At 43.5% G+C, this 230,686-nt stretch carries 214 protein-coding genes, 1 tRNA gene and 1 pseudogene (2 of these 216 cut by a window edge); 118 read left to right on the top strand and 98 right to left on the bottom strand.

Annotated features, from left to right (window positions below):
• Positions 1-837 carry the 5' portion of an FdhF/YdeP family oxidoreductase gene (locus tag AACU28_RS18300; protein WP_121603405.1) on the bottom strand. 1,488 nt of this gene lie to the left of the window's left edge, so only the first 837 of its 2,325 coding nucleotides appear in the window; the start codon lies at positions 835-837; its stop codon lies off the left edge, out of view.
• 600 nt (positions 838-1,437) lie between these two features.
• On the opposite strand from AACU28_RS18300, the gene AACU28_RS18295 reads away from it, so the two are divergent.
• The 4 genes from AACU28_RS18295 to AACU28_RS18280 all read left to right on the top strand — a co-directional run bounded on the left by AACU28_RS18295 (position 1,438) and on the right by AACU28_RS18280 (position 4,930).
• Positions 1,438-2,322 carry a LysR family transcriptional regulator gene (locus AACU28_RS18295; RefSeq protein WP_004734714.1) on the top strand — a complete coding sequence of 295 codons (885 nt, stop codon included), beginning with the start codon at positions 1,438-1,440 and terminating at the stop codon, positions 2,320-2,322.
• Between the two features lie 89 nt (positions 2,323-2,411).
• Positions 2,412-3,242: a formate dehydrogenase accessory sulfurtransferase FdhD gene (fdhD, locus tag AACU28_RS18290; RefSeq protein ID WP_017108204.1), complete on the top strand. Its 831-nt coding sequence runs from the start codon at positions 2,412-2,414 to the stop codon at positions 3,240-3,242.
• Between the two features lie 266 nt (positions 3,243-3,508).
• A complete protein-coding gene (locus AACU28_RS18285) occupies positions 3,509-3,706 on the top strand; it encodes a hypothetical protein (protein WP_125458453.1) in 198 nt (65 codons plus the stop codon).
• Positions 3,707-3,787: 81 nt separating this feature from the next.
• Complete coding sequence (locus AACU28_RS18280; protein ID WP_029224515.1) at positions 3,788-4,930, top strand: amino acid permease; 1,143 nt, start codon at positions 3,788-3,790, stop codon at positions 4,928-4,930.
• 100 nt (positions 4,931-5,030) lie between these two features.
• Here the strand turns inward: AACU28_RS18280 and AACU28_RS18275 are convergent, their stop codons facing one another.
• Positions 5,031-5,750: an EAL domain-containing protein gene (locus AACU28_RS18275; RefSeq protein WP_121603404.1), complete on the bottom strand. Its 720-nt coding sequence runs from the start codon at positions 5,748-5,750 to the stop codon at positions 5,031-5,033.
• A 271-nt stretch (positions 5,751-6,021) separates the two neighbouring features.
• Between AACU28_RS18275 and AACU28_RS18270 the strand changes: the two genes are divergently transcribed.
• The 7 genes from AACU28_RS18270 (at position 6,022) to AACU28_RS18240 (ending at position 14,785) form a co-directional block, all read left to right on the top strand.
• On the top strand, positions 6,022-6,942 hold the full coding sequence (locus tag AACU28_RS18270) for a helix-turn-helix transcriptional regulator (RefSeq protein ID WP_121603403.1): 921 nt from the start codon (positions 6,022-6,024) through the stop codon (positions 6,940-6,942).
• A 422-nt stretch (positions 6,943-7,364) separates the two neighbouring features.
• Positions 7,365-7,922 carry a fimbrial protein gene (locus tag AACU28_RS18265; protein ID WP_121603402.1) on the top strand — a complete coding sequence of 186 codons (558 nt, stop codon included), beginning with the start codon at positions 7,365-7,367 and terminating at the stop codon, positions 7,920-7,922.
• Between the two features lie 89 nt (positions 7,923-8,011).
• Positions 8,012-8,731: a fimbrial biogenesis chaperone gene (locus AACU28_RS18260; RefSeq protein ID WP_259462833.1), complete on the top strand. Its 720-nt coding sequence runs from the start codon at positions 8,012-8,014 to the stop codon at positions 8,729-8,731.
• Positions 8,732-8,766: 35 nt separating this feature from the next.
• Positions 8,767-11,298: a fimbria/pilus outer membrane usher protein gene (locus tag AACU28_RS18255; protein WP_121603400.1), complete on the top strand. Its 2,532-nt coding sequence runs from the start codon at positions 8,767-8,769 to the stop codon at positions 11,296-11,298.
• Positions 11,295-12,359, top strand: a complete 1,065-nt coding sequence (locus AACU28_RS18250) for an OmpA family protein (protein WP_183091201.1) — start codon at positions 11,295-11,297, stop codon at positions 12,357-12,359. The genes AACU28_RS18255 and AACU28_RS18250 overlap by 4 nt, the downstream gene beginning before the upstream one ends.
• 39 nt (positions 12,360-12,398) lie before the next feature.
• Positions 12,399-13,397 (top strand): fimbrial protein, encoded by a 999-nt coding sequence (locus AACU28_RS18245; protein WP_121603398.1) that lies wholly within the window; start codon positions 12,399-12,401, stop codon positions 13,395-13,397.
• Positions 13,398-13,720: 323 nt separating this feature from the next.
• Entirely contained in the window at positions 13,721-14,785 is a 1,065-nt protein-coding gene (locus tag AACU28_RS18240; protein ID WP_121603397.1) for a fimbrial protein, read from the top strand.
• A 68-nt stretch (positions 14,786-14,853) separates the two neighbouring features.
• Here AACU28_RS18240 and AACU28_RS18235 read toward each other — a convergent pair whose 3' ends face one another.
• From AACU28_RS18235 to AACU28_RS18220, 4 genes are all read right to left on the bottom strand, one after another.
• Complete coding sequence (locus AACU28_RS18235; RefSeq protein WP_121603396.1) at positions 14,854-15,897, bottom strand: helix-turn-helix domain-containing protein; 1,044 nt, start codon at positions 15,895-15,897, stop codon at positions 14,854-14,856.
• Between the two features lie 276 nt (positions 15,898-16,173).
• The gene (locus AACU28_RS18230) at positions 16,174-17,535 is read right to left on the bottom strand and encodes an L-serine ammonia-lyase (protein ID WP_004734717.1); all 1,362 of its coding nucleotides are present in this window, start codon (positions 17,533-17,535) and stop codon (positions 16,174-16,176) included.
• Positions 17,536-17,655: 120 nt separating this feature from the next.
• Complete coding sequence (locus AACU28_RS18225; RefSeq protein WP_004734718.1) at positions 17,656-18,909, bottom strand: aromatic amino acid transport family protein; 1,254 nt, start codon at positions 18,907-18,909, stop codon at positions 17,656-17,658.
• 309 nt (positions 18,910-19,218) lie between these two features.
• The gene (locus AACU28_RS18220; protein ID WP_017080578.1) at positions 19,219-19,818 is read right to left on the bottom strand and encodes a CoA pyrophosphatase; all 600 of its coding nucleotides are present in this window, start codon (positions 19,816-19,818) and stop codon (positions 19,219-19,221) included.
• 305 nt (positions 19,819-20,123) lie between these two features.
• On the opposite strand from AACU28_RS18220, the gene AACU28_RS18215 reads away from it, so the two are divergent.
• Both AACU28_RS18215 and AACU28_RS18210 read left to right on the top strand, forming a co-directional pair.
• Positions 20,124-20,666, top strand: a complete 543-nt coding sequence (locus AACU28_RS18215) for a heme NO-binding domain-containing protein (protein WP_017080579.1) — start codon at positions 20,124-20,126, stop codon at positions 20,664-20,666.
• 1 nt (position 20,667) lies between these two features.
• The gene (locus tag AACU28_RS18210; protein WP_121603395.1) at positions 20,668-22,386 is read left to right on the top strand and encodes an ATP-binding protein; all 1,719 of its coding nucleotides are present in this window, start codon (positions 20,668-20,670) and stop codon (positions 22,384-22,386) included.
• Between the two features lie 198 nt (positions 22,387-22,584).
• Here AACU28_RS18210 and pabB read toward each other — a convergent pair whose 3' ends face one another.
• A complete protein-coding gene (gene pabB, locus AACU28_RS18205) occupies positions 22,585-23,964 on the bottom strand; it encodes an aminodeoxychorismate synthase component I (protein ID WP_121603394.1) in 1,380 nt (459 codons plus the stop codon).
• Positions 23,965-24,218: 254 nt separating this feature from the next.
• Here pabB and AACU28_RS18200 point away from each other — a divergent pair, with 254 nt between their 5' ends.
• The 8 genes from AACU28_RS18200 to AACU28_RS18165 all read left to right on the top strand — a co-directional run bounded on the left by AACU28_RS18200 (position 24,219) and on the right by AACU28_RS18165 (position 32,220).
• Entirely contained in the window at positions 24,219-25,736 is a 1,518-nt protein-coding gene (locus AACU28_RS18200; RefSeq protein WP_004734730.1) for a fumarate hydratase, read from the top strand.
• Between the two features lie 163 nt (positions 25,737-25,899).
• Positions 25,900-26,085 (top strand): hypothetical protein, encoded by a 186-nt coding sequence (locus AACU28_RS18195; protein ID WP_004734731.1) that lies wholly within the window; start codon positions 25,900-25,902, stop codon positions 26,083-26,085.
• A 221-nt stretch (positions 26,086-26,306) separates the two neighbouring features.
• Positions 26,307-27,680 carry a YcjX family GTP-binding protein gene (locus AACU28_RS18190; RefSeq protein ID WP_121603393.1) on the top strand — a complete coding sequence of 458 codons (1,374 nt, stop codon included), beginning with the start codon at positions 26,307-26,309 and terminating at the stop codon, positions 27,678-27,680.
• 14 nt (positions 27,681-27,694) lie between these two features.
• Entirely contained in the window at positions 27,695-28,747 is a 1,053-nt protein-coding gene (locus AACU28_RS18185; RefSeq protein WP_121603392.1) for a YcjF family protein, read from the top strand.
• A gap of 224 nt (positions 28,748-28,971) precedes the next feature.
• Positions 28,972-30,516, top strand: a complete 1,545-nt coding sequence (tyrR, locus tag AACU28_RS18180) for a transcriptional regulator TyrR (protein ID WP_121603391.1) — start codon at positions 28,972-28,974, stop codon at positions 30,514-30,516.
• An 18-nt stretch (positions 30,517-30,534) separates the two neighbouring features.
• A complete protein-coding gene (rimJ, locus tag AACU28_RS18175) occupies positions 30,535-31,122 on the top strand; it encodes a ribosomal protein S5-alanine N-acetyltransferase (RefSeq protein ID WP_121603390.1) in 588 nt (195 codons plus the stop codon).
• Positions 31,123-31,262: 140 nt separating this feature from the next.
• Positions 31,263-31,736: a DUF2947 domain-containing protein gene (locus AACU28_RS18170; RefSeq protein ID WP_029222481.1), complete on the top strand. Its 474-nt coding sequence runs from the start codon at positions 31,263-31,265 to the stop codon at positions 31,734-31,736.
• Between the two features lie 268 nt (positions 31,737-32,004).
• Positions 32,005-32,220 (top strand): hypothetical protein, encoded by a 216-nt coding sequence (locus AACU28_RS18165; protein WP_012604204.1) that lies wholly within the window; start codon positions 32,005-32,007, stop codon positions 32,218-32,220.
• A 156-nt stretch (positions 32,221-32,376) separates the two neighbouring features.
• Here the strand turns inward: AACU28_RS18165 and AACU28_RS18160 are convergent, their stop codons facing one another.
• From AACU28_RS18160 to AACU28_RS18150, 3 genes are all read right to left on the bottom strand, one after another.
• Positions 32,377-35,217, bottom strand: coding sequence for an Hsp70 family protein (locus AACU28_RS18160; RefSeq protein ID WP_029224517.1), 2,841 nt, complete (start codon positions 35,215-35,217; stop codon positions 32,377-32,379).
• A gap of 138 nt (positions 35,218-35,355) precedes the next feature.
• Entirely contained in the window at positions 35,356-37,350 is a 1,995-nt protein-coding gene (locus AACU28_RS18155; RefSeq protein WP_121603389.1) for an Hsp70 family protein, read from the bottom strand.
• Complete coding sequence (locus AACU28_RS18150) at positions 37,350-37,982, bottom strand: DUF2760 domain-containing protein (protein ID WP_121603388.1); 633 nt, start codon at positions 37,980-37,982, stop codon at positions 37,350-37,352. Before AACU28_RS18150 ends, AACU28_RS18155 begins: the two co-directional genes overlap by 1 nt.
• Positions 37,983-38,332: 350 nt before the next feature.
• Between AACU28_RS18150 and AACU28_RS18145 the strand changes: the two genes are divergently transcribed.
• Both AACU28_RS18145 and AACU28_RS18140 read left to right on the top strand, forming a co-directional pair.
• Entirely contained in the window at positions 38,333-39,871 is a 1,539-nt protein-coding gene (locus AACU28_RS18145; RefSeq protein WP_102448066.1) for a sensor domain-containing diguanylate cyclase, read from the top strand.
• An 87-nt stretch (positions 39,872-39,958) separates the two neighbouring features.
• Positions 39,959-40,489: a 3'-5' exonuclease gene (locus AACU28_RS18140; protein WP_017083367.1), complete on the top strand. Its 531-nt coding sequence runs from the start codon at positions 39,959-39,961 to the stop codon at positions 40,487-40,489.
• 130 nt (positions 40,490-40,619) lie between these two features.
• Here AACU28_RS18140 and AACU28_RS18135 read toward each other — a convergent pair whose 3' ends face one another.
• Together AACU28_RS18135 and AACU28_RS18130 are read right to left on the bottom strand one after the other, a co-directional pair.
• On the bottom strand, positions 40,620-42,314 hold the full coding sequence (locus AACU28_RS18135; RefSeq protein ID WP_121603387.1) for an LruC domain-containing protein: 1,695 nt from the start codon (positions 42,312-42,314) through the stop codon (positions 40,620-40,622).
• A gap of 10 nt (positions 42,315-42,324) precedes the next feature.
• On the bottom strand, positions 42,325-42,846 hold the full coding sequence (locus AACU28_RS18130; protein ID WP_017083369.1) for a hypothetical protein: 522 nt from the start codon (positions 42,844-42,846) through the stop codon (positions 42,325-42,327).
• Between the two features lie 473 nt (positions 42,847-43,319).
• Between AACU28_RS18130 and AACU28_RS18125 the strand changes: the two genes are divergently transcribed.
• The 4 genes from AACU28_RS18125 (at position 43,320) to AACU28_RS18110 (ending at position 46,017) form a co-directional block, all read left to right on the top strand.
• Positions 43,320-43,676 (top strand): antibiotic biosynthesis monooxygenase family protein, encoded by a 357-nt coding sequence (locus AACU28_RS18125; protein ID WP_004734744.1) that lies wholly within the window; start codon positions 43,320-43,322, stop codon positions 43,674-43,676.
• A 16-nt stretch (positions 43,677-43,692) separates the two neighbouring features.
• Positions 43,693-44,388, top strand: a complete 696-nt coding sequence (locus tag AACU28_RS18120) for a hypothetical protein (RefSeq protein ID WP_017091261.1) — start codon at positions 43,693-43,695, stop codon at positions 44,386-44,388.
• Between the two features lie 307 nt (positions 44,389-44,695).
• Positions 44,696-45,577 carry a winged helix-turn-helix domain-containing protein gene (locus AACU28_RS18115; RefSeq protein ID WP_121603386.1) on the top strand — a complete coding sequence of 294 codons (882 nt, stop codon included), beginning with the start codon at positions 44,696-44,698 and terminating at the stop codon, positions 45,575-45,577.
• Positions 45,578-45,579: 2 nt separating this feature from the next.
• Positions 45,580-46,017, top strand: a complete 438-nt coding sequence (locus AACU28_RS18110) for a hypothetical protein (RefSeq protein ID WP_102498025.1) — start codon at positions 45,580-45,582, stop codon at positions 46,015-46,017.
• 87 nt (positions 46,018-46,104) lie between these two features.
• Here AACU28_RS18110 and AACU28_RS18105 read toward each other — a convergent pair whose 3' ends face one another.
• From AACU28_RS18105 to AACU28_RS18095, 4 genes are all read right to left on the bottom strand, one after another.
• The gene (locus tag AACU28_RS18105; protein WP_004734748.1) at positions 46,105-46,554 is read right to left on the bottom strand and encodes a tellurite resistance TerB family protein; all 450 of its coding nucleotides are present in this window, start codon (positions 46,552-46,554) and stop codon (positions 46,105-46,107) included.
• 141 nt (positions 46,555-46,695) lie between these two features.
• Complete coding sequence (locus AACU28_RS18100) at positions 46,696-48,795, bottom strand: alkaline phosphatase family protein (protein WP_121603385.1); 2,100 nt, start codon at positions 48,793-48,795, stop codon at positions 46,696-46,698.
• 6 nt (positions 48,796-48,801) lie between these two features.
• Complete coding sequence (locus AACU28_RS24580) at positions 48,802-48,945, bottom strand: hypothetical protein (protein ID WP_157936474.1); 144 nt, start codon at positions 48,943-48,945, stop codon at positions 48,802-48,804.
• 15 nt (positions 48,946-48,960) lie between these two features.
• Positions 48,961-49,407, bottom strand: coding sequence for a hypothetical protein (locus AACU28_RS18095; protein ID WP_102444541.1), 447 nt, complete (start codon positions 49,405-49,407; stop codon positions 48,961-48,963).
• Positions 49,408-49,488: 81 nt separating this feature from the next.
• On the opposite strand from AACU28_RS18095, the gene AACU28_RS18090 reads away from it, so the two are divergent.
• The 3 genes from AACU28_RS18090 (at position 49,489) to AACU28_RS18080 (ending at position 55,741) form a co-directional block, all read left to right on the top strand.
• Positions 49,489-50,802 (top strand): MipA/OmpV family protein, encoded by a 1,314-nt coding sequence (locus tag AACU28_RS18090; protein WP_108092902.1) that lies wholly within the window; start codon positions 49,489-49,491, stop codon positions 50,800-50,802.
• Between the two features lie 201 nt (positions 50,803-51,003).
• Entirely contained in the window at positions 51,004-55,104 is a 4,101-nt protein-coding gene (hrpA, locus tag AACU28_RS18085; protein ID WP_121603384.1) for an ATP-dependent RNA helicase HrpA, read from the top strand.
• A gap of 142 nt (positions 55,105-55,246) precedes the next feature.
• Positions 55,247-55,741, top strand: coding sequence for an outer membrane beta-barrel protein (locus AACU28_RS18080; protein ID WP_017077897.1), 495 nt, complete (start codon positions 55,247-55,249; stop codon positions 55,739-55,741).
• Positions 55,742-55,896: 155 nt separating this feature from the next.
• Here the strand turns inward: AACU28_RS18080 and AACU28_RS18075 are convergent, their stop codons facing one another.
• Complete coding sequence (locus AACU28_RS18075; protein ID WP_102481870.1) at positions 55,897-56,682, bottom strand: hypothetical protein; 786 nt, start codon at positions 56,680-56,682, stop codon at positions 55,897-55,899.
• Positions 56,603-57,382, bottom strand: a complete 780-nt coding sequence (locus tag AACU28_RS18070) for a hypothetical protein (protein ID WP_017083377.1) — start codon at positions 57,380-57,382, stop codon at positions 56,603-56,605. Before AACU28_RS18070 ends, AACU28_RS18075 begins: the two co-directional genes overlap by 80 nt.
• Before the next feature lie 554 nt (positions 57,383-57,936).
• Here AACU28_RS18070 and AACU28_RS18065 point away from each other — a divergent pair.
• From AACU28_RS18065 to pheT, 7 genes are all read left to right on the top strand, one after another.
• A complete protein-coding gene (locus AACU28_RS18065; RefSeq protein WP_017083379.1) occupies positions 57,937-58,722 on the top strand; it encodes a TetR/AcrR family transcriptional regulator in 786 nt (261 codons plus the stop codon).
• Between the two features lie 120 nt (positions 58,723-58,842).
• A complete protein-coding gene (locus AACU28_RS18060) occupies positions 58,843-61,374 on the top strand; it encodes an efflux RND transporter permease subunit (RefSeq protein WP_121603383.1) in 2,532 nt (843 codons plus the stop codon).
• Positions 61,375-61,418: 44 nt separating this feature from the next.
• On the top strand, positions 61,419-62,240 hold the full coding sequence (locus tag AACU28_RS18055; protein ID WP_121603382.1) for an outer membrane lipoprotein-sorting protein: 822 nt from the start codon (positions 61,419-61,421) through the stop codon (positions 62,238-62,240).
• 9 nt (positions 62,241-62,249) lie between these two features.
• A complete protein-coding gene (locus tag AACU28_RS18050; RefSeq protein ID WP_121603381.1) occupies positions 62,250-63,482 on the top strand; it encodes a hypothetical protein in 1,233 nt (410 codons plus the stop codon).
• 204 nt (positions 63,483-63,686) lie between these two features.
• Positions 63,687-64,796, top strand: a complete 1,110-nt coding sequence (locus AACU28_RS18045; protein WP_102491550.1) for a GGDEF domain-containing protein — start codon at positions 63,687-63,689, stop codon at positions 64,794-64,796.
• Positions 64,797-65,151: 355 nt separating this feature from the next.
• Positions 65,152-66,135 (top strand): phenylalanine--tRNA ligase subunit alpha, encoded by a 984-nt coding sequence (gene pheS / locus AACU28_RS18040; RefSeq protein WP_004734764.1) that lies wholly within the window; start codon positions 65,152-65,154, stop codon positions 66,133-66,135.
• 18 nt (positions 66,136-66,153) lie between these two features.
• Positions 66,154-68,541 (top strand): phenylalanine--tRNA ligase subunit beta, encoded by a 2,388-nt coding sequence (pheT, locus tag AACU28_RS18035; RefSeq protein WP_121603380.1) that lies wholly within the window; start codon positions 66,154-66,156, stop codon positions 68,539-68,541.
• Between the two features lie 221 nt (positions 68,542-68,762).
• On the opposite strand, the gene AACU28_RS18030 is transcribed toward pheT, so the two are convergent.
• A complete protein-coding gene (locus AACU28_RS18030) occupies positions 68,763-70,028 on the bottom strand; it encodes a glycosyltransferase (protein ID WP_121603379.1) in 1,266 nt (421 codons plus the stop codon).
• Between the two features lie 164 nt (positions 70,029-70,192).
• Between AACU28_RS18030 and AACU28_RS24575 the strand changes: the two genes are divergently transcribed.
• Entirely contained in the window at positions 70,193-70,780 is a 588-nt protein-coding gene (locus tag AACU28_RS24575) for a TetR/AcrR family transcriptional regulator (RefSeq protein WP_081228680.1), read from the top strand.
• A gap of 244 nt (positions 70,781-71,024) precedes the next feature.
• Here the strand turns inward: AACU28_RS24575 and AACU28_RS18020 are convergent, their stop codons facing one another.
• Positions 71,025-72,863, bottom strand: a complete 1,839-nt coding sequence (locus AACU28_RS18020; RefSeq protein WP_121603378.1) for a hypothetical protein — start codon at positions 72,861-72,863, stop codon at positions 71,025-71,027.
• The gene (locus AACU28_RS18015; RefSeq protein WP_121603377.1) at positions 72,860-75,400 is read right to left on the bottom strand and encodes an AAA family ATPase; all 2,541 of its coding nucleotides are present in this window, start codon (positions 75,398-75,400) and stop codon (positions 72,860-72,862) included. Before AACU28_RS18015 ends, AACU28_RS18020 begins: the two co-directional genes overlap by 4 nt.
• A 324-nt stretch (positions 75,401-75,724) precedes the next feature.
• On the opposite strand from AACU28_RS18015, the gene AACU28_RS18010 reads away from it, so the two are divergent.
• Positions 75,725-76,597: an alpha/beta fold hydrolase gene (locus AACU28_RS18010; protein WP_121603376.1), complete on the top strand. Its 873-nt coding sequence runs from the start codon at positions 75,725-75,727 to the stop codon at positions 76,595-76,597.
• A gap of 534 nt (positions 76,598-77,131) precedes the next feature.
• On the opposite strand, the gene AACU28_RS18005 is transcribed toward AACU28_RS18010, so the two are convergent.
• Together AACU28_RS18005 and AACU28_RS18000 are read right to left on the bottom strand one after the other, a co-directional pair.
• Positions 77,132-77,449, bottom strand: coding sequence for a hypothetical protein (locus AACU28_RS18005; protein WP_017077910.1), 318 nt, complete (start codon positions 77,447-77,449; stop codon positions 77,132-77,134).
• A complete protein-coding gene (locus AACU28_RS18000) occupies positions 77,439-77,837 on the bottom strand; it encodes a hypothetical protein (RefSeq protein WP_017077911.1) in 399 nt (132 codons plus the stop codon). Before AACU28_RS18000 ends, AACU28_RS18005 begins: the two co-directional genes overlap by 11 nt.
• A gap of 685 nt (positions 77,838-78,522) precedes the next feature.
• Here AACU28_RS18000 and AACU28_RS17995 point away from each other — a divergent pair.
• Positions 78,523-79,449, top strand: coding sequence for a hypothetical protein (locus AACU28_RS17995; protein ID WP_029222488.1), 927 nt, complete (start codon positions 78,523-78,525; stop codon positions 79,447-79,449).
• A gap of 116 nt (positions 79,450-79,565) precedes the next feature.
• Here the strand turns inward: AACU28_RS17995 and AACU28_RS17990 are convergent, their stop codons facing one another.
• A complete protein-coding gene (locus AACU28_RS17990) occupies positions 79,566-81,074 on the bottom strand; it encodes a DUF3360 domain-containing protein (RefSeq protein WP_004734780.1) in 1,509 nt (502 codons plus the stop codon).
• Positions 81,075-81,582: 508 nt separating this feature from the next.
• Here AACU28_RS17990 and AACU28_RS17985 point away from each other — a divergent pair.
• The 3 genes from AACU28_RS17985 to AACU28_RS17975 all read left to right on the top strand — a co-directional run bounded on the left by AACU28_RS17985 (position 81,583) and on the right by AACU28_RS17975 (position 83,260).
• Complete coding sequence (locus AACU28_RS17985) at positions 81,583-81,921, top strand: hypothetical protein (RefSeq protein WP_004734781.1); 339 nt, start codon at positions 81,583-81,585, stop codon at positions 81,919-81,921.
• An 82-nt stretch (positions 81,922-82,003) separates the two neighbouring features.
• Positions 82,004-82,876, top strand: a complete 873-nt coding sequence (locus AACU28_RS17980) for a patatin-like phospholipase family protein (RefSeq protein ID WP_121603375.1) — start codon at positions 82,004-82,006, stop codon at positions 82,874-82,876.
• Positions 82,877-82,891: 15 nt separating this feature from the next.
• Positions 82,892-83,260 (top strand): hypothetical protein, encoded by a 369-nt coding sequence (locus AACU28_RS17975; RefSeq protein WP_102494816.1) that lies wholly within the window; start codon positions 82,892-82,894, stop codon positions 83,258-83,260.
• 102 nt (positions 83,261-83,362) lie between these two features.
• On the opposite strand, the gene folM is transcribed toward AACU28_RS17975, so the two are convergent.
• From folM to AACU28_RS17930, 9 genes and pseudogenes are all read right to left on the bottom strand, one after another.
• Positions 83,363-84,079 (bottom strand): dihydromonapterin reductase, encoded by a 717-nt coding sequence (gene folM / locus AACU28_RS17970; protein WP_121603374.1) that lies wholly within the window; start codon positions 84,077-84,079, stop codon positions 83,363-83,365.
• The gene (gene folE / locus AACU28_RS17965) at positions 84,076-84,714 is read right to left on the bottom strand and encodes a GTP cyclohydrolase I FolE (protein WP_004734785.1); all 639 of its coding nucleotides are present in this window, start codon (positions 84,712-84,714) and stop codon (positions 84,076-84,078) included. Before folE ends, folM begins: the two co-directional genes overlap by 4 nt.
• 17 nt (positions 84,715-84,731) lie before the next feature.
• On the bottom strand, positions 84,732-85,103 hold the full coding sequence (gene folX, locus AACU28_RS17960; RefSeq protein WP_004734786.1) for a dihydroneopterin triphosphate 2'-epimerase: 372 nt from the start codon (positions 85,101-85,103) through the stop codon (positions 84,732-84,734).
• 172 nt (positions 85,104-85,275) lie between these two features.
• Positions 85,276-85,773, bottom strand: a complete 498-nt coding sequence (folK, locus tag AACU28_RS17955; RefSeq protein WP_121603373.1) for a 2-amino-4-hydroxy-6-hydroxymethyldihydropteridine diphosphokinase — start codon at positions 85,771-85,773, stop codon at positions 85,276-85,278.
• Positions 85,774-86,226: 453 nt separating this feature from the next.
• Positions 86,227-87,867, bottom strand: coding sequence for an endonuclease (locus AACU28_RS17950; RefSeq protein ID WP_121603372.1), 1,641 nt, complete (start codon positions 87,865-87,867; stop codon positions 86,227-86,229).
• Positions 87,868-88,298: 431 nt separating this feature from the next.
• Positions 88,299-88,391 (bottom strand): annotated as a pseudogene (locus AACU28_RS17945) (Lrp/AsnC family transcriptional regulator); the annotation flags it as partial.
• A gap of 79 nt (positions 88,392-88,470) precedes the next feature.
• Positions 88,471-89,151 (bottom strand): haloacid dehalogenase type II, encoded by a 681-nt coding sequence (locus AACU28_RS17940; RefSeq protein WP_017095181.1) that lies wholly within the window; start codon positions 89,149-89,151, stop codon positions 88,471-88,473.
• Positions 89,152-89,362: 211 nt separating this feature from the next.
• Positions 89,363-90,166 carry a MetQ/NlpA family ABC transporter substrate-binding protein gene (locus AACU28_RS17935; protein ID WP_017088530.1) on the bottom strand — a complete coding sequence of 268 codons (804 nt, stop codon included), beginning with the start codon at positions 90,164-90,166 and terminating at the stop codon, positions 89,363-89,365.
• A gap of 307 nt (positions 90,167-90,473) precedes the next feature.
• Complete coding sequence (locus AACU28_RS17930) at positions 90,474-91,382, bottom strand: dienelactone hydrolase family protein (RefSeq protein ID WP_121603371.1); 909 nt, start codon at positions 91,380-91,382, stop codon at positions 90,474-90,476.
• A gap of 428 nt (positions 91,383-91,810) precedes the next feature.
• Here AACU28_RS17930 and AACU28_RS17925 point away from each other — a divergent pair, with 428 nt between their 5' ends.
• Positions 91,811-92,437, top strand: coding sequence for a type II secretion system protein (locus AACU28_RS17925; protein WP_121603370.1), 627 nt, complete (start codon positions 91,811-91,813; stop codon positions 92,435-92,437).
• A gap of 11 nt (positions 92,438-92,448) precedes the next feature.
• Here the strand turns inward: AACU28_RS17925 and AACU28_RS17920 are convergent, their stop codons facing one another.
• Complete coding sequence (locus AACU28_RS17920) at positions 92,449-92,904, bottom strand: Lrp/AsnC family transcriptional regulator (protein WP_012604166.1); 456 nt, start codon at positions 92,902-92,904, stop codon at positions 92,449-92,451.
• 142 nt (positions 92,905-93,046) lie between these two features.
• Here AACU28_RS17920 and AACU28_RS17915 point away from each other — a divergent pair, with 142 nt between their 5' ends.
• The gene (locus AACU28_RS17915; RefSeq protein WP_121603369.1) at positions 93,047-94,858 is read left to right on the top strand and encodes a PLP-dependent transferase; all 1,812 of its coding nucleotides are present in this window, start codon (positions 93,047-93,049) and stop codon (positions 94,856-94,858) included.
• 209 nt (positions 94,859-95,067) lie between these two features.
• Here the strand turns inward: AACU28_RS17915 and AACU28_RS17910 are convergent, their stop codons facing one another.
• From AACU28_RS17910 to AACU28_RS17895, 4 genes are all read right to left on the bottom strand, one after another.
• Complete coding sequence (locus AACU28_RS17910; RefSeq protein WP_054543117.1) at positions 95,068-95,592, bottom strand: MerR family transcriptional regulator; 525 nt, start codon at positions 95,590-95,592, stop codon at positions 95,068-95,070.
• The gene (locus tag AACU28_RS17905) at positions 95,586-96,452 is read right to left on the bottom strand and encodes a DMT family transporter (RefSeq protein ID WP_121603691.1); all 867 of its coding nucleotides are present in this window, start codon (positions 96,450-96,452) and stop codon (positions 95,586-95,588) included. The genes AACU28_RS17910 and AACU28_RS17905 overlap by 7 nt, the downstream gene beginning before the upstream one ends.
• 303 nt (positions 96,453-96,755) lie before the next feature.
• On the bottom strand, positions 96,756-97,649 hold the full coding sequence (locus AACU28_RS17900; protein ID WP_121603368.1) for a nuclear transport factor 2 family protein: 894 nt from the start codon (positions 97,647-97,649) through the stop codon (positions 96,756-96,758).
• Between the two features lie 440 nt (positions 97,650-98,089).
• A complete protein-coding gene (locus AACU28_RS17895) occupies positions 98,090-98,932 on the bottom strand; it encodes a LysR family transcriptional regulator (RefSeq protein ID WP_017083403.1) in 843 nt (280 codons plus the stop codon).
• 193 nt (positions 98,933-99,125) lie between these two features.
• On the opposite strand from AACU28_RS17895, the gene AACU28_RS17890 reads away from it, so the two are divergent.
• Positions 99,126-99,515: a DOPA 4,5-dioxygenase family protein gene (locus tag AACU28_RS17890; RefSeq protein ID WP_017085525.1), complete on the top strand. Its 390-nt coding sequence runs from the start codon at positions 99,126-99,128 to the stop codon at positions 99,513-99,515.
• Between the two features lie 264 nt (positions 99,516-99,779).
• Here AACU28_RS17890 and AACU28_RS17885 read toward each other — a convergent pair whose 3' ends face one another.
• Together AACU28_RS17885 and accD are read right to left on the bottom strand one after the other, a co-directional pair.
• The gene (locus tag AACU28_RS17885) at positions 99,780-100,022 is read right to left on the bottom strand and encodes a hypothetical protein (RefSeq protein WP_017094321.1); all 243 of its coding nucleotides are present in this window, start codon (positions 100,020-100,022) and stop codon (positions 99,780-99,782) included.
• Between the two features lie 309 nt (positions 100,023-100,331).
• The gene (gene accD / locus AACU28_RS17880) at positions 100,332-101,198 is read right to left on the bottom strand and encodes an acetyl-CoA carboxylase, carboxyltransferase subunit beta (RefSeq protein ID WP_121603367.1); all 867 of its coding nucleotides are present in this window, start codon (positions 101,196-101,198) and stop codon (positions 100,332-100,334) included.
• Positions 101,199-101,319: 121 nt separating this feature from the next.
• Between accD and AACU28_RS17875 the strand changes: the two genes are divergently transcribed.
• Positions 101,320-102,231, top strand: coding sequence for a LysR family transcriptional regulator (locus tag AACU28_RS17875; RefSeq protein WP_183091200.1), 912 nt, complete (start codon positions 101,320-101,322; stop codon positions 102,229-102,231).
• Between the two features lie 272 nt (positions 102,232-102,503).
• Here the strand turns inward: AACU28_RS17875 and AACU28_RS17870 are convergent, their stop codons facing one another.
• From AACU28_RS17870 to AACU28_RS17835, 8 genes are all read right to left on the bottom strand, one after another.
• Positions 102,504-103,475, bottom strand: coding sequence for a Solitary outer membrane autotransporter beta-barrel domain (locus AACU28_RS17870; protein WP_259462831.1), 972 nt, complete (start codon positions 103,473-103,475; stop codon positions 102,504-102,506).
• Positions 103,476-104,068: 593 nt separating this feature from the next.
• Positions 104,069-105,037, bottom strand: a complete 969-nt coding sequence (locus tag AACU28_RS17865; RefSeq protein ID WP_017085347.1) for a nucleoside hydrolase — start codon at positions 105,035-105,037, stop codon at positions 104,069-104,071.
• A 669-nt stretch (positions 105,038-105,706) separates the two neighbouring features.
• Positions 105,707-107,749, bottom strand: coding sequence for an FUSC family protein (locus tag AACU28_RS17860; protein ID WP_121603365.1), 2,043 nt, complete (start codon positions 107,747-107,749; stop codon positions 105,707-105,709).
• Positions 107,750-107,934: 185 nt separating this feature from the next.
• Positions 107,935-108,660, bottom strand: a complete 726-nt coding sequence (locus AACU28_RS17855; protein WP_102562081.1) for a metallophosphoesterase family protein — start codon at positions 108,658-108,660, stop codon at positions 107,935-107,937.
• Positions 108,661-108,739: 79 nt separating this feature from the next.
• Positions 108,740-109,234: a YcxB family protein gene (locus AACU28_RS17850; RefSeq protein ID WP_108193958.1), complete on the bottom strand. Its 495-nt coding sequence runs from the start codon at positions 109,232-109,234 to the stop codon at positions 108,740-108,742.
• 285 nt (positions 109,235-109,519) lie between these two features.
• Positions 109,520-110,617, bottom strand: a complete 1,098-nt coding sequence (locus tag AACU28_RS17845) for a nickel/cobalt transporter (RefSeq protein ID WP_121603364.1) — start codon at positions 110,615-110,617, stop codon at positions 109,520-109,522.
• Positions 110,618-110,694: 77 nt separating this feature from the next.
• Positions 110,695-111,417 carry a DUF1007 family protein gene (locus AACU28_RS17840; protein ID WP_121603363.1) on the bottom strand — a complete coding sequence of 241 codons (723 nt, stop codon included), beginning with the start codon at positions 111,415-111,417 and terminating at the stop codon, positions 110,695-110,697.
• Between the two features lie 258 nt (positions 111,418-111,675).
• Positions 111,676-112,173, bottom strand: a complete 498-nt coding sequence (locus tag AACU28_RS17835) for a GlcG/HbpS family heme-binding protein (RefSeq protein WP_121603362.1) — start codon at positions 112,171-112,173, stop codon at positions 111,676-111,678.
• 243 nt (positions 112,174-112,416) lie between these two features.
• On the opposite strand from AACU28_RS17835, the gene AACU28_RS17830 reads away from it, so the two are divergent.
• The 4 genes from AACU28_RS17830 (at position 112,417) to nqrM (ending at position 115,400) form a co-directional block, all read left to right on the top strand.
• On the top strand, positions 112,417-113,091 hold the full coding sequence (locus tag AACU28_RS17830) for a response regulator transcription factor (protein ID WP_061025322.1): 675 nt from the start codon (positions 112,417-112,419) through the stop codon (positions 113,089-113,091).
• Positions 113,075-114,478, top strand: coding sequence for a sensor histidine kinase (locus AACU28_RS17825; RefSeq protein ID WP_121603361.1), 1,404 nt, complete (start codon positions 113,075-113,077; stop codon positions 114,476-114,478). The genes AACU28_RS17830 and AACU28_RS17825 overlap by 17 nt, the downstream gene beginning before the upstream one ends.
• A 281-nt stretch (positions 114,479-114,759) precedes the next feature.
• On the top strand, positions 114,760-115,206 hold the full coding sequence (locus AACU28_RS17820; protein ID WP_121603360.1) for a NifB/NifX family molybdenum-iron cluster-binding protein: 447 nt from the start codon (positions 114,760-114,762) through the stop codon (positions 115,204-115,206).
• Entirely contained in the window at positions 115,203-115,400 is a 198-nt protein-coding gene (nqrM, locus tag AACU28_RS17815; protein ID WP_121603359.1) for a (Na+)-NQR maturation NqrM, read from the top strand. The genes AACU28_RS17820 and nqrM overlap by 4 nt, the downstream gene beginning before the upstream one ends.
• 67 nt (positions 115,401-115,467) lie before the next feature.
• Here the strand turns inward: nqrM and AACU28_RS17810 are convergent, their stop codons facing one another.
• Positions 115,468-115,746: a DUF134 domain-containing protein gene (locus tag AACU28_RS17810; RefSeq protein WP_017091866.1), complete on the bottom strand. Its 279-nt coding sequence runs from the start codon at positions 115,744-115,746 to the stop codon at positions 115,468-115,470.
• A gap of 35 nt (positions 115,747-115,781) precedes the next feature.
• Between AACU28_RS17810 and AACU28_RS17805 the strand changes: the two genes are divergently transcribed.
• Together AACU28_RS17805 and AACU28_RS17800 are read left to right on the top strand one after the other, a co-directional pair.
• Positions 115,782-116,237, top strand: a complete 456-nt coding sequence (locus AACU28_RS17805) for a PaaI family thioesterase (protein ID WP_102441732.1) — start codon at positions 115,782-115,784, stop codon at positions 116,235-116,237.
• A 217-nt stretch (positions 116,238-116,454) separates the two neighbouring features.
• Entirely contained in the window at positions 116,455-117,546 is a 1,092-nt protein-coding gene (locus tag AACU28_RS17800; RefSeq protein WP_121603358.1) for a transporter substrate-binding domain-containing protein, read from the top strand.
• Positions 117,547-117,589: 43 nt separating this feature from the next.
• Here AACU28_RS17800 and AACU28_RS17795 read toward each other — a convergent pair whose 3' ends face one another.
• On the bottom strand, positions 117,590-117,793 hold the full coding sequence (locus AACU28_RS17795; protein ID WP_004734817.1) for a hypothetical protein: 204 nt from the start codon (positions 117,791-117,793) through the stop codon (positions 117,590-117,592).
• A gap of 356 nt (positions 117,794-118,149) precedes the next feature.
• Between AACU28_RS17795 and pnuC the strand changes: the two genes are divergently transcribed.
• The 3 genes from pnuC (at position 118,150) to AACU28_RS17780 (ending at position 120,427) form a co-directional block, all read left to right on the top strand.
• Complete coding sequence (gene pnuC, locus AACU28_RS17790; protein ID WP_004734818.1) at positions 118,150-118,884, top strand: nicotinamide riboside transporter PnuC; 735 nt, start codon at positions 118,150-118,152, stop codon at positions 118,882-118,884.
• An 8-nt stretch (positions 118,885-118,892) separates the two neighbouring features.
• Positions 118,893-119,621: a nucleoside phosphorylase gene (locus AACU28_RS17785; protein WP_102498059.1), complete on the top strand. Its 729-nt coding sequence runs from the start codon at positions 118,893-118,895 to the stop codon at positions 119,619-119,621.
• Between the two features lie 125 nt (positions 119,622-119,746).
• Positions 119,747-120,427, top strand: a complete 681-nt coding sequence (locus tag AACU28_RS17780; RefSeq protein ID WP_004734820.1) for a Crp/Fnr family transcriptional regulator — start codon at positions 119,747-119,749, stop codon at positions 120,425-120,427.
• Positions 120,428-120,596: 169 nt separating this feature from the next.
• Here AACU28_RS17780 and AACU28_RS17775 read toward each other — a convergent pair whose 3' ends face one another.
• Positions 120,597-121,484, bottom strand: coding sequence for a VirK/YbjX family protein (locus tag AACU28_RS17775; protein WP_081090020.1), 888 nt, complete (start codon positions 121,482-121,484; stop codon positions 120,597-120,599).
• A gap of 435 nt (positions 121,485-121,919) precedes the next feature.
• Between AACU28_RS17775 and AACU28_RS17770 the strand changes: the two genes are divergently transcribed.
• A complete protein-coding gene (locus AACU28_RS17770; RefSeq protein ID WP_121603357.1) occupies positions 121,920-123,068 on the top strand; it encodes an MFS transporter in 1,149 nt (382 codons plus the stop codon).
• Between the two features lie 97 nt (positions 123,069-123,165).
• Here the strand turns inward: AACU28_RS17770 and AACU28_RS17765 are convergent, their stop codons facing one another.
• From AACU28_RS17765 to AACU28_RS17740, 6 genes are all read right to left on the bottom strand, one after another.
• Positions 123,166-123,312 carry a hypothetical protein gene (locus tag AACU28_RS17765; protein WP_004734823.1) on the bottom strand — a complete coding sequence of 49 codons (147 nt, stop codon included), beginning with the start codon at positions 123,310-123,312 and terminating at the stop codon, positions 123,166-123,168.
• Between the two features lie 40 nt (positions 123,313-123,352).
• On the bottom strand, positions 123,353-123,628 hold the full coding sequence (locus AACU28_RS17760) for an HU family DNA-binding protein (protein ID WP_004734824.1): 276 nt from the start codon (positions 123,626-123,628) through the stop codon (positions 123,353-123,355).
• A 372-nt stretch (positions 123,629-124,000) separates the two neighbouring features.
• Positions 124,001-124,696, bottom strand: a complete 696-nt coding sequence (locus tag AACU28_RS17755) for a VC0807 family protein (protein ID WP_004734825.1) — start codon at positions 124,694-124,696, stop codon at positions 124,001-124,003.
• A gap of 171 nt (positions 124,697-124,867) precedes the next feature.
• Positions 124,868-125,524 (bottom strand): glutathione S-transferase family protein, encoded by a 657-nt coding sequence (locus AACU28_RS17750; protein WP_121603356.1) that lies wholly within the window; start codon positions 125,522-125,524, stop codon positions 124,868-124,870.
• A gap of 50 nt (positions 125,525-125,574) precedes the next feature.
• Positions 125,575-126,765: a YbfB/YjiJ family MFS transporter gene (locus AACU28_RS17745; RefSeq protein WP_121603355.1), complete on the bottom strand. Its 1,191-nt coding sequence runs from the start codon at positions 126,763-126,765 to the stop codon at positions 125,575-125,577.
• A 405-nt stretch (positions 126,766-127,170) separates the two neighbouring features.
• On the bottom strand, positions 127,171-127,743 hold the full coding sequence (locus tag AACU28_RS17740) for a YceI family protein (RefSeq protein WP_102566476.1): 573 nt from the start codon (positions 127,741-127,743) through the stop codon (positions 127,171-127,173).
• 291 nt (positions 127,744-128,034) lie between these two features.
• Here AACU28_RS17740 and AACU28_RS17735 point away from each other — a divergent pair, with 291 nt between their 5' ends.
• Entirely contained in the window at positions 128,035-128,751 is a 717-nt protein-coding gene (locus tag AACU28_RS17735) for a DUF1826 domain-containing protein (RefSeq protein WP_121603354.1), read from the top strand.
• A gap of 51 nt (positions 128,752-128,802) precedes the next feature.
• On the opposite strand, the gene AACU28_RS17730 is transcribed toward AACU28_RS17735, so the two are convergent.
• Both AACU28_RS17730 and AACU28_RS17725 read right to left on the bottom strand, forming a co-directional pair.
• Positions 128,803-129,162, bottom strand: a complete 360-nt coding sequence (locus tag AACU28_RS17730; RefSeq protein ID WP_121603353.1) for a VOC family protein — start codon at positions 129,160-129,162, stop codon at positions 128,803-128,805.
• 115 nt (positions 129,163-129,277) lie between these two features.
• Positions 129,278-129,979: a helix-turn-helix transcriptional regulator gene (locus AACU28_RS17725; RefSeq protein ID WP_121603352.1), complete on the bottom strand. Its 702-nt coding sequence runs from the start codon at positions 129,977-129,979 to the stop codon at positions 129,278-129,280.
• Positions 129,980-130,314: 335 nt separating this feature from the next.
• On the opposite strand from AACU28_RS17725, the gene AACU28_RS17720 reads away from it, so the two are divergent.
• On the top strand, positions 130,315-132,201 hold the full coding sequence (locus AACU28_RS17720) for a methyl-accepting chemotaxis protein (protein ID WP_121603351.1): 1,887 nt from the start codon (positions 130,315-130,317) through the stop codon (positions 132,199-132,201).
• 103 nt (positions 132,202-132,304) lie between these two features.
• Here AACU28_RS17720 and AACU28_RS17715 read toward each other — a convergent pair whose 3' ends face one another.
• The 3 genes from AACU28_RS17715 to AACU28_RS17705 all read right to left on the bottom strand — a co-directional run bounded on the left by AACU28_RS17715 (position 132,305) and on the right by AACU28_RS17705 (position 134,243).
• On the bottom strand, positions 132,305-132,709 hold the full coding sequence (locus AACU28_RS17715) for an ACT domain-containing protein (protein WP_121603350.1): 405 nt from the start codon (positions 132,707-132,709) through the stop codon (positions 132,305-132,307).
• Positions 132,710-133,266: 557 nt separating this feature from the next.
• Positions 133,267-133,623, bottom strand: a complete 357-nt coding sequence (locus tag AACU28_RS17710; protein ID WP_017092525.1) for a DUF5329 family protein — start codon at positions 133,621-133,623, stop codon at positions 133,267-133,269.
• A 44-nt stretch (positions 133,624-133,667) separates the two neighbouring features.
• Entirely contained in the window at positions 133,668-134,243 is a 576-nt protein-coding gene (locus tag AACU28_RS17705) for a TetR family transcriptional regulator (RefSeq protein WP_017095235.1), read from the bottom strand.
• 278 nt (positions 134,244-134,521) lie between these two features.
• Here AACU28_RS17705 and AACU28_RS17700 point away from each other — a divergent pair, with 278 nt between their 5' ends.
• The 5 genes from AACU28_RS17700 to AACU28_RS17680 all read left to right on the top strand — a co-directional run bounded on the left by AACU28_RS17700 (position 134,522) and on the right by AACU28_RS17680 (position 140,661).
• Complete coding sequence (locus AACU28_RS17700) at positions 134,522-135,448, top strand: SDR family NAD(P)-dependent oxidoreductase (RefSeq protein ID WP_121603349.1); 927 nt, start codon at positions 134,522-134,524, stop codon at positions 135,446-135,448.
• Between the two features lie 37 nt (positions 135,449-135,485).
• Complete coding sequence (locus AACU28_RS17695) at positions 135,486-136,673, top strand: alpha/beta hydrolase (protein ID WP_121603348.1); 1,188 nt, start codon at positions 135,486-135,488, stop codon at positions 136,671-136,673.
• A gap of 24 nt (positions 136,674-136,697) precedes the next feature.
• Complete coding sequence (locus AACU28_RS17690) at positions 136,698-137,273, top strand: hypothetical protein (RefSeq protein ID WP_017095232.1); 576 nt, start codon at positions 136,698-136,700, stop codon at positions 137,271-137,273.
• 269 nt (positions 137,274-137,542) lie between these two features.
• The gene (locus AACU28_RS17685; protein ID WP_121603347.1) at positions 137,543-138,358 is read left to right on the top strand and encodes a TauD/TfdA dioxygenase family protein; all 816 of its coding nucleotides are present in this window, start codon (positions 137,543-137,545) and stop codon (positions 138,356-138,358) included.
• A 254-nt stretch (positions 138,359-138,612) separates the two neighbouring features.
• Entirely contained in the window at positions 138,613-140,661 is a 2,049-nt protein-coding gene (locus tag AACU28_RS17680) for an ATP-binding response regulator (RefSeq protein WP_121603346.1), read from the top strand.
• 203 nt (positions 140,662-140,864) lie between these two features.
• Here AACU28_RS17680 and cqsA read toward each other — a convergent pair whose 3' ends face one another.
• Both cqsA and AACU28_RS17670 read right to left on the bottom strand, forming a co-directional pair.
• Positions 140,865-142,046 (bottom strand): alpha-hydroxyketone-type quorum-sensing autoinducer synthase, encoded by a 1,182-nt coding sequence (cqsA, locus tag AACU28_RS17675; RefSeq protein WP_121603345.1) that lies wholly within the window; start codon positions 142,044-142,046, stop codon positions 140,865-140,867.
• A gap of 327 nt (positions 142,047-142,373) precedes the next feature.
• Complete coding sequence (locus AACU28_RS17670; RefSeq protein WP_121603344.1) at positions 142,374-143,756, bottom strand: aminotransferase-like domain-containing protein; 1,383 nt, start codon at positions 143,754-143,756, stop codon at positions 142,374-142,376.
• 103 nt (positions 143,757-143,859) lie between these two features.
• On the opposite strand from AACU28_RS17670, the gene AACU28_RS17665 reads away from it, so the two are divergent.
• Positions 143,860-144,756: an EamA family transporter gene (locus tag AACU28_RS17665; protein WP_029224532.1), complete on the top strand. Its 897-nt coding sequence runs from the start codon at positions 143,860-143,862 to the stop codon at positions 144,754-144,756.
• Positions 144,757-144,961: 205 nt separating this feature from the next.
• On the opposite strand, the gene AACU28_RS17660 is transcribed toward AACU28_RS17665, so the two are convergent.
• From AACU28_RS17660 to AACU28_RS17645, 4 genes are all read right to left on the bottom strand, one after another.
• The gene (locus AACU28_RS17660) at positions 144,962-145,966 is read right to left on the bottom strand and encodes a CobW family GTP-binding protein (RefSeq protein WP_121603343.1); all 1,005 of its coding nucleotides are present in this window, start codon (positions 145,964-145,966) and stop codon (positions 144,962-144,964) included.
• Positions 145,956-146,516: a carbonate dehydratase gene (locus AACU28_RS17655; protein ID WP_121603342.1), complete on the bottom strand. Its 561-nt coding sequence runs from the start codon at positions 146,514-146,516 to the stop codon at positions 145,956-145,958. Before AACU28_RS17655 ends, AACU28_RS17660 begins: the two co-directional genes overlap by 11 nt.
• A gap of 62 nt (positions 146,517-146,578) precedes the next feature.
• Complete coding sequence (locus tag AACU28_RS17650; RefSeq protein ID WP_121603341.1) at positions 146,579-147,034, bottom strand: Fur family transcriptional regulator; 456 nt, start codon at positions 147,032-147,034, stop codon at positions 146,579-146,581.
• A gap of 218 nt (positions 147,035-147,252) precedes the next feature.
• Entirely contained in the window at positions 147,253-148,011 is a 759-nt protein-coding gene (locus AACU28_RS17645) for a helix-turn-helix domain-containing protein (RefSeq protein WP_102449845.1), read from the bottom strand.
• A 128-nt stretch (positions 148,012-148,139) separates the two neighbouring features.
• Here AACU28_RS17645 and AACU28_RS17640 point away from each other — a divergent pair, with 128 nt between their 5' ends.
• From AACU28_RS17640 to AACU28_RS17600, 9 genes are all read left to right on the top strand, one after another.
• Complete coding sequence (locus tag AACU28_RS17640; protein ID WP_102511333.1) at positions 148,140-148,871, top strand: SDR family NAD(P)-dependent oxidoreductase; 732 nt, start codon at positions 148,140-148,142, stop codon at positions 148,869-148,871.
• 523 nt (positions 148,872-149,394) lie between these two features.
• Positions 149,395-149,691 (top strand): integration host factor subunit alpha, encoded by a 297-nt coding sequence (gene ihfA, locus AACU28_RS17635; RefSeq protein WP_004734853.1) that lies wholly within the window; start codon positions 149,395-149,397, stop codon positions 149,689-149,691.
• Between the two features lie 425 nt (positions 149,692-150,116).
• Positions 150,117-150,608, top strand: coding sequence for a hypothetical protein (locus tag AACU28_RS17630; RefSeq protein WP_017086326.1), 492 nt, complete (start codon positions 150,117-150,119; stop codon positions 150,606-150,608).
• Between the two features lie 39 nt (positions 150,609-150,647).
• Positions 150,648-151,313 (top strand): NAD(P)H-binding protein, encoded by a 666-nt coding sequence (locus tag AACU28_RS17625; RefSeq protein WP_017080636.1) that lies wholly within the window; start codon positions 150,648-150,650, stop codon positions 151,311-151,313.
• Between the two features lie 169 nt (positions 151,314-151,482).
• Positions 151,483-152,349, top strand: coding sequence for a DUF302 domain-containing protein (locus AACU28_RS17620; protein WP_121603340.1), 867 nt, complete (start codon positions 151,483-151,485; stop codon positions 152,347-152,349).
• Between the two features lie 458 nt (positions 152,350-152,807).
• The gene (locus AACU28_RS17615) at positions 152,808-153,113 is read left to right on the top strand and encodes a c-type cytochrome (protein ID WP_004734857.1); all 306 of its coding nucleotides are present in this window, start codon (positions 152,808-152,810) and stop codon (positions 153,111-153,113) included.
• Entirely contained in the window at positions 153,110-154,336 is a 1,227-nt protein-coding gene (locus tag AACU28_RS17610) for a molybdopterin-dependent oxidoreductase (protein WP_017080638.1), read from the top strand. The genes AACU28_RS17615 and AACU28_RS17610 overlap by 4 nt, the downstream gene beginning before the upstream one ends.
• Positions 154,336-154,839 (top strand): cytochrome C, encoded by a 504-nt coding sequence (locus AACU28_RS17605; RefSeq protein WP_108100053.1) that lies wholly within the window; start codon positions 154,336-154,338, stop codon positions 154,837-154,839. Before AACU28_RS17610 ends, AACU28_RS17605 begins: the two co-directional genes overlap by 1 nt.
• On the top strand, positions 154,836-155,450 hold the full coding sequence (locus tag AACU28_RS17600) for a c-type cytochrome (protein WP_121603339.1): 615 nt from the start codon (positions 154,836-154,838) through the stop codon (positions 155,448-155,450). The genes AACU28_RS17605 and AACU28_RS17600 overlap by 4 nt, the downstream gene beginning before the upstream one ends.
• A gap of 153 nt (positions 155,451-155,603) precedes the next feature.
• On the opposite strand, the gene AACU28_RS17595 is transcribed toward AACU28_RS17600, so the two are convergent.
• Entirely contained in the window at positions 155,604-156,380 is a 777-nt protein-coding gene (locus tag AACU28_RS17595) for a RelA/SpoT domain-containing protein (protein ID WP_017077978.1), read from the bottom strand.
• A 323-nt stretch (positions 156,381-156,703) separates the two neighbouring features.
• On the opposite strand from AACU28_RS17595, the gene AACU28_RS17590 reads away from it, so the two are divergent.
• A complete protein-coding gene (locus AACU28_RS17590) occupies positions 156,704-157,357 on the top strand; it encodes a thiopurine S-methyltransferase (protein ID WP_121603338.1) in 654 nt (217 codons plus the stop codon).
• 201 nt (positions 157,358-157,558) lie between these two features.
• Here AACU28_RS17590 and purT read toward each other — a convergent pair whose 3' ends face one another.
• The 5 genes from purT to sbcB form a co-directional block, all read right to left on the bottom strand.
• A complete protein-coding gene (gene purT / locus AACU28_RS17585) occupies positions 157,559-158,734 on the bottom strand; it encodes a formate-dependent phosphoribosylglycinamide formyltransferase (protein ID WP_102497781.1) in 1,176 nt (391 codons plus the stop codon).
• 167 nt (positions 158,735-158,901) lie between these two features.
• Positions 158,902-159,789, bottom strand: coding sequence for a cytidine deaminase (cdd, locus tag AACU28_RS17580; RefSeq protein WP_004734864.1), 888 nt, complete (start codon positions 159,787-159,789; stop codon positions 158,902-158,904).
• A gap of 357 nt (positions 159,790-160,146) precedes the next feature.
• Complete coding sequence (locus tag AACU28_RS17575; protein ID WP_017090893.1) at positions 160,147-160,824, bottom strand: LrgB family protein; 678 nt, start codon at positions 160,822-160,824, stop codon at positions 160,147-160,149.
• A gap of 2 nt (positions 160,825-160,826) precedes the next feature.
• Positions 160,827-161,198, bottom strand: a complete 372-nt coding sequence (locus tag AACU28_RS17570; protein ID WP_004734867.1) for a CidA/LrgA family protein — start codon at positions 161,196-161,198, stop codon at positions 160,827-160,829.
• 25 nt (positions 161,199-161,223) lie between these two features.
• Positions 161,224-162,648 (bottom strand): exodeoxyribonuclease I, encoded by a 1,425-nt coding sequence (gene sbcB, locus AACU28_RS17565; RefSeq protein WP_017091224.1) that lies wholly within the window; start codon positions 162,646-162,648, stop codon positions 161,224-161,226.
• Positions 162,649-163,633: 985 nt separating this feature from the next.
• Between sbcB and AACU28_RS17560 the strand changes: the two genes are divergently transcribed.
• From AACU28_RS17560 to AACU28_RS17545, 4 genes are read left to right on the top strand one after another with little or no spacing between them, the layout of a single operon-like run.
• Positions 163,634-164,068, top strand: a complete 435-nt coding sequence (locus AACU28_RS17560; protein ID WP_004734871.1) for a DUF4402 domain-containing protein — start codon at positions 163,634-163,636, stop codon at positions 164,066-164,068.
• A gap of 52 nt (positions 164,069-164,120) precedes the next feature.
• On the top strand, positions 164,121-164,558 hold the full coding sequence (locus AACU28_RS17555) for a DUF4402 domain-containing protein (protein WP_004734872.1): 438 nt from the start codon (positions 164,121-164,123) through the stop codon (positions 164,556-164,558).
• Complete coding sequence (locus AACU28_RS17550; RefSeq protein ID WP_121603337.1) at positions 164,555-165,265, top strand: fimbrial biogenesis chaperone; 711 nt, start codon at positions 164,555-164,557, stop codon at positions 165,263-165,265. Before AACU28_RS17555 ends, AACU28_RS17550 begins: the two co-directional genes overlap by 4 nt.
• A 47-nt stretch (positions 165,266-165,312) precedes the next feature.
• Entirely contained in the window at positions 165,313-167,751 is a 2,439-nt protein-coding gene (locus tag AACU28_RS17545; protein ID WP_121603336.1) for a carboxypeptidase-like regulatory domain-containing protein, read from the top strand.
• A gap of 15 nt (positions 167,752-167,766) precedes the next feature.
• On the opposite strand, the gene AACU28_RS17540 is transcribed toward AACU28_RS17545, so the two are convergent.
• Together AACU28_RS17540 and AACU28_RS17535 are read right to left on the bottom strand one after the other, a co-directional pair.
• Positions 167,767-168,615 carry a sterol desaturase family protein gene (locus AACU28_RS17540; RefSeq protein WP_121603335.1) on the bottom strand — a complete coding sequence of 283 codons (849 nt, stop codon included), beginning with the start codon at positions 168,613-168,615 and terminating at the stop codon, positions 167,767-167,769.
• Positions 168,616-168,702: 87 nt separating this feature from the next.
• Positions 168,703-169,716, bottom strand: coding sequence for a DUF2804 domain-containing protein (locus AACU28_RS17535; protein WP_102534797.1), 1,014 nt, complete (start codon positions 169,714-169,716; stop codon positions 168,703-168,705).
• A 169-nt stretch (positions 169,717-169,885) separates the two neighbouring features.
• Between AACU28_RS17535 and AACU28_RS17530 the strand changes: the two genes are divergently transcribed.
• Positions 169,886-170,920 (top strand): AraC family transcriptional regulator, encoded by a 1,035-nt coding sequence (locus tag AACU28_RS17530; protein ID WP_121603334.1) that lies wholly within the window; start codon positions 169,886-169,888, stop codon positions 170,918-170,920.
• A gap of 4 nt (positions 170,921-170,924) precedes the next feature.
• Here AACU28_RS17530 and AACU28_RS17525 read toward each other — a convergent pair whose 3' ends face one another.
• Together AACU28_RS17525 and AACU28_RS17520 are read right to left on the bottom strand one after the other, a co-directional pair.
• Complete coding sequence (locus AACU28_RS17525; protein ID WP_121603333.1) at positions 170,925-171,875, bottom strand: chromosome partitioning protein ParA; 951 nt, start codon at positions 171,873-171,875, stop codon at positions 170,925-170,927.
• Positions 171,876-171,914: 39 nt separating this feature from the next.
• The gene (locus tag AACU28_RS17520) at positions 171,915-173,249 is read right to left on the bottom strand and encodes a sphingomyelin phosphodiesterase (protein WP_108085586.1); all 1,335 of its coding nucleotides are present in this window, start codon (positions 173,247-173,249) and stop codon (positions 171,915-171,917) included.
• 401 nt (positions 173,250-173,650) lie between these two features.
• Between AACU28_RS17520 and AACU28_RS17515 the strand changes: the two genes are divergently transcribed.
• Entirely contained in the window at positions 173,651-174,172 is a 522-nt protein-coding gene (locus tag AACU28_RS17515; protein WP_004734880.1) for a DUF2058 domain-containing protein, read from the top strand.
• A 128-nt stretch (positions 174,173-174,300) separates the two neighbouring features.
• Here the strand turns inward: AACU28_RS17515 and AACU28_RS17510 are convergent, their stop codons facing one another.
• From AACU28_RS17510 to AACU28_RS17495, 4 genes are all read right to left on the bottom strand, one after another.
• Positions 174,301-174,522 carry a hypothetical protein gene (locus AACU28_RS17510; RefSeq protein ID WP_121603332.1) on the bottom strand — a complete coding sequence of 74 codons (222 nt, stop codon included), beginning with the start codon at positions 174,520-174,522 and terminating at the stop codon, positions 174,301-174,303.
• A 220-nt stretch (positions 174,523-174,742) separates the two neighbouring features.
• Positions 174,743-176,212, bottom strand: coding sequence for an aerolysin family beta-barrel pore-forming toxin (locus tag AACU28_RS17505; RefSeq protein WP_121603331.1), 1,470 nt, complete (start codon positions 176,210-176,212; stop codon positions 174,743-174,745).
• Between the two features lie 465 nt (positions 176,213-176,677).
• Complete coding sequence (locus AACU28_RS17500) at positions 176,678-177,439, bottom strand: YdcF family protein (protein WP_102462506.1); 762 nt, start codon at positions 177,437-177,439, stop codon at positions 176,678-176,680.
• A 367-nt stretch (positions 177,440-177,806) separates the two neighbouring features.
• Positions 177,807-178,691: a LysR family transcriptional regulator gene (locus tag AACU28_RS17495; RefSeq protein ID WP_121603330.1), complete on the bottom strand. Its 885-nt coding sequence runs from the start codon at positions 178,689-178,691 to the stop codon at positions 177,807-177,809.
• 132 nt (positions 178,692-178,823) lie between these two features.
• Here AACU28_RS17495 and AACU28_RS17490 point away from each other — a divergent pair, with 132 nt between their 5' ends.
• Positions 178,824-179,834 (top strand): aldo/keto reductase, encoded by a 1,011-nt coding sequence (locus AACU28_RS17490; protein WP_121603329.1) that lies wholly within the window; start codon positions 178,824-178,826, stop codon positions 179,832-179,834.
• A 9-nt stretch (positions 179,835-179,843) separates the two neighbouring features.
• On the top strand, positions 179,844-180,236 hold the full coding sequence (locus AACU28_RS17485) for a GlcG/HbpS family heme-binding protein (RefSeq protein ID WP_121603328.1): 393 nt from the start codon (positions 179,844-179,846) through the stop codon (positions 180,234-180,236).
• A gap of 113 nt (positions 180,237-180,349) precedes the next feature.
• Here the strand turns inward: AACU28_RS17485 and AACU28_RS17480 are convergent, their stop codons facing one another.
• Together AACU28_RS17480 and AACU28_RS17475 are read right to left on the bottom strand one after the other, a co-directional pair.
• A complete protein-coding gene (locus AACU28_RS17480) occupies positions 180,350-181,723 on the bottom strand; it encodes an L-cystine transporter (RefSeq protein ID WP_017077997.1) in 1,374 nt (457 codons plus the stop codon).
• A gap of 184 nt (positions 181,724-181,907) precedes the next feature.
• Entirely contained in the window at positions 181,908-182,603 is a 696-nt protein-coding gene (locus tag AACU28_RS17475) for an NAD-dependent epimerase/dehydratase family protein (RefSeq protein WP_102456446.1), read from the bottom strand.
• 736 nt (positions 182,604-183,339) lie between these two features.
• Between AACU28_RS17475 and AACU28_RS17470 the strand changes: the two genes are divergently transcribed.
• The 9 genes from AACU28_RS17470 (at position 183,340) to btuD (ending at position 192,289) form a co-directional block, all read left to right on the top strand.
• Complete coding sequence (locus AACU28_RS17470) at positions 183,340-183,951, top strand: flavin reductase family protein (RefSeq protein WP_102444627.1); 612 nt, start codon at positions 183,340-183,342, stop codon at positions 183,949-183,951.
• A 44-nt stretch (positions 183,952-183,995) separates the two neighbouring features.
• Complete coding sequence (gene cobT / locus AACU28_RS17465) at positions 183,996-185,069, top strand: nicotinate-nucleotide--dimethylbenzimidazole phosphoribosyltransferase (protein ID WP_121603326.1); 1,074 nt, start codon at positions 183,996-183,998, stop codon at positions 185,067-185,069.
• Positions 185,069-185,875 (top strand): adenosylcobinamide-GDP ribazoletransferase, encoded by an 807-nt coding sequence (locus tag AACU28_RS17460; RefSeq protein WP_121603325.1) that lies wholly within the window; start codon positions 185,069-185,071, stop codon positions 185,873-185,875. Before cobT ends, AACU28_RS17460 begins: the two co-directional genes overlap by 1 nt.
• A 9-nt stretch (positions 185,876-185,884) precedes the next feature.
• The gene (cobU, locus tag AACU28_RS17455) at positions 185,885-186,496 is read left to right on the top strand and encodes a bifunctional adenosylcobinamide kinase/adenosylcobinamide-phosphate guanylyltransferase (RefSeq protein WP_102444630.1); all 612 of its coding nucleotides are present in this window, start codon (positions 185,885-185,887) and stop codon (positions 186,494-186,496) included.
• Positions 186,497-186,505: 9 nt separating this feature from the next.
• Positions 186,506-187,123 (top strand): alpha-ribazole phosphatase family protein, encoded by a 618-nt coding sequence (gene cobC / locus AACU28_RS17450; protein WP_121603324.1) that lies wholly within the window; start codon positions 186,506-186,508, stop codon positions 187,121-187,123.
• Positions 187,124-187,311: 188 nt separating this feature from the next.
• A complete protein-coding gene (locus tag AACU28_RS17445; protein WP_104214488.1) occupies positions 187,312-189,108 on the top strand; it encodes a M3 family oligoendopeptidase in 1,797 nt (598 codons plus the stop codon).
• A 278-nt stretch (positions 189,109-189,386) separates the two neighbouring features.
• On the top strand, positions 189,387-190,415 hold the full coding sequence (locus tag AACU28_RS17440) for a succinylglutamate desuccinylase (protein WP_121603323.1): 1,029 nt from the start codon (positions 189,387-189,389) through the stop codon (positions 190,413-190,415).
• Positions 190,416-190,548: 133 nt separating this feature from the next.
• Positions 190,549-191,544 (top strand): vitamin B12 ABC transporter permease BtuC, encoded by a 996-nt coding sequence (gene btuC / locus AACU28_RS17435; RefSeq protein WP_061024896.1) that lies wholly within the window; start codon positions 190,549-190,551, stop codon positions 191,542-191,544.
• Positions 191,531-192,289, top strand: a complete 759-nt coding sequence (gene btuD / locus AACU28_RS17430) for a vitamin B12 ABC transporter ATP-binding protein BtuD (protein ID WP_017085099.1) — start codon at positions 191,531-191,533, stop codon at positions 192,287-192,289. Before btuC ends, btuD begins: the two co-directional genes overlap by 14 nt.
• Positions 192,290-192,342: 53 nt before the next feature.
• Here btuD and AACU28_RS17425 read toward each other — a convergent pair whose 3' ends face one another.
• Both AACU28_RS17425 and AACU28_RS17420 read right to left on the bottom strand, forming a co-directional pair.
• Positions 192,343-192,756 carry a RidA family protein gene (locus AACU28_RS17425; RefSeq protein WP_108085596.1) on the bottom strand — a complete coding sequence of 138 codons (414 nt, stop codon included), beginning with the start codon at positions 192,754-192,756 and terminating at the stop codon, positions 192,343-192,345.
• A gap of 26 nt (positions 192,757-192,782) precedes the next feature.
• A complete protein-coding gene (locus tag AACU28_RS17420; protein WP_121603322.1) occupies positions 192,783-193,718 on the bottom strand; it encodes an NADP-dependent oxidoreductase in 936 nt (311 codons plus the stop codon).
• Positions 193,719-193,902: 184 nt separating this feature from the next.
• On the opposite strand from AACU28_RS17420, the gene AACU28_RS17415 reads away from it, so the two are divergent.
• The 8 genes from AACU28_RS17415 to cydX all read left to right on the top strand — a co-directional run bounded on the left by AACU28_RS17415 (position 193,903) and on the right by cydX (position 203,781).
• Positions 193,903-194,829 carry a LysR family transcriptional regulator gene (locus tag AACU28_RS17415; RefSeq protein WP_121603321.1) on the top strand — a complete coding sequence of 309 codons (927 nt, stop codon included), beginning with the start codon at positions 193,903-193,905 and terminating at the stop codon, positions 194,827-194,829.
• A gap of 165 nt (positions 194,830-194,994) precedes the next feature.
• Positions 194,995-195,354, top strand: a complete 360-nt coding sequence (locus AACU28_RS17410; protein ID WP_017083478.1) for a DUF6559 family protein — start codon at positions 194,995-194,997, stop codon at positions 195,352-195,354.
• Between the two features lie 491 nt (positions 195,355-195,845).
• Positions 195,846-197,291: an N-acetylglucosamine-binding protein GbpA gene (gene gbpA / locus AACU28_RS17405; protein WP_102573200.1), complete on the top strand. Its 1,446-nt coding sequence runs from the start codon at positions 195,846-195,848 to the stop codon at positions 197,289-197,291.
• Between the two features lie 390 nt (positions 197,292-197,681).
• Positions 197,682-199,136, top strand: coding sequence for a lytic polysaccharide monooxygenase (locus AACU28_RS17400; protein WP_102497967.1), 1,455 nt, complete (start codon positions 197,682-197,684; stop codon positions 199,134-199,136).
• Between the two features lie 224 nt (positions 199,137-199,360).
• A complete protein-coding gene (locus tag AACU28_RS17395) occupies positions 199,361-200,791 on the top strand; it encodes an aminotransferase-like domain-containing protein (RefSeq protein ID WP_183091199.1) in 1,431 nt (476 codons plus the stop codon).
• A 142-nt stretch (positions 200,792-200,933) separates the two neighbouring features.
• Complete coding sequence (locus AACU28_RS17390) at positions 200,934-202,520, top strand: cytochrome ubiquinol oxidase subunit I (RefSeq protein ID WP_121603319.1); 1,587 nt, start codon at positions 200,934-200,936, stop codon at positions 202,518-202,520.
• Between the two features lie 12 nt (positions 202,521-202,532).
• Positions 202,533-203,669, top strand: a complete 1,137-nt coding sequence (gene cydB / locus AACU28_RS17385; RefSeq protein WP_121603318.1) for a cytochrome d ubiquinol oxidase subunit II — start codon at positions 202,533-202,535, stop codon at positions 203,667-203,669.
• Between the two features lie 10 nt (positions 203,670-203,679).
• The gene (gene cydX / locus AACU28_RS17380; protein ID WP_017083482.1) at positions 203,680-203,781 is read left to right on the top strand and encodes a cytochrome bd-I oxidase subunit CydX; all 102 of its coding nucleotides are present in this window, start codon (positions 203,680-203,682) and stop codon (positions 203,779-203,781) included.
• A 149-nt stretch (positions 203,782-203,930) separates the two neighbouring features.
• Here cydX and AACU28_RS17375 read toward each other — a convergent pair whose 3' ends face one another.
• The 3 genes from AACU28_RS17375 to AACU28_RS17365 form a co-directional block, all read right to left on the bottom strand.
• Positions 203,931-204,149 (bottom strand): hypothetical protein, encoded by a 219-nt coding sequence (locus tag AACU28_RS17375; protein WP_102497808.1) that lies wholly within the window; start codon positions 204,147-204,149, stop codon positions 203,931-203,933.
• Positions 204,150-204,208: 59 nt separating this feature from the next.
• Positions 204,209-204,910, bottom strand: coding sequence for a hypothetical protein (locus tag AACU28_RS17370; RefSeq protein ID WP_061024879.1), 702 nt, complete (start codon positions 204,908-204,910; stop codon positions 204,209-204,211).
• A 98-nt stretch (positions 204,911-205,008) separates the two neighbouring features.
• Positions 205,009-205,848, bottom strand: a complete 840-nt coding sequence (locus tag AACU28_RS17365) for a LysR family transcriptional regulator (RefSeq protein ID WP_017078016.1) — start codon at positions 205,846-205,848, stop codon at positions 205,009-205,011.
• Positions 205,849-206,040: 192 nt separating this feature from the next.
• Between AACU28_RS17365 and gntH the strand changes: the two genes are divergently transcribed.
• The 5 genes from gntH to AACU28_RS17340 all read left to right on the top strand — a co-directional run bounded on the left by gntH (position 206,041) and on the right by AACU28_RS17340 (position 210,152).
• Positions 206,041-207,666 carry a guanitoxin biosynthesis MBL fold metallo-hydrolase GntH gene (gene gntH / locus AACU28_RS17360; RefSeq protein ID WP_017068281.1) on the top strand — a complete coding sequence of 542 codons (1,626 nt, stop codon included), beginning with the start codon at positions 206,041-206,043 and terminating at the stop codon, positions 207,664-207,666.
• Between the two features lie 124 nt (positions 207,667-207,790).
• Positions 207,791-208,306: a hypothetical protein gene (locus AACU28_RS17355; protein WP_017083485.1), complete on the top strand. Its 516-nt coding sequence runs from the start codon at positions 207,791-207,793 to the stop codon at positions 208,304-208,306.
• A 180-nt stretch (positions 208,307-208,486) separates the two neighbouring features.
• A complete protein-coding gene (locus tag AACU28_RS17350; RefSeq protein WP_121603317.1) occupies positions 208,487-209,002 on the top strand; it encodes a hypothetical protein in 516 nt (171 codons plus the stop codon).
• Positions 209,003-209,172: 170 nt separating this feature from the next.
• Positions 209,173-209,352 carry a hypothetical protein gene (locus AACU28_RS17345; protein WP_017085092.1) on the top strand — a complete coding sequence of 60 codons (180 nt, stop codon included), beginning with the start codon at positions 209,173-209,175 and terminating at the stop codon, positions 209,350-209,352.
• Positions 209,353-209,663: 311 nt separating this feature from the next.
• Positions 209,664-210,152 carry a GNAT family N-acetyltransferase gene (locus tag AACU28_RS17340; RefSeq protein WP_017068284.1) on the top strand — a complete coding sequence of 163 codons (489 nt, stop codon included), beginning with the start codon at positions 209,664-209,666 and terminating at the stop codon, positions 210,150-210,152.
• A 115-nt stretch (positions 210,153-210,267) separates the two neighbouring features.
• On the opposite strand, the gene AACU28_RS17335 is transcribed toward AACU28_RS17340, so the two are convergent.
• Positions 210,268-210,843 (bottom strand): nucleoside triphosphate pyrophosphohydrolase family protein, encoded by a 576-nt coding sequence (locus AACU28_RS17335; protein WP_121603316.1) that lies wholly within the window; start codon positions 210,841-210,843, stop codon positions 210,268-210,270.
• A gap of 213 nt (positions 210,844-211,056) precedes the next feature.
• Between AACU28_RS17335 and AACU28_RS17330 the strand changes: the two genes are divergently transcribed.
• Positions 211,057-212,127 (top strand): sensor domain-containing diguanylate cyclase, encoded by a 1,071-nt coding sequence (locus AACU28_RS17330; protein WP_004734930.1) that lies wholly within the window; start codon positions 211,057-211,059, stop codon positions 212,125-212,127.
• Between the two features lie 16 nt (positions 212,128-212,143).
• On the opposite strand, the gene AACU28_RS17325 is transcribed toward AACU28_RS17330, so the two are convergent.
• Together AACU28_RS17325 and AACU28_RS17320 are read right to left on the bottom strand one after the other, a co-directional pair.
• The gene (locus AACU28_RS17325) at positions 212,144-212,710 is read right to left on the bottom strand and encodes a DUF1415 domain-containing protein (protein ID WP_108093528.1); all 567 of its coding nucleotides are present in this window, start codon (positions 212,708-212,710) and stop codon (positions 212,144-212,146) included.
• Between the two features lie 85 nt (positions 212,711-212,795).
• On the bottom strand, positions 212,796-213,995 hold the full coding sequence (locus tag AACU28_RS17320) for an MFS transporter (RefSeq protein WP_121603315.1): 1,200 nt from the start codon (positions 213,993-213,995) through the stop codon (positions 212,796-212,798).
• A 110-nt stretch (positions 213,996-214,105) separates the two neighbouring features.
• On the opposite strand from AACU28_RS17320, the gene AACU28_RS17315 reads away from it, so the two are divergent.
• Positions 214,106-214,978, top strand: coding sequence for a LysR family transcriptional regulator (locus AACU28_RS17315; protein ID WP_017066171.1), 873 nt, complete (start codon positions 214,106-214,108; stop codon positions 214,976-214,978).
• Between the two features lie 89 nt (positions 214,979-215,067).
• Here AACU28_RS17315 and AACU28_RS17310 read toward each other — a convergent pair whose 3' ends face one another.
• Positions 215,068-215,304, bottom strand: a complete 237-nt coding sequence (locus AACU28_RS17310) for a glutaredoxin family protein (RefSeq protein WP_004734934.1) — start codon at positions 215,302-215,304, stop codon at positions 215,068-215,070.
• 153 nt (positions 215,305-215,457) lie between these two features.
• Here AACU28_RS17310 and AACU28_RS17305 point away from each other — a divergent pair, with 153 nt between their 5' ends.
• Together AACU28_RS17305 and rlmF are read left to right on the top strand one after the other, a co-directional pair.
• Positions 215,458-215,955, top strand: coding sequence for a YgjP-like metallopeptidase domain-containing protein (locus AACU28_RS17305; RefSeq protein ID WP_004734935.1), 498 nt, complete (start codon positions 215,458-215,460; stop codon positions 215,953-215,955).
• Positions 215,956-215,959: 4 nt separating this feature from the next.
• Entirely contained in the window at positions 215,960-217,318 is a 1,359-nt protein-coding gene (rlmF, locus tag AACU28_RS17300) for a 23S rRNA (adenine(1618)-N(6))-methyltransferase RlmF (RefSeq protein ID WP_121603314.1), read from the top strand.
• A 108-nt stretch (positions 217,319-217,426) separates the two neighbouring features.
• Here the strand turns inward: rlmF and pilW are convergent, their stop codons facing one another.
• Together pilW and metA are read right to left on the bottom strand one after the other, a co-directional pair.
• Positions 217,427-218,194 (bottom strand): type IV pilus biogenesis/stability protein PilW, encoded by a 768-nt coding sequence (gene pilW, locus AACU28_RS17295; RefSeq protein ID WP_017080657.1) that lies wholly within the window; start codon positions 218,192-218,194, stop codon positions 217,427-217,429.
• Positions 218,195-218,363: 169 nt separating this feature from the next.
• The gene (gene metA, locus AACU28_RS17290) at positions 218,364-219,305 is read right to left on the bottom strand and encodes a homoserine O-acetyltransferase MetA (RefSeq protein WP_004734938.1); all 942 of its coding nucleotides are present in this window, start codon (positions 219,303-219,305) and stop codon (positions 218,364-218,366) included.
• 273 nt (positions 219,306-219,578) lie between these two features.
• Here metA and AACU28_RS17285 point away from each other — a divergent pair, with 273 nt between their 5' ends.
• Both AACU28_RS17285 and AACU28_RS17280 read left to right on the top strand, forming a co-directional pair.
• The gene (locus AACU28_RS17285; protein WP_102444650.1) at positions 219,579-219,947 is read left to right on the top strand and encodes an ATP-binding protein; all 369 of its coding nucleotides are present in this window, start codon (positions 219,579-219,581) and stop codon (positions 219,945-219,947) included.
• Between the two features lie 74 nt (positions 219,948-220,021).
• On the top strand, positions 220,022-220,444 hold the full coding sequence (locus AACU28_RS17280; protein WP_102444651.1) for a DUF3859 domain-containing protein: 423 nt from the start codon (positions 220,022-220,024) through the stop codon (positions 220,442-220,444).
• 155 nt (positions 220,445-220,599) lie between these two features.
• Here AACU28_RS17280 and AACU28_RS17275 read toward each other — a convergent pair whose 3' ends face one another.
• The gene (locus tag AACU28_RS17275; RefSeq protein ID WP_004734941.1) at positions 220,600-221,706 is read right to left on the bottom strand and encodes a M20/M25/M40 family metallo-hydrolase; all 1,107 of its coding nucleotides are present in this window, start codon (positions 221,704-221,706) and stop codon (positions 220,600-220,602) included.
• A 259-nt stretch (positions 221,707-221,965) separates the two neighbouring features.
• Here AACU28_RS17275 and AACU28_RS17270 point away from each other — a divergent pair, with 259 nt between their 5' ends.
• Entirely contained in the window at positions 221,966-223,930 is a 1,965-nt protein-coding gene (locus AACU28_RS17270; protein ID WP_102453541.1) for a tetratricopeptide repeat-containing diguanylate cyclase, read from the top strand.
• A gap of 160 nt (positions 223,931-224,090) precedes the next feature.
• Here AACU28_RS17270 and AACU28_RS17265 read toward each other — a convergent pair whose 3' ends face one another.
• Positions 224,091-224,276, bottom strand: a complete 186-nt coding sequence (locus AACU28_RS17265; protein WP_004734943.1) for a hypothetical protein — start codon at positions 224,274-224,276, stop codon at positions 224,091-224,093.
• A 272-nt stretch (positions 224,277-224,548) separates the two neighbouring features.
• Between AACU28_RS17265 and AACU28_RS17260 the strand changes: the two genes are divergently transcribed.
• Positions 224,549-225,217: a DUF2726 domain-containing protein gene (locus tag AACU28_RS17260; protein ID WP_004734944.1), complete on the top strand. Its 669-nt coding sequence runs from the start codon at positions 224,549-224,551 to the stop codon at positions 225,215-225,217.
• 264 nt (positions 225,218-225,481) lie between these two features.
• Positions 225,482-225,558, top strand: a tRNA-Val gene (locus tag AACU28_RS17255).
• A gap of 170 nt (positions 225,559-225,728) precedes the next feature.
• On the opposite strand, the gene AACU28_RS17250 is transcribed toward AACU28_RS17255, so the two are convergent.
• Complete coding sequence (locus AACU28_RS17250) at positions 225,729-226,190, bottom strand: lecithin retinol acyltransferase family protein (protein ID WP_121603313.1); 462 nt, start codon at positions 226,188-226,190, stop codon at positions 225,729-225,731.
• A 152-nt stretch (positions 226,191-226,342) separates the two neighbouring features.
• Here AACU28_RS17250 and AACU28_RS17245 point away from each other — a divergent pair, with 152 nt between their 5' ends.
• From AACU28_RS17245 to AACU28_RS17230, 4 genes are all read left to right on the top strand, one after another.
• Positions 226,343-226,729 carry a helix-turn-helix transcriptional regulator gene (locus AACU28_RS17245; RefSeq protein WP_102310976.1) on the top strand — a complete coding sequence of 129 codons (387 nt, stop codon included), beginning with the start codon at positions 226,343-226,345 and terminating at the stop codon, positions 226,727-226,729.
• Between the two features lie 78 nt (positions 226,730-226,807).
• Positions 226,808-227,713, top strand: a complete 906-nt coding sequence (locus AACU28_RS17240; protein ID WP_183091212.1) for a restriction endonuclease — start codon at positions 226,808-226,810, stop codon at positions 227,711-227,713.
• A 28-nt stretch (positions 227,714-227,741) separates the two neighbouring features.
• A complete protein-coding gene (locus tag AACU28_RS17235) occupies positions 227,742-230,579 on the top strand; it encodes a type I restriction endonuclease subunit R (protein ID WP_259462830.1) in 2,838 nt (945 codons plus the stop codon).
• Positions 230,576-230,686 carry the 5' portion of a restriction endonuclease subunit S gene (locus tag AACU28_RS17230; RefSeq protein WP_259462829.1) on the top strand. The gene runs 1,644 nt beyond the window's last position, so the window shows 111 of its 1,755 coding nt (coding positions 1-111); the start codon lies at positions 230,576-230,578; its stop codon lies off the right edge, out of view. Before AACU28_RS17235 ends, AACU28_RS17230 begins: the two co-directional genes overlap by 4 nt.

Genomic DNA, 230,686 nt, shown 5'->3' with positions numbered 1-230,686 from the left:
TCTTAAATACGCGGTATTGGTTGGTTTTGAACCATTGCTTAGCATTTCAACCGGAACTTGAGGATTTTGGAAGCGTTCAAGTCCACGTTCTTTCAATGGATTGAAACAGATCACCTGAGCGCCGCGCTTTACCGCTTCACGCAATGGTTCAAGCATGCGGGGGTGGTTAGTGCCTGGGTTTTGCCCGAGCACAAAGATCGCGTCTGCTTGTTCAAAGTCGTCAAAAATCACGGTTCCTTTGCCCACACCGACCGTATCTTTCATGCCAATTGCACTGGCTTCGTGGCACATGTTTGAACAGTCAGGGAAGTTATTTGTTCCAAACGCACGGACGAAGAGTTGGTACAAAAACGCCGCTTCATTACTGGCTCGACCCGAAGTGTAAAATTCGGCTTGATGTGGCGAGTCGAGTTGCTTCAAATGCTTGGCTACGAGCGAAAAGGCTTCGTCCCACTCGATAGGAATATAGTGGTCGGATGCTGCGTCGTACTTCATCGGATGGGTTATTCGGCCTTGGTATTCCAGCCAGTAGTCTGTTTGTGATGACAAGGATGTTACGCTGTGTTCAGCGAAAAACTCAGGATCCACAAATCGATTTGTGGCTTCCCAGTTCACGGCTTTTGCACCGTTCTCACAGAAGTTCACTTTACTGCTGTGTGGGGATTCACCCCATGCGCATCCCGGACAATCAAAACCACCGTTTTGATTCGTTTTAAGCATTGTTCGAATGTTTTTGATCGCGTTTTCGCTGCCCCACCAACTCTTAGTGACGGCTTTTAACGCCCCCCAACCACCAGCAGGACCTTTATATTTTTTTATCTGTTCTTTTTGGCTCACAACTGCACTCCTCACACACGGGAACGGCAGTAAACAAGGGAACCGGTAAAAACAGGCGCGTTATAAAAATAAGGCGGGAGTAAAACGGTTTTGATTATTTGGTATCGATACCTGTTTACTGCTTTGAATATTTAGAAATAGACTGGCTAATTGTTTGCCATGATCTAAATCAAAGGTTATGCCGTTAAGGGGCGGTGCGTCCAATTGATATTGCCGACTAAGTGATAAATAGAATCTATCATGGCGAGTAAATATGGAAAGTGTCGCTTTTGTCACAGTGATAAATGGACTTGTCACAGTGATAAATAAAATTTATTAGTCAGTGCGATGTGAGCTCTATTTTACGAGAGATTCGTTGGACAGCCTTGATATAGCTGAGTCTCCCGTGATAGTTGCTGTCTATCACGCTATAGATAATTTAGATTTGACCTATATTTAAATTAGGCATACTTTGATTTAAATCAAAAATACCGTTGTTATTTTAGCTGTTGCTTTACAGATTGAGCTATTTCCCGTGATAGGTATTTTCAATCACAGAGAACCGTTAATGTACGACGAACGCGAAGAAGACGCTTCATTTCAAGGCTTTACTAATCATTCATGGATATAAAACAACTTAAGTATTTAATCGCTTTAGATCAAACGAAACATTTTGGTCAGGCTGCGACACTTTGTCATATTACTCAGCCTACGTTGTCGATGAGGATAAGGCGTTTAGAAGAAGAGTTAGACCTCGAGTTGATTTCAAGAAGTCAACGTTTTGAAGGGTTTACCGAAGCGGGTGAGCGTATATTGGCTTGGGCAAAGACCGTCTTAGCGGCTCATGACGGTTTACAAGCCGAAGCGGCTAACTGCCGTGGCCAACTGGTCGGCTCGCTAAGAGTTGGCATGGTGCCTTTAGCCAGTCAAAACCCGATGCAGTTGATTAAGCCTTTAGCAGAAAAATTCCCTGAACTTCGCTTTCAAATTTTGTCGATGACATCTGAGCAGATCATAGACCAGCTCAATCGTAACCAACTTGATTTAGGCATGTGTTACACCGACCAGATCAATACGGCTTATTTTGACGTTATAGAAATGAACTCGACGGATTTAGGCATTCTGTATGATAGCCGATTCTTTGATTTTGCTGAGTCGGAAGTCTTATGGGAATCACTCAATAGCATTCCTTTGGGGCTTTTGTCTAAAGGCATGCATTATCGTCATTCGATTGATTTGAGCTTCGGTAGTAAAGGCCTAGTTCCGCAGACTTTGATTGAAAGTAACTCTACGTTTCACCTGATCCAAGCCGTCACTAGTGGCCTATGCTGTGCTGTTATGCCGCTTAACTCTGGATTGGAAGAGCTCAATGAACAACTGCGTATCGTACCGATAGAAAAAGCCGTGGTGCATTCGCCTCTAGGTCTACTTAAGCGTAAACAAGAACCTTATTCGGCACTCACTGATCAGTGCTTTGCTGAAGCAAAACACTTGTTTAATCAGTGATGTTTGTTTAACCAGTGATATTTATTTAATCAGTAACGTTTTCAGTCTGAGTCGATATCGTCAAGCTGACCGTCTTTCCGGGTGATTTTATGAGATGTATAACTCAATCCTATATTGAACTGCCTGATTTTAATCAAGCGCCTCCACAGCCCAATGCCATGAGCTATCGAGAGCTTACGGGCTATAGTATGGTGGTGGATGCACCTCTGGCAAACGAATCGGCATTGGCGATCAGTTATAACGGGATCAGTCAGGCGGTTATGATGGTGACGCCTGGCCACATGGAAGACTTTGTGCGCGGTTTTAGTTTAAGCACCGGCATCATAAAAAGATTCAGTGAAATTCGTGATATTGAGATTGGTGGTAATGGTGAATCTCATTTCGCACAAGTAGAAATCAGCAATCGCGCTTTTTGGGACATGAAAACTCAGCGGCGTAACTTGGCTGGAACCACAGGTTGTGGTTTGTGCGGTGTTGAGGCGCTTGAACAAGCACTTCCGGATTTGGTTCCATTGCCATCGTCATTACCACCCAGTCCACTGGTTTTTCAGGGGTTGAGAGGGCGAATTGCCGAACATCAAAAAGCAGCCAAAATATCCGGTGCTTTACATGCCGCTTTGTTTGCGAATTCGAAAGGTGAAATTTCACTTTGTCGTGAAGACATCGGCCGCCACAATGCTTTGGATAAATTAATAGGGGCAATGGCCGTGAACGAGATCAACCCTAAGTCGGGTTTCGCCATTATGACCAGTCGTTGCAGTTTAGAGCTTATCCATAAAGCCGTGCGTGCTGAAATCGCAACCTTGGTTTGTTTGTCGGCTCCGACCTCATTGACGGTCGAATGGGCAAGACGTAATCGCTTAAATCTGATTCACTTACCCAACAGCAGTCCACCTCGTTTATATAGCCCTGCGCCATAAATGCAATGTTTTCGTTTGGATAAGAAGAGAAACCATTGTGTCTCTCTTTGGTTTTTATTATAAATGATTATTGTTTTACGCGGTTTGGTGGTTAATTTGTATCCAAATGGCTATTTTGTTCAATTTAATAGCAAAAAATGTGGTTATAGCGTTGTGTTTCAAAGCTCATTCGATAAGATGAAAACACCTCTAATGACAGAGGTAGGGCAGCAACGGATACGCTGCTTCAAATACTATGGAATGTGACTTAATTATTGGACACATACATGAAATTCAAGATTACATCACCGATTATTGAACCTACGGAAGGTTCACCACATCAGTTAACGCAAACTCACGCTTCTCGTTTTACCTCTTTTAAGACAAGCTCCCCTTTGAACACCTTGTTCGATCACGTCTCTGCACGCTTCTTTACCGTTTATCGCTCCTATTGTTATTCGTTTTATAACTCTATTTCTATCTGAACTCCTTTGTCATCCGCTCGATGTACGAAGACTCATATCTATAAAAACTAAACAAATAAGTTAAAAACAATGAATATTAAAATGATGGGTAGCTCCCTAATTATCGCTGGTACCGCTCTCGGTGCTGGTATGCTTGCGATCCCAATGGTATTAGCTCAATTCGGATTGCTTTACGGCACACTGCTGATGGTACTGATCTGCTTCGGTACGACTTACGCAGCATTATTACTTCTAGAAGCGACCATCAAAGCGGGTGGCGGTCTAGGACTAAACTCAATTGCCCGAAAAACCTTGGGTAAACAAGGCCAGCTACTGACTAACGGCTTGCTATACGCGCTATTGATTTGCCTATTGATGGCTTACATTTTAGGCGCAGGTGATTTGCTGAGTAAGTTACTGTCTAACTTTGGCGTTGAACTCACCGCGACCACGAGCCAAGTCGTGTTTACGTTACTTGCTGGCGCTGTAGTCGCAAGTGGCACCGGAGTGATTGATAAGCTCAACCGCGCATTGTTCTTTGTGATGCTAGCAAGCTTGTTTGCAACCATGGTGTTCTTAGCGCCGAGCATGACTCAAGAAAACTTGATGCAGGTAACCAGTCATGACCACGTTGATCTAATCAAAACCAGTGCCATCCTGTTTACGAGCTTTGGCTTTATGGTTGTGATTCCAACCTTGGTTTCTTACAACCACGAAGCGACAGACAAACAGCTACGTAACATGGTGATCGTCGGTTCTCTGATCCCATTAGTGTGTTACTTATGTTGGTTGTTTGCGGTAGTGGGTAACTTGAGCGAAGAGCAATTCAGAAGCTTCAAGAACGTATCAGATTTGATGGCGGCGTTTGAGGCTCAGTCTCCTTGGGTGGGTAACGTTCTGTCTACCTTCACTGGCTTGGCGTTGCTGACCTCTTTCTTTGGTGTGGCGATGTCTTTATTCAACCAGAACAAGGACATGTTCAACCAAAACACCGCAGTAACGTACTGCATTAGCTTTATCTTGCCGTTGGCGGGTTCATTGCTTGCAGCTGACAAGTTCCTACAAGTGTTGAACTACGCAGGTATCATCTTAGTGTTTTTGGCTGTGTTTGTTCCTCTGGTTATGGTTCACAAGCAGCGCTTCATGAAAGTAGCGGAAGACAGATACAGCGCTGAAGGTGGCCGACCAATGATGTTGTTCTCATTATTGTTTGGTTGCTTCTTACTTATCTCGCAAGTGATTTAGCAAACCAATTTGGTCGGTTGAATCAATCAGTCACCAAGCTTCATCTGCAAAAGCTTTAGATACAAAAAAGGAACGCATATGCGTTCCTTTTATTTGTTGATTAGCTCAGTTCGCACTCAGTGTCAAAGAAAAACCCTTGAACAGCCGTTGGTTTGATATTCTTGAGAAAATCAATATCTGATTGGTTTTCAACATTTTCTATGATGATTTTTTCACTAGGGTTCTGGAATCTAAATAGTGCCAATTTATTTTCCTCTTCTTCATTCTTCGGTGTTCTTATCTTTATATAGCTATATATACCTTGTTTGAACTCTTCATTGCGATAATCACCAGAGTAGATATCAAAGTCATCTATGGCTAAAGGAATATCCATTATATTTAGCAATTTCAATCCATCAGAAACTCTCTTACATTGTGGGCATGTATCTCTTTCTGTTATCTCTATAACTAAGTTAATCGAATTTTTCTTCAGCACGTTTGATGCTTTTTTTAATTCGCTCAATAGATAATAATCACATAAGTTGCTACGTTCTAGGTTAATAAAAAGTGACTTGTTGGATAGTTTTTCTTTTGTGTCCTTTTTATTAATTATAGTGTTAATAACACGCTTCATCATTCTTCTTACTGAATTTGGGTGTTTTACATCATTAGAAAAAACGAGCTTACGTTCACTTTCAGATAACTTACTGGAATTGATCAGAACCTCATAGCCAACAGGCTCGTATGAAGAGAAACAGTTAATTTCTTGAATTTTATAGTCGACGTTTACAACAGAGTGACTAATTATTTTTTCAGATAATTCAAAGATAAACCTACACATATTCTATGACTTCCTCGTGATTTTTGGTTCTAATCAAATTTGTTATGAAAGAATGTTTGAGGTATAAATTTTACGTATATTTTTGTGTAACCTACAGGGCATTAAGTGATAGTTTCTTGTTTGTAATGCTCCTTGTTAATTGTGTTGAATTGTGATAACTGTGCAATCCTGCCCAAATGTGAATCAATATCACTTTGGGAATTGATGCAACTTGACTCTGGAGTTTGAGTTGTCTAGAACTAGTTAAGTCTACAATTATTTGGTTAATAACATGTTTGGCATTGCGCTGTTAAGTTATCGGAATAAACATGAACTAAGCCAAGAGGATATGGTTGATTTGCTTGTTCAACTTGACAAATCCTTAATGAGTTTAGACCGTGTGACGTATTCAAGGTGGGAAAGGGGGGTTACAAATCCTTCGCTTAGTAAGAAATATATAGTTTTAAAAAACTTATATTTGTTTGATGCACTTTTTCAAGAGTTGGAAGCTGGCAATGAAAATGAAAAGCTTAACCAGCAATCAGTTCTCAATAAAAGATACACTAACTCGCGTTTGGGAGTTGATGCTCTTTACCATAGAAAAAGCAAGCAAGTACGTTATATAGTGACGGAGAGCTTGAGCTCTGAGGAATACGATTTTTTCAGTGATTATGGAGAAAAAGTTTATGACCACAAATTGAGTTTCGAAGGAGCTAGAGAGTTCAATGCTAAAGCATTAAATAACTTTCACTACACGTTCTATGATGACAAGAATCTATTGATAGGGCATATGTTTTGCCATGTAACAGTGAAAGAGAATGTCATTGAACTAATACCACCTCTCGAAAATTCCACTACTGTCAAAGAAAACGAGAAAGTTCTTTTTGTAGGAAATATCTATTCAACCTCTCAAAGAGTTACCTTAGTTCAATTTTATTTCATTAAGGAACTACTAATCTCCGATATAGATATTGGTTGTGTTTACACACAGGTTTTTCATGAGGCGATTCTTCGTTTTTTCCAATTGCTAGGAGGTAAAATTGTGAGTAAAGGAGAGCCGTCTGATATGGGGGTGTCTTATAAAAACAAAAAGTATAAATGGATTGGTATCGTGATGTCTTCTGAAAGTTTTATAAAATATAACGCACTAACACCAATAGATAAGCCCGTTTACTTGAACAGACTAGACAATGAAGAACATATGATTGGATGAGGATTGACTACTAAGAAGGGTGTGCGAGAGCGTTAGTGCATACTCTTCTCTTTAATTGAACTATCATCACACAATCTTATTTAGTCCTTTTCTTTATTCTAATTACCTTAAAGCTTCGCTCCTGCAGCACTCTGTCAAATCTCAGATACATTTAGTCTATTTCTATAGGAATAGGCTAAATACTCACACCTACTGCTTTATAACGCAGCTATTAACGCACTTCCGATCGCAAGTCAAGTGCACGGATTGTGAATTATACTTCTCTAGTGCCATGTGCAAATCGATTACTAAAACTTATTATAGCCCTGCTTTCAAATAATACCTGCAATAAGTTATGACTTCATTGTGTTTTTATTGAAAGCCAATACTTTTAATTTGAGATTTACAGCTTGCCTACTTTAAGCTGAATAAGGAATATATATATGAAATATCAAGCTCCATTGCTGGTGACTGCGTTGTTACCATTCTTTGCTCTAAATTCTGCGCAGGCAAGCCAAGGTACAATTACATTCAATGGTCTAGTGACGGCATCGACTTGTACTGTCTCTGTTGATGGTCAAGGGAATGACTCTACCATTACATTACCTACTGTTGATGCTAAAACGTTAGCTAATGCGGCTGATACCGCTGGTCGAACGGCTTTCTCTATTGAACTGTCTGATTGTACGATGTCGACAAGCCCGGCAGATACACAGGTTTCTACCTTTTTTGAAGCAGGACCAACTGTTGACCTTGCGACAGGTCGTTTGAACAGCTCTGGTGTTGCAACCAATGTCCAATTGCAAATTCTTGATGCCGACAGCACGGCAATCAATGTCGGTGATTCGTCTCAAATTGCCGATAACGATTACCAAACTATTACAGGTACATCGGGCACAGGTACCGCGACGCTGAACTACGGTGTTGAGTATTATGCGACGGGTCAATCTACAGCAGGTACTGTGATTAGCTCAGTAGTATATTCAATGCAATACAAGTAATGCTCTATTGGGAATATAGGAACCATCGCGTTTCTATATTCCCGACAGAATGGATAACGTTCATTATAAATAATCTTTTAGAGGTCGTAATGTATTATTTAAACTGCATGAGAACAGTCACAGTTTTGTTGTTGGGTTTTATTATATTCAGCGCACAAGCCGGTGTGGTGATTAATACAACAAGGGTTATTTATAATGAAGGAAAACGTGAAACATCCGTCAGATTAACCAATACGGACGAAAAACCTTTTCTTGTCCAAAGCTGGATTGATACGGGGGATGATAATGAAACACCGTCCTCGATACAGGTACCTTTTGTTATTACCCCTCCGATTAATCGAATTAACGCGGGTAAAGGACAAAGTGTTCGGATTTTTTATACCGAAGGTGAATTAAGCAAAGATGAAGAGTCGGTATTTTGGCTCAATGTATTGGCAGTGCCTTCTAAAAGTAAAAAAGCCAGTCAAGAGAATCACTTACAAATGGCTTTTCGGACTCGGATAAAGTTATTTTATCGCCCTTCGGTATTAAAAGGCAGTTCAAGTGATGCGGTAAATCAATTGATATTCAATCCAGTTGCCAGTGGTTTAAAGATAGATAACCCAACGGGATACCATATCTCGATAACAAATGTGTCTGTGAATGTTGACGGGGTGAAGTATTCGACCGAAGGAACGATGATTTCACCGAAAAGCACGAAAGGGTTTTATTTTGATAACCTAAAAAATATCCCGAAGGGCAGTGAAATAACTATTTCCTATATCGACGATTACGGCGCTCTTAACGTTTATAAATCAAAGCCTAAATAAGCCCACTAGTTTTACTTTCTTTAAGGAGTTATACAATGAACAACATCAATGAAATATCATTATATAACCTAAGAAAGAGAGTCAATACTCCTCTTGCTATATTGATAACCCAAGCCAACTTAGCGGTGTTCGGTAATTTAGCTCTGGCCGATGATGAGGTTGAATTCGATGAATCATTTCTGAGAATTGACAACGTCGACATAGAGCGATTTTCACAAGCAGACTTCATCCAGCCGGGCGAGTATATGTCAAGCCTGTATATCAATGAACGTTATGTGATAAACACCAAGGTAGCGGTCAGCACGGACGAGAAAAATACCTCGGTGGTGTGCGTGACAAAAGCGATGTTGGATTCTGTTCATTTTGAAGAAGCCACATTGCCGGAATCTTTTTTATCTGAGCGCTCTCAGCCTGGCGATTGTGTTGACCTTGAAACGTACCTTCCTGGCTCATCTATTGGCTATGACTTGAGTGAATCACGCTTAAACATCAGCGTGCCACAAATCTACCTGGCGCGTGAAGCTCGCGGTGCAACGGATCCTAAATACTGGGATGCTGGCGTCAATGCAGCGTACAGTTCTTACAACATTACCGGTTTCAACTCGTCGAGTAGTGGGCACCAGTCTATCAATGCTTATTTGTCTAATGGTGTGAATGTTGGCTCTTGGTACCTGAGACACAATGGCACCGTCAACTGGTCATCGTCTAACGGCACAAGCACCAACACGGTGAGCGCTTATTTACAAAGAGCTATCCCTGAAATAAAAGGCAAAGCCATCATTGGTAAAGCGAACAGTGCTGGGCAACTTTTCGATTCGCTTCCTATTGTTGGCGCGCAACTCATAAATGATCCGTTGATGCTGCCTGAGTCTCAACGAGGTTATGCTCCCCAAATACGAGGGGTCGCGAGAACCAATGCGAGAGTCACGGTGGCTCAAAATGACCAGATAATCTATGAAACGACGGTCAGTCCGGGTGAGTTCTTGATTGATGACTTATACCCAATGGGTTTCGGTGGGTATCTGGATGTTGTCATTCATGAAGCGGATGGCACGGAGCAAAACCTCTCCGTCCCTTATGACTCCCTTACTCAATTACTCCGTGTTGGGTCGCATCGTTATTCACTGGTTGTTGGGCAATATCAAAACGACGCCTTGTTATCGAGCCCTGCATTGCTAGAAGCGACCTATGAAAAAGGATTGACGAACTCCATCACTGCTTATAGTGGGGTTCGCGGGAACCAAGATTACTTCGCTGTGCAAGGTGGTGTGGGCATCGGGACTGTTTTGGGCGCTGTCTCTATCGGTATGACGCAGTCGAAAACTCACCTTCAGAAAGGGCATGAAGACCAAACTGGCCAAAGCTTTGAAGTGAAATACAGTAAAAACCTAGTCTCGACGGGCAGTAACTTTTCTTTAGGGGCTTATCGTTTTTCAACGGAAGGGTATTTGGATTACGCCACGGCCATGGCTGTGCGCGATGATATTGAACGAGAACAAGGTGTTGATGACTTATTGACTTCAAAAAACCGTTTCAATTTAACGGCAAGCCAACAGCTTTATGATTCGTGGGGACAAGTGTATTTCTCGGGAACACTGGAAAATTATTGGAATGAAGACGACTACAAAAATCAATTCCAACTGGGTTATTCGAATAATGTGAATAGCTTGAGTTGGGGGGCGAACATCAGTCGAAATGAAGACGCTCAAGGTCAAATTCAAACCAGTTATGCATTGAATCTGTCTTTGCCAATTGGGCAGTCTTATGGTCGAACCCCTTTGAATGTTAGAGCTAGCTATTACAGCGATGGTGAAGGCGGAGGGAGTCAACAAGTGGGTGTGACGCAATCCGTTGGGGAGCGAAATCAAGCCAGTTATGGTATCGCGGCCACTCGAGACAACGCTAACGGTGATGTTGCACTTGACGCGAATGCTCGTTATGTCGGCTCTGCTGCGACGGTTTCTGCGAACGTGAGTAAAGGTGATGATTATAACAGCCAAGGTTTTGGCTTGTCCGGGACTATCCTTGGTCATTCTGGCGGGGTGACGCTGAGCCCTTCAAGCGGCACAACCTTAGGGCTCATTGAGGCTAAAGGGGCCGAAGGCGCGATTGTGTCGGGTCATCAAGGAGCGGTTATCGACAGTAATGGTTACGCCGTTGTCGCGAATTTAAACCCATACAGCCAAAACAACGTCAGTATCAGTTTAGAAAACGCGTCCATCGATGTTGAAATGGAGCAAACCTCGCAACGCGTGGTGCCGTATGAGAACGCCATCGTTTTGTTGAAGTTCAATTCTAAGCTGGGCATTCCTTTGGTCATCAATACTAAGTTTGATGGTGATAATCTCCCGTTTGGTGCGGAGGTTACTGATGCCGACGGTACAGTGGTAGGTAATGTGGGTCAGGGCAGTCAAATATACGCCAGGGTGTCGACATATCAAGGCCAGTTATTCGTCTCTTGGGGGCGTGACGACACTAATCAATGTGTTGTTCAATATGAGATAAACAGTAATAAATCTGATGGTTTAAAGATTTTACAAGCGAAATGTCAACGAGTGGTCGCATGAAAATAAATTACAGTTTCCGAGATGAAACATTTCTTTCAAGGTTGTTCAAAATGAAAGTGAAAATAAGTCAACTTAAAACGTTATTTTATATCCAACTCGCAGTGGTTGTGTTGGTTTCATACGACTGTTTTGCGGCGTCGAGTTCAGAAGAGGGGGACGTTTACCCGCATTCCTTTATCGGGACTCATGTTGAATACGCCAATCCAAGTACCAGTCGTATGCCAGACCAAAGTGCTTTGGGCGTTTTGATTGGCTCTCAATTTACAGAAAATTGGAGTTGGGATATTGGGTATATTTATTTTGGTGACACGGGTGTCAGTGAGCAAGATTCAGAGGCTGGGTTGTTCGAATCAGCGGTGCGTTATGATTGGTATTTTCAGAGAGATACCAGCGTATATACACGGGTAGGGGCAGCCTATTGGACAATAGAGTCAAACCAAACTGTTGACTCTATTGTCGTCGATGATAAATACAGTGGTTTTTCACCTGTGGGTGAGCTGGGTATTAATTATCGCTGGAATCGTCACGTTTACTTGAATGCGGGTTATAAGTACACGCACGATATCGGGGATAGTGATCTGCAGCATTATGACAACCATGCGTTACTCGCGGGTATTACATATCACTTTAAAGGCAAAGAGCAACTTCGCCAAAAGATCGTCGAGGAAATCGCCCCCAAGGTGGCTGATAAACCCGTTAAAATATTTGAAACGGTATTGAAGGAAGTAAATTTTGAGTTTAATAGCGATCAAATGATTGAGACAAAAGAGAGTAGTGGCGCAATCAGAGAGATCGCGCAGCTTTTGAAACAACATGCGAATGCGCACGTTGAAGTGGTTGGCCACACTGATTCTTGGGGAACGGACCAGTATAATGAGACGTTATCGTTGAAGCGAGCTCAAACGGTCTCTCGCCAATTGGAACTGAAAGGCATCAAAGCTAGTCGGATTACTGCGACAGGAATGGGAGAGGCTTTACCTCTTGTTGATAATCGAACGCCAGAAAATCGCGCGTTGAACCGTCGTGTAGAAATTATCATTTCATCTTTCGAGTATTTTTAATAATAAAATACAAATTAGAAATAAGTAACTGGGTTTGTTATGAAAATTATTGTACGCCTGTCCTTAGTGTTATTTGTTAGTTTTGTCGCTTGTCCAATAAAGCAAGTTCTAGCTAACTCATGTACGACAAGTAATTATGTAGCTAATTATGTGGGAGATCCGATTCCACTTTTTGACGAACGAATTGGGGAAACGCTTGGCAGGATAGATGTGTCTTTTAATTACAACTGTACTTTTACAGATGCGCATACCATGATCATATTTGGAACGTGGGGGCAAAAATCGTATAAATCTGGAAAAATTTATAATTCGAATTTGCCAGGGATTCAACTCACAACACCAAGGACTGTTGGGACATCGGGGCCGCACAATAATTCGGTGATATTTAAGACGATACATGGTAGTGAATCTGGCACTATCTCTGGGCCTCTATTCTACGTGCAAAAAATAGCTTCATTCACTAGTAGCCCTAGTGGAACTAATCCAACTTTCAATCTTGGAACTTCTCATATTGACCATAATCTCCAAGTCGATGTTTTTCGCCCCGGCGCAAGTTTCGGAATCGGCCAAGTCAATAAATTGGGTTTTGTCGATGTTCCTATTGAAATACCAACGTGTGATATTGATACCGCGCATCAGGATCAAACAGTGACGCTCCCAAGTGTTAATATTGGTGACTTTGGAGCCGTAGGCTCGACCAGTGGTCGAAGACCTTTTTCTATAACTTTACATTGTGCGCGAAGAACTCGAATACATGCAACAATCACGGATTTAAATGCTCGGACAAACACTGGAACAAACATGACTTTAAGTAGCAGTTCAACAGCCACAGGAGTGAGCTTACAATTTTCAGCGAAAGTTGATGATACGATCCGCTCATTTGGCAGTGCTAATCGTTTTTATTGGAAAGGTAGTCATGCAGACAGTGATGCGATGAGTTGGACGGTGCCAGTTGCGGTGCGTTATGTGAAGACACAACAAAACATGACTGCTGGCACTGTCAATGCAAAAATGGAAATTTTATTTGATTATGAATAATTCGTATCTATCTAATAGGTGCCTGCCGTCATAGAAGGCTAGCATCTTAATATCGTACATATCGCCGAATAATTTGAGGGTATCTATAAAATATCCTCTAGCCCAAAACTCTATTCCACCGTCGTTTCTTTCCCATATGTGGAAAGAAACGGAACAGTCTGATTGTTGTTCGGATCTTAAAACCTCTATTTGACACGTTACTCCCTGCCCATGATCATCCTATAACCTCTCTGCTTACTCTAAACTTAAAATGACAAATGCTACTAAAGGCATAATAATTGCGTGTGACATATATAGCTTTTTATAAGGTGTAGTGAGGGTGTATGTACATATTTTTGAACCGTAGTTTGCTAGTTTTAATCTATTTTTGTAGTGGCAGTTTTTCAGTTGCGTACTCTGGAAATCCTAGTTATTACTTTGTTGATATGCCAGATCATACAACGTCATCTTTATTAAAATTTAAATATTCAAATTATTGGGACAAGTCTGTAAGTAATTATAGGTTCGATTCATTGACCATAAACGACGATTCTAAATTGGATTCGAACTATCAAACAGTAGATGGCGTATCTATCTGGTATCTAAAAGGAAAGAAAGACAAAGCCTTATTTATTGCGAATGATAAATCAAGAATAAGTGTTTTCCCGACTGAGTATAAAGGAATAGGTTATGTCGTTGAAGTAAAGTCACTCGATGGAAGTTGGAATAGTATTGGCGAATCTGGAGAAAGTAAACTATCTTCACACACTCTGTCAAAAGGCTTCACCCCTTACTTACGTCTTGGGGCTTTCTGGCGTGTAGGTTTTGTGTTCTTAGAGCCGTTAAAATCTGGTAAATACAAATTGGGATCGCGCAAGGTAGGAGAGTTTCGCTTGTCAAAAATGGCTGACAGCTTTAACCGCGATTCCCTAGGGTTTTATGTACCATTGTATTACTCAGGGTTTGGTTTTACGGTAACTACAAATACTTGTGATTTCTATTTTGAAAATAGAGAAAGTACCATTAATCTGCCAAAATTAAATGGACAAGAATTTACAGGTAGGGATGAAAACTATGGAGGTACAGTATTTAAATTGAAGCTAAATTGCCCTAGTAGCATCAGGGTAAGTAGTTCTATATCAGATGCAAATATGAGTTCAAATATAGGTAATGTTCTTACTCGTGAACATGCTGAAAGTTTATTTAGGGTTGGTTTGCAGTTGTATGTTGAAGATTATAAATTACCCATTTATCTTAATGAAACTAAACTTGGCTGGGTTTCAAATGGATCTAAGAGTGATGTTGATGAGTTTAATATTAAGTTCACAGCGAGGTATGTCGGAGAAACTGATGTGAAGGAATCGAACGTAGTAGCTTTTGATGCTCTGATAAACCTCTACTATTATTGACCAATTTTTAATGTGTGTCATTTAACTAATGATGTAGTTAAATGACCTTTAATTAGAGTGTCACTCTTTTAATGAGCTGTATATCGTTTAACACTTTCACATTTAACCTTGCAATGGAACTTTTGTTGCTCATCTAAAGTACACTCTTGCATGCAAAGCAAATTTTCACTTACTTTAGTGAAGAGTAAGGGGTTAACTAGTGCTTTGACAAAATTTATTTTTATTAGACTTACAATAATGTTTGAATAGGCCTTTTTCGATGCATATGTTCTTATAATTTCACCATAAAACAAAGAGGTGATTAATTCCTGCGACATTGTCCCTACTACGTAAATGTAAATGTATTCTTTTTGGCTGAAGTGGTTCTGTGACATTTGGGCCAAAGCTCGAACCAGTAAACCCAAAAATTGCTCTTCGTTTGCATAACACCCCATGATTGCTAACGTACTTTTTTCTATTTCCCCATTGGGTATGGAAATAAAATTTGAAGAATTGTTGATTTTCTCTATGTCTATGATTTGAGAGAAATGACCAATAATTTTTTTTTCTGAATTGGTTAAGACGATACATTCATAACTCAACTGATCTTCCAATTTTAACAAATCTTTTGCCAACCGTTTAAGTGGCTCAATATTGTTATAAAATGCTCTAAATACATGAAAGTGTTCTTGATAGTTTTGGTTTTTCAAACGATATTCGAGAGGTGTTGTTACATCACTATAATATAGCATAGGTGTGATACCAAACGATTGCTTGAATTTATTTAGCACGACTTCGTGCTTATTGGTAACATTTGTCTTTTGGTGTTTGGTGTTCTTTATAAATGAAAGTAAACTGATTTTTAGTGCTTTAGCTATAAGTACTTGCTTATATAGTGATGGAGTCGTTTTTCCTGTAATCCAACGACTTAATGTAACATGATCAAGTTGTTGAAATTCCCTTTCTTTATACAGCCTTTCTATCAATTCATTTCGGCTGATTTTTTTATTTTTTATGTAATTAGATAAGAAGTTGTTGAATGTACTTGTCATAGAAAACCCACTGCTAGATTTATGTGCATCAATTTTTATTTTTGAAATACGAGCAGGTAAAATCGTTATAACCTGTTCCATTTTTTAATGATGTATAAATATTTGATTACTTATAGTAATTTTTAAATAAAAATAGAGCATCGGCATGTAGGGCGTTATATTTCCCACTTGTGATATTGACTTTTTTAAAAAATTGTAGTTGGGTTTTGTAAGTTCAAATGAGGTAAGGAAAACTGATGTTGATAAGCTTAATAGGGAAATGATTTTGGAAGAAAATGGAGAAGCGTTAAATATAGTGAAAATAGAAGCCCAAGATAATCCAAGGGCTTCTTCTAGATAATTAGAGTATGTAAGTTACTAACAAACCACCTTAACTGCCAAACCACCTTGAGATGTCTCACGGTATTTAGCGTTCATGTCTTTACCTGTTTCTAGCATTGTTTCGATAACTTTATCGAGAGAAACAGTAGGAGCAGAAGAGCGACGAAGTGCCATACGAGTTGAGTTGATTGCTTTAACTGCAGCAATACCGTTGCGCTCGATACATGGTACTTGTACTTGGCCAGCAACTGGGTCACACGTTAGACCTAGGTTGTGCTCCATGCCGATTTCTGCAGCCATACATACTTGCTCAGGGCTACCACCCATAAGCTCAGCAAGACCAGCAGCAGCCATAGAACATGCCACGCCAACTTCGCCCTGACAGCCAACTTCAGCACCAGAGATAGAAGCGTTACGCTTGTAAAGACCACCGATCGCACCAGAAGCCGCGAAGTAACGGATGTAATCTTTCTCTGTCACCGTTTGGATGAACTTATCGTAGTAAGCCAATACAGCAGGGATGATGCCACACGCGCCGTTAGTTGGTGCAGTAACAACACGGCCACCGGCAGCATTTTCTTCGTTTACTGCGAATGCAAACATGTTCACCCAATCAACAACCGTCATTGGATCATTGGTTGTTTTTTCTGAAGTAATCAGAAGTTGGCGAAGTGAAGCTGCACGGCGAGGTACACGCAATGGACCCGGCAGGATACCTTCAGTATTCATACCGCGATCCATACACTCACGCATCGTTTTCCAGATGTTTGCGAAGTAAGTACGAGACTCTTCGTCTGAGTGGAAAGCCGCTTGGTTTTTCATAACCAGTGTACTGATAGAAAGACCACTTTCTTTACACTGATTAACCAGCTCTTCAGCTGTTGTGAATTCGTAAGGTGCTTTAATCGGGTTTTCTTCTTCTTTGCCGAAGCTCTCTTCGTCAACGATGAAACCGCCACCAATTGAGTAGTACGTTTTTGAGTAAGCTACTTCGTCATCAACCCAAGCATGAATGCTCATGCCGTTCTCGTGTAGAGAAAGGTTGGTTTTATGGAAATTCATTCCGCCATCTTTAGGGAACGAAACAGTATGACAGTGCATACCAACAGGTAGACGTTCAGTTTCTTCTACTCGTGCAATAAAGCCCGCGATAGAGTCAATATCTACTTTCTCAGGGGTATTGCCTGCAAGACCCATGATGATAGCGATATCGGTGTGGTGACCTTTCCCTGTCAGTGATAGTGATCCATATACGTCCACGGTGATTTTAGTGATGTCGCGCAATTTTCCCATTGAACGTAGGTCATCAATAAATTCTTTACCCGCTTTCATTGGTCCAACTGTGTGTGAGCTCGATGGACCAACACCGATTTTATAGATATCAAATACACTAATCATAGCGATTACCTCAAAAAGAGAGCCTCCCAAGGGGAGTAGGGAGGCTCATTTATTATCATTATATTTTTTGTCTAATCTCGCGATATAAGATGGATGTCATCTTATAAAAAGGACTTGAGATTAAAGAGCGCCGTAGATTACAGAACTAATAGCCGCTAGACCACATAAAGCTGTAAAGATTTGCACAGGTGCTGATGTTTTGTACTTAGCCATTGCTGGTACTTTCTGCATCGCGAATACAGGCATTAGGAACAGGATAGCTGCAATCATTGGAGCACCCATTGTTTCAATCATACCTAGGATGCTTGGGTTAACTACCGCAACAATCCAAGTTGTAACAACGATGAACGCTAGAGATGCTTTCTCAATCGTGCTGATTGAAGAACCAGAGCGAGACTTGATTAGACCAACAAGACCTTCATGAGCACCTAGGAAGTGACCGAAGTAGCTAGAAGTAATCGCTGCGAACGCTACTAGAGGACCCATGTAAGAGATAAGTGGAGACTCGTGAACGTTAGCTAGGTAAGAAAGTACCGAGATGTTTTGCGCTTGCGCTGTAGCTAGTTGCTCTGGAGATAGAGAAAGCACTACAGAGAATACGAAGAACATTACAAAACCCATCAGCATCATTGCTGCGCCGCCAGTGATCGCGTCAGTTTTCTTAACTGCGTCTTCACCGTATACACGACGTTGCTCTTTAGAGAACTGTGAAATGATTGGGCTGTGGTTGAAAGAGAACACGATGATTGGAATCGCAAGCCAGATAATAGAAGGCATTGAAGACCATTCTGGGCTTGTTTCCATCATTGAAGTGTTCCATTCAGGAACTAGGTAGAAAGACAGCGCTAGTAGGACGAATACTAGTGGGTAAACCATTGCTGACGTTGCTTTAAGCATCAGTTCTTTACCGAATACAACACCTGCTGTCATAGCAAGGATCAGTGCACCAGAAAGAAGAGGACGTGGAATAGATTCCATACCCATTTGGTTTACTAGGAAAGAATCAACCGTGTTGGTGATACCAACACCGTAGATAAGAACGATTGGGTAGATAGCGAAAAAGTAAGCAAAAGTAATAATGTTTGCGCCAGTCTTACCGAAGTGCTCTTCAACTGTGTCTGTAATATCAGCTTCAGGGTTTTTAGCAGACAGTACGAAACGAGCTAGAGATTTGTGTGCGAACCAAGTCATTGGTGCCGCGATTAGAGCTAGGATAACTAATGGCCAAAAACCACCCGCACCAGCTTTGATTGGAAGGAATAGTACGCCAGCACCAACTGCTGTACCGAATAGTGATAAACACCAGGTAAAATCTTTATAGTTAAACTTGCTTGAATCTTTAACGGCATTTGCCGAAGAAGTTGTTGTGTTCATGTTAAATTACTCATTTTTTGGGAACAGGAAATAAGTTGGGGCTAATTCTGCAGAATTTTCTTCTGTAAAAAATAGATCTAAATCATGTAATGAAACGGCGTGTCACATGATATGCGAAAAACGGATTTTTGATCACGAAATTGGCGTGCTACAGGTGATTTATGCTCATGCTAGACATTAGTTTTTATTATGCGAATGGCGGGGGTGGTCAGATTTATACCAGGAAAACGTTTGCGTAAAATTGCATTAATAAATCTGTTCTATAGAAAGGCTGGATTTTGTTAACAGAGATTAAACAAAACGTAGTTGCTATGTAATTTGTTGCACTACATGTCGCTGCAGAGATTGGATGATTTGTGCTGTAACGCCCCAAATTAGGTGCTCTTCGAAGGGCATCGCAAAAACACGATGCTTGATTTGTTTAACGTTAACAGTGTGGCTGTGTAACTTGGCTTGGTCTAAAACATAGGTGGCAGGCACCTCAAAAATCGAGGCTACTTCGTTCTCATCGATGATGGCTTCATAGTCAGGATCGACCATTGCAACAATCGGTGTCACAGAAAATTTACTAATAGTACTCAATGCAGGTAATTGGCCAACAATTTTAACTTGATCCGATCGAATTCCCACCTCTTCGTGGAGTTCTCTAAGTGCAGTAAATTGCATAGAAGGGTCGGAAAGTTCGTGTTTTCCTCCAGGAAAGCTGACTTGACCTGGATGATGCTTTAAATGAGCGGCTCTTTTAGTAAAAATGACATGTAAACCATCTTCTCGTTCCACTAAACCGACCACCACTGCCGCTTTGCGCAATTGATCGCCACTGATATGCGAAACACGCTCTACAGATTCAGGATGATAGCCAACCGTAGGGTTAAGCTGGAATTGTTGAAGGAAGTTTTCTTTATTCATATCAAGCCAATATATTGATTATTATGATTTTAAGTATAGACATAACCGTGGGCTGATTACCAATTTTGAGTGTGTCTTCATTTACTTACCCTTAGTTCAGTCATTAACTAAGCATAATAAAGGGAAGGGGGCAGTCACCTATCTCCTCAAACGAGGGGTTTTGCTATATTCAATATTTGTACATTTCCGAGTAAGCGTTGCCCATGTCATAAAATTAGGTGATGAAACGTGGTTTTTTTGTTTAAGAATTTGATAACAATAACTTAGTAGACCATTCTAAAAAGAAATAGAAGAAAAGGTATGAGATGAAAGGAATCATATTCACCGAATTTTTAGAGCTTGTTGAAGACAAGTTTGGGCTAGAGCTTTTGGAAGAAGTTTTAGAGATGTCAGAAGACGAAGGGATCTACACGTCGGTCGGAAGCTATGACCACAAAGACCTTGTCAGGTTGATTATCAACTTGAGTAAGAAAACCGATATTGATGCCGCCAGTTTACAGCGTGTTTTTGGGCAGTCGGTGTTTAAGAACTTATTGGCCTCATTGCCTAATAAAGCGAGCCTTGCTCATAGCACGACCACCTTTCAATTTATCCAACACGTAGAGCGCTATATTCACGTTGAAGTGAAGAAGCTCTATCCGGATGCGGAGCCGCCTGAATTCAGCTTTATTACCACGACTGAAGCACAGCTTGTTTTTGACTATAAAAGCGCAAGGTGCATGTCTCACGTTTGCTTAGGGCTTATTGAAGGGTGTGCTGAATACCACGGTGAATCTATCGCGGTTGAAATGACGCCGCAAAATGATGACCAAAGCGTGGTTAGGTTTAATCTCAAAGTAGAAAAGTGATATGGATCCGGCATCTGCCATAGAGAAGAAACTTAAGCGTCAAATCGCGGCAAGGAAAGCGGCTGAAGCGTTGTTGGAACAAAAGAGCCTCGAACTGTTTGAGGCTAACCAACAGCTTGAGCTTGCTCTGCGTCAGTTAGAAAAGCGCTCTAACGCGAATATACGCCGTATTGAATTCCAAGAACAAATCGACAACCTGTTGATTGATTTCGGGCGCGCGTTCCTTAGAAATGATCTCGATGACGTCATGTTGTCACAATTGACGATTAATGTGACCAACAGTTACTTGATCGAAGCCAGTCGTTTGATTTTGCCTCCCAAGCTGATCCCGCAGTTACACACCTACGACTATGGTGACGAAGCCGTCGAGGTGATAGAGCAATACATTCAAGAACCTCATTGGCAAGGCAACCTGCTAACGGTGCCATTAGAGGTCGAAAAGGTCATAGTCGGCGCGTTAATCGTGAAGGTCAGATTGTTAGACCAGGACTACGAATTCATTCAAAGCCAACTGTTGTTAGTGACCGATCTTATCTGCAGTGCACTAACTCATCAGCTTGCTATCAATCGAAATGTTGAGTCACGTAAACGAGCGGAAGAGTCCGAGAGGGCAACGCGCGACTTTGTGGCCATGATTAACCATGAGCTAAGAACTCCGCTCAATGGTTTGCTAGGTAGTGCAGAATTGATCAGTGATACCGAACTCAGCAGTTCTCAGCGTGAAATAGTGAATAACCTGAGCCAATCTGGAGAGTTTCTTAGAACCATCATTAATGACTTGCTTGATTTCAGTAAAATCAATGCAGGGATGTTGGATCTTATTCCTAAGAAATTTGCGTTGCATGATTTGAGAAATACGATTGAAAGTATCTTCGTCAATCGCGCGATTGAGAAGCAGATCGAATTTAATATCAGTGTCGCATCTAACGTACCTTCTCATTTCCAAGGCGATTTAGAACGTATCACGCAACTGTTTGTAAACTTAATCGGTAATGCGATCAAATTTACAGAAGAGGGGCACGTCAATGTCGATATTGAGTGGGACAAAAACCAGTTTGTTTTCTCAGTGGAAGATACTGGGGTAGGCATTGCCGAATCTGCACATAAGACGCTGTTTGAACCTTTCACACAAGCTGACAACTCAAGTAGCCGAAATTATGAGGGCACTGGGCTTGGCTTAGCGATTTGTCGTAAGCTGGTGGCTTTGATGAATGGCGTGATTGGGGTGACCAGTGTTGTTGGCTCAGGCACTACGTTTACTATCTCGATTCCTCTTCAGGTTGTCGATGTACCAGCAGAGAGTGATAGTGTCGCCAGAGGCTTTGAATCTGAAGTCGAATTGTCACTGCTTAAAGTGCTGGTGGTTGATGATATTAAGATGAACCAGATCATCATCCAACAAATGTTACGTAAACATGAGATTGAACCTGCTACCGCGAGCAATGGTGTAGAAGCTTTTGAGCTTGCTTCAGATAATGAATACGACATTGTTTTCATGGATTGCAGAATGCCCGTCATGGACGGATTTGAAGCGACAGAGAAACTTAGAGATAAGGGGTACGTTAAATCTATTGTGGCACTCACCGCCGGAACGACGCTGGAAGAGCGAGAACGTTGTATTCAGTGCGGAATGGATGACATTCTTAGTAAGCCTTACACAGCCAACGATCTTAAAGAAATGCTCAAGAAGTGGGGTGTTGCGCCTGCGAAAGTAACTTAGCGCTTGTTAACTAAGGTAACCTAGAGCTTGTCAATTAAGCCTCGCTAGTTAGAAAGTGGTCATTCACATGCTCTGGCACAGAGACTAAAAAACCGAAGTGATCTTACGATCCTTCGGTTTCTTTTTATTTCGGTTTCTTCTTATATAGAGCTTTCGCTGGCCGTTAAGCCGCGAAACTGTCAGTTAATGACGTTATGCTTAACATTCCTCAAGCACAGGTAGGATACGACTTAGTTTATCCAACGTCTCTTGGTATTCAGAAGCACAATCACTATCAAATACCACACCACCGCCAGCCCATGCATAAAGCGTATTGTTCTCTGCCACTAACGTACGAATCGTAATGCTGGTGTCCATTCTGCCATTTCGGCTGATGTAGCCAATACTGCCACAGTACGCTGAACGTCGATGCGGTTCTAACTCTTCAATGATCTGCATCGCGCGAACTTTTGGAGCGCCGGTAATCGAGCCTCCAGGGAAACAGGCTCTCAGAAGGTCAGTTGCAGAGTATTGGTCATCAAGGTCCGCTCGTATCGTGCTCACTAAGTGGTGCACAGCAGGGAAGCTTTCAATATCGAAGAGCTTTGGTACATGAACCGATCCTGGCTTTGCGACTCGGCCAATATCATTACGAAGCAGGTCGACGATCATCAAGTTTTCTGCCTGATCTTTATCGGCGTTGACTAGGTCTTGTGCGTTGGCATCATCAATCATAGGGTCTTTAGAGCGAGGGCGTGTGCCTTTGATCGGTTTTGTTTCAATGGTGCCACTATTGAGTTCTAAGAATCGTTCAGGCGAAACACTGATGATTGCGCAGTCGGCCAAACGGATGAAGCCAGAAAAGGGCGCCGAGTTGTATTGTTCCAATTTGTCATAGGCTAGCCATTCACTGCCTTGGTATTGGGCATTGAAACGCTGAGCCAAGTTAATCTGATAGCAATCGCCGGATAACAGGTACTCTTGAACACTATCGAATTTCGTTGCGTAGTTCTGTTCGCTCATGTTGGATTTCCACGGTGTGGTTAATCCAAAGGGCGCATGTGTTCGTTTTGACGGAGCCAATTGTTGCATCAGCCAATCATGATGTTCATCGATATTGCTGCCGACAATACACGCCGTTTTTAATTGATGGTCAACGATCACAGCCCATTCATATAAACCAACCGCCATGTCTGGCGCTTCAATGTCTCGCTTCGTGAGTGAAGGAAGTGTTTCAACTCTGCGCCCCAAATCATAACTAAAATAGCCTAATGCACCGCCAACGAATGGCAACTCAACGTGCTCTTTCGTTACAGGCAATAACTGTTGCTGATATTGGTCGAGTAGTTCGAAAGGATCGGAGTCTGAAACCTCGCACGTCTCATTAACATTAACGGTCGTTTTTGCACCGACTGTCTCAAAGGTGGCGATGGGTTGAGCAACTAAAATATCGTATCGACTATCAACGTGGCTTTCTGAAGCTGAGCGTAATAGCATTGCCCACGGTAGGTTTTCAATATGGGAAAACAGCTGTTTAGCTAAAGTTGATTGATATTCAAGCGGCTTGATTTGGATAGAGCGAAATTCGTTGTTATTCATTTGTTTAATTTGTGACAAAGAGTTCGATCACTGCATGGCGTGTGAGAGGAAGCAAGAGTATCATAAATTGAAAATAAAATGGGTTCTTGATTAGAACGGTGCAAACCACATGGTTTAGTTTAAAGCTATGCAAGCGATTGCTAAAGCAACTAAATACAGCTCAACATAATAAAAAGCTAAGCCAACTAATCCGGTTAGACAAAAACAGTCAAACCAAGATCCCACATGGAACCAGAACAATAAAGAGGCATGCAATGACGGTTATTCGTAAGCAAGATGTGATCAGCAGTGTCGCTGACGCACTTCAGTACATTTCTTATTATCACCCTTTAGACTTTGTCCAAGCCCTAGAAAAAGCGTATGAGAAAGAAGAGAGCCAAGCAGCAAAAGATGCTATCGCTCAGATTCTGATTAACTCGCGCATGTCTGCGGAAGGCCATCGTCCAATTTGTCAGGATACGGGTATTGTTACTTGTTTCGTGAACATCGGTATGGATGTTAGGTGGGAAACGGATCAAACAGTACAACAGATGGTTGATGAAGGCGTTCGTCAAGCTTACAACAATCCAGATAACCCATTGCGTGCATCTGTCCTAATGGACCCTGCAGGTAAGCGTATTAATACAAAAGACAACACACCAGCGGTTGTTCACATTAATATGGTTCCAGGCAACAAAGTTGAAATTCAAATCGCGGCAAAAGGCGGCGGTTCTGAGAACAAAACCAAGATGGTAATGCTTAACCCTTCTGATGATATTGCAGAGTGGGTAGAGAAGACGCTACCAACTATGGGTGCGGGCTGGTGTCCACCGGGCATGCTTGGTATAGGCATCGGCGGTACGGCTGAGAAAGCAGCAGTACTAGCGAAAGAATCTCTGATGGAACACATCGATATTCAAGACCTTATCGACAAAGGTCCAGAGAACGCAGAAGAAGAGCTTCGTTTAGACATCTTCAACCGTGTAAACAAGCTTGGTATTGGTGCACAAGGTCTTGGCGGTCTAACGACTGTGGTTGACGTTAAAATCAAAACAGCGCCAACGCATGCAGCTTCAAAGCCTGTTTGCTTGATCCCGAACTGTGCAGCAACGCGTCACGTTCACTTCACGCTAGACGGCAGCGGCCCTGCAGAACTAACCCCACCTAAGTTAGAAGAGTGGCCAGACATTACTTGGGAAGCAGGCGCAAATACACGCCGTGTTAACCTAGATGAAATTACTAAAGAAGACGTTCAAGAGTGGAAGACTGGCGAAACGGTTCTTCTATCAGGCAAGATCTTAACCGGTCGTGATGCAGCGCATAAGCGTATTCAAGGCATGCTTGAAAGTGGTGAAGGTTTACCTGAAGGTGTTGACCTGAAAGGTAAGTTCATTTACTACGTTGGCCCTGTTGATGCGGTACGCGATGAAGCGGTTGGTCCTGCTGGCCCGACAACGTCTACTCGTATGGATAAGTTCACCGACATGATGCTAGAAGAAACCGGCATTATGGGCATGATTGGTAAAGCAGAGCGTGGCCCTGCAACCGTTGAGTCAATCAAACAACATAAATCGGTTTACCTAATGGCCGTTGGCGGTGCAGCTTATTTAGTGGCTAAAGCAATTAAAAAAGCACGCGTGGTTGCGTTTGAAGATCTCGGTATGGAAGCGATTTACGAGTTTGAAGTTGAAGACATGCCGGTAACGGTCGCGGTTGACTCTAACGGCGTGAACGCGCACCAGATCGGCCCTGACACGTGGAAAGTGAAAATTGCTGAAGCTGAAAAAGCATAATTTACTGAAGTCAAAAGTCGTAACAGGCGCTAGCTTCAGCGTTTGAATTGCAATTCTTGACAGAAAGTTGAAGACAAAAGTGCAGCATTATTTGCACTTTTGTCTTATTATCAATGATATAGTGATAAACACATAGTTTGATATAAGAATATAGGAGAGAGGAATGCCTCGTTTTATTCAGATCCTACAGATTATCTTGGCAGTGGTGATTGGTGCTTTTGTTGGTTACGACCTGATCTTGAAAGGGATCAGCATCTTTGATAATAAATACGTGACAATTACTTGTGCGCTTTGGCTAATTGCAGAGATTGCACTGTTTGTTATCTACAAGTTGATTGAAGACGATTAAACGTCGGATATCGCAGAAAAATTCTAAAGCCCCTGATTATGAATGTAGTCAGGGGCTTTTATTCATCTAGCATTAAGAATGTGTATTGCATACTTATCACCATAAGCAAAGACATCAGTATTTAAGATATTCCGATTGGAATAAATAAGTAGGCTATTTTTCCAAATGATTGCGCTCTTGGTGAGTCAGCAATCCAGCCTAACTATCACGGAGTCGTTCAAATGAAACACCTAACTCAAGAAATGAGTGACTTTATAAGCAGAGGAACGGATTCTCACATTCGAGTAGCGGTTACGGGGCTTTCTCGTGCGGGTAAGACAGCATTCATTACTTCGCTGGTAAATCAGCTTCTTCATACGTCTACCCACAAAAATCTACCACTGCTTGCATCAGCGAGAGATGGCAGAATTATTGGCGCAAAGCGCATCCCGCAACAAAACATGATGATTCCACGCTTCTCTTATGATGAAGCGATGGAATCTTTGAATGCACAGCCACCAGAATGGCCGGTGCCAACGCGTGATGTCAGTGAGATTCGTCTAGCAATCAAATATAAGCCGGCTAAAGGCGCAAAGAAGCTGCTGAGCAAGAACAGCACCCTTTATCTCGATATTGTTGATTATCCGGGAGAGTGGCTACTTGATTTACCTTTGCTGGATATGGATTTTGATACTTGGAGTCAGTCTCAATTTGCAGCACTAAAAGGCGATAGAGAAACCTACTCGCAACAGTGGAACGCAATGCGTGGTGACGTTGACTTGTTAGCCGAAGCAGACGAAAAGAAACTGGTCGCCATTGCCGATAGCTATACTCAGTACCTTCACACTTGTAAGGATAACGGGTTGCACTGGGTACAACCGGGTCGATTCGTATTGCCGGGTGAGCTTGAAGGTGCGCCTGTGCTGCAATTTTTCCCATGCATCGCACCTGAGGGCAAGTTCTCTAAAACAAGTAACTATGCGGTTTTAAAAGCGCGTTATGAAGAGTATCAACAAAAGGTCGTAAAGGCGTTTTATAAGAATCACTTCGCGACGTTCGACAGACAAATCGTGCTGGTGGATTGCTTACAGCCGCTCAATGCGGGCTATGACTCTTTCATGGATATGCGTGGCGCATTAGAGCAGCTACTAAAAAGCTTTAAGTATGGTCGAAGCAATGTGCTAAGACGCTTATTCGCTCCGAAGATCGACAAGATATTATTTGCGGCCACCAAGGCTGACCACGTGACACCGGATCAACACCCGAACTTGGTATCGCTGTTACAACAGATGGTGCATCCGGCTTGGCAACAGGCGGCGTTTGAACACATCGACATGAGTTGCATGAGCATCGCGTCTATTCAAGCGACCAGCGCGGGTTATATCTCGTCGGGCTCAGACAATGTTCCGGCGTTGCAAGGTGTGACTTTAGATAACGTACCTCAGACCATGTATCCGGGAGAGGTGCCGCGTAAGTTGCCCAATAAACAGTATTGGGAAACCAACCAGTTTGATTTCACAAGCTTTAGGCCGATGGAGCAGCACTCTGACGAGCCTTGTCAGCATCTGAGAATCGACAAGGTTTTAGAATATCTCATTGGCGACAAGTTGAAGTAATTGAGGCAATCAAAATGAGTGAATTAAAAACAAAGCAGGTCTTTGATGAACCGTTGAAGACCTCTTTTGATGAGCAAGACAAGAGCGAAGTTAGCCCGGATTTAGGCGCTCAACAACTGTTCACAGAGCAAGAGAAATTTGTTCCTGTCGCACCGCAAGTGGAAGCCGATCTTGATGGTGAAGCTGAGCAGCAATTGGAGCAAGTGATTCGATCGAGCAAAAAGAAGAAGTGGTTTGGAACGGGCTTACTTGTCGCTTTCTCCGGTTTAGTCGGATGGCAAGCTATTGACTCTGTCATTACAGCGATTCAAACAGCAGACTGGCTCGCGTTAGGTTGGGCAGGCTTTACTGCTGCAATCGCTTCATTAGGCTTGGGCGCAATAGGCAAAGAGCTGTGGAAGCTACGCTCATTGAAAGATCATTTCAGCGTTCAAGAGCAGAGTGAAGAGCTGTTACAGAGCCAAAGCGTTGGTAAAGGCAAAGCGTTCTGTGAACACATTGCGAAGCAGGGCGGTATTGTCGCTGAATCACCCGCTTATGATAAATGGCGAAACAGCATTAACCCTGCACACAGCGATGCTGAAGTCTTGGATATGTATGATGCACTTGTTGTTGCCCAACAAGATAAAGTGGCGACTCAAATCGTCACTAAGTTCTCGACCGAATCGGCCGCTTTGGTTGCTGTGAGCCCATTAGCGGCTGCCGATATGTTGCTGGTGGCGTGGCGCAATTTCACCATGATAGACAAGCTTGCTGATGTGTATGGCATTGAGCTTGGTTACTGGTCGCGTATTAAGTTGTTCAAGTTGGTGTTGATCAACATGGCAGCGGCAGGGGCGAGTGAGTTGGCGATAGACGCGAGTATGGACCTCGTCTCGATGGATCTTGCAGGCAAGGTTTCAGCTCGAGCAGGGCAGGGGCTCGGTGTCGGTATTCTCACTGCGAGACTGGGTTTAAAAGCCATGACATTGCTGCGCCCTATGCCTTGGCATAATGAGCGAAAAGTAAAAATATCAGATCTTCGTAAAGCCGTCCTTTCTGAAATAAAGCGCATTACGCTTAAATAGAGTGAGTTGCTTATCAATAAAGCGCATCACGCTTAAACAAAGCGAGCTACTAACCAATAAAGCGAGTTGCTTATCAATAAAGCGAGCTACTAACCAACAAAGTGTATGACATTGAGTCGTTTGCGAGTGAAGAGTAAACATATGTTTACTCTTCTTCTTGACTGAACTCAGAGCTTAATCCACACTACTGTCAACTTATCCTGACACCTATAATAGGACTATTTGTGCGTCTTGAAGTATTGTGTGAAGACAGACTCGGCTTAACGCGTGAGTTGCTCGATATCTTGGCCTCAAAAAGCATTGATTTAAGAGGAATCGAAATTGATGTTAAAGGCATTATTTACTTAAACTGCCCTGATATTAATTTTGATGCTTTTAGTGAACTTATGGCTGAAATTCGCCGAATTTCAGGTGTGAAGGATGTACGTAAAATCCAATTTATGCCAAGCGAAAGGCATAACACAGAGTTGATAGCTCTGCTGGCAAACCTACCTGACCCTGTGATAGCGATTGACCTTAAAGGCTCAATCGATATGGCAAACCACGCTGCATTGAACCTCTTTAACAAGCAAGAAGACGAAGTGATCGGTGAGCCGCTAGCGACGTTCGTTCCTAGCTTTAACTTTGCTCGTTGGATCGAAGGCGATGTAACGCGCCATCGTGAAGTTGTGGTGTTAGATGGTTTAGATTTCTCTATTGAGATCCTGCCGATTTACCTTGGTGGTGATGTGAACGAAGCGGTACTGGCTAGCGCGGTAATGACAATTCGTTCTTGCAACCAAGAGATGAACACGCCAGACGCAATCCCTGAACAGAATAACCTAGGTTTTGAACACTTTGTTGGTGTCTCTAATCGCCATAAAGCCTTGATCAGCCAAGCTAAGAAACTGGCTATGCTGGATCAACCTCTCCTTATTGAAGGGGATACAGGCACGGGTAAAGAGATGCTGGCTAAAGCGTGCCATAACCGTTCGAACCGAGCGTCATTCCCATTCTTGATTCTAAGCTGTGCATCGATGCCTGATGACGTAGCGGAAACGGAATTGTTTGGTCATGCACCGGGTTCATTTAACCATGAACAAGGTCATAAAGGCATTTTCGAACAAGCGAATGGCGGTACGGTATTTTTAGATGAAATTGGCGAGATGAGCCCGCATCTACAAATCAAACTGTTGCGTTTCCTACAAGATGGTTCATTCCGTCGTGTTGGTGAAGAAGAAGAGATGCACGCGGATGTTCGTATTATTGCATCAACGCGCCACCGTCTTTCTGAATTAGCAGACTCGGGTTCGTTCCGTGAAGATTTGTTCTACCGCTTGAATGTACTGACTCTGTCTATTCCAGCATTGCGTGAACGCTCAAACGACGTAGCGCCACTGTTGGAATTGTTCGTTGCAAAGTACGCGCAGCAATTAGGTATGTTAAAACCAAAACTGACTCAAGAATTAGTCGACCAGCTTGGTAATTACCAATGGCCGGGCAACATTCGCCAGTTGGACAACATGGTTCTACGTGCACTAACAGAGCTAGATTCAGACACACTAACAGTTGAGCAATTCCACTTGCCACAGCTTGAAACAATGACGGCTGGAATGGCGAACTTAAGCCTAGACGGCTCGCTTGACGAGATCATGAAAGACTATGAATCTCAGATTCTAGAGAAGCTTTATCAGTCTTTCCCATCAAGCCGTAAGCTAGCAAAACGTTTGAATGTATCTCATACCTCAATTGCGAATAAGCTTCGTGATTACGGTATCAGAAAGAACTGATCGAATAAGAACAAGATTATGGAAGATTTGAGTACACCAGAGCGCATTTATAAGCATGATGGTAATCTGATTCTACGCACCGCTGAAATTGATGACGCTGGCATGATCAGCGAGTACTTTCAGGTTAACAGAGAGTACCTGAAACCTTGGGAACCGATTCGCGAAGACGCGTTCTTTGATAGAGCGAGTTGGGCGCAGCGACTGATCAAGTTAAACGAGCTTCATAAAATGGGGCTAGGCTATTACTGTTTACTGATTAACGCTGACTCTAATGAAATGTTAGGCACCATATCGTTCAGTAATTTGTCTCGTTTCCCGTTCTACGCTTGTAATGTCGGTTACTCATTGGCGCAAAGTGCACAGGGCCACGGTTACATGCGCAGAGGCTTGAGCATGGCAAAAGACTACATGTTTGATGTGCAGAACATGCACCGCTTAATGGCGGGCTACATGCCTCACAATGAACGCAGTGCGGGTGTCTTGGAACATCTTGGCTTTGTTCGAGAAGGCTTCGCCAAAGATTACTTACAGATTAACGGTAAATGGGAAGACCATATACTGACCGCGTTAGTTAACCCTAACTGGGAAGACAAACGCAATGTCTAGACTAAATAGTATCTAGGCGTAAGAACAAGTAACGAATTTAAAGGCAGCGAATATCAAGCGATCTCTAGTCGCCGCTGTATCAAAAAGAACATATAGGCATGGTAGATCCATCAGCCTGAGAAGATATTTGAGGAATTTTGATGTCATACACAACTTTGGACGAATACCAAAGAAAATGGATTTTCACTCACCAGTCAATGCCGCTGCCGGCAGAGGATTTGGAAAAGATTAAACCAATGACACAGGCGAGAGCATCTCAGTTTTGGAAAGAGAACGTGAGCCCTCAAAGCCCTGATGCGGAAAGACTAAGTTCGCAAGACTGGCCAAGCAAAGCATCGAACTGGAATGAAGAGATCAGCTGGATGGCAAATTGGGAATCTGATGAGCCTGAAATGCCAGAAGAAATTCTAAACTTCATTGATTGGCAAGATGACGTAACTGTCTATTTTTGTTACGAAAAATACAATGTTTTAGAAACAAAATGGTCAGTTTTCAAGAAACACTGGAAGAACTTTTTGTTCTACGATGATGGCCCGATTCTACTAGGTCGCCGCCGTTCAGAAGCACTTTGGTTTGCTACAAATGGTACCGTTAAAATTGGTAACCGTGCTTAAGTTCGGTGTGATTTAATCGAGCGAGTGTTGACGATCCGATCAACAGATAGACGGACAAAAAGCGAGCATTGAGCTCGCTTTTTTTATGCCTAATGATCTTCGAAGATCATCGGAAAGAAACGATTATTTTACCTCAGTTGAGGATGACTATTTTTACTGACATAGAGCAGTTAAATTTCGAAATTGAGATCGCTATCTCATTGGGCTAGTTGAAGTTTTATGGGGTTGAGCTATCTTTGTATTACTGCCTTAGTGGAGGTGAAGTATTATGATTTGGGATACTCTCGAACGTGTAAATAAACTTCGCAAGGAAGCAATGGAAGATCCAGAGTTTTTGGATTCAGCAAAAATGCATGAGGAATGGCTTTTAAGCGAAACTCATAATCAATCGAACAAAGGAGCTAAAGAGAAGAAACCGAAAAAATTATCTGATATTTATGAAAATACGGATTTTCCTATCAACCCAACAGGAACGAAACATTAACAATGATGAACTGCAATACGGCTAAGGCTCTTAACCAAGAAGCGATAAGTCGACTAAACATACCAGCCTTAAGCCACCAATAAAAAAGCCACTTTCAACGAATCGAAAGTGGCTTTTTCTTTACTAGTTAGAGATCCAATCTAATGAGCCCTAAAACTAGTTATTAATCAGGCTTAACCCGCTTGGTAATGCATCACCAAATACGCGCTTAGATTCGCTCTCAGAAAGCTCAGTCACTTCACTCACTAGCGTTAGCCATGAATCAGGTACCTTGCTTTGCTTAAGCTTCTCAATCACTTGATTGCGATAGTCGTCAGAGATGTCAAATTGACGGTCACCAGTTTTACGGCAAATCATCACAGCAGCGAAGGCGATCATCTGCTCTTTCTGCCAGTTCTGTTCAAGCAGTTTTGGTAACCACTGTTCAGCTTGCTCTCTAGGAATTACGCTGTGTTGGCTGCCATACAAAGGCGTTCTTGATGCTAATCGTCCTAGCGCCCACCAGTGAGCCTGTTCGAACTGGTTATGGTTAATCGCTTTGCTCAAGAACCAGCTTGCGAGCAGCACTTTGTCTTCCACTTCAAGTTGCTCAAGCGACGCCGCTAAACGAACCATGGCTTCATAGCCATTATCTTGTGCATCTTTGGCTGTCTTAGGGTTTTTCATTGCCCCCGGGTGAAGGTACTTAGCGATATCAGCCAAGATACTCTCTTGCTGCTCTTGGTTTAATCCACCGGCAACACGACGCCAGAATACCCACCAGTCCGTCCAACCTTGGTGGTTCTGGAACTGAATGTTTTGTTGGTAAAGGCCCCAAATTTGTTCGATACGCCATGAGTCAGTCGGATCGCCAAAGCCTGGACGCAGCGAGTAACCCGCCAAACGCAGCCAGTTCTTCTCGTGTGCTTCTGAACGACGGCGGCGTTTACGACCTAATGAAAAGGTATCAAACAGATGGCGAAGGGTCGTGAAGTCCCATTCATCACGCTTACCAAGTCGCTTCTCAAGATCTTTAGACAGTGTTTTGATCTCTTTCGATTCAGCACTCTTCTTGTTGCCGCTGTACAGACGAGAAATCAATTCCTTACATTCATCCAGTCTTGGGTGAAGTTTAGCGGTATCAGACTCATCACCTTGCTTGTTTCTTACTTCAAATTCAAGCAACCAACGCTTAGTGTCATCTTCTGTACTCACACACTCCATTTTCAGTGTGCCGACTTCTGTTAACTGACAAGCAAGCAACACTTCAACACGCTCTTTTTGGTTGGCTTGAAGCTCTGCAGTGCCTGACCCTTCAAGCGTTGAAATATACGGTGGAAGAGGGGAGAACAAGTCAGCGTCGACATTGACCATCACGCCGTTTTGAATAGCGGTGTCATGAGCAATTTGATCGTGTGTTGAAGTCAGAAGATTAAATCGTACCGGTTCGCCTAAAGTCAGCGAGAAACGACGGCTGTTCAAGCGTATCTCTTGGCCTTCTTCGGTTCCTTTGGCAAGCAGACAAAGCGCTTTACCCATCTTGTTCTTCTCTTGCAGATGCAGGAAGTAAGAACGGGCAGCACCGCCACCGATTTTCAGTTGTGCACCGCGGCGTGCTTTACCAAAAGCTACTGCACCAAGGGCTACAGACCAGTCAGGGTGAGGGTTATCTAAGACGGTGATTGGAGCACCGTTCCAATTGCCAAGTAACTGAGTAATACGTTCAGTGACAAGCTCACTGTTGAACACACCACCGTTGAGCAGTACACCAACAGGAATTGCAGGTTTGGTATCATCAAACTCAACAGAGTCTGACTTTTCCAATGCGGCTTTAGATACTTGCTGATGTGTCGCTAGGAATTCGGCAACGTGCTTACTTACCGCAGGATCTGCTGCGTAGGGTAGGCCGAACTCTACAACCGCGCTACGTCGTTTGTCGGGTACTTCCGTAAACTCAGAAAGCGGGAAGAAACCTTCCAGTGCAATCTGATGAACTTCTTGTTTCGTTAAACCAATACTCTTGGTACCGCCAAGTAGCTTTGAACCGCTGCCCAGCATGGTGATCTTTACATCGTCTGGCGCGTTAGCAGAAAGCAGGCTCTCTTTTGCGGCGCGAGTCTGCTGAATCAGTTTGGTTAGGCTCGAAGCATTCAGCTTTTTGTTTTGATTGAAGCGTTGCTCTGCAAGGTGGGCAAGGGCTAAATCTAGGTTATCACCACCGAGCATCAAGTGTTCGCCAACGCCGATACGGTCGAGTGCGAGTTCTTGGTCATCGCCATTGTTTGAGTTGAAGCTTGCTTCGATCAAACTTAAATCGGTGGTACCACCGCCGACATCACACACTAGAATCAGCGGGATCTGTTGAAGTTCATCGGCTGCGGTTTGTTGATGACGGGCATACCAGTCATAACAAACGGCTTGCGGCTCTTCGAGTAATAGAATCTTACCTAAGCCAGCAAGTGCTGCCGCTTCGAGTGTCAGCTTACGTGCTGTCTCATCGAATGAAGCGGGAACGGTGACTACAACGTCTTGGTCTTCCAGCTTATTGCTTGGGTTGCGGTAGTTCCATGCTTGGCGAATGTGGTTGAGGTAGCTTGCACTAGCCACAACTGGCGATACTTTATCGACGTCAGTTGCGCCTGCCCACGGCAGAATGTCGGAGTTACGATCAACCGCTTGGTGAGATAACCAGCTTTTTGCACTGGATACTTGGCGGCCTTCAACCTTAGCACCTAATTCTCGTGCCCATTCACCTACGATGACATTTTGAATATCGCCTTCAACTAAGCTCGGTTCCCAGGGCATGGTGAGATCGGAAGGGGAGATCTGACCTTGTGCGGGATGATAACGAAATGATGGAAGTAGCGGCTTGCGAACCACTTCACCGGGGCCGATGAGTTGGTCAATATCGAAAAGAGAAACGGGAGCATGTTGTAGGTCGTCGTTGATTTCACAGTAAGCGACAACAGTATTGGTTGTGCCTAAGTCAATGCCGACTAAAAAACGAGGAGATGCCATACAAAACCTTATTCTGCCAAAGTGATGACCAGTTAATGGATAATCTTGGTCTTATTATTGTCTTTGGAATGCTTTTAATACAGGGCTAGGGAATCGCATTGATAAAGTAACGGCACCCGTTAAGGTGCCGTTGATTCATTATGCTTCTACATTTGAGTCGTTATTCGAGTCTTCACGAACGTCGAACTCAACATGCCACTTCTGACCATTGTCAGTCGCAATCGCTTCCAGATATAACGTGCCTAGTTCAGTAACGCGAGAAGCCAAGGTCACCGGAACCACTTCACCTTCGCGACGACCTTCAGAAACAGGCAGTGTCACTTGAATTTCAGGAAGCTCATCCAGATCTTCTGGAGCCCAGTGATCAAGGTGCGTACCCGCTTGGTCTTCACGACGAGTAGTTGAACCGAAGAATTGGAAGTGAACTGGCTGACCAATCACTAGACCGAACTCTTGGCTAGGCACTTGTACGCTTGAACCTTCTTCCATACCAAATGGTGCAACACACAGTGCTTCCATTGGAGGAGCCATACCTGGGATAGCTGGCATCGCGCTTTCAATTCCAACGTAGTAAGAAGATGCGATACCACCACGGATACGAACGCCTTGGCCACGACGAACTGCGCCGTAGTATGAAGCGCCACTTGCAACCGCTAGGTCTAAGTCTAAACCTGAAAGTTGTTTAGCAAATTCAGCGTCGGCATTAATTAGCCATTCATTGATCGTGTCTGAAAGACGATCTGCAAGTAGGTTAGATTTTAGAACACCACCATTGAACAGTACCGCTGTTGGTTTGATGAAGTCTGCCGCTGGCGCTTCTGTACCGGGCATACCGGGCATGTTTGCAAACGGGTTGAAATCTTGCTGAGCGGTTTCACTATTTCCAGAAAGCGCGTTCGCTTGCTTAGAAAGGAATGCAGCAATGTGACGAGTAATACCTGCGTCTTGAGCGTAAGGCAGACCCATTTGAGTCAGTGCGCCACGCGTCTTTTGTACTGGGTGCTCAGTCACCGCTACTTTCGGGAAGAAGCCATCAACCAATGTTTGTTGTACTTCTTGTTGAGTCAGATCTGTTTTCAGTGTTGCGCCCAGTAGTTTAGAACCACGGCTTGGAACAACGATTGGCACAGATTGAAGCTCAGCATCGTTAAGCAGTGCTTCTTTTGCATCGCGACACGCGTGAGTCATCGCTTGAACCTGCCAAGGAGCCAGTTCTTTGCCTTCTTGAGCCAGTTTCATTTTCAGACGGTAAGCCAGAGCTAAGTCCATGTTGTCGCCGCCCAGTAGGATATGTTCACCTACAGCGATACGGTTCAGGCTTAGGTTGCCTTCATCTTGTGTTACTTCAACCAACGAAAGGTCAGTCGTACCACCACCGATATCGACAACAAGAACGATGTCACCAACGTTCACTTCATCGCGCCATGTGTCGTTGCTGTTATCAATCCAGCTATACAGTGCTGCTTGAGGTTCTTCAAGAAGTGTCAGGTGAGTGAAGCCAACATTACGCGCAGCTTCTGCTGTTAGGTCACGAGCTGCAGGATCAAACGAAGCAGGAACCGTGATCGTTACATCTTGGTCTGCCAGTTTGTGTTCTGGGTTTGCGTGGTTCCATGCGTCTTTAAGGTGCTCAAGGTACAATTCAGTTGTCTTAAGCGGAGATACTTTTTCAACTTCTTCAGGGCTGCCTGCAGGAAGGAAAGCATCACGACGGTTCACACCACCGTGGCATAACCAAGATTTTGCACTTGCTACCAAACGGATTGGGGTTTTAGAACCAAGGTTACGAGCAATCGCACCAACCAGTGCTTTAGGCTCAGAAGACCAAGGAAGAACGCGAGAGCCCGCATTCATTTCATGTTCGTGCGGCTGGTATAGGAACGAGCCAAGTTGGCTGCGAGTTTCTACTGTACCTGGAGCCGTCAATTGAGGGATTGACATCACCTCAACGCGAGCGTCTTCATTTGTTGTGTCGATGAAAGACAAAACGCAGTGTGTTGTACCTAAATCGATACCAACACTGAACTTAGGCGCCTGATGTTGCTCTTGAGAAGATAGCTCTTGTGAATGCATCTGCGGCGTATGTTCTTGAGAAGAAGACTCGTGCGATGATGGCTGAGTTTGGTGTTCCATTATAGCTCTACCTCTGCCGGTGCAATTACAGATGCATCGTAGTTTTCAGCAAGCTTAGGCAGGTTCATGTCAGTTGCTTTCCAACCTTTGTGAACCAATGTGCCATTGAACGGTGCGTTACCCATTACGTTGCCAGTTAGGCGAATTTCTTGAGGGTTGAAACCTTCAGCAATAGTGATACGTGTTTCTTCATCTTCAGTGCGGATGTGAGACAGCGTTACGTAATCGGCTAATACTTTTTGACCGCCAGTGTGAATAACACGAGCTGCTGCGCCAACTTCTTCATCAGAGAATGACGTTAGGTCTTCTTTTAGGAAGTCAATTAAACGAGCTTCTTGCTGCATGATAGACAGTAGCTGCATTGCAGAATCTGTTGGTGCTGTTGCCAGCTTAGATTCAACTTCTACTACTTTTTCGATCACACGTTCAACTTCAACAACTTTCTCTACTTCGACAATTTTTTCAACTGGCTTTTCAACTTCAACGATCTTTTCTACTGGTTTTTCTACGACTTTCTCAACCACTTTGGTTTTACGAGAAACGGCAATTAGCAGTAGTAAAACGCTTGATGCAGTTAGGCCTGCGTGAAGCATATCAAACGTTTGTGGGATTAGGTTCAAATCAACGATCATAGTGATTTCTCTTTAAAATTGATTTAACGGTATATTCGTCGGTTTAAAGGAATATACAGGTTGGAAAGAAACTCAGTGGCATAAGGCCGAAATGGTCACTTTCAAGCTATAAATATGGGTGGATACTAGCATATTCAAGGCTTAAGGGCTTTATTTAATGTTTTCAATAAACTGGCTTTTTGGTGAGTTAGCTTGAAAGTTAATCGAGATTTGTTGGTTTATTAGCCGTAAATGTCCATGGGTTGTAAATAGTGTTAGTTTTATCCCATTGTGAGAGTCAAAGATAAATAGAGCCTAGCATTCCGGCAGTGTATACTTTCGACTCAAAATAACATCATATGGGAAGCTGTATGCCCCACACTACCGACCCCATAACAGGGTTGAAGAAACGAACTTTGCCGTTAGTTGTCTTTTTTGCCACATTTTTGATGACGGTGTTGTGTTTTGTTTTGGTTGCGGCGAATCAAAATAGGTCTTTGAATGAGAATCTGGATAGCTTTGCTCAGCATCAAACGCTCAGTTTAAAAGCGTTTATTGATAACGATGTCGCTTATATCGGTTCCGGTGCGAATTTTTTCTATTCTAATGATGTCGATAGTCGGGACCGATTTGATCGTTTTGCTCAGCAAACGATTAACGGTTCGAAAAGCCTGATCGGATTGCAGTGGATGCAAAAAGTAGCGGTAGAAGATATTGCCGAGCATACCGCCAAAATGAAAGCTCAATACCCATCCTATAGAATGTTTACTATCCCTAAACATGGGCCAAAAACTTATGGTTATGTCTTGGATGGCGAGCCCGTGTTTATCGCGACAGATATTTATCCGAATGATCCAGTGAACAACGGTGTTTTGGGTTTTTACTCTTCTCGTGAGCGGTTTAATCTGGTCATTGATAACATTAAAAAAACACGCGAAGCGAATATTTCAGACAAAGTTCGTCTGTTGCAAGACGGTTTAGACAGCAACACACCTAAGAGCGGAATGTTGGTCTACCACCCTGTGTTTGATGGTCAAACGGACAATTTGTTAGGGGTTGTGATTGGTGTTGTTCGTACCACATACTATTTTGAGAAACTTCTGGCGTCTACTGTCGGCGATATGGACGTTTATGTGCGTGTTACCGATAGCGGTTTTGAAGCTGAAGATGCCCCGATAATGTTCGAAACCAATGGTTATGAAGCGGTAACTGGGCAGCACATTACAAAGACGATTACATTAACTAACCGTGAATGGATTATCGACTTCAAGATAGATGCATGTATTTCATTTAATGGTTACTTAGTGTTGGCGGGAATCGGCATAGTTGGTACCACTATCTCATTACTGCTCGCTTATATTGTGAACCTGCAAATTAGAGAGAAAGAGCGCTTATATAGAATGATTGATGAAAGAACAGAAGAACTTCGCTTTCTTGCCAATCATGACAGTTTAACGGAAATTTATAATCGCCGAGCTTTTAATAAGATGCTTGGTCAATCGATACAAAGCGATAAGCCGTTTAGCTTAATAGTGTTTGATGTTGATAAGTTTAAAGAGATCAATGATAAGTTTGGGCACCCAGCCGGTGATGCGTTACTTATCCATGTGATTAAGGTTATCTCAGTGAGCTTGAAGTCTGGAGATAACCTATTTCGGATGGGAGGGGATGAGTTCGGTATCATTTCGAGCATCACCGAACATGACTCATTGTCTCGCTATTTAGAATGTATTTTAGAGACGGTGAGTGAGTCTCATTGCGAGCATTCTGGCCAGCTATTGAGTTGCACTCTAAGCATCGGGGCTACGATCCGCACTAATGAAGACATTGAAGCGCTCCTTCAAAAAACTGACAGCATGTTATACCTAAGTAAGTCAAATGGCCGAAATCGAGTCACAATTGCAGGCTAAATGAGCACTTGATGCAACTGGGGTCGAGTTCTTTATTAGGCTCATGTACAATTTCACGAAATTTTTGACGAGAGAATTAGGCGACGTATGAATCACAATCGAGTGGTGTGTTTCGATTTGGAAATGTGCTGTTGGAGCGAAGACGGTGTAGGAACAACAGGGGAGATCATTGAAATTGGTCTTGCTGAGATCGATCTTGTATCTGGAACCATCGTGAAGCGCGCGCAATATTACGTTAAGCCCGAAAAAGACGAAGTCTCTCTATTCTGCGCCGAGTTAACGGGCATTACCCCTCGTAAAATCGAAAAACAGGGTCGCCCATTAGAGTCTGTTATCAAGTCGATGATTAAGAACTTCGGTGGTCCAAAGAAAATCTATGCAGCGTGGGGACGCGACGATCTTATCTTACACAAAGAGTGTATTGAGAAAGGCATCGAACCTCCGTTCAGCGAGTTCTTGAATATCGCCACGCTTTATCGAGTTCAGAATCGATTGAAAGAGAAACGTATTGGTCACCGTGCTGCTCAAGAAGCGAAAAACATTGAGTGGGAAGGTCGTCAGCACTCGGGTTATGTCGATGCTTATAACCTCGCGAAACTGACATTGACGATGCTTTAAAAACTATTCGATAGCCTCTATTTCTTGCTCGAAAATTTCGCCCCACAAGAAAAAACATCTATTTTCCATTTCGGGAAAATAGATGTTTGATACCGTTTCAGCTTACCTCAGTAGCGATTCTGCTACCGTTCTATTTCCATACCTTGTTATCTGCTGGTGACAGGAACCAACTGGAATGCTGAACCCCACCAGATTGTGCCCAATCTACGATATTAGGGTAGGCAACACAGGCGTCTTTTCTTTCATATGGATGTGACCAAGAGGCTGGTATATCTAAAGCCCAAGGTAGACCATTACTTGTCTGGTAATATTCATTGTTGTCGACAATTGAGTCATCCGCACCTTCACCAAAGATAGCTGTATTCGCTAAGTCGGTATTAGGGTAATTCATTAAGTGGACTTCCTTCTCACGAGCATTACTCTTGAAGATGAATGGATTAAACACATTGCCACTAATGCTGCTGATAGAGCCGTCTATAACGAGTGAAACGCTATAGTCAACGACACTTCTCACATCCCCTTCTTCAGTATTGTAAAAGTGATAAACCTCTGAGCTAGGTAACATATCACTAACACTATCGATAACCACGAAAACGAGCTCTCCGTTATGACCGCTTTCGGGAGTTAACGATGTTGTTTCGCTGTCATAAGTCTTAGTCAATGAGCTGACATTTGATGCATCTAATCCCGCAAGAGAAATCGCGAAGCTGTTATCTTGGCTTGCACCTCGAGCAATGGCCTGACCATAATAATCGAAGCGTGTTACTTGATTGCTGGCATTGGTATAAGTTCCATACGCATAATGGGTAACGAAATCATTTAGGTCGTAATCTCCCTCATAAGGCCACATGTCTTCAAAGCTCAGAGTGTACCAACCAGAAGTTGGTGTTCGACTATAGAAGGCGATCGTTGGATCGTTCGGCGCGTAATCATTTTCATCTGCAATTCCATCGCCATCTGTATCACCAATTTCAGGCCAAGCGATCTCAGTGATATCACTGATCAACCCATAGGAGTCAATGGCGGTAACTTGAACCTTCCATAGTTCTCCTGCTACGGTTTGGTTGGCTGGTAAAGTGGCCGTATTATTGTCAGCTTTTCCTACAAATTCATCATCGACATAAAAACCTTGGCCAACATCAACGAACCAGCGATAACTGTAGGTTACTGAGTCGCCATCAGGGTCGGCTGGTGTTGGTCCCGTAATACTGACAACGAGATCATGAGCTGTGCCTAGACCAGTACTTCGGCTTAGCTCCGGTGTATATGGTGGATTGTTTGATGTCTCCGTATAGGTGACACTAATCAAGCTGTATGAGAGTGTGGTATACCAACCGTCTTTGTTGACGTCGATGTCTAAGTCGACATCAACAAGACCGTCATCAAGGGAAGATGCAGGTAAATCAAACACAGTTGTTGACCAGTTGTTGTTGGTGCCTTGCAAGAAACCAGGGGTGAGCATAGAACCGTCTACCGAAACACTGTCGTACTCGCCATTTTCACCATTGTGTGCCTCTGAATCAACATCGAAGGCATAGATGGTTAGGTTGGCTGACGTGATCTGCGCTCCACTTGGAATTGGTACATCATGTTGCCAAGAATAATCTTGGTTGTGGCGGCTGTATTTGCCGAAGCCATACTTCTTGTTGCTTTTAACTTCGTAGTGGGGGGATGTACTACTAGCATCGATTTTCTGTGTAATTGTGATAGAACCATCCCCATTTGTTGTTGAAGTATTCTCGGTTGCAGCAGATAAAACATGTTGAGAAAAAGAGCTGACCGCGAATGTACCGACTAAGATGAGTGACTTTGTTATATTATTCATATCTCTACCCTTAATCTTTATCCAAATTGATGTCACATGAAACCAACAGATTTGATGTAAGCTCATCTAAATCGTATGTTGACGTGCATTCTAAGTCTTTAACAAGGGCAATTATCGTGATGCTTTGCCAGTGACTAGGGATTGAGAACTTATTGGCGAGTTGTCCGTCCTTGTTTGAGATGCCTGTGTAGAAAGGGTTAGAGTCAGTCGATGAGTTCGAAGTGCTAAACAGTTTGATAATGTGAGAGCCGCGAATATTTTGTGGTTCTCCATTGGTCGTGGAAAAACTACTGACGACATTTACCGCCATTTCAAGCGTTTCGACGCTACTCCATTCAAAGTTATCCGGTACCACTATATCGCTGAATGAATCAACTGTAGCTATAGGCTCACTGACCGTTGCAATTTCCGGTTCTGGTTCCTCACTCGATGAAGAGTTTCCACCACTGGTGCTTCCACCACCACCACCTCCACAAGCAGTTAACGTAGTACTTAATGACATTGTTAATATCAAGGGGGTCAATGCTTTCATTTTTAATATCCTTATTTAATGAGTTGCATAATGTGGCAGCAAGTCTTGTGCCATTTTTAAGTGACTGATTTAATATTATTTTGTTAAAAATTAGGTGCATGTACTCAGAAATCTCTTTCTTTTTTCAAAAAGAGAATCAATTTGAGCAAACTACACCATATAGCGAAAGAGTTGGGCAAGGGTGACAGCCTATTGAGTTAGTTGGGCTCAAAAACTAGTTAAATAGGGCGAGGTTCGGTTTGTGGGCTGACTTAAATTTCGTCTTATGTGTCGAAGAGGAGGAAAATTGTTATCCAAAGAAACCTAATTTCAACAAGTGGTTTATCAATAGTGAATGGCTACATCGCTTATTTTACGAGTGAATAATATTCGTTTGAAATTTAGCTTTTTAATTAATATTAAATCTCAGGTTTCGACCTTGATTGGGTAGAGCTAGGTGGTAGCGTTAGCTCACCCAAAACAAGGAGAATAGGATGAAGAACATTATTAAGTATGGATTGGCACTGGGGGCGCTAAGCGTAAGTGCGTTGGTTTCGGCACAACCCGTTGTATTGATAAACACTTTTTCAGTCGAGCCAGCCCATGAAGCCGCTACGTTAACGTATTGGGAAGATGCGCGAGACGTATTGGTGAAGCAACCTGGATATATCTCTACCAAATTGCACCGCTCTTTAAGCTCGGATGCGACATACCGTTTTATTAATGTTGCAGAGTGGGAAAGCAAAAAGCATTTCCATGATGCGATACAGGCGATGAGAAAAGAATTACCACCTTTAAAAATTGAAGGGGTTTCTGCTGACCCTAACTTGTATGAAATTATTCGCGACTAATTAGGAAGCCACCACAATGAAAACAACTCTAGGAACCTTTTTAGCTATTTTTAGCTTTCTATTTTCAGCCATTCTTTTTTCAACCCATGCCCACGCAGCGGCATACGGCGTGTCAGTGGCTTGGAAAACCGATGACGCCCAAGCCGTATTTGAGGCAATGCCTCATCAGAAAAAAGCATTTGCCAACCTGATTGATGCGGGCTTGGTACACGATATGTTCGTATCACAAAGCTTTATTGGGGATAAAAAGTTTCCGATGATTAAGTTTGTGATTGAAGCGGACAGTGAGCAGCACGTTAGAGACTTGATTGGTAACTTACCATTCCAATTTAAAGAGCTTGTAGAGGTGACTGAAATCAGAGACATCGGTAATAAGTGGTTAAACACGGATGTCGCTTTCACAAACTACGCAGTAGAACTCGCTTGGAAAGAGCCTGAGAATCAATTCATTGTCGATGAGGTTATTAGCAAAGATTTGCAAATGGTTGTCGATTGGAGTGCTCAAGGTGTGATTACGTCTGCTTACTTAAAACATCAAGAAATAGCAGAAGAGAAGCCAAACCAAAAAGCGATGATCAGGCCAGTCTATTCAATGGCAATATTGGCTAAAAACGAAGAGCAAGCACGCGAAGTGGCCAGTCAGCTGAATGCAGTAAAGTTAGGCTTCGCTGAAGTTATGGTAAGTGAACTTGGATTCAAACTGGAACTCTAATTTCGCTAGAACAGAATTGTGACCTCGTTTTCAGATTGCGTAACGACGAGATTTTAATATAGGGCCATGACCAGTTTAGAGTTAAACCTTGGCTATGTTCAAAGGTGAGTGAGTTTACGTGACTGACTCACCTTGTTGTTATTTTATATTGTTACTCGTTGAGCTTATATTGTTACTCGCTGAGCTTATATTTAGCTTAATTATTGGCTAAACTTATCACTACTCTTTTCTATGTATGGTTTGCTATTAGTTCGACCAAACAAACACCTTTTTTGATGACCTTTTTATTTATGAACACCTCGCCGAAATGAACGCCAATAGCCATGAAAAAATCACCTTAGACGCTTCGAGCATCGAGTTGATTAATAACACACTCATTGATTCGGAATCTGGTAAGCGGGTCACCTTATCCCCCTCAGAAGGCCTGATTCTTGAGCATCTAGTTAAGAACAGCCCAAAAGCCGTTGGTCGAGACTTTTTACTTGAGCATTGCTGGCCGGGCAGGGTTGTGACGGGCAGTTCACTTAATGTCGCGGTTAAGAACATTCGCACGGCATTAAATTCGTTTGAGTGTGATTGCAAAATCTTAACGGTTCAAAAGGAAGGGTACAGCTTCAATGGTTTGAAACAGGTCGGTAGTTATTTATCGATGCCAACACCTACCGCTGAAGCGCATGTTGAAGCTGCGTTTTCAGAGAAAGCCACCATCGTTTCAGATAAAGCTGGCATCGTTTCAGAGAAAACCACCATCGTTGATGAGTTAACATCAGCGCCACCGTCCAAGCCTTCAGGCATGAACCAACAAGCTGGGCAATCAAAGCAACAGGCTCCACAATCACGTCAGTTCAAGGCGAAGCACTTTATCGCTCGTCACCAATCTCGTATTGCCGGAATTGTAGTCAGCGCGCTTCTTCTCATGCTGTTTTATCAGTTTGCTTTTTTTATAGATAAGAGTGCCTACCGAGGTATGGATGTTTATCACGACAGTTTGAATTTTGATGAAGCAGTTATAAAAGAGCTGGATGCCGTGTCAGAGCTCGGTGTTGATTCGCTCTATCTGCATCGCATTGGCGTTGGGTGTCAGAATATCCAAGCCGTCGCCTTGATAAATGGACATTGGAAAGAGATAAGCCATCAGTTTAAAACTGTCTCTTGCGAAGGCGACAATAACAATGCGCGAGGGCAATAAGTATGAATCGTAAGTTTTGGATGCCTATCTTATTGACGCTGTTTGTGATTCTAAATGTAGGCTTAATCTCTGGGCTCGCAACCAAAAGTACCTATCGATTTTCTGCGGAATACCCGATGGTCGGGTGGGAGAGAATCTCGCTCCGATTGGAAAATGGTCGAGTCAAAATGCAGTACATTGGCTATGACATGGATGGGAATGTCGCTCAAACCAAGCAAATGTTTGGTGTATTCTTGCGCTGGGGGAATCATTACTACCTTTATCAATTGGACCAAGATCAGGCCCAAGATAAGCAGACATTCAATATCAAGCACTTATATATTCAACAAACCAAAGGTAAGCGCAGTGTGTTGGTATCGAATCAACGCGGCCTTTATGTAACGAAAAAAGGCGCGCCATTAGAACTTAAAGGCATCATGCATGGCGATCGATTACGCTGATAGATACCGTCAGTTTAATCGAGATTTAACTGCCTAATAGAGCTCGTTTGCTCTATTGACGGCCATTAACACGATTAGAGCCTTTGGTTAGCTTTTACCGAGGACGTTCAACTTAGTCTTGATAAAGTCACTGTGGTCAACGTAGAGCAGTTCTGCTGTTTTACGGATCACAGAATCTTCGATAGGGTCAATTTCTCCGTCGGCGTGCGCCACTTCCCACATTGCTTTGATTAAGTCGATTCTCACTGGCTGAGAAAGATCTCTGAGTTGCGATGTAAAGTCATACAGCGAGACTGATTGCTCTACTTTCGGTTCTGCTTGCTCTAGCAGCACCTTTGCTTGTTCTTCATCTAAATCCAGCAAACGTTGCAGAAGCTGTAGCTTAGCGACTCTTTCTGATTCATTGATCTGATGGTCGGCTCCCGCGACCTCACACAATAAACTCGCAATGGCGACATTAGGTGATGTGCCTTGGTTTTTGCTTAGGTCCTGGCCTTCAATCAATTGTTTAAACATTGATGTGAGAGAATTGAACATAACGAGCTCCAGTTAAAATTTGTATCGGGTTCCGTAGCGCTGATAGTTATCAACTATAACTATTGGGTCTACAGAGTGTGATCGCAAGCGTCTTTACTAAAAACTGACATTACGGATAGGCGAGCGATAAGGAGCATTTTATCAATCGGGCTCTGGGAAACGGGTAATTTTACCGTCGCCACTGAGTGTCGTGATTGATTGCGGTTTCCCATCGGTGTCTAGCCTCAACTCCCCAATCGCACTGCGGTTTGAAAGGCGATAGAAGGTCTGATTGTCGGGGCTTCGCTTCTCGATTTTTAAGCGCTTACGCTTCGTGAAATAGTTCAAAACTGAGCGAGGGCTGTATAACAGGCGGTCCCACACATCGCAGAATTTAAGCAGCGAAGCAGGGAACTGATTTTTAATGCCACTGCAGGTAATTTGATAGATGTTCGGACTGTTGCGACGATACCTAAGCTTGATATCGTAAGCAAAGGAGTAGTGAACATCACCAGAAAGCACCACGAAATTGGTCGGTGTTTTGGTATGGGTAAAGATACTGATCAGCGTATTGGCACTGCCCGGATGTGCCATCCAGTTTTCAGCGTCAATCACCAATGGCTTACCTATGGTCGTTGCCATCTTTTGCAGTGTTTCAATAAACTTCACGCCAAACATAGGCGCAGCAGAAACGATCACCACTTTATCTTGATTCATTAACTGATGTTGAAACTCAACCAAGGCTTCCCAGTCCATCAAACCTGAAGGCTTATTCATGCGTGACTCTGAACGCCAACGACGCGTTCGAGTATCCAACACAATGACTTTGGGTGAGGTATCGATCGTGTAATGCCACTCTTCAAAGCGACTCAGCATCTCAATAAGGGCTTGATGCTTATCTGGCTCGATATTGCTAACAGAGTGAATAGTATTGCTATCATCGGCTTCATTATGCGCTTGTTCTATATTCTTATTTTTTTCAACAATATGCGCTTGTTTAGTAATGCGCGGTTGATCGACAAAAAGCTGTTTTGCTTGCTCGATAAACGCTTCGTCGAAGCTCTCCGGCTTGTTACCCCAGCCCTGACACATCCAGTAAGCCGCAAGGCCGTTACCTATCACTTGAGTGGCGAACTGGTTTTGGTCGACAGCATGCTCCCAACCCACAGTAAGGTTCCAATCATCGGTAACATCGTGATCATCGAAGATCATGTAAGTTGGAATATGCGCGAACAGACGTTGTACTTGAGGTAAGCCAGCAATGAAATCATCCATAATGACGCTTTCATCCCGCCACTGTTGCTGCTCAGTCGGTGTTAATTGGCGTCCACCTTGCGTGAAGTTATTCTCAATTAAACGTTCTCGATTGATGCATTGCCACAGTGTGGGAGACCAAACCAACAAGTACATCGCGATAAACTCAGACAGCGTGACCAAGTGGTTTTCACAATCGGTAGAGCTAAAAATCGGCATGCCACGATTCGGGAAGAACTTATCGATCATGGATTCTGAAGCGGTGTGGTGCGGCAAATAGTGATGACGCTGATATAAGTGATATTCACTGCTATACAGCGCGTCACTAGTGTTGATTTGCTTTATTTGCGAGTCGGTCGGTAAGCACTCACCTACAAGGCCAAGCAGTTGAATCACCTGCTGAATAGCATCAAGTGTTGGCCCTGCCACATGGTCGGCGTAAATCTGGTCGCCGCTCATCATCAGCATGTCAGGTCTTTCAGCGACGCTTTGATCGGCTATCTTGTTATCGGCTGCGACTAAGCTGTCTTTGCTTGGATGATGCGGATTACGGCAAGAGCCATGCAGAATATAATCAGCCGAGGTCGATATCTTAAACTCAACGCGAGATTTACCGTTGTAAACAAGGTGAGGGGCGAGCTCTTTTAGTGAACCTGACTCTGTGTGAATGTCATATTCAAGAAGCGTATTAGTCGGAAACTCACCTTGTAAGCGGATGAGTGTCACCCACGCATGTGTACCGATTTGAATCGAATCATGCTCTTCAAGCGGTGTGGTATAAAACGGCTGGTCTTGTTCTGCTTCAGAATGCTCTTTTTCGTTCGAAAAGCCTGTTTCACGAATGTGCTCAGTTTCACTAATATAAAGATCAGCCCGGCCAACAAGAGGCGAGCTGGTGGCTAACCAAAGTACCACTTCAGTCGCGGTGGTTTTTCTTAAAATGGGTCCGGCGAGTAACAGGGGAATAGATGATGTCGTAGAGGGTTTCAATACGGTACCTAAAATCATTGGTGGTTAGTCGTCGTGGAGTTCTTTTGTTTCGAGCTTGCTCGTGTCTGGCTTTGTGGTTTCAAGCTTTGATGCTTCAAGTTCTACTGAGTCAGATTCTGTTGTTTTATGCTCTGCAATCTCAGACTCGAACGGTTCAAATTCTGTCATTTCAGACTCAGTAGCCTAAAGCTCCGTCATTTCAGATTCTGTTGATTCAAGCTCTGTTGATTCAGATTCTGTTGATTCAAGAACTTCGATAACTTCCGAGCTAGAAAGTTCATGACCCATTAGAAATATTGCCAATAGAGCATCGGCTTTTGTCTTGGTATCGGAAGGCTCGTCTAACAACAGTTCGAGCTTTTCTCGAATCATAGCAATCTCGTGCTCAACAAAGCCACGGCCTTCTTCATCCCCTTGATTGTCTTCAGGGGCATTATCGAATTCAAGAAATAGCATGTCGCCGTCTAGGTTGGTATCCACCAAACGCTCGGGCAGCCATGCATCACCCATAACAATATCTGGATCGGAATCTTTGGGTAACTGATCTATAATGTTTTGTAATTCGGAGACTTTCACAATACTTTCATTTAACCGAGAATATTCTACATTGTAACGGTCAATGCCGATCAAACCTAAAAATAGTTAGCCGTCATGGTTAATAAATGTCTATTCAGTAACACATTATTTATTACAAAGAGTAATTACATAAGAATGAAGCTCAAATATTTACCGACTCTCACTTCAACTGGAGTGGTTTTACTAAGTAGCGCTTTCCTAAGTGCTAATGCGTGGGCTGCTGAAGAGCAAGAGTGGGGCATCGCTGCAATGTTCCGTACTGCGAGCATCCCTTATGACACGTCTGGAGGTGACCAATCGGTTAACTCATTCGTGCCGATGCTGTTTTTCAAGAACGACTATGTGTTCATTGATGGTACCGAGATGGGGGCTTACCTTTATCAAACAGATGACGAGAAATGGTCTTTTAATGCCATCTCTCGCATGCGTTTTATTGATATCCCAGCTTCTGAACAGAACGCAATTGAAGGCGATACTGCGGACTTCGGTGCTCAACTGACCTACCAACTTGATGGTCCTTGGTCTGTCGAGACGGAATTGATGAGCGACAGTGAATTCAACCTCCACGGTAACTTACGTGCTAAAGCCAAGTATGAAACCGGAGATTGGGAGTTTTACCCAAGTGCGACACTTCGTTACAAAAGTGCTGACTTCAATAGCGAGTATTACTCAGCGTCTAATGAAACCATTGGTGCAGGTGTAGATCTGAATGTCGGTGTTGAAGCGCGTTACCATGTGGTTTCAAACTTGTACTTATTGGGTTCAACCAGTGTGACTCGATTAGACGACAACGCCTACGATTCGTCGATAGTCGAAGACCGCTATCAAGGTGAGTTATACCTTGGCTTTGGTTTCTTTAACGACAAAGAGAAAGCACCGAAGCCTAAGTTGAGCAATGCGCCGTATTTACGTGTCGCCCACGGCTGGGCTACGCCATCCAATATTGGCGACATCATGAAGTTCAATAGAGAGAAAGACGAATACAACAACCAGTTGACCTCGTTCTTCTATGGACACCCGTTAACCGATGAGATCTTCGGCTTCCCATTGGACATCTACCTAACGCCAGGTATCGCGCACCACTGGAGTTCAGAGGTTCAATCGAGTAGCACCGAGTACATTATTGCGATCAAAGCGTATTACACCTTTGATTGGCCAACCCAGTGGCGTGTTGGTGTGGCAGAAGGTATGTCTTACATCGATTCGATTACCTATATCGAAGGATCTGAGATGGACCGCAAAGGTTACACAGCAAGCCATCTGTTGAACTACTTAGACTTCTCATTCGATGTGAACGTCGGCGACTTGATTGGTAAGAATGACTTGAACAACTTGTGGTTCGGCTACTCATTGCATCACCGTTCTGCGATCTTTGAAAACGCCTCTCAGTTTGGTCGTATCAAAGGCGGCAGTAACTACAACACCGTTTACTTCCAGTACGAGTTCTAAAAGCGGCTTTTTTAGATACGATTTCTAATCACCGTTTTTATACAGACGACTTACATTTGACCTCGCTTCTATAACTCCTGCTAGTGTTAGCGTGATTAATCAGCCTGATAGCAAAAGGTTTTCCCTTTGCTGTCAGGCTTTTTTGTTTGAGACTTGTGATATAATCGCGCGAGTTTAATAAGTACAAGAATAGGACACGCTTTGACTTCGTCTCCGGAAAAAGCAGACAACAACAAGAATGCAGCACAGCCGAGTTCTCCAAAGAACGAAGCGAAATCGAATAAACCTGCATCGAACCGACCTGCTAAGCATTTAAAAGCTAAACAACCAAAAACTAATCAACCAAAAGCTAAACCTGCCGATCATTCAGCAGCAGCCAATACAAAAGCATCTCAAAATAGCCCAGCTTCTCTTCGTAAAGCGCTCAACGAATGTATGATGCGCGATCGCTTCCGTCTGAGTAAGCGAATTGCTGGTGCGAGTAGAATTAAAAACGAACAATCCAAGAACGTTGTCTTCGATGAGATTGCGTTAGACATTGCCAAGTCTATGATGACGGCAAATCAGCGTGCCTCGCACAAACCAACCATCGAATACCCAGAGATTCTCCCAGTTAGCCAAAAGCGCGATGACATTGCGAAAGCCATTGCTGAAAACCAAGTGGTTATCGTGGCTGGCGAAACGGGCTCGGGTAAAACCACTCAGTTACCAAAGATTTGTTCTGAGCTTGGCCGTGGCCGCATGGGCTTAATTGGTCACACTCAGCCTCGTCGTCTTGCGGCACGTTCAGTTGCCAACCGCATTGCGGAAGAGATGGAAACACAGCTGGGTGATTTTGTCGGTTATAAGGTTCGTTTTAACGATCAAATTTCTGATAATACACAAATCAAATTGATGACCGACGGTATCTTACTGGCGGAAATTCAGCACGACCGTTTCTTAAGTCAATATGACACCATCATTATCGATGAAGCCCACGAACGTAGCCTGAACATTGACTTCATCATGGGTTACCTAAGAGAGCTTCTGCCGAAGCGTCCTGATCTTAAAGTTATCATTACATCAGCGACCATCGATCCTGAGCGCTTCTCGAAGCACTTTAACAATGCGCCGATTATTGAAGTATCAGGTCGTACTTACCCTGTTGATACGCGTTACCGCCCACTAGGTGGTGATGAAAGTGATTCAGATCGTGACCAAATCGAAGGTATCTTTGAAGCGGTAGATGAGCTGTGTGACGAAGGCCAAGGCGATATCTTGATCTTCATGAACGGTGAACGTGAAATTCGTGACACCGCCGATTCTTTAAGTAAACGTAACCTGCGTGATACTGAGATTGTTCCGCTGTACGCGCGTCTTTCTGCAGGCGAACAGAACCGTATCTTCCAGTCTCATACTGGTCGACGCATCGTTCTTGCGACCAACGTGGCTGAAACCTCGTTAACCGTTCCTGGCATCAAGTATGTCATCGACCCGGGTACGGCGCGTATTAGCCGTTACAGCTACCGTACTAAGGTACAACGCCTACCGATCGAGCCAGTGTCTCAAGCGAGTGCGAACCAGCGTAAAGGTCGTTGTGGTCGTGTTGCTGAAGGTATCTGTATTCGTCTGTACTCTGAGGAAGATTTCGAATCACGTCCAGAGTTTACTGACCCAGAGATCCTTCGTACTAACTTAGCATCGGTTATCCTTCAGATGACAGCGCTAGGCCTAGGCGACATTCAAGCATTCCCATTTGTTGAAGCGCCAGATAAACGTAACATTCAAGATGGTGTAAGGCTGCTTGAAGAGTTGGGTGCGATCGCGACAGTCGAACCGTCTGCGAACAAAAACAAGAATCATGGCGACGACAAGAAGAAGCTAACCGCTATTGGTCGCAAGCTCGCTAAGCTGCCGATTGATCCACGTTTGGCGCGTATGGTGATTGAAGCGCCAAGCAACCGCTGTCTGCACGAAGTGATGGTGATTGCGTCTGCGTTGTCGATTCAGGATCCGCGTGAGCGTCCATCAGACAAGCAACAATCGTCTGACGATAAGCACAAACGCTTCTTTGATAAAGAGTCAGATTTCATCACGTTTGTGAACCTTTGGGATTACGTTAAGCAGCAACAAAAAGAGCTGTCGAGTAACCAGTTCCGCAAACAGTGTAAGCAAGATTACCTGAACTATTTACGTATCCGTGAATGGCAAGATGTGTACTTCCAAATTCACCAAGCGATGCGTGAATTGGATACTAAGCTGAATACAGAACCGGGCAGCTACGACGGCATTCACATGTCACTGCTATCAGGCTTGCTTTCGCACATCGGCATGAAAGACCAAGAGAAGAATGAGTATCAAGGTGCACGTAATGCGCGCTTCCATATCTTCCCTGCGTCTGGCTTATTTAAGAAACAGCCTAAGTGGATTATGTCTGCTGAGCTGGTGGAAACCTCAAAACTTTGGGGTCGTGTTATCGCGAAGATTCAGCCTGAATGGATTGAACCACTAGCAAAACACCTGATTAAGCGCAGCTACAGCGAACCACATTGGTCGAAGAAGCAAGCGGCAGTAATGGCACACGAAAAAGTGATGCTTTACGGAATCCCAATCATCCCGAAACGTTTGGTTAATTACGGTGCGATTGATGCCACTGTCAGCCGTGAATTGTTCGTGCGCAGCGCTTTGGTTGAAGGTGAGTGGGAAACCAAACACGCCTTCTTCAAGCAGAACCGTAAGCTACTGCAAGAAGTGGAAGAGCTAGAACATAAATCGCGTCGTCGTGACATCTTGATCGACGATGATGAACTGTTCGACTTTTATGACCAACGTGTTGGTGAAGAGGCTGTTTCAGGCCGTCACTTCGATACATGGTGGAAGCAAACCAGCCAGAAAACACCAGAGCTGCTTAACTTCGAAAAGTCGATGCTGTTTCGCGGTGATGCAAGCCACGTTACTGACTTGGATTATCCGAACTTCTGGCACCAAAATGGTATCAAGCTGAAGCTGAGCTACCAATTTGAGCCGGGCGACGACAACGATGGTGTAACGGTCCATATCCCACTGCCTATCTTGAACCAGATTGACCAAAACGGTTTTGATTGGCAGATCCCAGGCCTACGCCAGGAACTGGTGATTAGCCTAATTAAGTCGTTACCAAAAACGCTACGCCGTAACTTTGTGCCTGCGCCCAACTACGCCGATGCGTTCTTGGCTCGTGTGACACAACTTGAAGCACCGTTGTTGGATTCTCTTGAGAAAGAGCTGCGCCGCATGACAGGTGTGGAAGTAGTACGTGATGACTGGAAGTTAGACCAGATCCCAGAGCACTTAAAGGTAACATTCCGCGCTGTAGATCATCGCAAGCGTAAGCTTAAAGAACAGAAAGACTTGCATGAGTTGAAAGAGAGCCTGAAAGACAAGGTTCAAGAAACGCTTTCTAAAGTGGCAGACGATGACATCGAACAGCAAAACCTGCATACGTGGAGCTTTGGTGAGTTACCAAAAGTCTACCAACAGAAACGTGGCGGCTACGATGTTAAAGCCTTCCCAGCGCTGGTGGATTCTAAAGACAGCGTAGAGATCAAATTGTTCGAAACCGAGCAAGAGCAGATCTCGGCAATGAAATCGGGTCAGCGTCGTTTAATCCTGTTGAACGTGCCATCACCGATCAAATACTTGCACTCGAATTTGCCGAACAAATCGAAACTTGGTTTGTACTTCAACCCATACGGACAGGTGCTCGATCTTATCGATGACTGTATCGCTTGTGGTATTGATAAGCTGATTGAAGAGAAAGGCGGTTTGGTTTGGGAACCAGAGCAGTTTGAAGCACTGAAAGAACACGTACGTGCAGAGCTGGGCGACAGCGTTGTTGAGATTGCTCAACAGGTTGAAACCATCCTAACGACCGCATTCAGCATCAGTAAGAAGCTCAAAGGACGTGTCGATCTTTCAATGGCATTCGCACTTTCTGACATAAAAGCTCAGGTAGAAGGTTTGATTTTTAAGGGGTTTGCCACAGAATGTGGGTGGAAACGCCTGCCGGATATTCTACGCTATATGAGAGCGATTGAACGCCGCATGGAAAAACTGCCGATTGACCCGAACAAAGATCGCTTGCATATGATCAAAGTTGAGTCAGTAATGAATGATTACAAAGAGCTGCTGAATAAAATCCCAAAAGGGATCGCGGTTCCAGAAAATGTAAAAGAGGTGCGTTGGATGGTAGAAGAGCTTCGTGTAAGCTTCTTCGCACAGCAGCTCGGTACGCCTTACCCAGTATCAGATAAGCGTGTTAAAAACGCGATTGATGCTTGCTAAGGAATAAAGCTAGACGCAATAGCAAGGTTTAGGTATAAATCTTGCTTATTGCATTACTAATTGAATAGTTATTACATACAGGGCGACTTGGTGGCAATTTATTACCACTCAAGGCCTGCCACTAGGACGAAAAAGGTCGAATATGAAAAAAACGTTATTGGCACTAGCACTGCTAGGTGCATCTTCAACAGCAATGGCTGATTCTTGGTTGTACGGCGGCGTAATGGGTGGTCAAAACTCATTAGGTAATGAAGAAGAAACAGCGATGGGTATCCACGTGGGTACAGGCATCCTGCCACTAATCGGTATTGAAGCGGGTTACTGGGATCTTGGTTCTTTCGACAGCGTTAAGTACGGCAACCGTGACCTTACAAACCTAGATGCAAGCACTGCTTACCTAGCGATCAAGCCAAGCATCGACTTCGGTCCTCTTCACGTATACGCGAAGGCTGGTGTTCACTCTTACGATCTTAAATCTGACGGCTTCAAGCAATCAGGTGAGGATATCATGTACGGTGTAGGCGCTGAATACTTCATCTTTGGCCCACTATCTGTAGGCGCTAGCTACCAAAACTTCAAAATGAAAGATGACGACTCTGGCGTATTTACGCTAAACGCAACTATTCACCTACTGTAATTGTTTATAGTGAGTCACTTACTTACAGTTAATGATGGATGTTCGTTGAAGAGTTCGTAAGAATTCATAAAAAATGCCAGCTTGATAGCTGGCATTTTTGTATCTGTAGAATAGTAATGTCGCTGACTTAAGCGGTATAAGTTAAGCGAGCAACGCTATTTCTTACTGTTTAGAATCTTCTGAATTCTTGGGTTAATCGCTTTACCGTGTTGGCTTTCATACTCTTCGCGTTTCAAGTCGTTCAAGTTCTTCACTGAGTTAGCGGCAAGAAGGAACTGCGGCAATTCTGTTTCCAGCATGCCTTTCTCATCTAAACGCTTTGCTTCCAAGTAGTATTTCTTAAACAGGCCATCGAGCTTGTTTTCAGCCGTACGCTTCAAGTCGTACAGTTTGTTTTGGATTAGCCATTTTTCAATGTTGTTAACAGCTGCGCGCGACAACACACGAATACGGCTATCAAGCAGCTCTTCTTCAGTCAAAGAATCTTTAAGGATCCAAAGCTCACCCATTTGCGGCGGCCAACTGTTGCCAAGTTGAATACGCTCATGACAGTGCATTAGCACGCGGTTAAGGCCGTCTGAGTCAACAGAGTGGGCGAACTCAAGAAACTTACCGCTCGGTTCACTACCGTATTGGTATTCCCACTGAGTTTCGTACACGCTCAAGAAAGAACCGAACACATGGATACACCAATCGGTTAGCTCAAGCTCTGCTGGATCTTGATCAACAACAGGCACTTGCTGAGACGCACCAGAGCCCGCAGCGTTTGGTGTCGCTACTTTTACTTCTGTACTTTGTGCTTCAATCATTTCAGGTGCGTTAGGCTGCACGGTAGCGTCAGGAACAACAGGTTGAGCTGGCTCAGAAGGTTGGCTTTTTGCCTTTTTGAATGAGCTGCTGCCTGAAGCGTTCAGATGGGCTAAGCTTTTGTCTATACCCATTTCCTTGAGCTTGTCCTGCATTTCCTGAATATTGAGAGGTCTTCTGCTGTTGTTGTCTTTCATTTTGCTTCTCGTTAACTAGCCAGTACTGCAGCTTGGATTCAATCCGAGATAATGGCATTAATTCATTGGCTTTGGCTTTATACCAGAGGACAAATTTCTTCCATACTAAACTATGGTCACCGGTCAAACCGGAGAATTTAAACGCACGTTCTGCCCATGATGGTATCTCTTCTTCGTTGAGATCATGAGTAGAGACGGTGTTGCTGTTCATTGAGCCTCGACCCTGTGGGCGAGGGGCCTGCTGCATGTGTTGCATTGGTGCCGGAGCAGGCTGAAACTTGGGTGCAGGTGCAGGTGCAGGTGCAGGTGCAGTAGAGTAGACCGGAATACTATTGGTCGGTTGAACCTCAACGTGCGCCGTAGCTTGCTCTTGCTCAATGAGCATTTTGAAAACGTGAATCTCTTTCTTATCTCGATAGTCTACTTTCACCTTATCGAGGAAACCTTGGTCGACTAAACACTTAAGGCAGTCGGCTAAACCAAACGTAGAGAGAGCACAAAGCTGACCTGCCGTTTGCAAGCACACATTGGTGTAACCGAATTCATCAGCACCATCTGCAAGCATCAATAAAACCAGCTTTTCTGCTGGGCTAGAAGTATTCACTTGCCAAGCTAAATAAGAATATTTGGCGCTCAATATCGTGTTCTCAAAAAAGGTAAGTCGTTGTCACTATTGTAAGTCACCCCTTACCGAATTTATAGCAACTTAACAGAAAACGACATTAGTAAGCCAAATATTGACCATAAGGAGAGGTCTGCCCCAAAAAGTAAGCCTACACTCATTCATTCTAGGTCAGAAGGTGGCTAAAGATGGGGTTTACGGGCGTCTTTTTCGGGGCCGATTCTGCACCAAGGCTTAAAATAACGTGGTCTATTAACGTTAAGCATGAGCTTCTAATCTTTCGTGTTGTCTTCATGAAGGCACCTATCTTCTCTCTCTAGTGACTGTTGATGATTTCTCTATCTACTTATTGACCTATTTATCCATACATTCATAACTTGTATTTAATTTATAAAACACCTTGATATGATCAATATTTGCGCTATTATGACGATAAGTCAGAAATGACGAAGCGTCACAAAATGGTTAACCACATGAATTTACTATTCGTGTTAATATATTGGACAGGAGCGTTTTAAATGCTGATTAAGCTTAGGTAATAGCTAAGCTCAAATACGGACTGAAAAATTATGTTTGGCTTTGGTTGTAAAGGCGATAAACAAAGTATCTTTGGTTGCAAGGCGGTGCTGTCTAAGAAGCAGCAATCCATCGCAGACCGAGAAGTAGAATTGATGTTGTTAGCAAAAGATCTGGTTCGAGAACAAGGGTTCGGAAACCTGACGATGGATAGGCTAACGGCGGCAAGCTCTTATTCTAAAGGTACGATATACAATCACTTTTGCAGTAAAGAAGACGTGGTTTTAGCGTTATGTATTCATTCTCTAAAGTCTGAGGCACTGTTGTTTGCTCGTTCTGGAGAGTTTGAAGGCAACTCACGCGAAAAGATTGTCGCATTGCACGTTGCGTACCGAGTTTATGCTCGTATGGAACCGGTATTATCAACTTGCGCGATTATGGCGAAAAGCCCATGGGTACTAGAGAAAGCCTCCAGTGCACGCGTGGCCGAGATGAATCAATTAGAAGAGATCGTTATCGAACAAGCGGATCTGCTCGTCAATCAAGCAGTAGAAGCCGGTGACCTAAAGTTCTCTTCTGGCGTGGGTTCAGATGCCATCGTATTCGCCAACTGGTCAATCGCATTTGGTTCAAATGCTTTGTCTCAGAATGCTTCAAACAGTCATTGTATCAAGCGGTTACAAGACCCGTATTCAGTATTACACAACGCGAACATGATTTTAGACGGCCTCAACTGGCAGCCTCTTTCTACTGATTGGGACTACCGCAAAACTTGGCGCCGTGTAGAACAAGAACTGTTCAGTGAAGAGGTCGCTTACTTAGAGTCAGTAGGTCGATAAGCTTCAACTAAGCCCACCTATGTGGGTTTATTAATAACCATTAGTGACGATTCGTCATAAACTTAAGTTTAGCCTAGTGTGGTTTTGGTTTTCTTGAGTATATGACTAAGAATTGTGTTTTTGTCAGCTTCGGCTGGCTTTTTAAGACACAACTATGACGAATCGTCACAAATGGAGACTGTGATGGAACATGACAGCCAGAAGCCCGCTCTCGATCACCAAAATCGAGATAACCGTAATGTCGATAGCGTAAACGGGGATCTAAATAACAGTTGGCACTCAATACCGACCAAGCGTTCGTTTATCGTTCTGCTGGTGGTTTTTTCAATCATCATGCTCTCTGCATTAGGGGCGAAGAACCTCTACTTTAGAGGGGACTACAACATCTTCTTCGAAGGCACCAACAAACAGTTGATGGCGTTCGATGAAATCCAAACCACCTTTGCGAAAACCGACAACCTCGCGATTGTCGTCGCACCAGAAGGCGGCAATGTCTTCACCCCAGAAACCCTCACCTTAATTCAAAACCTCACGGTCGATGCGTGGCAGATCCCGTACTCAAGCCGTGTCGATTCGCTTGCCAATTATCAGCATACCGAAGCCGTTGAAGACGACTTGTTAGTGGAAGACTTGCTGTACGAAGAATACGAGCACACGCCAGAGCGGATCGCCAAAGTAAAACAGATCGCGCTCAACGAACCACTGCTTAAGAATGCTTTAGTATCGGCCTCTGGCGACGTGACCATTGTTAACGTGACGGTGCAATTGCCCGAAGTGGACAAAACGGCGGAAGTACAAGAAGTCATTGCGGCTATCAACACCATGATTGACCGCTATGAAGCACAATATCCCAATGTTGAATTCCATAAAGCGGGCATCATTGCCATGAACAACGCCTTTATGACTTCGGCTCAAGAAGACAGCTCAACGCTGGTGCCATTAATGCTGTTGGTGGTGTTGGTGTTCCTTACCTTTATGTTGCGCTCGTTCTTTAGTGTGGTGGCTACCTTAGTTGTGATTATCTCTTCGATTGTCGCGACCATGGGTTTGTCTGGCTGGGCAGGGATGTTCCTAAGTACTGCAACGGTCAACGTTCCTACATTGGTATTAACCCTTGCCGTTGCCGATTGTGTTCACGTAATCGTGACCATGAGACAAGCTATGCAGCGCGGGATGGAGAAAGCACAAGCCATTCAATACAGCATCAAGTTGAACGCGATGCCAATTCTTATTACTTCGGTGACCACCGCGATTGGCTTTTTGATGATGAACATGTCGGATTCTCCCGTATTGCGAGACTTCGGTAACTTGTCAGCATTGGGCGTGATCATCGCGTGTTTCCTATCTGTGACTATGCTTCCTGCGCTATTAAAACTCTTGCCAGTGAAAACTCTGCCAACAAATGAAGCCGCGGAAAGCAAAGTAACCTTTATGGATAAACTGGGCGATTTTGTGGTGGCTAACCGCAAAGCGTTATTGCCTATTTCTACGCTAGTTATCGTTGGCGCTGCCGCGTTAATTCCACTCAACAAAGTAAATGATGAATCGGTGAAGTATTTCGATACCTCAAGCGAGTTCAGACAAGCGGCCGACTTCATGGAAGAGACCGTAAGTGGCATGACGACCATCAGTATTGCGGTGAAAACCAATGAATCTCAAGCGATTGCTGATCCTGTGTTCTTACAAGCGATTGGTGACTTTACCGATTGGCTACGTGTTCAACCAGAAACCGACCATGTGGCCACGCTTTCCGATGTTTACATGCGTTTGAACAAGAACATGCATGGCGACGATGACAGCTACTACCAACTGCCGCTAAACCGTGAACTTGCTGCGCAATATCTGCTGCTTTATGAGATGTCTCTGCCGTACGGCTTGGATTTGAACAACCAGATCAACGTCGATAAGTCATCGATCAAAATGGTACTCACGGTCGACAACCTAGGCAGCGTGGAATTGGTGGAACTCGAAGAACGTATCTACTCATGGTTTGCAGCCAACGCGCCTCAGTATGAAGTGGTCGCATCGAGTCCGTCACTGATGTTTGCTCACATTGGCGAAACCAACATGGCGAGCATGCTATCAACTCTGCCTATCACCTTAGTACTTATCTCTGGCCTGATGATCTTCGCATTGCGCTCGGTTCGCTTAGGCATCATCAGCCTAGTGCCAAACATTGCGCCTGCGATTATTGGCTTTGGTTTGTGGGCGCTTATCTCAGGTGAAATCAACCTAGGTTTGTCAGTCGTGGTCACGCTCACGTTGGGTATCGTTGTCGATGATGCGGTGCACTTCTTGAGTAAATACCAACGCGCCAGAATGGAAGGGAAATCAGCAGAAGAAGCGGTTCGATACGCCTTCCACACCGTTGGACGCGCATTGTGGATCACCACTGTCGTGCTTGTGGCGGGTTTCTCTGTACTGGCGATGTCGAGCTTCAGGCTCAACTCAGACATGGGCTTACTCAGTGCGATTGTGATTTTCATTGCGTTAGTAGTCGACTTTATCTTGCTGCCTAGCTTGCTGATGATCTTCGACAAGCAGACCCACTATGCAGATAAACCTCAGCACGAATCAAAGCTATCTAAAGCCGAGTTATCTAAAACAGCGCAAGCTAACCCAGCCGGCGAACTGTCTGCTTCAACCAAATAAGGAATCGTCAGCCTGCTGCGGTGGGCTGACTCAAGGAGAAATTTATGAAAAGCGTTAAACAAACTCTCGTTACCACACTATTTGCTGTCAGCTCATTAACCGTCGGCACGTTAACAATAGGCGCGTTCACGGCTTTCACAGTGTTAGCAGACCCAGCGAAAGGCTTAGAAATTGCCGAGCAACGAAAAGCCGTTGATCTGGGGTGGGGCGATTCTGTTGCGACCATGGAGATGCTACTTCGCAACAAACAAGGCGAAAGTAGCTCGCGTCTAATGCGATTGAAGTCGTTAGAAGTGGATGACGATGGCGACAAAGGGCTGACCATTTTTGATGAGCCACGAGACGTAAAAGGCACGGCTTTCCTAAACCATTCACACATCTCTAAATCGGATGACCAATGGTTGTATCTGCCTGCATTGAAGCGTGTAAAACGTATCTCTTCACGCAACAAATCGGGCCCGTTTATGGGCAGTGAATTTGCTTACGAAGACTTGAGCTCGTTCGAGTTAGGAAAGTACACCTTTAACTACATTGAAGACGCCAAAATCGAAGGCGTCGATACCTTTGTTTTGGAGCAGGTTCCGACCGACAAAAACTCAGGCTACACCATGCAGAAGGTATGGCTAGACCAACAATATTACCGCCCCGTTCAGGTTGAGTTTTACGACCGTAAAGGCGCATTGCTGAAAACCCTTTCGTTCCAAGATTACAAACAATACCTAAACCAATACTGGCGCGCACACACTATGTCTATGCAAAACCACCAAACAGGCAAGAGCACGGTACTAACCACGACAGACTTAGCGTTCCAGACCGGTCTTAAGGACAAAGATTTCCAGAAAAACACACTGAAACGTGCAAAGTAAGGCAAGAATATGAAAAGGATTGTGTTAACAGGAACGCAGTTATCTTTAACCTTGGCAGCGACAGTTGGGCTTATGCAGGTGTCGTTGCCATGTGTTGCGGCTGGTTTTAGCTCTGAATTCGTAGAACAGGTCACCCCGGAGCTAGCAGGGCAGGTTAACCTTGAACACAGGCAGTTCTTTAGCGACGGCTTGCAAGGGCAAGATAAAGGGCAAAGCTCGCTGGTGTTACAACCAGAGTTTTATTGGGAACAACAAGAGGGCAATGGCAGCTTTACCTTTACGCCGTTTTACCGCCTAGACAGCGAAGACGATGAGCGAACTCATGGTGACGTTCGCGAAGCTCTATACCTAACGTATTGGGATGACTACGAACTGCGAGCGGGTGTCGGCAAGGTGTTCTGGGGCGTGACCGAATCGGCGCATTTGGTCGATGTGGTAAACCAAACCGATGCCATTGAATCGGTCGATGGTGAGTCGAAGTTAGGTCAGCCTATGGTGCACTTTACCTCAATCAAAGACTGGGGAACCATCGATGCCATGTTACTGCCGTATTTTCGTGAGCGTACCTTTGCAGGGGAAGACGGTCGGCTAAGGCCAACCGTGCCTGTATCGGACGATGCGCTTTACGAATCTTCAAGAGAAGAAAAGCATGTTGATGTGGCATTGCGTTATAGCCAAATGTACGGCGATTGGGATGTGGGATTAAGCTACTTAGGCGGCACAAATCGCGACCCTTATTACCGTGTGGAAGGCAATCAGCTCAAACCGTATTACGCGCAAATGCAGCACTTCGGACTCGATGTACAAGGTATTATGGGTGACTGGTTATGGAAGCTAGAAAGCATTTATCGCGATAGCTACGACAACTACACTGGCGTGGTAACAGGCTTTGAATACACATGGGTTGGCGCGCTGGAATCGTATTGGGACATCGGTTTTATTGCCGAATACTTGTATGACAGCCGAGGCAATAATGCTCAAACCATTGGCCAAAACGATGTGTTCCTCGGGGCGCGTTTCGCCTTGAATGATGAAGACGGCACCGAAGTGCTTACAGGCATCACTCAAGACTTGGACAACAGTGATGTCTACAGTGCAAAGCTGGAAGCCTCAAGCCGTATCAACAACAACCTAAAGTGGAGGTTGAACGCTTGGCTGTTTGAGAACGAAACCCCAGAGGACTTGTTGTTCTTTGCACGTAAGGATGACTTTGTTGAGATGGCGTTGGAATACTATTTCTAGTGCTAGCTTCATGAGGCGTTCTTCTTAAGGGGGAACGTCTCAAATTTAAGATGAGCCATATTTAGAATGTTCAAAGTCGTCTTTTTATAAAGTGGATCAAACAATCGAATAAACCTACAGGTAAAATGGTTATATTTTTTCCAGTATCTATAACCTCCGAATATGCATGTGAAGCATGCTGGTGGTATCGGCCCTAAGGGATTTATGAATTCATTTAATTGGGATAATAACTTTGAAACAGGCATTGGCGTCGTAGACGAACAACATCAATACCTTGTTGGTTTTATCAACCACTACGGAAACCTGCTGTCAGAGAATACTATCTCTATAGACGACATGAGCGTCGCTTTACGCGATCTCACACGCTATGCCGAATTTCACTTTAAAGAAGAAGAATCTTTGATGAGAGATTGCGGAGTGTATGAATTACACATTGAAGAGCACATCAAAGTGCATCGTGTATTTATGCGAGATATCTACAGTATGCAAGCTTTCATCTTGGAAGAAGATCAGTCGTCAGCACGGCAGTTACTGGATTTCTTGATCCATTGGCTTGCTTATCACATCCTCGGCATCGACCAAAACATGGCGCGACAAATGGCCGCCATAGAAGAGGGCGCAACACCCCTAGAAGCCTTTGAGGCAGAAGAAAAGCAGCGAGACTCGTCAACCCTCCCTTTATTAGCCGCTCTGAAAGGCTTATTTGAGCAGGTCTCTGAACGCAACAAGCAGTTGTTACGCTTCAACCAGTTACTCGAAGACAAAGTTGAGGAACGGACGGCAGAGTTAAAACAAGCGAACAAGAAACTCGAAGAATTGTCGTTAACAGACTCACTCACTAAATTACCCAACCGTCGTAGTGCCTTTAAACAGTTAGCATTACATTGGCAAGATTCCAAAGAACTGGGCATGCCTTTAGTGTGCATCATGATTGATGCCGACCACTTCAAGCGCATTAACGACACCAGTGGTCATGATGCAGGCGACTTGGTGCTACAAACCCTCTCGCGTGAACTGAAAAATGCGTTTCGCAATGACGATATTGTGTGTCGATTAGGGGGCGATGAGTTCTTGGTTATTTGCCCTGACACCGATCTTAAAGGCGGTATGCACATCGCGGAAACGACTCGACAGAAAGTGTCTGAATTAGAGGTTGAAACCAGTAATCAAGTTTGGATTGGCAGTATTAGTGTCGGTGTAGCTGAAATAACCCAAGAATTCGAGTCCATGAATGAGTTGGTTAAAGCCGCTGATGAGTCCGTCTATTTAGCGAAAAACGCAGGTAAAAACAGCGTTTGTTCGATTCAGATTTAGAGCTGGTTGATTTCAAATTGAGAGCATAGCTCACGTCAGTTTTAACACGCAGGCCACTTTAAATCTAAAACCTAGCTCGCTTTATTTTTTGAGCGCTATTCGCTTTAATTCTAGAACCTAGTTCACTTTAGTTTTTGAGTGCGACTCACTTTAAAATAAACAAGTGGAACCGGTATTTGTTCCACTTCTTCCTATTCCTCATTAATATCCTGTTAAATTTGCCGTGTTTTTAGTCAATAACTTGCTCTTTTAGCGATTCAATTTGGCATTGGTAGCGTGTTTGATTACTATGTGTAGCTATCTAAAAAAACTAATCATCCGATACGGACACTACCAACTGGTAGATGAGGAAATGATGCAACATCTAGAAGAGATCATTGCTAATGCAACGACTGCTATTGATACAGCAGATTCGTTAGTCGCACTTGATGAAGTGCGAGTTCAGTATTTAGGTAAGAAGGGTGAACTCACTCTTCAACTACAAAGCCTAGGTAAACTTCCACCTGAAGAGCGTCGCACTGCTGGTCAAGAGATCAACAAAGCGAAAGGTGCTGTTCAACAAGCGATCGCAGCTCGCAAAGACGCACTACAACGTGCAGAGCTTGAAGCGAAACTAGCTGAAGAAACTATCGATGTGAGCCTACCAGGTCGTCGCATTGAGAACGGTGGTCTTCACCCAGTTACTCGCACAGTTGAGCGTATCGAACAGTTCTTTGGTGAGCTTGGCTTTAGCACTGAGTCTGGCCCTGAGATCGAAGATGCATTCCACAACTTTGATGCACTAAACATCGCAGACGATCACCCAGCTCGTACTGATCACGATACTTTCTTCTTCAACCCTGATCTAATGCTACGTACGCACACTTCTGGTGTTCAAATCCGTACGATGGAAAACGGCAAACCGCCTTTCCGCTTCATTGCTCCGGGTCGTGTTTACCGTAACGACTACGATCAAACTCACACGCCAATGTTCCACCAAGTGGAAGGTATGTTAGTTGATGAGAACGTAAACTTCGCACAACTTAAAGGCATTCTTAACGATTTCCTTTGTAACTTCTTTGAAGAAGAAGTTGAAGTGCGTTTCCGTCCTTCATTCTTCCCGTTCACAGAGCCTTCAGCTGAAGTTGACGTGAAACGTAAAGATGGCAAATGGCTAGAAGTTCTAGGCTGTGGCATGGTTCACCCTAACGTACTTCGCTCTGTTGGCATCGACCCTGAGAAATACTCTGGTTTTGCATTCGGTATGGGTGTAGAGCGTCTAACGATGCTTCGTTACGGCGTAAATGACCTTCGTGCGTTCTTCGAGAACGACCTTCGTTTCCTTAAACAATTCAAGTAATCCGGGGCAGTCAAAACTATGAAATTCAGTGAATCTTGGCTACGCGAGTGGGTTAAACCTGCAATTAACAGCGAAGAGCTAGCTCACCAAATCACTATGGCTGGTTTGGAAGTTGACGATGTAGAACCTGTTGCGGGTGTTTTCACCGGCGTTAAAGTAGGTAAAGTGGTTGAGTGCGGTCAGCACCCAGACGCAGACAAACTACAAGTTACAAAAATTGATATCGGCGCAGAAGAGCTGCTAGATATCGTATGTGGTGCATCTAACTGTCGTCTTGGCCTAACTGTAGCAGTAGCAACAGTTGGTGCAGTACTTCCTGGTGACTTCAAAATCAAGAAAGCAAAACTACGTGGCGTTCCATCGCACGGCATGCTTTGTTCTTTCTCTGAGCTAGGTATCGACGTAGAGTCAGACGGCATCCTTGAGCTACCAGAAGGCACAACGCTAGGTATGGACGTACGTGAGCTTCTTGAGCTTAACGACGTAACTATCGACGTAGACCTAACAGCAAACCGCGCAGACTGCTTCAGCATCCGTGGCCTTGCTCGTGAAGTTGGCGTACTAAACCGCGCAGACGTTACAGAGCCAACAGTTGACGCTGTTGCAACAAGCATTGAAGACACAGTATCTGTTGAAATTAAAGCAACTGATGCTTGTCCACGTTACCTTGGCCGTGTGGTTAAGAACGTAAACGTGAAAGCGGAATCTCCAATCTGGATGCAAGAAAAACTGCGCCGTTGTGGTATCCGTTCAATCGACCCAGTTGTAGACATCACAAACTACGTGATGCTAGAGCAAGGCCAACCAATGCACGCATTTGATCTCGCTAAGATCGAAGGCGGTATCGTGGTTCGTCTAGCAGAGCAGGGCGAAAAGCTAACACTTCTAGATGGCAACGAAGCTGAACTAAACAGCAGCACACTTGTTATCGCTGACCAAAACAAAGCACTAGCAATCGCTGGTATCTTTGGCGGTCAAGATTCAGGTGTTACTACTGAAACGACTGACGTACTTCTTGAAGCGGCATTCTTCGCACCGGATCACATCCGTGGTCGCGCACGTGCTTACGGCCTTCACACTGATTCTTCTCTACGTTTCGAACGTGGTGTTGATTCAACACTTCAAGCAGCAGCAATGGAGCGTGCAACACAGCTTCTAGTTGAAATCTGTGGTGGTGAAGTTGCGCCAGTAAACGGCAGCGAATCTGAAGCTGATCTTCCTAAAGCAAACGTAGTTGCTCTACGTCGCGCTAAGCTAGACAGCCTACTAGGTCACGAAATCCCATCTACAGACGTAGTGGAAATTCTTACTCGCCTAGGTTGTGAAGTTGAAAGCACTGACGCAGGTTGGACGGCAACGTCTCCATCTTGGCGTTTTGATATCGCAATCGAGCAAGACCTAATTGAAGAAGTAGGTCGTATCTACGGTTACGATAACATTCCAAACCAAGCGCCTAAAGCGGCACTTAAAATGAATGACCACAAAGAAGCTAACCAGCCGCTTAAGCGCGTTCGTGACCTTCTTGTAGACCGTGGCTACCACGAAGCAATCACATACAGCTTCGTAGAACCAGAACAGCAAAAGCTTGTTGTACCTGGTGTTGAGCCGCTAATTCTGCCATTCCCAATCTCTGCGGACATGTCAGCAATGCGTCTTGGCCTAATCCAAGGTCTTCTAAACACAGTGGTTCACAACCAGAAGCGTCAACAGTCTCGTGTTCGTCTATTCGAATCAGGCCTACGTTTCATCCCTGAAGCAACGGCTGAAAACGGCATGCGCCAAGAAATGATGCTTGCGGGCGTTATCTCTGGTACTCGTGGCGAAGAGCACTGGGACATTGCAACTAACACTGTAGATTTCTTCGATCTTAAAGGTGACCTAGAAGCCGTTCTTGAGCTTTCTGCAAACGAAATCGCATACAGCTTCAAATCTGCTAAGCACCCAGCACTTCACCCAGGTCAAACTGCGGCTATCGTAGTAGACGGCAAAGAAGTGGGTATCATTGGTACTGTTCACCCAGAGCTAGAGCGCAAGTTTGGTCTTAACGGCCGTACTATCGTATTCGAAATCGAATGGGCAGCTATCAACACTCGCGTGCTTCCAGAAGCAGTAGCCGTATCTAAGTTCCCTGCAAACCGTCGTGATATCGCGGTTGTTGTTGACGAAGCAGTAGCTTCTGGCGACATCGTAGAAGCGTGTATCGCTGCTGGTGGTGAATTCCTAACAGGCGCTAAACTGTTCGACGTATACGTTGGTCAAGGCGTTGAAGAAGGTAAGAAGAGCCTAGCAATCGCACTTAGTCTACAGTCTGTAGAACGCACACTAGAAGATGCAGACATCGCTGGTTCAGTAGATGCTATCGTAGCTTCAATCTCAGAGAAATTCGGCGCAGCACTTCGCGACTAATCTCTTCTGATAGATAGAAAAACCAAAGGCCTCGCAATTGCGAGGCCTTTTTTGTATGTGGATAGGTTAGAGTAGGTGGCAACTCATCGCTAGAAAGTTAGATGTCCGTGATTTAATTAGTATTTAACGAATAACTAGAGTACCCGAAGGTTATTCAGAGTTTTAGATATCCGGATTATGGTTCTCAATGTTCTACTTGTGTACTAATTACGGTACGAAAATCACTTTAATAACCCACGAGTCTCCATCCAAGTAATCGCCGTATCAACACCATTTTCATGAGAAAGTTCCTTGGCGAGTTTATTCGTATTGATCTTGAAATCTTGGTTGGACACTAACTCAATTAAAGCCTTACTTAAATTGTCGCTCGTAAGCTTCTTCTGCTTAATCGGTGAAGGGCCTAACCCTTTTTGTTCAACTTGAGCCCCCCAGAATGGTTGGTCACCAAAAAAAGGACAAATCAATGTTGGTTTACCCGCCGAAAGACCCGCTGCGGTTGTACCTGCTCCCCCATGGTGTATAACAGCTGCCACTTTTGGGAATAACCAATCATGTGGGACAGACTCAATCACTAATACATTGTTTGGCAATGCGTCCACTTTTAGACCTCCCCATCCTGATGCTAGGATTGCCCGAACGCCAGCTTTGGTCACTGCATCAACGATCATTTTCCCTGTTCTTGCGGGATCTTTTCCAGTCATACTGCCAAAACCAATATAAACAGGTTTTGATTCATGAGATAAAAATTCCACCAGTTCTTTTGAGGGGTGGTAATCATTTAGGTCGGTTTTTGATTGCCAATACCCTGTGATAGTTGCGTCACAAGTCCAATCGTTTGGACGAGGTACTAGCTGTTCGCTAAACCCATGTAATACGGGGACTGGTTTGCCGCTACTGTGTGACAATATTCCCGTATTTTTTTTCAAAGCGGGTAAACCTAAAAGCTCGGCACGTTGTTGATTGAGTTCTTTTGAATACTGGGAGTAGCCTAAGTTAATCAGTCGATAACTAAGCTTATTTGCTAATGAACCTAAGTTGGGAATCCCTGCAGGGGGGAAAGCACTGGTTTTAGTTATCATTGGTTGCAGAACTCCCATTACAGCAGGGACTGTAAACTTCTCTGCAATGGATACGGCAGCCAAACATTTTGGGTGGTAAATGATTAAGTCGGGCTTTGATTCTAGCCCGGCGTGAATACTATCAATGATCATTTGGCGGTTAAGCGGTTTCGCCTTTTTAACCAATTTGACTACCGTTCTTATCCCACTAAACAAGCTGCCCATGTTTTCAAATATACCGTTATCCATTAACTTGAATAAGTCATCATTAATGTATCTGTAGGTCAAACCACTTTCTTCAACGAACCCTTGAAATCGAGATGCTGTACATAAATCTACTTGGTGCCCCTTTTGTATTAACGCTTTACCTAAAGCGATATACGGTTCTACATCGCCACGAGAACCGATAGTCAACAATAGTACCTTCATCTAAAGCCCCTAATTTTTTATCAAATGGGAGCATGAAATTCATCAAGTACTCCAAGTTGGTTTATGAAATATGTACGTTGTATATTTCATAAACTACGCCAAAACAATCATCTGGTCAAATTTATGAAATGAAAGTAAGATAGACTTCATAACTTGGAGGGCCTATGACAACTAATGGATTTCAGCGCCGAGCAGAACAAAAGAAAGACCAGATTATTAGCACAGCTAAAACTCTGTTCTTTAGCAAAGGTCCTGCCAGCACGAGTATTGCTGAACTCGCTAAAGAAGCTAAAGTTTCACAAGTGAGTATTTATAACTATTTTGGCTCGAAAGAGGCACTGGTTGAATTGGTGGTGACTCAATATTTAAACCAATCCTTTGAATCGGTAGAGGCAATTCTTGAATTAGAGTCTTCCTTTCAAGACAAGCTCAAACAATTTTTTGCTCTAGGTGATGGAGAGGGAAACGAAGTCAATAAGAACGCTTTAAAGCATTTTGATTGGCAAGGTGGCGCTCTTATGAAAATTTATGAGCGGTTTGTTCAAGAAAGACAAATCCCATTTTTACTTGCTCTTGTTAAGCAAGGGCAGCACGAAGGTGAGGTTGCCGTTCATTTGCAGCCAGAAGCGATTGTAGATTTTATGAACGCCAATATGACTATCTATAAAGACCCAGACTTCTTGAAAAAGGGGCATCAATACATGGAAAGTGTAGGGCATCTATTTTTTTACGGCATTTTAGGGAAAAAGTAGCTTAAACCAATCGCACTTAGCCTACAGTCTGTAGAGCGCACACTAGAAGATGCAGACATCGCTGGTTCAGTAGACGCTATCGTAGCTTCAATCTCAGAGAAATTCGGCGCAGCACTTCGCGACTAATCTCTTCTGATAGATAGAAAAACCAAAGGCCTCGCATTGCGAGGCCTTTTTTGTTTGACCGAATATTTAGAATTAATAATCTAAATTTCTTTACCAACGGTCACCAAAGAATCCATATCTATAATTCGTTCGTGACAATCTTCGCTTCTTCATCCATTACTTCTATAAATGACGATAAATGGTCGTCCAAAAGTTTGGCTTCTGTTGGTTTAACAAGTATCGCACTAGATTGGGGTAACAATGGATATTCACCGTCAAGACAATGTTGACGAGCTACTGTTCTTACCGATTTCCCATTACGAGAGTGTGGGAATAACAAAAGTAATAAATTCACTGGTGAAACCCCTAGACGGCCATTTGAATTCACTTGGTGAATATTCAATAAGTATTTTCGGGTTAGAGCGCCGATATCGTATTGCTTAACTGTTGATGCATCTTTGTATTTTGAATCTAAGATGATTGTTGCTGGTTTCCCCCATTTCTTTGATTGAATTTTTAGAACAAAATCAGGGCAAAAATGATGTGAACCATATTTGCTTCTTTTTGAGTTGCTTGTATCAACTAGATCCCCTATAGAGCTATTTTTCGAGAATGGATAAATTTTAGGCTCATAGAATAGTTCCACCGAAAACAATCTACTATCGAACTTAAAATAGTTATTTACTTCTCCTCGAGGGCGTTCTTTTTGAATTCCCCCGAATGGATGATATTCAGCATGCTCTCGATAAGAAAGCTTAGTTAATTCGACGCAAAAACATTTTTTTATAGACTCATGGAGTAGTAACAATGAAGACGTTTCGTATACGATAGATAAGTTCTTTAGACCCAAGAGTAAGCTCGCACCTTCAAAACTTGGAGATGGCGCTTTATAACACTTCTCAATCAGTTCGAAAGTGTTTCTATAATGCGGGTGTCTAGCAACATATGATGTGACTCTTGGCTGAATCCCTGGAACCAAACTAGCAGGTAGCTTTGATTTGAAAACCCTTTTAAGTTGCTCAATAGACATCATTAAAGAGTCTATTTGATTGACTTTATGAGTAAGTGCCATTTGCGTAAATTTACTCATAGTATGATCAAATCTTACAAACTCAAGGTCTACAACATCATCATGGTTTAGGCTTTCAATATCATATTGTTCTTTAATTTCGAGAAGTAACAGCAACATGTTATGTAAAAAAGTATGGAGTACTTGATTCTCATAAACGTCCCATTCTTTTATGATACTTTCCTTTGGCAACTCATCTAGGCGATAGCCTCGGTTGTTGTATACCAAATTTGCTTCACTAACACTTGCAGGTGACAGTTTATCTAGATTATTTAGTACCCAATGTATAGAGTCTGGACCTGTCGGCTGTCCTCGCTCTGTCATCTCCATTTCCGGTTTCCAAATGTATTTATGCTCTCGCATAAATGTTGGTAAGGATTCTGAAAGGTATGCAATAGCACTTTGAATGATATCTAAGCGAGTAAAATTAAAGCTCTGAGAGTCATCGAAACCTACAGACACTTTGCTTCGAGAGAAGCAGATAGATATCGCATCATCTAACTTTGACGTTATGTGATTTAACATTTCACTTGCGAGTTCTGCGTTAGCTCGTCTTGCTAGAATGTTTATAGTATGACTAGAGTGTGTATTTGATTTATGTTCAAAATATAAGCTAACTTCACTCTCTCCAAAGAAATTATAAAAATAACGAGACGAGTGAGATTCTACAGAGTCAATAGAATTAAATACTCTATATCCAGCATTGTAGTGACTGAACTTGAACTCAACTGGTATATCTGAAATAACAACATAAGGCACCCCAAGTTTACTAAACTCAGAGTCCTCAATTGATACAGAAAACCTAACATTGCTGGTCTCTCGTATACTTATTTGATTTTCTTGAGGTGAAGTAAGGTCATGTCGGACCTCACTCGCCTCGTAAAAAACATCGAGACACCACTCAATCATAAGTTAAAGCCGTATGTGAACATGTTCTGATTACCGTTGCCAATAATTCTATTTAGCATTTTGTGTGAAATTTCCATTTCGTCAGGAATACATGATTTGAGCTGCTCTAGTCGTCGGCCGAAATTTTTTCCATAGCCATTTAGAAGAGGGATGACATGTTGGCTTACGGCATAGTCCAAAGCTGCAAATCTACTATCAATGTACATTGATGAGGTGACGTTATGGTATGCCCTAATAGCCTTAACCTTTCGGAATGAAATATTTACAACGGCGCCAAATTCAACATTGTCGTCCCTGAGTGTATCGATAATCTCTTTGAGAGTTCGTTCAATCTCTTGAGGCAAAGCAAGAGATTTAGGTGCAAATGCTTCTATAAACGTTTTACCTGAGATTGGAACGATATCCAATTCTTCTAAACTCACTGGTGCACTTAATGATAAATCATAGTCAGGTTCAATTTCATCGAAGCTAATAATAGCCGCTCTATCTAGCATCCTTGGAGTTAAAGACTGTACCGACTCATCATGGTTGATTGTGCCTAAAAAGCGCAAATAATCCGGGACCTCCAAGTATGGTGCTTCTTGATCTCCAGTCGCGATGGCTCTCTTAGATTCTGGGTCTGACATTTCTAAGAAAGGGCTGAAATAGTGCTCAGGTTGACTTAAGTTGAACTCATCAAGTAAACAAATAGCGGGCGCTCCATTTCCGCCTTTTTTAGATTCTTTATTTAATTGAGTTAAAAGCTCATAAAGCCCTGTTGCTGCTGGGTTGAATGAACAAGAAAGAGCGTTGTAAAAACCTAAAACATCTTTGGAGCTAGTCCATCCTCTGGCTACAGGGATATTTAACAGTCGGTTTTGCAACCCCAAACTTGTGCCCAACATTTTAGCTAGAGATGTTTTCCCTGTTCCTGGGCGACCGGAGAATAACGTAAATTGTGATTGTGCTAGGGTAGTCAGTATATTAGTAACGGTATTATAGTCCGTTTTTCGACCTAATTTATTCAATGCATCAAGTGTGCGGTCGATAAGATCTTCACGAATGTCGTCTAAGTTATCAGACTTGGTTGGCTGAATTGGAGTACTGTAGCTAACGGACTCTGATTTCTTTCTTGGAGCAATTCCTGATAAAGCATCAACATCAGGTTTTAGTTTTAGTAATCTAGCCGTTAAGTTTTCATTAGTGTCTTTCAGCTCTTTCTGGACTTCGACCACTTGCTTTTTCATGTCATCTAAACGTTCTTTTGCTCGGTCTTTATCACGATCCAAGCCTTTTATTTCGTCCTCTATCGCTTCCATTGTATTAAACTTACTGTATTTTCTTTGAAGATCAGCTAGTTCTGAATAGAGGTGATCTAATTCTTCTTTCTTTGCTTGAATATCGGCTTCGAACTGAGCTTGATGTTCTTGAGTTAAAGCTTGTAAAGTTTCGTTCGACTCGCTGTTTTGAACTGCGTTTAATTCAACTTGCTCTCGTTCTCTTTGTAGTTTACGAATTTCTGATTCTATAAGTTCTTTTCTCGACTTTAAGTCTTCGATTTCAACATGTTTATCCTCATATTCTTTGTGCAGTGTCTCAAGGAAAGATTGCCTCTCGCCTTTGAAGAAGTCATCACGGTTAACACTAATGTAGTTCTCTACGATTTCTTTTCCTGAATTCATAGTTAAGAAACTATCGATAAGCTCTTTACGGTTGCCTTCCCAAGAGTTTGATTGCTCTAGTGCTTCGAATAAACGCTTAAAACGGTCTGGAAATCTTCTTTGGTCGATACTGGAAGCGAAAGATTTTCTAATTTGTGTGATGGTCCCTTTGTTGAAACTACGGATGTCAGAGTTTTGCGCTATCTTAGCGCCATACGTGGAGATGATTTGATCGTCTGATATGAAATCAATTAACTCAGCAGAATCAAAGCATCTTTTGATATTTCCAAGTAATACTGGTTGGTAAGCTTTTTCATAAAGTGAGCTTATGTATTGTGGGGAAGAAACCTTACCAATGTGAAATGAGGGTATTGTTGTATTTATTGGTGTTGTAATAGCTTTTACTTGATAGCGCTGGTTCCCGTCTGGGGTCTCACTGTCATTGGTATATTCAAAGGGACCATAGATATAATCTTCATTTCTAAATAAGATTGATTTAGTTAATGGCTTAGAAGCAAGAACTATAGTCGGTTCAGTAACGTTAGGTAGAGGCTGTTCGAAGACTTGGCAGCAGGATAGACCTTTAATGTCGATACATGATTCTAATCGTGTTACGTATCGACAGTCGCCATCCCTACGTTCAAAGGAGGTTTCTATGCAAGAAGCTTCAAAAAGCTTCTCGCCAAACTTTTCTTTCAACTCTGAGAACCTCCCAGTAACAAACACTTTTTCGGTTTCACAAAACATCTCAGTGCTATTGATTGGGGTAATTTCACTTGGAGAGATAATTTCAAAAAATGCTCTTAACTTACCTACATCGCTATCAGAGTTACCATAGCCTCTTTCAATCGCACATATAACTCGTCTTTCATTCTGTTGCTGTCGGTGCTTGTCCATTTCAGTCTCTACGTATTGGTGTCTGTTTATAGGAAGTCATTTTATTCAATATAATCAAATGCAAATATGCCCAAAATCAATAAATATGAGTGTTAGGTCATAGTGCGTTCACTAAACGCGAGGTGTCACATTTATTTAGTTATTCAACATGTGTTCGTGTCTAGGGGGGCAACGATGTTCTTACTCACTGAACTCTATAAAGGTTATCGAATTATCTATTCTTAAACTTATCCTTGACCCGTCTACAACTTCACACTTTATAGTGACTATATTGATTGAGAGGGGCGCTTTCTGTGTTCCCTTTAAAGTAAGTAGAGAGACACTATGAAACGCTTAATTTTAAACATCACACTCTTGGTATTCATGGCGCTTGGTAGCATGAATACCATGGCTCATGATTCAACGGTTAAGTACGGTATTACGATATCTCACGATGGTGAGCAAATAGCGTATGGCAAAAGCGGGAGTGGGGATACAGCACTTATCTTTATTCACGGTTGGAGCTTAGACAGCAGGCTGTGGCAAAACCAAGTGAGTGAGTTTTCAAAGCAGTACCAAGTCATCACCATGGACTTAGCAGGGCACGGTAACTCATCGTTCAACCGCGAAGAGTACACCATGGTTGCATTCGCTCAAGACATCAAAGCGGTAATTAAGAAAGAGCAACTCGAGTCCGTCATCTTAGTCGGTCATTCGATGGCGGGTGGTGTGATTGCAGAAGCCGCTAAACTGATGCCGAAAAGAGTGAAGGGCATTATTGGTGTCGACACATCGCAAAACGTCGCACTAGCCGTTTCACAAAGCGACTTAGATGCAATGACCAAACCTTTTGAAGCAGACTTTCAAGCGGGCATTACTACGTTCGTGAAAGACTCGTTACCAAAAGACGTAGACGCAGATTTACTTTACTGGGTAACACAAGACATGGCATCAGCACAGCCAGCTATCGCGATAAACCAGTTCCGCCATTATCTAGGCCAATACGTGACTGGCGAAGCCCACCGCGTGTATGAGAACGTGAGCGTGCCAGTGATATTGGTCAATGCTCGTCTATGGCCAACCGATTCAGAAGCGAACAAGAAACACATCAAGGATTACAGCATTTACTACATTGAAGGTTCAGGCCACTTCCCAATGCTAGAGCAACCTGAGCAGTTCAACACAACGTTGATGAAAGCGGTTAAGTCAGTGAAGTAGGGCAGTTGTACGTGAGAATAGGCTGATAATCCCCTCCTAACCTCCCCTTGGTTTACATCTCCAACCTTTTGTTGGTAATGGGAAAGGGGAGGAACTGAATACCGATCACTACATGTGCTGCTGTATGTTCAGCGACAAAGAATGTTCTCCCCCTCATTCTTATATCTCAAGAGATCGGCTCACTCCATTCGAGGGGGAGCTAGAGGGGGAGGCTTTGGTCTACTAGAACCATTCCACAATGTTTATGAAAGCGGTTAAGTCAGTCAAGTATGGCAGTTGTAGTCATTCTATAGATAAAACTAAGGCCTCGCGGATTGCGAGGCCTTTTTGTAAGTAAGGAGTAAATTAGTCACTTGAATTTGAAGTGAACTGAGTCAATGCTATCTGTTAATCGATTGAATCTTTGAAACAACTTTTATGTATTTTTAATAAATGTTAAGCGCTAACTTTCTATAAGTAAGTTGGATGTGAAAGTATTAAATATCTAAAAGAGAGAAACTACGAGTTGTAAGTTACAATCACGAAAACTATCAGTTAATCGTTTATTAGATGAATAGATTTTATAATGGCAGCATTGGTAGCTTGCTCGTTATTTTTCTCCTCTATAGTTCCTGTTCCTTCTGTATTTCCGGCTACCACTACATTTTCTGTTTCTTCTTCGGTTCCAGTTTCATCAATACTTCCTGTTTGCTCTTCGGTTACTGTTTCTTCTTCTATTCCAGATTCCACTGTAGTCTCAGTTTCCCCAACATCTTGGACACTTTGATTCTCAGAGTCGCCACCACCACACCCTGAAATTAATAAGCTGCTGCAGAATAAGCTAAAAAAAAACCTATTAACTTTATTCGTCATTCGAAGAGTCCTTGCGAACCAATGACATGCTGTGAACCCAGGTTTGATTGACATAGGCACCATAATCTAAACAACCGGTTAGAGGTGTTCTCATAACAATTTTAAGGGGTAATCCTGTAGCTAGAGATATTTCTGCCATACTCAAATAAGCTTTACAGTTATTTTCATAGCCCCCATCCATATCGCTCGCTATTTTGCTAAAACTTTTCGCTCCTCTATCCCCACATATTTCTATACCAACTTTCCCATTTTTATAAGCTTTAGTGAACACTCGGACATATTTGTACCTACTGCTGACTTCGACTTCGTCAATAACTCCTGTACAAGTTAATGCCGATGCGTTGAAGCTCATTGCTAATATTGAAAGTGAAACTATTTTTCTTACCATGTTTAGTAACTCATACTTATGCGTGTGTTTTTAGAAGCCATCTGTTTGCCGTAATAATCAGGCAGTATGATTAATTAGGCTGATAATGTTAGTAGGATTTTGTTGTTTTATTTATGAATTGACAAGGTAATTAATCAGGTTTTTATAAATTCATATCCTAACTTGTTAGATTGATCACGCGAATGTATCTAATGTTATTTATATCACTTTCTTCTTTAAATTTACTTAATTATCAATAATGAACCTGTGGTACAAGAAATACACAAGTCATGCTCTTCTGAAAAATAGATTAGCTAATTAAATGAACACTATTAAGATTATTTAATCTTCAGTATTAATTAGATATTTCATCGAACATTGATGAATGCGGTTAAGTCAGTGAAGTAGGCGCCGTAGTTGTTAAAGGATGGATGTAATCATTCTATAGATAAAACTAAGGCCTCGCGTGTGTGAGGCCTTTTTGTTCGTTGGAGGTTTTGCTAGCTACATTCATTTCAATTTGCGAGTAATGATCGCATCGTTCACTCGTTTATGGTCCTTAAACGAGTACCTCATAGTTATATAAATGCTCTATCAACCACCTCTAGATACGTCATTAGCGCTGCTGTTCTTGGTAAGGGCTGACCGAACTTAGGGGTGCTTTCTAGAGACAATCACTTTAACTATGAGTTTAGGACGTCCTGCTATGGCTAAGAAAATAATATTCATTCATGGTCGCGCTCAAAAGCCCGATAAAGCTCCCCTTCAAGCACTCTGGTACGAGGCCATAGAACATGGCTTGCAGCGAGATTGTGGAGGCTCAAGTTCATTACAAGCCTTTAAAGATGTAGATAAACGGTTTGTCTATTACGGTGAACTATCGAACACATTGTTAGAGAAACCAACGGAAGACCCTGCAAGTCGACAACAAGCGCTGTCTGAACTCAAAAAGTACAAGACAAGCCAGTTCAATAAAACAACGTATAACAAGGTATCTAAAATTGGTTTTCTAAAAGAGGCGCTAGCAGATACCTTTTCATCGCTATTTGGAAAGCTGGGTGTGGCTGAGACACTTATAACGAAGGTCGCGCCGGATATGGCGCATTATTGGTATGAAGATACCTATTTTGGCAGCGATGTTAGGCATCGGCTAATGGTTGAACTGAAGGAAGCGCTTGATAATCAGGATGACGTGATGATTGTATCGCATAGCCTTGGGTCGATGATCAGTTATGACGTGTTGTGGAAGTTGTCTCATTACGGAGAGTATAGACACGACTATGGTGCGGACAAGAAGGTCAACTTATGGCTGACGCTCGGGTCGCCGTTAGGAGATGAAAACGTAAAAGACAGGCTAAAAGGGAGCCGTTTAAAAGATGAGAAGAAGTATCCTTTAAACATTCAGCAATGGATAAACATATCGGCAGAAGATGATTTTATCTCTCATGACAACAAAATTAGAAATGACTTTAAAGATATGCTCAAACTGGGTCTGATCCCCGGTGGAATGAAAGATATCCACCCGATTTACAACCTCAATATTCGCAACGGGAAAAGCAATCCGCATGCTTCCATCGGTTATCTCATTAATCCTAAATTCATCACAGTATTGGATGAATGGCTCTCGAGTTGATTTGGTTTACCATCGGCAATTACTTCGGTGATCGTTCGTTGAAACTTAGACAAAACTAAGGCCTCGCGATTGCGAGGCCTTTTAGTGTTCCGACCAAAACTAAATATTAATCGAGCTTAACGAAAGCTTGGGATAATCGCTGGAATTCCCGGTAGAAGGCCAACCAACGCCATCACACCACTTAGCACAATAAACATAGTGCCAGGCAACACCCAGCGGCTCATTTTACTGAGTTCACTACTACGTTCTTTACAACCGACTAAGCCTAAGTTGTCCAACAGCATGGTGAGAGCCCAGCCAAATGCAGGGTTAACGAGCGCTGAAGAAAATACAACAATCGCTGCCGATTGGGTGGTTTTCCCTTCACGCGTCATTTCCATTCCAGCTTCTAGCAACGGAACAAATACCCCAACAATCAGCGCCACACACAGTACAGGTTGCCAGATAGCTAAATCCATCGGGTAACCCCAAACTGCGGCGATGATACAGAACAGAGCCGTGAGCAGCGCGCCAGCAGGAATAGGGCGTTTAGCAATCGCCGCCGGTACGATGTAAGTACCCCATGAAGAAGTAAAGTTAGTACCACCGAGCAGAGAACCGAACGTTTGACGAATTGAAGCCGTGGTCATGGTGTCGTCGATGTTCATGTGTACTTTTTCGGTACGCTCTGGGTAGCTGATCTTTTGGAATACTTGATGCCCTAAGAAATCTGGAGACCACATAGCGACAGCCAAAATTGCAAACGGCAATACCACCATGAAGTGCTCAATCGTTGGTAGGCCTAACATCCAACCTGTATCTTCTCCCCACCAATACATAGGGTTCATGTTAGGTAAGCCTGGCTCAGTGTGGAAAGCGAATGGGGCACCCATGGCAAATGCAATCGTACCGCCTAGCAAGCAGCTAAGAGGTACAGCTAGCCAACGCTTACGGAAATGTTCCAATAATGCGTACAAAATAATGGTGCAAAAGATCACGACAAAAGCAATGTGGCTCATGCCAATTCCCTCAGCCCAAGCGAACAGCTTTTTCACTTGAGAAGCGGTTCCAACAAAGCCGAGGTAGAGCAACAAGCCGCCACATACGCCTTTACTGGTGAGGTTAGCCAACATGCTGCCACCTTTACTGATGGCTAAGATGAGGCCAAAAGCGCCGATCAATAACCCAAACGCCATAGGGTGTCCGCCTGCTGCAACCACAATTGGAATTAACGGGATGAGTGGACCGTGTGTACCTGCGAGGTTCGCGGTCGGCAACAGGAATCCAGAGAAAATAATAATGAAAACAGAGGCGATGAGGAGTTCATAACGAACGTTTTCTAGAATGAAGTCTTCATTTAATCCGAGAGCCCCAGCAAAGGTGGCTGCAATAGCGCCCACCATAACCACTTTACCAATGGTCGCCGCCATCGCTGGGATGGTGTCTTCTATCTCAAATCGATAATCTTTAAACGGCAAATTTGGACGCCAGCGCTTAGGCGACATGATTTGCAATTCGTGTTCTAGATACTGTTCTCGGGAATCAAATTCCGATCTTGGTTTATGTTGTTGTTCATAGGTGAGTTCATCCTCATTGGCTTGAGGCTTCTCTGTTTGTATATGTGCGGACTCTAAAGTAGTGCTCATTTTGATTCCTTTCGTTCACACTCTGAGGTGTGTTATTCCAACAAACGTTGTTGACTCACGGCATGAGGTGTAAACAATGCGTCAACTTATAATTAAAAATTCATTAACATTTAGTTGTTAGTACCTTATACCAAACCAAAAAAAACAAATAGACTCAGTCGGTTAGACATTAGTCGTAGAGTCGGACGACTAGTATTAGACCCTGTAGATAGTATGTGTCTGTTTATTGGTAGGCTCTTAATTTCAGGAATAACAAAGTCACTTTCAACAACAAATGGTTCGACTCTAAAGGCCCAGAAAAAAGTCCAACGACTTACGTTTGGCTGCATGCTTGGTTGCGTTGTGGTGTGATTTGATAGTGACATCTGGTCCAGTTTTATGTTGGATATATTGGGTAATAAGCAGGGGTAGGGATTGCCTCTAGTAGCTCAATTTCTCCTACGTTTGGCCCCTGATAGTGTTAGAATCTCCGCATCAGAATTATCGAGAAACTAGGTATTTATAAACAATGTTTATCCATCACGTAAACGGCATCGACTGGCTGGTGATTACAGCTTTTGAAGAACTGAAACCGATGTTTATTGAAGATGCTGGTCCCATCCCTGCTTACTTCTCTACCACCAGTGAATTGAGCCTGATTGATCAAGCCAAGCGCAGCTATGGATTTTTGCCTAAACTCCGCGGTGTGATCACTGATACTGGCACGTATCAAAGTGAAAACCTTGAAGAAGATTTGAACCCACAGCTAGCGTGTATAGTGGAAGGGCGTGGTCGGGTGTTTATCTATCACGGCGACTATGTGGCTTTTGTGGATGACGAGCAAACCTTCATTACCCGTATGGACTGAGAGTGACTCAGTGAGTTGAGATCTGTGAATTGGTAAATCGGCGAGTTAGCACCCTAGAATTAAAAACTAAAGGATTAATACGATGGCAAAAACGATCTCATTGGTACTTGGCAGTGGTGGCGCAAGAGGCTTGGTTCATGTTGGAATCATCCGTTGGCTCATTGAGCATGGCTATCAGATAAAATCTATCTCTGGTTGTTCAATTGGCGCACTTATCGGTGGTGTTTACGCTGCGGGTAAGTTGGATGAATTTGAAGAGTGGGTCACCAGTATCGACCAATCGGATATGGCGATGATGTTGGACTTTTCATGGCAATCGAGTGGTATCTTCAAAGGGGACAAGATCATCGACACACTGCGTGGACTGATCGGCGAGATTTCAATTGAAGATCTGCCTATCCCTTATACCGCTGTTGCCGCCAACGTCGCCGATGAAAAAGAAGTTTGGCTGCAATCAGGCTCTCTGTTTGATGCCATTCGCGCTTCTATCTCTTTGCCATTGTTCTTCACACCTCATGTTATTAATGGCGAAGAGCTGATTGATGGCGGTGTACTTAACCCTGTACCGATTGCGCCTACCTTTGGTGATAAGACAGACTTTACTCTGGCAGTGAACTTAGGCGGCGAACCTGAAATGCTCCAGCAGGAAGTGACACCGGTTTCGCTACCAACAAAAGAGAGTAACCTGCATGAGAAGGTTGTTCACTTTATCGATAACCTCGGTAGCAGTGTAAAAAGTAAAATGAGCTTCAATTTTGCTGCCTACGACATTGCCAACCAAGCGTTTGATGCGATGCAATCGACCATTGCTCGCCAGAAACTGGCCGCTTATCCCGCCGATATTACGCTTGAGATCCCACGTAATGCTTGTGGCACCTTAGAGTTCGATCGCTCACAAGAGATGATAGACAGAGGCTACCATTTGGCACAGGCTAAACTGGGTAACCGGCTTTAATGTATTTTCAGCTGAATGAGGGTATTTATGGAAACTGAACTAAAAGAGCTTGAACTCCACGAGCTTATGGCAACAAAAGATGTCATCGTGCTCACCAGTTTAGAAGAGCCTGCGGTATCTTGGCTGATAGATTGCTATCAAGAGAATACTGATATCCAGATTATCGAGAACGCACATCAACTCGATACTGAAGCTGTTTTAGCGCAATGTCGAAACAGCCTGAGTGAAAGTAAAAAGGTCATACTTACCGCGCAGTTTCGCAGCCAACTGCCTATCATCAATATCGCTTCACTGTGTAACGAGAAGCGCAAGTCATTGACCAATATTGAGTTATCCGGCTGGGACGAAGAAAAACGCCTTCCTCACTCTTTTAGCAGTTTTTAGGTCATAGTAGCTTCTAGCTTCTAGCTTCTAGCGGTTTCTTGGTAACAGCAGTAATTAGTCTTTAGCGTTTCTATGTTGACGTAAGCCCACATGATATGGACTTCACTTCAAATGCCTGCCGCCATCAAGGTGTAAGGTTCGTCCTGTCATGTAGTGACTGGCCAACACAAACTTGATGCCATCTATTATTTCCTCAAAGCCCGCTTCTGTCGGGATCAGAGCTTTTTTCAGAGCTTTGGTTTTGTATGCGTCATCGTCATGTTCATTGAACTTAATCATGGCTGGAGAGAGGGTATTTACTTTTACCTTGGGAGCTAACATTGCTGAAAACGATAGCGTCAGGTTGTTGAGTGCAGCTTTACTGGCCGCGTAAGCGATGTGTTTTTTACTGCCTTTTTCAGCAACGTAATCACTGATGTGGATGATGTCTGACGTTTTATCGCCAGACATCAGTTGGTCTTTGAGCGTTAAATTGAACAGATAAGGCACGGTGGCGTGAATCGTCATCATCTGATGCATGATTTGTGATGCATTTTCACTGGGATCGTTTTTGTTCTCAGGCTTCCAGTCTGAAGCGTTATGTATGATGGCTCGAAGTGTCTTATATTCTTGACCAACGTAATGAAGAAAGCCCTCTAGGCTGCTTTGTTGATAAAAGTCTACCTGCTGCAAGTCGGCTCCACTATCGCGCAACAGTTGCAGTTGAGGGTAGTCGCTGCGGTAGGTGCCAACTACTTTGTATCCATCCGCTAAAAGTTGCTGCGCCAGTGCGAAGCCGAGTCGCTTTCCCACGCCGGTTATTAGTATCGTTTCACTCATCGTAAAAACTCAGCTCTGGTTTGAGGGTTAGTTTTGAAAATACCACCGAGCGCGGTTGTTGAGGTTTCAGAGTTTGCATCCATGACGCCTCTGGATTTAACGCAATAGTGAGTGGCTTTAATTGTCACGGCCACATTTTCTGTTTCGACTAGAGTCTGTATCGCGACCAGGATTTGCTGAGTAAGGCGTTCTTGCACTTGAGGACGCTGAGCAAAAAATCGAACAATACGGTTGATTTTAGACAGCCCAAGAATCTTGTTTTCAGGGATATAGGCCACTTCTGCTAAACCATCGATGGTAATGAAGTGATGTTCGCACGTCGACGTTAAATCTATGTTCGACACCTTGACCATTTCATCAACCGACATTTTGTTTTCTATCACACTGATTTTTGGGAAGTTATCGTAATCGAGCCCTGAAAAGATCTCGTGAACGTACATTTTTGCAATGCGATGAGGTGTTTCAGCAAGGCTGTCATCGGTTAAATCTAGTCCAAGCGTACTGACAACTTCCGTCAAAAGTCCTTTAATGCGGTTGTACTTCTGGTTAGGATTCATTTCGCTCGGTGTCATTGGGGTTTCAAGTCCTTTTGCGAGCAAAGCTTCTCTTACTTTTTCGGCTTCTGTATTCAGCATGACTCTCTCCTTATGAGTTAATTTTCGAGCTCTGCTTCATAGCTAAGCGTGAGTGAAACGGAGTCGGCAAAACGTAGGGCATGAGGCTTATCAATTCTCACTTGAGCGTATCGTACCCATGGGTGATCGATACAAATGCCGAGTACGTCGCTGGTTAACTTTTCTAAAAGCAGAAATCTTCCGGATTCGACATGTTGAATGATCTTCTTGCAGATGTTTTTGTAGTTGAGTGCGTTCTCCACATCATCTGAGAGGCAAAGGTTGTTAGCGGGGTAGTGGATCTCTGCATTGATAACGATGTCTTGCTGCTTAGACTTTTCTTCTTCGTTGAAGCCGATGAAGGTTCTTAGTCTGAGATTTGTAATGGTGATAATGGCGTTGTGATTCATAACAGTGTCCAACCCTTAGAGAGTAAAGTCAGGTACGTGCTTGTTTTAAGAAAAGATCAGTAAAGCTCACGTGATTAAGAGTTCGGTTGTTCCTTTCGCAGCTGTTCCTTTCGCAGTTGTTCCTTTCGCAATTGTTCCTGTTGCAGCCGTTCTTTTTTCAGTCATGTAAAGGCTAAGTGAAACTGAGTTTGAAAGGGATGGGTTTGGTTTTCTGACTTAATTGATCGAAGCTTTCCCAGAGCTGCTGAAATGAGATGTCTAGAGTGGGGTGACGTTCTTGCGCAGCAATATCGACTAACGGCCTGAGCACAAAAGCGTACTCGGTGATTTCGCCTCTAGGCAGCTCTACGCCATCGATAACGCCCACTTGATTACCATAAAGAAGGATGTCGATATCCATTGTGCGTGAAGCATAGGCTTTGGTCTGACGCTTGCGATCGTTCTCTGATTCGATTTGATGTAGAACCTTAACCAGCTCTGCGACAGGGATGTCACATTCAAACCCAACGACAAGGTTTAAGAAGTTATCCCCTTTAAAACCGACAGGCTCGCAATCGTAGAAATTAGAAATGTGTAGGGGCGCAAAGCGGTCATGCAATGCTTTGAGAGATTCTGTGACGTGATGTTCGCGGTTAATATTGCTTCCGATGCTGACATAGACGGTGGCCATAGTCTTTCCCTCCTTTTAAACAGCCTATACGTCCGACTTGCTATGAAGATCAGCTATGCGTCCTTTTAATGGCAGGACGGCAAAAGAAAAATACGGTTCTGTTACAAGTTTTGCCCGTTTTGAGCCCGACAAAAGGGCACCTGTGAGCTAGAAAGTGCCACGAGTAAAAACTCAGCCGATGAAGGTATTGGACAAAAATGTGTGTGGGAAAATTGAATATGATCGGTCATGAATATGATCGGTCATGAATAACTATAGGTATGGAAAGTCGCTTAACGTAGCGTCCAGTATTGATGGTGCCGATCACTGACAAGTATACGGACCTTCATGACAATATGCTTTTTCAAATATTTTAAATCATGCTCTCTAATGCCTATCAATAAAAAAGCCCAAACAAAGGATTGGGCTCAATTCAATAATCATGAAACCATTGTCATGGTGGTTATATTCCGATTAATTTCCCCAGATTTGGCTTACAAACTCTGGATGGTCAATAAACGGATTACGATTCCCTTGGAAATCATGTACCGCCTTATTTCGGTCGATTTCTTTTTGGCTTACTGGATCTTCAGAATGCCAACGCTTTAGCATAGTAAGTAGCCAAGGTTCAAAAACGGTTGTATTGGTTCCATCCAGAGCGGCATCCGAGCTTGTAGAGTTTCCTTCCCAATTAGCGATTTCATTTTCATAGCGTGTTGCCATGTAGAAATATGCTCTTGCGAAATCACCTTTAAACTCATCAATTGGCTCAAACACCGTACCTGCATAACCAAGAGAGTTTGCTGCACTGCCTAATTTAGAACCATTGCTTGATGTGTATGTTGCACTACTTACCTCACCAAATGGCCAATTACTACGTTTCGAGTTAACGTAGCCATCAGTGGCAAATAAATGGTGACCGTCAGAGTTCATTGGCTCGACTTTCCCACCAAACCAGCTTTTCGGGAATGAGTGCTCACGGTTGTAGCAATCACCTTCTTTGCTGTATTGACCACATTGATCGGCCACCTTAGTAAATTGGATTGAATCTGAGCCTGAAGGTTTCTCCGAATACATATCGAGAATCGACCCATCAGTGTCATAGTATGCGTCTAGGTCAGCCTCAGACACTAACGTCCAAATAGCGGTGTAACCCTGACTACTATGATTATCAATAATTTGATATAAGGCCGTTTTTAACGCAAAGCCCACTTTGCCTTCAGCGTCTTTGTAATACTCACCTAACACTGGTGGTTCAGTTGGTGGTTCAGTTGGTGGTTCAGTTGGTGGTGTAGTTGAGCCACCAATCGTAAATTCTGTACTCTGACTTGCTTGGAAATCACCACCAGATGCCACAACGGTCCCGTTTACCGACAAACTGTATGAACCATTCCCCACACTGCAGCACATTCCATCTCCATAAGAGTCTGAGACTTCTAGGGTGTAGCTACCATCTGCTAAACACATTTCCACTTCATTGTTGGTGTTACTTTGATAGTCTGAACCAGAATAAAGAGTTTGAGAAACTGAGTTTTTGAGAGACCAACTGGTTTCAGAGCCATAGTTATCCGTCACTAGCGTGAGTGCGGCACTTGTGTCATTGCAGCTTTGCGTTGGTGGAGCCTCCGTAGGCTGAAAGTTATCTAAATACACCACTTCCGAACCATCAAAACCGGCATCATCATAAAATCGTATGCCCACAACGATATCTTTAGTGCTGGTAGCACTGTACGAGTGAGTCAATGCTTGCCACTGATTCGTTAAACCATTATTCGAGTAGCCTAAATAGCCATCAACAAAAAGGCGAGCTTTCACGTTACCTTCAGTGTGATAAACATCGACAGAGAAATCATAAGTTTTCCCTTGTTCAACACTTATCGTTTGAAGAAAATCGGTATTACTTTGAGTACTTGTATTCACTGTGACTTGTGCAGAGAAACTGCCGTTATTTACAGGGTCGGTAGAGGGTGATATCGCAATGCCGGAATCAATTACACTCCATCCAGATGGTACGTTTCCTTCCCAGTTTTCGAAACTTCCATTTTGCATTTGCGCATGCGCACTCGCTGAACAAAGTAATGCAACGCCACTTAGTGTTATTATTCTATTTATCATATAACCTTCTGTTTAATTGGATAAAAACCAACTAAGCTTAGAAAGTAATCAAAAGATGAATGGAGATAAACATCACATTTATAAATGTAAGTAACATTACTTTTATTAATATATGTGATGTAAAGCAATGCGATATCGACCTGTCTAATGCTTTCACACGCTAGATTATTGAAAAAAGTTCATCTCGGCTTTCAGGGGAAAGCCGCGATGAACCCAAAATAAGCACTTATTCACAAGCCCTGCCTATAGTAAATGTAACCTCTACTAAAGTTCGATCCAGCCCTTACCTAACCAACTGAAAATTATGCGCACAATTCAGTTTGGTTCTAATTTTTAGTTGAAGACCGTGCAAGCACATATTGCTTTTGATTCAAGGCATGATGAAGATCAGCCTCTATCGCACCATAAACCCAAACAACAGCGTCACACATTTATCTCACGGGAAGCTTGGTCTTAGTTTTTACCAGACCGAAGGCTAAGCTGGATTCAATAGAGGCAATATTGGGCAGGCGAGTTAATTGCTCTGTAGATAGAATTAAGGCCTCGGGTGTGCGAGGCCTTTTTGTTTGTATCGAGCGGGAGTAGCAAAAGTCCCTTGAGGTTTTACCTTTCTAAATTGTGCTTAATGATCTGTTCCACCACACCATTCATCGTCTTTGAGCTAATCTCCGGCTTCAAATACAAGGAATGATACTCAACGCCTGTACGGTCTACATAGGCTGCTTGTAAGCCAGCGGATAGCGCACCATGAGTATCCCAATCATGAGTAGCGACAAGACGAAGGTTTTCGACAGGCTCTTGTAAGGTTTCGGCTGCAAATTTATACACGTCTGAATTTGGTTTGAAACTGCCTGTTTCTTCAACGGAAATGACGGTGTCGAAATAATCTTCTAAGCCCGAGTTCTTGATTTGAGAAGTGATGAGATCGAGGGATGAGTTGGAAAAAGCGACTGTTTTAAAACCGTTGTTACGCAATTTAAGTAAAGATGCTTTGATGTCAGTGTGCGGTGGTAGATTGGCAAAGGAAGTTAACAAGGCATCTTTGCTTTCCGCCGTTAAATCACAATTGTACCGCTGTGCAATAGCGTCGAGCGCTGCATTCGCTAATTCAGAAAAAGTAGATTTTACGTTTGTTGCGATGCAAACCGTTGAGGAATGTAAAAGCTTTGAAAACCAAAGCGATAGTGCATCCTCACTGCCAAATACCGCTTTAAATTTAGGCTGTAATGACTCCAAATTTAAAACCGTTTCGTTTATATCAAACAGTATCACTTCTTTTTTCATGCTAAGAACCCAGATTTAATTGAATTTCATGCTTACATAATCCGCTCTGACGATACGGTTTTCAACCTCGATTTAAGTAACTTGAGCTTTGCTCTCTAATTTGAAAAGGGGGCTGGAATACGTCAGCGACAACCCTTCAACTCAAATCTGGCGTTGCTTCATAGGTATCATGCAACGCCAAATCTGAAATAATTTATTTAGCTTATTTAGCTTAATTTGCGGCTTCGATGGTGCCTTTGAAAGTGCTGTCTAAAAAGTCATTGATCTCTTGTGAGTGGTAAATTGAGATGATCTTTTTATACGTTTCATTATTTTTGTCTTCTTCTCGCGCCGCTACAACCATCACGGCTAAAGGTGCGTCTTTTTGCTCCAAGTAAATGCCTTGTTTCTTAGGATCGAGTCCAGCCGACATTACATAGTTCATGGTAATTGCTGCTGCATCAACATCATCTAGAGAGCGGGGCAACTGAGCGGCATCCACTTCAACAAATCGAATGTTCTTCGGGTTGCTAACAATATCGTTTAAAGATGCGTTGAAACCAGCGTTGTCTTTTAATGAAATCAGCCCAGCATCTTCAAGCAGTAACAGTCCACGCCCGCCATTCGTTGGGTCGTTTGGAATCGCGATTCGTGCGTTGTCGGGGATAGAGTCAAGCGAAGTGTACTTGTTAGAGTAAACGCCCATACGCATCAAAATTGAACGTCCGATAGAAACTAACTTGCTATCGTGATTGTCGTTAAAGTTGTCGAGAAATGGCTGATGTTGGTAGCTATTGAGTTGGATACTTCCATCGTCTAATGCTGCGTTAGGGGTGATATAGTCTGAGAATTCAACGAGTTCAATGTTAATCCCTTGCTTTGCTGCTTCTTTGGCGACTGCCTGTACAACTTGTGCATGTGGGCCAACTGTCGCCCCAATCTTGATGACAGCCTCGTCTTTTTTTCCACATCCTGTTACACCGAATACGAAAGCTAATGCCAACAGGGATGCTGTGATTTTTTTGTAGCTGTTCATGATAACTCCATTTAATTGATCAAAAAGATATTTGGGCGTCTAGATGTCTATATTATCTATTTATAAGATCGGGTCAATAGGTTTGTTAGAAGCAAAGTTAGATTGATATTAATAGGCTAGATTGATATTAAGAGTCAGGTTTAATTCATATCAGAATGTCGACGACCCCAAACCTATCTGTAGGGCAAGCCCATGTAGCGTTGAGAAAACAAAGGCCTCGCACGTATGAGGCCTTTTGGGTTTCGTTGAATAAGGTATAGGGCAGTAACTTGGAACTTAAAGAAAACGGGTTCGGTAATCTTGCCTATTAAGAGAGCTTTTGATTAAAGAACTCAAGCGTACGTGTCCATGCTAACTCCGCTTCTTCTTCAGCATATCGACCTGTTGAATCGTTATGGAAGCCATGATTCACACCGTCATAGATGTAAGCGGTGTAGTCTGCTCCGTTCTCTTTGAGTTCGGTTTCATAATCTGGCCAAGTTGCATTCACACGTTTATCGATTCCAGCGAATTGGATGAGTAATGGCCCTTTAACGTTCTTTCTTAAATCAGGTGCGGCAGGAGTGCCATAAAATGGAACGCCCGCATCCAGCTGCTCTGGCATTACCGCCGCCAACATATTCACGATATAGCCACCGAAGCAAAATCCGACTGCGCCTAGTTTGCCGTTACTTCTATCATGAGATTTCAAAAAGTTTGCAGCGGCGATAAAGTCTTCTTCGATTTTCTCTTTGGATAATGATTTTTGCATTGATCTACCTTCATCATCATTACCTGGATACCCACCAAGCGAATAGAGTGCATCAGGTGCAAACGCAATAAACCCCGCGGCCGCGAGTCGTCTTGCCACATCCTTTACGTATGGATTTAAGCCTCTATTTTCATGAATGACCAAGACAACAGGCGCATTACCCTCTAACTCTTTGGGTACCACCAAGTAGCCATAGCCTTCTCCGTGTCCTTTAGGTGAAGGAAACTTCTCGTAGGTTGCTTTGATGGAAGGATCATTGAAAGAGACTTGCTCTGCCTGCGCATAATTAGGGATCAGTGCAGAAGTTAGCGTCGTCATAGTTAAGCCAAGTACAGCTAGCCCGGATAGTCGAGCCATAAACTCTCTGCGATCAATCAGACCGTGCGCATATTCGTCGTACCAATCAAATGCTTCTTGAGGGATAGATCGAGTTGGATCTGATTGAGACTCGGTACTTTGATTCATAACTTTTCCTTGTTGTGAGTTGTTTGACCAATCAACTATAGTGGAAATTTCAACATATTTGAACGATCGCTCAATATCTTTTAAGCTATTTGTTATATCAAAGTACAAAAATTAGATGACAGTCAGATAAAACGATCACTTCGGAATCGATTCCCATGTCTTAGGTTTGTTTTACTGAATCAATCAACACAAGGTTGATGTAAGTGATTAAGTCCGTGAAGTAGGGTGGTTATGACTATTCGATATATGTATTTCTTATTGGGGGGGAGGTTCTAGCTTTAAATTGGGCATTTAAGAGTTAAGCCTATTTACCACAGATATGGACAAGTACGTTTCAATGCAAAACGCTTGATTTTACTCTGGTATAATCTTTCCTATAAGAGCAGCCTTAGCGTTATCAGAACCTTCTTTATGAGAGATAAAAATAGATGTTGAAACTTTTGCGTCAGATAGAAAAATGGAAACTTGCCGCGTTTAGTTTACTCATGCTCATTGCCGCTTTTTTTATCTACAACCAGTTCGGGAACCGTATGTCCCGTGTCGACGAGGCAAAATTTCTAATCGGGCAACTTAATATTGTTTTGGATGCTGCTGAGCAATATTCTCGTGATAATGGTTCTTTGCCTCCCATCACTTCCGATACCGACACGAACTTCGGCTACTTAAACATCAATCACTTAATCGAAAATCCGGGCTTATCAACATGGAAAGGCCCGTACCTATCTTTTGACGATACATGGATAGGTGGTGATCAGTACATCGACCACCCAGATTACATAGCAACGCAATTACTGCTTAAGGAAAAGGATAGCCTTTGGGTACGAGGAAGCTCCGAGACAGGTTGCGAATCGTCTTCATCCACTTGCTCTGTTGCGGCTTGTATCTGGTTGGTACCAACAAAAGTCGCACAAGAAATTAATCACATTGTGGACGGCAGTTCGAGCATAGAAAGCTCGGATGCGACAGGAAAAGTACGTTACGACAAAGCTTTTGGTGGCGCACTTATCTGCATGATTGGAGATGACTATCCAATGCCATCAGCAGCGCTAAATTAAGTCGTTTCTAATTACCTCACTGGCAGCTTAGTCTTTGTTTTTACCTGACCGAAAGCGAAGCTGGATTCAATAGAAGCAATATTGGGCAGGCGGGTTAACTGTTTGCGGATGAACTGCTCGTAGCTTTTGAGCGATTCACTGACCACATGCAACAGGTAGTCATGATTGCCCGTCATCAGAAAGCACTCTAATACTTCATCAATCACTTCAATGTGCTGCTCAAAGTCTCGCATATTCTCTTCAGTTGGCTTTTCAAGTTTCACCAACACAAATACATTCACAGGCAAGCCGCATGCTTCTTGGTCGACACTGGCGTGATAGCCGCGAATAATCCCTTGTTTCTCTAATGCTCGAACTCGGCGTAAGCAAGGTGAGGGCGACAGTGCCACGCGATCGGCTAACTCTTGATTAGTCAGGCGGGCGTTGCTTTGCAGTTCAGCCAGTATTTTCTTGTCGATCTCATCCATTGGCATATCCCATCAATATTCAAGTTTATTTGGCAATATTATTGCTCAAAGTGTATGTCTTACTTCGCAAATAGCAATTTTTAGCATCTGCACAAAACTAAAATTAAAGGAGGAACAATAAGCATGGAATGACTTAGGAATTATGAATACATCAACTCAACTTAGCCCGCTGCGTAAAACAACCAAACATGAACAAGCAGAAGCCCTTGCCATTGAGCAAGCAAAGCATTTTGGTATCGACCCAAACAGTGATTACGGCGTCACGCTGATTGAACTGGCGACGACACTGTACCAAGCCAATACCAAGACTCACGATCTTTGGGCATTGACGGTTGATGGACTTTCAGAACTCGACAAGAGTGACCGAATCGCTTGGTTTAACGCCAAACGTTTCTTGTCATTTCAGATCGCTAAGATCCTCGACAACCTGCAAAACCCAATGCGCGCTACTTACCAATCTATTGCCACCAATAATGGTAATTTTGCGTCTAAAGGCGCGTATCCTATCTTCGATAATGTTGCCGCTATTTTCTCTGCCAGCCCTGTTATTACGCGCACTGCGACCTATTTGTTTGCGTGTACAGAATGGATTGAAGATGCGTTTAACGGTAAAGAGCCGCTGCACGATATTTACTCTCGACTGCTTAATCCAACATCGATTTCACTGGCTAATCACATGGTTGATATTGAGGCAGGTTCTAGAGCCAACGAGTACCTCGCATGGAATTTTAACTCGGGGATGGCGGCTATTGATGGGTTGTTGAGCCACTTGCTCGGGCATGAAGACATTGTCTTGGCTTCACGTAATATCTACGGCGGTTCTTACCAGCTGTTGGAAGATTGGTTTGGCAAGCCTTCGAATCTGAATGTCGCGGTAGAGTGGGTGGATGGTTACTCCGGTGATGAGTTTGCGACGCGCCTTGATGAGGTTGCTCATAAATACGCAGATCGCCTCGCTGCGGGTAAAAAAATCTACGTTTACCTAGAGTCACCATGTAACCCACATGGATACGTGTTGGATGTTGCTAGCATCAGTAAAGCTGGTCACTCTCGTGGCTGGGATGTGATTGTTGACTCAACAGTGGGGACTCCATTGCTGCATCCAGTACTAAAACGCGACGATGTGGCGGAAAGACCCGATTATGTCATTCACTCTTACACCAAAGAACTGGCGGGTTCTGGCACCACAACCGCTGGAGTTGTGATTGGCCGCAACGAGACCATGTTTATTCCAAAAGGAGAGGAGGTCACTTTCACCAAGTCCAACGGCGATGAGGTCACCATTCCATGGAACGAAACGCTGTTTTGGAATGTGTACTACATTAAAGGCGCATTCCTAGACGCAGACAAAGCGTTTGAAGTGCTCAATGGTATGAAAACGTATGAGATGCGAGTGGTGCAAAAAACGATTAATACACTGACTCTGGCGAAGATCTTCGATGCCCACCCAGACATCAATGTGTCGTGTCCAGCTTTGCCAGATAGTGATAACTATGAGCACTGCCAGAACAACATGTACTTGGGTTTACCAGCGGCGCTTTTCACAATCGATATGGAAGGCAACGGCGACCGTGCACCAATCAATCGAGATGGGTTTAAACAGTTCTTTGACATGCTTGAGCCAGCAATCGGCATGCAAGTGAGCCTTGGGCAAACCAACACCGTGGCTTTGTGCCCAGCACTGACTACGCACTCAGAACTCAGCGATGAAGCGCTTAATGAAGCAGGTATTAAACCGACCACAATGCGTATCTCTATCGGCTTAGAAGATCCTCGAATGTTCATCGCTCATATTATCGAGGCCGCTAAATTGTCGATTGACCACAAACACGCAGACTTCTCATCGAGTTTCCCGAGTGGTGACAGTATCGATGAAATCTATATGCAAACCTATATGGATGTACACCAGAGGTTTGTGAAGAGCTTGCCGAAGTTCAGTCAGCTTACTCAGTAACTTAGGCCAGTAAGGACAGTTAACAAGAGAAGCCAGTGAAGTAGGGTAGCTGTAAACGTTAAATGAAAAACGTAAGGCTTCGAACTGCGAGGCCTTTAGGTATTCGGGTAATAACAATAAACCAATCTAGAACAAATCCTAGAAAAATGCGTCGATGAATCACCTAATAGCCTTTAACTCGTGGAATGTGGGCAAATCATTTCAACACCTCACGGCTTTCGTGACCACGCCCTTATTTGCTCAATTTCATCTTCATCGATATTTAAAGATTGGAGGAATTTGAGATGTCCTAGTGGCTCCATCTGCTCAAAGCGTTTGTGCCAATTGATCATGTCCTGTTCATCCATTCCTGACTCTTTAAGTATTTCTGTCCAACGCTCTTTGGTGAGTAGGCCTTGATTAAGAAGTTCAGGCTCTTTGAGTAACGCCATAATGGACTGTTGCTGCTGACGCAACTTTTGAATTTCTAGATCGAGAGCAGCAAACTGTTGTCTTAGTACCGTATCTCGGTCTTCATCTTGAGATTGCTGTAGCAGGCTCTCAATCTCACTGACAGGAATACCATAAGAACGATAGGCAAGTATTGCTCTAAACCTTTCAAGCTCTCGTTCGCCATATTGGCGATAACCGTTAGGTGTTCTAGCTGCGGGAGTGATTAGCCCCTTTCGTTCGTAGTAGAGAACCGTTGTTCGAGATACCTCTAGTTGTTCACAAAATTGTTTGATGCTCAACACTTAGGGCTATCCTCTTTGGTGGTTTGATAGTGAGACCAAATCAATGGAATCAATGCACTAATAAGAATAATCAGTGCCCCAATCATTGACCATAAATCAGGAATTTCAGAAAAGACAACTAAGCCAATAATAAGTGAATAGATAATCTTTACATACTCAACATTGGCAATGATGTTGGCTTGCGCCCATTTATATGCAGAGATACCAACATACTGAGCAAACGAAGAGATGATGCCAACTAACAGCAGTAAAATAAAGTCTTCGACTGTTGGCGTGCGCCATAAGTAAAGGGTTGGTATTAATGTTATCAAACCAATTGCCAGAGCTTGGTATGCCATCAATGTTATCTTTGGTTCGCTCTGTGCAACTTTCCTAACACACACTACCGCTACCGACGCGCCTAGTGCGGCAATCACGCCAGATAAAACATAAAGGCTATGGCTTGCAGCAAAGGTCGGTCGAACAACCGTCATTACCCCGATAAATCCAACCACAATCGTGAAAATTCGACTGCTGGTGATCTGCTCTGCCAACACGAAATGAGCGATTAGAGCCACAAAAAGCACCTGCAAGAAACCGAGTGCTGTTGCGTCAGCAAATGGAATATTGCTCACTGAAATAAAGCCAAAATATAGAGCGGTAAAAGCGCCTAGTATTCTTAGTAGGTGAAGCGATATTTTGTTGGGCTTAAGTAGCACACCGATATTTTTGCTGATCGCAGGCATGAGCAATAACATAAAAATGAACTGGCGAAAGAACAGGATCTGAAAGGTGTCATAGTCTGTGCTGAGCTGTCGAACAAATACCCCAACGATCGTAAACAGTGCTGTAGATATAAGGGCAAGAGTGATCCCTTTCATTGTCGATGGTAGATGGTCGAAGAGCTGAAATAGCTTTGACTGCTGTAAGTCTCGTAATTGGTGCAACGAAATGTGCCTCTTTAGTCATGATAAGCATAAGGCTAATCATTCTAAAGTCGTTACCTGTAGACAGGTCAAGTGATATGAGTGGTTAACGGCTAGAAAAAGAAATTAGCCACAGAGGTGGCTATTATTCAAATGTTAATGGGTCATTTCCTATAACATAAGGCAAATATGAGCGGAAAAAGTAGTTTTTTGGACAACACTGATGTTGAGCACTTTTTCCACTCAATGAAGCTGCAATTAACGTTGGCTAGGGTAACCAAACACATCGTTCTCGTTGGCTGACTCTCCAGTTTGAGTTTCTGCAATATCCCAATGCTCTACTATTTTCCCTTCGCTATTAAAGCGGAAGATATCAATGTAACCAACACCTAAATCGCCTTTTTTACCTAGGTCAGTTTGCTTAGAATGAACAAGAACCATGTCACCCATCGCGATTGTTTTTGCTATCTCCGTTTTTAGCTTGGTCCCGTTACTGTTTAAGTAATCGAGGTAACCAACCAATGCTTTTCTACCATTTGGAACCTCTGGGTTGTGTTGAATGTAGGTTTCGCTAGAAATATACTTTTTTAACGCACTTGTATCCGCTGGGGTATCAAAGCTTTTCAACACAGCAATGGCTCTGTCTCGATTACGCTCGATGTCTTGAGTTGCATCATAGATATTCGCGTCTGGCCCTTGGTACATGGTGTTTTTGTTTTCAGATTTTTCCGGAACTTGTTGGTAGTGATCCCAATGCTCTACCAGCATGCCATTTTCTTCTCTCCAGATATCAACATAAACATATTCCGCACCGTCTGAAGTTGTCCAAACAGAGTGTATTGCGACATAAGGACCTTCTGCAATGGTACGGTAGATATCTACTTTCACGCCAGGATCAGCAGTTAACTCGCCAGCTACCGCTTTAATCAGTTCTGCTGGTCCATTGCCATAAGCAGTAGCGTGTTGGATGTAAGTGTCACCAACGTACTTTCCGAAGTTGTTCAAATTCCTATAAACCAGTACATCTTCATAGAAGCCTTCCGCTAGTTTAATGGATTGATTAGTTTGAGCATCAATGGTGCTTAGGTTAGCAAAGCTTGGGGCAGTAAATAGACAAACAGCCATTCCGATTGCAACAGATTTAATAGACATGATTCTTCCTTTTTAGGTTTGTTTTGTTTGAGCACCTGTATGCTAGCCACTCTAATTAATTAAAAAAATAGGGCATTATTCATACTTCTCATGAATAAATTCGATTGGTTGTAGTTGTTGTGGTGAGATGGTGGTTGTGGCGAGGTGGTAGGTAAAATCTATTACTTAAATCGAGATCTAATGATGGTCACGGGATACTGGCTGGGATCTGATAACTACTTATTTTAAAGGGAAAATCAGAGCAATATAATTACTCTGAATAGATGAATAGATGAATAGATGAATAGATGAATAGATGAATAGATGAATAGATGAATAGATGAATAGATGGGTTCAATACACAGGCGTTTACTTGGTTTCAAAAAACAGAGACCTCATACCATGGTCGGTCTTTTTTAACATGCAGCCAAAAAACTAAGAGTATCAACCCCAAATAATACTCACTGTAATCGATTTTTAAGCCAAGAATGACGCTCTGACTGCTTATTTCTATTGTGCCAGACTTTAACAATATTGAAGTGAGGAAGCTCAAAAGGTAAGGGGACCTGCTTAAAGTCTCTAAATAACGTTTCTGACAAGCGAGAAGGCATTGTCACTATGATGTTTGTATCTTTAATTAAAGACGCTATCGCCCCAAAACTTGGCGCACTAGCCACGATTTTTCTCTTCACTCCTCGTTTTTTAAGTATTGTGTCTATCTCGGTTTGGTGAGAATGCTCAAAAGACATGATGGCGTGAGGTTTGGAGCAATATTGCTCTATCGTTGTTGGCGGTGTTTGCTTTTGAGGATTGTAAAAACAGACCTCTTGGTCAGAAAACAACTTAGTTTGAATTAAATCCGACTCGTTACTCGTTAGTTCAGGTGACAAAACAAAATCTACATCGCCAGACCGAAGTAATGAAGCCCACTGAAGTTGAGTTCTGGCTGGAGCTATGTGCAACGAGCTCATCGGCGCTGCTTTCTGGAAATCATGAAACATAGGTTTTATAACGGTTTCTATTTCATAGTCGTTAGCCGCGATGGAAAAAACTTTATCATCTATTAGTGGGTTGTATTGTTGTGAGCTTGCGAAGGCTTGCATCGCTATTACGATTTCTCTGGCCCTTTCAATAAGTTCTCCCGCCTTTGGCGTAGGCGCGATGCCTCTTCCTGAAGTGACAAACAATTCATCTTTTACTATTTTGCGCAGTTGGTTAAGCCCATGGCTAACTGTTGATTGAGTCACCCCCATACTATCCGCTGCCTTTGTTACTGATTGGTGTTCATAAACGCTAATAAACATGCGAAGTAGTCGTCCATCCAACGTAGAGTAATCGAAAGTGTTCATAGGTAACATTCAACTTATGCAGTGTATTAATGATATAGGTTGTAACATACTCTTTCTCGATAAAACAGAACCAAAGATTGACTCACCGGAATGAACGATATTTTCGAGTTAATCGTGAATAAAGAATTCCAGTTTATAGAGGTATTTTATGCCCAGTTTCACTCCCCAATTACCAATTGCGTATGGTAATCACCAAGAAGCAATATCTTCTCCAAGGTTAAAAGGTTGGCATGCACATATTTATTTTAACGACCTTACCGAGCAAACGGCTCAAAGGGTAATTAACGATATAGCATTAGAAATTACAGATCTAAGACAAGGCCAACTGCATCGAAAATTGGTTGGTCCTCATCCCTGTTGGAGCTGTCAGCTTTACTTTAAACCACATTTATTAAGTGATGTAGTCACTTGGTTGACGTTCAACCGAAAAGGTTTAACGATACTTTTTCACCCCATCAGTGGAAATGATTTGTTAGATCATAAAGATAGAGTGTTTTGGATGGGAGATGTCAAAGCCCTAAATCTAGAGAATCTATAAAGCCCCAAATTTGTATCGATGATGAAAACAATGAAAAACATGGAAAGAGGGGGGAAGAATCAAAAGAAGGGAAAGGAAGCGACTCGTTCAAATCCTGGATAGATTGCTCTGGGGGCAACGGTGACAGCAAGCGCTAACTGAGGAAAAAAGCTTTCGCTACAGCCCATGCTGTCAGCATGAAATAGTGCTTATTAAGGTCGCTCGACAGGGTAGTCGAAAGACTGTTGTTAGCGAACTTTGTTACTTCCTCTATCCACTCGCGTACTATTTTGGCTGGTGGCCTGTTTTCTTCGCAAGCTCTAGCATAGCTTCGGCAAACGTAGTTGTTCCGCCTTTCGCTTTAACCTGAACCACCTTATATCCCAGGCTTTCTAGCGCTTGGCGCTCCACTAAAACCGCTTTGTCATCTGGCTGACTGCCTTGCACAGGCTGATGAATGTAACACCCTTCTAATTGACCATCTTCGACCAGCTGGTGGTGTTTCAGTGCATTGATATCAAAATTCATAGTAAGTCTTTTCGTTTTAAATGGAGAGTCTCTGTGGCAAAGGCCGCGAGTCTTAATAATTTTATGGTTTGTACCATACGGTATTTTAACTATAAGAAGCTAGTGAAAATACAGTAATCTAAAGGAATGTACTGGGTGCGGTTCGTATTCTCAATCTCTTATTGATAGTAGGAAAGGGAAGGAACTGAATGCGAAGGTTACATGTACAGCCAGATGTTTAGCGACAAAGAATGTTCTCCCCTCGGTCGTTAATCTAAAGAGATCGCTGAACTTCATTTTAGGGGGAGTTATAGGGCGAGGTGTAGTGGTCTAATGCTCAACTTGAATCTGAGTATTGGTCATCATCGCGATCAGTTTAGCTACTCGTTTACGCATGTCACGTCTATCAATAATCATGTCTAATGCGCCATGCTCTAATAGGAACTCACTCTGCTGAAAATCTTCAGGTAATTTTTCTCGTACCGTTTGTTCAATCACTCTTCGTCCGGCAAAACCAATTCGCGCTTTGGGCTCGCCAATGTTGATGTCACCAAGCATTGCTATACTTGCTGATACACCGCCAAAGGTTTGGTCGGTTAATACGGAGATATAAGGGAGCTTTGCATCTGATAGTCGTTTTAAAGCAGCACTCGTTTTTGCCATTTGCATTAAAGCCATCAGTGACTCTTGCATACGCGCTCCACCACAAGCCGAAAAGCATACTAATCCACAGTTAGCCTCGATGGCTGCATTAACAGCATCAACAAAGCGAGCGCCCACAACGGCACCCATTGAGCCAGCCATAAAAGAAAATTCGAAAGCGCACGCCACAACAGGCATCCCTAACAACTCTCCCTGCATCGCGACTATTGCATCTTTCTCACCTGTACTTTTTTGGGCTAGGGCAAGGCGCTCTGTGTAGCGTTTATTGTCTTTGAAACTGAGCAAATCTTTCGGCTCGTGTTGTTTGCCTAACTCAGTTTTCATACCTTTATCTAAAAAACTGTCTAAGCGACAGCGTGCCGACATCCTCATGTGGTGATCGCATTTTGGACATACCTCCAGATTTTCTTTAAGGGCTATGCTGTACAGGATCTGGTCGCAAGAGGGGCATTTTGTCCATACGCCTTCTGGAATATTCGCTTTACGCGTACTGATTATATTTTTCTTATCTAATAGTTTTTCTATCCAACTCATTGGAAACCTTATCCAGTTCACTTTTAATGATGAGTATTGTATAAGCCTGTTTCTGGTAATAAAGTGGCTAATATTGGCTTTATAATCCAATTGGTTGGGATTATTAGAATGGGTGGGATTAATGGGAATGCTTGAGAAGATTGATCAACAATGGCTAAAAAGTTTTCACTGTGTCTATGAGAACAATAGCTTTAAGAGAGCTGCAGAGTTTCTGTGTTTACCGACATCAAACGTCAGTCGTCATATCGCGTTGCTAGAAGAGCAGCTAGATGCTCGACTTTTTGATAGAACGACTCGCCGAATTTCTTCGACAGAAGCAGGGGACCACCTCTATCTACGAACTCAGCCATTGTTGGATAAACTCAACGATGCCCTTGAGGAGGTGACACAACACTCTCGTGAAGTCATAGGGCAACTCAATGTTTTAATGCCAGACTCACCTGACTTGGCCCAAGCCGTCGTTTCGTTTTGTACTCAATATCCATCTATTTCATTATGTTGTGATACGAGTATCAGCCCTAAAGAGGATCCGCTTGACGGGTTTGACGTTATTTTGAGTTTTCATCGAGGGAAGCTAGAGGATAACAATTGGATAGCGAAAGAGCTTAAGCGTTGGCCTAGTGTTGTTGTGGCTTCACCCAAACTTCTTCATACATCTTCTAAGCCTTTTAAGATTACGGATTTGAAACATGTACCTTGTATTAGCAGCTTTACCGCGTTAAATGGTACGCCATGGGTATTTAAGAACGAAACAGGTCAGGTAATTACTCAAAGAGTAAAATCTACATTTAAAGTGAATAGTGGACAACTCGCTAAAGCAGGTGCATTGGCTGGTTTGGGGTTTGCGATACTCCCTGCTGAATTTTGTCGCGATGAAATAGATACTGGCTCTTTGGAAGTCATAGAACTTGAATACAAACCTGAAGATTTGGTGCTGTACGCCTTTTATGCGTCGAGAAAGCACATAGCAAAAAAGGTTCCGATGTTCATTGAGCACTTAAAACATCAAGCGAATCTAGACGCGCAAAAATAACAGAAAATTCGGAGGCTAGGGGCTCTTCCCTAGGTTAGAGGTGTACTCACTATTTATGGATAAAACTAAGACCTCGCGTTTGCGAGGATTTTTGTTTTTCGGGTAGTGATAACAAACTCTTGGACAAAAGCTTGTCAGTGATTTTACTAAATTAGCTTTTCACGGATTACCTGGGGTATTGCAAAACCTCTAACCTTTGGGCCAAATTCACTGAGCCACTACATGGCGGCTTACCGCCTGTTTTGTACAAGTTATATTTAAAGTTCAGTGGCTTAGTTTTGGTTGAACAGCAATACAATCGTGCCACCTTTTAAGCTACTTCCATAATTGAGATTGACGCCAATTCCTATGTTGTCGATATAGGTCTTCAAGAATGGTGCGGAAACTAACCACCCCAAGCCCCATTCATAGAAGTGAGCAGCTCCCAAGGGAACTTGTAGGTCGGCACCAACGTCGATTCTTCGGACGCTACTAAACAAGGTTTGTTCATACCCTCCCCAGTCCGCGATGTCATAGAATCCTTTCAAACCATTTATCCAGTACCAGCCTTCGGGGTTACCTATGTCGCCATTGTTTGCTTCTCCCCACCCGTGACCATAGAAGTAATTTATTTTACTGTACGCTTCCCAGTGCCCCCATGACTGAGGCTTTCGATAGTGAGACTCGATGCTTGGTTGCATGGTAAAAGCCCAAGCGTCTGTATTAACTACAAAGCCATCAAGCTGCTCTCGAAAGAGCGTGGTTGTAGGATCGTTGTAATCGTATTTATTCTCAAAATACATCAGATTAGCTCTCATCCCAGAACGTATGCTCCATACTTCTGAGAGAGGATAACTTGACCAGTATTTTGCTCCGGCCGTCATGACATTCTCAGTCGATTTGTCACTGCCGCTGTTTGAGTTTTCTGTAAACTTAAACTCTCTTGTTTGCTCTATGTAGGAAACAAACAAAGATACGTTTTGATTGATCTTTTTCCCATTATTGAGCGTTAATTCATCCAGTTTCCATGTAAATGGTGCGTTGTATACACTAATCTGTTTTCGATTATCCAACGCTTCCATACTCCCTAAGTTGTCCCCAAATACACTGCTCGCATTGAAGTCATGAAAACCCAATGAGATCGCATCACTGTCACTAAGTAGCACTGCCGTTGCAAAATTCTGATCAAGCAGCTTTTTAAACGTATCGTCTGCCTGAGCGAACATTGACGTAAATACAGAAAGATATAAAAGTAGGTATTTCAACGTTCACCACCCTAGTGTGACAACTTAAGCGCACAATTAAGTTATTCATGAGAATTACACTGTATCCTTATAATTGTAGGTCGGTTGCTTTACGAGAGGTAACTACTAGCCACGCAGTCAATACATGTAAACAGGGTGACGCTGTCCTTTTGGTTCTTTTGCTTGTTTAACCTGTAGTGGTCAACAAATACCGGACAGCAATTTCAATTCTGAAGAAAGGAGCTTAAGGAGTTCATCAGTATTTACCGTTGGTTCTGTATTCAAAATAATGCTCCTACCTAAATGGCTTCAATCGACTAGACACACTGATTAGAAAAAATAGGTCAAATACTAGACCGTAAAAAGCATCTGATAAGTCAGTTAACTTTGAAAGGGGCATAAGTGAGCTAGTCAATTATCGAACTTAGTCAATGAAAATTACTTTTTGATATGGATAGACACTTAGCTCGTGGCTTGTATTGATATTGAAGATCAGTTTCATCTGAATCAGGTGAAACTGACAGTGCCTTTGAGCGTTTCTACGCAATTGTAGGATTATTGTATCTAGAGCATTAGCCTGTCGCGCATTTCTCAATATTTACGACAGGCCCACTTTACTGCTGTGAATAGTTTATCAATGTCTCTCTGTAGAGTGAGAGTAAAGTATCGCTATCTACTTGAACGCCGACTTGTTGTGCAGGAAATAGACCCCATTCATCATTCATATAGTTACGTTGATCAGCCTTCTGAATGGTCATCCCTTCCGCTGGCCCATCTGTGACAACCCTGACCGGGCCATTACGACTTGTAAAAAGAGACGGTTGGATAACATAAGCAATGGCTGATGGGTCATGAACATGACAACCATCCATTCCTACTTTGTCAGAATAAAACTTTAAGTAGTAACGACTAATGTCCCAGATGAACTGCCCAACTTCTCCAGCGTCATCTCGCAACTCATCAAGGTATTGACTGGTAAAAAAACTCTCCTCTGTAACATCGAGCCCGATAATGACTACTGGCCATGATGCCGTAAACACCTTATCGGCAGCATGAGGGTCATCATGAATATTCGCTTCGGCAAATGGCGTTACATTCCCTCTGTGGCCGTTTTCACCGAATGCACCACCCATAACGACCACTTCTTTTACCAAGTCGACGATGTCAGGAGCAGCTTCCAGTGCAAGTGCAAGATTAGTCAGAGGACCGACAGCCACAAGAGTGATCTCTCTAGGTTCAGCTCGAACACTGTCGATAATGAACTGATAAGCTGGCTTTTTAATCGCTTCATAATCTAGCGAACTTGGTGCCGTCACATCACCCAACCCCGTTTCACCATGCACAACAACCGTTGCTCCAACCGGATCTCTTAATAAGGGCTTATCCGAACCTTTAGCAACGAGTGCCTTCATACCGAATTTTTGCTTCAGATAGAGAGCATTTTGAGTGCCATTGTCTATCGTCGCATTTCCATAAACGGTCGTGATCCCCATCAGCTCAATATCTGGATGTGCTTCTGCAAATAGGATTGCCATTGCATCATCGATGCCCGGATCTGTATCTAGGATGATTTTCTTTGTCATATCAGCTTCTAATTAAACAGTTGAGAGGAGTAGACGATACCTAGAAAAAACACTGATGAACGTGACTTGAATCTCATGATGAGAGCAATTTAACTTAAACTCTCAAGGTTTGAATTGCTCGTATGAATATTGTACTCCGGTCATTTTGTTTCTGCCTTTTCTAAGGTATTAGTACCTTAGAAATATTGGATAATTCACCATGCCACTACAAGTTTTTTGACAGTGATGGACCACCAGTAGAATAGAATGTTCGATACTAAAGAAAGTTATCACGACGTATGTGGTGAATTTAATAATGGTTTGTAAATCAGTTGCTTATTATGGATTTGTTCATTTTTAAGATTCCAAGATCAAAAGCGAACTAGGTCCTGATTTGGAATGGATGCCATCTACAAATAATGATGTTGTAAACGTCATAAATTCTCTAAACGAATTGGTTTTGCACGGTCACTTAAGGCAATTAGGTCGATGTGGTCGTTATGACCATATATATTCAATAACTGAAAAAGAACGTAAGTATTGGAATGAGTTAAATAACAAGTTTTAGATACTCCTCTTTTTCCTAAAGATGTGCCAAACGCTTCGCTCTAAAAATACAGATCAAAATCTGAATGGCTATTAGTGTTTAAGATCTTTGGTATTTAAGTCCTTTGATCGTTAAGCCCTGATTTAGCCTTCTAGATTACGCCTAACTAAATCGTGCATTTGTTTTACTGTCATCAGTGCTAACCAGATGATTTCTTCTATTGAACGCTGACCTGTTGTAGTAGTTGGGTGATCGGCTTCAGTTTGATTGGTGAGCGCGGGCAGCTCATGGACGCGGTTATCACGAATGGTATTGATCAATGCATCCATCGCATCATGAATTAAGCGTTCGACTTGTTGTGAACCTTGGTATTGTGTGCCTTTTCTGACCAGCGGAATCAGCAAGCAGAGATAATGGCTTAATAATCGATAGTGACTCAGCATATCTTCATAATAGTGAGGATCGGCACGAGTGTGTTTTGGCTCTTGCTGCATCTCATTGTAAATCAGCTCAAGGTCGCTTTCGGCGGTTAGCATAGCGGCACGTTGCTTGGTTAGCGCAATATGGTCATGTTGTTCGGTGCCAATTTGCAGCTGTTCGTAGCAATACACAAATAAGCTTTTTGAACTATTAAGCGCTTTTAACGCTTGAGTGTGGATCTCTTTGCCTCGCCATTGCGGCCATAACAAGCTGTATCCGAGCAGGACAATCGCGCCCCCGACTATGTTGTCGATCAAACGTGGTGCTGCAAAGTCGAGCCCTTGGTGCGCCATGGTCTGATACACCAAAATCAATAGCGCTGTAATGCAACCAATGGCTAGCGAGTAATGGCGCATGATATTAAGCATTGCGACAGGCAAGAGGAAAACGATAAGCGTATACATCGCGGTCGTTGGTACGCCAATGTGAATTAAAGACGTCGCAAACAGCACACCAAGCGCCGTACCTAAACAGCGTTGCCACGTTTTACTGCGTGTCGCCAAGAAGCTTGGTTGAATCACCATTAACATCGAAATCAGAACCCAATCAGGGCGAATCAATTCAAAGTATTCCGCAATTCCAGCACCAAGTGCGAACATCAAACCGACACGGGTAACATGACGCAAAATCGGATTGCCTCGGCTTGGTAGGCGAAAAGACAACTCGAACGGCTGCACTTCAAAAGAACGTTCATAAGCGGGTTCATTAAGCTCAATACGACGGGAAATATGCTTCACTGCGTATGCCCAATAACGAAAGCGGGGTTGGTCTTCGAGCTTGACCGCTTCAATCAAGTCATTAGCTTCTTGCTCTAATGAGCTTAAGTGCTTCACCTCTTCGTTTGTGTTGTGTAGAAGCTGTTTGGCTTTGTGTCTTAGTCTTTGCTGACAATGCTGGCTCCAAACCAATAGCAAGTCTCGTTTGTGTTTGCTGGACTGAAATTGGTTCAATAGATCGGGATTCGTTGTGTGGCTGCTGAGTATCACTTCAAACGTATCAAGAGCGAGGAACAAGGCTTGTCGAAGCGAGTTAGCATCTTCTTGTTTAGATCGAAAAGATTCAGATTGAAGAGCCTGTTGGAACAACTCGATGAGTTGGTATTTGATGCGTCTTTTCGGTGCATCACTTTCGCTACCTAACAAGAATGCTTGGCGATATTGGATGTAGTCTGCCAACGTTTCGTAAATCGCGGATAGACACACACGCAATGCATAGTGCTTCCACAACGCAAACCAAAGCCAGCTAAACAGCGAAAAAGTAAGGGGGCCAAGCACCAACATTGGGTACAAGCTTAGCGCTGTGTTGGAATTGTGAAGTGAGAGAGTGACGACTGCTATCAATAGGCTCGACATACCGAGCCTCGCCCAGAATGGACCATTGACTGCCGCACTGGCAAGCAAAGCACCCATAGCACCATAAGTCACCCATAAAGGCAGTCCGCTTTTCAGCAGAGCGTAACTGATGGCCAAAGTCATGCCCCAAGCGGTTGCGGTAATCGCAAAACGTGTCCACCTCCTTGGCCCTGCTGCATCGAGGCCACTAATCAGAGCGGCTGGCATGGTCATCAGCGCGGTCATGGCGATAGTGGTTTGATTCGACAGCACCCCTAAGCCGAGAAACAGCACAATGGCACTGGTGGCGCGAAGCCCAAGGTTAATAGAAGGGGAGTACCAGACTTTACGCAAAATGGCAGGAGAAAACGTCATAGACCCTCGTTATTTGTTTGATCTTAATGAGTGTAACGCCAAACCTCTTCGCGTGCTGTCTTCAATCACAGATTGATAAATTGAATCGCTGCAAGCCTCTTCTATTGACATAGAACGCTATATAGCTTGGTTTATTCGAAAGCGAATCCACAAAGTTTAAGACAGCAAGATTCAAGGTAGAGGGTTCAAAAATAGACAGCTTGGTAGTCGATGGAATCAGCAGAGAACGAAATTCGACTTAATCCTATCTTCTCGCTGCGATTGTATTCATTGATCGAGTGGTCAAAGCCATAGGCTGTAGAAGGCGCCATATATTGGGTTATTCCTTGTTGCGTGGCTGATATTCCATCATGTCCATGACCGCAGATCACGTCACGAACGCGATATTTCCGAAGCACGTTCATCACATCAGCATCGTTCTCTAGACAGATAGCTTTCATCCAATCAGCACCGACTGGAATGACAGGGTGGTGAACAACCACGATAGGATCACTAGCCTTTCTCAACTGTTGTTTTAGCCGAGCCATGCCAAGGTTATTAATGCGCCCAGAACCGAGTGGATGACGTTTATCCAGCGGCTTGAAGCTGGAGTCCAAAAACACAAATTCTCGTCCACAGCTGGTGGCTGTATCGGTGACGAAAATCGACGATCCTTTTAACTCGGTACGCATTAAGCGAGAGTCATCATGATTGCCCGCAATCGCGTAAATGGACTTATCACCAACGTGTTGTCTAATGAACGACTCTAACTGAATGTAGTCGCCAGACTTTGGATTACAACAAATATCACCAGTTAGAAAAATGGTCTTGCATGCTGTGTCTTTGCTGACGTATTCCAGTGCTCTACGCAGGTTTTCATAGCTGGATTCATCGGAAAGGTGACAATCACTGATTTGGTAAACGGTGTTCATTGTTGTTGTCCGGTTATGCCATACGCATTATTAAAGATGATAGAAAAATGCCTGCCAAATTGGCAGGCATTTATTGATGCTAATTTGCTTTGGACGCTTCGTGTTGCTCAACCATGAACGCAACGGCTTCATCGCTTAAACAAGACTTACTGACGTATTGGCGCTGCTTTCCAATATGAAGGATAAAACCTAAATCGGTTTGTTGCAGCTGGGAGATGTCAGTCCAAGCGATAGTATTGGTGTTTTTAGCGTTTTTATAACTTACGCCGTTAACATCCCCTTGAAAGACTACTTTGCTGCCAGCACCTGAGCTGATTTTTTGTCGCCATATCCACCAGGTTCTCTTGCAGTAAACGCTGAAAGCTTCAATGACACTTAATACGATAAAGAACCAGCCAACGTAACCGTTAGGTAGTAGTTCAAACTCTAATAAAACCACACCAAAAATAAGAAACAGTATTCCTTTTAAATAGGCTTTTGGAAATTGAGTCGGAAGGCTAGTTTGATCATAACACTCTGTGAAAAACGTCTTATCGAGGATGTATTCTGTGGTGAAACCGGGATCTTTAGACATGTCTGGCTACTTTAATGTTTTCTGTGAATGAGCTTTCTATAAAGGGGCTACTACGCTGCAATCTAGTAACTCCAGCATTGTATCGCTTGTCGGTACTTTTCTTTAGCGGTTTTGATGCTCTTTTGTAAATCAATAATACTGACGGGGTTTGCTCTCGGCATAGCTTACTTGTTTACTTGATTTGATATTAAATAATGACTAAAACTAAGGCCTCGCGTTTGCGAGGCCTTGATATGTGCGAAGCGGGTGGAAAGAACCTCAGATATATTGCTACGTTCTTGTGCTCTACATGGTGAAAACAGGCGACATGCCGCTGTCTTGGCCGTTCATTAATAACAAGCCAATCAACACAAGCAAAATACCGCCAAAGAGTTGCAAGTAGTGACCTGCGACTTTCAATGATTCACTACTGTTCTTGTTACCCGCTGCCAAATAGCGCTTCACTAGATGTTTACCTGTTAGCGTCATCATTGCAATTAATGAGGTTGTTAATGCTGTGCCTACGGCCATTGCAAAGGCACTCAGAACGCCCATCCAATATAGGCCAACCATGTTTGCGAAAAGCAGAACCATGATTGCTCCGGTGCATGGCCTGATACCAATCGTCACGATGATTCCCGCGTACTCTCGAAATGTTGAAGCTTTATTGATGGCTTCTGGATCAGCGACGTGTTGGTGGCCGCATCCACAGTCGGCATGAGAATGATCTGCATGAGTGTTAGCAGCGGCTTGCATTGCACTAGTAGCGCCTATTATCGGGGAAGGGGCTGATATTGATGAACGAAGTGCTATTGGCGAACGAACTGAAATTGGCGCAGCTGTGTCTGTTGCGAGTGTGGTGATGGTTTTCACTTTCAGCTTAGGCTTACGCATAGCGGTGTAGATGTTTTTCAAAGCCTTCCAACATATAAGCGCGCCGACGACTGCTACTAAAGCAAAGCTTAATGAAACAAACATATTCGCTTTGTCATTCACCACTCGCATGGAAGCACTAAAGCCCCACAGCAACACGCTTACTAGTAAGATTGCGACCAGTGCTTGTAAAAAAGCGGAGACGACCGTAAGCACTAAACTCGCTTTTGCTTTAGTTGGGTGAGTGGCTAAGTAGGTAGATACAATAACCTTGCCGTGCCCAGGCCCCAGAGAGTGGAGCATACCGTAGATAAAGCTGAATCCTATAAGGTAACTGCCTGCACCCCAAGGGTTGGATTTAGCTTCATAAAGTAGGTCTGCAAGCTCTGAATTGACTTCTCTTTGCCATTGGATGCTAGAGATAACTAACGATGGCCACATGGACCACACTTGATATGCACCGACAGCAACAAGCAATAAAGCTCCGGCGCCAATAAGGTAATAGTTTTTTTCAAGTTGATTTTTCTGCATTTCACAAGAACCTATATCAGATATTTTTCTCTAAATGAATTGAGAAGCTTACGTAATGGCGGTAAAGAGTCACTTTATTAGGATGCAGGAACTGCTGCACAATGAAGCTCAACCGATTGTGTAAACAGTTGGCCTAACGTGTTATCTGGGTCAGCGTCGGCTGGTAAAGACATCGCATAACTCATCTGTTCTGGCGTCGGGTTGGGCTCGATTAATTCCAACTGACATTGTCTCGCTAGTTCAGGTGACAAGGTCACGTCGCTATTCGACAACCACGACATGTCGACGAAGTAACTAGGGTCAAAAATGAGTACGCGGAGCGAGTCTCGTGTCACAGGTTTAGGCTTAGAAAGTGGTAGGTCAAATGTTAGAACCATCTTGGCTTTATCACGCTCAAACTTGGCGTGTTCAGCAACCTGATATTTGATGGGCTCTTCACCATCATAAAAGTACGTGAAGTAGTGCTCATACTTCATGTTTTCAATAACAGACGCAGCGAGCTTTTTGAATGTTTCAGCTTCTGTATCGGCAGAGACATTTTCGCCATCCAACATGTACATGGATGTCATTGCATCAAAAGACCACTCCATAGAGAGACCAGTGATCATGCCATTCTCCCCCTCAATATGAGTTTTCATCTCTATCCAAGAGTGAGGGTGGGCATATAGATTTGGCGCAAAACACAGTAATACTAGGCCAAAAGGTAAACCGTTTAGAGAACGACAGCATGTCGAGAAACGGCTTACATAGCGTGTGGAGAGGCGATTGATGACATCGATTAGAATAAATAGCTGTTTCATGAGAACGAATAGTTATTAAGTGTAATGTTATAATATAACAATTGAGTGGGTTGTTCACATCAAATTTGTGTCATGTTTTGCCTGTTTACGTTTCTACTATCGGTTTCAATTCGGAGTTGCTTTTATTCGCAACTGCTTTTATTTGCAACTGCTTTAATTTGCAGCAATGCCCCGCAAGAGCGAGGCATTTTTTAATTGGGCAAGGAGGGTACTGAGCCGCTTGTCTAGATCAGTCAGTGTTTGTTGGTAAACGGACTTTTAGAAGAACTTTTTAATCGCTTTTTCAGCACAAGCGACATCTAAGTGGCCACCCGGAGCGCCACCCACACCAATCGCGCCTATCATGGCATTGTTCAGTTGTACCGGAACACCACCCGCCAAGAACAACAAGTTGTCGTCCATATTCTGCAAGGGTTGCATGATAGGTTTGTCGGCGATGAGTTTCATCAGGTTACCTGACGGCTGCTTCATGCTTGCCACTGTGAACGCTTTTTTGCGTGAGCTATCAAGAGTGTGGATGCCTGCGCCGTCAGAACGTAGTTGAGCAATCACATTGCCCGACAAGTCGACAACAGTCGCAGAAACCTTGTAACCATAGGCCTCACATTGATTAACGGCTTCATGGGCAAGCTTGAAGGCCGCTTCTGATGAGATTTGAGTGAAAGAGACCGTTTGTGTTTCTGCTGCCATTGCATTGTGAGAAAGGCTAAGGAAACCAAGGGTTGCTGCTAGTACTGTTAGTTTTGTCGTTTTCATGTTTACTCCGTTAAAGCATCTGTTTTCAAAAAGAATCTGTTTTCAAAAAATATTCGTTTCCAAATTCCGAACTCTATTTTTTGTTTGTTTAGAAAGGGTGTTTTTAATCAACAGGTTCATACTAACGAATGCATGATTACGACTGGCTTTCTTGAACATTACAAAGTTGCAATGTTGGTTATATTCGATAAAGGATATTGATAGAGTGTATTCAGACCACGGCAAATAAATAAACGGACGTTGATGAAAATACTATTGATTGAAGATGACATTCATATCGCGAGATTTTTGGTGAATGGTTTTCAGCAAGAAGGGATAACGGTGACGCACGCAACAGATGGTGTTGATGGATTACACGAGGCCGTAACCGAAGAGTATGACGTGATCATTCTCGATATCATGTTGCCAAAGAAAGATGGGTTTGAAGTGTTGGCTGAACTCAGAGGGCAAGGCTACGCGACGCCTGTCATCATATTAAGTGCCAAACACTCAGTGGAAGAACGAGTGCAAGGGCTACAGTCAGGTGCTGATGATTATTTGGTAAAACCTTTTGCATTCCCTGAGCTACTCGCTCGTTGCCAAACCTTGGTGCGCCGAGGCAAGCAGCCCACGCCTCAAGCATTAGAATTGCATTACGGCCCCCTTAGCCTAGACCTACTTAAACACACTCTACAAAGAGATCAACAAACGATCACCATTAATCAGCGCGAGTTTATGTTGATGAAATTACTGCTCGAAAACCGAGAGGCTGTGATGTCGAAAACGGCGATTCTTGAGCATGTTTGGGGGCATCAGTTTGATCCGCAAACCAACGTGGTCGATGTTTTGGTTTGTAGGCTTCGCAGCAAAGTCGATAAGGGTTTTTCTAAGCCATTAATTCACACACTTCGAGGTGTTGGCTATGTCCTCAAGTCGTAGTATTGAACAGGCGCTTGCTAAAACACAGAGACATTTGTTGGTTCGCTTTATGTCGACCTTACTGCTCTGCTTACTGCTGGTGGAATTGATTGTTGGGGCTATCTTCTTTTTCGACCTTTACCAAACGGAAAAGAAGATCCTTACGTCTATGTCGACCGAGTATCAGCGTATTTTGACTTACGATTCGAGTGAGCGACTGATTCATGTTTTAGAGGCGAATCCTCATCGGCTACTCGAAAACAACATTGCGGCGTATAAGCTTGAGAAGGGCGCTTCATCTGATGGCGTGTTTATCGCTGGTGTTCAACATTTATCGACAGAACAGCCTTTTTCTAGCTACCAAATTGATGACAATCGTTCATGGCTGGAGAGCTTCATCTTGAGTCCCTATATGTCGTTGCCTATTGAAGGGGAGCAATATGATTTCTGGTTGGTTTTGGATAACCGAGCAAGAGACTTTATCGCCTACAATCAATGGCTAATGACCTTATATGCGTTGCTTGCTCTCGTGGCCGTGACCGCAGTATTCACTCGTAACATCATCCAGAGTGCCATGTCTCCGTTAGTGACCTTTGGCGACCTGCTCGATAAGCTGAAAAAAGGGCAGTTAGAATTTCCTAGCACTAGCACTAAAAATGAAGCCGAATCTGATTTACCGCAAGGGCTCAACGTGATCAGTTCTAGTGTCCATACTGCGGTTGCCAAGTTACAGCACGTGACGACAACCTTGAATACGACCGTCGATGCGATCGCTCATGATATTCGAACTCCTTTGTCGCGTATTACGTTAGCCTCCCAAACGGCATTGCTCAATAACGCCGACCAACAAGCGATGAAAGACGCATTGGCAGATTGTTCTGAACACGCCATGCAGGCCAGTAATATGTTAACCGCCTTGATGAAGCTGAACGACGAGCTGACCGGAAAGCGCATACCACAGAAAGTGCCGACTCAGGTCTCTGATGTGATTGCTAATGTGGTGAGCTGGTATGAAGATGTCGCAGAAGATAAACAAGTCGAGCTTGAGGTTGAGAGCGCTGATACTCTTGTTATTCAGTCAGATCCTGACAAATTGACTCAGGTGTTGGTTAACCTTGTTGATAACGCAATTAAGTACACCGAGCCCGAAGGAAGAGTGATGATCAAAGCCGAGCAAAGTTCAGAGGGTAAGATCGCGATAACCATCCAGGATACTGGTGTTGGCATTGAACAGAAATATCAGGATTTGATTTTTGAACGACTTTACCGAGTCGACAGCAGCCGCAGCAATATCGAGGGGTATGGTCTTGGGTTATCTTTAGCGCTTGCTATGGTCGAGAATCTAGAAGGAACGCTAGTCGTTGAATCTGAACTGGGTGTGGGGAGTACTTTTACTCTTTCGCTGTAACAACGATTTATATCGTCACTTCTGCCTTTGAAATTTCAGCTCGTACGTACAAAGAATGCCCCGCACTAGTGGGGCATTCTTGTTTTTGGGGAAGGGAGGCTCTCCATGAACAGGTTCGGGAGGTAGAGTAACCTGCGCCAACCCTATTGGCTGCTTGTAGCTTGTAGCTTTTGATCTTAGTTATCGATCCAGTAAATCTTATTTTTCACATGATAGTTATTGGCATATGCTAATAATGGGGCGTATGCTGAACTTCTGATCATCAATAACAGGAAGTTACTATGTTATACGCAGTACCTTGTCGCGACCTTCATGTCGGCAACCATTTTGCTCGTTCCCCACAGATCGCGATTGTCGATGAGCAACGACAAATAAAGCAGATTGTTCCTTTGGTTGATTCCGACACCGCTTGCAATAAAAAGAAGCAATGGATCTCTGTCCTCCGTTCTTACGATGTGAAATCTGTAGTCGTCCGTCACATAGGGAAGAAGATGCTAGCGCACTTGTTCAATAACGATATTCGAGTCTTGGCATCAACAGGTAAGGCAGAAATCGGGACTTTGGATTTCGACAATCTACGGGAAGTGACTGATCTCGATTATGGTCGCGAGCCGAGAAATAGCGGGTGTAGCAATAAAACGTGCGGCGAAAACGGGCACAAAAAACAAGCTTCGATTCTAATGGCACAGCCGAATCACTTAGGGGGTATTCGAGGGTTCCGAAAATGACCTTTTTGTTGACGCTATTGGGGTTTGTCGGAATCGTCGCGTCGATGGCGATAGGTGTAATTTTTTCTCGCAAGCCAATCAAAGGCAGCTGTGGAGGACTTGCGCAGTTAGATATTGAGCGTGAATGCAATTGCAAAGATGTGTGTGAAGGGCAGAGTCGAAAGCTGTATCAGATCTCTGAGCCATCAAGCTAAGTATCGAGAATTCACTGTCGTTGAGCTAGCTAACGTTGGGCTAACTAACGTAGGGCTAGTGCGCGAGTTAAGCGCTTTGAATCACCAACGCGTGACCGTTGACGATGCACTTGGCGACTTTGGTTCGTGCACGCTTGATGATGTTGCCGAACGTTTGGCGAGACACCTGCATTTGTTCAGCGGCTTCAAGTTGGCTCAATCCTTCTTGATCAGCCAAGCGTAAGGCTTCTAACTCTTCTAATAGCAATTCTTCTTTATGAAGCTCGTCCATAGGAACGCCATTAGGCTTAAAGCAAGAGTAAGCCGCTCGGGTGCATAACTGGCGATGTTTTTTTGGTCGAGCCATATCAATCTCTAGGTATTTAAGGTTAAAAGGTAAGTATGAAGGTTTTCATTCCACACAACCATCGGCGTTGCCAAGTGTGCAGCCAAGGTTTTTTCGCAGACAGCGCCATTTGTTTTGAAGCCGTTGGCGAGCGCGAGACTTTAGTCAATCATAAAGCTTCAATTAAGAGTGAAGCTTTAGCTAAATATAAAACCAGGGCCAAGATTGTACCAACAGATAAAGCTGAGGGCTACGATGGCATTATGCAGGGTGGCATTGTCACCGCGTTACATGACAGTGCGATGCTGCATTGTTTGTTCCAAAATAACATCACTGCAATGACGGTGAGTTTAGCGTCTCGCTTTCATCATCCTATTTCCATTGGTCAAGAACTGGAAGTTCGCGCCCAATGGGTCAAAAGCAGACGTAATATCTACTTCCTTGAAAGCCAAATTACGCAGTGCGGAAAGTTATGTTCGTCGGCACAAAGCCAGTTTATGTCATCCCACTAGTTATCGATCCGATGTTCCCTATGCCGTTAGTTTGTTACGCCCATTGTTTTGCACAATAAATAGAGGTTTTCTATAGTTAAGGTAATAACGAATAAAGCTAGGGCAGTATTGAATTTATCATAATCTTTCTTCACTTCTGATCGCGCTGATGTGTGTTCATTAGTCGAGCCTTCGTACTCGATTCAATTCATTGCTGCCTTCTGCTGGAGGGCTGCTGATGCACAAATACTTCAAATCGACACTCCGATACGGTGTCACTTCAATCGTTTCTCTTTTTTTATTCTTCAGTACTTTTGCCCCTTCTTCTCCACTTAAAGTCGGTGTTTACCCGTGTCCTCCTTTTGTGATCAGTTCGATGGAAAGTCAATGGAATGGCCTGAGTGTCGAGCTTTGGGAACAGATTGCCAAAGAAATGGACGTTGAGTACACGATAGAGAATCACCGTTTGGATGAATTACTCAATGCGATTGAAACAGAGCAAATCGACATCGGTGTCTCTTGTATTTCAATCACCCCAGAGCGTGAGTTGTTTGCTGACTTTTCCCATTCCTTTTATGAAACTCACCTCGCTATCGCAGTGAAGAAGCAAGGCTACCTTCATACCTTGCACGCCATTTTCTTAAACCCTGCATTGTGGCTGATCATTGGCGTTATCGTCTTTATCTCTGGTGTGATTGGTGCCTTTTTTTACGTATTGGAACACGGTGAAAATGAAAAGCTCTATTCGATGAAAAGCCGAACGGGCCTTTGGTTGGAAAGCTTTATACTAGGTTTGCTTTTTATCACTCGAGGCCCATTCAATTATTTTGAGTTTAAGAGCTTAACCGGACGAATTGCTACGGTGTTCATTGGTGTGCTGAGTATGCTGTTTATCGCCAGTATTACTGCGGTATTAGCCAGCAAGCTTACGCTCAGCCAAGGCTCTTCCCATATTAAAGGTGTGAATGATCTTGCGGATGTTGAAGTAGGGGCAAAAGTCGCGACGACTTCTTCTTTGATGCTCACAAGCTTTGGTATTCGACACAAGAGTTATATCGATATGCCAAGATTGTTGGCGGCTTTGGAGGAAGGCGAAGTGGAAGCGATTGTCGCTGATGATGTGGTGCTCAAATATATGATTGGTAATGGCAGAATAAGCGGGCAGTTCGATGATCTAGAGGTGTTGCCGTATCAACTCGAAAAGCAGAATTATGGCTTTATCATCACTGAAAACAACTCGTATGAAGAAGAAATTAACCGCGCTCTTCTGAAAATTCGTGAGTCGCGAAAGTGGCGTAAAATCTTGGTCGACTATTTTGCAGATAAGTAACCGAGTTTAACTGCTAACTCTCAAGCATTTCTAATGCCTCTCCCTAGAGTTGTTCTGAACCAGAGGCTTTGTTCTTTTTGAAATATTTGAACGCTGTCCAAACGACATAAGCCGCAACGCCCACAATCAATGCAGAGCGAAGGAGAATAGGCGCATCATGTTCAAGTTGACCAACATGCGGCACAATACTGGCAAACAATCGACTGGTAAAAAACAGCCCCATTACTAACATAACAATCTTATTCATGTGACCTGCCATTCAATTGGGTAAGTTGTACAAAACGTGTGATGGGTCGATTACACGGCCAAAAACGATTCTGCTCGAAATAAAATCATGCGCTTCTCAAACGTAACCGTCAACGCGATATCAGCTTAAAGCCAGTAAGCTAAAGTTTCGTTTTTGGAAGTGATTTGTTCTGCTGTTGGAGTTTCGAGTTCAAGACTGTTGGGAGGGCGATGACACCTTTCTGTGAATTTGATTTTCCGGAATTATTATTCTGATTTATGATCGCATGCAATCTAGGGGGGACAAATGTCCTCCTCTTTGTTTCTATCGGCGCAATAAGATAGGTGCTACTAAAACAAATAATAAAGGACATCCCTATGGACCTATTCGCCCTACTTGATATCAATAATACCTTAGTCAATATCCCAATAGGGGATGGCTATGCAATGAGCTGGATCGAAGCATTCGGCACGGTGTTTGGCCTGCTTTGCATTTGGTTTGCAAGCCAAGAAAAAACCATTAATTACCTGTTCGGGTTACTGAATGTCACCTTATTTGCGGTTATCTTTTTCCAAATTCAGTTATACGGACTGTTACTGCTTCAACTCTTTTTCTTCTGCGCCAACATTTACGGCTGGTACGCATGGACACGCCCTAATGAGCAAGGTGAAACGCTAGAAGTTCGCTGGTTGAGCCAAAATAAGCTGGTGGCAACGGCTGCAGCCTGTGCGATTTCGATTGCATTGCTCACGATGTATATCGACCCATTCTTCTTTGCGTTGGCAAACATCGCGGTTGATAGCTTGAATCTATTTGGTGCTGATTTAACGGAACCAGTACTTGAACCTGATGCGTTCCCATTCTGGGATGCCACGATGACCATTCTATCTATTGTTGCTCAAGTTCTTATGACACGTAAGTATGTTGAAAACTGGATACTGTGGATTGTGATTAACATTATCAGTGTTGGTATTTATGCGACGCAGGGTGTGTACGCAATGTCTGTTCAATACGCAATCTTAATGTTTATTGCGGCAAACGGTACTCGTGAGTGGGCACGCACAGCTAAACGAAACAGTGATAAATCGTTAACTCAAGCAACGGCTTCTTAGGAGTGAAGATGGCAAAGCAACCTCATATCGGCGTTGATGGAACGCAAATTGCTCCGTTAGTTATTGTTTGTGGTGAGCCTGATAGAGCGAATCGAATCGCGAGCTTGCTTGAAGATGCCGAGATGGTTTCTGAGAACCGAGAGTATCGAATCTTCACTGGAACTTATCAAGGGAAAGCGATATCAGTTTGCAGCACTGGTATTGGCGCACCTTCAATGATCATTGCGGTAGAAGAACTTAAGTTTTGTGGTGTGACTCATATCGTTCGAGTGGGGTCTGCAGGTGCGATGCAGTCACATATCGGGCTTGGTGAGCTAATTATTGCAGAGGGCGCGGTTCGCGATGAGGGTGGTTCTACCGCTTACGTTAAGCCGTCGTATCCCGCCTATGCAAGCTTCTCTCTGCTTAAAGAGCTAGACAAGTTCTTGCAGCAGCAAACAACACCTTACTATTTGGGCACGGTACGCTCACACGACAGTTTTTATACCGATGACGAGCAGGCGCTTTGTCAGTACTGGAATGGCAAAGGCATTTTAGGTGCAGACATGGAAACATCCGCGCTGTTTACCGTGGGACGCTTGAGAGGGCTTAATGTAGCTTCTATCTTGAACAATGTTGTCTTGTACGAACAAGATGTAAAAGAGGGCGTTGGGCAATATGTCGATGAGGCAGAGGCAATGATGCAAGGAGAGCGGCTAGCATCATTAGCGGCACTGGAAGCATTAATTACTCAATAAGAGCCTGAATAAATGCAAGACGAAAGCGATGGGAGACCGTCGCTTTTTTATTGGGTTCTCTCCTGTGGTTTAAGTGGTTACAATCGTTTGAATATAAACAGCAGTAATGCAATGAGAGAGTAAGTATGAAGATTGCACCATACTCAAGCGGACGCTTTAAAAACTACTTAGAACAAAAAAGCTCTGAATTTAGAGATCTCATCTACCAACACCAAGTTAACTCTCGTTACTTCAATCAAAACGATGAAATCCTACGTCAAGGTGAGCAGCTTCAGTATCTTTATGTAGTGCCCGCAGGGAGAGTCTCTATGAGTATTTCTGCGGCTAATGGGCGACGCTTTCAATTGGGTGAGGTGAATTGCGATTACCATATCTTCGGTGAGATGGAGTTTTTCACTCAGACACCTTGTCAGTGGAACGTAGTGGCTGACGAACACATGCAAGTTGATGTCATTTGCATTCAGAAACTAGCAGAAGCACTACATGAAAATCCGGAGATGATGTTCTTCTTTGCCTCTGCATTAGCGGAAGATTATCAAGACTCTATGGGCATTTACACTAACCGTCTTTTACACTCAATTACCTACAACATTGCCTACGACTTATTGGTTCAAAGCCAGACAAATACTGTGTTAGGCGGTTTCGATAAAGTGAACCAAGAAGCGGAACGTTTTGGCACATCGAGCAGAGTGTATCGAAGAGCGGTTAAAGACCTATTAGACAAAGGTTTCATACGAAAAGGAGACCAAGGGTTGGAAATTGTTGACCAGCAAGCACTCCGAGCCTTTATTGATTCGTACGAGTAAGAAAAAGAATGACTCAAGTTGAAAAGGAAGTTTGAGTGAAATCAGAAAGATAAGTACAGAGCTGCTTCTCGATTCTAAGGCCCCGTGTTACGAGGCCTTGTATTTGTCACAAAAGAAAGAGCGAACGCCAGAAAGTCCAGTAAGTTAGCACCTATTTAGAAGGCAGTTGTTAGTTAAACTGAACTTGAATGTTGTGGCTCATTTTGTTTTTTAGCTCTTCTTCATACTGATCTAGCCACGCATACCGCTCACGATATAATTTACGTTTTTGGCGTTTTAGAGCCTCAAGGTCTTTCCTGTTTGGGTTGATCGGTAGACGATAAAAATAGTCATCGTGTACCTGTCCATCGTGCTCTTCCCATAAACTATCGTACTTAAGGCTGATGTCTTTGTTTTTCTTGCCGTAGCGTAATGAGTTCGACACATGGCCAGATTCTTTTACCGCATAGATATTTTCGATACCTAAGCTAATGGCTAACAGTCGTAGTGTTTCTACCATGAAGGATTTAGGTCTTAAACCGTAGAAAGCTTTTGTGAATGTACGGCTAAATCCATTGTCATTGGCTCCACCCTGAATACCACCGATGTAGATGCTGTTGTCGAAAACAGTGAACGAGATGCTATACATTTTTTCGAGTAGAGAATTGGTCAATGAAATTGTCAGTTCACCTTCTTTTCTCGCGTTTCTTTCAAAGCTGAGATTAACCAGATAAACGTTGTCATCTATCTCTAGTTTTAAAAGATTGAGTCTTTCATTATAGATTTGGTGTCTAGCTTCTGTTGCGAAGGTTTCTTCAAACCAGTCGTAGTGCTTGGATAAGATTTCTATCTTTTCTTTATTGCTAAAGCCAGTACATAAGTAGGGAGTTACAAATTTAGATAAGAAGTTAGGCTGTTTGATAAATAACAGCTTTCTCTCTTCAGAGTTGAAATTTTCACTCATTTTTCTAGTGGCTGAATAGTAAAACAGGGCTCGAATAGTAAACTTAATTATCGCCTTGTACTTACCCTTATTTTTATGGGTATTGGCTTCTATTCCCATGCGAACGACATTCATAATCACCTCAAAAAAGAAACGCTGCACCAACACATTAGTGTTGCGAACATTTCCCTGACTCTCATAACTAACAATGAAAATGATGATAGTGAAAAATGCGATTTGGGTATGTATGGGTATGTATGACAATGTAATTAAGTCAGTTACTTAACGTTCAAATTTTGGGCGGCCTTTACGCTCAACGCAGATTGATAAATGCAAAAAGTAACATTTACAAAACGATCGTGTAACAATTGGCTGGCGAGTAGTATTCTTCCTAATTCCGAAGCTGAGTTTCATATGACTGACTTTTTCGGAGTAAAGTTACTTTGAGGAATTAAACATGGCAGGATGCATATCACCGCGCAGTTACGGTCGTTTAAGGCGAAGCCGATGGAATCGGTGGTATAAATGATTGGTTGGGTACGCTTGTTAACATCGAGAAGTTCATTTTCGATGTTAGTGATCATCGCTATTGCCTCCGTGATAGCGAATACGGGGTGGCGAGTTGTCATGAACAATTTCGCTGTCGATACCGTGGGCATGACAGGAGCGGACGTTGGTCTGCTTCAGAGTGTAAGGGAGATCCCTGGTTTACTCTCATTTACAGTGCTGTTTCTATTACTTATTATTTCTGAACAACAAGTTGCGGTGCTCTCTGTCGCCGCGCTGGGATTAGGCGTTGCCATAACGGGTTACTTACCCTCAATCTATGGCTTCTATTTCAGCACAACCCTGATGTCTGTTGGTTTTCATTATCTAGAAGCAGTGAATAAATCACTGTCTACACAACTTCTAGGTACGGAAAACTTTAGTGAATCCATGGGGAGGATTCGAGCTGCGGCATCCTTTTTCTCTATGGTGACTTTCATATGTATTATTGTCGCCAATTATGTATTTGGTGTATCAGATAAGGTTATATTTTTTGCTAGTGGCACGGCGTGCTTCTGGTTAGCTTTTTATCTACTCACATTCAAAAATGCTAGCTGCGGTGAACGACAGCATACCAAGCTTATTGTACGTCGTGAATACACCACATATTACATGTTGACCTTTCTAAGCGGGGCAAGAAGACAGATCTTTGTCGTGTTTGCAGGTTTACTCATGGTCACCAAATTCCATTACACGATCGCAATGATGGCCGCTCTATTTATGTTATCCAGCTTGTCCGCTACTGTTGCATTACCTGTGGTGGGTCGTTTTATTGACCGAGTAGGAGAAAAGAGATCTCTACTGATTGAGTATGCGGCGTTGATGTTGGTGTTCTTATCGTATGCTTTTGTTGATAATCATTATCTGGCAGGTGGGTTATACGTTGTCGACAGCATCATTTTCAGTTTTGCGATAGCGTTGACTACTTATTTTAAGAAAACCGTCCGGTCAAACGAAGTGGCGTCTACGGCGAGTCTTTCGTTTACTATCAATCATATCGCGGCAGTATTTCTGCCATTCTTATTGGGAGTGGTGTGGATGTCTGGCTATCAATGGGTGTTTGTTGCTGGAGCTATTATTGCATTGCTGAGTTTTCTAATCTCGTTGACTATCGATACCAAATTGCATCAACGCATTAATGGGGTGACTGAATTGCAGAAAGAGGTCGCTTGAAAGGGTTAATCGGTATAAGCACTTGTATTAGTGAAGCGCTGTTTCTTAAATCAAAAATGCCACTGCAAGGCTGCAGTGGCATTAGAAGAATAACAAACTATAACTCTAACAGTTTTGCCAATTCACGCTCTTCCATAAGCTCTTCAATGCGTTGACGAGTCTTGGGCGTTTCGGCTTGTGCTTTGGTTGACTTGCCTGCTTTTTTACTGCGGCTAGCTTTAACTTTTTCTTTGGTTATAGACATAGTAATCTTCCTTGGATTCTGCTTTGAGATCGTATTTACTCTAAGCGTTACATGACTCTTTTAGTGCTTTACCTGCTTTAAACGCAGGCGTTTTTGATGCTGAGATTTGAATCTCTTCTCCGGTTCGTGGGTTACGACCAGTGCGAGCTGCACGAGAATTAACTTTGAAACTACCGAAACCAAGGATGGCAACATCATCACCCTTAGCCAATGTGTTAGAGATACCTTCAACAAGTGCGTTTAACGCTGAACCTGCTTGATCTTTTGAGATGTCTGCTGAAGTTGCGATGTGTTCAACCAACTGAGATTTGTTCATATTCTATATTCCTTATTGAGTACGGCTGGCGCTTAACTTTAAGGCCAAGCTTGTTCTATCTTAGCAATAAGGGCTGAAATAGTGTTAACACCTAGGCAGGGTTTTGTAAAGTAATCAACAAGATTGAGCGTTAAATCATCTTTCAGTATAACCGAATGCAGTTCTTTAGCTATAGGTAATTTAAATGCTAGCTATCAAGCTAGTATGAGAAAGGTGAACGTAATCTCTCATTTTTTGAGAAAGCTAATCATAATTCAGCGTATCACTTGTCGGATAAATGAGAGAGCAGAAACAAAAAAGCCCAGCGAATGTGCTGAGCTTTTGGTGTGTGTTTCTATTTTAGGACGAGACACTAAGGTAGTTCGGTAAGATCTACTTAGTAATAAAGATTTTCTCTGTTTCTAGTGACGTCATAGCGCGAACTTGGCGCCAAATGTAATAGAAAATACCTAACATCATCAGCATGCTAGGGATAGCTATGGCTGGGTAGCTGTATAGCGTGAGCTTACCCAGCTCTTCATTAAAGGCTGCAGTGCCGGCAGGGCTTGTTACAATCCAAGTCGCTAGGAAATAGTTCATCGCAGAAGAGAAAGCGAAGGTACTTGCGAATAGGTAGTTCGATGTCATTAGACAACGATCAAACTTTGCTTGGTTACCGAACTGTCTTAAACGCTCTTCAATAAGAGAGATGTTTAACAGAGCTGGCGTAAAGATAACTTTTTGGATAAACGGGTAGCGAGTGAAGGTCGATCCAAGAACCGCTAAACCAATTAAGCCAGGAATTAATGCTTCTTTTAGCGCTAACCAACGAGTGTCTAGTTCGAAGAAACCAATACCGCCCGTTAATAGGACGCTGACGAAGCCAAGCGCCGCGATGAAGTTGAACTTCTTGTTGCGGATTAACTCCATGCCACCGTAAGCAATAGGGAAGGCAAGGGCGACAAGTAATGCTAAGCCTGTTCCGAGATGCTCCTCTCCACTGAACTTCATTAAGATGAATGAAGGAAGAAGGACGTTAAATACGACTTCGAAAAGAGGACTCGATTTTTTATTTTCTGTACTACTCATAATTTCTAAATACATTATGTTATGGATTTATTCTCAGGGATTGTTGTTTACCTCGCCCAAGATGTAAAGCCTTAACACGTCATGCTGTGTAACGACATGTGACATCAACGACATCTCTGAGCCTATCTCTCGTTGAATTCAAGACTTTACGCATTCTAGTTCTGGATGCTTTTAGGTATCCCGACCGAACGAATCAAGCAACGTTTCATAATCAGGCTTGTTTGCCAAACTCTCAATGCTTATAAATGTCAGTACGTCTGCAAAGGGGGAAAGGTGTAAAAAATCGATGATGTTACGGTTGTTCACTTCATCAAACAATTCAGTATGTCGAAACTGGACGTAATCTAAAGCGACATGGAGATACAAGGTGGCCAAGTTGTCGCTCAGAAGGGGTTCTAGCCCTTGTTCTTTTATCTCTTGGTCAAGTTGCTCTAGGGCGGCAACCATACCTTCTTGCCCTCTATGGATAAGTGCATTGTCACTGTCTGTATAGCGAATCAATGCCGCGGTTCTAAACGCGATCTCCATTAACGTCTTTGCTGTTCCTAACGTTTGCATTTCATTGGCACGATTTAACGTTACCTGACGTAGCGTTTGAGGCTGGTACGTTTCAATTAGGTATTGGCAAACGCACAAGCTTTCCGTTAGTGCTGTTCCGTCTTCAAGTTTGAGTGCTGGAATTAAACAAAACGGATTGACGTTTTTTAGATTGGCCGGGGAGCTCCATGGATCAACCCAAACTAAAGATAAAGGAGAGCAGCGTGATAGAAGCACAGTTGCTGCGACCACGCGTGAAAACGGGGAGGTTTCATTTAAGTAGAGTTGCATGATAATCCTTTATTGTATTCGTCAGATGAACTGAGGAAGCTAGCTTAGAGCTAGGTCATGTGTTCAGGCTTAGAGTGAGTTACAGTCATTAAGGTACATACCGCAGACAGCATCAAAGCAGCAGTACTAATGGTGAATAACACGTCGTATGAAGCCATATGATTTAAGTAGTACGCCATCAAAAGCCCAACCACACCTTGTGATACAGCAAAAGAGAGTGTCATTCCTGCCCACGCTTTGGTATGCAGTTCATAGCCTACAATCTCCAACGTGTAAGTCGACACTAGAGTTACCGTTCCCGGCGTGAAAATACCAACCAGTAATGAAGAAATTAACAGCGCGATAGGGTGTGTGCTAACAAGCGGTAATGCGACGCCAAGAGCCTTGAGGCTAAATGCAATGCAGAGGGATTTTTTAAGCCCTAACTTGTCTCCTAAGATGCCTGTAATCAATGGTCCAATGGCGGCGCCAATACCAAAGGTTGCCCAGAACAAACCACCGCTGCTGAACGACATACCCAGTTCTCGCACGATGTAATCAACCCAAAACAAGGTATGGGGTAAGTAGCCAATAGCATCGAAGGTATACGCCGCTAGAATAAGCGCAACGCTGATTAGTTTTGGCTTTGAGAGCTGAGAGAAGGAGGATTTTATATAAGGCGCTTTAGACGTGTTAGGTTGGGTTTGCCATGTATTCCAAGTCAGTATCGTTGTGACTAATGCGATGACTCCCATGCCAATCCAAGCCGACACCACACTAAAATAGATCAGTACTGGGATTAATGTGCCTGATAACATCGCACCAAGTCCAATGCCTGAAAATATGACACCGCTGACACGCGCCTTCACATCGGGATTAAACTTTCGGACAATCACTGGTGGGGCGACAACCATTAATAAGGCTCCCGCAATTCCAGCCAACGTTCGCCAAACATAGAACCATGTTAAGGGCGCCTCTTGTAGCGCACAGCCTAAGTAACTAAAACTGCTTATCAACATAGCGAATCGAATTAACTGCCCAGCACTAAAGTAACGCAGCAGTATGTTGGCAGCAGGTGCACCCAATATGTACCCAAGAAGGGTCGCGACACCAAGGTAAGATGCATCACTTTCGCTAAACCAACCACTTTGAATGAGAGCCGGCATTAATGCTATATAGGCAAACCTACCGATCCCGTTGCCTATTAGAGTCGCCCCCATTCCAGCCAAGCTGTCTTGATTAACGATGTGTTTATTCAGCATGAAAAGGGCTCTTTTTAGGTTCAGCTAGATGTTCTAGCACTAGGACAAGATCTTTGTTTAGTTTTGCATATTGACATCATTCACCATCAATATCACTAGGCGGTTAGTCATATAATTTGCTCATCTAAAACCAGTTTGAGATAGGTAAATAGCGAGTGTGTTTAAACACTTAGGTGGATGTGTTGTTCTGCCGAGGATAAGGCAATAAGCGATTGTTTTAATCACCGATGATTTGAGTGATTAATGGTTAGACTAAAGTTGGACGACCGGCCGCTTTAATTGAACATGAGTGATTTGTTTATCTAGATCTGTGTACTGACTTGCCGGCTCTAACTCACATTCACCCACCTTAAACGATAGATGAATGTGAATTAAGAAAGATCTAACTGGGTAGGTGAGAACCCATTATTTATCGAAGAGCAGATTGAAGCTTAAAGGGATTTTGTCGGAAATCGCTAACCCACCAACGGTAGCTGATAGCTTGTTCAAGTTGTCTGTCGATATTCCAAAATCAGCGCCATTGACGATGATTGTCGAGGCTGAACTAACCATCACTAACTCTTCTGATGGAACGATTAAAACGGGAAAATCAATCGTTTTTGTTACGCCGTGCAAGGTAACCTCCGCTGCAATGGTTGTTCTTTTTGGGTCACCAGACAACATTGACGGTTCAACTTTTCCAGAGATCTTCACTTCAGGGAAAGTCATCGATTCAAAGTAAAGCTCATTGAGTCGCTGGTCGCGAATAGCCACGCCAGTACTCACACTTTTCAAATCCAACAATATGGCAAATTGACCCGCTTCGGTAAGACCTCCAGATAAAGGCTTGATGGATGCGGGCTCAACAACAAACTGCTTCTTGATGGTTGCGAACGTGATATTCGATAAATTGGGGTCTAACGTGTAGCCCGTTTCCGCGAAAGATTGAGCGGAGATAACGGTGCATAGGAGGCCGAGTGTAGAGGTTAGTTTTTTCATAAGTTGTCACCAGATTGATGAATTCACAAGTTTAACGTTCTCGAGTCGTGCATTTTTGGAGTCTTTATTTGAACTAAAGATAAATTAGAAAAAGATAGATAGAAGCTTAGTTCAGCATTCATCAAATTACCTGACGAAGGTAGAGCATCGCCATATTATTGGAATCATGATCGGCAAAGTTACTTGTGCAAATTTAGTTATGTTATAACATAACTAAAAGTCACTATTACTGTGAACGACGTTTGCAGTATTAAAAGAGAAACGATAAGCATGCATCAAGGAGATGACGTAATGAATGCCGTGTTAACCAAGCCTTTGATAACGAATAGCAATCAGCCACTTAACATTAGTTCCGTTGTGAGTATCAAGGATCAGGCGAATCATAAGCCAGGACTTAGCGCTTCTGAGCAGCCAACGGTATTAGCGGATATCTACCAAAGTGATATTAATATAGTGGTATGGCAGCGACAGTTTAATGAAGATTTAACTATGGCAATTAGTGAATTCATCGCCTCGAATCCTAGCTTCAGTAAGTCTGTTAGCGTGTCACCTGAAAATGCTCTCGATAAATTGGAATTTGCCACCGATGGAACCGCTTCTAAAGCGTTATTAGAAAACATGGCAGAGCTGGTGGATATGTTCTGTTGTTTGTTCGATCTTGAAGAAGTAGGGCTCCGTTTGGCGGTTCTGAATAAAGCGATGTGTCCTCGTTTTCATTTTGACCAAGTTCCTTGCCGCTTGGTGACCACTTATCATGGTGTTGCGACTCAATGGCTGCCAAACGAATCGGTCGACCGTTCTAAGCTTGGCCGTGGAAGTAATGGACAGCCTGATTCAGCGTCAGGCTTATACAATCATGAGTCAGATATCCAACAACTTTCGAGCGGTGATGTGGCGTTACTAAAAGGGGAGCGCTGGAGTGGCAACGAAAATGCAGGCCTTGTGCATCGTTCACCAGTCACTTCATCTGACGAAACACGATTGCTGTTAACGTTGGACTTTGGCTAGTTTCTTTTATGAGGTGAGTAAGCGAATGGTGTATCGCTTGCTCCTTTTTATTTATGCGAAGATTCGAATGCGGTGTCCGTCTGGATCAACAGCAAGGAAGTTGATGCCGTAAACGGACTCTTCTGGCGCTTGCTCAAACTGGATACCTTTTTCTTTCCATGCTTTATAGAGGTTTTCCAGTGTCACTTTGTCAGCAAGAGGCATAGAAAGCTCAGTACCGCCACCCTTGATGTTACTTGCTGGTGTTAGTACGTCAGCCTGCTTGAGTGTGATTTTAACGTTGTCTGCAAAGTCTAGAACAGCAAAGGTCGGTGATAGAAGCTTTGGCTCGCAATCAAAGGCTTTTGCATAAAAGCCCATGCTGCGATGAATGTCAGTGACATAAAGAACAAATGAATCGATGGTAAACATAGTAGCTCCTGAACTGTTCAATTGGGTTTGCCGTGTTGGTTTCAGTTAACTCGGTTTTTGTGTTGAGCCCGGTTTGGGACCACAGCAATGTATCGAACCCCTGTGACAGTTTTTGTCAGTAGCGAATCACTTTATCTGCAATGCCTTCCATGTTCTGCCAATCTTTGATCAAGTCGTGGCGCGCATGCTGGTACTTTTGCTCAAGTATTTTCCATTCGGTAATTCTGTCGAGCCTGAAATTACGATACGCACTTCGCGTTTCACACCAAACGACCAAGGCATATTGTTGTTCGAATAAGCCAATCAACATTGGCCAAACGATTCTAGAGCTAATCTTAGCTTTGGCGTCTGTGTAATGAATCTCAGCTTTGTTCTGTTGCTTAATTGCGAACTTGATGTCCGACAGGTCAATGGTTAACTCTGCGACTTCAATGATTGAAGCAACACGCACGATATCTTCACTGCGTTTGGCCTGGTGGTCAGCAGGTAACACAGCAGAAATCTTGGCAATGGCATTTCTAGCTGACTCACTGAATTCCCCATTGGCTTGCTTCGCTACCCATTCAGCGCCAAGCCGTAACGCTTCCAATTCTTCCGTTGAAAACATCATCGGAGGGAGAGTGAAGGTGGGTTTCAACTGATAGCCAACTCCTGCTTCACCATCAATTTCAGCACCTTGTGCTTGCAGTGTCACGATATCGCGATAAATAGTGCGAGTACTTACATTGAGTTCTATCGCCAAGTAGTCGGCGGTAACTGGGTATTTATGGCAGCGTAATAGTTGGAGTAGGTCAAAGAGACGTTGGCTTCGGGACATAGAAAAACTCAGACGACAGAATGAACGATTAGATTAATGGATCAAAACTCGTAACGCTATTTAGGTTGTGAGAAATGGCGTGATCTGTGCCTTTACCAGTCCTAAAGTTTGACGCCTACCGTTGAACTTATTCTCGTTTCTAATTTGAAATTTAGAGTTCACCATTCTCTAAATCAATGGGTTACGATGCGTGCTCTTACTCACACATATGAATAATTCAACCGGTTAGCTGGTTTCTTAATTTATTTTAAAGCGTAAAATATATCCCGCTTGCAAACCGCTTTGGCAACCAATTTGTTCGCCACGGTTTTTTACTTCTAAATTATAGGTTTCCTATGTTCAAGAAACTCTCGCTTAAAAATAAACTGGCGATTTCAGCCAGTATGGCCATTATCCTGGGGGGGATTTTGGTCGAGGCATTGTCTTTTCGTGCTTCACTGCAAAGGTTGGATATTGAAGTTGAACAGCGCTTAGAGGGCGCATCAGCTTCGTACAATCAATATGTATCGGATTGGATCTTATCCAAAGAGCGTGCGCTTACTTCTCTTTCGAAAGAATCCAAACAAGAAAGCTTGGTGACTCATCTAAAACAGGTTCGTGACTCAGCCTCTTTTGATAATGTCTTCTTGGCATTTCCTGATGGGTCGCAAAAGAACGCGAACGGAGTAGTACTGCCGCCGGGTAATGATGATCCCCGTTTATGGGGTTGGTACACCAATGCGGTTGCGAACCCAAGCAAGGTGTTCATGGATAACCCAACGGTTGCTGCAGCAACTGGGGCGAACGTTGTTTCATTAGGAACAGCAATGCAACTGCATGGGCAACAGGTTGTGTTGGGTGCTGATGTAGAAATTACAGACATCTTAAACAGTCTAGAGCAGGTGATTCTTCCAGGTGAAGGTTACATGTTCATCGCGACCAACAAAGGCACGGTTTATACGCACCCTGACACTAAGTTACTGAACAAGAATATAAGTTCACTTGGGTTAAATTTCTCCGATGTACAAAATGCTCTGACTAGCGGTAAAGACACTTCTATCGAGCTGAATGGCAGCGACTATGTTCTGTACGCACGTGCTATTGACGGAACGAGTCTGATTACAGTGAGTGTTGTTAATCATGACTCTCTGGTTGCACCGTTATTTGATGCAGTGATTGGTCAAGTTTTAGTGACACTGCTGGTCGTCATTGTATGTACCATACTGTTTAACCTTTTGTGTACTATTCTATTCCGTCCGTTGAACCACGTATCTCAAGCATTGGCGCAAATCGCGAATGGTAGCGGTGATTTGACTCAACGCATTCATGTAGAAAACCAAGATGAAGTGGGTGAGTTGGCTCATAACTTCAATACCTTTGTTGGAAGCTTACAGCAGTTGATTGGCCATATCCGTGGGCAGTCAGAACAGCTAAATAGCCAGTCAGAGCAAAGCACTCAACGTGCGAACCGTTCTGTGGATGAGCTTAACCATCAACAACAAGAAATCACAATGGTGGCAACGGCTGTAACGGAAATGGCCTGTGCAACTCAAGAGATTGCATCGCATGCTGAGCAAACAGCAAAAGCGGCACAAGACTCAGCGACAAGCACTAACAGTGGTCACGCTCTGGTAGTCGACACTAAAGGTTCTATCAATAACCTAGCCAATGAAGTCAACGAAGCGGGTAACGTGATCAGCGAACTTAACAAGCACGCTCAAGAGATCTCGACAGTACTCGCCACGATTCAAGGTATTGCTGAGCAAACCAACTTGCTTGCTTTGAATGCGGCGATTGAAGCGGCTCGTGCTGGTGAACAAGGTCGTGGCTTTGCTGTGGTAGCGGATGAAGTACGTGTGCTTTCACAGCGTACCCACTCTTCAACAGAAGAGATCAAATCAACAATTGATATCCTGCAGCGCACAACGGCGCAAGCGGTTGAGTTGATGGAGAGCAGTTCTAAACTGGCGATACATTCAGTAGAAGATGCAGACAGAGCTTCGCATGCGCTTGAAGAGATCAACACGGCGGTTGCTTTGATCAGCGATATGGCGACTCAAATCGCGACGGCTGCTGAAGAGCAAACACATGTGACGGGTGAAATTACCCAGAACGTGACGACCATTAAAGATGTTACCGACCACCTAGTTGTGGGCGCACAGGACAGCTTAACTGAGTCGAACGAACTTAAGAGCCAAGCCGCGGGTTTAAGTGACAAAGTGGCGACTTTTAAGCTTGCTTAACTGTTTCATTCGCTGATGCCTGATCAGTGAATGAACAGTAAGCAATAAGCCAAAGCGACGTAGATTACGTCGCTTTTTTTGTGCCTGTGAACAATAGAATTCTTTACTCATCCGCTTCTGAAAATTCTTTCAGCGCACTCATTGCAGCATCTGCTTTGTCTTTCTGAACGAAGATATGGTCGTGATAATAGCCTGCAATGACGTTAGCACTAATGCCGTAAGAACCAAGCTTGGTGGCAAAGGCCGCTGTTAATCCAACCGCTTCAAGACTGGAATGTACCGATAAAGTGATCAGGCCAAATACACCGTCGAAGTCTAGCTGAGCTTTGGTCGCAACTTCTTCTTTCAGAACCAGTGTTAAACCTTCTTTCTCACGAAAGGTCGCTATTGGGTCGAGTTGAACATAATCTGCCAATCCCCCGTCTACAGTACAAAAAACATAATCACCTTCAATGAGCTCTGGTGACATGGACTTTAACAAAATGTCTAAATCGGTAATGGCAGTCATCGTCTTTTTCCCTGTGTAATCGCGTTTGTTTATGGTGTTGGATAATGCAGCCAAGATAGAATTTAGCTCTGCATAAGTAAAATTAATAATACTTATTCCACATCAGTATCGTTAATGTTGAGCTTGTTTGCATCTTGCAGGTATTGAAAAGGCACTGGTAAGTACAAGCAATCCAACGTCTGTTGATATCTGTGATTACATGAAGAAAGCATACCCACAACTCAAGGCAACAGAAGGGCGATCTAGAACTGGGTGCTAAAGTGCTAAGTGGTGAGATGGAGTGGCACTAAGTTCATTATCTCGGTTGTGTCTCAGAAAAGCTTGAAGATTGTGTGCTAGATTTAAGTTGATACACAACTGGAGATATCGATGATCTGGCTTTCAGTGAAAGTACTACAGATTGGACTTGTCTATGGATACAGGAAGTATCAAAAAACGAAAAGAGCGCCTATTTAGGGGCTCTTTTTTTGTTTGTGTACTTGTTGTTTAGTCTTTAGCAGGGCAGTAAGTCAACAGCGCTGAATGTTAGAGAATTAGAAAGTGAGAAAGCTAAAAAGTTAGCGAGACCGAAAATCATCAAGTTCGGATTTTAGCCAAACTTCACTGCTAACCGATGCTTTACCTTCACAGTGAACTCGGTAATGACGCCCACTCAACATACTTTTTGTTGCTGAATACGCGATAAAATCTTCAGCAGACTCAATATCGTCGGCGTAATAATCGGCTTTCTTTTTTATATGTGCAGCCGCTTCTGGTCCGTTGTGAATTGTGCCATTTCGTTCGTATTTGCATTGCGTTGATTCAACAAAGGTAAGCAGATGGTCAATCTCTTGTTGAGGAGAGGCGAATGCATGATTCAGCGATAGCAATTGGCTGACCATCAACCCACATAGAAACCGTGTACGCTTCACCATCATCCTCTCCCATCTAATCGGCTATTACAGAGAACGATTAGGAATCAGTGTTTATAAATAGCTTTCTCTAACAAAGAAAAAAGCTGTGTAAATTCTTGTTCAATGGTGTCGCTCTTCCATTCTGATGAATGAAGTGGGTGGTGGTAACGCACGGTACCGAAAAAGAAGCAGCGCGCAGTAATAGCACAATCCTCAATCTCAAAGGCACCTTCTGTAACGCCATCATTCAAAATCGACTCAACTTGCTGCAACAGATGGTTGATGTGTTTTGATTTTACGTGCTCTGGTGTTTGTTGTGCCAATGATGAATACGACTCAAACAACTCAGGCTCGCCAATAAAAATGCTTCTCTTAATGGCCGTTAATGCCTCAAACCACTCTCGAAGTCTTATTGATGCGCTTTCAGATCTAAGTGTGATCTCAGTTAATGGCGCAGTCACACGCTCCAACCATCTTAATGTTATCGCCTCATGCAATTCCGCTTTAGTTGCAAAGTGTCGGTAAACAGTGCCGTGACTCACATCAAGGGCACGAGCTACGTCAACAACAGTCGTTTTTCTAGGGCCGAACTTACGTAAAACGATTTCCGATGCATCTAATATCTTTTCTTTAGTAAGCATTTCTAATTACCAATAAATTGTGTCTAAACCCTTATTTAAGGCTTTGAAAGTAAGAACTTTCGATAACGACAGTATTAGCTTGATGCTATCGATTACCGTCTACTCAGTCAAACGAGGTCATCGTTTAATGCAAAGGTTATTGCCGTTATACATAAGTTCTTGCCGTTAGACATAAGAGTTAATGTGTTCTTGTATCAAATTGGCGCGTTGACAATGTAACAAATGACATTTATTGTAAATTGTCATTTGTTACTATCTAATCCATTAGGAGCATCACTATGCCATTAAGTTTGATTGCCAGCCCTCCCCCGAAGGGCAGGCATCGCCGAGTGATATCGGCCATTATTGGACAGAAAAGAAAACATCATGCTTGCCCTGAGTTACCAAGGCTTGATGGGAAAAGGGTACTTGTAACGGGCGGAACCGCTGGCATTGGCGAGTTCATTACTCGTTCCTTACTTGCTCAAGGTGCGAGGGTGACATCGTTAGCGAGAGGCTTATCGGATGCGACGGATGACATTCTTCATGCCGAGTCAATCTATATGGATCTTGCGGATCCCAAGAGTATTGTCACTGCTGTAAAACAACTAGGGGAGACGCCATTCGACATTGTCATTTGTAACGCGGGGCTGGTGTCTAAAAAGGCTGAAATATCGCCTTCTGGTTATGAAAAAACATTTTCAGTCAATGTGTTAGGTCATCACATTCTTTATCGACTTCTTATGCAGAAAAACATGTTGGTTGACGATGCTCGTCTGGTTATGACTAGTGGCGATATTTACATTATGGAAAATGAGTGTGCGGCTGATATTCCTTTTGATGGCACATCCAGTACTTATTCACGCAGCAAGCTGGGGAATTTATGGCAAGTGCGGGAGTTATCAAAGCGTTACCCAAATATCCACCCAATTGCGGTTCATCCCGGTGTGGTTGCCAGTGGCTTTGCTGGAAGTAAAAAAGGGTTTCTCGCATGGCTTCGTACTAAACAACTGGTGTCGGAAGAGCAAGGTTCCCATTCCTCTCTGATTGCTGCAACGCAAGATCTTCCAAGAGGAAGTTATTGGCACAATGTATTTGGTTTGGTTGATTTACCTGAGAGTGAACCTGGTTGTGATGCGTCTGGTTCTAGGAAGCTGTGGGACCAACTTGAATCGATTACCGCACCTTACCTGCAAGCGTGTGACATTAAGTTATCTGGAAAATAGAAATGAAGTTTCGTTATACATTAAGGTTAATATTTTTATGAAATATAAGTTCAATGCTCTTGTGATCATAGGTTGTGCTTTATTGCTGATTGGATGTATTAGCAGCGAGCAGGAATATGATCATCCGCTCTATGACACCTCCGCAAGTGCATTTCCAGTGCAACAGTTTGATTCGTTTTCCGAATATCAACAAACCATTCAAGCTTGGCTCGAAGTGAATCGAGTGTTTTTGCAAGGCGATCACGCAGCGGAGCTTTCTTATAATACCCCTTTTGAAATCTTGCCAAACCAAGCAAATTCGGTGAAAAAAGGCATTATTTTTGTGCATGGCTTAGGTGACTCTCCATGGTCTTTTGTCGATGTTGCTAAAGAGTTCGCTGATGACGGTTACTTAGTACGTAGTGTGTTGCTTCCGGGACATGGCAGTCGCCCGGCCGATTTAGTGCCGATAAGTATATCTGATTGGGAAAATACGGTTAAAAATCAAGTTGAAATTATGCAGAAAGAGGGGCTCGAGGTTTCTTTATCTGGGTTCTCTACTGGCGCGAATTTGGTGACAGATTATGCGAATAGCGACCCAAGCATAGAGGCTCTGTATCTGTTTTCTCCCGCATTTAAATCTGACAGTGACATTGATTTTCTTGCACCTGCTGGCGCTCTATTTGTGGATTGGGTGTTCCAAAACGATCCGCAAAATCACAACAATCAAATGAAATACAACAGCGTGCCTTTGAATGGCTTTGCGCAGTATTACTGGAGTAGTTACGAGGTTCAAAAATCCCTAGAAAGGAAACCTTTCGACAGGCCCGCATTTTTAGCCGTCACCCAAGATGACAGTGTCGTTAATGTTACTGAAGTCCTTCGACTGTTTGAAACACAGTTTACCAATGCAAACAGCCGATTTATTTGGTTTGGAGATAAGCCAGATACTCTAGATAAACGCGTTGTTCATTTCGACAGTCGTGTGCCGTCAAAACGCATCAGTAACTTCTCTCACATGAGCTTGTTGTACAGTGAAGACAATTTTTATTACGGCGCTAATGGTGAATTCCAAATGTGCCATAACAGCACCGATCCTCTTGATTATGAAGCTTGTTTAAATAGTGATGAACCGTGGTATTCCGCTTGGGGATATAAGGAAGAAGGGAAAGTTCATGCGAGGCTAACCTACAATCCATATTTTGACGAAATGTTGGATTACGCCAAATCTATCACTGCCCTGTAGAGTCGATATTAGAAGGACACTTAAATGTATCAAAAACCATACCCTGTATTACCATTGGGGCTGATATCGTTGCTATCGCTGTTGTTTGCTGGCCCAGCAAGCGCAGATTGGAAGGAAACGGGCTCACACTTAAAGTTGGTTGATCTGTTAGACAGGGAAGACGGCTATTGTATTGATGTTGCTGGAAGTGGTGACTATGTAAGATTCGATTTGCCGTTATTGACGCACAATTGCAAAGAAGGCTTGTACGCTGATGAGGCGGTGACCCATAGAGATGACGGGACATTATTCTTTCCGGCTTTCGAGGCATGCGTAACGGTTATGGGCGTTAATAATAATTCGTTACCTTACAATGCGCTGATGTTAAAACGCTGCCACGTCGACGAACCATTTTTGAAAGCCACTCAGTTCCAAACGTTTGAGTTTACAGAGGATAAACAGGTCCAGTTGGTGGGTTCTAACCTTTGTATTACTGCCGGCGATGTATCTAAAGTGACCTACAGTGCGGCGCACCGATGGAGAAGTTTGTATATGCAGGAGTGCAATGTTGCTGACAAAGCGTTATCTCAATGGCAAATGGTTAAACCAACGACTCGCTAGTCGATATCCTAAGTGAATAGTGAATAGTGAATAGTGAATAGTGAATAGACAAAAACGTAACAAACTCAGAGCCTCAGTATTGACGCTGTTCTTAACAGCTTGAAGACTGAGGCTTTAATGTTTTAGGCGAGACAAGATCATTGATCTTAGTCGGAAAACTGCTTTTTGCTTTTATAGCGAGTAGGATTGAAAGAAATGGCGTATTTGTCCGGTTTACTAGTCAGTATCCAAATTGACTCTGAAATGTCACATCATCAATAAGCGAATTTATGTTGAAAATCGAATCCATTACCCCTCACATCGGCGCTCGTATACACGAATTAGAGCTTTCTACATGCAGTGCTGATGAACTCGATAAGGTTTATCAGGCGCTTCTAACCCATCAAGTCATCTTCCTCGGTGATCAAGTACTCTCACCAGAACAGCATTTGATGATTGCAGATCGTTTTGGACAACTTGAGCCAGCACATCCGTTTTTTCCTCGCGTCGAGCATGTACCTCAGGTGAGCGTGATAGAAACAACGCGTGGCAATGCTCCGATGGAAAGTTATTGGCATACCGACTTAACCTGGCGAAAATTGCCATCGAAAGCGTCGTTGTTGCATGCTCAGCATATTCCAAGCGTAGGTGGGGATACGATTTGGTGTTCGATGACTGCTGTGTTTGATTCGTTAGATGAAGATATGAAAGTAAAGCTGAGAGGCTTATCAGCGACTCATTCGCTGGTGGCTTTTGAAGGTATAGAGTCGGATCAGATTGAGCTTGATTGGCACAAGTCGTTAATCAAAACGGCTCAAGAAAATCCACCAGTGATTCACCCGGTTGTTCACATTCATCCTGAAACGGGTAAAGAGACGCTCTATATCAATGAGCAGTTTACTCGTTATATCAATGAACTCGACCGACAAGAGAGTGATGTTTTGCTTAACCAACTGTTCGCAATTGCACGACGCCCTGAGTTTCAAGTTCGTTTCAAATGGGACAAGGGATCAATAGCGATATGGGATAATCGAGTAACTCAGCACTATGCTGTGATCGATTACGGCGATACCCCAAGAAAGATGCATCGCGTTACAGTGACATAATGGTAAGTAAGAGGGGTAATTGGTGTAAGCGCTGCGGACAAACCTTAGGAACTCAGGTTTAGTGTTTGAATTAGAGTATAAAACTGAGACTTCATTCATCTTAGTCAATAATTAAAACAAAAGCGTTGATACATATTTGATTGAAACCTCACTGCTCGGAGGTGATGTGTAATATAATCGACGCCAAAATATAAGAAAAAAAATCAAACCATAGAATTAGTAAACGTTAGGGCTTAGAGAATAAAGAATTTCGTATGAACGCTATTCGTAAAGTTTATCAGTACGCAGAACCAAACCTTACTCTCGTGGGTTGGATGGGCTTTGTCGGCTTCCCAATTTACTACATAGTGTGGGAGTTCTTGTTTCCTCAACCTTATGAAAACTTAATGCTGCGTCTGTTTTGCTCAGTGTTATTTTTCGGCATTATCTATCGCAATCGTGTCCCATTTGAATGGCGAAAATACCTTCCGGCTTATTATCAAGTTGCTGTAACTATCTGTTTGCCAGGTTTCTTCTTCTACATGCTACTCATGAATAATTGGTCCAACGTTTGGGTTATGTCGTTCATGTCGGCCATTTTCCTCCATATTTTATTAGTGCACGTGACGAGAGTGATGTTTGCACAAACCTTTGCCGGTATTGGGATGGCGACCTTGTGCGCTTGGATTGCACAAGGCTTCTACCTAGAACTCACGATGGATTGGACGCATGTGCCAATCTTTTTGTTTATCTACTTATTTGGCAACTTGTTCTACTTCCGCAATCAGATGGAACACGAGAATAAGGTGTCGTTGGCGAAGTCTTTTGGAGCCGGTATCGCGCACGAGATGCGAAACCCCCTGAGCGGTTTGTTGACCTCTATTGATGTTATGCAGTCCATATTGCCGAACCCTAAAAGTGGTGATCACAAAGGGCAATATGCTTTAAGCAACGAAGAAGTCATACAGTTACGTGAAGTGGGCGATGAAGCGATGGAGATCATTCACTCAGGTAACGAGACGATTGACCTGTTACTGACTTCAATTGATGAAAACCGAGTATCTCGATCTACCTTCAAGAAGCATTCAGCTCAAGCGGTGATTGAGGGTGCGATAGACAGCTTTAACTACAAGCGTTCAGCCGATAAATCAGCAATCTCTTTAGACGTACAGAGTAACTTTGATTTCTTGGGTAGCGACACTTTGTTGAAGTACGTGATGTATAACTTGTTCAAGAACGCATTCCACCATCGCAGCCCTGAAGATTTTCATATTCATGTCACTATGTGTAGTGATGAAGTGGCCAATCAAATAATGGTTACCGATAACGGATCAGGCATCTCAAATGATGTGATTCGACGCATTTTCCAGGACTTTTATACTACTGGCCAATCGGGTAATTACGGCTTAGGTTTGCCATTTTGTCAGAAGGTAATGCGCTCGTTTGGTGGTGAAATTAAATGTCAGTCTGAAGTGGATCAATGGACACAGTTCACGATGACTTTTCCATCTTTGTCTTCCCATTCGGTCAAAGAAATCAAGAATGAACTGACTAAACTTAAGACTGTGTTAATGGTGAGTGACCAGAAAGTTCTCACCAATAAAATGACTGAGGTAGCCCGTTTTATGGGGGTTGAGCTCACGGTGTTGGATGTAGCATCAGCGCTTAAAAATAAGGAATACCAGTTCGAATTCGACTTGATATTCGTTGACATGGAGAGCTTGGATTTAAGAGCAAGTTGCCTCGATAGGATTGAATCTTTACTTTCATTCACTGAAGCTCGAATCATCTACTTGTATGAACATCACCCAATTAAACGTGTCCGAAACGTTGCTTTTGAACCTATTTGGGTGGAAACACAGGTTTGGCTACTGAATACCAGGGCGACCATTGAACGCTTACTTTTCGACTCCAACTATGTGATGCCATCAGTTTCTGTAAAACCGTTAGAGGCTACCAATAAGCGCACGATCATGGTGGTCGATGATAACGAATCTCTGCGCCGATTTACCGCGATGTTATTGGAAAAGCAGGGTTTTGATGTCGTGCAGAAAGAAGATGGGCAACAAGCCTTAGACGCGTTGGACAGCGATGATATTGATTTAATTCTGATGGATATCGAGATGCCAATCATGGATGGTGTTGAAGCTTCTCGTCGAATTCGAAGCGCTAACAAAGCATACTCTTCAGTGCCAATTATTGCTCACACGGGTGATAGTTCTCCTGTGACATTGGAAAAAATGGAATCATCAGGCATGTCAGATTTTATTGTGAAACCGGCAGACAAAAATCGACTGTTCGACAAAATTGCTCACTGGATTTGATTTGTTGCACCGTCCGGTTATCCAGCTGAACTAGATGAACAGATGAACAGATGAACAGATGAACACAAGAAAAGAGCTCAGCAATTCGCTGGGCTCTTTTTGTATCGCGACATGATAGCGTCCATTCAGTCCTGCCGTTTATATTGATTATCGGAAGGGGTCTTATCTTTCAAAGAATCCTGTTGTGTGAATTGCCCTTACAATCACACGAACTCTAATTCCGGATGATTGTACGCTTCATGACAAACGGTGAGCACATGGTCAATATCTCTTGGTGTCATGTCGGCATTGACCGAAAAGCGGATGATGTTTTTGTTCTTGCCCGTCGCGGGGCGGCAGAAAACCGCACCGAATACATCTCGTTCTTCGAGGAAATCACGAACACGTTCGGTGTTTCTTTCACTACCACACTCTAGTGCCACGATTTGAGACTCGCTGCGGATGTTAAAGCCAATCCGTTTGAGGCCGGTAGTGAGCGATTTAGCGCTTTTGAATAAGGCTTCTCGTTTGTCTTCTGCACCTTTTATTACCTCTAATGTTTTCTCTAAACGAACCACCTCTTGTGGTAACACGGTCGAGCTGAAAATAGCTGGATACGCGACAAAAGGTAAGGTTTCTGAAAGCTGCTTTGGCCCAAGGATAGCACCTGCACGATAGGCAAAGGTTTTAGCCAAGCTAACGGTAATGAAGTCGACTTGGTTAGTGAGACCCAACGCGTGAACTAAGCCAGCTCCATTTTCACCATGCGTACCCAGTGAATGCGATTCATCAACGACGACGGCACAATCAAATTCCTGCGCCATTTCGTAGATGTCGCGTAGTGGGGCGATGGTGCCGATTGTGCTGTAAACCGAGTCGACCACAATAACGCCTGAGCCGTGGCGCTCTAGCTGTTTGCGCAGGTGATTCATATTGTTATGCATAAACGGGTGGGCGAGGGCGCTTGCAGCGCGAATGCCTTCCCAAAGCGACATGTGTGCAAAGAAGTCAATGTACACCGGTGTGCTCGGTGGGCAGATGGTTTGCAATAGCCCAATATTAGCAGCCCAGCCAGACTGAGAAAGCAAACAGCTCTCCATTCCGACATAGTTCGCGAGCTCAGTTTCGAACGCAGGTTTAGACTGCTCATCTTGTAAGAAAATTGCAGACATCACTACGTTGTCATCGTGTTCACTGATCGCCGCTTGGTGAGCTTGTTGGATCGGCTTGTTGTGTGACAGGGCTAGGTAATCATTACTCTGCATAACAACAGCGTTGCGTGGTGGACGTTTACCCAAAACCAAATGATTTTGGCTTTGGTTCTGGGTAATTAGGTCTTGAATATAGAAGTTCAAGCGTTCTTCGATAAAGGAAGGTAGTGGTTTGGTTTTTGTTTTATCACTCATAATAGTTCTCTTCAAATACAGGAAAACGCCAGCGCTGACGGCTGTATATTGACGATTAAAAGTGAGGTGTCATTAGCCAAGTTGCATATTTTTGTGCGTGCTTGCAAACTCAGTATTTAAGGGTTTTGAGGCGAGTGATTTTCCTTACGGTTCGGGGCTTTAACCTAGTTCAGATGGGAATAATAGCCTTCTTTTTTATGATAAAAGGCTATTAACATTCGGTGTTCGAATGGCTATGAAAAGGTCGATTATGAAAAGCTATGGTTAGCTATTAATTAGCACGTATTAACTATTAACTAGCACGTATTGCCTATGAATTAGAACGTATTACCTATGAATGTGAATCAGTTCTATTAAGTCGTCCAATTGCTGTTTGGCTTTCCCCTCTAACGAGTAACCAATATTGATGCGTAAGCAATTGCTGTAAAGGTCGAGAGTGCTGAACAGGTGTCCAAGCCTGATATCAATGTTCTGGTCGGCAACTGCCTGAGCAAAGGTTGATTGGTTCAAGTTGGGTATTTGCAGCCAAAGTACCATGCCACCTTGTGGGTTACTTATCTTCACATCTTGAGGAAGATGCTGAGCTAAATAGCTTAGGTATTGCTGGCGTAATGAAAGGATTTGAGCACACCTTCTTCGAACGTGTTTTGCGTATTGACCAGATTCGATAAAGTCAGCAACCGCAAGCTGAGTCGGCAGGGCAACGCCATAGCTTGCTGCAGAAAACTGAGCCTTGTATTCGTTGATAAACCTACCCGGTAAGCACCATCCTAATCGGTAGCTCGGTGACAGGCTTTTCGATACCGATCCACACCATAATACATAGCCGCCTTTGTCATAGTATTTTGCTGGCAGCGGCGTGTGTGAGGAGTAGGACAGTTCCAGATACACATCATCTTCAATGATCGGCACTCGATAGTGATTCGCTAATTCAGCAAGCTTTTGCTTTTGACTAGCCGACATGTTGATCCCTTGAGGGTTCATATGAGAGGTACAAAAGATCGCGGCATCCACTCGTTTATTCTTCAAATGCGCTTCCAGTTGTTGCAAGTCGACACCATCATCTAGAGACGGGATCTCGATGATTTTTCGCGACATTTGTCCGAGCAATTCCAGAATACCGTTGAAACATGGCGAGCTAATAGCGATGGTGTCGCCTTCTTTAGTGCAAGATTCAAGTGCGGCCTTAATCGCAGACATACAGCCAGCCGTAATCACCATCTCTTCAGGTGAAAAGTGCACATCGAGCTTGGCAAAATGAGTGGATAATGCCTGTCGTAAAATCGGCTCACCTTGTGTATCTGGGTAATGGTTTAGCCTGTTGCTCATACGCCTAATAGCGCGACGAAAACTTCGTTCCAGTTCAACGATCGACTGCTCATCATTAGTGGTGCTCGAAACCCCTAAAGGACCATTGATTGGGTTGTGAGTCGATGAGGTTTGCCTAACGCTGGACACTTTACTCTCAAACTGTGCCCACTCTGGGGTTGAGTGAGCAGGTTTATGAGGAGAAACAAAATACCCTGCTTGCGGTCGAGAATGGATCCAACCTTGTGATTCTAATTCTTGGTAGCAGCTCACCACGGTCGACATGCTGATCGCCTGTTGCTTGGCCAATTGACGAAGCGAAGGCATGCGTCCGCCTTCCGGTCTTTTGCCTGTTCCTATTTCATCGATAAATTGATTGGCTAGCTTTCTGTAGATGCTCATTGTCACGACCGTTATTAACTGTACTGGTTTTTATTATGAAAATTGTATCTGTACTGGTTTTATTGTTCAAGGGATACTCATTCAAAACAAAGGAGGGGTGAGTATGAAAAGAAATGATTTGTTGTTAGCGGTATTCGTTATGGCAATTTGGGGGTTCAATTTCTCGATGATCAAAATGGGTGTGACCAACGTTCATCCATTATTGGCCACTGCTGCGCGTTTTTCGCTAGCGGTGATTCCGGTGATATTTTTTGTGGCGAGACCTAATGTCGCTTGGCGCTACTTAGTCAGTTATGGCTTTGTGTTCGGTGTGGGAATTTGGGGTATGGCTTCATGGTCGATTACTGCGGGTTTGTCTTCGGGGCTTTCATCGGTCTTGCTTTCAACCAACGTATTAATCGGCATGGCGGTTGGCGTGTGGGTGTTCAAGGAGAATGCTTCCGTTCGTAAATTAATGGGTGCGATGCTAGCCATGTGTGCGTTAGCGGTGTTGGTTTCCGCAGCAACGGGCAACGTGACACTCAAAGGTGTTATCTTGATTATGATAGCGGCATGCAGTTGGACCTTGATGGGCGTGATTGTTAAGGCATCTAAAACCACTCAGGCTTTTGCATTTAATGTGTGGGGGATGCTGTTTGCTCCGGTGCCATTGGTGTTGTTTGCCGTGATGTTACACGGTGACCAAATTATCTGGCAGGGTATTGAACAATGGGATTGGAACACGACGATTGCGGTGCTGTTTCAGGCTTATCCAACCACGCTATTTGGTTATTGGGTGTGGAATAAGCTGCTAATCCAATACCCGTTAAGCACGACAGCGCCGTTAACCTTGCTAGTGCCAATATTCGCGTTGATAAGTGGTTACTTTATGTATGACGAAGTATTGTCAGTCGCTCAAGTTGTTGCATCTGTACTGTTTCTAATCGGTATCGGTTTGATTGTGAAGCCTGCTAAGGCTTCTAATACTCAAGCTACAACGAAACTCGCAGAACAAAAGTGATTGATAAGCGGGCAGCATTCAATGAAACGGATAGAGTTCAAATGCTTTGAATAACAAATAAGGCCTCGCATTTGCGAGGTCTTACTCTATGTCGAAGAAGTGAAGTTACTTAAAGCATCAATTAACAGCACTCTATTCACTTGCTCTCAATTAACTAGCTCTTAATTAGGAACTCTATTAACTAAGCGATCAGGTAACTAAGCGATCAAGTAACCATACACTTGAGCAATTGGCACTCTAGGTCTTCATCTATTTGGTACCCGATCACTTCAATTCTGGTTTCGGCACACTCATCGAGCTCTGATTCCGTCAAACCATCTTCTGTTAAGTTGTAGCCGAAGATACCACTTGGGGTAATGAATACCGCTTTCATTCGCTCTGCTTTTAATCCAACTAAAAAGTGTCTCAAACGCTGGTGGTCAAACAATTTCTCTGCTGAGAATCGCCAACCAACGCTTTCAAAACCTTCACCTTGGTTGGTCGCTTTGATCATGCCGCTTTCTGGCATCGGTAATTCTGAAGCGAGCGGCTTTTCTTGTTTATGGATGTGGTGGTGATGGTGCGCTTGTTGACTGAAGACACTAGTGTCTCCTTCGAACTCTTCAAAAGGGATTTTTCCATGATGAGCGAAGACCAACTTGGTATTCGGGTGACAAATCTCGGTAACGTATTCAGCCAGTGCTTCGGCGTCGCCATCTTGATATAAGTCGACCTTGTTACCAACCACCGTATCGGCAATAGAGATTTGCTGATTGAAGGTATCGTGATTTGAGTAGCGAAAATCAGAGAGCTTACGCGCATCGACTAAGGTGACGTTCTTCTGTAGTGACAGGACTTTACGGTAGTGCTCAGAAGACAAAACTTGCAGCACTTCTTTAGGGTGCCCAAGCCCTGTTGGTTCGATTAACAAGCGATCTGGTTTGGCTTCGGTAAGCAGTTGATTGAGTGCGATTTGCATCGGTAAACCTGCGGCGCAACACATGCAACCGCCAGGTACTTCACGAATGAACACTTGTTGTGTGGCCTGGTTGCCTTGAATCAAGCTGCCATCAACGCCGATTTCTCCAAACTCATTCACTAACACAGCCCAGCGTTCATTTACTGGCTTGTTCTTCATTAAGTTGAGAATCGCAGAGGTTTTTCCTACTCCCAGGAACCCGGTAATAATGTTGGTAGGAATGCCTAACATAGGTGACTTATCAGAGCTCATTGGCAATTCTCCTATAGCCTTGAACTAGGGTGTGGTTGGCTGAAACTACAGACTCTGAAAATGCAGAGTATTCAGGCGGTACTTTGGAGATGCTATTTAAATCAAACCCTGAGCCTATATTGGTCATTGGTGGCACATGGAAGCTTTCCGGTAAATTGAGCCCATCTACCACACAGTTGTGGCGAATCACGCAACCTTTACCAATCACAGCATTAAATACCACCGAGTTGAAGCCAATAAAGACATCGTCACAGACTTCACAAGGACCATGAATGATGGAGCGGTGAGCGATAGAAGAGCGTTCTCCGATGGTAACCGCTGCTCCTGCTTTAGAGTGAATAACCACGCCATCTTGAATATTGGTGTCGCGCTTAATCACAATCGCTTCCATGTCACCTTTTTCGTTAACCTCGTCGGCACGAATGACGGCGTAGGGGCCGATAAACACGTTATCTTCAATGATGACTTTACCGCAGATGATGGCGGTCGGATCAATGAAGGCGGTTTCGGACACGTTTGGCATATGGCCGCTAGGGTTTCTTCTTAACATATTGAGCTCTTTTATTTTTTCGTAATGCCACTGGGCATACCACCATTGATGGCGCTGGGCATTTATGTATCGACGCATTCATCGCATACGCAGCTGATCTCTAACTGCGGGCTTATTACGGTGAAGCCTTCTTGCTTTGCGTGAGATTGAAGATCGCGAATAATGGAAGGGGCGATGGTTTGCTCGCTGGTTTTGTCGCACTTAGAGCAAATCAAAAATTGCGGGATACCGTGTTCATGATCGCAAAGGATATGGTCGCAAAGTATGTACTTATTGGAGACTTTTAGTTTGTGCGCTAAGTGCTGCTCTTCGAGAAATTCTAATACCCGGTAAACCGACATCGCTTGAACGTGTTGATCAAAGTGTTCCTTACAATATTCAACGAGTTCATACGCAGACAGCGCTCTGTCGGCATGAACCAGTGCACGCAGTATCAACAGTCTCTTAGCGGTAAACTGTTTTCCGTTTGTTTTACAGCCTTGCTTTACGTGCTCGATGATCGCTTCGATGTCTCTCATTCAATCCACAAAGTTAGTGATGATATGGGTATGTTATAACATAACAATTGATTGCGGAAAACAAACTAGTTACGGAAAACAAACTTTTTGCTTTGTCGTTGTTTAGGGGTACTACTCAGGGTGTTCGATATATTCTGGGTTAGGTACGCGGTGGGGAGGCTCACCAAGCAGTAATAGGGAAGGGATTACTGCGAGATAAAAAGCGTGTTGAGCTGTTCCTAAACCAAGTTTACTGGCTTTTTGAGTGTTGGGTGGAAAATACCCTTGGCGCCCATATCGACAATGGCATAGTCGTTTAACCCTTCGGTCATTCGACTGCGTGATTGACTGAGTTTTACGGTCTTTAACATCAATTTTTCAAGTTTAAGGTTGTAGTCTTTAAATTCTTCTTCGGTCAGCCTAAATTTGGTCGTAATAAAGTACGCTTGTTTGTTGTCAGCACTAATATATTGCACCGCTTGTTTCAGTGCATCGATGACTTGATTCTTGAACGTCGAGCTAAATCGAGCGTGTTCAGAGAAAGCCGTATTTGAAGGCACAATGACATGGAACTTTAAGTCGAATAACATCGCAATCAGTTTTAGCTGTTCAAGCTTTCTTAGGTAGATATGCAGTGAAGGTTTGCTTAAGTCAAAACGAGCCATTAACTGTTGAGCATTTGTCCCTTCATTAACGATCTCTTGAAAAATAGTAAACAACGCAGGCTCTTCACAAAAGGCCGCATCTTGTTCATCAGTAAATAGTGAGGTTGAGGCCAATGATTCTTCTGCCTCAGAGAGAATTGCGGATAGAGGGCGTTGAATTAATTCGCATATCTTTTGTAACTTTAGAATGGAAAGCGATTGGTGGCCATTAAGAAGCCGTTTGATACTCACTTCAGACATTTCAGTGAACTCTGAAACCTCTTTATAAGAGATGCCTGTCTTTTTTAAATGCCGTTTTATAGCGCTACAAATTTCTCGGTTGAGCGTATCCATCACTTTATCCTGTTACCTATTTATACCCTCAAGGTATCACATAGTGTTACTTTCGTTATTTGTTTTGAATAGAAAGGGGCTATTAACGATACTAATTTGGATGGTTAGTACTACTTTGAGAGATTACGATGGATTTGGGATTAGATAATATCAATGTTGTTGTTACAGGGGGCTCGAGCGGAATTGGGGCGAAAATAGTGGAAGGGTTTGCCAACGAAGGAGCGAACATTTGGTTTTGTGGTCGTTCTCAACATCGAATCGACAGGTTGTATGAGCTGCTCGGAAACACGGCGGAGCGAGTTGTTGGCAAGGTCGTTGACGCCCATGATCCGGCTCAAATGAAAGCTTGGATTGCGTCTATTCCTCGCATAGATGTTTTTGTTCCTAACGTGAGTGCACTTTCTGATGAGTGGGAAGATGTACTGCAAAAGGACATTAGTGCAACGCAGCATGCCATTACGTTGGTTTTACCCAAATTGCTTGAATCGGATTACGCGGCAATAACCTATATTGGATCGAAAGCGAGCGGATATACCGCTTGTCACGCTAATGCTTATGGGGCTGGGAAGGCCGCACTAGCCCATTACATGAAATCTCTGGCTTTGACCTACGTCCGTAAGGTAAGGGTTAATACCGTTTCACCTGGAGATACTTATATTGCTGACGGCCTTTGGGGTAGGTGTAAGCGTGAAGAGCCTGAGACCTTCCAGAAAGTCCTCGAAAGAAACCCAATGGGTCGATTAGCAAACCCTGATGAAGTTGCCAACGTGGTGACCTTTATTTCTAGTCCTGCTGCGAGTTTTGTTTCTGGTGCAAACTGGTACGTAGATGGAGCATCGACCAGCCATGTTCAATACTAGCTGTATCGGCTAGGTTGTTTATGCAGAGGTGAGCTTTATTATGTTAACTTCTAAACAAGTAACTCCCTGGGAAGCGTAACTCAGTAAGGTTTTATCCAGGCTAATTCGAATTAAATGCTGAAATGATACAAATCTCATATTTAATAACGCTTATTTAATAACCTCTGTTGAGTTCGATATCAAATCAAGTGGCTGATTTTATTGGGTATCGGAGAAAGGTCTCAAAAATTATCATTTAGGTCTCTAAAGTATTAAATTCTATTTTTAGTAAATTAATAGGCGTGTTGTTCTATTTGATGGTGGTTAGGTAGATGTTTTTTAGCCATATATGTGACTTTACAAGCGACTTATCTTTCTGATTTGAAAGAATAATTAAATAGTTGAGATAAAAAAGTTGGCGAAAATCAGAAGCTTGGCATACACTTTCCTTGTAAACGACCTTATCTCATTGATTGAATAGGGTAAATGCTTTGGCGCTACTGGCGATGGTAGCAATGTATAACATAGCTTTGAGGAAAGTTTTATGGCACTCACTAAAGCCGATTTGGCTGAGAACCTGTTTGAAACACTCGGATACAGCAAGCGGGATGCCAAGGAAACGGTTGAAGTGTTTTTCGAAGAAGTTCGTAAGGCACTTGAAAATGGCGAACAGGTAAAACTGTCTGGTTTTGGTAACTTTGATCTTCGTGAGAAAAACGAGCGACCTGGTCGTAACCCGAAAACTGGTGAAGACATTCCAATTTCTGCTCGACGTGTTGTTACTTTTAGACCGGGACAAAAATTAAAGGCCCGAGTCGAGAATATTAAAATCGAGAAGTAGCCAAGCAATAGACCACGCCTAGCGTGGTCTTTTTGTATCTATCCCAAAGAAAACAACCATTCAATCTCTAACGGCTTCCAAATTCCAAACCCAATCCTAGATTCACTATTCACCATCATTATGCCGATCTCTTAAGATTCGTTGATTTCACGGTTGGTTCTCTCAATCCCACTGCTTACGACTGATGTATTTCTGCTTCTGTCATAACTTAATCTGCACCATATACTTTTAAAGTTCACCCAATTGTCTAGTTTGCTTCTTATGCTTGTACTAGGAGCTCAATGTAAACAGATTCAAAAAAACACTAGACCGATCGGTTTGTTTTGTTTATTGTGTCAGCAGTACAGAGTGAAAGGGTGACTGAAAATCAGCGCATTTCTGCACAGAGCCTTTCAAACAGGTAGTTCAAAGAGAGAATCGCATCTATGACACTAGCATTGGAAAGTTATCTATTCATTGGGTTTTCAATGGCGCTATTGAGTCTTTGGAAAACGTATTCAGGGCCTGCTCTGGCAGCGCTCATGTCATATTCATACCCTGAAATGCTATTATTTAATCTACTTCCCGCATTGCTGGCAGCTTATGTTGGGTGGAAGGTCGCGCCAGTTTATTCGAGCATTTTTAATCGGCAAAAAACCGTTTCTTTTAAGCCTAAGCTGAGACGCTTTATGAAGCGATGGAATAAATACGGTCAACTCACGATGGCTGTTTTAGCCCCTGTTCTGGTGGGAATTCCAAGCTACACCTTTGTTTCGAAGCGGCTTAATCAAGATTGGAGAAAGACGTTCGCTATGCTGACGTTGTCGATCCTAGGTTGGAGTGGTTTGGCTTATGGCTGTTTCTTGTTACTCGATGTTGAGCAGTACATTTCCATCGAAAGCATCATACCTAACGCAATGCTTGAAGAAATTAAATAGTACACAGTAAGTGTTAATCGACTAAATGGTGAGACCAATATGAACAAATCAATAATTATTGCTGGTGCGAGTGGCCTAGTCGGTAAAGAAACGCTTGCTGCACTGCTTAAAAGTGATGAGGTAAATCGCGTTTATGCATTGTCTCGACATCGATTGGCTGTTGAAGGTTCTAAGTTGACTCAAGTGATTGACGAAGCGCTATCAGTCTCTCCAGACATCACAATGGATCAACCGCCTGAGATTGGCATCATTGCTTTGGGTAGCACGATTAAGAAAGCTGGCACGAAAGAAAAACTGCGCGAAATTGATGTCAATTTAGTCACAGCGACCGCTGAGAAAATGCAGCAGCTTGGCGTAGGTCACATCATTGTTGTGTCATGCCTTGGAGCGGATATTAACGCTCGTTCCCATTACCTTCGTTGCAAAGGTGAAATGGAAGCAAAGGTCGAATCTCTGGGTTTCGAACAAACGACTTTTTTACATCCCGGGCCTTTAGCGGGCGACCGTGATGAGAAAAGAACGGATGAAAAATTTCTGCAAGGTTTATTGAAAATTGTTAAGCCGCTAATGATCGGCAATCTAAGTAAGTATGTCCCGATTGAGTCGTCAGTTATTGCTCAAAGCATTTTGAAGATATCGATGATGCCTCATTCTAATCAGGTTGAAAGATTGAACTCGGTTGCGATGAATCAGCTCATTTCTTAGCGTGAATCTGCGTTCACTCTACTGATACTGATACTGATACTGATACTGATACTGATACTGATACTGATACTGATACTGATACTGATACTGTATAGGTATAGGTATAGGTATAGGTATAGGTATAGGTATAGCTTTGTTGGGCATGTGATTAAAAATTAAGAGGTTATCAATGAAAAATCGTTCTTTAATGATGTTGCTGGCGTTACCTTTGATGGGATGTGAGTCAACAGTCGATCCCATTGCTTATGTCTCTGAGCTACAAGCCGTCGATCAGAATGCTTTGACCGTCGAAGCTAATGCGCAAGGGCAAAGTTTGGATCATGTGCTGACTATCGACCATTCTCGTTTAGCGGAACAAGCAGGAGAGTATTTGGCTCCAAGTCGTGTGGATTTCTACACCAATGACGCTCTTAATACCGCATTATTAAAACTCAACCCGGAAGTAGGACTCGATCTGCCTTTTCGAGTTTTAAACTACATGGAAGGCGGGATTCAAAAAACGGTCTACACAGATGCAGAGTTTATTCGAAAAAGACATGGGATCACAGATGACGCCACGCTTACACAATACCAATTGCAGATTGAACAGCTTGTTCGTGGGCTAGACAACGCTTCTGCGGTTAATAGTGACACCTTAGAGCAAGGGTATGGCATTGAAGCGCTTGAATCTGATTATGACTTTGAGACGACGTTAAAGAATATTAAGCGAGATGTTCTTGAACAAGATGACACGGTTTGGTTTATGAATTGGGACTACAAGGCTCGGGCCGAATCGATTGGACAATCGCTTCCTAAAGCAACTTTGTTAGTGTTTGGAGGGCCAGCGCCTGGCGCGACCGCAATGACTGATTTTCCTAGTATTGGTTTAGATGCTTTTGGTCAAAAGGTTCTTGTTATCGAGCAAGAGGGCAAGGTGATTGTGCTCTATAACGACATTGTCGATATGTCGGAACTGCATTACGGCGATAACGCAATATCTCACAAGATCATTAACTTTCGATTAAGCAAAACCCTTGGCGGAGCAGTATCGAAGTAGGGGCTGTTTTTACTAGAAGCGCTATGTGTTTGCTAAGCGGTTCCAGTAAGTCTGTATATATAACTATATCTATACTTTACCAATTACCAATTACCAATTACCAATTACCAATTACCATCGCATGAGCTCTGTTTACGCCCGTCAAGCAGAGCTCTTTTGTTCTAGTGACTCTCCACAGTCGATCAATACCTACCACTTCAGCTCAGTCATACAACTTTGTTCCCAGCACCTTATCTTGTCTCCATACATCGACGCCGTCTTTATTTATTACCCGTACATTTAAAATGGACAGCTAGGCAGTATGTATTCAACGCACCTTATTTGTTTTTGAAATCCGTTCAGTGAAATTGAACAGAGGTTAAATCTAATTGAATTTAAATCACCCGAGTGATTTGCTGTAATGCGCTCAATAAGCAGCCAGTTAATCTATTTTGTTGATCTAAATCTAAGGAGAAGCTTTGCGTAAGTCCGCTTTAGCTTTGATGTTACTCTTTTTATCGACTGTCGCTTCGGCAGCTGAGTACCAGCAACTCGCCAATATGTGCATTGCTTGTCATGGCAGTAACAACGACACCTCGTTTCCCTCTATCCCTAACCTTAAGTGGCAAAACCAAGTCTACCTTACTGAGCAACTGACTGACTTTAAAAGTGGTAAGCGTGAGGACAAAACGATGTCCAAAGTCGCACAGCTATTGTCAGAAGAAGACATCAAGAAGCTAGCCAATTACTTTTACCAACTAAATAACACAGGGTCACCGCAATGAGTTTAGATAGAAGACAGTTCCTTAAAGCCGCGCTTTCAGCAACCGCAGTATCTGCATTGCCGGTGTCGTGGGTATTTGCCGCGAATCGACCTGAAGGTTTAGCTGCACTGGACATCAATGCATTAACGTGGGCAAAAGCAGAAGATCTACCGGATTACTACACCGTTTTAAATACCAACCCTTTGAATGCGTATCCTCCAGAAAGTATGCTTGCGCCTGCTGTGACTCCTGCAGATGTTCCCTTTGTTCGTTGGAATGGCTTGATGCCAGATTTTACGGAGATGGACCCAGATACTTGGACCTTCGAAGTGAAAGGTGAATCGGTAAAGCAAAGCAAAACCTATACGATCGCAGAGTTGAAATCGAAGTTTAAGCATCACACACAAAGTCTTGTGTTGGAGTGTGGTGGTAACAGCCGTAATAACTTCTATCCAAGCACCAAAGGCAATCAATGGAGCAATGCTGGCGTCTATTGCTCACAGTGGACAGGTGTGTTGTTGAGTGATGTGCTTAAAGACTGTGGCATTAAAGATGATGCGGTTTACGTTGGTAACCATGGCTTTGATAAACACTTGAGTGGTAAAGGTGAGGCGATTTCACGTGGCGTTCCCATTGCAGCTGCGATGAACGATAATGCGTTAATCGCATGGGAAATGAATGACGAGCCGATCCCTTATCTTCATGGTTATCCGCTACGAACGGTATTTGGCGGCCGACCGGCTTCTGTTTCTCAGAAATGCACGACCGGCATCAGTATTCGAAATAAGATCCATGATGGACACAAGATGGCGGCTCCTGCTTATCAAGTGCCTAAGAACCCAATCGCTCCGGGTGAGAAAGTGGATAACAAAGATTTCCGAATCATTGAAGAGATGATCGTTAAATCGTTAATTACTTCGCCAAAGAGTGGCACTGAGTTTACGTTAGGTAAGAAGGTCAAAGTCAGTGGTCATGCTTGGGCTGGCTTGAGAACCGTTGAGAAGCTGCAAGTGAGTTACGATTACGGTACTACTTGGCATGATGCGAAGCTGAACAAGCCAGTAAATAAGGGCGCGTGGCAACAGTGGGAAGCTGATTTAGACCTTCCTACGATTGGTTATTACGAGATCTGGGCAAAGGCAACCGACAGTGAAGGCGATAGCCAGCCAGTCGTACAACCGCAATGGAACCCTAAAGGTTATCTGTTCAATGGTTGTCACCGTATTGCTGTAAGAGTGTCGTGATGCCGTCTATTTCCAATAAGCCTAATTATGGCCGTTCGAAACAAGTCAATTTGATTGATGGCCTCTCATTTCATGCAGACTCAACTCCTGTCAGCAAGCTCGGTTACCGTAAAGGCATAATGAGAGCGGCATTGGTGTGCAGCTTGTTGACGTCGATGCTTGTTCATGCTGATGACGTTCCGGAGAATCCGAAAGAGTATTACGGCGTAGACAAAACGTCGGGTCTAATTATGGCACCCGGTTGGGAGACCGTGAAAGGGCAATGTAACGCCTGCCATACTAGCTTAATCGTTGCTCAGAATAGCGGTAACCGAGAGCAATGGCGTGAAACCATTCAGTGGATGGTCGACACTCAAGGGCTGTGGGATCTGTCTGATACTTGGGATCCAGTATTGGATTACCTCAGTACCTACTATCAAGACAAAGGCATCGATATGAACAAGTATCGTCGTAAGCCTATTGATAGCGCCTTGATGCCACCTATGCCGGGAGAGAGCCAATGATTATCAATCGATTAAAGCGAACCTCTCTTGTAAATGGAATTGTTGCGAATGGAGCTGTTGTTAATAGAGCTGTTTTTAATAGAGCTGTTTTTAATAGAGCTGTTGCCAATAGAGTTGTTGCTAATAGAGCTATTGCGATAGCCGCTGCAGCAGTAGTTTTGTCGTTATCGGCGTGTACTGATGAACAGCCGAGCACTGAAGATAAAGTTGCCTCGCGAGTCGAATCATTAGGGATAGAGTCGGAACCAGCACCGAAGCTTAAAGCGGAAGCTAAAACTGAGGTTGAAACGCTTGTCGATAGCAAGGTAACCACCAAAGATTACATACCTAGTTTAGTTTCAGGTGAAAAGTTGGTTCAGAACTTATGTAGTCAGTGCCATGGCGACAAAATTATTCCCTTCGTACAATCTTATCCCAACATCAAAGGTCAGAAAGCTGGGTATATTCTTAAGCAGCTGCGCAATTTTAAAAGCGATGAGCGCCAAGATTTGTACATGCAGTCGGTGATGAAACACCTTTCGGATGAAGACTTACAAGATGCGGCTGCGTTTTATAGCACGTTGAAGCCATTGGATTTATACAATCGCACTAAAGAGTATTATCACCAATAGGTGAGGCTTTCTGAGACGTTGGTTAAGTTGGTTTTTACGAGGCTCGATAGGTAAAATAGTTGATAACGATAGGTAAAACAGTAAATAAAACAAAGGGCTGCGATTATGCAGCCCTTTGTCGTTCTTGTTTGTGATAAGCGTTTATGCCAGTGGTTAAGCCGCTTTGATGTGCGTGGTAATGTAAGGTTGCCATGCTTGTTGGTAAAGCTCTAAAGATTGGCGTCTTAGGCTATTAATTTGTGCCGCTTCAATGTCATTGATAGGGCGTTGTTCTGCAATTGCGTGACGCTCAATACCTTGGATAATTTCGTACAGCTCGTGCTCAGGACCACTTTTCACATCAGCAATTGCTTTTAAGTGAAGTTGAACCTCTGCAATGATGTTGGTTTTAGGTAAACGAACCAACAAGTTAAGGTCACGGTAACCAGAGTCAGCCGGTGATTTAAACTTGTTTTTCAGTTTAACAACGTCTGCTTCGCGGCTTAGCGCTTCGTAAACTTCAACCAAGCTCTCTACATCGTTCGCGATGATAGTTGCGCGGGCTAAGTCGGTAATTTTTGTCACATCACCATCAAGCTCAAGGGCGATTTTTTCTTCTGCACGAGCTTGAGATTTAACGCCAGCAAATAGCGCTTCAGAATTGGTGAGTAGGGCAGTACTTTTACAGATAGTTTCTAGTTCAGCTTGGCCTTGATGCGCTTTGCTGTACAGAATATCGAAGTCGGTGTAAGGCTGAGTCGGGCGTGAGTCGAAGGCTTTGATGCCGTAAAGGCCGCTCAAACTATGACGGAATACGTTTGATGAAACTTGGTTTTGCGCAGGAGTGCGCGTTTGATCAGTCGAACTTGTTGAAACAGGTGCTGCTGCGAATGCAGGCGCTCGGCTCAATACCAATAGCATTAGGGCCGTCGTACGGAGAAATACACTCATTCAAACTCCAAAATACAAGGTTACAAAAACGGGTAGTCAAAAGGGGTAACCAGTAACGCATAAGAGTAAAAACAGCTTAACTAAACTCACTACATATTAAATGGGGCTAGCTAAGACAGAAACCAACTCTAACGTTTAATATTGCTTTAAAATGTGAAGATATAGACAAATAATCCAACCGTTAGTTCCGCAATTATTAGAACTTTGAACTTAGCCAGTTTCTGATTTCATCGAAACCAATGTGGTAGTTTAAACCAAGCTAAGGTTGCTCTTACTTCTCTATACTGTACCCTTGCATTATGACTGTTTAACATGAACGAAAGATGAATAATCCTGAATTTTGGCACAATAAATGGGCAGCCAACCAAATTGGTTTCCACCTTGAAGATGTAAACCCACTTCTGATTAAATTTTGGGAAAAGACTGAGCCTAGCTACGAGAAGAGTGTGTTTGTTCCACTTTGTGGCAAAAGTGAAGATCTGATTTGGCTAGCTTCAAAGCATGAAGATGTTCAAGGTGTCGAGTTAAGTCAGATTGCGGTTCGCGCATTTTTTGCAGAGCACCTTTACACCCCGACTGTGACTCAAATCAGTGGTCAGCACGAGCTGTATCAATTCGATGAACTGAACATCTACACGGGCGATTACTTCTCAGCGCCAATCCAGCCTGTCGATACCATTTATGATCGCGCGTCTTTAGTCGCATTGCCTGAAGAGATGCGAGTGCAGTATGTAGAGCGTTTGAAACAACTGCTGAAACCGGTTGGTAAGATCCTTCTGGTGACTCTAGATTACGACCAAAACGAGATGGCAGGGCCTCCGTTTAGCGTACCTAAACTAGAGATTGATCAGTTGTTCGCGGGATACAAAATCACATTGTTGAATCAAGATATTGCAGACGATGAACATCCGAAGATTGCCAAAAAAGGCTTGTCTCGATTTAGTGAAGAAGTGTACTTGATTGAGTCAGACGCTTAAGCGCAGTGAGCTCTCTAGCGAAAAGACCGCTTCAATAAAAAAGATAACACCAACAAAAAGACGGGCTCGATAGCCCGTCTTTTTGTTGTTCAGATTTGAAGTCGTGATTGTTCAGATGCGAGAACGTAATGGTTCAGATCTGAGTTAGTCGTTACCAATTAGTAGTCTAGTTGTCATTAGCTAGAAAATGGTAATTAACAGCTAGTAAATTACTTTTACTTTAGAAGCACTCTCAATTGCATCTTCAATCGCAGTCTCAGTGCTGTTGCGACGAGTAAGCGCCACACCTAGACGACGGCGACCATCGATATCAGGTTTACCAAACAAGCGAACTTGCGTCTGTGGTGCGTCTAGCGCCTCTGTAAGACCTTCAAAACGAATGTTGGTTGAAGAGCCTTGGCCCAGAATAACCGCTGATGCACACGGACCGTATTGCGTGATGGATTTGATCGGCATACCAGTAAAGGCGCGTACGTGCAGTGCGAATTCCGATGAGTCTTGAGACATAAGAGTCACTAAGCCAGTATCGTGTGGGCGAGGGGATACTTCGTTGAAGATAACGTGATCGCCTTTAACAAACAGCTCTACGCCGAAGATACCGTGACCACCTAGTGCATTAACCACTTGTTCAGCGGTGTATTGCGCTGTTTTAAGTGCGTTGTCTGACATGACTTGTGGCTGCCATGATTCACGGTAATCACCATCTTCTTGGCGGTGACCGATAGGCGAACAGAAGTGAACACCGTCGACTGCGCGAACGGTAAGTAGCGTAATTTCGTAATCAAAGTCGATGAAGCCTTCAACGATTACGCGACCCGCGCCAGTACGACCGCCTTCTTGTGCGTAGTCCCAAGACTTTTGAATGTCTTCCTCTGTTTTGATAACGCTTTGGCCTTTACCTGAAGAGCTCATTACTGGCTTAACAACGCAAGGCATGCCCACGAATTCAACAGCGGCAGCGAAGTCTTCAAAGGTGTCTGCAAAGCGGTAAGGAGAAGTGCTCAGCTTTAGCTCTTCTGCAGCTAGGCGACGGATACCTTCGCGGTTCATCGTTAGCTTAGTCGCATTTGCAGTGGGAACGACATTTAAGCCTTGCGCTTCTAGCTCTACCAACTTGCTGGTGGCAATAGCTTCAATTTCAGGAACCACATAATCTGGTTTTTCAAGTTCAATGACTGCTTGCAGTGCATCGCCGTCTAACATGTCTAATACATGACTACGATGTGCAACTTGCATTGCGGGTGCGTCTGCGTAACGGTCACATGCAATAACTTCCAAGCCTAAACGTTGGCACTCGATAGCAACTTCTTTGCCGAGTTCACCTGAACCTAATAGAAGTACACGAGTAGCATTTTCACGAGTAGCAGTACCAAACATAGAAATTCCTTCCGATCTTTTGAGCGATTGATTGAAAACGGGGTGATCATACTTATTTCAATGATAAAAGCAAACGTTTGCGCAAGTTGTTGCGTTAATTACAGGTATAAAAAAAGCAGCCCCGTTAAATAGGGCTGCTTATTTAAAATTTTGTTAATTAGATGTACTTAGATTGCTAAGTAAGTCACTGGAATGTCGGGATTAATCGCTTCTAATGTAGATTGCGTATCCGCTAGGTGACTGATGCTACCTTCGGCAATTTCAACCAACGCTGCACTTTCAATCTGTTCAAAATCGAAGCCAGCCAGTTTAAGTTGAATCAACGCCACTTGTAGAGGAGGTAAGCTCGGGTTGAACGCTGCGTTTTCAGCGTAAGCACCGGTGAAAATCTCACCCGACGTCAATTGCAGTGAAACACCACTTAGGTTTTTGGTGTAAGGAGCATGGCTGCGGTTTAGTGCTGCTAGCGCTTCTACAACAATAGGCGTTGTTTCTTCAGTCGTGTGCTTATGATCAAGCTTAGTCATTAGGCCAGTCGTCACACCTAAGTCAGCAGGGCCGAATGAGTCTGGTAGGTACTCTTGCAGAGACATTTCATCACGTTGTGGAAGCTGAACTTTAAGTTCTTTTGCTGTGGTCAGTTCGTTCATGAATTGACGACAGTGACCACAAGGGCTGAAATTGATTGTGATATCAGAGATACCTTGCTCGCCTTTCATCCAAGCGTGGCTGATTGCAGATTGCTCAGCGTGTACTGTTTGGCCAAGTTGAGCACCAGCAATTTCAAGGTTTGCACCAAAATACAGAGTGCCAGATAAACCACGCACGATTGCACCAACATAAAAGTCAGATAACGGAGCGTAAGAATAAGCTGCGGCAAAAGGAAGTAGCGCAATACGTAGCTCGTCATCCGCTAAACCACTTGCTTGCAGTAGGCTAGCAAATTGTTCTGGAGACAATGTCGCGTCAAAGTTGTCTGCTAATACGATGTCACTCAAAAGTGCTTTGATTGCTGTTGGAGCACTTTCCAGCGCCAGGGTAATACGACTGTTCATGTTGAATCCTTAATTGACCTTAGGCTTTAATTCTATGCAATGCTCAGGAATTTTCTGTGACTTTGATCACTACTGTGTTGTTGTTGTTACATTGGTTTGCATAATTAGAGTGAGGTCACAGATGAAATCGATTGCAAGAGTAAAAACTACCATTGATATCCCACTTATTGGCCTAAACAGGGCGCGATTTGACTGCTATTGCCGAGTAATTGCGAGAAAAAAGCCCAAGCTATCACTGAAATAATCAGGTTATGCTTGGGCTTATTGATATCTGTAACGCCTAAAAGCCGCGAACCAGTGAGTTTAGCTATTTACCAACTCATCTATTAGAGCGCGTATAAACTGTAATCAAAGTGGTTAAGAATAGAACCAAACCACGAGCGAAAATATACTCGGTGCAATGATTGAGGTGATAACCCCACAAAGAACCAATGCCAACGAACTGAATGCAGCATCTTCCTGATTCTTTTCAGCACAGGTTGCCGTGCCTAAAGCGTGAGACACAGTACCCATGGTTAAACCACGTGCGATAGGGCTCTTAATACCAATGAGATTGTAGATTGGGTAAGCAAAAATTGCCCCAAACAGACCAACAATCAATACCAGAATTGCCGCAATCGCTGCTTCACCACCTAAATGGCTCGATACTTCCATCGCAATTGGTGTGGTGACTGATTTACCTAATAAACTCGCAATCAAAGTTAAGTCAGCTTTAAAAGCCACTGCGATTAATGCTGTCGTTGTCATCGACATCACACTGCCTAGCGTGCAAGCAAAGGTGATGATGCGCCAGTTTGCTCTGATTTGAGGTAGCTGTTCGTAAAGCGGATAAGCAAGGGCAACAACCGCAGGCTGCAGCATGTAGGTAATCCAGGTGTTGTCGGCATAGTAAGTCTCAAACGGTACTCTAAAGAACGTGAGAATCGGAATGATGATACCAATGCTGATAAGCAGGGGATTACAAAGCGGTGAGTTTACTTTTTGACTTACCCAGCGAGCAAACAGGAATACCACGATGGTGAGTAGAATCCACATGATCAGTTACCTCTCGAAAGCAAGCGGTCTAAAAACCATGATAAGGACACCAACACCAGTAACGTGCCGCCAACGGCGCTCGCCATAATTGGCAATGCGTTCGCGATGAGCATGTCGAAGTGATCCATCAACCCAACACTGATCGGAACAAACAGTAAGATCATTAGCCGGATAATCAAGCTTGCACCGGGTTGTACCCAGTGCGAAGGAACAATACCAATCACCATGGCGGCAAACAGAATCAACATGCCAAAAATACTGCCTGGGATTGAGGTATCCAAAAAGTGCTGTAACGCGTTACCTGCTGTAAGTGCACCTATGATTAAGGTGAAGGAGATTAAGCAGTAAACCAGTTGGATCAATCTTTCTTTCAAAGTGTTACGTCTCTTGATAATGGAATTAGCTAGCTAACTTTTCTACGTATTGATAAACCGCCTTCAAGATAGCCATTTTCTTCTCGTCGCTTTCATGTTCATGCGCGAGGTTTTCAAGGTTGAGCATGTACTCTTCTAAACGGCTTTCATAAAACTCACGACAATGGTTCGCCCATTTCAACTGCTCAGCTTCGTCGAGCGTCCATGGGAAATGACGAGCACGGTAACGGAACAGTAACGGTTTAATACGTTCATCACCGAAGGTGATATCTAAAGCTGCCAAGTTATTTGGGTCAGTTTCGCGAATGATGTTCATCGCTGTTTTATCAGCAGGTGAGAAGAAACCGTCATAAAGGTGTGTATCAACATCATCACTCTTTTCGTACTCTCGCTCTTGTGAGTACAGGCCGATCAGTTTTTCGCGGATCTCTGGGTGTTCGCGCAGCAGTGCCAAGTTCTTCAAGCATTGCTGGCGATCAATACCGATGGTTTCGGCATTTTCAGCCGTCAGCGTTTTAGCTGGAGCAAGAATAGGGCACTTGTTCAGTTGAACCAATTTGATTGGTACGGGTAGCTCGTCTTCACCCAGTTCACTGCGTTTGGTGTAGAGTCTGTCTCTGAGTTCATCAGCGTCCAGTTCTAACAGTGGGCTTGGATCTTTGGCTAAATCAACCACGATAACGGCATTTTGATTGGTTGGGTGCCAAGCCATAGGCACAATCCAACTTGTGTAGTTGCAGTCACGGCCAAACATGCCCGAAACGTGCATCAATGGTGTCATGTTTACAATATCAACCAGGTCATTCAGCTTACGCTTATGACGCATGTTGTAGAGGTAATCGAACATCTTAGGTTGTGCAGCCTTTAACTTCTTAGCCAGTTCGATGGTCGCAATAACATCGGCCATCGCATCGTGCGCGTTCTCATGTTCAATGCCGTTTGCCACAGATAGGTGTTCCAGTTTGAAGCTTGGATAACCTTCTTCGTTCTCTGGCCAAACAATGCCTTCAGGGCGCAGTGCGTGAACAGCGCGCATTACATCTAACAGATCCCAACGCGAGTTGCCGTTCTGCCAACTCCACGCATATGGGTCGATGAAGTTTCGGTAACAGGTGTAACGCGTTACTTCATCATCGAATCGAATACTGTTGTAGCCAAGGCTTGTGGTGTTTGGTTTCGCCAACTCAGCATGGATCTTAGCGATAAACTCTGGTTCAGGAAGACCTTGTGAAGCCGCTTTTTGTGGTGTGATACGGGTGATCAGTGCAGCTTCAGGCGCAGGGAGGTAATCAGCGGGAGGTTGGCAATAGATAACCAGAGGCTCTCCAATAACATTGAAATCTTGGTCGGTACGAACACCCGCAAATTGACTCGGACGGTCTTTTGCTGGGCTAACGCCCCACGTTTCGTAATCGAAAAAGAAGTAGGTCGGCTGATTATCTGAACTCATTGAATTTCCTGAACAGCAAGCGCGGAACGTTTACTGTGGCTGAAGGTTAGTTTTGTTCAGTATCTGATAGTATGCGGTACGCGTGCAACCCAGATCACAAATAAATTGCTGGAAAACGGTGCTTTACTATTCAATCGAGTCGGTGGGGAAGGTTTTGAATCCAATTGTGGCTTTTCTATGGTCACAATTCTGCCTGTGTACCTCTTTTTTACCTATCTTTTCACCTTAGCTGTTGTAAGGCGATGAGTCGGATTTCAGGTTTACCGCGAATGAGTTTGTTTGTCTTTTACTCTAAAGCCGTGTGATTAGAAACACCTCGTTGTTTTTTGACTGGTGGTTAATCTGCTGTACTTGTGTCTAAACCGCAGCACAGATGTTTAAACTGCTTCACTTGCCTGTCTAGGCTCTGTCCAATCAAGGTGTTTTTCGTAATACAATCCCCTTAGATTTAATTGTTTTTTTGGTGTTTTTGATTGTCGGGGTTAATTTAACTGGAGCGTTATGTCTGTCTCATTTATAATACTTTCTATAATCTGTGTTTGAATTTGATAAAAATGAAACTCTAATATTTCATTTTTATTACAATTTATTTTAATTGTCATCGTGTTTCACTTCTAAGACTGCATTGCAACACGGTGATCTATATAGTAATTAACCTGAATATAATAAGGGTTTACTCTTGTCCTTTATTTTAGGGTTACTCTAATTAAGGTCTTTTTATAAAAATAATTACGTACAAAAATAAAGGAATTAAGTGTAAAACCAGTTTTATATATAATTGGTGAAAATGATTCAATACCATTATTATTGTTAGTGTTATTTGTATCAATTTGCGTGATCTTATTCTCACTGCGCCTCATTTCTTTATAAATAAGTGTCAATATATATATTTTCTAAATAGGATTGTTGTTACTTAATTGTTAACTTTGATTGACTATTAGGTAACCCTAATAATAAAGCCGATTTTATATAAAGGATTAAAGAAATGAACAAAGTCTTTAAGGTTGTTGCTGTATCTGCACTTTCTATCTCTTCAGCGAACGTTTTCGCTGTGAGTGACACTTTTGATGCAACACTAGAAGTAAAACAAGCAATTACAATGACAAAAACAAGTGATCTTGACTTCGGTATCATCACTTCAGACAACACAACGGACGTTGTTATCGCTCAAGGTGATGCTGGAGCTGCGGCATTTACTCTTTCTGGAGAATCTGGTGATGCAGTAACAGTAAGTATTTCTGATACTAACTTGGTTAACGGCGTAAATACGATTGCAGCTGAATTCGACTTTAATAACGCTATTACTCTTACCGGTGGTACTGCGGCTCTTAATATTGGTGGTACTGCACGTACTTCAAGTGCGACATTAGTTGCTGGTACATATACTGCTAACGTTGCAGTAGATGTTACTTACCAGTAATTAAATGAAACCAATGTAATATTGTGGCTGCTATAAAGCAGCCGCTTTTACTATGAGTGTTCTATTCAAATACGCGATTTATATTGGTCTGATGATTTACTCCAGCCCTTTTCATGCGCTAGAAATTATTCCTGAGAATATGGAAGTGAAATTTCCGGGTATGTATATCTCTGGGTCGGGCCAGAATGCGGATTCAAACCCATCCAATAGTCAGGTTTATGTGGTTCGTTTTTATGTTGAAGGTGAGCCTGGTAAAAAAATCGTGGTTTCTCTCCCTTCCAAGCAATATCTAAACCATTCTCGTAAATCCAAACGCCTGCGTATTAGAAAGTTCTATTTTGGTTGTGGCTTATCAAAGCGTGGTAGAGCCAAAATCAAAGGGAATGGAAGAAGCAAATTATTGTGTATTGGTGCCAAAGTAAAAATCGGCGCTAACCACCCAGCAGGCCTTTACACCAGTACAATTCCTTTTGAGGTTAATTATAAATGAAGTTGTTTATCTCATGTGTTCTCGGCTTAATCTTCACAACACAAGCCTATGCTCAGTTACTTATCGCACCGACTCGTTTTGTGCTGGATGCCGACACTTCGGTGACTGAAAAAATCGTCGTCGAAAACAATTCAGATCAACCGATTCGCTTGGAGATAAAACCGATTTATCGCCCGGTAAAGGCGAGTGGCTTAGTTCGAACTGACGCTAATATCGCGCAATCAGAAGATATCGCGAGTTGGATTAAAGTGTCACCACCAATAATTCGTGAACTTAAACCCAATCAAAGACGCACGGTTCGCCTACGTATGAATGCTTTACCTGCTGACATGGCTGATGGTGAATATCGTGCTTACTTGTGGTTTTCCCCAATAGCAAAAGCTGCAGAGCTATCAGGCATTGCGTTGTCTTCAAGTAAAACCAACAGTGATGGTTCAGCCTTTCAACTGAACTTTCACATCAACAGTTATGTACCCGTTTATGTTCAGAAAGGTGAGCGGGTGCAAGATGTTAAGTTTGAGTGTGACAACCAAAGCATCAAGATTCGAAACGATGGTAACTTTCAGTTTACTGCGAAATTGAATGTAGACGAGCATAGCGAAAAAGTGGTGCTACTTCGTAATGCTGAATTAACCAAGCCTTTCCCAAAAGGCTCAAAGATCTCACTGGTTCAGAACGAACAGCCTCTGTACGAATGTGTTCTGTAGTGCTCGTTTCATTGTCGCTGACTCTGTAAAAGCCAGTGTTCAATTGCATGGTTTGGCGACTTTTGTTGCTCGCTTCACTGTTTCCTTTTGGTGCGTATTCGCAATCTAAAGCAGAAAGTGAGGCGAGTGAACTCTATCCAGCCCATGTTGAAGTTCGAGTCGGGAAAGTGGGGGATAGCTTTTACCGTGTCATGATGGATGACTACGAAGAACCCTTCATTTCGATATCCAATGCCGCTTTTTATCTGCTCGAAATGAATGGTCAGTGTGATGAAAGCGGATATTGCGAACTGTATTTGCCTCAAGATGTGGGAAGAGAATCTCCTCCGTACATTTTAGATACCGAACAAGCCATTTGTTATCGCGATGACAACAATATCCAGTCGATCAAATATCAAGTCATCGACTCAGAAACTTACATTCACTGGTACAGCTTACAAGCTTGTATCCCGGCAAAAGTGCGTTGGGATATTGATGATTATCGGCTCACCGTTACTCCAGAATTCAGTTCATTGACTGAACTGGAAGCCGCTATTTCTAAGATGAAAAATGAATCACGTAAGAAGGCCGAGGATCTCAAGCGAGCTGAAAACACGCCAGCTTTCGAACCTGTTGCCGCCGTGGGTTTGGCGACTCGGTTAGCGACTTCGGTTTATCACGACAGTGAAACTGGCGGTGATGTTTACGCAATTTCAGACACCATATTAAGCACTGAGCACTCCTTGTCTCGCTTGTCGATTGATTCACGAGAAGATAACCCCATCGTTTATTACAACATTGCGGTAGAAGCTCATGACGGTGAAGGCTCTTTGGAAGTCGGCCATGTGTTATTAGATGGCAGCGTCTTTACCGTGAATCAAACCCTCGAAGATGGGCTCTATTACACCAACCGAAAGCGACAGACAGAGTTCGGCAATCTTCAACTCGAACGAACCACTCAACCCAACATCAGTATCGATGTTTTGGTCAATGGCATTTATCAAACCACTTATCGCTCTGATGAGTTTGGACGTTTCGTGGTTGAAGAAGACAACATCTCCCCCGGTGACACCATCAAGTTTCGCTACTACTTATCGAAAGGTGTCTGGCAGGAAGAAGAGATCACCGTCGCCGGTTTAGAAGATGCATTTCTGCCACGCAACGAGTGGGGCGTGCAAGTGGTGGGAAATGAAGGTGCAGAACGAGCGGGTGCAGTGTCGCTTGAGTATGGGCTTGCCGATTACTTCACCGTGGGTAGTGCCTTTATGAGGCAAAATGGCAAAGACTTGATTGGTGTTCAAGGACGATACTTACCGGCGCATTGGTTCGCGGGTCATATCGGTTGGTTGCCGGAGTTCAATCGGTTTCCAATGGAGTTTGATATTTTGATCAATGGTGATCAGTCGGCATCGATAGAGCTTAATAAAACCGATGAATTGGACTTAGAGTCGATGGAGTACGATGTTTTCAAATACAACCTGTCGCTTGCCAATCTAACGGCCTTTTTGACGGTAAGGGATGATGAAGATGAGTTGAGCGTTGAACCCAAGTTGAACTCGAAAGTGGCTCGTAATCTGTTTGTCTCATACGCCGGTGACTATCGATACATCAAAGCTTCTCATCAAGAAGACTATCTACACACTATTGGTTTGGCTAAAAGCGGTTTTTCGGATACGTCGTGGAATATTTCTGGAACTGTTGATGGCTCTGGTCATCATGAACGAACGGAGCTGTCTCTGAGAAATGCGTGCAAAGAGTGCCTGTTAGATCCGTTGGAGGTTTTTCAAGAGCTCACGACCAACGTATCGGCTCGCTATCAAAAACAGGAAGTTTCGTTTTCCGCCTCTTTAGAAGCTCGAGTGAACCCTTATTTACTCTTTAAGCTAGAAGGAACCGAAGACCGATACGGTGTTGAGATGACGACAGAATTCGGTGCTAAAACTTACTTTGATGAAAGCATTGGTGAGTTTGTTGAGTGGAATCGATACAACCATTCTAAGCTGACGGGCATTGTTTACGATCACCACAAACAACCGATACAAGGCGTAAGCCTACAAATCTTGGATCAACGAGCAGTCAGTGATGCAAAAGGCCGATTTGAATTCTCAAGTGTTCCGGCTCGAGATAATCTGCCTATCTATATTGATGAAGGGGCACTCGACCTTAACCTCACGCCGATTCAAAACCCTGTGTTTGTAGACACTAAGCAAGTCGGGCTAACTCATGCTCACATCGAAATGGTGGTGTCATTTGGCGTCGATGGCACAGTGGAAGGCGATCTAGAAAACAGTGCTTATCTGCACTTTAAACATATCCAGAAAGGCACCGAGTATTCGAGCGAGATTGAGAGCGATGGCTTTTACATGGTAGAGGGGCTCATCGCGGGCAAATACATTGTGACATTAGAAATGGGCGACAAGCGATACGTGCAAGGTGCCGACTTGGACGGCGATTTCTGGGTAAGCGACCTCACATTCAACCTCATTGATTTTCATAAGGTGTATTAGACCTGATCGCTTTGATTAGTCTGAAGGAGGCGAGAGTATCAACTGGATTTTCTGCTTCATGGTTAGCTCTCGGTTCTTCAAATCTTTGAATATGGCCTTCCATTCTTGAAAGGTGACCACTATCGGATTAAAACTGTTCACGGGTTTGGTGACGCCGTAACGTACAGTTTCAACTTCAGGTTCGAATGTACCAAATAACTTATCCCAGATAATAAGAACGCCCGCGTAGTTTTTATCGATGTATTGCGGGTTTTTACCGTGATGCACACGGTGGTGTGATGGGGTGTTAAAGATGTATTCAAGCGGTCCTAAGCTTCGTATCCATTGAGTATGTACAAAGAACTGCAAACCTAGATTCAGAAGCACCACAAAGATGACCCATTTAGGGTCGAAACCGATGATGACGAGCGGTACCCAAAATAGCCACATGGCTGCGAATGGGTACATCAAACTCTGACGGAAAGCCGTACTGAAGTTCATCTGTTCTGAACTGTGGTGCGCGACGTGCGCGGCCCACATCCAGCGAACACGATGGCTTGCTCTATGGAACCAGTAATAGCAAAAGTCTTGTAACACCATCAATACAACAAAACTCAGCACGCCCATTTCAATATCCATTAAACGCCAACCAAACATCCAAAGATACAACTGCACGACCAATAACCCGGTGAGCAAATCGGAGAGTTGATGCATTCCCGCAAGCGTGAAGTTACACATCACTTCTGAAAGTTTATAGCTGGAATTATCTGGTAGTCGACCTTGCTTCTGACCGATAAAATACTCAGCCAACATGCACACCACGAATAAGGGCGCTAATACCAGCAGTAGCCATTCTGGGTGATTGATTAATGCGTCGATATTCATGTTTTATCCTTGTTGAGACGCTATACGCGTTCTTAGTATCAAGTTTACTTAGACTTGCTCGCCTGAGATTCAATCAGCAGAATTACGTTACCAGCGAGCAAAGTGATCTTCTGTTAGGCCAAGAACACCATCGAGTTGATGTGTCACTCCATTGTTGTCTTCAATCGAGCCAGAAAAGTGACCAATGAACTGACGAAAGTTACTCTTTAACAGCCATAAATTGAGCTTTTCGCTGCGGTTATTTAAGGGCGTAAAGGTCAGGTTTATACGTTCATCTTGTGATGTTATCTGCCAAGGCAAGTTCGTGTCTTGGCGACTGAACGTAAACTGTACCGGGTTAAGCAAGTGTCTGGTTCCATTGACCCATAACACGTTTTCGCAGCCTCCAGTCTCATTCACGCCCGCCGCGAGGTTTAGGCCAATATCTGTGCCATTGGATTGCGTGTTGATACTTGCCCAGCGCCAACTGGTCTCACGCCTCATGTAACCCGCTGAAAAGTCATAACCGGCACGAGCTTGTTGGAGAACGAGTGATTCTCCTTTGATTTGGATTTCACCGCTGATGCGCAAAGCATTGTGCTTTTGAGTGTAAGTCCAACCTGAATAACCCGTTGGGCTGCACATCGCCATGGGCAAGCTGTCGGTTTCAGGCTCTAAAGCGATATCGGCCTTGATGAGTTTGGTATTCAATCGAACTTGCCATTGTCCGCCTTCAATATTAAAGATGATGCTTTGGCCTGCAATGTTTGTCGTGCCGTCAAATGGCGAAGCGGTAACTTGTTTATCAAACCCTAATGGCCTCAACCAAGATGACTCTTCTAGATGGTTGTTTTCAATATCGTACAGATAACAAAATGCCGAGCCTAAGTAGCGAATATCCGCGATTGCCACGCCGATAATGTGCGTTTCGGTGACGATACTGACAAATTGAAATTGCTTGTAGTGGAAGTGCTTCTGCCAAGAGTTTGCTTTTGCATCCATCGAGTTTCGGTAGTCAAAGTTCTCGATGTTCAGGTGCTTTGGGATGCCATCGAAATGCCCAATGATCGGCTGACCATTAGAATCAATCAAACTGTATGGAGCAGGATTCGTTTTTATCATTGCGATAGTTCACATAAATTTAACAACTAAAGCCATTGTGCGATGAGTAGCGTAGAATTGGGAGGTCATATTCGGACAAGAGCGCGTTACCAATCACGATTTTGTCAGTAGTGTTGTTGAAGCTGAGTAGTCATGTTTATGGGAATGGGCTCGATATAAGGAGAGACGATTGGAGATTATCGCGGAGTATAAGCCGACCGGACATCGGCATCAGTTGGGTACATTAGATATCGCGCTGCTGTTGAATACGTTAGAGCAACGAGGTCTCGATATTGAAAGGTTACTCAATGATGTGGGTTTGCCGAACATGGATTGGCGAGACCGGAATGGAAAGTTGACTTACGCTGACAAGCTTTCGTTATTTAGCGCGGCGAATCAGAGCTTTCCTCACGATGGCTTAGGGCTTTGGCTGGGGCAACACGCTAGCTTGAGCCACTTTGGTGTGTTGGGTTATGCGCTATCGACCAGTCAAAATGTAGGGGAGGCCATTAAGTCGGGCTTTAAATATCTGCGCCTGAACGGTCCTATTTTCTCGGTTAAATTGTTTCTAGATTCCGAGCAAGCAATGATTCAGATCGAGAACACCTTGGAAGTGGGCGATCTCCTACCTTTCTGCAGTGAGTATTTCTTGAGTTCAATCGTCTCTTTGTTCAAAGAACTGACTGGTCATGAGTTGGATATTCACACTTTAGCTTTGCCTTTTGCTCGCCCTAATTACGCCAAGCTCTATGACGAGCGTTTCCAGTGCCCGGTGATTTTTGAACAAAACCATTGTGAACTGCGTTTTGATGCCTCGGTTTTATCACAAACCTTATTGACTCATGATGCCGCAACACTGAAGCGCTATCTTGCGTCTTGCCAGTCGATAGTCGAAACGCTGGACTCTGAGCATCTGCTGACTAACCAAATCAAAACGATCTTTTATCAAACCGCAGGCAGTTTCCCGAATATTGAACAACTCGCGGATGAGTTTGGTTGTAGCTCTCGTACGCTCAGGCGAGAGCTAGTGACCCATGATTCCAGTTATCAAATATTGCTGACCGAAGTTCGAGTGGAACTGGCCAAAGAGCTGTTACTCGGCACAACCATGAGTATCGATGACATCGGTGAAAGGCTCGGTTATAGCGACCCGGCAAATTTCAGAAGGGCGTTTAAAGGTTGGCTCAATAAAACGCCCGCGCAGTTTCGTGACGGTTTAAGTTAAAGCGTTACTTGCTAAAAAATTGTTCTCTGAAATTGGTGACTTGCTGCTGATAGTAACTGTCCCAATCGTGCTGAGACCAAGTGGCATAACTTGAGCTTCGCTGAGAGTCTAAGGTCGCTTTGAGCTGATCCAGTTGCTCGTGATAACTCATCACGGTTTGTTGCTGTTGTGCGACTTGTTGTTCTCGCGCGGCAATGTTGCTGGCCTGCGCTTCATCTAAGTAGGCATCTTGGAGGTCGGCTTTGACTGATACTATCTCAGCAGGGCTATAGCTGCTGGGTATCAAAGAGACTGCCAATTCATATTTTTGAAGCTGTGTTTCGGCGTTTAACGTGTCCGTATTGTTTTGCCATTCACTAAGTAAATCTTGATAGTTGGCCAAAAACTGGCTCGCTTCGTTTTCTTTAAGGGTGTTTGCGTCGAGCGTAAAATCTAGATGCGCAAACTGGTCTGCGAATAGCTGGTGGGCCAACTCGCCCCATATTTGCTGTGCAGACTGCTTGAATAAGGCAACACGATCTTCAAGAGTCTCTATGGATTCAAGTGGGATGGTACTTTGGGCTAATTGCCAGTCGACTGATAGCTGCGGATAGTCGCTCAGTAACTCAAACCATGTACTCGGCAATTCCGATTTCAGTCGTGCGAGTTGCTCAGTGCAGTCATCACGTTGTTGGCAAAGTGTCCAGAACCCATCGAGTTCATCGAATAAAGCCTTACCTTCAAGTTCGCTCAAGTTTTCAACATGCGTTTCTCCGCCCGATGATTCTGCTTCGGCTTGTTTGTTCTTCGATGCTGCATTTCCCGAACTGGTGGTTGCAGTGGGTGTGAAATTATCGTCATCAGTTGTCGTAGAAACACGCGGCTTAGCTTCTGCGTGTTGAGCAGAAGATAGCGGTATTCCGTTCGATTTTGATGACCATGAGTAGCCAATAATGCTCGTCACCGCGACGAGCATTAGGATTAATATAACTCGATGCATTATTGGTTCACCGCGCTATTTGATCACGGCACTGACAGGGAAGTGGTCTGAAAGGTTGTAGTGCTTCCATAATTCACTGCTAGTTGAGCGAGGAACATCAACGCGGTTATTGTTGTGATTTTTTTGTGCGTACTCCGAACTCACCACTACGTAATCCAAGTATTCGACATTTTCCCCGCCAGACATAGGTTCGCCTGCAAAGTTGTTGATACGAGGATCAAAGGTTGAAGCGGTATAACCTGAATACTCCGGCTCATCGGCTTGCAGGTTAGCGAACATTTGTTGGTAGTCGCCTGGGAACTTCAGCTTGTTCACGTTGAAGTCACCGCTATAAATAACCGTCTCTGAAGTTGGTATTTCCAGTGATTGAGCCAGTGCACGCATCTGCTTGAATTGACGTTGTCGGTAGTCACGAGCTGTGTCCGTATCGAATGATGCCGTGTGGGTGCCTAAAACATGGTAAGCCTGACCATTCTTGATAACTTCCGCGTAGTTAACGCCTTTGTCTGCAAAGCAATCAGTGCCCGTACAATCAGGGAAAACATACTGAGCTTCGTTAACGATAGGATAGCGGCTGACAATGATCACACCACCGTCGTATATGTTAATCCCATCTTTATCGAGCATTTTGGTTTGATAAGGATACTCTTTTGCAAGTTCACGCAAGAACTCATCTCTGCCGTTAGCAAACACCTCTTGTAGCGCCAACACGTCATAGCCCTTTACATATTGAGGAATCAGGTCATAGCGGTCACCAATATGTGAAGCGATGGCAGGCAGCGCCCAGATGTTATAGGTCATGACTTTGAGTGTATTGGCATCTGGCTCTGGTTGCTCATCCACTTTGGGCGGGGTGATGGTGTAATAAATATCATCGTAGCGCGCCGTAGAATCGGCTTTAAGCGCTAGCTCTGCATTAACCCCGAATGCATCGGTTGTGCTGCGATGAATATTACGATCGTCATACAACGTTAGGTTGACGTCTGCGGCACTCAAGCCATGTTGCAGTGTCGAGTTGTACCAATGTCCCTTCATGGTTTGGTTGAGCGTGACACTCTCACCCACAGCGTTCGATACCACAGTGTCAAACTCATAGGTCTTCCCAGATTTCACTCCAGTCCAGCGATTGAAACTGATCAGCTTCTTCGTCTCCCAAGGGCCAATCTGTTCAACATGTTGCTGCCACTCATCACCGAATTGAAGCTGGTCGGTACCCGTGTGATTGGTTTGAATCGTCATTACTTGGCTCGTGTTATTGGTCAGGTACACATCGGTATCTGCAATAGCCGAGGTTGAAATGAATGAAGCTGATGCAAGTATTGCACTCAGGCAAGTCCATTGAGTTTTCATTTTCACGTTATCCTTACTGATTGGTTTAAAGAATAACGTAGTAAAGAGTTGTGACATTGGAGTTATAACTCTATGGGAATTATCCAAATATTAGATATATGCCATGGTTTTATAAATTAGATTACTCATTGAAAATTAACATATTGCTTTGCCTGAATGATAAGTGATACGCGCGCACGCTAAAAAATAGAGGAACGATTTGGGTTTGAGGGTAAGTCACTATTGGTTGTTTTCGTGGAAATCATAGGTCGGTAAATAACCAGAAATGGATGCTGTGAATCACGATAAGGGAAAACGCTAACCGCCTTGCTCTATCAGCATAAATTTTGCCATTGTTCAGTAAACAGATTCCTCAAAAACAGGTATGATAGTGTCGTTTTTAATCCTGAACTGGGAAAGTCATGGCAAAGTTAACACTCCAAGAGCAAATGCTTAAAGCTGGCTTGGTAAATGAGAAAAAATTAAAGAAGGCGAAGAAGGGCTCTAAAAAGTCTCGCGTTCAGTCTCGTGAAGCAAAAGCGGCAGCAGAAGAAACTAAACTGGCGCAGCAAGCGAAAGACAAAGAGTTAAACCAACAGTTGAAAGAACAGCAGTTGAGCAAAGAAATTAAAGCTCAAGTGAAGCAACTGATTGAGATGAACAAGATCGAACAGAAGAATGGTGAGATCAAATACAACTTCACCGACGGTACGCTAGTTAAATACCTTTACGTAGAAGATCTGACTCAAAAGCAACTAAGTAAAGGCATTCTAAGTATCGCGCGTCAAGGCGAAAGCTATGTTGTTATCCCTACTGCGGTAGCGAACAAGATCGCGATGCGTGACGAAGAATCTATTGTTGATACTCAAGCTTCAAGCTCTGATGAAGTAGACGAAGATGACCCGTACAAAGACTTCGTGATCCCAGATGATCTAATGTGGTAGTCCGTTTTACCTAGCTCCATTCTAATGGCTAGCTAAGTTTACAGGATCTAAGAATGCAGCGAACAATCATTCGATTGGCGCTGCATTTTTTTTGGCGCGAAATGACTTCAACAAATCTTTAATTACGTTTAGTGTTCTGACATGCCGTAAACAAGGCTATCAGAAGCATTTGCATGATTGATAAAATCAGCATTAGCGCGCTGTTCGTGTTGGTCGTAGCCATCGAAGTAACAGTCGCCAATTTCATTGCGCGGGCAAACGTGAATGTGGTCTTTGATGACCAGTTCGGTAGAACAACATGGGCAATGTTTTACATGTCCAGTGAGTACCGTAGATCGATTTGGTTTCATACATCCTCCTGATAGGCACTGTAATCTAATTGCATATTTGCACCCTAAGTTACGCAAATTAGTGTGTCGTTATGATTTCACTTTTAAGTCAGTGAAAAACGATTCAGAGAGTGAATACCTAGGCATCAATGCAGATGTTCGACCGAGAGAATATAAGGCGAATCAAGCCCAGAGCAGGCGCAATGGGCTTGGAACAACAAATGAACTATTTCTAATGGGTTTATTGCTGCACAGGGTTAATCACAAGTTGAGCATCTTGATACCCAAGTTGAGCGAGGGTGTCAGGGGCGAAATCAGTCACTATTTTAATATCACCCGCGTAGTAGGTTTCGTGATTGTTGAACGTCGTTGTATCGAATGAATCAACAGAATGCTCAGCGCCGATATCTATCATCCCTGAATATTGAGATTCAGCACTGAATTGACCAGACACGTGAGAATAGAACGGACGGACACTTGCTCCTGCGGCGTACTGCATGCTACTCAAGCCATTTGTGTTGATTGCCCAACTCCAGTCCCACCATTTCATCTCTCCAGGAATATAGCGATGGTCCCATTGGTAGCGGATATTGGCTTGATCTTCGCTGGTGGTTCCCATGGTAAAGGTGTGTGAGACAGTAGGGCGGTTTGTTGGATGTGAGCTCAGCGCATTGCCGCTATAACGAAGAAAACCTGTGAAGCTCACGTCGTAACTCATGTTGGTTTTGATGCGGTATGGGTAAGAGATGGTAGAGCGTAAGAACTCGACTTGAAAAGGCAGCACGGAGTGAGCAGGCACGGTAATGATGGCTTGCAGTTCTGTCGGCTCAAAACGAGTGCCACTGTTGGTATCGGAGAAACGTTGGCCTTCTTCTAGCGCGACTCTTACCTCTGTTTTTCCAACTTGTGGCCAATGAAAGGTCTCATCAATGACGACTGAATCAGCAAGGTCGAAGCGCTGTGTTTTTCTCCATTGGGTGGATTGCTTAAAATGAAGGTCAACGACGATTTGTTTCGGCTGATCAGTCTTGTTAATAGCATAAGCTGTAAGGGTGTTGACCAGCTCTTGGTCAGTTTCTTCTACCGAGCCGTGCCAAAACGCAGTGTTATCGAGTACGTAAGAGAAGTTATCGACAGTGATGGTTGTCTTCTCATTACAACGCTCACCGGTACAGCTTCCATTTTTATTCCCTTTGATCTCCCAACCATGGTTAAGTTGCTCTATTGCCATATCTTGACCGACGTAACGCCCGTTATTGCCGCTAACCCAAGCGTAACCAAGACTATGAGCCAAGTAACTTAGCGGCCTGATAAAGTTCGTGTCGTCATTGACTAAAGCTCGTTGAACTTCAAGGTTACTGTTCTCTTGAATAGCTTGTGCTTCGTAGTATGGCAAGCCCGCTTCTGGTGTATTAGGGTAGCACCAGGTTTTGTCGCTTGGTTGACCTGGTTTAATGAGGCCATGATAGCCGGAGCCCATGATCACCCAATCATGCTGAAGGCCAACAATGTCCCAAACATTCATGCGGGATATCAGGGCTGTTTTATGTTCTTGAGCTTCTGAATTGTTGAGAGCGCGATAGTCGAAACGACAGATATCTTCTCCAAGTTTGTCTAAGACGATTTGGTCTGAGTATATCTTCGCATGAGCAGTAAAGGATATTACCGATAGGGCAGTGCTAAATAGAATGGTTTTACTGACGTTAATCATTAATAAGTTCCTAAATGCCATTATTTGGCTATTTTTATTAGAATCGAGTTATTAGATTTTATTGATATTATTTAAAGCCGAGGGTTACTAGCGGGGTGTACTCTGTCATATAAAACAATACCAAAAATACTGAAATGAATTGAAAATAAATACTTATAATTATCAGTTGGTTATGTTGACTGGCTTGTTGTTTGATAAAGGATTATCTCGATTGTTTTCAATTAGTTTCAACTATCAAAATATTAGGTGGTTGATTGTTGGACATTTATATTTTCGTAGCCTTGCTATTTGGGAAATTGGCTGAGTGATTAGCTAGCAGGAATGGTTGCCGAATGGTAAGAAAAGACGTAAATGAGAATAAGAAACGGTGTTGTGATAGGCAGGATCAAAAAATGCAGCCAACAACCGTTCGATTATTGCTGCATCTTTGTTTTATATGGCTCTAGTTAACTCAATTGAACGTGATTAAGCATCACCTGGCTTTTCGCGTTTGCTGTTCCAACCCATAAAGTTGTAGATATTGTAACGAGCAAAGCCAATCTGTTCATGCAAAGCAAAATCTGTAACCGCAAAGTTGTACCATAATGGCAACCATGAAATTTGAGCGGCCATATAGTCGGCTCTCACTGGAATAACATTCAAGCCGAAGTGGTTGAAATAGAGCTCGCTACGACGAATATGTAGGCCAGATGAAACCAACACAATGTTGTCGAATTTATGATGCTTCATTAGGTCACTAGTGAGCTGTGCATTCTTCCAAGTGTTGACGCTATTTGGCTCTTGAATGATGTCACCCATCGGAACGCCAAGTCTTAGCAATTGTTGTTGATAAACTTCTGCTTCGGTAACACCGTTATTTTGTGCATCGCCACCACTGATGATCACTTTGCATGTGGTTTGGGTTTTGGCGCAATCTTTATATTGGCTGGCTGTTTCGCTGATTCGGCCAAAAGAGAAAAAGGCTGGCTCAAACTCTTGCGTGCTTCTAATTAACTGCGTTCCCGCACCCAGAAGAACAATGGCGTTATTGTCAGACCATTGGATATCAGGCTTATTTTCGTAATCGGCTTGCAGATCGTTCAGTAAATAACGAGGAATTAAACCTGAACCAGTCAGCACAAATGACGATATAAGAACAAGAGATAAAAACAGAGAGGTTTTTCGCCACTGAAGTAAACGTGTAAAGCCTACGAATAGCAGAAGAAGTAATAATATAATAAAGCTCATGAGGATCCTGTTATCGAACTGGTGCCAAAATGATGTGACATACTGAAGCGGTGCATCATATATCAGTTATGTTAATCGTTCATAGCTAACTCATTGTATTATTGAACAAATGCACGATTTCTTGCTATTAAGCACATTCATCGATGAGAGCATTCGCAAAATCGCTTTATTATTGTTCGATAATCCCATTCTAAATATAGGTATATAAACCAAGATGGTTATTTAAACCTTATTTCGTGTTATTTAATTTGTCTGTTCATCGGCTTCTCAATTTTTTCAATTCCTTAGATCAGCTCTCATATTCTTAAACTGCCAAATTTTCAGCTCTCAAGCTCTCAAGCTCTCAAATGATCACGCTCTCAATTTTTCAAACTCTCAAATTATCAAAGTAAGCCTGAACAAATTTAACGAACGCTTGGTGTTTCTTTGCCGGATAAATAACTTGCGGATAGAACAGATAAATACTGTTGCCTTGTTGTAAGCATTCATCAGGCAGCACTTGCTCTAACTCTCCAAGCTCGACCTCTTTCGCAACGTAGTAACTTGCAATACGGATGATGCCACTGCCTGCGATGGCTTGTTGTTTGAGCAAGTGGTTGTCATTGCTTGTAAGCCAACCGGACACATCAATATTAGCCGATTTTAAAGGCCACTCGGTTTGGTGCAGCGTTGCTAAGCATTGATGATCACTTAAGTCACTCACATTGGTAGGGCGACCAAATTGATTAAGATAACCGGGAGTCGCGACTAAATCATGATGATAGCTAATCAAGTGTTTCGCCACCATGTTGTCAGGTGGCATGTTGGTGGCACGAAACGCGATATCGATATCATCTTGGTTGAGATTAAAGTTGGTGTAACTACTGTTTATCTCAAAGCGGATTTCTGGATATTGCTGCCTAAACTGTTGGCAGATATCGAATAGATATACCTCAGTAAACATCTTTGGCGCGGTGAGGCGCAATAGACCTTTTACGATGTCGTGTTGCTCTGAAACGCTGCGCTCAAGCTGTAAAACTTGCGAACGAATCGTTAAGCCTTGTTGTAACGCGCGTTCGCCTTCTTGGGTTAAACGAACACTGCGCGTGGTTCTGACCAAAAGCGGGCATTGTAAGTCGTTTTCTAAACGTTTGATCTGCTCAGAAAGGTAGCTCTTAGAGATACCGAGCTTTTCGGCTGCCTTGGTAAAGTTGAGTTGCTGAGCAAGTTCTACAAACAGGATCAGTCGTTCAATTCTTTTGTGTTCGTTCATTCGCGCGTTCCTATCAACCTATTGTTCGTCATATCAAACAATCATTTCGTAACTAGCATATTCTGTTTTTTTAAAAGAACAATATGATAGAGGCATATTTCTGGTCAGCAAATCTTCTAAGCGAGAATCGATATGACGAACAGCACTGAATCTACAAACAAAACGAGTGATAAAAAGAGTATCCCATTATCAAACCATCTACCGAATGTTGGGCAAATTGCCTATGGTTGCATGGGCTTAGGTGGTGGATGGAATGATAATCCAGTGAATAGTGCGGATGTTGCTCAAACACGAAACGTAATCGACACAGCATTAGAATCGGGTATTAATTTATTCGACCATGCGGACATCTATACCTTCAGCAAAGCTGAGCAAGCCTTTGGTCAAGCATTACAACAAGCGCCTGATCTGCGTGAACAGATGTTCATTCAATCTAAGTGTGGGATTCGTTTTGAAGGCGGGGGCAATGTTGGTCGTTATGATTTCTCGGCTGATTGGGTAAGCCAATCGGTAGACGGTATTCTCAACCGATTGAATACTGAAAAGCTCGATGTACTGCTATTACATCGTCCTGATCCTTTGATGGAACTTGATGAGCTGGCAAGAGTGTTAGAGAACTTAAAAGCGCAAGGTAAGGTCGATTTCTTTGGTGTGTCGAACATGAACAGCCATCAAGTTCAGTACCTACAATCTGCGCTCGGGCAGCCCATTGTCGCGAATCAAGTTGAGATGAGCTTAGCCAAGCTGGATTGGTTGAACGATGGGGTGATGATTAACTCGCAAGGGCACCATCAATCAGACTTCGCCGCAGGCACCCTTGAACATTGCCAAATGAATAACATCCAACTGCAAGCTTGGGGTTGTTTGGCACAAGGCCGATTTGCTGAGCAAGGTTTGTATTCAGAACATGAAAACGTGAAAAAGACGGCGCACTACGTGGCTCAGTTAGCAAACCAATATGGCGTAGAAAGTGAAGCGATTGTGTTGGCATTTTTGCTTCGTCACCCTGCTCGTATCCAACCTGTTATTGGCACCACAAATCTAGACCGAGTCAAAGCTTCAGCGGTGGCGACTCAGATAAACCTGTCTCGTGAAGAGTGGTACAACTTATACGTGTACTCACGTGGTCAAGCGCTGCCATAAGGAATAAACATGTTGAATCAAAAGATCGCACAACAATTGGTGTCTAACGCTCTCGATATTGCCGAGCATAATCAACAAGCAATTGCGGTGAGCGTGTGTGATACGCACGGAGAGTTATTGGCGTTTATTCGCATGGATAATGTGAGCTTACAAGCCGGGTTGTTAGCACAGAACAAAGCTTATACGTCTGCAAGAGACAGACAGCCAAGCGGTAACGTAGGCGCTTGGGCGAGAGAAACTGGTAAAGACTTAAGTTACTGGACCGATTCAAAGATCACTGGCTTTAAAGGCGGTGTTCCGGTTGAGTTAAAGGGGCAGGTGATTGGCGCTATTGGTATCAGCGGATTAAGTGAAGATGACGATGAAGCACTTGCTGAGAAAGTGATTCAACTTGTGCTCTAAGTGCTGTTGCTTGTGCAGCAATGGAAGTTAGAAGTAACAGATAATAAAAAACCGATGCATGTGCATCGGTTTTTTGTTTAACGAGACTCAAGTTATTGAATCAATCGAACTCATTAAGCGTTCGCTTGTTCCAGATCTTGTTGCTTGTCTTTCTTACCCAATAGGCGGCTTGTGATCGTACCGGCTGTCATTGCACCAGATACGTTAAGCGCCGTACGTGCCATATCGATAAGTGGCTCGATAGAGATAAGCAGTGCTGCGATAGTTACAGGAAGACCCATAGCTGGAAGTACGATAAGCGCCGCGAACGTTGCACCGCCACCTACGCCAGCAATACCGAATGAGCTCACTGTGATAATAGCAATCAGAGATAGAATGAAGTTGATGTCCATTGGGTCGATGCCCACGGTTGGCGCAACCATAACTGCTAGCATGGCAGGGTAGATACCCGCACAACCGTTTTGACCAATCGTCGCACCGAAAGTTGCAGACAGGTTAGCAATCGCTGGTGGCACATTTAGCTTAGTGATTTGAGCTTCAACGTTCAGTGGAATCGTTGCAGCAGAACTACGCGAAGTGAAAGCGAACGTTAGAACAGGCCAGATTTTTTGGAAGTACTCTTTCGGGTTTACACCAACAAAAGAGACCAACACACCGTGAACAACAAACATCAGGATGATTGCTACGTAAGAAGCAACGATGAAACCCAGTAGGCTTAGGATGTCTGAAGCACTCGATGTTGCGACTACTTTCGCCATTAACGCAGCGATGCCGTATGGCGTGAGTGCCATGATCATCTTAACTAAGCGCATAACGATAGATTGTGCAGCGTCAACGAAAGTACGGATCGGTGATTCTAGCTCTTCTTTCTCAGCCATTACTTTACGAGCCGCAATACCTGTTAGCACGCCGAAGATAACAACCGCAATGATTGAAGTAGAACGAGCACCGGTTAGATCAGCAAACGGGTTAGTCGGAATGAAACTAACCAGCATTTGTGGAATGGTTAAGTCAGACACACTTCCCATGCGGCTTTCTAGTGTTGCAATACGAGCCGTTTCACGAGCACCTTCGGTTAAGCCTTCTGCCGAAAGACCGAATGCCTGAGCCACTGCAATACCAACAATTGCAGAGATCGCTGTTGTTGCGAGTAATACTGAAATAGTGATGCCAGAAATTTTGCCCAGTGAACCGCCTTTCTCAAGCTTCACCACGGCAGCAATCATTGAAACCAATACTAATGGCATGATTACCATTTTAAGCAATCCAACGTAACCACGACCAACGATGTTTACCCAGTCTAGAGTCTCTTTGATGATGGGATTGCCTTCACCAAATAGCAGCTGTAGACCAAGGCCAAATGCACTACCAAAAACTAAACCGAGTAAAACGAGGCGAGAAAGTGTGTTTTCTTTTTTCTGCTGTCCGTAGAGAAAAAAGAGGATACCAGTGAATACCGCTAAGGCAGCGATAGCTGAAAATGACATTTGTTTTCCTTATGAATAACTCTAAATCAATTAAGCACCTAGATGTATAGGTGTCAGTACTGCTGCTAAAATAACGTTCTGTTACAAAACGTAAAATAAGGAAAAGTAATTTATTAGAACGATTAGTAATATCCACTCAATGGTATGGGTGGATATTCAACATTGTGATGAATAGGTGAGCTTTTTAGCGATATTTTGCCAATAAATTGAGCATGTCACTTGACGAGTAAATTTCGGTATTTTTGAAATTATTTTCGAATAATCGGAACAACATTGCCTTCGCGACGTCTTCCGCTTGAATAGGGCGTAGGTTTTTGAACTGACCAAACATAAAGGGAGAGACTAAAGGAAAGATGCTTTGCAGGAGTTTTTCATCGGCTCTTGGTTCATCACGTTCACCAACCAGCGGCCCCGGACGTGCGATGAAAAGCTGCTTGAAGCCAATACGTTTTAAGTTTTGCTCCATTTGCCCTTTGCAACGAAGGTAGTGTGAATAAGAATCTGGCGAAGCGCCATAGCTCGAAACGACGGCAACGCGTTGTACCCCAAGAAACTTCATCGACTGTGCAACTTGGCTAACCAATTCAACATCGACTTTGCGAAGTGCTTCTTTTGATCCTGCCTTTTTCTTAGTCGTACCTAAGCAGATAACGCCAAGTTTAGGCGTCGCATTCGTATCATCCCAACTCGTGACTTGCAGGTCATTGTGAATGAGCGTGTGGAGTTTATTGGAGTCAAACTTTGTATTGAGGGATCTGCGGGATAACGCATAGATATTGTCGACCGCGGGCTCATCAATGAGTTGCCCCATCACATGATGACCAATTAGTCCGGTTGCACCAGCCACAACAACCGATGTTTTGTCTCCAGCAATGCTCATTTTAATCCCTTATTCACTCCACAAGTGCTTGTTTAATATAAACAGTGTTTGAATTTTAAGCGAATAAAAGTTTGTTAAACGAGTGGTCAGTAGTGTGTGGGGAGTTGCCTGTTTATGGAAAAAGAGATGATTTAGTTTGGCTCGACGCATAAGTACGGGCTGAAGCATTAATACGGTATGAAACATAATTGTGGTGCGAAATATAAATGCGGTCTGAAACATAAGTACGGGGTTAAAAATAACTAAGGCGTTAAACATAACAAAGCCCGCTGGGCGACGGGCTTTGTTACTTACTTTGCTGCTTTCTAGGTGAAGGATAGTGGGATTTTCCTTACCTTTTTGCTGGTTTTCTTACTTGATTTATTTGGTTTTCTTTTACTTGAGTTTGGAATCATTACACCTCCTAAATCGTTGTTCTGTTTTGTCTTTCAATCGATTGTCTTTCTTTGTGTAGCGTCAGTGTTGTGGGCATTCACTGTATGGGTACTTATCAATGGAGAGATTAACAAGTACTTTAGTTAAAGCATAAACGATGCCAAAATGTAAGTTATTGATAAATCTATTATCAGTATTGTAGGTGTTTTAGGGTTCGTCAATTTGATTGTCAATTTGAGAAAAAACCAGTGTGATCTGTTTAAATTAAGAACACTCTCTACGGTTTCTGTTGATTAGGCATAGATACAGCATTGCTTAACACGTAAACTGAGTCGTAATTCACATAGACCAAGGACGTGCTATGAACCTCAAGCTTGATACTCTTGCTCCCACTCAGATTTATCACCTGATGACACAAACCGTTGTTCCTCGCCCGATTGCGTGGGCATTGACGGAATCTTCTGAACAAGAGTACAACCTAGCGCCTTTCTCTTATTTCACGCCTGTTTCCAGTAATCCGCCGCTACTGATGTTATCGGTTGGGAAGAAGCCGTCCGGCGAAATCAAAGATACCACTCGTAACGCCCTAGAAACGGGTAAGCTAGTGATTCACATTGCTTCTTCAAGTTCTGCCGAAACAATGACAGCAACAGCTGCTACTCTCGATCATGGTGACTCTGAAGTCACCGCGAACAATATTGAGCTGGTTGAATTTGAAGGCTTTTCTTTACCGAGAGTAAAAGAGTGTGCGGTTGCTTTTGGCTGCACCTTATACGAAGTAAAAGAGGTTGGAGAGGTGCCACAAAGCCTCATCTTTGCTCAAGTCGAAACCGTGTACATTTCCGAAGATGTGATCGATAAAGAGAGTGAACGTCTTAAGGTTGATGCGTTGGCATTGGACCCACTGTCTCGACTTGGTGGCGGTGAATACGCGACGCTTTCCAATGTGTTCTCTGTTGCTCGCCCAAAATAGCCAATCCTAAATTAACGTACCCAGAATAAGCGTTTTTAAAAACTATGTTAGATACCCAATACTCACAGTACATCCAACACCGAATTGACCAAAAAACCAAGCCGCTCGGTGCGCTTGGCTTACTAGAAAAAGTCGCTCATCAATTGGCATTGATTCAGAGCCAAGGCAAAGAAGCTGCGGTTGAACACATCGAATTAAATAAGCCAAGTATCATCATTTTTGCTGGCGACCATGGCATAGCAGATGAAGGTGTGAGTATTGCTCCAAGTGCCGTAACACAGCAGATGGTGTTGAACTTCTTAAGCGGTGGCGCGGCGATCAATTGCTTCTGTACGGTGAATAATATCGATATCACGGTAGTCGACACGGGGATATTGTTGCCTGTGGAATCTGACAGTGACATGTTGATCTCCCAGCGCTTGGGTACGCGAACCAATAACTTTGCCAATGAAGCGGCAATGAGTTTAGAAACGGTTGAACGTGGAATTGAATTGGGTACCGAACTTGTATCTAGAACCATTTCGAATGGCACTAATATCATCATGTTTGGTGAAATGGGCATCGGTAATACCAGCAGCGCATCAGCGATCTTAAGTGCATTAGCGAATCGTGCTGCAGCGGAGTGTGTTGGCCTAGGCACTGGCATCAACAATGAACAGCTTGCACGTAAAGTGGCTGTGGTTGAGCAAGGTGTCGCGCGTTGCAAAGGTTTAGAGCTTAAAGAGCTTACAGATCTTAAAGATATTAAAGGGCTTAAAGATATTAAAGAGGTACTAGCACAAGTCGGCGGTTATGAAATCGTTCAAATGGTCGGTGCTTTCCTTGGCGCTTATCAAAACAAAACCCCTGTATTGGTCGATGGTTTTATCGTGTCAGTCGCTGCGTATGCCGCAACCTTAATTGAGCCGAACTGCCGTGATTATATGATCTTCGCTCATCGTTCAGAAGAGTCAGGCCATAAAATTCTATTAGAGTTACTAGACGCTGAGCCATTGCTCGATCTTGGATTGAGATTAGGCGAGGGCACGGGTGCTGCGCTAGCTATGCCAATTATTCGTGCGGCAGCCGAGTTCTATAACAACATGGCGAGCTTCGAAAGTGCTGGAGTCACTGTTTAATGAGTGATGTACCAGAAAGATCGTTGAAAGGTCGAGTTATTTATCAGTGGGAGTTGTTTGCGCTGGCGATGGGCTTCTTTTCTCGCTTACCAATGCCGAAGAACACGCCCTATTCATCAGAGCGAATGAATCGTTCTGGTCGCTACTTTTCAACGGTTGGTTTGTTACTTGGTGTTCTGTGTGGCGGTGTGTTCTTGCTACTTGATGCTATATTGCCGAGTGCGGTGGCGATCTTTTTAATGATGAGTTTTAGCCTGATGCTCACTGGTGCTTTTCATGAAGACGGCTTAACCGATATGGCGGATGGTATTGGTGGCGGCATGACCCTAGAACGCCGTTTAACCATCATGAAAGACAGTCGAATTGGTACCTATGGCGCGTCTGCTCTGGTTATGGCTCTGCTGGGTAAGTGGGTTTTATTGAATGAACTCGTGAGCATGACTGGACTGTTTATGGTTATAGTGACCAGTTATACCTTTAGCCGCGCGATTGCTGCATCGCTAATTTACGACATGCCTTATGTCAGCGATTTAGATACCAGTAAAAGTAAACCATTGGCCAACAAGCAAACCAAAGGTGAACTTACCTTCTTATTGCTTGTAGGCGTGCTGCCTAGCCTGTGGTTTGGTCTTGAATTCGCTTTGGTTTTATCTGTCGTCGCCTATCTGTTTAGAACGGGATTCAAAAAGTGGTTAATGGCTCGAATTGGCGGCTTTACTGGCGACTGCTTGGGGGCAGCTCAACAGTTGATGGAGTTACTGATTTACCTTGTATTCATTACTGCATTTTACAATGGCTTTCTATAACGGATCCTTATGACAAACACGAATCAAGCTAGTCAAATTAATCAAGCAAGTCAGCGAAACAGCCATTTGGTATTGGGTGGGGCTCGTTCTGGTAAGTCTAGTTTTGCAGAGCAACAAGCATTATGTGCGTTTGAAGCATGTTCAAATGGACGCCTTAACTATATTGCAACGGCCACTTATTTGGACGACGAAATGCTAGAACGAATCGCGCACCATCAACAACGTCGTGGTGAGCAGTGGATTGAGCATGAAGTACCCGTCGAGTTAGCCGAAAAACTGCAGTCTTTTGCGAAAGAAGATGTGGTGCTGATTGACTGCCTAACCTTGTGGTTGAACAACATCATCTTTGAACTGGGTGATGATGCAACCAATGAACAGGTTGAAGCCGTGGTTGAAGTCTTGGTTAAAAGCGTCGAGCAAAGCCCAGCGCAAGTTATCATGGTGTCTAACGAAGTTGGCTTAGGTGTGGTGCCGATGGGTAAAGTGTCGCGCTTGTTTGTAGACAATGCGGGACGCATGAACCAAGCACTAGCTCGCGTCGTTGAACGCGTTACGCTGGTTGCTGCAGGATTACCACTGAGCTTAAAACCATCTAATCACTTGCTTGATACTCAAGGCTAGGTCGCACACATGGTTAATGGAACAACTAAAAACATCTATTTATTAAGACATGGCAAGGTCGAAGGCGAAGCAGCACTTAACGGATTGTCAGACGTGTTGGTCAACCCTGATCTTCAATATCAGATCTGTGGAGCTCTCGCTAAACAAGACATTATCTTTGATAGTGTGGTTTCCTCGCCACTCAGACGATGTGGTGATCTTGCGAGCTTGTTTGCAGAGCGTATGTCAGTGCCTTTATCAGTTGCACCAGACTTTCAGGAAATGAACTTCGGTGAAGTTGACGGTGTCCCATTTGATGCACTTGAAGACAAGTGGGGAATGCTAGAAACCTTTTGGCAAGACCCTGCTAATCATCAATTAACTGGCGCAGAAAGTTTACAGAGCTTCCACGGCAGAGTAACTCAAGCTTGGTCACAACTTTTGAATGATCCAAGTGACAATATATTGTTGGTTACCCATGGTGGTGTGATTCGCATATTGTTAGCACACTGCCTTGATATTGATTGGAAAAATCCGAGTTTGTACTCGAAGCTATCGATAGAAAACGCGTCGATAACGCATATTCAAATCACTCAGTTTGCGCAGAGCTTTATCAGCGTAAAGTCGATAGGGTTGCCTGTTCTCTGAGTGTTAAAAATACACAGTTTTGAGAATTAACAATCTATTAAACCTGTTAATAGAAATAGAAATAGAAATAGAAATAGAAATAGAAATCGAAACAGAAATAGAAACAGAAATATAAATAGAAGTATAAAGCGGCGTTTACAGCCGCTATACCAGATTGGTATTACTACCTACGTGAAAGGAATTTAGTCATGACAACTCCAAGTTGGGATTTAAGCATTGCTTATCGCGATCTTGATGATGCAAAAATCGAACAAGACATCGAACTGATTCAACAATGTATTGAACTGTTGTACCTGCATGTTGAAAAGCGTCACATCATTCTGGCAATGCAAAACGCAATCCAGACCTCAGAAGCGGCAGGCACGTTACTCAGCACTATCAACACCTTTGCTAATTGCCACGCATCGGTAGACGCGACGCACACAGAAGCCAAAGCACTGCTTGGTCGTGTAGCGAAGCTGAACTCTGAAATGTCTCAAGCGTTCAGCCCTTACGAAGACACGCTAATTCACGCAGAGCCAGAATTTATTGATGCAGTATTAGAGCATGAGAGCGCGGATGTTGCAGGGCAACGCTTTGCTATCGAAAGCTCACGTAAGTTATCAAGCAGTCGACTCAGTGTTGCTGAAGAGCAGTTATTAGCTGCGATGAAGGTTGATGGCCGTGATGGGTGGGGTCGTTTATACGATAACCTAACCGGTTCTTTAAAACTATCGCTAAAGCTGGACGGTGAAGACGAAGCTCTAGGTTTTTCACAAGCCGCGAGCCTGTTGTACGGCAGCGAATTCGACAAACAAGAACCAGCATGGCGCGCCGTTCAAGGTGCAATGAAAACGCATCAAGAGTCTTTTGCTTCAATCCTAAATGCATTGGCGGGTTGGCGATTAACAGAAAACAAAAAGCGCTCGAAGATTAGCGATGTGCATTTCCTTGATCCAAGCCTACACGGCAGTCGCATCGTACCTGAAACGCTAGACACCATGATGTCGGTAGCAAAAGCAAATCGAGCTGTTGGTCAGAAAGCGGGTTTGTTGATGGCAAGAGTTCACGGTCTCGATGAAATGAAGCCTTGGAACCATTTAGCCGCGATGCCACCGCTGGGTGACAGCGAATCTAAGGTTTATCCATTTGATGAAGCGATCGAAGTGATTAAAACCGCCTTCGCTGAAGTAAATCCAGAGATGGCTGATTTCGTCGCATTAATGGTTGAGAACGGTTGGATTGATGCCGCTCCAGCTGCCAATAAACGTTTAGGTGCGTACTGCACTAAATTTGCTGCGACACGCACCCCGCTTGTGTTCATGACATGGAGTGGTAGCCGCTCAGACTTAATGACATTAGCGCACGAGCTAGGCCACGCGTTCCACAACTGGGTGATGAAAGACATGCCGTTGTGTCAAACACGCTACCCAATGACGCTAGCAGAAACCGCTTCGATCTTTGCTGAAAACATCGTTCGTGACCATCTATTGAAGCAAGCACAAACACGTAATGAGAAACTTGAAATGCTGTGGGAAGAGCTTTCTTCTTCTTTGGCGTTAATGGTAAACATTCCCGTTCGTTTTGAGTTTGAGAAAGCCTTCTACGAGCAGCGTGAAAAAGGTGAGCTAACGGCTCAGCAGCTGTGTGACCTGATGGAAACGACTTGGAAAGAGTGGTACGGCGATGCAATGACAGAAGCCGACCCTTACTTCTGGGCGAGCAAGCTGCACTTTAGCATCTCTCAAGTGAGCTTTTATAACTATCCATACCTGTTCGGTTATCTGTTCAGTAAAGGTGTTTACGCACAACGCGATGCTAAGGGTGAGCAATTCTACGGCGATTACGTTTCGTTGCTTCGTGATACGGGCAGCATGATGGCGGAAGAAGTCGTTCAAAAGCACTTAGGAATGGACCTGACTCAAGCTGATTTTTGGCAACAAAGCATCGACATGGTCAAAGTTCAAATCGATGAATTTGAAAGATTGCTCGATCAGGAAGATTAATTGATCTCAATCTGTTCATGGCAGGTAAGAGCTGTGTTAGCTTACGTGGCTCTTATCTTGCTGACATGACTTGAGAAAAGCTGAGACAGCCAAAAGTTGCTTTAAATAGAGAAAGTTATTTGGAACAGATGTCGGTTAGTAAAGTCAGCAGGTAATATAAAAATATATGGGTAGTATTTGTGAGTGATAACGGAGTTTCTATTGATAAGTGCGATCCTAGCAACACAATTTCTATGTACAATTTATTAACATACGGCCGTGCAATTAAGGAGTAACGCATGACGAAGACCCTCTTTCGCCAATCATTTCTTTTTGACAGCCTAGATCTTGAGCAAGAAGTGGTTGCAGGACAGACCGTACTGAGTAACGGTGTTCAAATTAAGCTTCATCAACGCGGTGTATTGGAAGTGATTCCCGCGGAGTATAATTCTGAAACCAAGAACATCATCTTTTCAACAGGTGTTCATGGCGACGAAACTTCACCAATGGAGCTGATTGATAAGCTCATTGAGGATATTGAAACAGGCTTCCAAGTAGTGACAGCAAGATGTTTGTTCATCATTGCTCACCCAGAAGCAACCAACGCGCATACTCGTTTTCTTGATGTGAATATGAACCGTCTGTTTGATGAAAAACAGCACGAGAGTAATCGAGAAGTGGATATCGCGAAGAACCTTAAGTACTTGGTTACTGAGTTTTACAAGGAAACGGTACCTGCCACTCGTTGGCACTTAGATCTGCACTGTGCGATCCGTTTTTCTAAGCATTACTCTTTCGCCGTGAGCCCTAAGGTTCGCCACGAAGTTCGCAGTAAAGCCTTGTTCGATTTCATTAACAGTGCTCACGTTGAAGCTGTGTTGTTGTCGAATGCGCCAACGAGCACTTTCAGTTGGTACAGCGCTGAAAACTTCGAAGCCCAAGCACTGACAATGGAGCTAGGGCAGGTAGCAAGAATTGGTGAGAACCAGCTTGATAAGCTAACGGCTTTCGATTTGGCAATGCGCAATCTGATTGCTGAAATAGAACCAGAGCATTTACCAAAGAAAACCATTACTTATCGCGTAAGCCGAACCATTGTTCGTTTGCACGATGACTTTGATTTCATGTTCTCTGATGACGTAGAAAACTTTACGGCATTCAAGCACGGAGAAGTGTTTGGTCATGATGGTGATAAGCCATTGATGGCGAAGAATGAAAACGAAGCCGTGGTATTCCCAAATCGTAACGTTGCTATCGGTCAACGAGCGGCCTTAATGGTGTGCGAAGTTGAAACACGATTCGACCACGGTCAGCTTGTGTACGATTAATACCGAGCTGGGTTAAAGCGACGAAAACAACCGCTCAACTGGTTGAAATATCAAGGTTCACATTACGGTGTGAGCCTTGAGTTTATTTAGGGATACAGGTAAGGTTACGCGAACAATTTCAAAGTAGCTTGATATGGATTTCCAACAACTTCTTCACCAAAAACAGCGCAAATGGACCCGAGCCATTTATCTGATGGCAGCACTGCTTGTCGCGCTGAGTGCGATTTACCTAATGGTTGGCGATCTTTTCATTTCCCCTCTGGGCACCTTGTCCACGTTAGAACAAAAACTACTGGTTGATTTACGCTTACCTCGATTATTGGCGGCTATTGCCATCGGGGCAGGGTTAGCTGTATCTGGCGCAAGCCTACAAATCTTATTGGGTAATGTATTAGCAGAGCCAGGTGTGCTCGGTATTTCTGGTGGCGCAAGCTTGGCGATGGTTATCGTACTGTTCTTCTTGCCGTTTGCGCCTACACCAGAACTGTTCATGATTGCCGCCGTTTTAGGTTCACTTTGTTTTACCGTGATTCTAGTGAGCATGGTAAAAACCATGCGACTCACCACGGCTAAATTACTGCTAGTCGGTGTCGCGTTGGGCATTCTTTCTGGTGCGATGGTGACATGGGCGTTCTATTTTAGTGATGACTTAAGCCTACGCTTATTGATGTATTGGCTGATGGGTAGCTTGGGTGGCGTGACTTGGTATCAACACTCGCTCACGTTAGTGATGATCCCCGTGATTATTTGGTTGTGCCTGCAAGGTAGTAAGCTAGATAAGTTAATGATTGGCGAGACTCATGCTGCACAGTTAGGCGTGAATGTTCCGAGATTACGTTGGCGTCTAATCTTCGCTGTGTCTATTTTAGTAGGTTGCGCAGTAGCGTTAGGTGGCGTGATCAGCTTTGTGGGTTTGGTTGTGCCACACTTACTCCGTTTAGCGATTGGTACCGATAACCGATACCTTCTTCCTTTGTCTGCCGTTGCAGGTGCTGCGTTACTGGTGTTTGCTGATATTTGTGCAAGAACTTTATTAGATTCAGCAGAGCTGCCTTTGGGTGTGATGACCACCAGTATCGGTGCGCCTATCTTCATTTGGATGTTAATTAAAAATCATGATTCAAATTAAGAGCCTGAGCGTCGGCGCTCGTTTATTACCGTTATCATTTGAGCTCAAGCAAGGGCAGGTGACTCATGTCATCGGTCCTAATGGCAGTGGTAAAAGTACCTTACTCGAAGCGATATCTGGCGTTGGTGATGGCTACAAAGGGGATATAAAGCTCGACGGGCAGGATTTGTCTGAACTGTCTCTACAAGATTTATCATTGCATCGTGCTTATCTTTGTCAAAGTGCAAGACCTGCCTTCAACTTGGAAGTGTTTCAATACCTTGCGTTGTCACTGCCAAGCTCCTCACACGGCCTTGATGCTGAAATCAACGCAGCTTTGGAAGAAATTAGTCAGATGCTAGACATCACAGACAAACTTCATCGTTCAATTCAGACACTGTCTGGTGGTGAATGGCAACGCGTTCGTTTGGCCGGAATGTGCCTGCAAATTTGGCCGACGCTTAATCCTTACGCAAAGCTGCTGATCCTCGATGAACCCGCAGCTCCATTGGATATTGCTCAAGAAGCCTTGTTATACAAGCTCATTGAACGAGTGGCAGAGAAGGGCATCGCCGTGATCATGGCTAACCACGACCTGAACCGGACCTTAAGACACGCAGACCAAGTGTTGTTGCTCGATAAAGGTGTACTTCAAGCATCAGGTAGTGCAGAACAAGTTCTTACGCCTGAACAGCTAGAGTCCGTGTTCAACACTGAAGTCAAAAGTATCTCAGTCGATAATCAAACTTATCTGTTGTTTGGTTAAGCCTGTATCGTTTGGGTAAGACGGTTGAATCTTAGGATTGGAAAGCTCGGCAGTTATCGGGCTAACATCATCTCATATTCAACCATCATATCTGGCATCCCTAAACGCTGAACATAGCGCAACGTGCCTGTCGCTGGCTTTACTTCAACATCCCCTAAAAACTCTTCCCAGACATGAGCAATGTCTTCGAATTGTGCAGAGTTTACTTCGTTGGTAAATGTCCAATCCGTCCTGACAATGTCGTTAACACTAAAGCCAGCTTCTTCTAAGAATGCCTTCATTTGGTCTAAAATCAATCGTGTTTGAGCAACAGGATCATTAGGGTGTTGAGTGATAAAGTCCGGGTTACAGTCAGCATGTCCTGTCACAAAGAATACTTCGCTGAATTCACTTAGTTTCAGTCCCCAACTAAACGCATTGCTCATATCGGGTAGGTTCTTATTACGAAAAGCTTGTTTAATGGCCATTTTATATCCTCTCTACTTGATCGTGTTTACAGCGAAACTTCCAATACGATTTTGCCACGAGCACGTTTCGATTGACTTAACTCGTGTGCTTGAGCGGCTTTAGATAGTGGGAACACCTTATCGATGTTCACTTTAATTACGCCATCATCAATTAAAGCGGCAATACGTTGTAGATCTCTGGCATTGGGTGAAACCCACCAACGTTGAAAATTTACGCCTAGTTGCAGTGGTAATGCGCTTTCAATGTCATCTAATAGTGAAACTACGTTGCCACCTTTTCGTACCACTTCGAGTGAACGCTCCGCGATGCCATCACCCCCAACAGCGACGAGCACAGCATCTAACTCATCAACCTCGTCTTCAAAGCGTTGAGTTTGGTAATCGATGAATTGATCGACCCCTAAAGCCATTAAGTAGGCTTTGTTGCTAGATGATGCTGTTCCGATAACATAAGCACCGAGCGCTTTCGCTATTTGAACCGCAAAGCTGCCTACACCTCCGGATGCATTGTGAATAAGGACACGTTGACCGGCTTTGAGTTGGCAGCCTTCAACAAGTGCTTGCCATGCTGTTGTTGCGGCCAATGGCACTGCTGCAGCGGTCACGATGTCGAGAGACTTGGGCGCTCTTGCTACTAAATCACTATCGACAGCAAGATATTCGGCGTAGGCGCCTTGTTCAGAAATGGGCGCATATACATAGACCCGCTCCCCCAATTTGAGGTTGCTTACATTGTTGCTTTTTTCGACAACTTGTCCTGCTGCATCCCAGCCAACAATGAGTGGCATTTCATGTTGACCAGTAGACTCTAAGAATCCCTCTCTTACCATCCAGTCTACAGGGTTTACCCCCGCGCCTTGTACTTTGATCAGCACTTGATTTGGGGTGATGGTCGGTTTGGCTATATCGCCGAAGGTTAAGTTCTGCGCATTTCCATACTCTTCTAAATACACGGCTTTCATCGTATTTCCTTATAAGTGAGTCATCTGATTTGTTTTTCTAACAGCGGGTTAATCTGCTTGTGGAACTCACTTTGCCCAACTTGTTACTTATCGTCTAATTGATGATTGGTATAATATGCATTGATTAATATGATGGGTTTGTCGATACTCATTCACTAACTCCCTGTGTAATTAGGCAAGTAAGATGGCGAATGTCGATCTGAATTTAATGGTTATTTTTGATGCAATCATGCAGGAAAGCTCGATTACCGTGGCCGCAGAACGATTGTCGATGACGCAACCGTCGGTATCGAACGCAGTCTCTCGAATGCGCCATGCTTGGAAAGATCCTTTATTCGTGAAACAAGGAAGAGGGATTCGCCCAACCCCTTACGCCGTCGAGTTGTGGAAAATGATTGGTGAGCCGCTAGAGGCAATACGGATAGCAACTGAGCGTGATGAGTTTAATCCTGCGACGTTAAAGCGCACGTTTAGAATAGCAACGACAGATTGGATGGCAGATCTGTTTTGGTTGCCGTTAAAGCAACGAATAGAGCGTGAAGCGCCTGACGTTAATATTCACGCCGTACCTTACAACGTCAATGGAGAAAAGTTATTGCTCAGTGCCGATGTCGATATGGTCTTGGATTACTTCGAAGGCAACTCAGCTCAAGTACAAACTCAGCATCTATTTGATAATCACTTTGTGTGCGCAATGCGTGCCGATCACCCGTTGGCTAGTGAAGAGCTATCGCTAAGTGCTTTTGCTAGTGCTGATCATTTGTTGCTCTCGTTATCAGGTGAGGCGACAGGCGGGGTAGACATGCTACTAGGACAGAAGGGAATGAAACGGCGCATCGCCATGACGGTGAACCACTGTTACTCCATACCTAAGTTGCTCATTAATACTGACATGATCACGACGATTCCATTGCCGATAATATTGGAGAGCGTGAGCAAGGGAGATCTGGTGATTAAGAAAACGCCATTCACCATGCCACCGGGGCCCATTTCGATGTCTTGGCATGTGCGCCATCAACGTGACCAAGGTACGTTATGGTTGCGTGAGAAAGTGCTTAGTGTTCTGAACCATGGTTTGCCTAAGAATTTACTTTTTGATCCGTTTCAATGAGAAGCGGTGCAAAGTGTATTCGTCTCGAAATTTCTTTTTCGCATTGTTAATCAGTATATTACTGACGTTATATATTGAGCATCATCATAAAGAGTGACATTCTAAGTGTTGCTCAAATCTGAACAACATTTGATGTGATATTTGTAAATTGGAAGGGGAATTAGAGTGTTTAGATATATTCAGCGACGAAGGATCAAAAAGGTTATTAAGCTACTGTCTGCAAGATTGGTAAAGAGCTATGGAAGCCGTGACTTTTTCTCGATTGGTCAGGTAGAAACGAGTTCTCGTGAATTGAGTAAGCGCCAACAACAAATCGCATTGGCTTTGTTTGCTGATCCACAAGATTTAGATGTTGAATTGGTTCCCACTATCCAGCTGTTACGTAATGATGTGTCTAATGATTTCTTCGGCGGCGAGAATTACACCGCGCGTGATGTGCTCAATCTTTTGGGTGGCGGCGGTTGGAAAGGCGGCCGTATGGACGATGACATGTCACATCGCTTTGGTATGAACAGCCGTTATTAAGCTTTTGAGGCAATAAACTAATAAGCAATTTTATCCCACTCCTGATCTAATCGAACCCGCTATTTAGGATGACTCGTCAAAATCGTTATTTTGACGAGAAACTCTATTCTTTCCGTTTTCATCCAATCTTTGCTGAATCAGCCTATGCCTTTTCCATTCATAAAATTATTCAAATAGTTAATGTTCTGTCTCATTAAATTTTGAATAAACCTCATATTTTTCAGATGTATGAACTGGCTTTGTTACCTTATCAACTTTGCTGAGTATCAATCAGTCTTATTGATTAAATAATCCCGTCTTCATAAACCATGCTCAAATCGACTGATATGCATTCTCTTTATTAACGCTCGAGCTAAATAACTCATATTCAAGCCAAGTAACCGTTAATAGCGAATCGCAATATCAGATCACTCCACACTGTTTGATAGGTCGACGGGCCAAATTATTGAGGTCTGTTAATTGGAATTATGAAGTCTTTAAATGGAAATGTTATGAGAATAAGAATACAGAAAACGGCTCTAGCGATTGCGTTGTCTACCGTTTGTGGTGGTGCTATGGCACATGGTTTTGTGTCATTAAATGATGAAGGAAACATAATAAGTCGTGTCGCTTTGTGCCACTTAGAAGGTTCTGAAGGTCAGCCTAAGAACATGGACTGCGGCAACATACAGTACGAACCACAAAGTGTGGAAGGTGATGACGGTTTCCCTGAAGGCGGGCCTGATGATGGTTACATTGCTAGTGCTGAGATATCAATCGCAAGAAATCTAGATGAACAAACTTCAGAGCGCTGGCAGAAACGCCCAATAGAAGCGGGCTCTCAAGAATTTGAATGGACATTTAGGGCTAACCACATAGCGGCTGGTTTTAAGTATTACATCACGAAAAAAGGATGGGATCAGAATGAACCATTGGAACGAGCAGCCTTTGACCTAACACCTTTCTGTGAGGTTGATGGTCACGGAGATATGACACAAGACACGGCTACTCATACCTGTGAGGTACCTGTGCGAGAAGGTTACCATGTCATTTTGGCTGTTTGGGATGTCGGCGACACAGACAAAGCATTCTACAATGCGATTGATGTGGTATTTGATGGTGATGATTCGCAACTACCGGGTTGGGACAAAGCAGGTCAGATAATACCGACCGCCAACCTCAGGGAAGGTGATGCGGTTTATACTCGTGTCTTTGATGGTTCTGGCGAAAACGTAGCACTAAGTACTCGTATTGAGATTACAGACAGCGAAGCTGGCCAATCAAAGAACTGGTCAAAGGCATTAGCGACAAAAGTAAATGAAGAACGTAAGAATATTAAGTCGGGCGTGTTGAGTGAAAACGGCTTTGCTCCAATTTATGGCGTAAACCCGATATACGTTAATACAGACAGTGGTATTCAGAGTGTAGAAATAGGCTACGATGTTGAAGTACCGGAACCAGACATCTCACTCACGGTTGAAGGGTTAGAGCCTGAATACGTAATTGGTGAAGAAGCAATAGTTCTAGACCTAACACTGCTGGCTGAAGGTGATGCTAAAGCTGAATTGACGGTGTATAACCATGGTCGAGAGTCATTGGCGCACTGGAGTGGTGAAGTAGAAGATGATTCGTCAGAATTGGTAGCACTGCCTTTATCCAAATCAGAAGCTGGGCACCACATGTTAGTCGTGAGTGTCAAAAACAGTGAAGACAAGTTGGTAGGGCAACAGACGTTGAACTTCCATTTGGTTGAAGCCGGCACACCACCGCCCGAACATGATTATGTTTACCCAGAAGGTTTCGGCAGCTATGTGGATGGAGATATCGTTCTATTTGAAGGTGAGGGAGTCTATCAGTGTTACGGCCCATGGGCGGCAGAGTGTAACAATGAAGATTATTTACCAGGAATTGCAATTGACTCTAATTGGGTTGAACAGCAGTGGAAAAAGTTAGATTAATATTCCACTAATCGATTAGGCTCTAGTTTCTATTCGATATACAAACCTCAAAGCGGCTTAATCATAAAGCCGCTTTTTTATTCATTTTGAATAATGTTCCCTCAATCAACACAGAATACTGAAATGTCATAATTCGAAGCAACATCATCTATCTACAACGCATTTGTTTGAGTTGTGTGATGCTGATTCCTATCAATATAAAACCCGCTGTTATTGATAAAATTGACGTATATATTTTTCGTTGTTCTTTAAGTCAGAAACTATAAACCTACGAATTGCAGTGCTGGTTGGTTAGTAACCAATTGGTTTTGTGTTTAGGGTAAAATAATAGAGAGTGGGAAAGTGACAACAATAAATAATAATATTCTAAAAATAGCAGTGGGTATGGCTATGCTATCGAGTGTGCCGTCAGTGGCAAATGCTCATGGTTGGTCTGAATTTCCAAGTGCACGTCAGAACACCTGTTACGAGCAAGGCGGGGTTTGGTCGGGTACACCACCGAATGCAGCATGTGCTCAAGCAAAAGATATTTCTGGCTCTTACCCGTTCGTTCAACGTAACGAGTACGCGAAAAATATCCAAGATTTCAACAACATCAATGCTGTAAAAGCTGCGATTCCAGACGGCACTTTGTGTTATGCCAATGATTCGCAAAAACGTGGTATGGGTGCACCTCATACAGGTTGGACTCGCACTGAGCTAAGCACTGGTACATTTGAATATGTATTCAACGCGACTGCACCACACAACCCGTCATTCTGGGAGTTCTACCTAACGAAACCAAACGCAGACCTGAGCAAAGGCCTAGCGTGGGGGGACTTAGATCTTATCCAAGAAGTGGGGAATGTTCCTGTAAGCGGTGGCAAATACCGTATCAACGTGACGATTCCTTCAGACCGCTCTGGCGACGCAATCTTATACGTACGTTGGCAACGTGATGATGCCGCGGGTGAAGGCTTCTATAACTGTTCTGACATCACTATCGCAGGTGGTACAACCCCTCCACCAGAGCCGGGTCCTGAGCCTGATCTCGTGCGTGGTGACCTATTTGTTTCAGAGCAATTTGGTACTCCACAAGTTGGCGACACCGTTAAGTACGACATCATCAACAAGTATGGTGAAGTAGCGCGTAGCTTTGACATCGTCATCGACGCTTCAAACGTTAACGATTGGGCTCGTTTGTTGGCTTCAGAAATTAATGGCTGGCACGAAGAGTTTAAGGATGGCGCGATCTTCATTGGTGACTGGCACGCTGAAATGCAGCACTATATGTATTTCCAAAACGATCCTTCACGTAACTTTTTTAACTCAAAGGATAGCCGTGCTTCTGGTCAGTTAACGCTGATTGATGGTGGCGACGGTGGTGTTGAACCACTGAAAGGTGACATCTACGAGCTAGTGAAGAGTGACAACGTAGTGAATGCTGGCGACAAAGTTGTGATTGCAACAAGCGAAGCGGCAAATCTAACTCAGACACAAGGCTCTTCAGTAAGCATTCAAAATAACGGCACGGCTTCTATCGTAGTTGATACCACTGGCATCACTGCAAACGAAACTCTATCGTTTGTGGCTAGCTCTATTGAAAGCGAGAGTGTTGAAACCTTCACTTTTGAAGTGATTGCCGATGACGGTGGCGTAACACCAGACCCAGATCCAACGCCGGATCCTGATCCGACTCCTGACCCAGACAATGGCACGTGGGACTCATCAGCGACTTACCTTGGCGGCGAAGTCGTGACTTACTCGAACCAGTCATGGAAAGCGCAATGGTGGGTTCAAGGTGGTACAAACCCTAAAGCGACCTACGAAAATGATCAATGGGGCGTGTGGCGTCCAGCTAACTAGTCAGCTAGTTAAACTAACTAAGTAACTAAGTAACTAAGTAACTAAGTAACTAAGGCACCACACTTTATTGACGAGTGTGGTGTCTTTTCTTATGGGAGAAATAAACAAGTCGACCGTGAAGGTAATTGGGTTTAGGGTAGGGCTTTGTTATACCTGAATGTCTGAGTACTTCGAATATTCACGGTTTAGTAATCTTTTGCACATTAGATAGAAAAGACTTTTTGATGAAAAAATCACAGATACTCGCCAATACAATCAAGAATCAGATAGAGCAAAACATCTGGTTGAGTGGTGAGAAGATCCCATCAATTAGAGATGCGTGTAAACGTTATAAACTCAGCATAGAGACGGTACTGCAAGCCTATCAGCAGCTTGAGGATCAAGGCTATGTGCGCTCAAAGCCCAAGTCCGGCTATTTCGTGTTACCGCGTAGAAATGTGTTCACCTCAAAACTCGCACAACAAAAAGCCATCAAGCCGTATCCCGTTAAAATCAGTGATTTGCTTTACGATGTGCTCCAACGTGCCAAAGACCCTAGCATCATTCCACTTAGCTCGGCATTCCCTGACCCTGCTTTGTTTCCGCATCAAGCATTGTCGCGCAGTTTAGCCAATGCCAGTCGCCAAATGCCCGATAACAGCATGCTCACCAATTTGCCTCCAGGTAGTGAAACACTTCGTAGACAAATTGCCCAACGCTATCAAGTTAAAGGCTTGAACGTCCTACCTGACGATATTGTAATTACTTCTGGGGCGATGGAGGCACTTAACTTATGCCTACAATCCTGTACCGAGCCGGGTGACTTAGTCGCGATAGAGTACCCTGCGTTTTACGGTGTGTTACAGACTATTGAAAGACTTAACCTCACTGCCGTAGAGATTCCAACAGACCCGACAACAGGGATTGATTTGGATGTGTTGGAATCGGTGTTCGCTTCAATGGACATCAAAGCGTCCTGGTTTATGACAGAATCACAAAACCCAGTCGGCTATTCGATGAGTGATAGCAACAAGCAAAGGTTGGCTGAGTTGGTGAATCAACATAAGATCCCGATGATTGAAGACGATGTGTATCGAGAACTGCACGTCGGTAATCAAAGCTCATTGCCTGCTAAAGCCTATGACACTGGCGAGCAAATCATGTTGTGTGGCTCGTTTTCCAAATCATTGTCGCCTGGCTTTCGAATCGGTTGGGTAGTTGCAAGGAAACAAGCGTTAAAGATTCAGAGATTGCAGCACCTTTCGACGCTCTCGAGCAGTATTCCTATCCAACTTGGGCTGTCTCACTACCTGACGTTTTATAGTTATGACAACCATCTTAAAAAACTTCGCAAGCTTTTGAATGAAAGGAAGAAGGCACATATTGCATTGTTAGAATCTAGCTTACCTTCAAGTGCGACGGTGCATAAAAGCCAAGGTGGCTACTTCATTTGGATAGAACTGCCGCACTCTGCTTGTGTTGAGAAGTTGTATGAACTAGCCCTTGAACAAAACATCTCTGTCGCACCGGGAATCATATTCAGCAGTGACAAAAAGTTCTCTCATCACATTCGACTCAACTGTTCGTATGCTTGTGACGACAAAATAGCAGAAGCCATACGAACGCTAGGAGGCTTGATTCAGGAAATGGAACTGCAAGCTAATAGTTGCAGCTAAACTCTGACTAGTCGTTCGTCTAATAAGTAAATCTGTTCTGTTTTTTAATAATCAATCTGTTCTAGTTTGGTTCGTGAGAACTGTGCTGAAATACGCTCCAATTCTTAATATGAAAGCCATCATTATGATGTTTGGAGCTTAAATGTTTGATGTAGTTGAATTGTCGCGTTTACAGTTTGCGCTAACCGCTATGTTCCACTTTCTTTTCGTCCCTCTGACTATCGGTATGTCGTGCTTACTGGCGATCATGGAGTCGATCTATGTACTCACCGGTAAACAAATCTATCAAGACATGACCCGCTTCTGGGGCAAACTGTTCGGCATTAACTTTGCCTTGGGTGTCACGACCGGTTTAACCATGGAATTCCAGTTTGGCACCAACTGGTCTTATTATTCTCACTATGTCGGCGATATTTTCGGTGCACCTTTAGCCATCGAAGCGCTTGTCGCGTTCTTCCTAGAGTCCACCTTTGTTGGATTGTTCTTCTTCGGTTGGGAAAGGCTATCGAAACGCCAACACCTTGTGGTGACTTGGCTGGTGGCTCTGGGTTCGAGCTTTTCTGCACTATGGATTTTGGTTGCCAATGGTTGGATGCAAAACCCGATTGGCTCAGAGTTCAATTACCAAACCATGCGTATGGAGATGACCAGTTTTGCCGAAGTGGTGCTCAACCCTGTCGCACAAGTTAAATTCCTGCATACAGTGGCCTCAGCGTATACCTGTGGCTCGATGTTTATCCTTGGTGTGAGCTCTTACTACTTGTTGAAAGGGCGAGACATTGCTTTTGCAAAACGTTCGTTTGCTGTTGCAGCTTCGTTCGGCATTGCTTCTATTATCTCGGTGATCGTATTAGGTGATGAGTCGGGCTATGAACTGGGTGACGTTCAAAAAGTGAAACTCGCTGCAATTGAAGCGGAATGGCATACAGAACCTGCACCTGCGGCGTTTACCTTGTTTGGATTACCAAACCAAGAAGAGGGCAAAACCGACTTCGCGGTCAAAATCCCTTATGTGATGGGAATTATTGCAACGCGATCTTTGGATGAGCAAGTCACTGGTCTTCATGACCTACGTGACCAGCACCTCGTCCGTATTCGTAACGGAATCATTGCTTATGAATTGCTAGAGCGTTTGCGATCTGGTGATACCTCACATGAGACAGAACGAGCTTTCGATCAAACTAAGCACGATCTCGGCTATGGCTTATTGCTTAAGCGTTACACAGATACCGTAACCGATGCGACTGAACAGCAAATCCAACAAGCGGCAGATGATTCCATTCCAACTGTCTGGCCACTTTTCTGGTCATTCCGAATCATGGTGGGCTGTGGCTTCATTATGTTGTTTGTCTTTGGTGCGGCCTTCCTTCAAACCTACCGTAAAAACATTACGCAAAAGCCTTGGCTACTGAAAGCGGCGCTATGGTCGATTCCATTACCTTGGATTGCGATTGAAGCTGGCTGGTTTGTTGCGGAATACGGCCGTCAGCCTTGGGCAGTAGGTGAAATTCTTCCTGTGACCGTCGCGGCTTCTTCTCAAACCGTTGAAAACCTGCTTACGTCTCTTGCTCTCATTATCAGCCTATATATCGTATTTATCATTGTTGAAAGTTACTTGATGATTACCGTTGCTAAAAAAGGCCCAAGCAGTTTAAAAACGGGTCGCTATCACTATGAACAAAATACAACTTCACTTGAAGCCAAATTGGCACAACAAGTTCAACAATAAGGTGACTGACTCATGTTCGAATATGACACATTGCGTTTAATTTGGTGGGTTCTGATTGGTGTACTGCTGATTGGTTTTATGATCACCGATGGTTTTGATATGGGAGTGGGGGCGTTGTTACCGTTTATTGGTAAAACGAACGCTGAAAGACGAGTCATGATTAACTCTATCGCGCCCCATTGGGACGGCAACCAAGTGTGGTTAATTACCGCAGGTGGTGCGTTGTTTGCGGCTTGGCCTCTGGTTTATGCGACATCGTTTTCAAGCCTTTATGTGGCGATGTATTTGGTGCTTATTTCATTGTGGTTGCGTCCTTTGGCGCTTGAGTATCGAGCAAAGATCGACAGCGATCAGTGGCGACAAGTATGTGACTTGGCAATCTCGTTCTCAGGCTTCTTCCCTCCAATCTTGTTTGGGGTGGCGTTTGGCAATTTGATGCAAGGCTTACCTTTTACGCTCAATAGCTTCTTGATGGTTGAGTACCATGGTTCGTTTATCGATTTGATCAACCCATTCGCGCTTTTGTGTGGTCTAGTTGGGTTATTGATGGCGCTGTTACAAGGCAGTGCGTGGTTGATGATGAAAACCACAGACGCAGTGTACAAAAAGGCAAGAACGGTGACGCAGGCGAGTGCGGTACTTATCCCTTTCCTCATGGTGATTGGCTGTATGGCGATAAACCATATTGACGGGTATCTGATAGTCAGTGCGATGGATCATAGCTCGGCTTCGAATCCTTTGAACAAAGAAGTCGTCACACAAGCAGGCGCTTGGTTAACCAACTTCGATACGTACCCTTGGATGTGGTTTGCACCGATCGGCAGCGTGACCATTCCATTACTGACTTTAATTGGCGCAAGGTTGAAATGGGATGCGATTACTTTTATTAGTTCAAGCCTGACTAATGCTTGCATCATCTTAACGGCTGGTTTCTCGATGTTCCCGTTCATCATCCCGTCTAGCGTTAAACCGAGTCATAGCCTAACACTGTGGGATTCAACATCGAGCGAACTGACCTTGAACATCATGACAGGCGTGGCGTTTGTGATGGTGCCAATCATTCTGTGTTATACCGCGTTCAGTTATCGAACCATGTTTGGACGACTCGATAGTGAGTATGTCGAACGTAATGGCCATTCATTGTATTAAGGAGTTTTTCATGTGGTATTTTGTTTGGATATTGGGCTTATTTCTAGCCTCTGCATTTGCGGTTTTGAATGTCATTAGCTTAGAGAAAAGTGACTCAGAAACGGAGTCTTAATCGCTGAGTAGGGCTCTAGAAGAAGATCGCAGTTATATAAAGAAAACAATAGCTTATAATAACACTAGGGTTATATTAGAAAACCAGAGCTATAAGAAGACCAGAAGCGTGAGTTTCTGGTCTTTTACGTTTTGTAATGTGTTGACGAATTATTCCAGAATAAGGTTTTCTTTAATCTCATCGTTAAGATACCCCTGACCAAAATCTGGTGTCATGAATTCGACGGAGGAGGAGTCTAGATAGCTGGTTTCTAGATAATGGAAATCTAACTGATCAGCACTTGCGTAGGTGGGAATCGCAGAAAACAAAACGATACTGATCGCTGCAGCGATATTAATGACTTTGTTACGTTGAGAAGTAATTTTCATAGTAGTGCCCTCGAAAGGTGGGCAAATCCATCTGCCTATGAGAATTGAATCTGAGATGTTTAGAAGTCGTAAGACAAACCAAGAGTGATGATGCTGTCGTTGTCGATTGGTATCATTGGACCACCGCCAATTTGTAAGTCACCCTCGTTGGTATTGAAGTAGGTGTATTTCACGTAGGGTGTCCAGTCGTCAATGCTCTTTGATAGGACGACTTCGTGTTCGTTAGTGCGGTAATCGTCTTGGTCAATGAGATCGGCGCCAACATTGGATCCGTCACGGTTCTCGTGAGTGTATTGGTAAGCTAAATCCCAACCTGCGAGAGAATACCCCGCACCGGCGATGAACTTATTGGTGTTGATCGTGGTGTCGCTTAGTTTTTCGGGTACTTGCCCTGACTGGTTATATCCCAATCCACTGAATACATTGAAGTTGTCGTTCACTTGATAATCAATAATACCTTCGATTAATAACTCTTCACCGTTGTCCCATTTACCAAGTTCACCGTATAGGTTGAACGTGAAAGACTCGCTGATGTGAAAGTCGTGGCCGTAACCCGCGGCTAGCCAACCCTGGTCATCAAAACCTATATAGACTTGTCCATTTTCTGAGGTATCGATTAATGCGCCAGCTTCTGTGGTGTAGACACCGTTATCAGCAGCATTAGAGGCAACGTTTTGTTCGATGTAAACTTGAGTCGAAGTCGCAAACGCTGCGCTGCTGAGTAACGTAAGTGGTAGAGCAATAAGGTTAAGCTTTTTCATGGATTCTCCAGTGTCGTTCTATTGAATTAACTTGCTGGAGAGTATGTGATTAAATTGAATTTATATTAATAGGGTTAACTTTAGTTAAAACCTCAGTTTCATTTATGTTTTCTTAATGCTGACTTAATTGCTTCACGGGTTTTGATGTGTTGCTCGTCGTTAGCATAACGGCGGTGATAGAGCATTCGAAACGTGAGCGGTTTTAATTTGATAGGGATAGGGTGAACGCGTAAGCCAAGCGCTGGTGCGAGCATTTCTGCAAAAGAGCGAGTGGAAGCGGCGATATAATCTGTCGTGCTTGCCAAAATCAGCATGCTTGAAATTGAGCTGGTTTCAATTCTGACTTTTCTCGGCTCGATATCGCTCTCTGATAAAAACTCGACTGTGTTCATGTTGGCGCGTTTGATCTTGAGCGCAATATGCTCCTCTTGGAAATACTCTTCTTTACTTAGTGTCTCACCAATTCGAGGGTGGTTGATTCGAGTCAGACACACGGGCTCCTCATCGACGATGGTTTCTTCAATCAATGAGTGTTTCTTACTCGAAAGTACATCAATGACGATATCCACTTTTTGTGCAGTAAGCGCATCAAACAGTTCTTCCTCTTCGAGCGGCGCTTCCGTAAAGCTTACGCCTTCAACCTGGCTAACGAAATGAAGCAAGCTCTCTGTGCAATAGACTTTAAGGTCATTCTTTTGCTGCTCAACCGTTCCAATGATGTTCAATGGGTCTTCTATCTTATTAGCGAGTGATACCGCTGCTCCAGTGGGCGCGATACCTCGTCCTTCTCTCACAAATAAAGCCTTGCCCACGACACCTTCGAGTCTCTTAATCGCCGCGCTTACCGCGGGTTGAGAAATATCGAGCTGCTCTGATGCCACGGTGATAGAGCTGTGTTTGTAAACGGCCAAAAATGTCGTCAGTAGATTAAGGTCCAAATTCAGTTCCCTCTATTCTTATTGCACTCATCCAAATCATGGTGGAGTCGTTATTGACTCATAAATGAAATGGAGGTTTCAAGTAAAGTTTACACTATATATCAAGGTTCTGTTTATTAATAAACTTGTTTGCATCGGAGTGAGGAAGGAACTTCATTCATTTACTAAATACTCAGACCGATAGGTGAAACTATGAGAACTTTCGCAAAATTATCAATCATCTCTACAGCAATGATCATCACGACAACCGCTTTTGCTGCTGACCCAATGATGCAATACAACACCAAGCAGACTAACTCTGATATTCAAAAACTCGAGAAATTTGAATATCACGAGGGTGAAACCCTTGAAGAGTATCTGAGCACTCAACCTAAGGGGAACTTGTACTCTTCAGAAGAAGAAGTGCTTTCTGTGTTAATGGGCGGTGTAAACAATGGTGACTATCGCAAAGAAACCAATTCAGGTTGGAAAGAAGGCCTGATGTTTGAGGGCATTGCACCTTATGGCGATCACATGGTGTCGGGCGCCAACTGGTTCCCACGAACTGAAGAAGTTCAACCGGATGAAATGCGTGTCACGTTCATGGGGACATCACCAATGATTCGCCCGGGACAGGCAAACACCTCGATATACGTAGAACTGGGTAACGGCTCTAACTTTGTCTTTGATTTAGGTGAAGGATCAATTGCGAACTACGTAGCGGCGGGTGTCGCGATGAATGAACTCGACCATATCTTCATTACTCACTTACACGTAGACCATTACGGCTCGTTACCTTACCTGTATCAATTTGGTGGTTGGAATGGTCGCTGGGAAAAGCCGCTTAACATTTATGGCCCGAGTGGTGCGACTCCAGAATATGGCACTCGTCATATGATTGAAGGCATGCAGCAAATGTTGAACTGGCACACCGATGCATTTGATGTGTTCCCATCAGGCAACGACATAGTGGTACACGAGTTTGATTTCCGCGACGACGGTGGCGTTATCTATGACCAAGACAATGTGGAAGTGATTCACTGGCGACGCAGTCACGCAAAAGATGGCGCGTCTGGTTACCGCTTGAATTGGACTCAAGATGACGGCCGAGTGCTTTCATTTGTTTGGACAGGAGACGGTCGCCCAACCGAGTTGGATTTGAAATACGCAAAAGGTGCAGACTTGTTCATTACTGAGCTGCAAACCGAAACGTTTGGTGTGTCTTCGATTATTCAAGGTGTGCCGCCATTCTTAGCTCGTTACACCGTTGATACTCACCATACACCAGCGTACGCGGCGGGTTATGTGGCGAATGAAGTACAACCGCGCTTGTTCATGACAACGCACATGACATTCGACCCATATCTCAATGAGGAAACCGTTGCAGAGGTTCGCCACCATTGGCAAGGGCCTTACCACTTCGGTGCGCCAGATGGCATTGTCGTTAACATGACTAAAGATAATGCGTGGGTTCGTGAAGGTATTTTACCTGACTTCCCGAATGCGAGAGCGCCACAATTTGATATGGCAGATGGGTCTGATTTTAGAATTCCATTACCGAAAAATAGCCGTGAAGACATACAAGAACAAGAGATTCGTGATTTAGAGCTGGATCCGAAACTGTACTACCCAGAGGGCTACCATCCAGAGCTGTTAACTGAGTGGCCAGTCGACCGTGACATCGTGATCCCAGCTGAACAAGTACCAGAAGCAATGAAGCAAGGTATGAACACCAAGCAAGAATACATGGATAGAGTACGTGCTCACCACAACCTTGAGCGCAAGTCGGTAAGTCGTCCAACTGAGCCTGGTGAAGGAGCAGGAACCGATAACAAATAGGGCATTTGTAGTGAGGGCTGATGTGCCCTCACATCCTAAGAACTTAGGAAACAAACTCATTCTATTACTCAACCATAAAAATCATTGCTAGCAACATCTTTGCTTAGAATATCTGGAGTTCATTATGAAAAAATCAATTTTAGCGGTCGTCATTCTATCTTTAGTGGCAGGTTCTGTTTTCGCTAACGGACAATCCAATGCTCACAACTATCAACCTGGTGCGACGAATAACTCAGAACGTTTAGCGGATATTGATCCTAACTACGAACTGACCTTACCTTCAGAAAAAGAAGGCTACACCATGTATGACAATCAATCCATGTCAGATGGCGGGACCTACACAACGTATGTTAAACCGAATCCTTCCGATGCAATGCATGTCGCCGATGAAGGCTCACTAAAAATAACGCACGGAGAAGGTGGTGTCATTATGACGGAATACACCACAAAGAATGGCCAACACACGTTTTCAGTGATGTGCGGCTACACCTCGGGTCCATCATACTGGGCTGACGGAAAACCAGCGAAGGTATGTGAAGAGGCGCAAGCACTAGCGGTTGCATTGGAAGCAAAAGGTGAATGGGAGGTGAAGCCAATGACTTACACCATCGCACCAGCAAGAATCGTAGTTGATAAGTGATTTTTGTCTATAGAACGCTCGTTATATCGAGCCTCGTTATCCAACCATATTGATTATTTGTAGTGAGACAGAGGGGTACTCAGGCTGAAATGGTCTTGAAGTTCCCCTTAACTTAGCTCACAAGAAGCTAAGTCAGCCAACTAATCAACTTTGTATTCGAAAATACAGAAGGTCTATCCCATGAAAAATACCATTAAGCTACTGGCTATCGCATGTGTTTTACTTACTCCAATGCTTGTCGCCGCTGCCGAACATAATCACAGTCACAATCATTTTAACCCTGAATTAGAGCAACTTGGCGACGACATTATTGGTCTAACCGTGTGTTACAAAAATGGGCATCTATCAGATGAGAATCAAGAACCTGCTTTCATGAACCTTATCAACCACGCCAATGTAGAAGGTGAGGAGTTGGGGATGTACTACATGGATAAGTTGGGCCCTAAAGCTGAACAAATCATGAGTGATGACGACGCTCGTCGCTTATGGACTCAAGATTATTGTGCTGATTTGACTGACACTTATTTGGATTCAGATAAGTTAGCTCAAAGAACAAATGAACATCAAAGTCATTCACACGGCCACGATCATGGGCATAACCATAACCATAATCACGATCACCATGGACATGGCGATTTAACGCCAGAGGTGCTTGAGCAAGATATCGAACGAGGTCGTTTACTCAGTATCAACTAAGCCCAATAAGATAAGCGTACTTACTTTGTTACCTCTTGGCACAAAATGGTAAGACTCGAATCGAGCGAATGACTAGAATTATCTCAAACGAAACAAGTGAATTAGGGCGGATTCTAGTCACTTTATCTTATTCGAATGGATGCTTTGAAAGCTCGAAAGAGGATTATTTTATGTACGAACTCACACTGATTCTAAGCCTAATGATGGGTGGCGCTGACAGCACAGCAGAAATGGAAGTTAACACCCAATTTACGACTCTTGAGCAATGTAATGAAGAAGGCGCAGCGTTAGCTAAGAAGCTCAATGCGACAGACCTTAAAGTCATTCAAGTTCAATGTGAGCGCGATTAACTAGATCAAGATGAACTCGTTCATGATTAACCAGAACAGAATTAGTTAGATCATGATGAACCAAAGCTAACTAATTCCATAGATTTTGCGGCGTGGGCACACCCGAGGTGCCCACATCGAACTACCTCCAGTTTTACTAACCTTGATTCCTCAAATGTACTTCTTCAGATCATCCACATACATTCCCCACATCGGCGCCAATAAAAACAATTTCATCTAACCTATTGTTAAATATTTACTATTTGATAGTGTGTCTAGGTGCACATTAAGGATGTGTTTCATATTTAGCGATGAAAATAGTAGGAGTTGCGATGAGTATTATAGTGAGACGGTCTGAACCGTCAGATGCAAAGGGAATAAAAGAAGTTTACGAATGCACTAATGCTTATACCGGTACGCTGCAACTCCCCAATCCATCTCTGGAAAGCTGGCAAAAACGAATCTCTAATATGCCTGACAACGTGTACTCGTATGTCGCGATGATCGACGATGAGATTGTTGGCAACTTGGGAATGGAAGTGTGCGTGAATCCAAGAAGACGACATGTGGCTTCATTTGGTATGGGTGTTAAAGACGATGTGCTAGGCAAAGGTGTGGGTAGTCAGCTGCTCGCGACCGCGATCGACTTGTGTGATAACTGGATTAACATCAAGCGAATGGAGTTAACGGTATATACCGATAATGAAAGAGCGATCAGCCTGTATAAGAAATTTGGCTTCGTGATTGAAGGAGAGTCCGCAGGGTTCGCTTTCAGAAATGGCGAATATGTGGCGGCTTATCACATGGCTCGACTGGTATAGCATTTAGCTACACAGTTAGAATTTACGGACAGATAATAAAACGCCACGTTATTTAAACGTGGCGTTTGCTATTCAAATTAGCTGAAGCTTTTAACCGCTTCAGTATTAACCTTAGTTAAGCCGTTAGTGGCTCAAGGTTCGCAGGGCGGTAGTGTACAGATTTTAGTACTTTACCTTGGCGAACTGTCTTGCCTTCAGATACGAAATCTTCCGCACACTTAGCGATGATGTATTCGCCTTTTTGAACCGCCATCAGCTTGATGTTCTGCTCAGCATAGAAAGCTTCTGTTTCAGCGTATTCAGTTTCGTTGCGACATACTTTACTCATGTTGCTTGAGTGTACTTCGTCCCAGCAAGGTAAGAAGTCAATTGAGCGGTTTTTAGAAACATTCAATAGCAGGTCGATCAGGTAGCTGATTGCTAGGTTGTCTTCAACCTTAGCTTGGCCAAGGTGAACCAGACGCCCCATCAAAACATAAACGCTGTCTACAATAGCGTCCGCTTGTTCGATTTTTGAGTCAGCTTCTGCAAGTTCTGTCAGTTCTTCGATCGCTAGAGAGGTATGTAGCGTATCGCCTTTTTTGTCCATTGTTTCAGGAGCAGCAACAGGCAGATCAAAAGTACTGCGGAACTCTTCAATGTCGCGGTAAAGGTGATCGTAGATTTCTTGGCTTAGTTGAGAAAGGTTCATTTTCCTATCCATTCTGTTTCGTTAATGGATTATTTTACCAAAGCTAGGAATAGGGTGCTAACGCAAAGTCGAAGAAGTCGACTTTTATTCATTGGACCAATGAGGTATTTTGCATACAAACCAATTGATTATTATGTTTTTTTACACTTTACTCTTCTTAATATACCAAATATTAATGTTGCCATTAACTTTGGCTGCAGTGGGACCCCATTTATGAACCAAGCCAGTGAAAGCGAAATTGTTATACGTCGCTTGTATCAAATCACCAATGATTACCGGAAGGGCTTCGATATTCAGATCGCTCAGCTGCTTATCATGGGGCTTGAACGCTTCAACCTTGATATCGGTATTTTATCTAAAGTCGATGGCAATTCCTATTTAGTCGAGCACTGTGTTACGCCAGAAGGGGTTGAACTCAACACTGGTGACACCTTCGATTATCGTTCTACCTATTGCGAAATTACCTGTAAATCGATTGGTCCTATCTGCATTGAGCATTGTGGCAAACACGATAAGTATGCGACGCATCCCGCTTACCAGTCTTTTGGTTTAGAGTCTTATATTGGCATCCCGATTTTCGTTAATGACGAGCTTTATGGCACCTTAAATTTTTCAAGCCCGGCTCCCTATCATCGTGAGTTCAAAGAGTTCGATATCGACGTTATGAGGTTAATGGCCTCATGGATCGAAGTGGAACTGGTTAGAAGACAGCAAGAACGAAAACTCAAAGAGCTGAATGAGAAGCTAGAGTACCAAGCTCTGTATGATCCTCTGACCCATTTGCCAAATAGACGTTGCTTGTTCAAAACGTTGAATGCAGAAGTGGAGCAGTTAAAAGGATCTTTAGGAAAGGGAACCTTGGCCGTTGTCGACATCGATTTCTTTAAACAGGTTAATGACACTTATGGTCATCAAATGGGTGATGTTGTATTAAAGAAAGTGGCGAACGTGCTGAGCAATAACACTCAAGAGGGTGAGTTTGTGGCACGCTTTGGTGGCGAGGAGTTCATTCTTTGGTACCCCAATAAAACACCAAGTTGTGTTGAAGATAAGTTCATGACTCTTTTGCAAGAGATGAAGAAAATCACACTGGATAGAAAGCCTGTCACTATATCAATCGGCGCGTGTCATTTTGAGTTGAGTACAGGGGATACCAAAGGGGAAAGGATGTCGGCGTTAGATAAGCTCATCAAAGTTGCCGATGAATGCCTGTACATTGCGAAACAAAATGGACGAGATCAGTTCATTTCTCGTCCATATCATCAAGAACGCTCAGGAATATGAGCCATCTTGCTAGCGATTAACTGAACAGGTAAGGGAACAGTTGACGACGTTCTTCCGGCGTTAAGGATTCAACTCTCGCGATGTTTGTATCAGGAATCGCTTCAGGGTTAGGGTAGTGCTTCAACACTTTTTCCATACTCGCTTCACGAATCAAATGGTAAACCGGATACGGAGAACGGTTCGTTAGGTTTTCATCGTCTTCTGGATCTGCACCACCAAAGCAATAGTCTGGGTGGAAGGTTGCTACTTGGTAAACGCCTTCCCAACCTTCTTGCTTGATCAACGCTTCAATCCAATCAATGAACATGTTGTAGTCGAAGAAATCTTGCAGCATGTTAGGTACAACAACCAAAGTCGTCTCTAATTCCGCGACTGGCGTGTTATCTAACTCTACGAAATGCGTCATGATGTCTTGCAACAACACTTCTTCCGTATTTGCTTCACTCACAAAGATCTTAATCTGTTTATTACGTTGTGGCTTGGCTGCGAATGGACACAGGTTTAGGCCAATAACGACATCGTCTAACCACTGTTTTACTTGGTCGTGGATGGTTTGAAGATCTGTGCTTTGAGTGTTCGACATAACAGGTTCCGAAATGAAATTTTGCGTAGGATATCAGAACGGACGTCAATCAAAAGCAATAATTGAGTTACAACCTCGGTGGCACTTATGCTTGTGCGAGTTTAGAGACCGATACTTGAAGTTGTTTTAATTGGTAGACCCAAGCAAATATAGCAACATAGAAGATTGAACCGCCCGCAATCACGCCATTCCAACCGAACAGTTGCCAGCAATACAAGAGTAAGAAACCACCTAAGCTCCCGCCAATATAATAGTGAACCAAGTAAAGTGCAGTTGCTGTCGCCTTAGCGCTTGGTGCTTTTTGACTTACCCAAGAGTAGGCAAGGGTATGGGCAAAGAAGGCACCGCCGCTAATCAGCAATAAACCAGCGAGCATGAACGGGACTTTGTCGACGGCAGAAATTAGCATTCCGATTAAGCTGATACACACGCCCATTAATATTCCGCTTAACGGGTCAAAACGAAGTGTCCATTTGTTAGAGAGTTTAGAACTTATCGTTCCGGCCAAATAACATAGGAATATGAGTGAAGCCAAACCAACAGGTACTGAGTGAGGTTCGGATACCAACCTAAAGCCCATTACTGAATATAGGTTAACGAATAGCGCAAAGTTAGCGCCACCAATCAACATCGCGAACCACAAGGTGCGGTTTCTTAAGTGCATCACTACAGAGCGATTATGATGAAAGAACAACCCTTTCTGAGGTTTGAAGTTTTGTTGGTCAGGCAGGCTATACGCAATATAGAGAGCGCCAAGCAAAGAGCCGACAACGAAAAACAATACCGTAGCGTGCCAGTCAAAGTAATCCGTGATTAAGCCCCCGAGTACACGTCCGAAGATTCCACCTAATGAGTTAGCCGCAATATAACCGCCGATCGCGACTGCGAATGCTTTGGGTGATAACTCTTCGACCATATAGGCAACCGCTACGCCCGCAAAAGCAGCGACTGCGATTCCCATGAATGCTCTGGCAATAACAAGTTGCAGTAGAGTGGTTGTGAACACCATGCTCAGCCCGATTAGCGGGATAGCAAATAAGCTGAACAGAATAATAGGTTTTCGACCAAAGGTTTCAGAAGCGATTGCCCAAGGCACCAAACTGATGGAAAGCCCTAGCGTTGTCGCGGCAAACAGCCAGTTGATCTGAGTTTCAGATACTTGGAAGTGCTCCGCCATGTGCGGCAAGATAGGCTGAAAGAGGTAAAGGTTACAGAAAATGATAAACGAACCAATCGCCAATGATTGGGTGATACGTTTGTATTGAGGACTGCCTTTATCAAACATTTACGTTGTGCCTGCGCGAGTTAGTAAGCTATTTGTGAACAAGTTATCAGCACAAGTGTGATTAAAGAAATATATTAAAAATATCACCTCTATATATTAAATATATCGCCATGCTTGAATCAAAACCTCTTCGACATTTTCTGGCTGTTGCGCAGTTTGGTAACTTCACTCAGGCCGCCAAAGCGCTGCATATCGCACAGCCTGCATTGAGTATCTCCATTAAAAAACTCGAACAGACACTTGAGTTGATTTTATTCCGTCGCGGAGACAAATCCGTCACCTTAACGGAAGAGGGAAAGGTACTGTTTGAGCATGCAAAGCGAATTGCTCAGCAGTTTGATGATGCTCAATTGGCGATGAATGAACTGAAAGGCTTGGAGAAAGGCGAGGTGCGGTTAGGCGCTCCAAGCATGATGGGCAGTTATTTTTTCCCCCAAGTCGTGATGGCATTCAAAAGCCAGTACCCAAACCTAAAGTTGACTCTGATTGATGCTGGCACCGCTTCTATTCGCGAAATGTTGTTAAACGGCGAACTCGATATTGGCGTAATCAACCATGAAAACGTGCCTGATGATTTGGAAACGGATCATCTGTTAAGTTCTGAGATGGTCGCCGTTGTCGGTAAGGAGCATCCGTTAGCACAACAGCCTTCGATGACCTTTGAAGAATTCTTTGCTCAAGAGCTGATCATGTTCAAATCGGGCTATTTCCACCGCGATTTTATTGATGCGACCTGTAAGAAGTACGATCTTGATATGACCATTGCGTTTGAAACCAACTTGCTCCCGATGATTCTTTCTATCGTTAAACAAGAGTTTGCGATCACCGCGCTGTTGAGCTTAGTGACGGAATATGAGAAAGACGTGATAGGCGTGCCATTTAAAGACCCTGTAAAACTGAATCTATCTTTGGCCTGGAGAAAGGAAGGGTATTTGTCGAAAGCTGACAGAACCTTTATTGATTTCGTTAAGCGGTATGTGTGATTTAGTAAGATTTAAATAAACAAAGCCCGAACATCCTAGATTGGATATTCGGGCTTTGTTGTATAGAAGTATGACTGGCTCAGAACACGTTAGGTGTTCTTTGAGTTATACATCTTATCGAAGTTCTTCTGATTCCAGCCGACCATCACTTGGTCACCGATTTTCAGCACAGGGATAGAGCGAGCACCCATCGCCTGTAATTCTTTACGGCCACGCTGCATTTTTGCATTCGTTAGGCGATATTCAATTTTCTTCGAATCCAAATAGCGTTGTGCATCTTTACAGTGCGGGCATTTGTCTGCGACGTACAATACAACACGTTTCATTTTTACAATCTCTTTTTGAGTGTAGCTCTTGGTGAATCTCGCTAAAGTGTAACGAATCCTAGGTGATTAGAAAAGTGTGATCAGTTACACTATGCGGCTCAATTTTCAAGACCACAACATATTGTCGTGGTGTAACTTGTACGGTCTTTCAGCATGCATCCTTCTTTACGCTATATTCAAGGCTACCCGAAGCACATTCTCGACCCGGTAACTCAACTTGTTGAATCAGGTAAATTGGTGCCGTGGTTTGAAGCTCGCTACCCAAAGAATCATGAAATCAAAAGCGAGAAAGCCCTGTTTGACTATGCGATTGAGATTAAAAATCGCTACATGAAAAAAACGCCACCGATCAGTAAAGTGATTTATGACGGCAAGATACACCTAATTAATAATGCATTAGGTCTGCACTCTTACGTCGCGAAGAATCACGGTGGAAAGATCAAATCGAAGAACGAGATTCGTATCGCCAGTGTTTTTAAAAATGCACCAGAACCTTTGCTAAGAATGCTGGTGGTGCATGAACTGGCGCACATCAAAGAGAAAGAACACGACAAAGCCTTTTACCAACTATGCTGTCACATGGAGCCGGAATATCATCAACTTGAGTTAGATGCCCGTTTATTCATGATGTATTTAGACTTAAAGAAGTAGCCCAATGAGCCAATCACAAAATAGAACTACGCTAAGCCTGTCGAAAAACAGTACCTCATCAACAAAAACAAAAGACAACCAAGCTGAGCAAGGTAACCGTAAGCACGGTGATATTAAGCCAAATGCAGGCAAGCCAAGCAGCGACAAGCGTATTTCTACAAAGAACACATCAGACCGCAAAAACAGTGCTCCCAAAGGTGCTGACAACAACAAAGCAAAGCGACCTTTTGCAAAAGATAGCAAAGGTAAACCGGGTGCGAATAAAGGATCATCGAATAAGGGTTCTTTCAATAAAACGGCTTTTAACAAGAACGCTGCACAGAAAAGACGCTCGGCTGAAAAGCCTCAAGGTGGATTGCACCCAAGAAACCAACATACAGGTCGCTATGACTTCGAGTTATTGGTTGCAGCCTTGCCTGAGCTAAAAGAACATCTGATCAAGAACCCGGTAGGCGAAGACACCATTAATTTCTCTGATCCATTAGCCGTTAAGCTACTTAATAAGGCTTTACTGGCGCATCACTATGGCGTTAAGCATTGGGATATTCCTGCTGGTTACTTGTGCCCGCCAATTCCTGGCCGTGCAGATTATATTCACAGAGTGGCAGACATCCTTAATAGCGATGGCCAAGGTGAACCTTACAATCATGCTTCTGTGAAAGCATTAGATATCGGTGTTGGTGCAAACTGTATTTATCCAATCATTGGTGCGACAGAGTATAAGTGGCGCTGGACAGGTACTGATGTAGATTCAGTCTCCATCAAAACAGCGAACTTCATTGCGGAAAGTAACCCTAATCTAAAAGGTAAGATTCGAGCTCGCCTGCAAGCCGACTCAGAATCTATCTTTAAGGGAGTGATTAAGGATAATGAACGTTACGATGTCACAATTTGTAACCCTCCATTCCATAGCTCTCTAGAAGAGGCGGAAAAGGGATCACAACGTAAACTGGATAACCTAGCAGCAAACCGTGCTAAGAAAGCCGGTCAGTCATTCAAGCCTGAAACGAATAAGAAGCCAGTTAAGTTAGATAAATCAACTACGCAAAATAAACCAACTAAGCAAGATAAACCAACCTTAAACTTTGGTGGCCAAAAGTCTGAACTTTGGTGTCCGGGGGGGGAAGCAGCTTTCATTATGAATATGGCGAGAGAGAGCCAGCTTTTTGCTACTCAAGTATTGTGGTTTACGACATTGATTTCTAAGAAAGACAACGTTGATATGGTTCGTTCAGAGCTTGGCAAGCTGAGAGCTAAACAAGTAAAAGTGGTTGAGATGTCGCAAGGCCAAAAGGTGAGTCGTTTTATCGCATGGACCTTTATGGACGACGAACAAAGACAAGAGTGGATTGCGCTTAAATAACAGACTGTACTTAGTTAAGATATTAAGCTGAAATTACGAACGGGCTTGTTGTTAACGCAACAAGCCCGTTTTTTATATCTATCGCAACGACTCTAAGCTCAGTTAGCCTTAAACGGAGAGCAGTTCGTCTAATTTACTTTGGTATTTCTGTTGAAGTGCACGGTTACCCGCCTTCTTTTCGAGTTCGACCAAGATTTGAAGCGATGGAATTTGATAGCCATAACGTTGGTGGAATTTGAATAAGCGGAGCCTAGCGTCATTGTATTCGGCCTCACTGACTTCAATTTTAGAAAGCTGTAGTACGGATCTAGCTCGATTTGGGTCGTGGTCAATCGCACGAGAGAAGTAGTATTTTGCTTGCTCGACCTCTCCGGCTTTAAACGCGCAGAATGCCGCATTTTCATAACTGGCAGAGACGAGATAATAATAGGGTTGGTCGATGGCACGGTTAAAGTATTTATCGGCTTGCTCGTATTCGCCCTGTTTACACAAGAATGTACCGTAGTTGTTCAATACGTTGCCGTTTCTTGCGTCTAACCTCAGCGCTTTTTTATAGGCATCTCTTGCTTCGTCAACTTCCCCAACTTGTTCGTAATAGTGCGCAATGGAAAGGCGAGCTCGATAGTAGCTAGGTGCGTGTTTGATGGCGAGTTCTAGGTTCTCACGTGCTCTCACCATATTCCCTTGCCCCATATAACCCAAACCTAATTCAATACGAGATTCAGACATCGCAATAGGGTCGCTTTCAATCTTTGGCGGGCCTTCAGTGACAGAAACGCAACCGACCAACGAAAGAGAGGCGAGTAGTATCAGACTCGATAATGAAAGGGGGCGGGATAATGAAATAGGTTTAGATAATAACGACTTGGCGGGCATGTGAAGCTCCTTATGAACACCAACCCATCATATGAAATCAAACCCATTGAAGTGGTAAATCTATTATGGAATGCGACTCAAACACCATAAAAAAACCGCGTCCAATTTGGCGTTTTATCAACAACCTATTGAACACGGCTTTATGTGTTTGTGAATCGGAAGAAACAACTTAATCGTCTTTGGTAAAGTTGTCTTCGCTGAAGTGATCCAAATCGTAAGGCGTTTGTTGGTAAACGCAGTAGTTCAACCAGTTCGAGAATAACAAGTGCCCATGACTACGCCAACTTGCGACAGGCTTATTATCTGGATTGTTGTTCGGGTAGTAGTTGATTGGAATCACGGGTTCCATGCCTTCGCCTAAATCACGAACGTACTCACCGTGTAATGTATGCGCATCGTATTCAGGGTGACCCGTTACAAACACGTTTCGCTTATCTTTGGTCGCCGCCAGATATACGCCAGCCACATCAGAAGTCGCAAGAACATCAAGGTCGGTATGCTCGGCTAAGTATTCCTGAGAGAAATCTGCGTAGCGAGAGTGCGGTGCTAAGAAGGTATCGTCAAAGCCACGCAGAAGCGGGTGGTAAGGGTGATGAATCTCGTGATTATAAACACCAGAAAGCTTCTCTTTGCGAGTGCGCTTTGGCAAATCATACAGTAATTTCAAACCCGCCTGAGCCGCCCAACACACATACAAGGTTGAGGTCACGTGCTTGTTTGCCCATTCCATGATGGTTTTTAGGTGGTCCCAGTAGATCACATCTTCAAATTGAACCAAGCCAAGCGGTGCACCAGTAATGATCAATCCATCAAAGTTTCTCCCTTTGACCATTTCAAATTGGCGGTAGAAGTTATCAAGGTGTTCAGTCGGTGTGTTTTTGCTTGGTCGGTCGTCAATGCGCAGCAGCTCTACATCCACTTGCAATGGACTGTTCGATAGTAGGCGTAAAAATTGAGTTTCAGTTTCAATCTTCTTCGGCATTAGGTTGAGGATCAAGACTCGAAGTGGACGAATTTCCTGTGTCGATGCTCTTGATAACGGCATCACGAAGATGTTTTCTTCACGAAGAACATCAGATGCTGGCAATTGGTCTGGAATGCGAATAGGCAAAGCTTTCTCCCTAAGCTAGATATGTAGACGTCTATACATCTAAATCTATAGTAGTTTGATACGCTTGTCGATATCCAAAATGGATAGATGTAAATTATTTGTGTTTTCTATCAGAAGCCATCTACCGGCTTTGACGAAGTCTTATAATGTTTAACGACTACCCGAGTAAGGCATAAGTGCTTGGTTCTGTTATGTAGAACTAGGCAGTTATCAGAGCAAGCGGTTAGCATTTACGATAAACTCATGTTTTCGAATTAGCCTGTAAAGTGACAGATGAAGTTAATACTCATTCGAGGGTTGCCCGGTTCTGGCAAGTCAACAAAAGCGAAAACCTACGATGCATTGCATGTCGAAGCTGATATGTATTACGTGAATGAGCAAGGTGAGTACCATTTTGACCCTAGGCAGCTACAGCAAGCTCATGAGTGGTGTCAAAACACGGCGGAAAACGGCTTGAAGCAAGGGTTAGATGTTGTTGTTTCGAATACCTTTATTAAGCATTGGGAAATGAAGGCTTACCGCCAACTTGCAAGAAAATACAAAGCAGAATTGATCATCGAGGTATGCCGAGAGCAATATGGCAGTATTCACGACATCGAACCGTCTGTGATTAAGCGCATGGCAAAAGATTGGCAAAAATAGCCTCGTGCTTATCCAGCTTGGCTGAATGGCAAATAGAATTAAATTAATAGAACAACTTCAAGGTAACGATTGAAATGGCAAAGCGCTCTGTTGTGGTCGACATGACTTCTTACGGTATCTATTCCACGTGGGACTCCAAATCTAAAGATCTACCAAAAATCCAAGAGTTCACCACCATTGTTGATGCTGAAATCGACGTAGAGTTTGGCTATATCCTGAATATCAAGAAAGCCAAAGGTGAAAAGATCCGCTACTGCATCTATCACCCGAATATCACTACAGATAAAGGCGAAGTGCTCGAACCGTTCGATGGTGAAGAGCATGTCGGTAACAACGACTGGGATTTCTACTTAGGCGACACCATCTGGGCGCCAGTCTCGAACAAGCTAGGCAAGTGGCGCATGACCGTGGAGTTAAAAGGCAACATCATTGCTGATAAGACATTCGACCTTGTTGCAAAAGATGAAGGCCAATTCTGGAAGCGTAGGGGGTTTTAAGCTTAATCTTCTAGCTAAACTCAGACTACAAAAAAGCCGAGTCACGGATCATACGTGAACTCGGCTTTTTGACATTAACTAGATGGCATTTTCTATCTCATTAACGAGTAAGGTTGTCTAGTTAACAAATAAGACTGGCTAGTTAACCAGTAAGACTATTGAGTCACGTAAGCCACAACAAACTCAGTGATAGCGACCATATCTTTCACTGCAATGTACTCTTCAGTGGTGTGAACTTTCGCCATACCAGTCGAAAGGTTAACCGTTGTTAGACCTTTCGCGTTGAAGTTGTTCGCATCGCTACCGCCGCCAGTGCGTTTAGTGTTTGCTGTTACGCCAAGCTTCTCAAACGCTGATTTGATAGAAAGAATGTGCGGGTGATCATCTGCAATAACGAATGCATCGTAAGCACGAGTCGATTCGATTTCTACTTCGGCGCCAAACTGTTTTGCACTCTCTTGGAATGTCGAGATCATGTGCTCAACCTGAGCTGTTAGCTTTTCACCGTTTAGAGAACGTGCTTCAGCCACGACTTTAAGCTCTGGCATTACGATGTTAGTTGCTTGACCGCCTTCAACAATACCGACGTTTGCTGTCGTTTCTTCATCGATACGAAGTAGGTTCATCTTAGTGATTGCGTCTGCAGCAACTTGAATTGCGCTGATGCCTTCTTCTGGCGCTAAACCAGCGTGAGCAGGGCGACCTTTGATCTTAGCTACAATCTTCTGCTGGCCAGGCGCTGCGTTTACGATGGTGCCAATTGGGCCGCCTGTATCAAGTACGATAGCGTGCTCAGATTGAATGTAAGACATATCGAAGTTCAAAGAGCCGAACAAGCCGCCTTCTTCGAATACAGTGAACGCAATCTCGATAGTTTTGTGCGCGTGGCCTTCAGCTTTGATGCAACGAACCGCTTCCATAATAGCTGCGATACCAGACTTGTCGTCGCCACCTAGAATTGTGTTGCCTTTTGAACGGATGATACCGTCTTCAATTATTGGTTCAATGCCGATACCTGGCGTTACTGTGTCCATGTGGCAACTGAATACTGTGCTGCCTGGAAGAGTGCCATCTAGACGAGCGTAGATATTGAAACCGTTAGACACTTCTGTAGGGACAGCCAGTTTGTGAACTTCAAAGCCTAGTTCACCAAGTTGTTCAGCCAAAGCTTCAGCGATCGCTTTTTCATTACGAGATTCACTATCAATTTTCACTAGATTGCAGAAATGTTCTACAAGACGTTGTTCATTAATTTGGGTCATTGTTAATTCTCATTATGCTTCCGCTTGTTCTAAAGAAGCCGCGGAGGTAGGAACAGGAAAATTACTATAACGCCAATGAGGTAGATGATTATCTGAGTTAAATCAAGAAAGTTGCCTGATTATTCTAATTAGTGAGAATAACCTTGCTCAGTTCGTCGAGATGACAACATTTTAATCTGTGTAGGGCTCGGGTATAATAAGTTTCTAATATAGATAAACAGCAGTGATATGGTCATTCAATTTGTAACGGTCTTAATACATGAATAAAAACAACGTTTTAGGTTCGTTTCTACTCGTTGTAACAATGAGTGCCGTACTCGGGCTTTATTTGCTGTATCCGCTCAATGATGTGGACTTGAGCCCTCCTCAAGCCGACAACACTTCTGTCTACACCCCAGAAAAAGAACTCTCTCAAACTGAATATGGAAAAAAGTTAATTCATATTCTCGGTTTATCTCGCAGTGACCCCTCAGTTGCAAAACATCAGCTTGTTCTACTACGGCCGCCCACTGGCGTTAATGACAAAGCAATATACCAAGCTTATCGACTTATGATTTTGTCGAATGTCGCTCAACATCAACGAGATGCCGATGCCGTGATGGCCTACGTAGAACAAATAAAAGCGTTGTCTGAGCATGAAGGTATGTTGTGGTTGAAGTCAGAATCATTGGTCGAATCTGCGATTGAATATCTCAAGGAAGGGGAACTTGCAATTGCGGAAATTGAAATTCGGTCCGCGATAGGCATTGCTGAATCTATTCGTTACGATAAGTTATTGGTTAAAGCGTATAACACCGCGGGGGCGATCAATAACGTGCGGAACGACTTGCAAGACGCTCAGTACTTTTTCTATAAAGGGCTGCAACTTGGCAAGCAGTATCCAACGCACATTTATAACAGCAAGCTGATGTCGAACATGGCGTTGCTCTATATCTATTTAGAGGATTGGCCTAAAGCCCTGCGTATTATCGAGAAAGCAAAAAAGCTCTACTTTAAAAGTGGCTTACTTGAAGATGACGCTATCGGCATTCTTTACATCAACGAATCATTTCTGCATTTGAGCAGTGGTGACGTGACTAATGGCCGAATTGCTTATGAGAAGGCAAAAGCACTCGATAGCAAAAGAGTCAGTGCTCGATACAAAATCTTATTACTGAGAACCTACAGTGATGTACTGCTATCAGAGGGCAATTTCAGCAAAGCATTACAAGTGGCTAATCAATGTCTTCAAGCGCCGAATATTAAGAAGTACACGCTTCAAAACGGGCAGTGTTACCTAAACCGTGCGTTAGCTAACATTGGACTGGATCAAGATGACGCCATATTGAATGATCTTGAACGAGCACTTGCAATCTTTGACGTGGTTGGGAGCAGAAGTTGGAAGGTACTAGGCTTAAAAACACTGGCTGAATATTACGAATCTCAAGGTGACCTTGATACTGCACTGAGTTACTACAAACAATATTATCATGGCAACAAAGCGTTATTGTTTGATAAAAGGCAGAGTGACATTTTCTTGCTAGAACAAGACTATGCAAAACAGACACTTGCTAACGAAAATGAATTACTCAATACAGAAAAAGACCTCAACGAGTTACTGCTTCAAAAGGAACAACTGAGAAACAGAATCGTGGTGGCATTGATCATAATGGTCAGCATTAGTGCTGTATTATTGGCGATTAGGCTTCGCAGCATTCAAAGTAAAAATAAAGCGCTGGTGACTCAATCTACAACGTGTGCGCTAACGGGTTTATACAACCGACGCTATCTAGAGCAGTTGTTAACTCAGCCAATGCCATTTAATACTTCACGGTTTGGGATCAGTCTCGTCATTCTAGATCTTGACCACTTTAAGCGCGTTAATGACACCTTTGGCCATGATATTGGTGATGAGGTTTTAGTGGAAGTTGCAAGGCGAGTAAAACAGCACTTATTCCCAAATGATGTAGTGGCTCGCTGGGGTGGTGAAGAGTTTGTTATGCTGCTGTCTGGTTCCATTGATCCTGAGCAACAGTTGAACGTTATCCGTTTAGCTATTTCCGAAACACCCATTGATACGCACTCCGGCTCTTTGGACCTCACCACATCGATAGGAGCGTCGATTGGTATTGCTCACGAGCAACTCAATCAAGATACTTACAAGAAGTACCTCAAAGCCGCGGATGATGCATTATATCAAGCGAAAGAGTCGGGTAGGAATCAAGTCATCATCGCTGAAAGTTAATCACTAATCACTAATCAGTAAACAAAAAGCCATTCTGATCTTCGTGAGATAAGAATGGCTTCTGGAACACTCTGAGATCGCTAATATCAAAATTTGAGTGAGAAGTGGGGTTTACTTAGCGATATGTCGAGTTTATCTATATCAATATTTTCTAAATGAGTTATTTAGCGGCACCTTGCAGCATTTCAACCAGTTCGCCCTCTGTCGCCGGTTCTCTTGCCAGTTCAATCACCGCTGAAGCACCGCCTTTTAACATATAAGCTCGAGTTCCGCAGTGGTCATAGTGGAACCATTTACCGTCTACACATACGTCCGTATAACATCTTGGGTCTTGTTTGAGTTCCATATCAATTTCCTTATTAACATTTGCCTAACGTTTTTCAGACTAGTTGATCACAAATTTAGGTAAATTGATCTAAATCAATCTAGAGTGTAATTGATGATTTGATTATCAAATAGGAGAGGTGTGTCTAGCGTATGAGCGACCTCTTGTTGATTACAGCATTCAAAGGTCGTGATTCTGGTTGGCTACTCTCGCTCTTTTGCTTGCCACGTGAGGCTTTTCTACATACGCTAGCCACTCTCTTAATCCCTATACAGACGTGATTGTGTTGGAAAATGACTAATATCTTTATCGTTGTAATTGTTCTGGTTGTGTTCTTTTACTTTATCCAAAAGTATCTAGTGAAGCATGACGATACCAAAGATCATGCTTACCAGAAAAAAGGGTCGTTGATGTCGGCGCAACAGGCGACATTTTATAACGCACTTAAATCCGCGGTGGGTAACCATGGCGAAGTGTTTGCCAAGGTCAGCATGTCGAACGTTCTTGTTCCTGCTAAGGCGAACAACAAGAAGAATTGGTTTATCGCCAACAACAAAATCTCACGGAGCTACTTTGATTTTGTCGTCTGCGACCCGCGAACGTTAGAGCCCCGCGTGATCATCGAACTTGATAACGGCAAAGAGCTCAACAAGGGAAAGGCCGATCGAGAAAAGCTACTGATCCACGTGTGTAAATCGGCAGGCTTGCCACTGATTGGTGCATCTATTAAACACAGCTACCAAGTGAGCCGTTTGAAGAGGTTACTGGCAGCACACATCGATTTAATCGAGCCATCAAAAGAAGTTCGATTCTGTAAGAAGTGTGGCAGCCCGATGATCATCAAACTGGCCAGCCAAGGCGATTACAAAGGCCGACGCTTCTTCACTTGTAGCCGTCAACCAAACTGTACGTATACAGAGAACTACAACGTGGTATTCGATGTGGATGAGGATTCTAACTAATATCTTGGATTAAAATGCTTTATCAGAGGGACAAGACACGAAACAGGCAGAGGTATATAGCTATTGAACTAGAGGCGAAATGTGATCTACTTCAAGCCATTGATCTGCTTTGTGTTTAAAATTTATTCTGATTGTTGTTTTTAAAAGCAAACGAACCGTTTTGTGCAAATTTATCCTTGCACGCTACCCATTCACTCGTTATTATCCATCTCGTTCTGAAGCGTTAGCCACTTAGTAAAGCGGTTAGTTAAGTTTCAAAGCATTGCCCGCTTAGCTCAGTTGGTTAGAGTACTTGCATGACATGCAAGGTGTCACTGGTTCGAGTCCAGTAGCGGGCACCAAATTCGTTCTTTATGAACAAGCAAAAAAGCCCACCTAGTGTGGGCTTTTTTGTGTCTGTAATTCCGATCCTACGATCGAAAGTATAAAGAGATAAAGTGTGGCTATATAGTAAATACGAACGTATGGAATTCCGCTGATTTGAAAAGAGCGGAGTGTTACAACTTCCCATTTATAAAACACTATCGTATTTACGAGCGGCATTGACAGCCATACACCCGATAATCCCGCCAACTAATGCATACGTTAATGAGCTCTTCGATTGATTACGGTTAGCCAAAAGCAAACCTGCCACAGCGCCAACTCCGGCTCCCTTTAGTTGTTCACTGGAAGGTTTGCCTGACTGCATTAGAGAAACAAGATGTTCGCAGTTGAAAGAAATCACTCCGTACTGCTTTGCTTGAAGGAGCATTTGTTCAGCTTTGTTGAATAGCTTCAGTTGCTCTATTGGATCTAGGTCATTTGAGACAACTTTTACAGTTTTTCCGTTTGAATATTCCTGAATGCTACTGAGCTGTATGTTGCCGTCTGGGCTGTTATGTAAAACTCGATCTTCTTGAACTAAAAGCCCGACGTGCTGGACAAAAAGCTTGCTACGGTAAAGCGTGTCGCCAATGTTTATATTTTTGTTCATTAGTGTTCCTATTTAGGTTAAAGTATGGTTATTAATAAAAAGTAACGTAAGGTTCTAATTATTGGTTTTTTTGCGTTAAACGTATTTATAGTCACTTACCCTAATGTTATGCACTTTTTTGATCAAGTGTTTTTTTTCTATAGGTGGAAAAAATGCAAAAGAATCTAGTTTCTTATTCCTCAGTTCTTGGGGTAGTTGTCGCCAATAAACGAAAAGAAGTTGGCGTAGAACAAGGTGATATGGCTGAACGAATGGGGCTATCTCAAGCTAGCTACAGTCGGTTAGAGTCAGGAAAATCTACTTTTTCAGTAGACCAAATGTTTCAGTGTGCCGAAGCCATGAATGTGAAGGTAGAAGAACTATTTCAACTGGTAGTTAATATGGTAAAGAATTTAGACTCCGATGAAGAAGTTGTTGTACAGGCCCAGCCTAGGGGAAATGCTAGCAAGGCGAAAAGTGGTACAGGCAATGGAACGGCGTTCGTTGCCGGAGCCGCACTCACAGCGTTAATTATTGGATTAGCATCCAAGTCCAAATAAACGTAACGTATATCAATGTAACTGATTGTATATTCGAGTATATTGCCGAAACTAAAAGTCAATTGGTTAGGGTTTGTAGTGCTTCCAAGTTATCAAGAATTAATGAAGCCAGTGTTAGAGGCTGCGAAGAATGAAGAAGTTAAGCTTAGCAACGTCATCGACTTGCTAGCTGAGCAATTCAATCTATCAGAAGAAGAAAGAACGGAGCTTCTTCCTAGCGGGCGACAAGCTGCATTCACCAACCGAGTTGGATGGGCTAAAACCTATCTAGCCAAAGCCGGGCTTTTAGATTCCGTAAGGCGTGGTCACTTCGTGATAACAGACTTGGGGAAAGAAGCTCTAAATAGTGGCGAAGAGATTAATAACCAATACCTAAAGCGTTTTGATGACTTCAATGCGTTCACCAAGCAAAAGAACGGTGATTCAGATAAAACTGAAGACACGAATGTGCCTGATAATGATGCGACGCCAGATGAAGTGTTAAGAGCTGCGTATAAACAAATAAATGACGCCTTGGCCTCAGATATCTTATCCCGAACCCGTAAAGTATCCCCAGCTTTCTTTGAGCAATTACTTATCGATCTGCTACTAGCAATGGGCTATGGGGGCAGCGATGAGGGAATGGCCCATACGCTTGGGAAGAGCGGTGATAACGGAGTTGATGGCGTGATTAATCAAGACCCACTTGGCGTTGATCAGGTTTACATTCAAGCCAAGCGTTATGCTGATGGTAATAACGTTGGGGCAGGTGAAATTCGAGACTTCTTTGGTGCGCTTAGTCTGAAGAAAGCACAAAAAGGCATTTTCATCACTACATCCGAGTTTACTTCTTCAGCCATACAAACAGCTAAAGATTTGGGGATGCGCATAGTGCTTATTAATGGTAAAGAGTTGGCTAAGTTGATGTTGCGATACAACATTGGCAGCCGTGATGAAGATGTATTGCATTTAAAAAAAATTGACGAAGAGTTTTTCGAAAGTTAATCAATGAAACAAAGCTTGGAATTAGATTATGGATATTGACGGACTAAAACCGGAAACGCAGGCGCGCTTATCAATTGATGAGCAATTGAAGGCCTCTGGCTGGAAAATACAGACCTGGCCCAAAGTGAATCTTGGCGAAGGCTTGGGCGTAGCGGTCCGCGAGTATCCAATTGACAGTGGGAAAGGGCAATATACAGATAGTGCCGATTATTTGTTATTCGTTAACCGTTTAGCTGTTGGTGTTATCGAAGCAAAAAAAGATGAAACAATTCTTTCACAGGTGGAAGACCAAACGCTTCGCTATGCCACTAGTAAAATCAAGTTTCGAAAAGAAGAAGTACCTTTATCGTTTCTATTTGAAGCAACAAGCCAAGTCATTCATTTTACCGATTTGAGAGATCCAGCCCCAAGAGCCCGTGAAGTATTCCACTTTTTCAAACCAGAGACCCTACAGACGTGGTCCAAACAAGAAAACTCATTACGTTACAGTTTAAAAAACTGTATGCCAGAATTGGAGAAAGCGACTCTACGTGATTGTCAGGTTAGTGCCATTACTGGGCTTGAGAAATCGCTGTCTGAAAATAGACCACGTTCGCTGATACACATGGCAACAGGCGCGGGTAAAACCTTTACCGCTATTAATGCGGTCTACCGCTTACTTAATCATGGTGGTGCGAAACGTATACTCTTTCTGGTAGATACTCGAAACTTAGGTAAACAAGCACAACAAGAGTTTCATGCATTTAAACCACAAGGTAAACAAACCTTCTTTCATGAGAATCACATTGTTCAGCGCTTAAACAGCAGTACCATAGACGATGCGGCTGAAGTGTGTATTTGTACCATTCAACGCATGTACTCTATTTTGAGCGGAAAGCCTATAGATGAAAGTGCCGAAGATGTATCTCTACATGAAATCAAACAAAATCAACAACAGGGAAAGTTGGTTAAGTACAACCCAGCTGTACCCATAGAAACCTTTGACTTTATTATCGTCGATGAATGCCATCGCTCTATTTACAACTTGTGGAAACAGGTACTTGATTACTTTGATGCTTTCACCATTGGTTTAACGGCTACACCAGACAAGCGTACTTTTGGTTTTTTTAATGAAAACATTGTTGCTGAATACAGCTATGAAGATTCAGTGCTTGATGGCGTAAATGTTGGCTACGACGTCTATGAGATAGAAACAGAAATTGGAAATAAAGGCGCTGAGCTAAAAACCAAAGAGTGGCTCGATCACCGAGATAAACTCACCCGTAAAAAGCGCTGGGCACAAGCCGAAGAAGATAGCAATTATACCAGCAAAGACCTTGACCGTTCGGTGGTCAATACAAGCCAAATTCGCCAAGTCATAAAAGCGATGAAAAAGGCGGTTGAAATAGAGATTTTTCCTAATCGTCAAGAAGTGCCTAAAACACTTATCTTTGCTAAAACAGATAGCCATGCAGATGACATTATTCAGATTGTCCGAGAAGAATATGGCCAAGGTAACGAATTCTGCAAGAAGGTCACTTACAGCGCAAAAGACCCTGACGGTATTCTTAATGACTTTCGTAACGATTTTAACCCAAGGATTACGGTTACCGTTGATATGATTGCAACGGGAACCGATGTGAAGCCATTAGAAATCTTGCTCTTTATGCGAGACGTACGCAGCAAAGGCTATTACGAACAAATGAAAGGTCGTGGAGTTCGTAGCCTAAGCTATGAGGATCTGCACAATGTCAGCAAAAGTGCGACGACTGATAAGGATCGTTTTGTTCTTATTGATGCCGTTGGAGTAGAGAAGTCCCTAAAAACAGAAAGCAGACCTCTAGAAAAAGCACCAAATCTGTCAATGAAAGACTTATTGCAAGGCGTGGCAATGGGGCATCGAGACGATGATACCATCCAAAGTTTAGCCAGTCGTTTAACGCGCTTAGCTAAACAGCTCGATAAACGGGGGTTAGATAAAGTAGAAAAGCTAGCAGGTAAACCATTACCACAGCTAGCCAGAGAGCTACTCACCGCGATTGACCCAGACGCTATCAATAAAAAAGCATTAACTAATGCGAAAGAGGCGGGTATCACACGTAGTGAAGAAACTCTAACAGATAGTGAGCGTCAAACAGCCAAAGAACAACTTGTCGATCAAGCTTGCCAAAGTTTTGATAATCCAGAAACACGCAACGTGATTGAATCTGCTCGTCGTGACCGTGAACAGCTTATCGATCACATCAATCTAGATACCGTTACCTATTCGGGTTACAGCAGTCAAGCCGCGGATGATGCTGAAAAGATGATTCAAACCTTTAAAGACTTTATTGAACAGTATAAAGACGATATCCAGGCCTTAAGCTTTTTCTACCAACAACCGTATCAACGTAGGGGGTTAACCTTTGCCATGTTAGAGGAGTTGCACCAAGCGTTAAGTAAACCTCCGTTGTTACTAACAACAGAAAAGCTCTGGACTGCTTACGAGCGACTGAATCAAAGTGACAGTAACAATAAGAAGAAAACAGACACGAAACGCCAACTAACAGATATAATCTCGCTAATTAGATTTGCTATTGGTTTAGATACGGAGTTGAAACCTTTTGCTGAACAGGTCGACGCTAAGTTTAAAGACTGGATTTTCCGCCACAATGCCCAGCGTTCCACAGCTTTTTCCGAGGAACAGACCCAGTGGCTGCGTTTGATCAAAGACCATATTTCCGCTAGTTGCTTTATAGAGCGCGATGACTTTGACTACAGCCCATTTTACGACCGCGGTGGCTTACAAAAAGCATGGGGTTTATTCTCCGTCAGTAATGAGAACAGCGGCGACAGAAACGAATTAGATAGCCTATTGGCTGAATTGAATCAGGAATTAATTGCGTGAGTGAAATAAATGAACTTCCAAAAGGTTGGATAACGGCTACCGTTGGAGATATTGCAGAGTATGTAAATGGATTTGCTTTTAAGCCAGCTCATAGATCAGAAACAGGG

Source organism: Vibrio sp. SBT000027 (assembly GCF_963894355.1).
In the GTDB taxonomy this organism is placed as follows: domain Bacteria; phylum Pseudomonadota; class Gammaproteobacteria; order Enterobacterales; family Vibrionaceae; genus Vibrio; species Vibrio splendidus.
Note: the sequence above shows the minus strand (reverse complement) of the source record. Positions and strands in the feature narration are given on the sequence as shown.

What these genes read in the sequence shown, in the direction of transcription:
- AACU28_RS17395 (WP_183091199.1), top strand. Translation starts at nt 199,361, where the DNA reads ATGAAAAAATCACAGATACTCGCCAATACAATCAAGAATCAGATAGAG.
- AACU28_RS17850 (WP_108193958.1), bottom strand. Translation starts at nt 109,234, where the DNA reads ATGTCTAAAGATCCCGGTTTCACCACAGAATACATCCTCGATAAGACG.
- AACU28_RS18215 (WP_017080579.1), top strand. Translation starts at nt 20,124, where the DNA reads ATGAAAGGAATCATATTCACCGAATTTTTAGAGCTTGTTGAAGACAAG.
- AACU28_RS17905 (WP_121603691.1), bottom strand. Translation starts at nt 96,452, where the DNA reads ATGAAAGGGATCACTCTTGCCCTTATATCTACAGCACTGTTTACGATC.
- AACU28_RS17275 (WP_004734941.1), bottom strand. Translation starts at nt 221,706, where the DNA reads ATGACCCAAATTAATGAACAACGTCTTGTAGAACATTTCTGCAATCTA.
- pilW (WP_017080657.1), bottom strand. Translation starts at nt 218,194, where the DNA reads ATGCCCGCCAAGTCGTTATTATCTAAACCTATTTCATTATCCCGCCCC.
- cydX (WP_017083482.1), top strand. Translation starts at nt 203,680, where the DNA reads ATGTGGTATTTTGTTTGGATATTGGGCTTATTTCTAGCCTCTGCATTT.
- AACU28_RS17370 (WP_061024879.1), bottom strand. Translation starts at nt 204,910, where the DNA reads ATGAAAAAGCTTAACCTTATTGCTCTACCACTTACGTTACTCAGCAGC.
- AACU28_RS17985 (WP_004734781.1), top strand. Translation starts at nt 81,583, where the DNA reads ATGTTTATCCATCACGTAAACGGCATCGACTGGCTGGTGATTACAGCT.
- AACU28_RS18100 (WP_121603385.1), bottom strand. Translation starts at nt 48,795, where the DNA reads ATGATTTTAGGTACCGTATTGAAACCCTCTACGACATCATCTATTCCC.
- AACU28_RS17950 (WP_121603372.1), bottom strand. Translation starts at nt 87,867, where the DNA reads ATGATAAATAGAATAATAACACTAAGTGGCGTTGCATTACTTTGTTCA.
- purT (WP_102497781.1), bottom strand. Translation starts at nt 158,734, where the DNA reads ATGTTTGGTACTGCTACTCGTGAAAATGCTACTCGTGTACTTCTATTA.
- pheS (WP_004734764.1), top strand. Translation starts at nt 65,152, where the DNA reads ATGCAACATCTAGAAGAGATCATTGCTAATGCAACGACTGCTATTGAT.
- folK (WP_121603373.1), bottom strand. Translation starts at nt 85,773, where the DNA reads ATGGCCACCGTCTATGTCAGCATCGGAAGCAATATTAACCGCGAACAT.
- AACU28_RS17760 (WP_004734824.1), bottom strand. Translation starts at nt 123,628, where the DNA reads ATGAACAAATCTCAGTTGGTTGAACACATCGCAACTTCAGCAGACATC.
- AACU28_RS18270 (WP_121603403.1), top strand. Translation starts at nt 6,022, where the DNA reads ATGTTTGGCATTGCGCTGTTAAGTTATCGGAATAAACATGAACTAAGC.
- AACU28_RS17655 (WP_121603342.1), bottom strand. Translation starts at nt 146,516, where the DNA reads ATGTTAAGAAGAAACCCTAGCGGCCATATGCCAAACGTGTCCGAAACC.
- AACU28_RS17610 (WP_017080638.1), top strand. Translation starts at nt 153,110, where the DNA reads ATGAGTTTAGATAGAAGACAGTTCCTTAAAGCCGCGCTTTCAGCAACC.
- folX (WP_004734786.1), bottom strand. Translation starts at nt 85,103, where the DNA reads ATGAATCACAACGCCATTATCACCATTACAAATCTCAGACTAAGAACC.
- AACU28_RS17445 (WP_104214488.1), top strand. Translation starts at nt 187,312, where the DNA reads ATGACAACTCCAAGTTGGGATTTAAGCATTGCTTATCGCGATCTTGAT.
- AACU28_RS17535 (WP_102534797.1), bottom strand. Translation starts at nt 169,716, where the DNA reads ATGATAAAAACGAATCCTGCTCCATACAGTTTGATTGATTCTAATGGT.
- cdd (WP_004734864.1), bottom strand. Translation starts at nt 159,789, where the DNA reads ATGAACAGTCGTATTACCCTGGCGCTGGAAAGTGCTCCAACAGCAATC.
- AACU28_RS17485 (WP_121603328.1), top strand. Translation starts at nt 179,844, where the DNA reads ATGTTGAATCAAAAGATCGCACAACAATTGGTGTCTAACGCTCTCGAT.
- AACU28_RS17695 (WP_121603348.1), top strand. Translation starts at nt 135,486, where the DNA reads ATGAAATATAAGTTCAATGCTCTTGTGATCATAGGTTGTGCTTTATTG.
- AACU28_RS18080 (WP_017077897.1), top strand. Translation starts at nt 55,247, where the DNA reads ATGAAAAAAACGTTATTGGCACTAGCACTGCTAGGTGCATCTTCAACA.
- AACU28_RS17735 (WP_121603354.1), top strand. Translation starts at nt 128,035, where the DNA reads ATGAATGCCGTGTTAACCAAGCCTTTGATAACGAATAGCAATCAGCCA.
- AACU28_RS17890 (WP_017085525.1), top strand. Translation starts at nt 99,126, where the DNA reads ATGCCCAGTTTCACTCCCCAATTACCAATTGCGTATGGTAATCACCAA.
- AACU28_RS18155 (WP_121603389.1), bottom strand. Translation starts at nt 37,350, where the DNA reads ATGGAACACCAAACTCAGCCATCATCGCACGAGTCTTCTTCTCAAGAA.
- sbcB (WP_017091224.1), bottom strand. Translation starts at nt 162,648, where the DNA reads ATGAGTTCAGATAATCAGCCGACCTACTTCTTTTTCGATTACGAAACG.
- AACU28_RS17350 (WP_121603317.1), top strand. Translation starts at nt 208,487, where the DNA reads ATGAAAAATACCATTAAGCTACTGGCTATCGCATGTGTTTTACTTACT.
- AACU28_RS17315 (WP_017066171.1), top strand. Translation starts at nt 214,106, where the DNA reads ATGCTTGAATCAAAACCTCTTCGACATTTTCTGGCTGTTGCGCAGTTT.
- AACU28_RS18140 (WP_017083367.1), top strand. Translation starts at nt 39,959, where the DNA reads ATGAATCACAATCGAGTGGTGTGTTTCGATTTGGAAATGTGCTGTTGG.
- AACU28_RS17595 (WP_017077978.1), bottom strand. Translation starts at nt 156,380, where the DNA reads ATGAGTGTATTTCTCCGTACGACGGCCCTAATGCTATTGGTATTGAGC.
- AACU28_RS17460 (WP_121603325.1), top strand. Translation starts at nt 185,069, where the DNA reads ATGAGTGATGTACCAGAAAGATCGTTGAAAGGTCGAGTTATTTATCAG.
- AACU28_RS17820 (WP_121603360.1), top strand. Translation starts at nt 114,760, where the DNA reads ATGTTATACGCAGTACCTTGTCGCGACCTTCATGTCGGCAACCATTTT.
- AACU28_RS18110 (WP_102498025.1), top strand. Translation starts at nt 45,580, where the DNA reads ATGAATCGTAAGTTTTGGATGCCTATCTTATTGACGCTGTTTGTGATT.
- AACU28_RS17285 (WP_102444650.1), top strand. Translation starts at nt 219,579, where the DNA reads ATGAAGTTAATACTCATTCGAGGGTTGCCCGGTTCTGGCAAGTCAACA.
- AACU28_RS17590 (WP_121603338.1), top strand. Translation starts at nt 156,704, where the DNA reads ATGAATAATCCTGAATTTTGGCACAATAAATGGGCAGCCAACCAAATT.
- AACU28_RS17935 (WP_017088530.1), bottom strand. Translation starts at nt 90,166, where the DNA reads ATGAACAGCTACAAAAAAATCACAGCATCCCTGTTGGCATTAGCTTTC.
- AACU28_RS18285 (WP_125458453.1), top strand. Translation starts at nt 3,509, where the DNA reads ATGAAATTCAAGATTACATCACCGATTATTGAACCTACGGAAGGTTCA.
- AACU28_RS17235 (WP_259462830.1), top strand. Translation starts at nt 227,742, where the DNA reads ATGGATATTGACGGACTAAAACCGGAAACGCAGGCGCGCTTATCAATT.
- nqrM (WP_121603359.1), top strand. Translation starts at nt 115,203, where the DNA reads ATGACCTTTTTGTTGACGCTATTGGGGTTTGTCGGAATCGTCGCGTCG.
- AACU28_RS17830 (WP_061025322.1), top strand. Translation starts at nt 112,417, where the DNA reads ATGAAAATACTATTGATTGAAGATGACATTCATATCGCGAGATTTTTG.
- AACU28_RS18030 (WP_121603379.1), bottom strand. Translation starts at nt 70,028, where the DNA reads ATGAAGGTACTATTGTTGACTATCGGTTCTCGTGGCGATGTAGAACCG.
- AACU28_RS18130 (WP_017083369.1), bottom strand. Translation starts at nt 42,846, where the DNA reads ATGAAAGCATTGACCCCCTTGATATTAACAATGTCATTAAGTACTACG.
- AACU28_RS17795 (WP_004734817.1), bottom strand. Translation starts at nt 117,793, where the DNA reads ATGAATAAGATTGTTATGTTAGTAATGGGGCTGTTTTTTACCAGTCGA.
- AACU28_RS17630 (WP_017086326.1), top strand. Translation starts at nt 150,117, where the DNA reads ATGACACTAGCATTGGAAAGTTATCTATTCATTGGGTTTTCAATGGCG.
- AACU28_RS17525 (WP_121603333.1), bottom strand. Translation starts at nt 171,875, where the DNA reads ATGCTCGTCGCGGTGACGAGCATTATTGGCTACTCATGGTCATCAAAA.
- AACU28_RS18220 (WP_017080578.1), bottom strand. Translation starts at nt 19,818, where the DNA reads ATGAATAAAGAAAACTTCCTTCAACAATTCCAGCTTAACCCTACGGTT.
- AACU28_RS18160 (WP_029224517.1), bottom strand. Translation starts at nt 35,217, where the DNA reads ATGGCATCTCCTCGTTTTTTAGTCGGCATTGACTTAGGCACAACCAAT.
- AACU28_RS17775 (WP_081090020.1), bottom strand. Translation starts at nt 121,484, where the DNA reads ATGAATGTCGTTCGCATGGGAATAGAAGCCAATACCCATAAAAATAAG.
- AACU28_RS17660 (WP_121603343.1), bottom strand. Translation starts at nt 145,966, where the DNA reads ATGAGCTCTGATAAGTCACCTATGTTAGGCATTCCTACCAACATTATT.
- AACU28_RS17700 (WP_121603349.1), top strand. Translation starts at nt 134,522, where the DNA reads ATGCCATTAAGTTTGATTGCCAGCCCTCCCCCGAAGGGCAGGCATCGC.
- AACU28_RS18120 (WP_017091261.1), top strand. Translation starts at nt 43,693, where the DNA reads ATGAAAACAACTCTAGGAACCTTTTTAGCTATTTTTAGCTTTCTATTT.
- AACU28_RS17555 (WP_004734872.1), top strand. Translation starts at nt 164,121, where the DNA reads ATGAGTGTTCTATTCAAATACGCGATTTATATTGGTCTGATGATTTAC.
- AACU28_RS17865 (WP_017085347.1), bottom strand. Translation starts at nt 105,037, where the DNA reads ATGACAAAGAAAATCATCCTAGATACAGATCCGGGCATCGATGATGCA.
- AACU28_RS18185 (WP_121603392.1), top strand. Translation starts at nt 27,695, where the DNA reads ATGAGTGAATTAAAAACAAAGCAGGTCTTTGATGAACCGTTGAAGACC.
- AACU28_RS17605 (WP_108100053.1), top strand. Translation starts at nt 154,336, where the DNA reads ATGCCGTCTATTTCCAATAAGCCTAATTATGGCCGTTCGAAACAAGTC.
- AACU28_RS18045 (WP_102491550.1), top strand. Translation starts at nt 63,687, where the DNA reads ATGAATTCATTTAATTGGGATAATAACTTTGAAACAGGCATTGGCGTC.
- AACU28_RS24580 (WP_157936474.1), bottom strand. Translation starts at nt 48,945, where the DNA reads ATGACAGAATTTGAACCGTTCGAGTCTGAGATTGCAGAGCATAAAACA.
- AACU28_RS18255 (WP_121603400.1), top strand. Translation starts at nt 8,767, where the DNA reads ATGAACAACATCAATGAAATATCATTATATAACCTAAGAAAGAGAGTC.
- gbpA (WP_102573200.1), top strand. Translation starts at nt 195,846, where the DNA reads ATGAGAATAAGAATACAGAAAACGGCTCTAGCGATTGCGTTGTCTACC.
- AACU28_RS17770 (WP_121603357.1), top strand. Translation starts at nt 121,920, where the DNA reads ATGTTAGTGATCATCGCTATTGCCTCCGTGATAGCGAATACGGGGTGG.
- AACU28_RS18275 (WP_121603404.1), bottom strand. Translation starts at nt 5,750, where the DNA reads ATGTGTAGGTTTATCTTTGAATTATCTGAAAAAATAATTAGTCACTCT.
- AACU28_RS17940 (WP_017095181.1), bottom strand. Translation starts at nt 89,151, where the DNA reads ATGAAAAAAGAAGTGATACTGTTTGATATAAACGAAACGGTTTTAAAT.
- gntH (WP_017068281.1), top strand. Translation starts at nt 206,041, where the DNA reads ATGAGAACTTTCGCAAAATTATCAATCATCTCTACAGCAATGATCATC.
- AACU28_RS18245 (WP_121603398.1), top strand. Translation starts at nt 12,399, where the DNA reads ATGAAAATTATTGTACGCCTGTCCTTAGTGTTATTTGTTAGTTTTGTC.
- AACU28_RS17480 (WP_017077997.1), bottom strand. Translation starts at nt 181,723, where the DNA reads ATGTCATTTTCAGCTATCGCTGCCTTAGCGGTATTCACTGGTATCCTC.
- AACU28_RS17355 (WP_017083485.1), top strand. Translation starts at nt 207,791, where the DNA reads ATGAAAAAATCAATTTTAGCGGTCGTCATTCTATCTTTAGTGGCAGGT.
- AACU28_RS17375 (WP_102497808.1), bottom strand. Translation starts at nt 204,149, where the DNA reads ATGAAAATTACTTCTCAACGTAACAAAGTCATTAATATCGCTGCAGCG.
- AACU28_RS18055 (WP_121603382.1), top strand. Translation starts at nt 61,419, where the DNA reads ATGAAAAGCGTTAAACAAACTCTCGTTACCACACTATTTGCTGTCAGC.
- AACU28_RS17685 (WP_121603347.1), top strand. Translation starts at nt 137,543, where the DNA reads ATGTTGAAAATCGAATCCATTACCCCTCACATCGGCGCTCGTATACAC.
- AACU28_RS18225 (WP_004734718.1), bottom strand. Translation starts at nt 18,909, where the DNA reads ATGAACACAACAACTTCTTCGGCAAATGCCGTTAAAGATTCAAGCAAG.
- AACU28_RS17425 (WP_108085596.1), bottom strand. Translation starts at nt 192,756, where the DNA reads ATGGCCATTAAACAAGCTTTTCGTAATAAGAACCTACCCGATATGAGC.
- AACU28_RS18090 (WP_108092902.1), top strand. Translation starts at nt 49,489, where the DNA reads ATGAAGCTCAAATATTTACCGACTCTCACTTCAACTGGAGTGGTTTTA.
- AACU28_RS17650 (WP_121603341.1), bottom strand. Translation starts at nt 147,034, where the DNA reads ATGAGAGACATCGAAGCGATCATCGAGCACGTAAAGCAAGGCTGTAAA.
- AACU28_RS17690 (WP_017095232.1), top strand. Translation starts at nt 136,698, where the DNA reads ATGTATCAAAAACCATACCCTGTATTACCATTGGGGCTGATATCGTTG.
- AACU28_RS17755 (WP_004734825.1), bottom strand. Translation starts at nt 124,696, where the DNA reads ATGAGTAGTACAGAAAATAAAAAATCGAGTCCTCTTTTCGAAGTCGTA.
- AACU28_RS18260 (WP_259462833.1), top strand. Translation starts at nt 8,012, where the DNA reads ATGTATTATTTAAACTGCATGAGAACAGTCACAGTTTTGTTGTTGGGT.
- AACU28_RS17835 (WP_121603362.1), bottom strand. Translation starts at nt 112,173, where the DNA reads ATGAAAACGACAAAACTAACAGTACTAGCAGCAACCCTTGGTTTCCTT.
- AACU28_RS17750 (WP_121603356.1), bottom strand. Translation starts at nt 125,524, where the DNA reads ATGCAACTCTACTTAAATGAAACCTCCCCGTTTTCACGCGTGGTCGCA.
- AACU28_RS17715 (WP_121603350.1), bottom strand. Translation starts at nt 132,709, where the DNA reads ATGACTGCCATTACCGATTTAGACATTTTGTTAAAGTCCATGTCACCA.
- btuD (WP_017085099.1), top strand. Translation starts at nt 191,531, where the DNA reads ATGATTCAAATTAAGAGCCTGAGCGTCGGCGCTCGTTTATTACCGTTA.
- AACU28_RS17335 (WP_121603316.1), bottom strand. Translation starts at nt 210,843, where the DNA reads ATGAACCTTTCTCAACTAAGCCAAGAAATCTACGATCACCTTTACCGC.
- AACU28_RS17495 (WP_121603330.1), bottom strand. Translation starts at nt 178,691, where the DNA reads ATGAACGAACACAAAAGAATTGAACGACTGATCCTGTTTGTAGAACTT.
- AACU28_RS18150 (WP_121603388.1), bottom strand. Translation starts at nt 37,982, where the DNA reads ATGATCGTTGATTTGAACCTAATCCCACAAACGTTTGATATGCTTCAC.
- cobC (WP_121603324.1), top strand. Translation starts at nt 186,506, where the DNA reads ATGGTTAATGGAACAACTAAAAACATCTATTTATTAAGACATGGCAAG.
- AACU28_RS17310 (WP_004734934.1), bottom strand. Translation starts at nt 215,304, where the DNA reads ATGAAACGTGTTGTATTGTACGTCGCAGACAAATGCCCGCACTGTAAA.
- AACU28_RS18050 (WP_121603381.1), top strand. Translation starts at nt 62,250, where the DNA reads ATGAAAAGGATTGTGTTAACAGGAACGCAGTTATCTTTAACCTTGGCA.
- AACU28_RS18195 (WP_004734731.1), top strand. Translation starts at nt 25,900, where the DNA reads ATGCCTCGTTTTATTCAGATCCTACAGATTATCTTGGCAGTGGTGATT.
- AACU28_RS17930 (WP_121603371.1), bottom strand. Translation starts at nt 91,382, where the DNA reads ATGAATCAAAGTACCGAGTCTCAATCAGATCCAACTCGATCTATCCCT.
- AACU28_RS17515 (WP_004734880.1), top strand. Translation starts at nt 173,651, where the DNA reads ATGGCAAAGTTAACACTCCAAGAGCAAATGCTTAAAGCTGGCTTGGTA.
- AACU28_RS17845 (WP_121603364.1), bottom strand. Translation starts at nt 110,617, where the DNA reads ATGCAGAAAAATCAACTTGAAAAAAACTATTACCTTATTGGCGCCGGA.
- AACU28_RS17995 (WP_029222488.1), top strand. Translation starts at nt 78,523, where the DNA reads ATGGCTAAGAAAATAATATTCATTCATGGTCGCGCTCAAAAGCCCGAT.
- AACU28_RS17440 (WP_121603323.1), top strand. Translation starts at nt 189,387, where the DNA reads ATGACGAAGACCCTCTTTCGCCAATCATTTCTTTTTGACAGCCTAGAT.
- AACU28_RS18005 (WP_017077910.1), bottom strand. Translation starts at nt 77,449, where the DNA reads ATGACGAATAAAGTTAATAGGTTTTTTTTTAGCTTATTCTGCAGCAGC.
- AACU28_RS17810 (WP_017091866.1), bottom strand. Translation starts at nt 115,746, where the DNA reads ATGGCTCGACCAAAAAAACATCGCCAGTTATGCACCCGAGCGGCTTAC.
- AACU28_RS17320 (WP_121603315.1), bottom strand. Translation starts at nt 213,995, where the DNA reads ATGTTTGATAAAGGCAGTCCTCAATACAAACGTATCACCCAATCATTG.
- AACU28_RS18250 (WP_183091201.1), top strand. Translation starts at nt 11,295, where the DNA reads ATGAAAATAAATTACAGTTTCCGAGATGAAACATTTCTTTCAAGGTTG.
- pnuC (WP_004734818.1), top strand. Translation starts at nt 118,150, where the DNA reads ATGGACCTATTCGCCCTACTTGATATCAATAATACCTTAGTCAATATC.
- AACU28_RS17665 (WP_029224532.1), top strand. Translation starts at nt 143,860, where the DNA reads ATGAAAAGAAATGATTTGTTGTTAGCGGTATTCGTTATGGCAATTTGG.
- cobU (WP_102444630.1), top strand. Translation starts at nt 185,885, where the DNA reads ATGACAAACACGAATCAAGCTAGTCAAATTAATCAAGCAAGTCAGCGA.
- cqsA (WP_121603345.1), bottom strand. Translation starts at nt 142,046, where the DNA reads ATGAGTGATAAAACAAAAACCAAACCACTACCTTCCTTTATCGAAGAA.
- AACU28_RS18280 (WP_029224515.1), top strand. Translation starts at nt 3,788, where the DNA reads ATGATGGGTAGCTCCCTAATTATCGCTGGTACCGCTCTCGGTGCTGGT.
- AACU28_RS17670 (WP_121603344.1), bottom strand. Translation starts at nt 143,756, where the DNA reads ATGAGCATCTACAGAAAGCTAGCCAATCAATTTATCGATGAAATAGGA.
- AACU28_RS17560 (WP_004734871.1), top strand. Translation starts at nt 163,634, where the DNA reads ATGAACAAAGTCTTTAAGGTTGTTGCTGTATCTGCACTTTCTATCTCT.
- AACU28_RS17925 (WP_121603370.1), top strand. Translation starts at nt 91,811, where the DNA reads ATGTTGAAACTTTTGCGTCAGATAGAAAAATGGAAACTTGCCGCGTTT.
- AACU28_RS17390 (WP_121603319.1), top strand. Translation starts at nt 200,934, where the DNA reads ATGTTTGATGTAGTTGAATTGTCGCGTTTACAGTTTGCGCTAACCGCT.
- cobT (WP_121603326.1), top strand. Translation starts at nt 183,996, where the DNA reads ATGTTAGATACCCAATACTCACAGTACATCCAACACCGAATTGACCAA.
- AACU28_RS17540 (WP_121603335.1), bottom strand. Translation starts at nt 168,615, where the DNA reads ATGAATATCGACGCATTAATCAATCACCCAGAATGGCTACTGCTGGTA.
- AACU28_RS17740 (WP_102566476.1), bottom strand. Translation starts at nt 127,743, where the DNA reads ATGAAAAAACTAACCTCTACACTCGGCCTCCTATGCACCGTTATCTCC.
- AACU28_RS18020 (WP_121603378.1), bottom strand. Translation starts at nt 72,863, where the DNA reads ATGATTGAGTGGTGTCTCGATGTTTTTTACGAGGCGAGTGAGGTCCGA.
- AACU28_RS17475 (WP_102456446.1), bottom strand. Translation starts at nt 182,603, where the DNA reads ATGAGCATTGCTGGAGACAAAACATCGGTTGTTGTGGCTGGTGCAACC.
- AACU28_RS18115 (WP_121603386.1), top strand. Translation starts at nt 44,696, where the DNA reads ATGAACGCCAATAGCCATGAAAAAATCACCTTAGACGCTTCGAGCATC.
- AACU28_RS17600 (WP_121603339.1), top strand. Translation starts at nt 154,836, where the DNA reads ATGATTATCAATCGATTAAAGCGAACCTCTCTTGTAAATGGAATTGTT.
- AACU28_RS17575 (WP_017090893.1), bottom strand. Translation starts at nt 160,824, where the DNA reads ATGTGGATTCTACTCACCATCGTGGTATTCCTGTTTGCTCGCTGGGTA.
- AACU28_RS18210 (WP_121603395.1), top strand. Translation starts at nt 20,668, where the DNA reads ATGGATCCGGCATCTGCCATAGAGAAGAAACTTAAGCGTCAAATCGCG.
- rimJ (WP_121603390.1), top strand. Translation starts at nt 30,535, where the DNA reads ATGGAAGATTTGAGTACACCAGAGCGCATTTATAAGCATGATGGTAAT.
- AACU28_RS17860 (WP_121603365.1), bottom strand. Translation starts at nt 107,749, where the DNA reads ATGACGTTTTCTCCTGCCATTTTGCGTAAAGTCTGGTACTCCCCTTCT.
- cydB (WP_121603318.1), top strand. Translation starts at nt 202,533, where the DNA reads ATGTTCGAATATGACACATTGCGTTTAATTTGGTGGGTTCTGATTGGT.
- AACU28_RS17265 (WP_004734943.1), bottom strand. Translation starts at nt 224,276, where the DNA reads ATGGAACTCAAACAAGACCCAAGATGTTATACGGACGTATGTGTAGAC.
- AACU28_RS18165 (WP_012604204.1), top strand. Translation starts at nt 32,005, where the DNA reads ATGATTTGGGATACTCTCGAACGTGTAAATAAACTTCGCAAGGAAGCA.
- AACU28_RS18265 (WP_121603402.1), top strand. Translation starts at nt 7,365, where the DNA reads ATGAAATATCAAGCTCCATTGCTGGTGACTGCGTTGTTACCATTCTTT.
- AACU28_RS18075 (WP_102481870.1), bottom strand. Translation starts at nt 56,682, where the DNA reads ATGGGTATAGACAAAAGCTTAGCCCATCTGAACGCTTCAGGCAGCAGC.
- AACU28_RS17825 (WP_121603361.1), top strand. Translation starts at nt 113,075, where the DNA reads ATGTCCTCAAGTCGTAGTATTGAACAGGCGCTTGCTAAAACACAGAGA.
- AACU28_RS17805 (WP_102441732.1), top strand. Translation starts at nt 115,782, where the DNA reads ATGAAGGTTTTCATTCCACACAACCATCGGCGTTGCCAAGTGTGCAGC.
- AACU28_RS17730 (WP_121603353.1), bottom strand. Translation starts at nt 129,162, where the DNA reads ATGTTTACCATCGATTCATTTGTTCTTTATGTCACTGACATTCATCGC.
- AACU28_RS18145 (WP_102448066.1), top strand. Translation starts at nt 38,333, where the DNA reads ATGCCCCACACTACCGACCCCATAACAGGGTTGAAGAAACGAACTTTG.
- AACU28_RS17400 (WP_102497967.1), top strand. Translation starts at nt 197,682, where the DNA reads ATGCTATCGAGTGTGCCGTCAGTGGCAAATGCTCATGGTTGGTCTGAA.
- AACU28_RS17710 (WP_017092525.1), bottom strand. Translation starts at nt 133,623, where the DNA reads ATGGTGAAGCGTACACGGTTTCTATGTGGGTTGATGGTCAGCCAATTG.
- AACU28_RS17520 (WP_108085586.1), bottom strand. Translation starts at nt 173,249, where the DNA reads ATGAAAACTCAATGGACTTGCCTGAGTGCAATACTTGCATCAGCTTCA.
- AACU28_RS17620 (WP_121603340.1), top strand. Translation starts at nt 151,483, where the DNA reads ATGAAAAATCGTTCTTTAATGATGTTGCTGGCGTTACCTTTGATGGGA.
- AACU28_RS17280 (WP_102444651.1), top strand. Translation starts at nt 220,022, where the DNA reads ATGGCAAAGCGCTCTGTTGTGGTCGACATGACTTCTTACGGTATCTAT.
- AACU28_RS17550 (WP_121603337.1), top strand. Translation starts at nt 164,555, where the DNA reads ATGAAGTTGTTTATCTCATGTGTTCTCGGCTTAATCTTCACAACACAA.
- AACU28_RS17990 (WP_004734780.1), bottom strand. Translation starts at nt 81,074, where the DNA reads ATGAGCACTACTTTAGAGTCCGCACATATACAAACAGAGAAGCCTCAA.
- AACU28_RS17705 (WP_017095235.1), bottom strand. Translation starts at nt 134,243, where the DNA reads ATGCTTACTAAAGAAAAGATATTAGATGCATCGGAAATCGTTTTACGT.
- AACU28_RS17645 (WP_102449845.1), bottom strand. Translation starts at nt 148,011, where the DNA reads ATGGATACGCTCAACCGAGAAATTTGTAGCGCTATAAAACGGCATTTA.
- folM (WP_121603374.1), bottom strand. Translation starts at nt 84,079, where the DNA reads ATGAGTGAAACGATACTAATAACCGGCGTGGGAAAGCGACTCGGCTTC.
- AACU28_RS17625 (WP_017080636.1), top strand. Translation starts at nt 150,648, where the DNA reads ATGAACAAATCAATAATTATTGCTGGTGCGAGTGGCCTAGTCGGTAAA.
- AACU28_RS17915 (WP_121603369.1), top strand. Translation starts at nt 93,047, where the DNA reads ATGAATACATCAACTCAACTTAGCCCGCTGCGTAAAACAACCAAACAT.
- AACU28_RS17975 (WP_102494816.1), top strand. Translation starts at nt 82,892, where the DNA reads ATGAGGGTATTTATGGAAACTGAACTAAAAGAGCTTGAACTCCACGAG.
- pabB (WP_121603394.1), bottom strand. Translation starts at nt 23,964, where the DNA reads ATGAATAACAACGAATTTCGCTCTATCCAAATCAAGCCGCTTGAATAT.
- AACU28_RS18135 (WP_121603387.1), bottom strand. Translation starts at nt 42,314, where the DNA reads ATGAATAATATAACAAAGTCACTCATCTTAGTCGGTACATTCGCGGTC.
- AACU28_RS17420 (WP_121603322.1), bottom strand. Translation starts at nt 193,718, where the DNA reads ATGAAAGCCGTGTATTTAGAAGAGTATGGAAATGCGCAGAACTTAACC.
- AACU28_RS18295 (WP_004734714.1), top strand. Translation starts at nt 1,438, where the DNA reads ATGGATATAAAACAACTTAAGTATTTAATCGCTTTAGATCAAACGAAA.
- AACU28_RS17765 (WP_004734823.1), bottom strand. Translation starts at nt 123,312, where the DNA reads ATGTCTATAACCAAAGAAAAAGTTAAAGCTAGCCGCAGTAAAAAAGCA.
- AACU28_RS17250 (WP_121603313.1), bottom strand. Translation starts at nt 226,190, where the DNA reads ATGAACAAAAATATAAACATTGGCGACACGCTTTACCGTAGCAAGCTT.
- rlmF (WP_121603314.1), top strand. Translation starts at nt 215,960, where the DNA reads ATGAGCCAATCACAAAATAGAACTACGCTAAGCCTGTCGAAAAACAGT.
- ihfA (WP_004734853.1), top strand. Translation starts at nt 149,395, where the DNA reads ATGGCACTCACTAAAGCCGATTTGGCTGAGAACCTGTTTGAAACACTC.
- AACU28_RS17920 (WP_012604166.1), bottom strand. Translation starts at nt 92,904, where the DNA reads ATGGATGAGATCGACAAGAAAATACTGGCTGAACTGCAAAGCAACGCC.
- AACU28_RS17270 (WP_102453541.1), top strand. Translation starts at nt 221,966, where the DNA reads ATGAATAAAAACAACGTTTTAGGTTCGTTTCTACTCGTTGTAACAATG.
- AACU28_RS17415 (WP_121603321.1), top strand. Translation starts at nt 193,903, where the DNA reads ATGGCGAATGTCGATCTGAATTTAATGGTTATTTTTGATGCAATCATG.
- AACU28_RS24575 (WP_081228680.1), top strand. Translation starts at nt 70,193, where the DNA reads ATGACAACTAATGGATTTCAGCGCCGAGCAGAACAAAAGAAAGACCAG.
- AACU28_RS18200 (WP_004734730.1), top strand. Translation starts at nt 24,219, where the DNA reads ATGACGGTTATTCGTAAGCAAGATGTGATCAGCAGTGTCGCTGACGCA.
- AACU28_RS17345 (WP_017085092.1), top strand. Translation starts at nt 209,173, where the DNA reads ATGTACGAACTCACACTGATTCTAAGCCTAATGATGGGTGGCGCTGAC.
- folE (WP_004734785.1), bottom strand. Translation starts at nt 84,714, where the DNA reads ATGCTGAATACAGAAGCCGAAAAAGTAAGAGAAGCTTTGCTCGCAAAA.
- AACU28_RS18230 (WP_004734717.1), bottom strand. Translation starts at nt 17,535, where the DNA reads ATGATTAGTGTATTTGATATCTATAAAATCGGTGTTGGTCCATCGAGC.
- AACU28_RS17470 (WP_102444627.1), top strand. Translation starts at nt 183,340, where the DNA reads ATGAACCTCAAGCTTGATACTCTTGCTCCCACTCAGATTTATCACCTG.
- AACU28_RS17680 (WP_121603346.1), top strand. Translation starts at nt 138,613, where the DNA reads ATGAACGCTATTCGTAAAGTTTATCAGTACGCAGAACCAAACCTTACT.
- AACU28_RS18015 (WP_121603377.1), bottom strand. Translation starts at nt 75,400, where the DNA reads ATGGACAAGCACCGACAGCAACAGAATGAAAGACGAGTTATATGTGCG.
- AACU28_RS17245 (WP_102310976.1), top strand. Translation starts at nt 226,343, where the DNA reads ATGCAAAAGAATCTAGTTTCTTATTCCTCAGTTCTTGGGGTAGTTGTC.
- btuC (WP_061024896.1), top strand. Translation starts at nt 190,549, where the DNA reads ATGGATTTCCAACAACTTCTTCACCAAAAACAGCGCAAATGGACCCGA.
- AACU28_RS18065 (WP_017083379.1), top strand. Translation starts at nt 57,937, where the DNA reads ATGTTTGGCTTTGGTTGTAAAGGCGATAAACAAAGTATCTTTGGTTGC.
- AACU28_RS17895 (WP_017083403.1), bottom strand. Translation starts at nt 98,932, where the DNA reads ATGTTTATTAGCGTTTATGAACACCAATCAGTAACAAAGGCAGCGGAT.
- AACU28_RS18125 (WP_004734744.1), top strand. Translation starts at nt 43,320, where the DNA reads ATGAAGAACATTATTAAGTATGGATTGGCACTGGGGGCGCTAAGCGTA.
- AACU28_RS18190 (WP_121603393.1), top strand. Translation starts at nt 26,307, where the DNA reads ATGAAACACCTAACTCAAGAAATGAGTGACTTTATAAGCAGAGGAACG.
- pheT (WP_121603380.1), top strand. Translation starts at nt 66,154, where the DNA reads ATGAAATTCAGTGAATCTTGGCTACGCGAGTGGGTTAAACCTGCAATT.
- AACU28_RS17490 (WP_121603329.1), top strand. Translation starts at nt 178,824, where the DNA reads ATGACGAACAGCACTGAATCTACAAACAAAACGAGTGATAAAAAGAGT.
- AACU28_RS17545 (WP_121603336.1), top strand. Translation starts at nt 165,313, where the DNA reads ATGGTTTGGCGACTTTTGTTGCTCGCTTCACTGTTTCCTTTTGGTGCG.
- AACU28_RS18170 (WP_029222481.1), top strand. Translation starts at nt 31,263, where the DNA reads ATGTCATACACAACTTTGGACGAATACCAAAGAAAATGGATTTTCACT.
- AACU28_RS17325 (WP_108093528.1), bottom strand. Translation starts at nt 212,710, where the DNA reads ATGTCGAACACTCAAAGCACAGATCTTCAAACCATCCACGACCAAGTA.
- AACU28_RS18010 (WP_121603376.1), top strand. Translation starts at nt 75,725, where the DNA reads ATGAAACGCTTAATTTTAAACATCACACTCTTGGTATTCATGGCGCTT.
- AACU28_RS17900 (WP_121603368.1), bottom strand. Translation starts at nt 97,649, where the DNA reads ATGTCTATTAAATCTGTTGCAATCGGAATGGCTGTTTGTCTATTTACT.
- AACU28_RS18105 (WP_004734748.1), bottom strand. Translation starts at nt 46,554, where the DNA reads ATGTTCAATTCTCTCACATCAATGTTTAAACAATTGATTGAAGGCCAG.
- AACU28_RS17510 (WP_121603332.1), bottom strand. Translation starts at nt 174,522, where the DNA reads ATGAAACCAAATCGATCTACGGTACTCACTGGACATGTAAAACATTGC.
- AACU28_RS17745 (WP_121603355.1), bottom strand. Translation starts at nt 126,765, where the DNA reads ATGCTGAATAAACACATCGTTAATCAAGACAGCTTGGCTGGAATGGGG.
- AACU28_RS18235 (WP_121603396.1), bottom strand. Translation starts at nt 15,897, where the DNA reads ATGGAACAGGTTATAACGATTTTACCTGCTCGTATTTCAAAAATAAAA.
- AACU28_RS17305 (WP_004734935.1), top strand. Translation starts at nt 215,458, where the DNA reads ATGCATCCTTCTTTACGCTATATTCAAGGCTACCCGAAGCACATTCTC.
- AACU28_RS17875 (WP_183091200.1), top strand. Translation starts at nt 101,320, where the DNA reads ATGGGAATGCTTGAGAAGATTGATCAACAATGGCTAAAAAGTTTTCAC.
- AACU28_RS17840 (WP_121603363.1), bottom strand. Translation starts at nt 111,417, where the DNA reads ATGAAACAGCTATTTATTCTAATCGATGTCATCAATCGCCTCTCCACA.
- AACU28_RS17340 (WP_017068284.1), top strand. Translation starts at nt 209,664, where the DNA reads ATGAGTATTATAGTGAGACGGTCTGAACCGTCAGATGCAAAGGGAATA.
- AACU28_RS17725 (WP_121603352.1), bottom strand. Translation starts at nt 129,979, where the DNA reads ATGTCCCGAAGCCAACGTCTCTTTGACCTACTCCAACTATTACGCTGC.
- AACU28_RS18000 (WP_017077911.1), bottom strand. Translation starts at nt 77,837, where the DNA reads ATGGTAAGAAAAATAGTTTCACTTTCAATATTAGCAATGAGCTTCAAC.
- AACU28_RS17330 (WP_004734930.1), top strand. Translation starts at nt 211,057, where the DNA reads ATGAACCAAGCCAGTGAAAGCGAAATTGTTATACGTCGCTTGTATCAA.
- AACU28_RS17785 (WP_102498059.1), top strand. Translation starts at nt 118,893, where the DNA reads ATGGCAAAGCAACCTCATATCGGCGTTGATGGAACGCAAATTGCTCCG.
- AACU28_RS17855 (WP_102562081.1), bottom strand. Translation starts at nt 108,660, where the DNA reads ATGAACACCGTTTACCAAATCAGTGATTGTCACCTTTCCGATGAATCC.
- AACU28_RS17980 (WP_121603375.1), top strand. Translation starts at nt 82,004, where the DNA reads ATGGCAAAAACGATCTCATTGGTACTTGGCAGTGGTGGCGCAAGAGGC.
- AACU28_RS17500 (WP_102462506.1), bottom strand. Translation starts at nt 177,439, where the DNA reads ATGAGCTTTATTATATTATTACTTCTTCTGCTATTCGTAGGCTTTACA.
- fdhD (WP_017108204.1), top strand. Translation starts at nt 2,412, where the DNA reads ATGAGATGTATAACTCAATCCTATATTGAACTGCCTGATTTTAATCAA.
- AACU28_RS17800 (WP_121603358.1), top strand. Translation starts at nt 116,455, where the DNA reads ATGCACAAATACTTCAAATCGACACTCCGATACGGTGTCACTTCAATC.
- AACU28_RS17640 (WP_102511333.1), top strand. Translation starts at nt 148,140, where the DNA reads ATGGATTTGGGATTAGATAATATCAATGTTGTTGTTACAGGGGGCTCG.
- AACU28_RS17260 (WP_004734944.1), top strand. Translation starts at nt 224,549, where the DNA reads ATGACTAATATCTTTATCGTTGTAATTGTTCTGGTTGTGTTCTTTTAC.
- AACU28_RS17780 (WP_004734820.1), top strand. Translation starts at nt 119,747, where the DNA reads ATGAAGATTGCACCATACTCAAGCGGACGCTTTAAAAACTACTTAGAA.
- accD (WP_121603367.1), bottom strand. Translation starts at nt 101,198, where the DNA reads ATGAGTTGGATAGAAAAACTATTAGATAAGAAAAATATAATCAGTACG.
- AACU28_RS17720 (WP_121603351.1), top strand. Translation starts at nt 130,315, where the DNA reads ATGTTCAAGAAACTCTCGCTTAAAAATAAACTGGCGATTTCAGCCAGT.
- AACU28_RS17505 (WP_121603331.1), bottom strand. Translation starts at nt 176,212, where the DNA reads ATGATTAACGTCAGTAAAACCATTCTATTTAGCACTGCCCTATCGGTA.
- AACU28_RS17885 (WP_017094321.1), bottom strand. Translation starts at nt 100,022, where the DNA reads ATGAATTTTGATATCAATGCACTGAAACACCACCAGCTGGTCGAAGAT.
- AACU28_RS18240 (WP_121603397.1), top strand. Translation starts at nt 13,721, where the DNA reads ATGTACATATTTTTGAACCGTAGTTTGCTAGTTTTAATCTATTTTTGT.